The sequence below is a fragment of the Aquiflexum sp. TKW24L genome (assembly GCF_023502205.1).
GTDB lineage: Bacteria > Bacteroidota > Bacteroidia > Cytophagales > Cyclobacteriaceae > Cognataquiflexum.
The window spans coordinates 173014-363858 of record NZ_JAMFLG010000001.1; the positions used below are offsets into that span (position 1 = coordinate 173014).

At 40.7% G+C, this 190845-nt stretch carries 140 protein-coding genes and 1 tRNA gene (1 of these 141 only partly in view); 32 read left to right on the plus strand and 109 right to left on the minus strand.

What is annotated here, in order from left to right; translation table 11 throughout:
- The 3 genes from M3O96_RS00705 to M3O96_RS00715 form a co-directional block, all read left to right on the plus strand.
- On the plus strand, positions 1-59 hold the final stretch of the coding sequence (locus tag M3O96_RS00705; protein WP_249717652.1) for a hypothetical protein. It extends 175 nt beyond the left edge of the window; 59 of the gene's 234 nt are visible here — the last part of the coding sequence; its start codon lies off the left edge, out of view; its stop codon occupies positions 57-59.
- A gap of 171 nt (positions 60-230) precedes the next feature.
- The gene (locus M3O96_RS00710; RefSeq protein WP_249717654.1) at positions 231-1619 is read left to right on the plus strand and encodes a sigma-54-dependent transcriptional regulator; all 1389 of its coding nucleotides are present in this window, start codon (positions 231-233) and stop codon (positions 1617-1619) included.
- Positions 1609-2964: a sensor histidine kinase gene (locus tag M3O96_RS00715; protein WP_249717660.1), complete on the plus strand. Its 1356-nt coding sequence runs from the start codon at positions 1609-1611 to the stop codon at positions 2962-2964. Before M3O96_RS00710 ends, M3O96_RS00715 begins: the two co-directional genes overlap by 11 nt.
- A 46-nt stretch (positions 2965-3010) precedes the next feature.
- On the opposite strand, the gene M3O96_RS00720 is transcribed toward M3O96_RS00715, so the two are convergent.
- Positions 3011-3084, minus strand: a tRNA-Pro gene (locus M3O96_RS00720).
- Between the two features lie 202 nt (positions 3085-3286).
- On the opposite strand from M3O96_RS00720, the gene M3O96_RS00725 reads away from it, so the two are divergent.
- On the plus strand, positions 3287-3703 hold the full coding sequence (locus M3O96_RS00725) for a CBS domain-containing protein (RefSeq protein ID WP_249717663.1): 417 nt from the start codon (positions 3287-3289) through the stop codon (positions 3701-3703).
- A 374-nt stretch (positions 3704-4077) separates the two neighbouring features.
- Here M3O96_RS00725 and M3O96_RS00730 read toward each other — a convergent pair whose 3' ends face one another.
- From M3O96_RS00730 to M3O96_RS00765, 8 genes are all read right to left on the minus strand, one after another.
- Complete coding sequence (locus M3O96_RS00730; protein WP_249717665.1) at positions 4078-4485, minus strand: DUF4174 domain-containing protein; 408 nt, start codon at positions 4483-4485, stop codon at positions 4078-4080.
- Positions 4486-4530: 45 nt separating this feature from the next.
- Complete coding sequence (locus tag M3O96_RS00735; RefSeq protein ID WP_249717669.1) at positions 4531-5820, minus strand: metallophosphoesterase; 1290 nt, start codon at positions 5818-5820, stop codon at positions 4531-4533.
- Positions 5821-6009: 189 nt separating this feature from the next.
- Complete coding sequence (locus tag M3O96_RS00740; RefSeq protein WP_249717672.1) at positions 6010-6849, minus strand: transglutaminase family protein; 840 nt, start codon at positions 6847-6849, stop codon at positions 6010-6012.
- Between the two features lie 5 nt (positions 6850-6854).
- Complete coding sequence (locus M3O96_RS00745) at positions 6855-7592, minus strand: proteasome-type protease (protein WP_249717677.1); 738 nt, start codon at positions 7590-7592, stop codon at positions 6855-6857.
- The gene (locus tag M3O96_RS00750) at positions 7589-8569 is read right to left on the minus strand and encodes an alpha-E domain-containing protein (protein ID WP_249717682.1); all 981 of its coding nucleotides are present in this window, start codon (positions 8567-8569) and stop codon (positions 7589-7591) included. The genes M3O96_RS00745 and M3O96_RS00750 overlap by 4 nt, the downstream gene beginning before the upstream one ends.
- A 6-nt stretch (positions 8570-8575) precedes the next feature.
- Complete coding sequence (locus tag M3O96_RS00755; protein WP_249717685.1) at positions 8576-10003, minus strand: circularly permuted type 2 ATP-grasp protein; 1428 nt, start codon at positions 10001-10003, stop codon at positions 8576-8578.
- A 179-nt stretch (positions 10004-10182) separates the two neighbouring features.
- The gene (gene metG / locus M3O96_RS00760) at positions 10183-12243 is read right to left on the minus strand and encodes a methionine--tRNA ligase (protein WP_249717688.1); all 2061 of its coding nucleotides are present in this window, start codon (positions 12241-12243) and stop codon (positions 10183-10185) included.
- Positions 12244-12293: 50 nt separating this feature from the next.
- A complete protein-coding gene (locus tag M3O96_RS00765) occupies positions 12294-12926 on the minus strand; it encodes a TetR/AcrR family transcriptional regulator (protein ID WP_249717690.1) in 633 nt (210 codons plus the stop codon).
- Positions 12927-13074: 148 nt separating this feature from the next.
- On the opposite strand from M3O96_RS00765, the gene ligA reads away from it, so the two are divergent.
- Genes ligA through dapA form a run of 3 tightly spaced genes read left to right on the plus strand, consistent with a single transcriptional unit; the run spans position 13075 to position 16882 of the window.
- On the plus strand, positions 13075-15537 hold the full coding sequence (gene ligA / locus M3O96_RS00770; RefSeq protein WP_249717693.1) for an NAD-dependent DNA ligase LigA: 2463 nt from the start codon (positions 13075-13077) through the stop codon (positions 15535-15537).
- On the plus strand, positions 15534-16034 hold the full coding sequence (locus tag M3O96_RS00775; RefSeq protein WP_249717696.1) for a DUF6913 domain-containing protein: 501 nt from the start codon (positions 15534-15536) through the stop codon (positions 16032-16034). Before ligA ends, M3O96_RS00775 begins: the two co-directional genes overlap by 4 nt.
- Positions 16028-16882, plus strand: coding sequence for a 4-hydroxy-tetrahydrodipicolinate synthase (gene dapA, locus M3O96_RS00780; protein ID WP_249717698.1), 855 nt, complete (start codon positions 16028-16030; stop codon positions 16880-16882). The genes M3O96_RS00775 and dapA overlap by 7 nt, the downstream gene beginning before the upstream one ends.
- A gap of 2 nt (positions 16883-16884) precedes the next feature.
- Here dapA and M3O96_RS00785 read toward each other — a convergent pair whose 3' ends face one another.
- Positions 16885-17118, minus strand: coding sequence for a Txe/YoeB family addiction module toxin (locus M3O96_RS00785; protein WP_249717703.1), 234 nt, complete (start codon positions 17116-17118; stop codon positions 16885-16887).
- 34 nt (positions 17119-17152) lie between these two features.
- Positions 17153-17350 carry a DUF2683 family protein gene (locus M3O96_RS00790; protein WP_249717707.1) on the minus strand — a complete coding sequence of 66 codons (198 nt, stop codon included), beginning with the start codon at positions 17348-17350 and terminating at the stop codon, positions 17153-17155.
- A gap of 148 nt (positions 17351-17498) precedes the next feature.
- Between M3O96_RS00790 and xseA the strand changes: the two genes are divergently transcribed.
- The 3 genes from xseA (at position 17499) to M3O96_RS00805 (ending at position 19812) form a co-directional block, all read left to right on the plus strand.
- A complete protein-coding gene (xseA, locus tag M3O96_RS00795) occupies positions 17499-18815 on the plus strand; it encodes an exodeoxyribonuclease VII large subunit (RefSeq protein WP_249717710.1) in 1317 nt (438 codons plus the stop codon).
- A complete protein-coding gene (xseB, locus tag M3O96_RS00800) occupies positions 18805-19011 on the plus strand; it encodes an exodeoxyribonuclease VII small subunit (RefSeq protein ID WP_249717713.1) in 207 nt (68 codons plus the stop codon). Before xseA ends, xseB begins: the two co-directional genes overlap by 11 nt.
- A gap of 90 nt (positions 19012-19101) precedes the next feature.
- Positions 19102-19812: a DUF6089 family protein gene (locus M3O96_RS00805; RefSeq protein WP_249717715.1), complete on the plus strand. Its 711-nt coding sequence runs from the start codon at positions 19102-19104 to the stop codon at positions 19810-19812.
- Positions 19813-19868: 56 nt separating this feature from the next.
- Here the strand turns inward: M3O96_RS00805 and M3O96_RS00810 are convergent, their stop codons facing one another.
- The 5 genes from M3O96_RS00810 to M3O96_RS00830 all read right to left on the minus strand — a co-directional run bounded on the left by M3O96_RS00810 (position 19869) and on the right by M3O96_RS00830 (position 27054).
- Complete coding sequence (locus tag M3O96_RS00810; protein WP_249717718.1) at positions 19869-20366, minus strand: UpxY family transcription antiterminator; 498 nt, start codon at positions 20364-20366, stop codon at positions 19869-19871.
- Between the two features lie 139 nt (positions 20367-20505).
- Positions 20506-23916 (minus strand): efflux RND transporter permease subunit, encoded by a 3411-nt coding sequence (locus M3O96_RS00815; protein ID WP_249717721.1) that lies wholly within the window; start codon positions 23914-23916, stop codon positions 20506-20508.
- 7 nt (positions 23917-23923) lie between these two features.
- Positions 23924-25051, minus strand: a complete 1128-nt coding sequence (locus tag M3O96_RS00820) for an efflux RND transporter periplasmic adaptor subunit (protein ID WP_249717724.1) — start codon at positions 25049-25051, stop codon at positions 23924-23926.
- 30 nt (positions 25052-25081) lie between these two features.
- Complete coding sequence (locus tag M3O96_RS00825) at positions 25082-26440, minus strand: TolC family protein (protein WP_249717727.1); 1359 nt, start codon at positions 26438-26440, stop codon at positions 25082-25084.
- Entirely contained in the window at positions 26437-27054 is a 618-nt protein-coding gene (locus tag M3O96_RS00830; RefSeq protein WP_349630825.1) for a TetR/AcrR family transcriptional regulator, read from the minus strand. The genes M3O96_RS00825 and M3O96_RS00830 overlap by 4 nt, the downstream gene beginning before the upstream one ends.
- Positions 27055-27269: 215 nt before the next feature.
- On the opposite strand from M3O96_RS00830, the gene M3O96_RS00835 reads away from it, so the two are divergent.
- Entirely contained in the window at positions 27270-28085 is an 816-nt protein-coding gene (locus tag M3O96_RS00835) for an alpha/beta fold hydrolase (protein ID WP_283773930.1), read from the plus strand.
- 101 nt (positions 28086-28186) lie between these two features.
- Here the strand turns inward: M3O96_RS00835 and M3O96_RS00840 are convergent, their stop codons facing one another.
- Together M3O96_RS00840 and M3O96_RS00845 are read right to left on the minus strand one after the other, a co-directional pair.
- On the minus strand, positions 28187-29521 hold the full coding sequence (locus tag M3O96_RS00840; protein WP_249717731.1) for a S41 family peptidase: 1335 nt from the start codon (positions 29519-29521) through the stop codon (positions 28187-28189).
- Between the two features lie 52 nt (positions 29522-29573).
- Positions 29574-29963 carry a Dabb family protein gene (locus M3O96_RS00845; RefSeq protein ID WP_249717733.1) on the minus strand — a complete coding sequence of 130 codons (390 nt, stop codon included), beginning with the start codon at positions 29961-29963 and terminating at the stop codon, positions 29574-29576.
- A 76-nt stretch (positions 29964-30039) separates the two neighbouring features.
- On the opposite strand from M3O96_RS00845, the gene M3O96_RS00850 reads away from it, so the two are divergent.
- The 3 genes from M3O96_RS00850 to M3O96_RS00860 all read left to right on the plus strand — a co-directional run bounded on the left by M3O96_RS00850 (position 30040) and on the right by M3O96_RS00860 (position 33487).
- Complete coding sequence (locus M3O96_RS00850) at positions 30040-31026, plus strand: aldo/keto reductase (RefSeq protein ID WP_249717735.1); 987 nt, start codon at positions 30040-30042, stop codon at positions 31024-31026.
- 90 nt (positions 31027-31116) lie between these two features.
- On the plus strand, positions 31117-32409 hold the full coding sequence (locus tag M3O96_RS00855) for a glycosyltransferase family 4 protein (protein WP_249717736.1): 1293 nt from the start codon (positions 31117-31119) through the stop codon (positions 32407-32409).
- Positions 32384-33487: a DegT/DnrJ/EryC1/StrS family aminotransferase gene (locus tag M3O96_RS00860; protein ID WP_249717738.1), complete on the plus strand. Its 1104-nt coding sequence runs from the start codon at positions 32384-32386 to the stop codon at positions 33485-33487. Before M3O96_RS00855 ends, M3O96_RS00860 begins: the two co-directional genes overlap by 26 nt.
- Here the strand turns inward: M3O96_RS00860 and M3O96_RS00865 are convergent.
- The 6 genes from M3O96_RS00865 to M3O96_RS00890 all read right to left on the minus strand — a co-directional run bounded on the left by M3O96_RS00865 (position 33469) and on the right by M3O96_RS00890 (position 42209).
- The gene (locus M3O96_RS00865; protein ID WP_249717742.1) at positions 33469-34509 is read right to left on the minus strand and encodes an adenylate/guanylate cyclase domain-containing protein; all 1041 of its coding nucleotides are present in this window, start codon (positions 34507-34509) and stop codon (positions 33469-33471) included. The genes M3O96_RS00860 and M3O96_RS00865 overlap by 19 nt on opposite strands.
- Positions 34510-34529: 20 nt before the next feature.
- Positions 34530-34907 carry a response regulator gene (locus tag M3O96_RS00870; protein WP_249717745.1) on the minus strand — a complete coding sequence of 126 codons (378 nt, stop codon included), beginning with the start codon at positions 34905-34907 and terminating at the stop codon, positions 34530-34532.
- 11 nt (positions 34908-34918) lie between these two features.
- Complete coding sequence (locus M3O96_RS00875; RefSeq protein ID WP_249717749.1) at positions 34919-36013, minus strand: ATP-binding protein; 1095 nt, start codon at positions 36011-36013, stop codon at positions 34919-34921.
- A 134-nt stretch (positions 36014-36147) separates the two neighbouring features.
- Entirely contained in the window at positions 36148-37494 is a 1347-nt protein-coding gene (locus M3O96_RS00880) for a sensor histidine kinase (protein ID WP_249717751.1), read from the minus strand.
- Positions 37495-37524: 30 nt separating this feature from the next.
- Positions 37525-39306, minus strand: coding sequence for a cyclic nucleotide-binding and patatin-like phospholipase domain-containing protein (locus tag M3O96_RS00885; RefSeq protein ID WP_249717753.1), 1782 nt, complete (start codon positions 39304-39306; stop codon positions 37525-37527).
- Between the two features lie 695 nt (positions 39307-40001).
- Positions 40002-42209, minus strand: a complete 2208-nt coding sequence (locus tag M3O96_RS00890) for a tetratricopeptide repeat protein (protein WP_249717757.1) — start codon at positions 42207-42209, stop codon at positions 40002-40004.
- Between the two features lie 127 nt (positions 42210-42336).
- On the opposite strand from M3O96_RS00890, the gene M3O96_RS00895 reads away from it, so the two are divergent.
- Positions 42337-42600 (plus strand): hypothetical protein, encoded by a 264-nt coding sequence (locus tag M3O96_RS00895; protein ID WP_249717759.1) that lies wholly within the window; start codon positions 42337-42339, stop codon positions 42598-42600.
- A 142-nt stretch (positions 42601-42742) separates the two neighbouring features.
- Here the strand turns inward: M3O96_RS00895 and M3O96_RS00900 are convergent, their stop codons facing one another.
- The 4 genes from M3O96_RS00900 to M3O96_RS00915 all read right to left on the minus strand — a co-directional run bounded on the left by M3O96_RS00900 (position 42743) and on the right by M3O96_RS00915 (position 56363).
- Positions 42743-46606, minus strand: a complete 3864-nt coding sequence (locus M3O96_RS00900; RefSeq protein WP_249717761.1) for a two-component regulator propeller domain-containing protein — start codon at positions 46604-46606, stop codon at positions 42743-42745.
- A 542-nt stretch (positions 46607-47148) separates the two neighbouring features.
- A complete protein-coding gene (locus tag M3O96_RS00905) occupies positions 47149-48591 on the minus strand; it encodes a SusD/RagB family nutrient-binding outer membrane lipoprotein (protein WP_249717764.1) in 1443 nt (480 codons plus the stop codon).
- Between the two features lie 101 nt (positions 48592-48692).
- Positions 48693-51896 (minus strand): SusC/RagA family TonB-linked outer membrane protein, encoded by a 3204-nt coding sequence (locus M3O96_RS00910; RefSeq protein ID WP_249717768.1) that lies wholly within the window; start codon positions 51894-51896, stop codon positions 48693-48695.
- Positions 51897-52652: 756 nt separating this feature from the next.
- A complete protein-coding gene (locus tag M3O96_RS00915; protein ID WP_249717770.1) occupies positions 52653-56363 on the minus strand; it encodes a two-component regulator propeller domain-containing protein in 3711 nt (1236 codons plus the stop codon).
- A gap of 326 nt (positions 56364-56689) precedes the next feature.
- Between M3O96_RS00915 and M3O96_RS00920 the strand changes: the two genes are divergently transcribed.
- Positions 56690-59953 carry a S41 family peptidase gene (locus tag M3O96_RS00920; RefSeq protein WP_249717773.1) on the plus strand — a complete coding sequence of 1088 codons (3264 nt, stop codon included), beginning with the start codon at positions 56690-56692 and terminating at the stop codon, positions 59951-59953.
- Between the two features lie 188 nt (positions 59954-60141).
- Here the strand turns inward: M3O96_RS00920 and M3O96_RS00925 are convergent, their stop codons facing one another.
- From M3O96_RS00925 to cysQ, 20 genes are all read right to left on the minus strand, one after another.
- On the minus strand, positions 60142-61920 hold the full coding sequence (locus M3O96_RS00925) for a patatin-like phospholipase family protein (RefSeq protein WP_249717776.1): 1779 nt from the start codon (positions 61918-61920) through the stop codon (positions 60142-60144).
- Positions 61921-62177: 257 nt separating this feature from the next.
- The gene (locus tag M3O96_RS00930; protein WP_249717777.1) at positions 62178-64187 is read right to left on the minus strand and encodes a tetratricopeptide repeat-containing sensor histidine kinase; all 2010 of its coding nucleotides are present in this window, start codon (positions 64185-64187) and stop codon (positions 62178-62180) included.
- A 715-nt stretch (positions 64188-64902) separates the two neighbouring features.
- Entirely contained in the window at positions 64903-70821 is a 5919-nt protein-coding gene (locus M3O96_RS00935) for a S8 family serine peptidase (RefSeq protein WP_249717779.1), read from the minus strand.
- Between the two features lie 592 nt (positions 70822-71413).
- Entirely contained in the window at positions 71414-73018 is a 1605-nt protein-coding gene (locus tag M3O96_RS00940) for a cation:proton antiporter domain-containing protein (protein WP_249717783.1), read from the minus strand.
- A gap of 607 nt (positions 73019-73625) precedes the next feature.
- Positions 73626-73817, minus strand: coding sequence for an ATP-binding protein (locus M3O96_RS00945; protein ID WP_249717790.1), 192 nt, complete (start codon positions 73815-73817; stop codon positions 73626-73628).
- A gap of 19 nt (positions 73818-73836) precedes the next feature.
- A complete protein-coding gene (locus M3O96_RS22095; RefSeq protein ID WP_349630827.1) occupies positions 73837-74733 on the minus strand; it encodes a PDDEXK nuclease domain-containing protein in 897 nt (298 codons plus the stop codon).
- Positions 74734-74736: 3 nt separating this feature from the next.
- A complete protein-coding gene (locus M3O96_RS00955; RefSeq protein ID WP_249717796.1) occupies positions 74737-74877 on the minus strand; it encodes a hypothetical protein in 141 nt (46 codons plus the stop codon).
- A 21-nt stretch (positions 74878-74898) separates the two neighbouring features.
- Positions 74899-76983 (minus strand): ATP-binding protein, encoded by a 2085-nt coding sequence (locus tag M3O96_RS22000; protein WP_283773931.1) that lies wholly within the window; start codon positions 76981-76983, stop codon positions 74899-74901.
- A gap of 14 nt (positions 76984-76997) precedes the next feature.
- Positions 76998-79193 carry a tetratricopeptide repeat-containing sensor histidine kinase gene (locus tag M3O96_RS00965; RefSeq protein ID WP_249717806.1) on the minus strand — a complete coding sequence of 732 codons (2196 nt, stop codon included), beginning with the start codon at positions 79191-79193 and terminating at the stop codon, positions 76998-77000.
- Between the two features lie 68 nt (positions 79194-79261).
- The gene (locus tag M3O96_RS00970; protein ID WP_249717807.1) at positions 79262-81280 is read right to left on the minus strand and encodes an ATP-binding protein; all 2019 of its coding nucleotides are present in this window, start codon (positions 81278-81280) and stop codon (positions 79262-79264) included.
- Positions 81277-83442 (minus strand): sensor histidine kinase, encoded by a 2166-nt coding sequence (locus M3O96_RS00975; protein ID WP_249717809.1) that lies wholly within the window; start codon positions 83440-83442, stop codon positions 81277-81279. Before M3O96_RS00975 ends, M3O96_RS00970 begins: the two co-directional genes overlap by 4 nt.
- A complete protein-coding gene (locus M3O96_RS00980; RefSeq protein WP_249717813.1) occupies positions 83439-84482 on the minus strand; it encodes a sensor histidine kinase in 1044 nt (347 codons plus the stop codon). Before M3O96_RS00980 ends, M3O96_RS00975 begins: the two co-directional genes overlap by 4 nt.
- Positions 84483-85622, minus strand: a complete 1140-nt coding sequence (locus M3O96_RS00985; protein WP_249717817.1) for an FIST signal transduction protein — start codon at positions 85620-85622, stop codon at positions 84483-84485.
- Between the two features lie 23 nt (positions 85623-85645).
- Positions 85646-86806 (minus strand): FIST signal transduction protein, encoded by a 1161-nt coding sequence (locus M3O96_RS00990; RefSeq protein ID WP_249717822.1) that lies wholly within the window; start codon positions 86804-86806, stop codon positions 85646-85648.
- Entirely contained in the window at positions 86803-88950 is a 2148-nt protein-coding gene (locus M3O96_RS00995; protein WP_249717828.1) for a sensor histidine kinase, read from the minus strand. Before M3O96_RS00995 ends, M3O96_RS00990 begins: the two co-directional genes overlap by 4 nt.
- Positions 88951-88954: 4 nt before the next feature.
- Positions 88955-101617 (minus strand): ATP-binding protein, encoded by a 12663-nt coding sequence (locus tag M3O96_RS01000; protein WP_249717853.1) that lies wholly within the window; start codon positions 101615-101617, stop codon positions 88955-88957.
- On the minus strand, positions 101614-102048 hold the full coding sequence (locus M3O96_RS01005) for a nuclear transport factor 2 family protein (RefSeq protein ID WP_249717858.1): 435 nt from the start codon (positions 102046-102048) through the stop codon (positions 101614-101616). The genes M3O96_RS01000 and M3O96_RS01005 overlap by 4 nt, the downstream gene beginning before the upstream one ends.
- A 113-nt stretch (positions 102049-102161) precedes the next feature.
- Positions 102162-102545, minus strand: coding sequence for a response regulator (locus M3O96_RS01010; protein ID WP_249717861.1), 384 nt, complete (start codon positions 102543-102545; stop codon positions 102162-102164).
- A gap of 447 nt (positions 102546-102992) precedes the next feature.
- Positions 102993-103517: a nuclear transport factor 2 family protein gene (locus M3O96_RS01015; protein ID WP_249717864.1), complete on the minus strand. Its 525-nt coding sequence runs from the start codon at positions 103515-103517 to the stop codon at positions 102993-102995.
- A 282-nt stretch (positions 103518-103799) separates the two neighbouring features.
- Positions 103800-104579, minus strand: a complete 780-nt coding sequence (gene cysQ / locus M3O96_RS01020; protein ID WP_249717871.1) for a 3'(2'),5'-bisphosphate nucleotidase CysQ — start codon at positions 104577-104579, stop codon at positions 103800-103802.
- A gap of 405 nt (positions 104580-104984) precedes the next feature.
- Between cysQ and M3O96_RS01025 the strand changes: the two genes are divergently transcribed.
- Positions 104985-106985, plus strand: a complete 2001-nt coding sequence (locus M3O96_RS01025; RefSeq protein WP_249717875.1) for a copper amine oxidase — start codon at positions 104985-104987, stop codon at positions 106983-106985.
- A 423-nt stretch (positions 106986-107408) separates the two neighbouring features.
- Here the strand turns inward: M3O96_RS01025 and M3O96_RS01030 are convergent, their stop codons facing one another.
- The 8 genes from M3O96_RS01030 to M3O96_RS01065 all read right to left on the minus strand — a co-directional run bounded on the left by M3O96_RS01030 (position 107409) and on the right by M3O96_RS01065 (position 113983).
- Positions 107409-107792, minus strand: a complete 384-nt coding sequence (locus M3O96_RS01030) for an amidase family protein (protein WP_502798890.1) — start codon at positions 107790-107792, stop codon at positions 107409-107411.
- Positions 107793-108230: 438 nt separating this feature from the next.
- On the minus strand, positions 108231-108692 hold the full coding sequence (tnpA, locus tag M3O96_RS01035; RefSeq protein WP_249717877.1) for an IS200/IS605 family transposase: 462 nt from the start codon (positions 108690-108692) through the stop codon (positions 108231-108233).
- Positions 108693-109146: 454 nt separating this feature from the next.
- Complete coding sequence (gene tnpA / locus M3O96_RS01040) at positions 109147-109608, minus strand: IS200/IS605 family transposase (protein ID WP_249717877.1); 462 nt, start codon at positions 109606-109608, stop codon at positions 109147-109149.
- 454 nt (positions 109609-110062) lie between these two features.
- The gene (gene tnpA, locus M3O96_RS01045; RefSeq protein ID WP_249717877.1) at positions 110063-110524 is read right to left on the minus strand and encodes an IS200/IS605 family transposase; all 462 of its coding nucleotides are present in this window, start codon (positions 110522-110524) and stop codon (positions 110063-110065) included.
- Positions 110525-111013: 489 nt separating this feature from the next.
- Complete coding sequence (locus tag M3O96_RS01050) at positions 111014-111205, minus strand: hypothetical protein (RefSeq protein ID WP_249717879.1); 192 nt, start codon at positions 111203-111205, stop codon at positions 111014-111016.
- A gap of 62 nt (positions 111206-111267) precedes the next feature.
- The gene (locus M3O96_RS01055; protein WP_249717885.1) at positions 111268-111954 is read right to left on the minus strand and encodes a molybdopterin cofactor-binding domain-containing protein; all 687 of its coding nucleotides are present in this window, start codon (positions 111952-111954) and stop codon (positions 111268-111270) included.
- The gene (locus M3O96_RS01060; protein WP_249717888.1) at positions 111938-113494 is read right to left on the minus strand and encodes a xanthine dehydrogenase family protein molybdopterin-binding subunit; all 1557 of its coding nucleotides are present in this window, start codon (positions 113492-113494) and stop codon (positions 111938-111940) included. Before M3O96_RS01060 ends, M3O96_RS01055 begins: the two co-directional genes overlap by 17 nt.
- A gap of 12 nt (positions 113495-113506) precedes the next feature.
- Positions 113507-113983 carry a (2Fe-2S)-binding protein gene (locus M3O96_RS01065; RefSeq protein ID WP_249717892.1) on the minus strand — a complete coding sequence of 159 codons (477 nt, stop codon included), beginning with the start codon at positions 113981-113983 and terminating at the stop codon, positions 113507-113509.
- A gap of 410 nt (positions 113984-114393) precedes the next feature.
- On the opposite strand from M3O96_RS01065, the gene M3O96_RS01070 reads away from it, so the two are divergent.
- Entirely contained in the window at positions 114394-115497 is a 1104-nt protein-coding gene (locus tag M3O96_RS01070) for a serine hydrolase domain-containing protein (RefSeq protein WP_249717895.1), read from the plus strand.
- A gap of 29 nt (positions 115498-115526) precedes the next feature.
- Here the strand turns inward: M3O96_RS01070 and M3O96_RS01075 are convergent, their stop codons facing one another.
- The 28 genes from M3O96_RS01075 to M3O96_RS01210 form a co-directional block, all read right to left on the minus strand.
- Entirely contained in the window at positions 115527-117086 is a 1560-nt protein-coding gene (locus M3O96_RS01075; RefSeq protein WP_249717897.1) for a GMC oxidoreductase, read from the minus strand.
- 6 nt (positions 117087-117092) lie between these two features.
- Positions 117093-117473 carry a hypothetical protein gene (locus M3O96_RS01080; protein ID WP_249717901.1) on the minus strand — a complete coding sequence of 127 codons (381 nt, stop codon included), beginning with the start codon at positions 117471-117473 and terminating at the stop codon, positions 117093-117095.
- 280 nt (positions 117474-117753) lie between these two features.
- Positions 117754-118476 (minus strand): hypothetical protein, encoded by a 723-nt coding sequence (locus M3O96_RS01085; RefSeq protein WP_249717905.1) that lies wholly within the window; start codon positions 118474-118476, stop codon positions 117754-117756.
- Complete coding sequence (locus tag M3O96_RS01090) at positions 118473-119213, minus strand: DUF6090 family protein (protein WP_249717908.1); 741 nt, start codon at positions 119211-119213, stop codon at positions 118473-118475. Before M3O96_RS01090 ends, M3O96_RS01085 begins: the two co-directional genes overlap by 4 nt.
- Positions 119210-119983, minus strand: a complete 774-nt coding sequence (locus tag M3O96_RS01095; protein ID WP_249717911.1) for a DUF6090 family protein — start codon at positions 119981-119983, stop codon at positions 119210-119212. Before M3O96_RS01095 ends, M3O96_RS01090 begins: the two co-directional genes overlap by 4 nt.
- 18 nt (positions 119984-120001) lie before the next feature.
- Positions 120002-120346, minus strand: coding sequence for a hypothetical protein (locus M3O96_RS01100; RefSeq protein ID WP_249717912.1), 345 nt, complete (start codon positions 120344-120346; stop codon positions 120002-120004).
- Position 120347: 1 nt separating this feature from the next.
- Positions 120348-121112: a DUF6090 family protein gene (locus M3O96_RS01105; RefSeq protein WP_249717914.1), complete on the minus strand. Its 765-nt coding sequence runs from the start codon at positions 121110-121112 to the stop codon at positions 120348-120350.
- Positions 121109-121822, minus strand: a complete 714-nt coding sequence (locus M3O96_RS01110; RefSeq protein WP_249717916.1) for a DUF6090 family protein — start codon at positions 121820-121822, stop codon at positions 121109-121111. Before M3O96_RS01110 ends, M3O96_RS01105 begins: the two co-directional genes overlap by 4 nt.
- A 1-nt stretch (position 121823) precedes the next feature.
- Positions 121824-122552 carry a DUF6090 family protein gene (locus M3O96_RS01115; protein ID WP_249717919.1) on the minus strand — a complete coding sequence of 243 codons (729 nt, stop codon included), beginning with the start codon at positions 122550-122552 and terminating at the stop codon, positions 121824-121826.
- Positions 122553-122554: 2 nt separating this feature from the next.
- The gene (locus tag M3O96_RS01120; protein WP_249717922.1) at positions 122555-123322 is read right to left on the minus strand and encodes a hypothetical protein; all 768 of its coding nucleotides are present in this window, start codon (positions 123320-123322) and stop codon (positions 122555-122557) included.
- Positions 123323-123336: 14 nt separating this feature from the next.
- Positions 123337-124077, minus strand: coding sequence for a DUF6090 family protein (locus M3O96_RS01125; RefSeq protein WP_249717924.1), 741 nt, complete (start codon positions 124075-124077; stop codon positions 123337-123339).
- 60 nt (positions 124078-124137) lie between these two features.
- Positions 124138-124860 (minus strand): DUF6090 family protein, encoded by a 723-nt coding sequence (locus M3O96_RS01130; protein ID WP_249717926.1) that lies wholly within the window; start codon positions 124858-124860, stop codon positions 124138-124140.
- The gene (locus M3O96_RS01135; RefSeq protein WP_249717929.1) at positions 124857-125639 is read right to left on the minus strand and encodes a DUF6090 family protein; all 783 of its coding nucleotides are present in this window, start codon (positions 125637-125639) and stop codon (positions 124857-124859) included. Before M3O96_RS01135 ends, M3O96_RS01130 begins: the two co-directional genes overlap by 4 nt.
- A gap of 151 nt (positions 125640-125790) precedes the next feature.
- A complete protein-coding gene (locus tag M3O96_RS01140; RefSeq protein ID WP_249717931.1) occupies positions 125791-126354 on the minus strand; it encodes a DUF6090 family protein in 564 nt (187 codons plus the stop codon).
- 46 nt (positions 126355-126400) lie between these two features.
- Complete coding sequence (locus M3O96_RS01145; RefSeq protein ID WP_249717933.1) at positions 126401-127183, minus strand: hypothetical protein; 783 nt, start codon at positions 127181-127183, stop codon at positions 126401-126403.
- Between the two features lie 3 nt (positions 127184-127186).
- Positions 127187-127993: a hypothetical protein gene (locus M3O96_RS01150; RefSeq protein WP_249717935.1), complete on the minus strand. Its 807-nt coding sequence runs from the start codon at positions 127991-127993 to the stop codon at positions 127187-127189.
- Between the two features lie 3 nt (positions 127994-127996).
- Positions 127997-128770, minus strand: coding sequence for a hypothetical protein (locus M3O96_RS01155; RefSeq protein WP_249717937.1), 774 nt, complete (start codon positions 128768-128770; stop codon positions 127997-127999).
- 4 nt (positions 128771-128774) lie between these two features.
- Positions 128775-129212, minus strand: a complete 438-nt coding sequence (locus tag M3O96_RS01160) for a YybH family protein (RefSeq protein WP_249717940.1) — start codon at positions 129210-129212, stop codon at positions 128775-128777.
- A gap of 15 nt (positions 129213-129227) precedes the next feature.
- Positions 129228-130871: an arylsulfatase gene (locus M3O96_RS01165; protein ID WP_249717943.1), complete on the minus strand. Its 1644-nt coding sequence runs from the start codon at positions 130869-130871 to the stop codon at positions 129228-129230.
- A 100-nt stretch (positions 130872-130971) separates the two neighbouring features.
- The gene (locus M3O96_RS01170) at positions 130972-132282 is read right to left on the minus strand and encodes an APC family permease (RefSeq protein WP_249717944.1); all 1311 of its coding nucleotides are present in this window, start codon (positions 132280-132282) and stop codon (positions 130972-130974) included.
- Positions 132283-133233: 951 nt separating this feature from the next.
- Complete coding sequence (locus M3O96_RS01175) at positions 133234-133998, minus strand: DUF6090 family protein (protein ID WP_249717946.1); 765 nt, start codon at positions 133996-133998, stop codon at positions 133234-133236.
- 61 nt (positions 133999-134059) lie between these two features.
- Positions 134060-134356 carry a hypothetical protein gene (locus M3O96_RS01180; RefSeq protein ID WP_249717948.1) on the minus strand — a complete coding sequence of 99 codons (297 nt, stop codon included), beginning with the start codon at positions 134354-134356 and terminating at the stop codon, positions 134060-134062.
- Positions 134357-134505: 149 nt separating this feature from the next.
- The gene (locus M3O96_RS01185; RefSeq protein ID WP_249717950.1) at positions 134506-134868 is read right to left on the minus strand and encodes a DUF6090 family protein; all 363 of its coding nucleotides are present in this window, start codon (positions 134866-134868) and stop codon (positions 134506-134508) included.
- 354 nt (positions 134869-135222) lie between these two features.
- Positions 135223-135663 (minus strand): nuclear transport factor 2 family protein, encoded by a 441-nt coding sequence (locus tag M3O96_RS01190; RefSeq protein WP_249717951.1) that lies wholly within the window; start codon positions 135661-135663, stop codon positions 135223-135225.
- A 43-nt stretch (positions 135664-135706) separates the two neighbouring features.
- Entirely contained in the window at positions 135707-136237 is a 531-nt protein-coding gene (locus tag M3O96_RS01195) for a nuclear transport factor 2 family protein (protein WP_249717953.1), read from the minus strand.
- Between the two features lie 347 nt (positions 136238-136584).
- Positions 136585-137889, minus strand: coding sequence for an APC family permease (locus tag M3O96_RS01200; protein ID WP_249717955.1), 1305 nt, complete (start codon positions 137887-137889; stop codon positions 136585-136587).
- A gap of 512 nt (positions 137890-138401) precedes the next feature.
- The gene (locus tag M3O96_RS01205; RefSeq protein ID WP_249717957.1) at positions 138402-139310 is read right to left on the minus strand and encodes a hypothetical protein; all 909 of its coding nucleotides are present in this window, start codon (positions 139308-139310) and stop codon (positions 138402-138404) included.
- Between the two features lie 395 nt (positions 139311-139705).
- Positions 139706-141406, minus strand: coding sequence for a DUF1566 domain-containing protein (locus M3O96_RS01210; protein ID WP_249717958.1), 1701 nt, complete (start codon positions 141404-141406; stop codon positions 139706-139708).
- 362 nt (positions 141407-141768) lie between these two features.
- Here M3O96_RS01210 and M3O96_RS01215 point away from each other — a divergent pair, with 362 nt between their 5' ends.
- Both M3O96_RS01215 and M3O96_RS01220 read left to right on the plus strand, forming a co-directional pair.
- Positions 141769-145788 carry a hybrid sensor histidine kinase/response regulator transcription factor gene (locus M3O96_RS01215; protein ID WP_249717960.1) on the plus strand — a complete coding sequence of 1340 codons (4020 nt, stop codon included), beginning with the start codon at positions 141769-141771 and terminating at the stop codon, positions 145786-145788.
- Positions 145789-146602: 814 nt separating this feature from the next.
- Positions 146603-148318, plus strand: a complete 1716-nt coding sequence (locus M3O96_RS01220) for a Vgb family protein (RefSeq protein WP_249717962.1) — start codon at positions 146603-146605, stop codon at positions 148316-148318.
- A gap of 57 nt (positions 148319-148375) precedes the next feature.
- Here M3O96_RS01220 and M3O96_RS01225 read toward each other — a convergent pair whose 3' ends face one another.
- Together M3O96_RS01225 and M3O96_RS01230 are read right to left on the minus strand one after the other, a co-directional pair.
- Positions 148376-148597 carry a hypothetical protein gene (locus M3O96_RS01225; protein WP_249717964.1) on the minus strand — a complete coding sequence of 74 codons (222 nt, stop codon included), beginning with the start codon at positions 148595-148597 and terminating at the stop codon, positions 148376-148378.
- Between the two features lie 161 nt (positions 148598-148758).
- Positions 148759-149097, minus strand: a complete 339-nt coding sequence (locus M3O96_RS01230) for a P1 family peptidase (RefSeq protein ID WP_283773932.1) — start codon at positions 149095-149097, stop codon at positions 148759-148761.
- 288 nt (positions 149098-149385) lie between these two features.
- Between M3O96_RS01230 and M3O96_RS01235 the strand changes: the two genes are divergently transcribed.
- The 8 genes from M3O96_RS01235 (at position 149386) to M3O96_RS01270 (ending at position 161753) form a co-directional block, all read left to right on the plus strand.
- The gene (locus M3O96_RS01235) at positions 149386-151956 is read left to right on the plus strand and encodes a glycosyltransferase (protein WP_249717969.1); all 2571 of its coding nucleotides are present in this window, start codon (positions 149386-149388) and stop codon (positions 151954-151956) included.
- A gap of 58 nt (positions 151957-152014) precedes the next feature.
- Positions 152015-153736, plus strand: a complete 1722-nt coding sequence (locus tag M3O96_RS01240; protein WP_249717970.1) for an ABC transporter ATP-binding protein — start codon at positions 152015-152017, stop codon at positions 153734-153736.
- Complete coding sequence (locus tag M3O96_RS01245; RefSeq protein WP_249717971.1) at positions 153729-154937, plus strand: hypothetical protein; 1209 nt, start codon at positions 153729-153731, stop codon at positions 154935-154937. The genes M3O96_RS01240 and M3O96_RS01245 overlap by 8 nt, the downstream gene beginning before the upstream one ends.
- Positions 154938-155087: 150 nt before the next feature.
- Positions 155088-156233, plus strand: a complete 1146-nt coding sequence (locus M3O96_RS01250) for a glycosyltransferase (RefSeq protein ID WP_249717980.1) — start codon at positions 155088-155090, stop codon at positions 156231-156233.
- Positions 156234-156297: 64 nt separating this feature from the next.
- Positions 156298-157710, plus strand: coding sequence for a glycosyltransferase family 4 protein (locus M3O96_RS01255; protein ID WP_249717982.1), 1413 nt, complete (start codon positions 156298-156300; stop codon positions 157708-157710).
- 2 nt (positions 157711-157712) lie between these two features.
- Complete coding sequence (locus M3O96_RS01260; RefSeq protein WP_249717984.1) at positions 157713-159395, plus strand: hypothetical protein; 1683 nt, start codon at positions 157713-157715, stop codon at positions 159393-159395.
- 32 nt (positions 159396-159427) lie between these two features.
- Entirely contained in the window at positions 159428-160576 is a 1149-nt protein-coding gene (locus M3O96_RS01265) for a hypothetical protein (RefSeq protein ID WP_249717988.1), read from the plus strand.
- 19 nt (positions 160577-160595) lie between these two features.
- A complete protein-coding gene (locus tag M3O96_RS01270; protein ID WP_249717990.1) occupies positions 160596-161753 on the plus strand; it encodes a hypothetical protein in 1158 nt (385 codons plus the stop codon).
- Positions 161754-161759: 6 nt separating this feature from the next.
- Here the strand turns inward: M3O96_RS01270 and M3O96_RS01275 are convergent, their stop codons facing one another.
- The 5 genes from M3O96_RS01275 to rfbF are packed head-to-tail and all read right to left on the minus strand — an operon-like array spanning position 161760 to position 166769.
- Positions 161760-163040, minus strand: coding sequence for an NAD(P)H-dependent oxidoreductase (locus M3O96_RS01275; RefSeq protein WP_249717991.1), 1281 nt, complete (start codon positions 163038-163040; stop codon positions 161760-161762).
- Between the two features lie 8 nt (positions 163041-163048).
- Entirely contained in the window at positions 163049-163588 is a 540-nt protein-coding gene (gene rfbC / locus M3O96_RS01280) for a dTDP-4-dehydrorhamnose 3,5-epimerase (RefSeq protein ID WP_249717993.1), read from the minus strand.
- Positions 163588-164844 carry a UDP-glucose dehydrogenase family protein gene (locus M3O96_RS01285; protein ID WP_249717996.1) on the minus strand — a complete coding sequence of 419 codons (1257 nt, stop codon included), beginning with the start codon at positions 164842-164844 and terminating at the stop codon, positions 163588-163590. The genes rfbC and M3O96_RS01285 overlap by 1 nt, the downstream gene beginning before the upstream one ends.
- Complete coding sequence (locus M3O96_RS01290; protein WP_249717998.1) at positions 164841-165932, minus strand: NAD-dependent epimerase/dehydratase family protein; 1092 nt, start codon at positions 165930-165932, stop codon at positions 164841-164843. Before M3O96_RS01290 ends, M3O96_RS01285 begins: the two co-directional genes overlap by 4 nt.
- A 54-nt stretch (positions 165933-165986) precedes the next feature.
- Positions 165987-166769 (minus strand): glucose-1-phosphate cytidylyltransferase, encoded by a 783-nt coding sequence (gene rfbF, locus M3O96_RS01295; RefSeq protein ID WP_249718001.1) that lies wholly within the window; start codon positions 166767-166769, stop codon positions 165987-165989.
- Positions 166770-167202: 433 nt separating this feature from the next.
- On the opposite strand from rfbF, the gene M3O96_RS01300 reads away from it, so the two are divergent.
- Positions 167203-168039 carry a 3-keto-disaccharide hydrolase gene (locus M3O96_RS01300; RefSeq protein WP_249718003.1) on the plus strand — a complete coding sequence of 279 codons (837 nt, stop codon included), beginning with the start codon at positions 167203-167205 and terminating at the stop codon, positions 168037-168039.
- A gap of 11 nt (positions 168040-168050) precedes the next feature.
- On the opposite strand, the gene M3O96_RS01305 is transcribed toward M3O96_RS01300, so the two are convergent.
- Positions 168051-168782: a gamma-glutamylcyclotransferase family protein gene (locus tag M3O96_RS01305; RefSeq protein WP_249718006.1), complete on the minus strand. Its 732-nt coding sequence runs from the start codon at positions 168780-168782 to the stop codon at positions 168051-168053.
- A 359-nt stretch (positions 168783-169141) separates the two neighbouring features.
- Here M3O96_RS01305 and M3O96_RS01310 point away from each other — a divergent pair, with 359 nt between their 5' ends.
- Positions 169142-170509, plus strand: a complete 1368-nt coding sequence (locus M3O96_RS01310) for an MBOAT family O-acyltransferase (protein WP_249718007.1) — start codon at positions 169142-169144, stop codon at positions 170507-170509.
- 2 nt (positions 170510-170511) lie between these two features.
- Positions 170512-171618: an alginate O-acetyltransferase AlgX-related protein gene (locus M3O96_RS01315; RefSeq protein ID WP_249718009.1), complete on the plus strand. Its 1107-nt coding sequence runs from the start codon at positions 170512-170514 to the stop codon at positions 171616-171618.
- On the opposite strand, the gene M3O96_RS01320 is transcribed toward M3O96_RS01315, so the two are convergent.
- From M3O96_RS01320 to M3O96_RS01390, 16 genes are all read right to left on the minus strand, one after another.
- Complete coding sequence (locus tag M3O96_RS01320) at positions 171592-171807, minus strand: hypothetical protein (protein WP_249718012.1); 216 nt, start codon at positions 171805-171807, stop codon at positions 171592-171594. The two genes, M3O96_RS01315 and M3O96_RS01320, sit on opposite strands and share 27 nt — an antisense overlap.
- A gap of 7 nt (positions 171808-171814) precedes the next feature.
- Positions 171815-172543: a hypothetical protein gene (locus M3O96_RS01325; RefSeq protein WP_249718014.1), complete on the minus strand. Its 729-nt coding sequence runs from the start codon at positions 172541-172543 to the stop codon at positions 171815-171817.
- A 15-nt stretch (positions 172544-172558) separates the two neighbouring features.
- Positions 172559-173350, minus strand: coding sequence for a hypothetical protein (locus M3O96_RS01330; protein WP_249718017.1), 792 nt, complete (start codon positions 173348-173350; stop codon positions 172559-172561).
- A 116-nt stretch (positions 173351-173466) separates the two neighbouring features.
- Complete coding sequence (locus M3O96_RS01335; protein ID WP_249718019.1) at positions 173467-174093, minus strand: hypothetical protein; 627 nt, start codon at positions 174091-174093, stop codon at positions 173467-173469.
- 60 nt (positions 174094-174153) lie between these two features.
- A complete protein-coding gene (locus tag M3O96_RS01340; RefSeq protein WP_249718021.1) occupies positions 174154-174870 on the minus strand; it encodes a hypothetical protein in 717 nt (238 codons plus the stop codon).
- 38 nt (positions 174871-174908) lie between these two features.
- Positions 174909-175667, minus strand: coding sequence for a hypothetical protein (locus M3O96_RS01345; protein WP_249718023.1), 759 nt, complete (start codon positions 175665-175667; stop codon positions 174909-174911).
- A gap of 102 nt (positions 175668-175769) precedes the next feature.
- Positions 175770-176663, minus strand: a complete 894-nt coding sequence (locus M3O96_RS01350) for an alpha/beta hydrolase (RefSeq protein ID WP_249718025.1) — start codon at positions 176661-176663, stop codon at positions 175770-175772.
- A gap of 95 nt (positions 176664-176758) precedes the next feature.
- The gene (locus M3O96_RS01355) at positions 176759-178852 is read right to left on the minus strand and encodes a c-type cytochrome (RefSeq protein WP_249718026.1); all 2094 of its coding nucleotides are present in this window, start codon (positions 178850-178852) and stop codon (positions 176759-176761) included.
- A gap of 140 nt (positions 178853-178992) precedes the next feature.
- Entirely contained in the window at positions 178993-180177 is a 1185-nt protein-coding gene (locus tag M3O96_RS01360; RefSeq protein ID WP_249718028.1) for an alpha-hydroxy acid oxidase, read from the minus strand.
- 34 nt (positions 180178-180211) lie between these two features.
- Positions 180212-181057: a hypothetical protein gene (locus M3O96_RS01365; protein ID WP_249718030.1), complete on the minus strand. Its 846-nt coding sequence runs from the start codon at positions 181055-181057 to the stop codon at positions 180212-180214.
- A gap of 131 nt (positions 181058-181188) precedes the next feature.
- Positions 181189-181359 (minus strand): VOC family protein, encoded by a 171-nt coding sequence (locus M3O96_RS22170; RefSeq protein ID WP_502798889.1) that lies wholly within the window; start codon positions 181357-181359, stop codon positions 181189-181191.
- Positions 181349-182239: a dioxygenase family protein gene (locus M3O96_RS01370; protein WP_249718031.1), complete on the minus strand. Its 891-nt coding sequence runs from the start codon at positions 182237-182239 to the stop codon at positions 181349-181351. Before M3O96_RS01370 ends, M3O96_RS22170 begins: the two co-directional genes overlap by 11 nt.
- A 54-nt stretch (positions 182240-182293) precedes the next feature.
- Complete coding sequence (locus tag M3O96_RS01375) at positions 182294-182947, minus strand: DinB family protein (RefSeq protein WP_249718033.1); 654 nt, start codon at positions 182945-182947, stop codon at positions 182294-182296.
- A gap of 19 nt (positions 182948-182966) precedes the next feature.
- The gene (locus tag M3O96_RS01380; protein WP_249718035.1) at positions 182967-184694 is read right to left on the minus strand and encodes a tetratricopeptide repeat protein; all 1728 of its coding nucleotides are present in this window, start codon (positions 184692-184694) and stop codon (positions 182967-182969) included.
- Between the two features lie 40 nt (positions 184695-184734).
- A complete protein-coding gene (locus M3O96_RS01385; RefSeq protein WP_249718036.1) occupies positions 184735-185673 on the minus strand; it encodes an NAD-dependent epimerase/dehydratase family protein in 939 nt (312 codons plus the stop codon).
- Between the two features lie 120 nt (positions 185674-185793).
- A complete protein-coding gene (locus tag M3O96_RS01390) occupies positions 185794-186843 on the minus strand; it encodes a proline iminopeptidase-family hydrolase (protein ID WP_249718038.1) in 1050 nt (349 codons plus the stop codon).
- Positions 186844-187390: 547 nt separating this feature from the next.
- Here M3O96_RS01390 and M3O96_RS01395 point away from each other — a divergent pair.
- Positions 187391-188872 carry a Fic family protein gene (locus tag M3O96_RS01395; protein WP_249718039.1) on the plus strand — a complete coding sequence of 494 codons (1482 nt, stop codon included), beginning with the start codon at positions 187391-187393 and terminating at the stop codon, positions 188870-188872.
- A gap of 171 nt (positions 188873-189043) precedes the next feature.
- Here M3O96_RS01395 and M3O96_RS01400 read toward each other — a convergent pair whose 3' ends face one another.
- Positions 189044-190540, minus strand: a complete 1497-nt coding sequence (locus tag M3O96_RS01400) for an amidohydrolase family protein (protein ID WP_249718041.1) — start codon at positions 190538-190540, stop codon at positions 189044-189046.
- Positions 190541-190845 lie beyond the last annotated feature (305 nt).

Sequence of the window (190845 nt, forward strand, 5' to 3'; positions counted from 1 at the left end):
CCGATTTTGAAATCACTTTGTCCGTTTGTATCATTTCGGTACAAGTTTTGGCATTCTGAAGTACGAAGTACGAAGTTGGAAGTACGAGCTTGCCGGCAAAAATGAATGTCAAATGCTATAAATTCTGGCTGTTTTAATAAAAAATGGACTTAGCTACTTAATTCTTCTTTCTTTCTTAAATCTCATATCTAGCGTCTCAAATCTCACGTCTCATATCTCATGTCTAATTTATGAAAGAAAACAAAACCGGAAAAATCCTCATCGTCGATGACAACGAGGACCTTTTAAAAGCTGCCAAGATATTTTTGAAGAGGCATTTTGGACAAGTAGATACTGAAACAAATCCGGGGCTGCTTCCTGTCCTTATCATCAATGAACAATATGATGTGATCCTGTTGGACATGAATTTCACCAAAGATGTGAGCAGTGGACAAGAAGGTTTCTATTGGCTGGATAGGATTTTGGAGCTTGATTCTTCTGCTGTGGTGGTATTGATTACCGCCTATGGAGATGTCAACACGGCTGTCAAAGCAATCAAAGAAGGAGCAACAGACTTTGTATTGAAACCTTGGGAGAATGAAAAATTACTGGCCACGTTGAATTCTGCCCTACAGCTACGCCAATCTAAACTGGAGATTTCCCAACTCAAAAACCAACAGCAACAGCTTTACCAAGATATTGACAGCAAGTTCAAAGACATCATCGGACAAAGTGCCTCTATGGTGAAGGTATTTGAAACCATCGAAAGGGTAGCAGGTACAGATGCGAATGTGTTGATTTTGGGAGAAAACGGAACAGGCAAGGAATTGATTGCCCGTGCCATCCACCGGCATTCCAAAAGATACAGGGAAGCATTTGTCGGCGTGGACTTGGGATCGATCACTTCCACATTGTTTGAAAGTGAGCTTTTCGGGCACAAAAGAGGCTCCTTTACGGATGCCAAAGAAGACAGGGCCGGTAGATTTGAGCAGGCAAATAAAGGAACGTTGTTTTTGGATGAAATCGGAAATCTTCCACTCCCACTCCAATCCAAACTTTTGGCAGCACTCCAAAACAGAGAAGTAACACGTGTGGGAGCCAATAAAGCAACTCCGGTCAATATCAGGCTGATATCCGCTACCAATATGCCAATACACAGCATGGTGTATGAAAATACATTCCGTCAGGATTTACTGTACAGGATCAATACCATCGAAATCACCTTGCCTCCATTACGGGAGAGATTGGAAGATATTCCCCATTTGGCCAACCATTTCATTGAAGTTTATTCTAAAAAATACAACAAGGAAATCCGAAAAGCCGGTGAAGCCCTGATCAAACGCATGCAAAAATACCATTGGCCTGGAAATATCCGTGAGCTTCAGCACAGCATTGAGCGGGCGGTAATCATGACCTCACATGGTGTCCTGCAGCCGGAGGATTTATTTATGCAAAAACAGCTTTCTCCGGAAAAACAGGAAGAAATGGTAAGTCTGGATCATTTGAATATTGAAGATGTAGAAAAAATATTGATCCGAAAAGCACTTCAAAAACACAATGGTCATATCACACGTGCTGCTGAGGAATTGGGACTGACGAGGTCATCTTTATATAGGAGATTGGAACGTTATGGGCTTTAAATCATTTGCATTTGGAATCCTTACAAGGGTTTTGATCATTGTAGGATTTGCTTATTTGGGACTATATTTCTATATGAAAGACCAATCTATGGTCCAAGCAATCCTATTTACAGTGATTGTATTTTTTCTAGTGGTCAATCTGATCTCCTATGGAAATACCACTAACAGGAAAATCACAAGGTTTTTGGAATCAATCCGGTATTCTGATTTTTCATCTTCCTTTACCAAAGACAGTAAACTTGGAAATTCATTCAAGGAAATGAATATGTCTTTCAATGAAGTAATCGAAGCTTTTAAAAAGACAAGAGCTGAAAAAGAGGAGCAGATGCTCTTTCTCCAGATCATGATCCAGCATATCAATACCGGGATTTTGTCCTTTGACAGTCAAGGGCGCATCGGGGTGATCAACGGAGAAGCGAAGCAATTGCTTCAGATTCCGCAATTCAAAGACATCAATGACTTGGGGAAACTATCGGTCGATTTATTGAAAAGTGTCCTTTCACTCAAACCGGGTGGCTCATTTTCCATCAAAATCAACAACGAGATCCATCTCAACGTGCAATCCGCTTCCTTCAAAATGGAGGGAAATAGCTGGACCCTTCTATCTTTTCAAAATATCCGTTCAGAATTGCAAAAAAATGAACTGCAGGCTTGGCAAAATCTGACGAAAGTTCTCCGTCATGAAATCATGAATTCTATGACGCCTATAGCAAGTCTGGCAAATTCCTTGGGCACTATATTAGAAGAAGATATCCATGAAGAAGAAACCGGAGAATTGGTCCTTGAAAAAGATAGCTATGTGGATTTATGTGAAGGGCTTGAAACCATCTCCAAGCGCAGCACCGGACTTGTTGATTTTGTAAATGCATACCGGGACTACACTAACATTCCTCAACCAATATTGAAGCGTTTTGCTGTTCAGCAATTATTTGAGAATATCTGCGTGTTATTGAAGGAAGATTTGGCTAAAGCTAAAATCCAACTGAAAACAGAATTGAACCCAAAAGACCTGGAATTGGTAGCTGACCAGGACCTCATCCAAATGATCCTGATCAATCTGATCAAAAACGCCAAAGAAGCGATGGAAAAATCAACTACCCGAATCATTTTGCTCAAATCGGGGATTGATAGTCAATCGCATCCTTTCATACAAGTTATTGATCATGGAGAGGGAATTGTTCCGGAGGCCTTGGAAAGAATTTTTGTGCCATTTTTTACTACCAAGAAATCCGGCAGCGGCATTGGTCTTGCGATCTCTAGACAAATCATGAACCTGCATAAGGGAAGTCTTGAAGTAGAGTCGATACCGGGACAGAGGACTGTTTTTACGATGAAGTTTGGGTGAAAAAAAGTCTCAACCGATGAGATTGAGACTTTGAAACTTATTGCTGTCGGGGTGACAGGATTTGAACCTGCGACCACACGCCCCCCAGACGTGTACGCTACCGGACTGCGCCACACCCCGATTCGGGTTCGAAAATACTATTTTCCTGAATAATTCTAAAGAGGCACTTAATTTTGTTCTATACCTTTCCCAATTTTTTTACCTCAAAATATATCCTGATGGAATACAACAACCAAAATCAATCCTAAGTATGACTTTCATCAGGCTTTGGACTTTTTGGTAGTCGTAGATTAGAGTATTATAAATTCAAATAAAGCACACCATGAAAAAGCGCCAGCCCATAAAAGAAATAATGACTAAAGAAGTCTTCTCTGTTCAAGAAAACGAAAAGCTTTCTACGGTTGTGGATATGTTCAGAAAACACAAAATAAGACATATTCCAGTTTTATCAGGAAAAAAAATCTCAGGCATCATTAGCCGAACTGACATCAATAGATTGACCTTTGGGGCCTTGTTTGAAAATCAGGAAGGTGCTGATGAGGCTGTTTTGGAAATCCTCAGCATTAGCCAAGTGATGACTTCCAAACCAAAGGTTATTTCTGAAGATGATTCCATAAAAGATGTTGCAGAAATATTCGTCAAAGAAGAGTTCCATGCATTACCAGTTGTATCTGGAGATGAATTACAAGGCATAGTTACCACTACCGATATAATCAAATATCTTTTAGATCAATATTAAGGGTGAGATTGGAGGGATTCAGGATCATGGAGAGGTGAAAATCTCGGAAGCATAGACTCAGTTTGGCATGCCTCACATATAACGGAGTTTAAATGTGAAACCCTGGCAATGTTCATTGCCTCATACCCATTGTTGAAGGGACCCAAATATAATCGTTTATGAAATGATGGGATTTTTGGACATTCACGGTGATGGATTTCGAAATCTCCTTCATCGTTTGATTCTGTAGATAGATAGTAGAACTTCATCAAATAGATATAAATTTATCAAATCTAAAGACTTTAGTTCCAATAAAAAATAACCTGTTTACGGTATTTTTTGATAGATTACCTCAAAAGATGATTGGAATTTTAGAATCAATAAAAGGAAAAAGGTTATTTGCCATTTCTTATCTCCGATTGCCTCATTGGCATCGAATCTATGGTCTTAAAAATAAGGTCCCAATCTGGATCACCCTCCTTGTTCAATTTTACTCCGCCATCCAATCCCATCAATACCCAATTTCCTGGGCCTTTCTCGGTGGAATACTTTTCCTGAAGAACTTGGAGATAATCCTGAGTGAAAACAAGTTTGGAATTTGTGGTGAATACCTCACCAATTGATAAAAAGATGATTTTCCTTTCATTCAATTTTTCTTCGATAGAATCGAATTCAAACTTTGGATTTTGATCAGACGATGGAAAATAAAGAACAATCCTATTCTTCCATCTCAAATCCTCTAGAGTTACATTGTCTTTTCCTTCAAAAGAAATAGCCATTATCAGTGAAATTAACCAGATCATGATTTAAAAACCTCAAAAACTATGCTTTGTTCATAATTGGATCTTCTAATTTTCGGCGGAAGCCAAATGAATAGGGTCAGGCTTTTTACCCCTCTTCAACTCAATGACCGTAATCTCAGGCCAAATCCCAACTCTGCCGGCAAATGCATGAAATCCAAATCCCCGATTTACATATAGAAAATTTCCTGAATCTTCTGCCAAACCTGCCCAATTTGGATATCGGTATTGGACAGGACTCCACTTGACTAACTGTGTTTCAATTCCAAACTGCATTCCATGTGTATGTCCTGAAAGTGTCAAATGAACAGGGTTTGGGTTATTTTTCACTTGGGCATCCCAATGAGAAGGATCGTGGGAAAGCAGTATTTTGAACTCCCCTGTTTTTGTCCCGGACAAGGCTTTCTGCAAATCTCCTTTTAATTTAAAGCCAACTCCCCAGTTTTCTACTCCTGCCAATACAATGGACTGTCCATCTTTTTCTATCCGGATATGTTCATCCAATAGCAGGTCGAATCCCAATTTTTCATGTTGCGACTTCAACTTCTCAAAGTTTTCTTTTTTGGCCTCGGGGCTAGGCCAAGCCGAATAATCTCCATAGTCATGGTTACCCAATATTGAATATTGACCATATTTGGCTCTTATTTTTCCAAATTCCTTGATCAAAGGTTCAATCTCATCTGCCCTATGGTTGACAAGGTCACCGGTAAAGACAAAAAGATCTGATTTTTGATCCAACACCATTTGGACCCCGCTTGCCACAGCATTGTGATCCTTAAGACTTCCGGAATGGATATCGGAGATTTGGGTGATGGTAAAGCCGTCAAATGATTCCGGCAAATCTTCAAAATACAAGACTTCTCTGTGAACTTTGAAGTTGTATTTCCCATACTTGATACCATATACAAAGCTGAACAAGGGAACAGATGCGAATGTCAAAGCGAGCACACTGACCCAAACAGTCCTTGAAGGAAAGGAATATCCTTTGGCGCCGTTCATTGCAAAAATTGAAATTGCTTGAATATTTCTGATGAGATCTTCTCCCAAAAGGACAATCACAATCACAAGCTGTGTGACTATCAAAGTCAGGAAGACACTGGACAAAACTTGTGCGGAAGAAGCAAACTCTCCTGCTAAAAATACCTGAACAGATTTATAGGCAAGCCATATTAACAGACTGACCATAAATACCCAGTAAGACCATTTGATAACCTGTTGGATTCGGACAAGCTCAATTCCCAAACTGACTGTTTTGATGGCTTGAAATACGTACCAACTTAAAAATAATACGAAAAGAAAAAGTATAGATATAAATATGATTGGACCTGATTGACTCATTGTATGATGATTTACAATGACCTATACATATTCCAGAATGATTTTGTTCATTTTGCTCAAAAGAATAAAGAGGAGATTGGTTATTGGTTATTTGTTATTTGATCGTCTCCTCATGATATGGGTACAAGAAAATATGAAAGTGATATGAAGCAATTAATTTAAAACCCTGCCTAACTAGATTGAGAAAAATCAAACTACCTCAATCACAACATGAGTGGACAAATGTGAGCCTGAAGCACCTCCATAATTTCCAATAACAGGTAATGTAAACCTTGGGTCATAGCTTATCGCCAATGGGATATACCTGCTATCGGCCAATAAGCCCAAACTAGGATCCAACCCAATCCAAGAAGCGCCAGGAAGAAATACCTCAACCCATGCGTGGAGCTCATGGCCTGCATCCAATTCCGGATTGAAAGCATATCCGCTGACAAACCTGCATGCCAACCCAACACTCCGAAGCATTGCCATTAACATCCAGGAAAGGTCCCGGCATGAACCGGTTTTCCTTTCAAAAACTTCAATCAATGGCATAATCCCTTCTTCATGTCGGATAATATGTTCCCATTTGGAATGGATTTTTGCCAAAAGCAATACCAAAAAACCGATAAGATCCTCAGATTCATTCATGACACTTTTTACAAAATGATCAAATTCCGGAAGGGTTTCTCCTTCTGAATATATTCTTAAAAAATCTCTAAATTCCTCAGGATATAAAAAATGGTCAAATGGGAAAACAGGTTGCGGGTGAATGATAAATCCATAGGGATTAAACTCTCCTACTTCTATTTCGAAATCACTTTGGACTTCCAAAAAATCTGTTTCGCCTATAAACCAAGCTTGGTAATAAGGATTATTCTCAAAATTGATTTTCTCGTGAAAACCCACAGGATTTGGGTAAACTGTCCAGTTTGAGTTTAAAACTTTGTAATAAAATCGTTGTAATGGAATCAGATAAAATTCGTGGATATTGAGCTGTACTTTCTGATCGTAAGTATATCTTGATGAATGTCTGATTCTTAATTTCATTTTTTTTAATGAGATGGTACTTCTTCTTCCGAAAATGCCCGGTATAATATGTCAGCCGGCAATTCCTTTATTGCTTCTTTTAACCTACCGTTCCAAAATGCAGAGATGTGTTCCAATTCCTTTTGTTCAAACCTCTTTTCGATGGTATGGTATTGGTCATTTTCCAGAATCACTGTATCAATTGGATAATCGACATCATTTGCTGAAATCCTAGTGGCATCAAAAGCCAAAAAGGCACATTTCAACGCATAGTCTAAATTTTCCTCATAGCTCAAGGAGCGCCTTAACACAGGATTGCCTGCACCTGTGTTTCCTATGATGACAAAAGGCGTGCCCCGTCTGATTTCTATCCAATTTCCTTGGGGATATAGCAAATACATTTTTGGTACTTTATCTTCCTCCAATTGGCCTCCGACTATCGAAAAAAGATTGAAGGACAATCCCGATTCCTCAAGATATTCTTTATCCTCCTTGGCCACTTTTTTTACTTGGTTACCCAATTCATTTACCGCCTTGTACAGTTTGGTGAAGTTATGGTCCTGCTCTTCAATTACTTCTGAAAAGTAAGTAATGGCTTTGTCTCTCACTGATCTCAAACCCGACGTCATGATAAAAAAAGTGTGTTTTTCTCTATTGACTGTATATACTTTTTTGGAAGTAGTAGTCTCATTTCCAGAGGTGATGCGGGTGTCTGAAAGGCCAACAAGGCCATTTTTTGTTTTTATTCCTAGGCAAAAGGTCATTCCTGATTCTGAGTTTGATTGATAAAGTTATCCTTAATTTGGAAGAAGTTGATATTTATTTTATTTGACACATCATTAATCTTTATTTGGAGCTGATCGAGATATTCATGGAGTCCCATGTCTATGATTTCTTCCACATCTGTAAATTCAAGGTTCGACCTCAATTCCCCCAAAGCCTTTTCAGCTGAGTTTTTATACCCACTTTCAGAATACCCTGAAATTTTGTGAAGACAGTTTTCAGCCTCCCTAACACAGTAGAATACAGACCTTGGAAAGTATTTATTCAAAATCAAAAACTCCACCACCTTGGCCGGTTCTATGTTACCATACATCCTCCGATACGTGTTGAAGGCAGTCACGGACTTTAACAATGCTGTCCAATGGAGAAAATCCAGTGGACTACCCACCAAACTAGCTGCCGGAAGCAAAATATGATATTTGACATCCACGATTCGACTAGTCTTGTCTGCCCTTTCAAGAAACATCCCCAATTGCCTGAAATACCAACCTTCTGTCCTTGCGACTGTACTGTCTGCAAGACCATATAACAGTAAGACCTGATTTTTGACACTTTCAAAAAAAGTCCTTGGATCTTCTTTGTTCCAGTCCTTTTTGTCCGCTCTTTTCAATACAAAATGGTACAATTCATTGAGATTTTCCCATGTTTCCTTGGTAAGGTTCTCACGGATGACCCGCGCATTCTCCCTTGCCAATGAAATGGAAGAAATTATAGAGTTGGGATTGTCAAGATCGAATGTCAAAAAATGGATGACATCTTTCATTTCAAAGTTTTTGTGCTTGGTTTTATAGATCACGTTGTCACCGGTGGTGATCACCAGTGGCTCCCACTGCTCCTTCAAATCAGGAGGTAGGTCTAGCATCAGGTTAAAATTGACATCAATGAATCTTGAATAATTCTCGGCCCTTTCGAGGTATCTCCCCAGCCAATAAATAGAACTTGCAACTCTACTCAGCATAGTATTTTAGTTATATAAAACCCAAGTATCTTTACTTCCCCCGCCCTGGGAGCTGTTGACGACCAATGACCCTTTTTTCAATGCTACCCTGGTCAATGCACCGGGAATCACCTCGATTTTTTCACCATATAAAATATAAGGTCTCAAATCCACATGTCTGCCTTCGATTCCTGTATCTGTCAATGTAGGAACTGTCGATAGCGATAATGTAGGTTGTGCGATGTAATTTGTTGGATTGTTTTTGACAAGGTCTCGGAACTTGGCATGTTCCTCTTTGGTCGCTTTTGGACCGATCAGCATGCCATAGCCACCCGCTGCATTGGTTTCTTTGACTACAAGCTCCTCAATATTGTCCAAGACATATTTCCGGTCTTTTTCTTCTCTGCAAAGATATGTTGGCACATTTTCCAAAATCGGATCTTCACCAAGATAATACTTGATCAATCTTGGAACATAAGCATACACGGCCTTGTCGTCTGCCACCCCTGTTCCAGGAGCATTTGCAAAGGCAATATTTCCTGCCTTGTAGGCATCGAATACTCCCGGAATCCCTAACATTGAATGTGGATTGAAAGTCAAAGGATCCAAAAACGTGTCATCAATTCTTCTATATAATACATCAATCTGCTCCAGCCCCTTGGTTGTCTGCATAAAGACTTTTTTTCCTTTGACAATCAGATCAACACCAGAAACCAGCTCCACTCCCATTTGCAATGCAAGGTAAGAATGCTCAAAGTATGCTGAATTGTAGATCCCCGGTGTCAAAACACCAACAACCGGTTTTTCTTTGTTGGAAATAAACTGCAGCATTTTCAATAGCTTGACCGGATAATCCGAAACTGGCATCACTCCCAGTTTATTGAATAGGTCGGGATAAGCACGCTTAATGATTTCGCGGCTTTCGAGCATATATGATACGCCTGACGGACAGCGGAGATTATCTTCCAAAATGTAATAATTACCGTCATTGTTTCGCACCAAATCTGTGCCGGTGATGTGGCACCAAATACCTTTTGGCGGTGTCAAACCTTCACAGGGTTTTAAATAATCTTTACTTCCCAAAATCAAATCCTCGGGTACAATCTTGTCTTTTAGGACTTTTCTATCATTATAGATGTCCTGCAAAAAAAGGTTTAATGTATGGATCCGTTGCTTCAATCCTGCCTCGATTTTTTTCCATTCCTGATTGGCAATGATCCTCGGGATAATGTCTAGATGCAGGATTTTTTCCATCCCTTGATTATCATGGTAGACATTAAATGTCATACCCATAGCAACCTGAGTCTTATTAGCCGAATACTGCAGGTGAGACATTCTTTTTGAAGTGGTTTTCCCCAAAATTTTGAGAAATTCTTCATAATGAGGCCTTACTTGACCCTCTCTGACAAACATTTCATCAAAATTATCCCCAACTAGGTATTTATTGGTCTCCATAGGTTTAATTTTTGGCTTTAAAAATGATATGCCTTGAAGATAGGGGTTTTTAAAAAACAAACAAAAATTTGAACTGTGATTCACCTTATTGACAAAAATATTACATGATATGGGATTTTTAAAAAAAATACCTTGGATTTAAATCTAATCCAAGGTATACCATTCAAAATTGTTTAGGATCAAGAAATCGTCGAACCATCTGAGGTAGGCATATTGGGCTGAAGAAGTCTAAGGCTTCCATCCCGATCTTCAGCCATCAGGATCATGCCTTCAGAGTCTATTCCCATCATTTTTCTAGGTGCAAGGTTGATCAGCATCGTCACCTGCTTTCCGATAAGGTCCTCAGGTTTGAAGTGTTCTGCCACACCACTCAGTACTGTTTTCACACCCAAACCCGTTTCAACAGTCAATCTGAGCAACTTTTTGGATTTTGGCATCGGTTCGGCAGTCAGGACTTTTACCACTCTCATATCGAGTTTGGCAAAATCCTCATAGGTAATAATATCTTTCATAGGCTCTGCAACAGCATTTGCGATTTCATTTTGTTTTTTGGTATCCAGCAGTTTTTGGATCTGAGCTTCTACAGAAGCATCCTCGATTTTGTCAAACAGCAATGCTGCTTCAAAAATCTGTTGCCCAGTTTCCAACAATTTATGGCTTCCGGCATCTGCCCATTTCAATCCCTGTAAACCAAACATCCCAAAGATTTTGGCCGAGGTAAAAGGCAAAAACGGTTCTGCAACGATGGCAAGATTTGCAGCAAAATTGAGCGCAATATTGAGGATGGTTCCTGTTCTTTCTTTGTCATCTTTGATGGTTTTCCAAGGCTCAGTTTCCGCTAGGTATTTGTTTCCCGTACGGGCAAAATCCATCACAAAAGAAAGTGCCTCCCTAAACCTGTACCTCTCAATAGAGGCTGCAATTTTCTCAGGGAATGCTTTCAATGCTTCAATAGCATCCGTGTCCAAATCATTGAGGGTCCCCTTTCCGGGAACATTTCCATCAAAAAATTTATGTGTCAACACCACTGCCCTATTGACAAAATTACCATAAATAGCGACAAGCTCTGAATTGTTTCGGGACTGGAAATCTTTCCAAGTAAAGTCATTGTCCTTGGTTTCAGGTGCATTTGCGGTCAACACATACCGCAAGACGTCCTGTTTGTCCGGAAATTGCTCCAGATACTCGTGCAACCACACTGCCCAGTTTCTTGAAGTGGAGATTTTGTCTCCTTCGAGATTCAAAAACTCATTTGCAGGCACATTGTCAGGAAGAACATAACCTCCATGGGTTTTGAGGATTGCAGGAAAAACAATGCAATGGAATACGATATTGTCCTTGCCAATAAAATGTACCAATTTGGTATCTTCTGACTTCCAATAAGGTTCCCAATCAATTCCTTTTTCCGCAGCCCACTCTTTGGTACTTGAAATGTATCCGATTGGTGCATCAAACCAAACATAAAGAACCTTTCCCTCTGCTCCTTCTACAGGAACGGGAATTCCCCAATCCATGTCTCTTGTCATTGACCTCGCCTGCAAGCCGTCGCCAGCTTCGAGCCAAGAGCGACACTGTCCAAGGACGTTGTTTTTCCAATCATGGGCATGCCCTACCAAAATCCAGTTTTTGAGGAAATCTGTGTATTTGGCCAAGTCTAGAAACCAATGCTTGGTTTCCTTCAAAACAGGAGTATTGCCAGAAAGCTTGGATTTTGGATTGATCAGTTCTGTAGGACTAAGTGAGGAGCCGCATTTTTCGCATTGGTCTCCATAGGCATGTTCATTGCCACATTTTGGGCAGGTACCTTCTATATACCTGTCCGCCAGAAACTGTCCGGCTTCTACATCAAAATACTGTTCGGTAGTCTGTTCTAAAAATTCACCTTTGTCATATAGGTCCCGAAAGAAACCGGAAGCTGTCTCATGATGGATTTTGGCAGAGGTTCTTGAATAATGGTCAAAACTTATCCCAAACTCCTGAAAGCTTTTTTTCATCAGCTCGTGATACCTGTCCACTACTTCCTGCGGGCTGATTCCTTCTTTGCGGGCCTTGATGGTGATGGCCACGCCATGCTCATCCGAGCCTCCGACAAAAGCCACATCCCTGTCTTGGGAACGGAGGTATCTTACATAAATGTCAGCAGGAATATAACAACCTGCCAAGTGGCCGATATGTAATGGACCATTGGCATAAGGCAATGCAGCCGTGACTGTATATCTTTTGAATTCGCTTGGTTTCATAAGCCGCAAAGGTAGAAATTAGAATGGAAAGTGGGAACGGAAAACCGGTTTCAAATTTGGCTTAGCTCTCTTCTAGCATCATCGGTAAGTATGCCGGTGTAGATAATCTGAATGGCCTGATCGTAGATTTCGGCAGGACTGAGTTTGAAACTCGCGCGCATTTCCTCAGGAAACTGACTTAAAAATTTGTGGTCGATCAGGTTTTGGATCGCAGAGGTATAGATGAATACAATGAAAGGAACATTGACGGTGGGGAGAACATACCCTTTTTCAATCCCTTCCTGAATCAGTTTTTGGAATCGCAGGTATCCGGATTCTCTGATGTATGCCAATAAATCCGCCCAAATAGAAGGGGCATGATCCCGGAGCTCATCCAATATTTTAGGATTGATCGTCGAAACATCAGATGCAACTGTGCTCAAAAGTGACTTTAACTTGACCGTGTAAGGAATCAGCTTGTTATCAAGCAAAGCATTTACTTTGATAGAAAGCCTTGTCTTGAGGATGTCAAAAGTAGCGGCAAGTAGTTCAAGCTTTCCGGGAAAATACTTATAAAGGGTCTTCTTACTCATTCCCAATTCTTGGGCAATTTCATCCATGGTGGTATTCTTGTAGCCTTGCTTGATAAAGTACTGATAGGCTACTTCAAGGATTTTGGATTTAATATCTGATTTCTTACTCATCGATTGGAATAGACGCGCAAATATAGGTATTCCACCCGATTTTTGTCTATTGCTTTAAAATGTCAATCCTCCAAAAGAATCCTTGGTCTTTCTTCCTACAAAAGTTAATTTTGAAAACTTACCCGTAAATTTTCATCCCTTAACAGATATGAACCCAACTGAGGCAAAAGCTCGGATAGCTGAACTTAGCAAGCAAATCAATTTCCACAACCACCTCTACTATCAGGAGGACAGGACAGAAATCACTGATTTTGAGTTTGACAGGTTACTGGAAGAATTGATTAACCTAGAAAAACAATTTCCTGAATTCTTGGAATCCGACAGCCCAAGCCAAAGAGTCGGCGGCACGATCACCAAAGAATTTGAAACTGCAGAACATGGTTACCGAATGCTGTCTTTGGGAAATACTTATTCGGAAGAAGACCTTTTGGCTTTTGACGAAAGGGTTGCAAAAGGGCTTGGTCACCGTAATTATGAGTATTTCTGCGAACTAAAATTCGACGGAGTCGCTATCAGTTTGGTTTATGAAAATGGAAAATTGATCCGTGCTGTCACCCGTGGAGACGGAACCCGTGGCGATGTGGTCACAGAGAATATCAAAACCATCCGAAATATCCCCTTGAAAATCCATGGAGACAATGTTCCGGATCGCTTTGAAGTCAGAGGGGAAGTGTTTTTACCCAAAAGAGAATTTGAAAAAATCAATATTGAAAGGGAAGCAATGGGAGAACCTTTGCTTGCCAACCCTAGAAATGCAGCATCGGGCACCGTCAAAATGCAGGACAGCACGGTTGTGGCAAAAAGAAGGCTCAATTGTTTTTTTTACCAATTGTTGGGAGATGATATCGGAGTCAACAAGCATGACGAAGCCATAGCATTGATAGAAAAATGGGGATTTAATGTCTCCCCGACCCATTTCAAATCAGCAGACATCCAAGGTGTACTGACTTTCATTGAATCATGGAAAGAAAAGCGCTTTGCACTTCCTTTGGATACTGACGGCGTAGTTTTGAAAATCAATGACTACGACCAAAGAGAGGAATTGGGATTCACTGCCAAGATTCCACGATGGGCAATTGCCTATAAATATCAAGCCGAAAGTGCAGCCACCCGCTTGCTTTCCATTTCATACCAAGTCGGAAGAACAGGAGCCATTACTCCCGTGGCCAACTTATCTCCCGTACATCTTGCCGGGACGACTGTCAAAAGGGCTTCTCTTCACAATGCCAATGAAATCCTCCGCCTTGGACTTCACGAAGGCGATATGGTTCAGGTAGAAAAAGGAGGCGAAATCATCCCAAAAATCACAGAGGTGGTTTTGGATAAAAGAATTCCAAATTCTGAAGCCATTGAATACATAGACCATTGTCCTGAATGTGGAACTAAGCTTGAAAGGAAAGAGAGCGAAGCCAAGCATTTTTGCCCAAATACCAAAGGTTGCGCGCCGCAGATCCTTGGTAGGATCGAACATTTTGTACATAAAAGGGCGATGGACATTGACTCATTGGGCACAGAGAGAATTAGAACGTTGATCGATCAGGGATTTATCAAAAATCCAGCTGACATATATGAATTGGAATCTGTTCAGGAAAACCTTCTTGGGTTGGAAATGAGTCAGGACCAATACCAAAAAACCGACGATGGCTTGCTTTATATTTCTTTGCCAAAAGCATTTTTTGCTTTGACGGAAGGAATCTCATTGACGGCAATCCAAAGTTTTTGCGAAAGTCAATCTGAAACACCATTGCTTAGTGTATTGCAAAATTTTCAGGCATTTATCCGCAATAGCAAAAAGAAAACGGCACAGAATGTAGGAACAATACAACTGCTTGAAAATCTCCTGATGACCTCCTCTTATCCAATATTGGAGGATTATGTGCCTGTTGCTTTGGTGTTGAGCCTTTTGATGGGCAATAGATCGACATTGCAGAAAATCTCAGAAGCCGCTTACCTTGAAAATACAGTTCACGGAATTCTGGTGAAAATGAAGTTGGAACTTACCGCGGAACAGGAAGACAGGATCAAAAAACTCAAGGCCAATACTTTTCAGGAGGGTGTCATCAACAATATGATCGAAGGGATTTCGGTTTCTAAGGACCAGTCTTTTGAAAAAGTTTTGTTCGCCTTGGGAATTCGGAATATTGGGGAGAATACCGCACAGATACTTGCACGGCATTTCAAAAATATCGAGGCACTACAGGCTTCTAATCCTGAACAGCTTTTAGAAATCAATGGTGTGGGAGAAACGCTAGTCATAAGTATTCAGGATTACTTCAGAGATCCTGAAAATCTGGTAATGATCAATCGATTGAAAGAACAAGGATTGAGGTTTAAGGTGGAGGAAAGCAATGTTGTTTTGCAAAGCAATAAATTGGAGGGGATGAAACTCCTCGCTTCAGGCAGGCTCAACCATTTCAAAAGAGATGAAATCATTGATTTTATCGAAGCCAATGGAGGTCAATACCTGAAGGCTGTTTCAAAGGGTCTTGACTTTATCATCGAAGGGGAAGAAATGGGACCAAGTAAAAAAGAAAAGGCGGAAAAGTTAGGAATCAAATTGATCTCAGAAGAAGAATTTCTTAAAATGATGGAAAAACCGATAGCCTCATGAAGTGGATAAAAGACAAAATGATTGTTTGGCAATTGGAAAGAGCCATTAAGTCAAAGAAAAAAGCTGAAGTTCAGTTTCCTACCAATCCCAGACGTGTAGGAATTTTGGCTTCTTCTAAAGAAGAATTTATAGAGACAAAAGAGGTTTTAAGAAAGATTTGGGGGTTTCATATCAGGATTATTGGAGGGTACTTTTCTGAAGAAGATTCAGATGTAGAAGCCATTTCTCCTGTTCATTTTTCAAATTGGGGTTTGCCCACTGATTACTTCAATGAGTTTTTGGAGGAAAAACTTGATTTTATTTTAGTGCCGACTTTACACCTTAGCCCTTATTTGCGTTATTTGCTGCTCGCTAATAACAGCAAGTTCAAAATGGGGTTCTATTCCAAAGAAAACAGCCCTTTGCTGGATTTTATGATTAAAACTGAAGGTGAAAACCTCAAGCCCAACTTAGATAAGCTGATGGCTTATTTCAAAAAAATAAAAGAAAAATGTTGAAATTACACGGTACAGGAGTAGCCTTAATCACTCCCTTTTCAGAAGACGCATCAATAGATTTTGGAGGATTGCAAAATGTAATTGACCATGTCATTGATGGTGGTGTTGATTATTTGGTAGTATGTGGCACCACAGGAGAAAGTGCAACATTGACCAAATCCGAAAAGAAGCAAGTCTTACAAGCAGCAATAAAATACAATGCAGGACGTGTCCCTGTAGTCTATGGAATAGGCGGCAACAATACGCAAGGCATCTTAGAAGAAATCAAGGAAACTGATTTTTCAGGAATAGATGCTATTCTTTCCGTCAGTCCTTACTATAATAAACCAACCCAAGCAGGAATCATTGCGCATTATACCGCTGTGGCAGATGCTTGTCCGGTTCCTGTGATTCTATACAATGTTCCCGGACGAACCATGTCCAATGTGGCTTTTCAGACGACCCTTCACCTATCACGGCACCCTAATATCATCGGGATGAAAGAGGCAAGTGGAGACCTGTCCCAATGTATGAGGATTGCAGCTAGGATGCCTAAGGATTTTCTCCTGATTTCAGGAGATGACATATTGACTCCTTCTATGAGAGTCATTGGCGGACAAGGCGTGATTTCTGTTTTGGCAAATGCTTATCCATCCATCTTCAAAACCATTTGTCACGGTAATCTTGACGAAGCGAAAGAAGCTGCTTTCAAGCTTTTGGATATCAATCCGATGATGTATGAGGAAGCCAATCCTGTAGGATTGAAGTTTCTGATGAGCCAATTGGGAATATGCGGAGATACTGTACGCCTTCCTTTGGTAAAGGCTACAGAAAGTCTAAAAGAGAGGATTTTGAAGAATCTTTTTTAATTTCAAATTCTTTCATAATGACCTTTGAGGGATAAAACGTTAATGGTTTTATCCCTTTCGTTTTCTAAAACCTCGTAGATTATTCTATGTTCTTTATTGATTCTCCTTGACCAAATTCCTGACAGTTGATGCTTTAGTGGTTCGGGTTTCCCAAGACCTGAAAAGGGAGAAACAGCAATTGATTTTAAAAGTTCTTGGATTTTTTCATGGCGGTTTGATCTCCAGATTTTTTCCAAAACGCCAAATCTTTAGTTGCTTTAGGAGAAAAAATTATTTCCATAAATTTTCAATATCAACTTTTACTCCTTTCCCTGAATTGATATCTTCTTTTGCGTCTAATACCTCTTTTACAAAATCGGAATCGTATTCCATTTCAGCTTTCTCCTCAATTTCTACTTCAAGAATTTTTGCCAATTCTTGGATAAGTGGCAAATGCTGGGCTTTGACTTTTTTTAAAACAAGTTCCATTTTAAAATTTCTCTTTTAATTTTTATTCTGTTATGAATTAGGACTTTACTTAATCCATACCTAAAGTTAATCTATAAAATGAATAATGGCAAAAATTTAAATTTCCAAAGCATTTGTCCCCTACCCTATTTTTTGACTAATTTCCGACATGCAGCAGGCCATTTCCCTTTTAACGCTCAACCAACTGATCCGTGAAACCCTAGATGTTCATCTTGAACCTGTATACTGGGTGGTAGCAGAAATCGGTGAACTCAAACAAGCCGGCCAAGGTCATGCCTACCTTGATTTGGTAGAAAAACAGGGAAATCAGATTGTTGCCAAAATGCGCGCCAATATCTGGGCCTATTCCTACAGAACTATTGCAGGAAGGTTTCAGGCCACAACCGGTCAATCTCTAAGGGCAGGGATGAAAATTCTCGCGCAAGTAACAGTAACTTTTCATGAGCTCTACGGCATAAGCCTCAATATCAAGGACATTGACCCCAACTTCACTTTGGGGGAAAGAGCACGTATCAGGCAAGAAATCATTGACCGGCTTTCAAGAGAAGGGATGATGGACCTGAATAAACGCTTTGCACTTCCTTCGGTTCCTCAAAAAATCGCTGTCATCAGTTCTTCAACCGCAGCCGGCTATGGAGATTTTGTCAATCAGATTGACCATAACCGATTTGAATACAAGGTTGTCCACAAACTTTATCAGGCTACTTTACAGGGAACCGATGCTGCGGCTACCATGATTGGTGCATTTCAAAAAATAGAAACAGATCTCGTTAGGGAAAGATTTGATATTATCGTTTTGATCCGTGGCGGTGGTGCCCAATTAGATTTGGATTGTTTTGATGATTATGGGCTTGCTTTGGCAATTGCAAAATCTTCCATTCCTGTCTTGACCGGAATAGGTCATGAAAGGGATGAAACCATCGCTGATCTGGTATCTCATACCAAAATGAAAACCCCGACGGCTGTGGCTGAATTTATCCTGTCAGGATTCAGGGATTTTGAAGACAGACTTAATCTTTGGACAAAAAACCTTGGTAGGTTTGCAGGGCAAATATTCGTCCGAGAAGAAAGAAAAATGATGGATCTGGAAAACAGGTTGAAAAATCTCGTTCGGTTCAATCTTGGGAAAAATGGGGAAAAGTTAGTTTTCTTTCAAAATAGAATCCAATCATCTTATCAAAACAAAATCAGAATCAGCACTTTATCCCTATCCAATCTAAACCAAAGTCTAAGTAAATCATGGAAGGTATATCTTGAGAAAGAAAGTAAAAAACTTGAAACATTAGATAAAGACCTGACCAAAGCTGATCCAAACACCTTTTTTGAAAAAGGGTATACTAGGTCTGAAATCAATGGAATCCCAATTCATAAAACAGTTCCTAAGAAGGGTCAGGAATTAAAGACATTTTCAAGAAACAGTGTAATATCAAGTATAATCAACGAAATCAAAGATTATGGAAAATAAACCGATGAGTTATGATCAGGCAATAGGACGGATAGAAGAAATCGTATCGATCCTTGAAAGCGGCGAAAAAGGAATGGACGAATTATCAGAATTGGTGAAGGAAGCCGCATCCCTCGTCAAAGACTGCAAAAAGAAATTGAAATCCACAGAGTTTGAGATCTCAAAGGCGTTGGATGACGAAAAAGATGAAGCCTGATTTTTGAAAAATTTGTTTACATTTAAAGCTGATGGCAAATTAAACCTTTGCCTTTCACCCAACATATCTTCTCGCAAAAATAAATTATTCATGAAAAATTCAGGATACTTTTCTGCCTTCCTTATTTGCCTTTTTCTATTTTCGGCTCAAGTTGAAACCCAAGGACAAAGCCTCTATCGGGATCAATATGAAAGAAAACATTCTATCTCATTAGGAGCAGGTCCGTCTTTTATGTATTCAGACAATGGGGGCATTTACAACTCCGGTGATTTCAAATGGAATCCTGTTTTCTCCTTGGCATACACCAGAAAATTGGGTAGCAAGTTCGCAGTACAGGCAACGGGAGGATTACAGATCGTAGAAAGCGGAGGCACGGAGCGTGAATATGCCATTGACGATTGGATTGATTCCGGTGGTTCGTTTAGGTTTAAAGGTCAGGCATTTTTCATGGACCTCATGCCGGTCATTTACCTGATCCCCTATGATACCCACATGAATAGAGGAAGGTTCAACGCTTATCTTGGATCCGGGGTCGGATTTGTGCAGGTGAACAGAAAAGAAGCTTTTTCCTTTGATGAAAATGCCCCACAGTTTGAAAAATCATCCAATTCTTTTTATATCCCTGCCATGGTTGGTTTTAGCTACAGCATCAGTCCATTATCCGATTTATCTTTAGAAATCAAAGGAATGTTCACATTTTCTGATGAATTGGACGGAAACGTGGGCTATAACCAGTTTAATGATCACTTTGTCCAAACCCAAATAGTGTATAGAAGATTGTTGAGAAACTCGATGAAATAAGGGGTTGTGAGCAAAACCACTGCTCCACTTCTTATTTGGGAAAGAGAATGAATTTCTCAAATGACCTTCAAATATTTCCTCTCAATATTTACCAATAGATTTTGGTTGATTCCCGGTACCCTGATGATAAAGTAATCCTTGTTGCCCTTGTTCACACATTCTCCCTTCATGTTTTGAAGTGGACCACCAAGGATCTCTACCTGCTCACCGGCTTCAATATTAGATCCGTCTGTCTCTATAGCCACTCCGGTATCAAGGATTCTTTTGATGGTCGCTATTTCTTCTTCCCTTACCGTGGCATGCTCACCCGAAAAATTCACAAACTTCACCGCGCCCGGTACCTGTAAGGATTCCCATAATTTTGGTTTGGAAGTTTTGACAAAAACATAGCCATTAAACAAGGCCTTTTGCACTTTTTTCTTCCTGTCACTCCATTGTCTCAACTCTTCTATGATTGGCAAATAGACCTCAATACCCATTTCATCCAATCTTTTGGCTACTTTTTTCTCTGACCTGGAGGTAGTATAAAGGACAAACCACTGCAATTCCGACATACAAAAATTAAGTTTAAGGTTGCAAAAATAAGGATTTCCTTCATTGACTGACATTACTTTTGCCTAAAAATAAAAAACTCCCGGAATATGACTCCGAGAGTTTTAACATTTAAAAACCACCAACCTTTATTTAATCATGCTATTTCATTCTACGAATCAACATGTTTAATTTATCTGCCAATAAATACATGACAGGTACGACTACTAACGTCAGGAATGTTGCAAAGGTTAGACCAAATATCACTGTCCATGCCATCGGTCCCCAAAAAGCAGCATTGTCTCCTCCAACATAAAATTGAGGATCAAAAGAACTCAATAAAGTCCCGAAATTGATGTTCATACCTATGGCCAATGGTATCAAGCCAAGAACTGTGGTAATCGCTGTCAGCAAAACAGGTCTCAACCTTGTCTTTCCGGCGAGGATGATACTTCCAAGCAATTCATCAATCGGAAGGAATTCTCCTTCAGGTGTATCCAACTCTTCCCTTCTCCTTTGTCTCACGAGATCTGTATAATCTATCAATACAATGGCGTTGTTAACGACCACACCTGCAAGAGATATGATACCGATACCAGTCATGATCACCACAAAGTCCATGTTGAAAATCACCAACCCCAAGAATACCCCAATGGTACTCAAAACTACAGATGCCATGATGATCAATGGTGTTGTCACGGAATTAAATTGTGCAACTATAATCAGGAATATCACCGAAATGGCAATAATCAAAGCATTCATCAAGAAGGCCGTGGATTTGGCCTGTTCTTCCTGCTCTCCGGTAAATTTTACCGTCACACCATCAGGAACATCATATTGGGCAACCAACTCTTTCAATTGGTTATTGATCTCAGTAGGATTATAGCCATCCGTCACATTGGAGAAGATGGTGATGACTTTGTTTAGGTCTTTCCTTTTGACCGAACCGAAAGTAGATCCATATTGAAGGTCCGCCACAGCGGAGATAGGCACCTCTTTTTTGTTTCCAAATTTATCTCTGAAGTTGATTTTTTTATTGATCAAAGAAGAAATATCATAACGATATTCATCCTTGAGCCTCAATTGGATTGGATAATCTTCTTCCCCTTCCTTGTATTTGGAAACTTCAAGACCAAACAAGGCCGTTCTCAGTTCATTGGCTATAGTAGAGGTGGAAAGTCCAAAACGTCGGGCATTTTCTCTGTCAATATTCAAAATCACTTCCGGGCTTCCCAATTCAAGGTCAGACTTTAATTCTTCAATCCCCGGAACATTTGCAGAAGCCAAGTCCTCTCTGAATTGACCAACAAAGCCAATCAATTGTTCGAAATTCTCACCACTCACCTCAATATTCACCGGTTTTCCTACAGGAGGTCCATTGGTCTGCTTATTTACAGTTACCAAAACTCCAGGATAAACTTCCACCATATCACGGATTTCATCCATGATTTTATTCGTATTGACTCCCCCTCTGAATTGAGATTCCACAAAACTGATTGTGATTTTTGCTTTGTGAGGAGTGTTGGCGATACTTGGACCCATGGTTTGATCGCCTGTTCCCTCACCTACCTGGGTGATGACCGACTCGATGATATTTCCATATGGCTGAAGTAAATTCAAAAGATCACCCTCCATCCTATCCACCATAAATGAATTGGTCGCTTCAGTATCGGTTCCAATCGGGTTTTCAATAAAGACATTGACCAAAGCAGGTTCGTTATCAGGAAAGAAAAGCACTTTTGGAGCCCTTAATCCCAGCAAAACAATACTCAAAAACAACAAGAGAACAGTTCCTCCAAAGAACAGGTAAGGATTCTTTCCCTTCAGTGCAAATCCCAAAGTGCTTTCATAAAGGTTTTCCAACCTTACCAGAAAGATATTCTGGAACCATCTAATTGCACCTCTTAGGACAAAGACATTAAACACGGTCAAGATTGCGCCAAGCATCAAAAGATTTCCAAACGCAATCCAACCTATCAGGTAACAAATGATTGCCAAAACAGCCAAAACCAAAGCAACGACCAAGGGTTTTTTCTTCGGCTTTATCCCGTTGAGATTTTCTACTTTCATGTACATAGAAGTCAATACAGGATTGACAACCAAGGCCACAAACAAAGAGGAGGACAACACAATAATCAAGGTGATGGGGAGGTATTTCATAAATTCCCCAATGATATCATCCCAAAATGCCAAAGGAAGGAAGGCCGCCAGGGTTGTGGCTGTAGATGTAATAATCGGCCATGCCACTTCGCCCACACCTTCTTTTGCTGCCCTTACAGGGGACAAACCTTCTCCCATCAACCGGTAGATATTTTCCACGACCACGATACCATTATCCACCAACATACCCAAAGCGAGAATCAAAGCGAATAACACCATCAGGTTGAGGGAAATCCCAAGTGAACTCAAAATCAGGAAGGAGATAAACATGGAAAGAGGAATCGCAATACCCACAAAAAGGGCATTTCGGAAACCCAGAAAAAACATCAATACCAAGACCACCAAGATCACACCGAAGATGATGCTGTTTTCCAGATCGGCTACTTGAGCCCTTGTCGTCTTAGATTGGTCGTTGGTGATGCTGATCTGCAAATCCTGTGGAAATCGTTGTGCCTTTGCCTCTTGGATGATAATCTTGATTTTATCAGCTGCATCCAAAAGGTTTTCCCCACTCCTTTTGATCACGTTTACAGTGACTACCGGGAGTTTATTGCTTCGCGCATAGCTAGTTCTTTCCTTATAAGTATCTGTGACAGTAGCGACATCACGGAGATAAACTATCTTGCTCTCCTCGGTTTTGATAATGATGTCATTCAATTCATCAGGTGATTTGAATTCCCCGGTGATCCTTAAGGATCTTCTAAAATCTCCTGTAAGAATATTTCCTCCTGAAATGGTCACGTTTTCTTGCGAAATAGCATCAGAAATATCACTGAATGAAACTCCCAAAGCTTCCATTTTGTAGATGTCAGCATCCACACGAATTTCCCTTTCAATCGTTCCACGCAATTCCGCTTTGGATATTTCTGCCAGCTTTTCGATCTCGTCCTCCAAGAATTCCCCATATTTCTTCAACTCTTCTTCTGAATAGTTACCTGAAATATTGACATTCATGATTGGGAAATCCGAGGTATTGATTTCCAATACATCAGGCTCCTGATCTAGATCGGTAGGGAGTTCGCTTTTGGATTTGTCCACAGCGTCTTTCACATCTTGGATTGCTTTGGCAATCTCTACTCCTGGATTGAATTCCACCACTATGGAGGAAAAATCCTGTACAGAGGTTGAGGTGATGTTTTTGACGTTATTGAGCGATTTGAGCTCTTTCTCGATCGGTCTGGTGATCAAATTTTCTATATCCACCGGAGAGTTTCCGGGATAAGTTGTACCCACATACACTGTCGGAATGATGATCTCAGGAAAACTTTCCTTCGGCATCGTCCTATATGCACCCAATCCCAAAAACGTGATAATGATCACGAGTATGATCACGGATATCTGATTGTCTACGGAAAAGGAACTGATCCCAAATTCCCGAATCACTCCTTTTTTCTTTTCTTCTATCTCTGCCATAACAAAATTACTTGGCAATGTTTACAACAAAATTATCACCCACTTCTCTAAAACCTTTGTCGATAAGGACTTCTGATCCAGTCAATCCTTCAAGGACTTCAGTTACTTCTTGGTACGTCTTTCCTCTTTTGATATACCTTTTCTTACTCACGCTTTCATCCACAGTAAACACATAATCACCTTTGTTATCCTGAAGGATCAGGTAATTGGGTACAGTAACTGCGGTTAAATTTTCATAATCCTTGATCTTGATGACCGAAATCATATTGGGCTTCAAATATTCCAAAGAAGGAACAGCGATTTCAACTTTGAAAGTCCTGTTGTTTGGATTGATGATGGCTCCTACAGAAGTGATCTTGGCGTTCAATGATTTATTGATCGAAGGAAAACTGATCTCAACAGAATCTCCTCTCTGAATCAAGCCAACATACCTTTCAGACACATCTGCTTCGATAAACAAGTCACTTTCCCCAACAAACTGGAACATCGGAACTCCAGGCTGCACAAGCTCTCCTAATCTAACCTGTACACTTTCCACTGTTCCGTTGAAGGGAGCCCTTACCAAAGTTCTGGATTGTTGTGTTTTCAATGTTGCAAGGTTTGTCTCAAGCGATTCTTTCCTGTTTTTTGATTCCAAATATTGGATTTCTGTTCCGATCTGCTGCTTCCATAACCTTTCCTGCTTGTCAAAAAGGATTGTAGCCAACTCAAGCTGTTTTTGGACCTCTTCGATATTTCTAAGGATGGACTCCGCATCGATCTTAGCCAAAATCTGGCCTTTATTCACCCGCATTCCTTCGACAGCGACGATTTCTTGGATTCTCCCCAAAACTTCACCTGAAATGCTGACATTCTTTTTAGATAATACTGAGCCGGTAACATCAACAAAATGCTCAAAGTGTTTTTTTTCAGCATTGAGAGTAGAAACCAAAACAGATTTTCTGTTTTCTTTCGCAAATTCAGGATCCATTACAGCTAGTTCTTTTTCAAGGGCTTCTATGGAATTTCTAAGATTGGCAGCATCTGATTTCATTTTTGCCAATTCTTCTTTTTTGATGCTGATCTCATCTTTGGGGCTACATGATGCAGCCAAAACCAAAATGGTGATGATTAAAAAGGTCAAATTCGTTTTCATATTTTTCTTTATGTTATTTCTTTAGATAAATTATAATAAACCCAATGCTTTTTCCAGATCCACTTTGGCAATCAAAGCATCATAAAGCGCTGAGAAATAGTTGTTTTCGGCATCTTTCAATGCTGAATCAGCCTCTACCACTTCGAGATTTGAACCTACACCCTCATCGTATTTGATTTTTGCCATCCTGAATACTTCCATTGCTAACTCTCTGTTTTCTTGCTGCACCCTAAGTGCCCTCAGGTTATTTTCAAGGTTAGTTCTTCCCTGAAATTTTTCAACTTCGATATTGCTTTCCATAAACAATTTTTGGTTTTCCAATTGCCCAAGTTGGGCTCTTTTTTGTTGGATCTGTGAGCTTTTCAACAAACCGTCAAAAATCGGAATGCTCAATCTCAAGCCTATAAAAGCACCTGTAAACCACCTTTCACTTTCCCAAATTAATCCAGGCGACTGTGCTGCACCATTTCTTTGGTAAGTTCCAAAAAAGTCAAGGTTTGGAATATACTGCGACTGGCTAAACTTGATATCCAAATCCACCAAATCGATGTTGGTGTTAATCTGGTCCATTTCCACCCTTCTGGTGCCCTGAAAGGCAAATAATTCATCTATCTCTTCCCGGCTGTTGAGGTCAATCAGGCTTTCGCTCAGGATGATATCATATTCCATAGGAAGTCCCATCTGTAGTTTCAACAGCTGAAGGCTGATGTCACGGGCTGCTTTGACCCGGTCCATTTCAGTTTTTAGATTGTTTCGTTGAACTTTGATCCTTGACACATCGATTTTTTCTGAAAACCCAGCTTCAAACAAAGCCTCCGTTTCTTTCAATAAGGTATCAAGTCTGCCGAGGTTTGCGCCAATCAACAAATTCCTTTGCTCATTTACCAATACAGAGAAATAGGCTTTTTTGATGGTTTCTTTTACATCGATGTCGCTTTTTTCTCTATCAAAATCAGTGAGCATTTTGTAAGTCCTTGCTGCTTTTAGGCCAACGAAGTATGATCCGTCAAAAATCATTTGGTTAAGCTGGACGACCAAGGCAGAACTGTAATTGACACCAAATCTTAAAGGAAGAACATCCGAATCAACGTCAGGTTGAAAGAATCCGCCTTCATTCGGTACAAAGACTATCGGAATGGCTACATTGTGTGTGATGTCATAACTACCCTTAATCTGTGGCAAACCGGATGACCGGCGCTCAATAATCTGGGCTTTTGCTATCATGGTCTCCAATTGTGCATTTTTGGCATTCACATTGTTTTCCAGTGCATAGCTTAGGCTTTCTTCAAGTGTCAATTGCAGGACTTTTTCGGATTGTGCATGTCCTTCATTCAACATAGCAAAAAGGAATATCCCTATTCCCAAAAGCTTTTTGGCTGTGGTTTTCATTGGTTTTCGTTTTTCTGTTTTAAGTATGCTTCTCTCCCTTTATCTGTAAAAATCCCATAAAGAAAGTGTTCGAAAATTTCTATCTGTAAATCGACCATATTGTATTTTGATGGGGGAAATTTGATTGGATCAAAAGTGATCATCATCTGTTCCATTCTTAGCAAAGCAATGATTTCGTTGTTGATCTCTGGTCTAAAAAAACCTTCTTCTTTACCCTTCTCCAGTACAGCTACTACTTCCTTTACTATGTGCGTCTGCTTGAAATCTTCAAATAACTGCCAACATTGGGGAAAGTAACGCTGCAGTTCATTCATGACGAGAGGATTCATATCCGCAAAACGTTTTCTCATGTAGGTAGAAACACCCACCAGATGCTCAATGATGCCATCAGTCAGTTTCGGGAAGGTTTCCATCATGCACTTGTCCCGTTCCAGTGAGGCAGCAAATGTTTCGAACACCAAATGGTTTTTGTCAGTAAATTCCTGATAAATGGTCTTCTTGGACATGCCGGCCTGACGTGCTATGTCATCCATTGTCACAGACCTTATACCAAACCGCATAAACTGTTCGGCGGCTGTTTCAATTATTTTATTTCTTGTCTCCAAATTTTCCATGATTAGGAGACAAAACTCAGGAAACTATTTGAAAGTTCAAAGTTTCTAAAGTTTTTTTTAAAATAATATTTCGATAAATTGATTAATAGTAACTTAATGAAGTACTTAATTTCTTTATTTTACCATTATCCATACATTATACCAATAAATTCAATTTTTGGAAATTAATAATTTACAAAAGTTACCTTTGTTTATATTTTATTTTAATTTAAAAAATGGAATTTCTGGAGACCAGTTTCGGTCATTTGGCTTACAAAAAACATGGAACTGGTAAGAATATACATTTACTTTTCCATGGATTCGGACAAAACATGAAAGCGTACGATTCATTTTTATCCTTGAGGAAAGAAAATGAATGTTATCTGGTTTTTGACATGTTTTATCATGGACAAAGCAGCTGGAAATCGGTAAACCAAAAACTGACCAAAGAAATTTGGAGGGAAATCGTGGTGCTACTGATGCAAAAAGAGAAATTTGAAAAATTTCACCTTGTGGGCTACAGCATGGGAGGGAAATTCTGTCTGATCACATATGAATTATTTCCAAATTTTATCCAATCGCTTCTTCTGATAGCACCAGATGGTATCAAGACAGGCTTTTGGTACAACATGGCTACGTTTCCAGGTTTTCTCAACCGACTTTTTCAGCATGTCGTTTTTCACCCGGAAAGATTTTTCAGAACAATGGATTTTTTTCACGGATTGGGATTACTCCAAAATAGCCTGATCAAATTTGTGAAATCTCAGATGAAAACCCGTACGATGAGGGCTCAGGTGTATTTTACCTGGAATGTATTCAAGCCACTGCAACCGGATTTGGGGCAAATCATCAAGATGATTAGGTTGAACCAAACTCCGGTTTCTCTATTTACAGGAACATATGATAAAATGGTCACTTCAGAAAATCTAAGCCTTTTCAGTTCAAAAATCCCTCATATTGAATTGATTGAATTGAATTCAGGTCACAATTCTTTAATTGAAGAAACATCCAGTTTTCTTTCACAAAAATCAACTAGTAAAAATATCCGTTAAAAAATAAAAAGCCCTATCCAGAGGAAAGGTACTTTAGAAATAAGAAAAGCGGCTCAAATGCCGCTTTTTTTGTTTTATTATTGCATATCAATATTTTAAAGTCAATACATCGGAAACTCTTTCTGCAATCCTTCAAACGCATCAATCATTTCCCACTTTGGCTTGAAAGAAGTATTTTTCATTCTAGCACTCACACTACCGTTTTGGATAAATTCCAAAGCAGCCTTCAACCTCTTTTCTTCTTTGTCACCCCAATTTCTCGCAGGATCATCTCCAACGGCGAAGTTGACAGGAAAACCATCGAAGTATTCTGCCCTTCCATCTGAATTGGCAATAGCGAAGGTGATCGGAACCAATTCCACATTATTACCAGAAAGATTTCTGTTGAAAGTTGAGAGTGGGAATGAACCTACAGGCTTGCCGTATGTATTATCCCCCACAAGTACCAAGTCCATGTATGGTTCAAGGCAATTGACCAATAATTCGGATGCTGATGCTGAGCCTCTTGAGGTAATGAAAATAATCCTATCAAGTTCAAGATTTCCTTTTTTGGAGAAATTTACTGAACGGTTGTTGGAAAATTTATTTCCGTTATGTTTGTTGGTGTACATCACCCTGCCGTTTATCCTTGCTGGAGCGATATAATTCAAAATCTGCTCGGTTACCGCTACAGATCCCCCTCCGTTATACCTTAGGTCAATAATCAATTCATCAATCCCCTCGGATATGAAGTAATTGAAAAGTTCTTCTACTTCTTGACTTCGGGTAGGTGTGAGTCCCGCAGTAGCCCTGAAACTCTGATACACCCAATGTCCGACTTTTTTTGTACCTACTTCATATACGTCCTTATACAATACCGAATTGGTTTGAAATGCCCCTTTCTGAATTGTACGTGTCGTTTCTGCGCCATCAGGCAACCTAAACTTAAAGGTATTGGTCACACCTATTTCATTTGTACCCAAATTAAATGAATAACTTCCTGTACTTGTTTTATATGATGAAATAGGTTTATTGTTTATTTCTATAATCTGCCAACCTCTTTTCCATCCGTCCTTTCCTGCAGGGGCTTCGTCGTAAACAAAGGCAACAAATAGTTTTTCATCTTGATCAAATGCAAAACTAAAACCATGCGCCCCTGAGGCTTGACCGGTAAATGCCGCATCAAACTGGGCTCGGGTGGTCAGGTAAGACCATCTGTCCAAAGGCCTGAACATTAACTCATCCAAAACTTCTTGATTGGATGCAAACTTTGAAACATCTAACGTTTGCGGTAATTCCGCTTCCCAATAATACCATTCCTTCATGGAATCGAAAATCGCCTTCTTGACAACATCTTCCTGTACAACAGCGGGAACTTCTTCCTCAGGATTGCAGGAGGAAATCAATATGAATGACAAGGCAATCAAACTCAAAAGGGGAAATCTTAATTTTTTCATATGCTACATTAAAATGACTTTTTCAATAAACGTATAATGTGACTAAAATGGTTTAAATCACAAAGTCATAAACTTTTACACTTGACCACTTGTTTGAGTTTTTTTCTATAAAAGCTAAATGCATCGGATCGGTTTGATAGATAATCTGATCTTCAATACTTCCAAAAAACAAAGTACAGGCCACCTGATAACTGTGGTCAACTACAGACCTCGCCTCTGTGGGAGCTGGGACACCCATGTAAGATTTTTCAACTGTTTTACATTTTCCCAAGACTGATGCTTCCTTCAAAAAATCTTTGACATCTTCGCCATCTTTCAGCCAGAAAAATACCTGGTGAATCATTTTTTGTTTTGCTGTTTGTTCTGCCATAAGTGAAATAGGTAAAGTTGCTGCCGCACCGGCAACGGTTAAAGTTTGGAGAAATTTTCTTCTGGATTTCATAATCATTAATTCTAGGTTCTAAATATAAAAATTTAAATTGCTTCCTGAAATTGATAGCCAAAATAATCAAAACGACATGAAATACAGGAAACTTGGAAAAACAGAGTGGTCTATTTCAGAGATTTCTTTGGGCACATGGCAGGTCGGCGGAGGATGGGGAAAGACTTTTGATGACAAATTGGCCAATAGAATTATCCATACAGCGATCGATAAGGGGATCAATTTTATGGATACAGCAGATGTCTATGATGGAGGATTGAGTGAAGCTGCGGTAGGAAAAGCGGTGAGAGAGAGTCCTGAGAGAATTTTTGTCGCAACCAAATGTGGAAGGCAGATCCAACCCCATATCAATGCAGGATACACACCCAAAATCCTGAGGGCTTTTGTGGAAGGCTCTCTTCAAAATACCGGTTTGGATGGCATTGACCTCATCCAACTCCACTGCCCTCCTACTCCTGTATATATGCGGGATGAGATATTCGAACTGTTTGAAAAACTGAAAGAAGAAGGAAAAATCCATGCCATGGGTGTCAGTGTAGAAACTGTCGATGAGGCATTGGCCGCCATGAAATATGAGATCGTTTCTTCTATACAAATCATTTTTAACATGTTTAGGTTGAAACCTTCGGAAACATTGTTCTCACAGTCTGAAATTGACAAGTTTGGAATCATCGCCCGTGTTCCACTGGCAAGTGGACTATTGACCGGAAAGCTGACTGAAGAATCGGTATTTTCAAAGGATGATCACCGGGAGTTCAACAGACATGGGGAAGCATTTGACAAAGGAGAAACTTTTTCAGGTGTTGATTACCAAAAAGGATTGCAGGCCGTAGAGGAACTGAAGGAATTATTTCAAGGAGATGAATTTTTAGCCACATGGGCGATCAGATGGGTGTTGATGTTTCCCCAGGTGAGTACAGTTATCCCGGGGGCATCCAAGGTCGAGCAGGTAATCAACAATGTGGAAGCTTCACAACTTCCGGAAATTTCTATCAGCCAAATGGAAGCAGTCAGACATATTTATAGTAAATACTTCAAGGCTGACATTCATCATTTATGGTAAGGATTGAATAGGCTGCTTCCAAAATCGAATAAGGTGAACCTAAATACCCAAATTTACCAAACTGTTTACTGAACACTGTCAACTGTATTAATGTCTAAGCGTGTACTGATCATCACTTATTATTGGCCACCTTCCGCAGGTTCGGGTGTACAGCGATGGTTGAAGTTTGCAAAATATTTGCCGGATTTTGGTTGGGAACCTGTCATCTTCACTCCTGAAAATCCTGATTTTGAATTGAAAGACGAAAGCATGCTGAAGGAAATTCTTCCCTCTACGGAAGTGCTGAAATTTCCGATTTGGGAGCCTTACGGGTTGTTTCGAAAATTTAAAAAAGAAAAACTTACCGATACGGCCAAAGTATTGGGAAAAAAGCAAAAATCACTGACTGACAAAGCAGGAATCTGGCTCAGGGCCAATGCCTTGATTCCTGACCCAAGGAGATTTTGGGTAAAACCCTCAGTTGGATTTTTGACGGATTTGATTGAAAAGGGACAGTTTGACGCCATCATCACCACAGGTCCCCCACACAGTCTTCATCTGATAGGATTACAGCTCAAAAGAAAAACAGGGATTACCTGGCTCGCAGATTTTAGAGATCCATGGTCCAAATGGGAATTTCTGGACACGCTTCCTATGATGAAGTGGGTAAGAAAAAAGCATGAAACTTTGGAAAAAGAAGTTTTGAAGGAATCGGATGCAATAATTACCATTAGCCCTACTTTCCAAAAAGACTTTGAAATCCTTTCGGGCAGAAAAGTCCATTTGCTGACAAATGGTTTTGATACGACTGATTTGCCTGAAAATTGGGATGACCTCCAAACATCCTCAGATGGGATTGAAATCCTTTATACCGGCGTTATTGACGCGATCCGAAATCCTATTCCTTTCTTGGAAGCACTTAAAGCGACTTTTGAAAAAACCGGTAAAGATGTCACTTTAAGGTTTGTGGGCAAAGTTTCTGAAAATGTGACCGCTACCATTAAATCCGATCCTTGGTTTCATAATCAGGTCAGGTTGGAGGGGTATGTTTCTCATAAAGAAGTATTTTCCTTTTACCAAAAGGCACATTTGCAGCTTTTGATCCTGACTGACACCAAAAATGCACAAGGAAATATTCCAGGAAAGCTTTTTGAATACATGGCTACAGGAAGACCAATTCTTGCTTTGGGTGATCCCAATGGTGACAGCGCAAAAATCCTTAATGATTCAAATTGCGGAAAAGTATTCCGCCATGACGACAGTCGGGGAATAGAAGATTTTCTCCGCGATTTTAAACCGCAAATGGAATACAAAACTTCTTTAAATTTGGAAAAGTATTCCAGAAAAAACCTTAGCCTTCAACTTGCTCAACTCCTAGATGTACAAACCAATTCCATTTCTTGACCTTAGTCTCATCCCAAAGGAAATTCAAATGGTACTTGGGAAGAAATTTGACATCATGTTAGAAAACGGGATTTTTTCTGGAGGAGAGGAAGTGGCTTTATTCGAACAAAACCTCATCACTTATCTTGGAGCAAGGTACGCCATAGCTTGTGCAAACGGCACTGATGCATTAGAAGTAGCCCTGCGTGCCTTGAAGATTGGGCCTAGAGATGAAGTCATCGTCCCGGCATTGACATGGGTATCGACTGCAGAAGCTGTTATTTTGGTTGGTGCCAAACCTGTTTTTGTAGACACTGACCAATCGGGATTGATGGATTTAAATCTCATGGAAGAATTAATCACCCCACATACAAAAGCCATCATTCCGGTTCACCTTTATGGCAAAATGGTGGACATGCACAAATTGATGACCTGGGCATCACAAAAGAGAATCTATGTAATTGAAGACAATGCTCAGGGTTTTGGTGCTATACAAAACGGAAAAAGGGCAGGCAACTGGGGAGACATTGGATGTTTTAGTTTTTACCCTACCAAAAACCTTGGCGCAATCGGCGAGGCCGGAGGGATCACCACTAATCATGAAAAACTTGCCAACAGGATCAAGAAGTGGATCAACCATGGACAATCCACTCGTGACCACCACGAGTTGGTTGGGAAAAATTCACGCATTGATACTATCCAAGCCGGATTTTTGAATGTGATGTTTGGGCATTATGATTCATTTCAAAAAAAGCGGAAAGAACTTGCCAAAATATACCTGAAACAATTGAAGGGTATTGGGGATTTGAACCTGCCGATTGGTCTGCTAGATACAAGCCACAATTGTCATCTTTTCGTAGTTCAAACTGGTTATCGTGATGGATTGAAGTCTTTCTTGATGGAAAAAGAAATTGGTACTGCCATCCATTATCCCGGAATTATCCCAAAAATGAGACCATATTTTTCAGAGACCCAATTTCCTGTTTCTGAAAAAATGACCCAAACAGTGTTGTCATTACCTTTAAATCCCTACATGGACAAAAGTCAAATCCTCAGGGTTTGCAAAGCAATCCGTGAATTCTATTCCAAAACTTCATAGGTCAGCACAGATTTCTCCCGGTTTTTCAAATCAAAAGCCCCGACTTTTTCAAAATGAAAAGAATTTTTAGCTGCTTCATAGCAAGCTTCACTTACCAATATCTGTCCCCTGTTTGCAGCAGCCTGAAGTCTTGCAGCCACATTCACCGTATCACCAATGACTGTATAATCCAGCCTTTTGAGTGTGGCCGAACCAATGTTTCCCCAAACCATGTCGCCTGTATTGATCCCTATAGAAACATCGGGCTTGTAAGTTCCTGATTCTAATCCAATTTTGGCTTCATGAATTTTTGCCCTAATCGAGGAACATGCCCGAAGCGCTCTCTCTAGGTGCTCTTCGCCTTTAAAAGTTGCCAAAATTGCATCTCCCATAAATTTGTCAACAACGCCGTTTTCACTGATGATTTCTTGCACCATGATGTCAAAATAGGCATTTAGCATGTTGACGACCAAGTCGGCAGGTTCATTTTCGCTGATTGCTGTGAATCCACAAATGTCGATAAATGCCACAGTACCGTCTATTATTTCATTGTCAAAAAAGGAGGACTCCATTTCTTTGCCAACCATAAAATTCAGTACAGTTTCATCGACATACATTTTGAGAATGTTGTTTTCCTTGATAGCTTTTAAGGTTTCCTTGATGGCTTTGACATGCTTGATGGTTTTTTCTATCGTGATTTCCAGATCTGCAAAGTTCACGGGCTTTGTCACAAAATCAAATGCGCCACGGTTCATGGCAATCCGGATATTGTCCATGTCTCCATAGGCAGATACGATCACTGATTTCAGTAGGGAGTTGCTTTCATTCAATTTGGTCAACAAAGTCAATCCGTCCATCTCAGGCATATTGATATCGCTGAGCACCATATCTATATCTTTATGTTGGACAAGTTGCTCCAAGGCATGTCTTCCATTCATCGCAAATACAAATTCGTATTCATTTTCACGGATTTTTTGTCTGAACTTCTGTCTGATCAGAATCTCCAAATCGGCCTCATCATCTACTACTAATATCTTTGCCATATTCATTTTTAACCTATATTTTAAACTTTCATCAGATCCTGAATCTCATTTCGAAGGGATTCAAAATCTATCGGTTTGGTAAAAAATTCCTTTGCTCCTGATTTGATCGCTTTGTTGTAGTTATCACTGTCTCCATAAGCTGAAATCATACTTACGCTGATTTGGGGAAATCGTTTTTTGACCTGATCAAGCAATTCCAATCCAGTCATTCCCGGCATGTTGATATCCGAGAAAACATACACCACTGAAGGTGGGTCAGATTCCCCCAAAATACTCAAGGCTTCCGCTCCTGAAAATGCAAAAATCAGTTCAAGATTACCTGACTTGGTTTCTTTCCTGAATTTCTGTCGAAAAAGCATCTCAACATCTTTTTCATCATCAACAATCAATATTTTCATAGCAACAAAATTTATTGGGTCTTAGGTATCAAAATTATAAATCTCGTATATTCTCCCACTACAGAATCTATCTCCAATACGCCTTCATGGTCTTTGACAATATCATGCGTGATACTGAGTCCAAGTCCGGTGCCTTCTGTCCCTTTTTTGGTGGTAAAAAAAGGCATCAACAACTTGTCTTTGATATCGTTTGCTACACCGGGTCCATTGTCTTCTACGACAACCATTACACTGTCATCCAGGTTTTTGGTGTTGACTGAAAGTGTGGGAAGAAAATCTTTCCCTAATATTTCAGCTTTGTCCCGCATTGCATCGAAAGCATTTTTGCAAAGGTTCAAAATCACCCTGCTAAAATCCTCAGGGTTGAGCATCACTTTGGGAAGGCCTTCTTCCAATTGGACTTTGATGTCCACATTGATCGGGTTCTTGTTAGCCCTCATGCCATGGAATGCCAAGTTTACATATTCCTTGATCAATTCATTCAGGTCAGTGGGTTCTTTGATGCCTTTTCCGCCACGGGAATGCATCAGCATGGACCTCACGATCCCATCTGCTCTTGACCCATGCTGTAGGATTTTAGTGAGATTACCTTTGACGTCGCCAAGAAGTAATTTGATGTCTTCCGTTGCTCCGTTTTGATTCAATTTCTCCACAGATTCACTGATCTCATCCACGTATTCTATGCTCAGTTCTGAAAAGTTGTTGACAAAGTTCAAAGGATTTTTGATCTCATGTGCGATCCCGGCTGTCAACTGACCCAAACTTGCCAGCTTTTCCTGTTGGATCAATTGATCTTGTATTACTTTATTGGTTTCAGATAATTTGTCGATTTCAGCTTGCAAGGATTCCTTATTTATCCGCCATTTTTCCCTTTCCATGGCAACAGCCTTGTTTTTTTGAGAGGTAAAAATAAAATATCCAATTCCAATCAGTACAACAAAGACTGCTAATATAATCCACCAACTTGAATTCACGGGGGAAGAATCAGAAGCGAGGCCTACCTGCGCAATTACTAGTTTTGGCAGCAAAACAATTAAAACCACAAAAGAAATAACAAAAACACGGGCTCTGGTAATGTTTCTACTTTGTCTGTTTGGTGCTTCCATGAATTTAAACCTATCGATTTGAAATGTAAAATACAGATTCTATTTGGTATTTGGAATTTTGGAAACTTTTGTATCTAGATTCATTTTAGCTCATTCGTTTTTTATGGTCTAAACCAATAATAATCAACATCGGTTTAAACCGGCAATTCAATTTGGAATTGGGTGCCTTTTCCAAGTTTTGACTTTATTTTTATTTCGCCTCCATGGGCTTTAATGATATCATAACTCAATGACAATCCCAATCCTGTCCCTTGGCCGGTGGGTTTGGTGGTGAAGAAAGGCTGGAAGATCTTGTCTTTGATTTCTTCCGGAATTCCGGGACCATTGTCAGAAATGGTGATCTGTACTTTGGAACCAAGATTTTTGGTCGAAACGGTGACAGTGGGTGTTAATTCTGAATGCTGAATTCTGAATTCTGAATTTCCACAGGCATAGAATGCGTTGTTTATAAGGTTAAGGAAAACCCTTCCTATATCCTGTGGCACGATATTGACCAAAGGTAAATTCGGATCAAAATCCATTTTAAAATCAGCATTGAATGACTTGTCTTTGGCCCGCAATCCATGGTAGGACAATCTCAAAAATTCGTCTGCCAATTCATTCATGTCTGTCGGTTCCTTTTGTCCTGTACCTGTCCTACTATGTTGCAGCATTCCTTTGACGATGCCGTCAGCCCTCTTGCCATGGTGATGGATCTTTTTAAGGTTTTGTATCACATCGTCCGATAGTGCTTTTGCTTCTTCGATGTCGCCTTTATCCAGTTCCTGTTTGAGTTCCTGTAACAATTCCTCACTGACTTCAGAAAAGTTATTGACGAAGTTTAATGGATTTTGGATCTCATGGGCGATACCGGCTGTCAGTTCCCCTAGCGAAGCCATCTTCTCCGCATGGATCAGCTGGCTTTGGGTAGATTTTAGTTCCTCTAAGGTTTTTTCCAATTCTTCTTTTTGCCGGGTAAGTTCGGAGGTGCGTGCCATTACCTGAATCTCCAGTTCGGCCTTAAGTTTTTGTGTAATCTCATACTCCCTTTCCTTTTCTATGGCTTTGAGGCGCTCGATTTCCAGGGCTTTTTTCTGTTTTCTTCCACTCCACCAGATAGAAACTGCCCAGAGAATCGCGAAGAATTCCGCAGCCTCAAAGTAATTTTCAATCTTTGAAAAAAAGTCAGTACCCACAATGCCGATCAATTGGCCTGCAGAAGAGATGATCATAAATGGCAGGATGGCATAGACCAAAGGTTTCCCTTTAGAAAATTCAGGTACCCTGTAGGAGAGGTATGCCACTCCCCCAAACAATAAAATTGTCAAAATTGACAGTAAAGCTTCAGGAAACAAATGGGTGACTTGCAGAAAAATAAGGGTTGCGCCGATGCCGATGCCCATATTTATCAGCTTTTGCCACTTTTGGAAATCCTGGTTTATCTCCACGTTTTTGCGGAGATAATTTATAATGAAAATCGAAATGATATTTTCTAAAATCATAATCCTGTTCTTTCTCTTTATCAGTAATCATCAAGAATTTTTTATCCAGAATTTCTCCTCTAATGGCAGTTGTTCTAGATAGGATTTCGTTTGATCATTTCCTTTTTTGACCACTCTTTTCCAATTGGCATCATTCAACAAACTTACCGCCCGGAGGTTAATTTCAAAATAGAGAGATACCTTTGATTTGTTGATTTCCATACGCTGTTTTGGGTTGAAGGTCATTGAGCTTAGCATGACTGTTGTAGCAACAGGATTGTCTTGCAGTGTTTTCTTCTTAAATTTTCCTTTAATTTGGTTCCATACAGAAGGAATATTGTTTAAATCAATTTTTCCCGGTTCTGAACCAGTAAGGGAAACCGCAATGATGTGTTTTATAGGATACCTATACATTGGCTCAATAGGGATATTTTCAGATAATCCACCATCCACATAAACCTGATTTTCGACCACTACAGGAGGGAAGATTCCCGGAGATGAAAAACTTTCCTGTATCTGCTTCCAGACTAATCCGGTATTATGGATTTTGACTTCATTGTTTGACATATTTGTAGAAACACAGTATGAAGTGATCCAAAGGTCTTCCAAATTTGTATCTCTGAAAATTTTGCGTGAAAATTCACCGACTTTTTTTCCACTGTTTTTGGAAAGGAAGGTCAGGAAAAAGTCATTTATTTCAAATTCTTCAGAGGACGATTTTTCACAGATGTCATTGATTTTATCAAAATCAAAATCAGAATATGTCATTCCGATTCCATAAAGTGCTCCGGCACTTGAACCTCCGAGAAAGTCAATTTCAACACCTGCTTTTAAAAGAGCCTTCACTGCCCCTGTATGTGCGTAACCCTTTGCGCCGCTACCACCCAGGACCAAGCCTACAGCCTGATTGGTAATAATCCTGCAAATCCTCCTCATATCCATAAGGTTGTTTTTCCTCGCATGAATATGTAAATGGATACTTCTGTTTTTAAACCATCGAGCAGTATTTTCTGGGACAGGACTATTTTCAGGATGCAATAGCAACAAGTATTTTTTCCTGTTTAGTATATTATTTTCATAAAGTTTATGACTCTTTTCTATATCGTACAGATTGGACTCTGCATAAAAATCAGAGGCCAGAATTATCAAATCAGCATATAGCAAACATTGTTTGGTCCATTCTGAATCTTTGCCGCTACATACCAGTAAATTAACTCCATTATGAGACTCCATTAGTTCCAAGACAGGTGCGGAACCATCATTCTTTTTAAAAGCTCCATCCAAGACCTGTGGCTGAATAGAAAGGGCTTCGAGGTTAATTTTTATTTCATTTATCCATGGGCCAAGATCGTAATCTTCCTGGAGCTGGATAAAAACAATGTTTTTTGGAATGGCCTCAACTTTTTGTTCCAGTACATTTCTGCGCATTCTGTTGATCACAAACTTTGTCAATGAGGAAGCAAAGTGAGGGTTTTTGGCAACTACAGCATGATATTCTGCTTTGCTGATTTTCAACACTACTGATTTTCGGATCGCCAAGATAGATGCCATTCTAGGCTCATCTGTAAAAAGAGCAAGTTCACCCACAGGTTCACCTTCAGCAATATCACCTAAAATCGTAATGCCTGATTTATCCTCATTGATTGCCCTTAATCTGCCCGATAACACAACATAAAGGTCATTTTCGCTATCTCCTTGCCTGAACAAATACTCACCTCCGTCAAGTTCTGTTTTTTTGGCTCCTTCAAAAATCTGGCTAAGGGTACTTTCATGCATCTCCCCAAAAAGATTGCTAAGGAGCTCTCGGTAATGATCATAAAATTTATTTTTCATTTCCATAGGCTTTATTTTTTTTAATTTATGTTGATTTTTGCTAAAAAGTAAATTTATTGGAAAAACTGTTTCACATATTGTGTGTTTTCCCATTTTTACCATATTTAAGAAGGTTTTTTGACCGAATCTGGAGTCGAATCCTTTTTTGTGTTATGGCAAATATTGGTAAATAGTACCAAAAGCAAATGAAGTAATTTATAAAAGAAAAAGAAGGTAAGGGAAGCATTCCAATTCATCTTTCATCTGATCATGGCCTTTCTTGACTATTTCTTTCCAACGGGTATCCTTCAACATCTTTGAGTTCCATTTCGAGATTAATCGCATCGCCGGATTTTGTTATTTCTTGTTTTGCCGGATATTCAATGTCAGGGAATTGATCAGAATGGAGCTAATGCCGGGTATTCGGTATTTTTTCTCTCGTGAATCTGGGTGCAAAACATTTGATAGTATGTTAGAATGTGGAATTATAGGCGTTAAGACCTATTAATATAAAAGTTAAATATTGAGAAACAAAAGTTTAATTCTTAAGTGGTGATTATTTTTATTCCAAAAACAATTTTGATTTCAATGAATCTCTGGACTCCTGATGAAAACCGATTCTAGCAGTGAAAAACAAAAATGGAAAACAGCCGACGGTCTACCGGATCATTTTTTGGTCTTATCACCTTTTATTCGCCTATTGTTAAAGGTGAATTTTAGGGCTTTGATATCGGTATAGTAATTTTAAATTCTGAGCCTTCTCCTTCGATTGAAACTACCTCAATTTCCCCACCAAATGATTTTATGATGTCATAAGAAAGGGATAATCCAAGGCCTGTCCCCTGACCGGAGGGTTTGGTCGTAAAGAAAGGCTGGAAGATTTTGGTTTTGATGGAATCTGGGATGCCTGGACCGTTGTCTCTTATCGATATTTCTACCCTAAAATCTCCTGAAGGGGACTTAACCACCGATGTTTTAACCTTCACGGTTGGAATGTTTTCTCCCCCTTCCATGCCTGGCCGGGTACTTTGTGAGGGATGAAGGGTGGTAATAGCCTGAAATGCATTGTTAATAATATTGATCAAAACCCTAGACAAGTCTTGGGGAACTACATTGACTTTTGGCAAATTAGGATCGAATTCAGTCACAAAATCTGCTTTGAAAGACTTATCCTTTGCCCTCATGCCATAAAAGGAAAGTCTCAGATACTCATCTGCCAAAGCATTGATGTCCGTTGGGACTTTCTCACCAGAATTTGTTCTGCTGTGCTCGAGCATCCCCTTCACAATCGCATCCGCCCGCTTTCCATGGTGGTTGATTTTTTCTAGGTTTTGGATAACATCACCAATGATTTCCTCCTCCACGGTTTCACTTCTCTTACCATTCACCTTCAACCTCTCACCCTTTAATTCCTCCATCAGTTCCACACTTACCTCAGAAAAATTATTCACAAAATTCAGCGGGTTCTGTATCTCATGGGCAATGCCTGCAGTGAGCTCTCCAAGTGAAGCCATCTTTTCTGATTGGATGAGCTGCAATTGGGTTGACCGCAATTGGTCAAGTGCGTTTTCAAGTTTGTCGTTTTTACTTTCAATTTCAACATTCTTTTCCTTCAGGACCAGGTATGCTTTGTTCAGTTTATTTCTATTTCTATAGACTATAAAAAGAATTATCACAAAAGTAACTAACCCTAAAAAAGCGGAAAAAACCAGCCACCATTGACGCAGACTTGCCTTTTCAAATTCCAGAGTCTTTTTCGAAAATTCATATTCTGCTTCCAAAGTGGCGGCGAGGCGCTGTCCCTGGGCATTATTGATGCTGTCATTATATTGTTTGAATTGCTTATAATTAGCCAAAGCTTCCTCGAAATCACCTTGCCTTTCATTGATTTTGGATATCAGTTCATGGGTATTTCGTTGTTGCATGGCTTGCTTCATTTTATTGGCTTGATCCAATCCTTCCTTGGCATAGAGGAGCGCTTCTTGGTAGTTTCCTTTGCCATAATACAATTCTGCTAATCCTACCAAAGAATGTGAATAAGGAACTCCATACCCTTTTTCCTTGGCAATGGCAATTGATTGTCGGTAAAGGTTCTCTGCCTTCTCGTTACTATCCAGTGCTACATATATGTCCGCTAAGGTCCGAGCGGTCATCTCTATAAATTCGGGGCTTTGCAAAGCCAATGCCGAGGCATGACCTACTTTGAGATGTTCAAGGGCTTCCAAGGGCTTGTTTTGCTTGAGTTCTACATCACCGAGATTATTATAAGCGAGAATCATCCTCCCCTGATTTCCCATTTTCTGATAAATAACCAGCATCTCCTGATATTTTGATTTGGCTTCCTCTAACTTACCCTGTTCAAAATAGATCATGGCAATATTGTTTAGCGCCGCAGCCTCGACATTTAAATTCCCCGTTTGTTCGGCCCCTTTTATCGCTTCAAAAAAATTACCCAAAGCCTCTGCATAATTGCCGAGATTAAAATAAACCAATCCAATATTGTTCAAAATTCCTGGAATCAACCTGTCATCAGGCATCTCTTCGGCAATGGCTAGGGATTTTTTATAGTATTCAATAGAAGCAGCAAAATTTCCTTTATTCTGTAGTGCATTTCCATATATTTTCAAGGCTTCGGATTCACCTTTTTTATAATTGGCTTTTTGACACATCTCAATCTGCTTGTCGAGAAAGAGGAAAGCAATGTCGGGATTACTTTCTGCAAGCATAAAACCAAGGTCATTGGCCTTGTTGAGGTAAATGGTATCACTGGAAAATCCGTGTTTTTTGGAAAGTTTCTCAAGATCTGCTTTTAGGTTTTCGATGGTCTGGGCCTGAACAAGAGCTATGGGTAGTATAAAAAAGCATACAATAAATAGTGTAATCCACCCTGGTTTACTTCCATGTAATTTATAGTGGGCTATCATGAAGTAATCATAGTTTTAAATTGACAATTGTTAAAAGACGGAATTTGATTTCAATGTAATAAAATTTGGAATTTTAACTTTAAAAACTACCTTTAATACATATAATTTGCACTTTAAACTAAAAATCATGAAAAGAATCTCCTTTGCAAATGCCAATACTTGTTTATTGTTTTTCACTATTGAATTAGATTCAATAGTTAAATTCGATGCTTCCCCTTCTAGCGATGATGACAATCTCGTGCCATCAGGTGACGATGATGGGACGGATAGCCAAAACTCTTCGGATAATCTGACTCAGGAAACTGAAGATTTGTTAAAACGTGCCGTGGATCCTGCAAGAACCCTTGTAGATCCTGCTAGAACGAGAGTGGATCCTGCGCGAACCAAATAGTAATCCTATAATTTCTTTCATAAGAAATTTTCAATACCCTGAACTTAGTATTCTTCCCATACCCGGTTCAGGGTTTTATTGTTTTAAAGCTGCATTCCACCATATCTATTTTTCATCCTGATTTATAAAATCCCAAAACCCCTTATAAAGGTAAAATGATGGTGAATTTTGTGAATGCCACTCCGACAGGTAGTCCCTCACCAAAATTAGATTCCACTTTCAACTCTCCTCCATGTGCCTTCACAATATCATAAGATAAGGATAAACCCAATCCTGTTCCCTGCCCGGTGGGCTTGGTGGTGAAGAAGGGTTGGAAGATTTTGGACTTGATGGAATCGGGGATGCCTGGGCCGTTGTCCCTTACCGATATTTCGATTTTGTCTCCAAGGTTTTTTGTGAAGACAGTTACTAATGGGTTAAAACCCTCCAAGGGTTTGGAACCCTTGGAGGGTTGGCTGATAGCTTGAAAAGCATTGTTGATGATATTCAATAAAACCCTTCCGATTTCTTGTGGCACTACATTGATTTTGGGGAGATTTGGATCGAAGTCGGTTACAAATTCCGCGTTGAAGGACTTGTCCTTCGCCCGCATGCCATGGTAGGAAAGTCTCAAATATTCGTCTGCCAATGCATTGATATCGGTGGGCACTTTCTCCCCTGAGCTTATTCTGCTGTGCTCGAGCATCCCCTTCACAATCGCATCTGCCCTCTTGCCGTGGTGGTTGATTTTTTCTAGGTTTTGGATTACATCACCAATTATTTCCTCTTCTACTATCTCACTCCTTTCACCTTCTACCTTTAACCTCTCACTTTTTAATTCTTCCATCAACTCCGCACTCACTTCCGAAAAATTATTCACAAAATTCAGCGGATTCTGAATCTCGTGGGCGATGCCTGCGGTGAGTTCACCGAGGGAGACCATTTTTTCAGATTGGATGAGTTGGGCTTGGGTGGATTTTAAAGTTTGATGCGCTTTGCCAAGTTCACCATAAGCGTTCTCGATTTCTTTAGCCTGTGCCAGTTCTCTATCTTTGGTTTTTTCGCGCTCTATCCTGAGGGTTCTTGCTTTTTGAATCAAGTGGATTCTCCAGACTAGCCCAATCAAGAACAAAGCGTAAATTCCATAAGCCCACCAACTTCGGTACCAAGGCGGCAAAACAGTAAAGGAATAAGAAACTGGCTCCGTCCACATGCCATTGGCATCCAAAGCCTTAACTTTAAAAGTATATGAACCCTCATGAATATTTCCAAAAGAAGCATTGGATCTGTTTGTAACAGGGCTCCAATCCTCGTCATATCCTTCCAATTGGTATTGGTATTTTATCATTTGAGGACGGGAAGTTTCGATGGCTACAAATTCAAAAGAAACCTGATTGAGACTATAAGGCAATACCAGATTTTGTGGGAGAGGATAAAAAGGTGTAATGCTATCAAACTCAATATTTTTAAATCGTTGGATCATACTGTCCCTTTCTGTAGATCTTAATTTCCTTCCAAAAAGGCTTGCCTCTTCTGTAATGTAGGCAGGAACGGTGATGCTGTCTTGCGAATTTATCTTTTCGGTTTTCTGATTTGAATTACTGTTTTGATCATTTTCGAAAGCTTCAGCTAGTGTATGCCAGCTTACAGCTTCATCCTTCACTTTAACTGATTCAATCACAAGCACCGGAAGCTCCTCACTCCTTTTTAAAGCCTCATAATCAAACCGAACTAATCCTGTTTTATCAGAGCCAGTACCCGCCCATATAATTCCTCTGCTATCTAAAAACATTGCATTTTGTCCTGAATTCACGTCCTTAATTGGATATCCTGTAAATGAGTTGAATATTTCCAAATCGGTGAGGGTAGTATGGTCTTCGGAAATATTAAAAACAGTAATGCCTAAATTAGTACCAGCAGCCATTTTCCCATTGGGTAATTGAACCACTTGTGTGACACCTTTATCCGCCAATCCATCTGCTTTTCCAAAACTTCTAAATAGAGTAGATGATTTCTCTGACAATCTTCCAGGTCCTAAATTTGGAAACTGATCTTGCTGGTTTTCGGAATTGAGCTGGTTAGCAAGATCTTCAGCAGTGAGTTCTATAAACAGTTCTCTGGCTGTTTGTGATTCTAAAAAACCCAAACCATCATCAGTACCTATCCAAAAGTTTCCTGATTTATCCTCTTCAATACTCTTGATGTAATTATTGGGAAGACCATGAGAAGTTGTAAAATTTGTAAAAGTTTTGCCATCATAGCGACTTATTCCTCCACCATTGGTACCGATCCACAGGTTTCCTGTATTATCTTCTGTGATTATAAAAACATTGTTATTTGCCAAGCCCTGATCAGTGGTAAAGTTCGTAAATGAATTCCCGTCAAATCGGCTCACTCCCTCTGAACTATCAAACCAAATATTTCCAGAGTTATCCTCGACAAGGTTAAAAACATAATCCTTCAACCCATGAGCGGTATTAAAATTGGTAAAGGATTTTCCGTCATATTTGCTCAACCCCCCAGTACCTCCAAACCAAAGATTCCCGGTTTTATCTTCTAAAATGCAATCTACCGAATATTTTGCCAACCCATCATCAGAAGTGATATTTACAAATGATTTGCCATCAAATCGGCTAACGCTTCCGACACTAGTGCCAAACCAAAGGTTCCCGGTTTTATCTTCCATTATGGTCCAAACACTATTATCTGAGAGCCCCTGAACTTTTGTAAAATTAGTAAAGGATTTACCGTCATACCTACTCACTCCTCCACCCATGGTGCTGATCCAAAGATTGCCGATTTTGTCCTTCGTGATGCTCATAACGAAATTATTTGCCAAACCTTGAGCGGTAGTAAAATTTTTGAAGTACCTTCCATCAAAGTAACTTACTCCCCTGCGGGTAGTGCCAAGCCAAATTCCGACTTCTCCTGCTGGAACATAATTATCCTCAATGATACCTGTCACAACACTATTTGCCAACTCATGATTTTTGGTTAAATTCATAAAGACTTCCTGTTCCTTTTCCGGGGATTTTGAAAGATCATATACACTTACCCCTCCGTCACCAGTTCCGAACCAAAGTTTTCCGGTTTTATCCTCTGTGATCGACAAAACATCATTATGTGCCAAGCCCTGAGCGGTGGTAAAGTTTGTAAATGATATTGAGCCTGTCCTGAGTGTAGCCGAAGGATCATAGCAGCTCACGCCTCCTCCAAAACTGCCGAACCAAAGTTTTCCGGATTTATCCTCTTTAATTATAACAATATTATCATGTACCAAGCCTTGGTCAGTGGTAAAGTTTGTAAATGATTTGGAGCCTGTATTGAGCGAAGCCGAAGGATCATAACGAATCACCCCTCCGCCCCATGTGCCAAACCAAAGATTTCCAGCTTTATCCTCAAGTATGCTCCAAACTGGATTACCGGCTAATCCTGGAGCGGTGGTAAAATTGGTAAAAGTTTGGCCATCATAACGGCTTACTCCTTCACCTGTTCCGAACCAAATATTTCCAGCTTTATCCTCTAAGATATCATTCACTATATTATATGCCAATCCATGTGTGAAATCAAAATTGGTAAAGGATTTTCCGTCATATCGGCTCACTCCGCCTCCCGCAGTTCCAAACCAAAGATTCCCTGATTTATCTATAATTGAACAATTTAATCCGTCCATTGCCAATCCATCATCGGTGGTAAAGTTGGTAAAATTGGATAAGCCCCCATCTCCCATTAGAATAGTATTTCCTGCATCATCCAAAATTGGTTCTCCTTTATCGTTTTCCAAAACAGGAAGCATAATGGTTTTTGCACCGCTCTCGTTAAAGGCTATGACCTCCGGTTTTGGCATGTCTTTCAAAAAGTAGATTTTGGGTTGCAAGCTGTCAGGGAGGTCGGCTATTACAGTTCTTTGTAATGGAACAAGAGAATCTCTTTCGATGCTCTTGTATACAGCATTAAATTCCTGTTTGGAGTTACATGAAGACAAAAATCCCAAACAAATTGCAAAAACTAGTTTGAATGTATTCATTGGCCTTTTTTAATTGGTAAAAAAATATGAATTCAATCCACACCCAAAGTGTTGATTATCTTAAATATAAGGAAGATTGTTTATAAATTCTTTCCCTTCGAAAAATTTAGAATTCAAATTCAGTTCCCCCAATGACTTCCCTTCTGTAGGCAAAAGGTGGTAATATTCTATTGTAATACTTCCTGTCCAGGATGGACATGGCTTTAACCATGATTTATTCCAGTTTTATTTTTGTTTCCCCCTTTGCGGCTGTCAACTCGATTCCAATTCGGATTTCCCATCTGATGGGTTTTGCAGGGAAGAATTATTCATACAGGATGCTGTTTATTCTGGGGATCAATTGTTTCAATGAATGATTATAATAAAACTTAAAAAACTTTTCCTGTATCCAAACCAAAAAAACAGGGAAACTTCCATTCAAGAAAATAGAGGCCGATTTTGAGAAAATCGGCCTCTATGACTTAATTTCGGCTGTTACATAATATAAAAGATAATTTTGATACAGCCTATTTACTATTGTATGTTCCTTGGATTTTCGAATCCTATTTCACGTCCCACCAAGGTTTGATGTTCATTTCGTTTTCGAAGCCGGCATTGGCTACCGAGGTGGGGTTGTTTCCCAGCTCTACGGCAGGATACAAAGCCCTAACGGGAATAGAGGGGCGGACGGCGGCAACAGGAACGGCCAGCTGGGGCACGTCGAGCCTTCTCCATTCCGACCAAGCCTCGATACCATTACCATAAAGCGCAATCCACTTTTGCATGCCAATGGAGTTTTTCCAGTTGGCCGCATCGTAAGCATTTATAGGCTGGGCCAAGTAGGCGTTTATTGCTATCTGGTCTGAAATGCCCCACTGCATCATGGAAGCAGCAACTGCAGCGTTATATGCCTCGGCAGCGTTCCCATTGATGAAGCCCCTTTCGATAGCCTCAGCTTCAAAAAACTTCAATTCGGCATGAGTCAAGAGGTAGCCAGGTGCGGTAGCCGAGCGCAGGCGGTTGCTCGGCCTAGAAGCCGTACCCTGTAAAGCAAAAGTCTCACCATCGGTAAGGCCGAAGGGTAGGCCTACAAACTCTCCAGCCACATTTGGATTGCCAAAAGCCGGAATACGCGGGTCGTTACGCGCTTTCATGGCGTCTACCAATACATCTGAAAGCGTGAAGTCATCACGGTTGCCGATGGTGTTATCAACGAAGAAGGGATTTGCCAACCGTTGGTCTGATTGAAAAGGAAAGTAAAAACCTTCATCAGCCGAACTAATTACACCCGCGGCAAAACCCTCAGAAACCATACGTCTAGCAGTGGCCTGCTCAACGTCAGCCATCCGCATACCGATGCGGACTTTGAGCGAATTACCGAAACGTTGCCATTTTGCCATGTCTCCACCGTAATAGATATCGCCCGAGGCGAATCCAGGAGTACCCACGGTGATTTTGCTGAGCGCTGCGTCTATTTCACTGGCTAAGCCTGCATAAATATCCTGCTGCCTGTCGTACTGGGGGTTGGGGAACTCAGCCGGATTAAAAGTCTGTGAATAGGGGACGTTCACCCAGATATCAGTTATGTTCTGGAGAGACCATACGCGAAGGATTTCCAGTATAGCCAGATTGTTGTTGCGCTGAACTTCGGAGAGGTTTTCATTGGCCGCCGTAACTCGCATGGCTGCTTGCAGGTCATTCATACCATTAGCGTAGAACGTGTTCCAAATACCATCGAAGCTGGAGGGGTTCTGGTTAAAGCGGCTGTTTTCAGCGTATTCGCTTTGCGAGAAGTGCTGTACCATCAGCATCCCGAAGTCGAAGTTGAGCGCCCGGCTCCACATCAGGTTTGATAGGGAAAACTGGGCTTGGGTAAGCAGGTTCTCAGCCGGCACAGCTGTGGGGTTGTTTGGGTCGATATTCATCTCCTCAAAACCCTCTGTACAGCTCGAAACCCCTAAGCTGAAGAGGAAAAAGGTCAATAGATAGTTTGCGATATTTTTCATGATTTGTCGAAATTTTGAATGTTCATTTGAACAAAGAGTAATATGTAGGTAGTTGCGGTTTAGCAGTTACACCTCACCGCCAATTTGGACAAAGCCTTAGATTAGAACTTAAAGCTGATGTCGAAGCCCAGTGAGCGCGTAGTTGGCACCTGCGCGTTTTCCAATCCTTGGACGTTGCCAGCACCATTTACTCCTTGTGGGTCAAGGTAAGGCAAGTTACTTTGAAGGATGGCCAGGTTGCGGCCAAACAGACGGAAACGCACATCCCGTACGGGAAGCCTGGAAATCAAGCTGTTAGGTAGGCTATAACCCAACGATACTTCGCGAAGCTTGATGAAAGAAGCATCGAAAACATTGGGAGAGGCCACCGACCAGATAGTTTGGTAGTAAGCTTGGGGGCTAATGTTCACCGTATTGGGCTCTCCAGTTTCAGTTACACCGGGTACGATTAAACCAGTTTCACGAACGTTATTCTCAACAGTTATGGGATCCATACCTGAGTATTTGGACCACTGCATAGAAGTCGAGTGAATAATACCACCACCTTGAAAGTCAATCAGGGCACTGAGTTCCAGACCTTTGTAGGAAAAGCTGTTGCGCATACCACCGGCGAAGTCTGCAATGGTACTGCCCAAGAACTCGCGGTTACTATTTACCAATGGGAAACCGTTGGTACCCACAATCACTTGACCGACATCGTTGCGGCGGAAGTCTTGGCCGAACAGCGACATGTAAGGGAAGCCTTCCTGAACACGAACGTCGGCGGCCCAAGTAATACCTGCAATGATGTTCTCAACACCCGGGGCCAATTCAACTACCTCGTTGTTGAAAGTGGCAAAGTTCACCATCAAATCCCAGGCAAAATCACCTCTAACCACAGGACGAGCATTCACCATCACTTCGATACCATGGTTGCGCATAGAACCAGCGTTCAGCACCCTTGAAGTAAACCCGGTTGAAGCAGAGGAAGGCACGTTGAAGATTTGGTCTACAGTAGTACGGTCGTAATACGACACATCGAACGACAGACGGTCCTTGAGTATGCCAAATTCGATTCCGAACTCAATCTCGTTGGTACGCTCAGGTCGAAGATTTGCATTAGGGTTACTCAAAGGCACTGTATAACGCGGGAAGTCGCCAAAGTTAGGTACTAAATTGCTGTATACGTTTCGCAACTGGTAAGGGGCAGCATCATTGGCGGCTTGGCCATACCCCACGCGCACTTTTCCAAAAGAAAGAAAGGAATTGCGGAAGGCCTCAAGCTCTGTAAACACAAAGCTGGAAGATACCGAAGGGTACCAGTAATTGTTGTTATCGGCAGGTAAAGTAGAAGACCAGTCGCCACGCAAAGACAAGTCTACATATAGCAAATCCATGAAACCCACAGAAGTTGTAGCAAACACACTGTTGATGGCCCTTTCCTGCTCATTGGTAATTACCTGAGCTGCACCTACAGAGTTAGCGATATTGAAGAAACCATCCAAGGCCAAGCCTCCCACGGTGTTGATGCTATTCCCAGTATTCTTCTGGTTCATCAAGTTACCCCCGAGCATAGCATTCAAAGAGAATTTTTCACTGAGCCGCTTGTTAAAAAGCAATTTGGCTTCTAAGTTGGTTTCTGCGAAAGTACGCACCGTCTCAGCATAGCGAGATTGGGTAATACCACCTTGGGGGATACCTTCGCGAGAGCGGAAAGTGAACCCATCACGCATGGCCCTTACATTGAAACTCAGGCCATCGATGATTCTGTAGTTCAGGTTGAAGTTACCGAACAACCGGTCACGGCTGTCTTCCTGCAAGTAGTTGTTGCGCACCCAGTAAGGGTTGTCAAAGAAACGGGGACGGTGGTTGAACGACAGCAACTGACCGGTTGCCGGATCGATAACCGGACCTATGGGGTTCCAAGTTTGCTGACGCCCATCAAGGAACTGATCGTTTTGCAAACGCTTCACATCAAGCTGGGTTTGCCACCATTGGGTGAAGCCCTGCATAGGGTTGGAGTTGTCGTAGCCGGTAGTATTACGCCCATCTGCGTTTTGCAGCACAAAACTACCGGCAACAGATGCGGTGAGGCGATCAGATATTTTGTAAGTAGTATTTAAGCTGATGGTATTACGCGAGAGGTTGGAGTTGGGGATTACACCCTTTTGATTCAAGTTGGTGTAGCTCAGACGGAAGCTACTGACATCATTGGAGCCAAAAACGGCAAAGCTATTTTGCATGGTAACACCAGTTTCGAAGAAGTTCTCATAACCATTGGCAGGGGCTACCCAAGGGCGGGTCTCGCCGTAGGTAGGAGAATCGATATCCCAAGAGTCCCAGTGACGTACCCTGGTATCCTGATCGTAGCGCGGTCCCCAAGAGCCGTCTTTGGCGTAGATAGGTGCCAAGAAAGATTGACCGTTTTCAGTAAATTCCACAAAGCCTGACTCTGTATTGGTAATATCGCCACCACCATATTGTTGCTGATGGGGTATCAGGGCGATGGGACTCTCAAATGTAGTGGTGGAATTCACTTCCACTCCAATACCTCTCTTGCTGCCGCCACTCTTAGTCGTGATCAAGATCACGCCATTTGAACCTCGGGTACCGTATAGGGCAGTAGCAGCAGCACCTTTCAACACCTCCATAGAAGCAATATCTGCAGGGTTGATGTCGGAAGCAGCGTTACCGTAGTCGTAAGCTCCGCCTCCAAAGCCATCCTGCTGGTCCGCCGTAGAGTAGTTGTCGTTATTGATGGGCATACCGTCTACCACAAACAGGGGCTGATTTTCTCCCAAAAAGGAGTTTGCACCCCGAATAGTGATACGCGAAGACCCTCCGATGGCAGCTGGCGTACCCTGAATCTGGACGCCGGCTATTTGACCTTGCAAGGCATTTATGATGTTGGTTTCACGGGTATCTGCCAAGCGCTGGCCGTCGACCGACTGAACAGCGTAACCCAAGGAAGCTTTTTCACGGGAAATGCCAAGGGCAGTTACCACAACTTCTGACAGTTGTGATGCATCTGGAATTAGCGTCACATTAATCAATGACCTATTACCGATTGTTTCTTCAACGGTCTTCATTCCGATAAAAGAAAAAACCAAAATGTCAGACCCTTCAGGAACACTAACCGAATAATTACCATCCATATTGGTAGTTGTTCCCATTGTACTGCCTTTGACAAGAACGGTTGCCCCCGGCAAACCCATTCCATCTTCTTGGGAAATTACCTTTCCGGTAATTTCCCTTTGCTGCGCCGAGACCTCATAACTGAGTGCCAAAGAAAAAAGCGCTGTTATAATATGTAAAGCTTTCATCATTAGGTATATAGATAAGTTTAATTGAAATTTAAATCTATTTTTTAAACAATTCAAAGATTTTTTTTTATTAAATAATTGTTTTTTACTAAAATATTAAATAAATTATGATTAGTTTGTTTCTATCGGATAAAAAAATCATTTTCAATATGATTTCCATCTCCGAGCCTCACCTGATAACAGGATTGATTTATCGAGAATATTGAGTACTTATATGAATATTTTTTTAGGAATGCCTCACTTGGACATAGGGTTTTTCAGAGGCCTATGTACCAAACCCATACCTAATCTTGTAGTCAACCACATTTTGTACAGCTGCTGAATGATATTTTTTGTTCCTCTCATTGTTTTTTCATTCACCCAAAAAACTGCTCAAAAAAAGCTAAAAGCTTAATAGGCCATATTGAAGAATTGGGCTATTGTGAACATAATAGGTTTAAAAATTCAAAGACTATCAGTTGGGTTTTGTTAGGAAGAAGTGATCATACACTAAACTGTTTAATTCTGAGGATCATTTATCCTGTACCATCTTCAAAAAACGTGGAGGTCATAGGACAGGCACGCCAAAAAATCGAAACTCATATAAAATCCACATTACCTAAAAATAAATTGCTACACATTCAAAGTCAATAATTTCGGATTCTTTTTTTCTTTAAATAAACAAAGGGAAAATATCAAAAAAATTGTTAACCCAAAATTTGAGGTTAAAAATTAAGCTCTTACAATTTTGATTTTCAATGGCTTGATATCCTTTTAGAATTAAGTTGGAAGGAGAATAATAAAAGTTGTTCCTTTCCCCTCTTCCGAATCCACCTTGATCTCCCCCCCATGTGCCTTTACAATATCATATGACAATGATAATCCAAGACCTGTTCCCTGTCCGGTTGGCTTGGTGGTGAAGAAAGGTTGGAAGATTTTGGTTTTGATGGCGTCGGGGATGCCGGGGCCGTTGTCAGAAACTCTTATTTCTAGATTGTCTCCATTCTTCATCGTTGAGACCTTCACTAGAGGCTTTAATTCTGAATTATGAATTAAGAATTCTGAATTGGTAAACGCTTGAAATGCATTGTTGATGATATTCAACACCACCCTTCCGATTTCTTGTGGGACCACATTGATTTTGGGAAGGTTCGGGTCGAAGTTTGTCTCAAAGTCCGCATTGAAAGACTTGTCCTTTGCACGCATGCCATGGTAGGATAATCTTAGATATTCGTCCGCCAAGCCATTGATATCTGTTAATACTTTCTCTCCCGAACTTATTCTGCTGTGCTCGAGCATCCCTTTCACAATCGCATCTGCCCGCTTGCCGTGGTGGTTGATTTTTTCTAGGTTTTGCTTGATATCATTTGAGATAAATTTAGCCTCTTCAATATCTCCTTTTTCTAACTCTGCATTCATTTCATCCAAAAGTTCGCTACTGACTTCCGAGAAATTATTGACAAAATTCAATGGATTCTGGATTTCATGGGCGATACCGGCTGTCAGTTCACCGAGAGATGCCATCTTTTCTGATTGGATCAGCTGCGCTTGGGTGGATTTTAAAGTTTGATGGGCCATTCCGAGTTCACCATAAGCTTTCTCGATTTCTTTCGCTTGCGCTAATTCTTTGTCTTTGGTTTTTTCCCGTTCCTTTCGGAGGGTTTTTGCTTTTTGAATTAAGTGGATTCTCCAGACTAGCCCAATCAAGAACAAAGCGTAAATTCCATAAGCCCACCAGGAACGGTACCAAGGTGGCAATACTGTAAAAGTATAGGTCACAGGATCAGTCCACATTCCATTCGCGCCTAGTGCCTTCAACCTAAAAGTATATGTACCCTCATGGATATTGCCAAAAGAAGCATTTGACCTGTTGGTGACAGGACTCCAGTTATCATCATACCCTTCCAAAAGATATTGGTACCTTACCATCTGTGGCCTTGAAGTCTCAATGGCAACAAATTCAAAAGAAACCTGATTGAGCTTATAGGGTAATACTAGATTTTGTGGAAGATGATAAAAAGGTGTTATACCATCAAACTCAAGATTTTTAAAGCGTTGTGTCATACTATCCCTTTCTGCTAATGTCAATTCCCTCCCGAAAAGGCTTACTTCGTCTGTGATGTAGGCAGGAACGGAAATACTGTCTAGCGGATTAACTTTTTCATCAATAAAATTGGATTTCCTGTTTTCATCACCAAACTCGATTAGAGTATGCCAGCTCACAGGTTCATCCTTCACTTTAACCGATTCAATTACAAGCATCGGAAGATCTTCATTCTTATTTAAGGCCTCATAATCAAATCGAACCAACCCTGATGATTCGGAGCCAGTGCCCGCCCAGATAATGCCTTTACTATCCAAAAGCATAGTGCCTTGTCCTCCATTCACATCTTTTACAGGATATCCTGTAGAAGTGTTGAAAATTTCCATATCGGTAAGGTTAGAAAGATCATCTGAAATATTAAAAATTGAAATCCCTAAATTAGTTCCTACGGCCATTTTTCCATTTGGCATTTGAAGGACTTGTGTTATATTATTATCAGGCAAACCTTCTGCGGTTCCAAAACTTCTAAATAAAGTAGCTGGAATACTATCTTGGTTCGAATGTTCTATATAGGATTCTAAATCCAAAAAACTTAAGCCTCCTACAGTTCCGAACCATAGATTACCTGATTTATCCTCTACAATACTCATAATATAATTATTGGCAAGACCATGAGCCGTTGTTAAATTGGTAAAAGTTTCGCCATCATAATAACTCAATCCACCTCCGTTAGTCCCAAACCAAAGGTTACCTGAACTATCTTCCATGCTTAAGGAAATATCATCATGTGCCAGACCTTGGACGGTGGAAAAGTTAGTTATTGATTTGCCATCATACCGGCTCATTCCTTTGCCATCTACTGTTACAAACCAAAGATTTCCGGCCCTATCCTCGGTAATATTCCTAATTCCAGAATGCACCAATCCTTGATCAGTGGTATAATTTGTAAAAGAATTACCATCATATCTGAAAACACCGAAACTCATGGTGCTCATCCATATGCTTCCATTTCTATCTTCTATGATGCTTGTAATTCCATTATCAAATTGCCCCAAGGCAAGATTAAAATTGGTAAATGATTTTCCATCATAATAACTTAGACCTCCTTCGTCAGTACTGAACCAAAGGTTTCCATCTTTATCTTCAGTGATGCTCACTACAAAAGAACTCGGCAAACCATGGGCTTTGGAAAATGTTGTGAATGATGGACCATCATAGCGACTGACGCCTCCTCCATAAGTAGCGAACCAAAGACTCCCAGTCTTATCCTTGCTAATACTTAAAATATTATTATTTGCCAACCCCTGAACAGTGGTAAAATTGGTAAACACCTTGCCATTAAAACGACTCACTCCACCCCCATCAGTACCAAACCAAAGGTTACCTGCATTATCCTCCGTGATATTCCGAACTAAATTATTTGCTAGACCTTCATTGGTAGAAAAATTGGTAATACCTACATTTCCCTGAGGCAAAGAACCTGATCGTGATTTTAGCCAATCTGAGGGTTCATAGCGGCTAACTCCCCCGCCCAAAGTGCCAAACCATAGAATTCCTTCACTATCTTCTTTAACTCTCCAAACAGCATTGCTTGCTAAGCCATGATCAGTAGATAAAGTGGTAAAGGTTTGGCCATCATAGCGGCTTACACCTCCTTCCATGGTTCCGAACAAAAGGTCCCCATTTTTATCTTCAGTGATACACCAAACATTATTATCCGCCAAACCATGAGCAGTAGAAAAAGTAGTAAAAGATTTGCCGTCAAAACGATTTAAACCATCAAATGTCCCTAACCAAATATTTCCATCCTTGTCCTCGGCTATATCCCGCACAACATTATATGAAAGGCCCTGATCCTCAGAAAAATTGGCAAAAGATTTTCCATTATAACGACTGACTCCAGTACCATCAGACCCAAACCAAAGATTGCCGGACGTATCCTCAAAAATAGACCAGATTGAATTATTTACCAGACCATGTGCAATAGTAAAATTGGTAAATGATTTTCCATCATACCGGCTCACTCCACCACCTTGGGTGCCAAACCAAAGATTCCCTGTCCTATCCATAAATGAACATAAAATGGACTCTAATGCCAAACCATCATCAGTAGTGAAGGTCGTAAAATTAGATAAGCCACCACCTCCCATTAAAATTGTATTGCCTTCCTGATCCAAAATAGGTTCACCTTTATCATTTTTTAAGACAGGAAGCAGGGTAGTTTCAGTTTCGATCTCGTGGATGTGTCTAACCTTTGGTTTTGGCATATCTTTTAATAAAAAAGTCTTGGGTTGTAAGCTGTCAGGGAGGTCGGCTATTACAGTTCTTCGCAAGGTTACAAGAGAGTCTTTTTCGATACTCTTGTCAATTGCTCTGAATTCCTGTTTGGTGTTGCAGGAAACCAAAAATCCCAAACAAATTGCTAAAACTAGTTTGAATGCATTCATTGGCCTACTTTAAATTGGTAAAAAATATGAAATCAATCCCCACCTAAAGCGTTGATTATCTTAAATATAAGGAAGATTGTTTAAAAATTCATTCCCTTTACAAAATTTAGAATTGACCCACTCTTCCATGAGACTTCACTCCTGTACCAGCCGGTTTTAATCCATCGCAAAGTCTTTGATGAATCCGCATGATGTGATAAAACAATTGCTAAAGCTTTATACCTATTTTTTGGTCTTTTTGATTAATTTGCTTCGATCAATACTATAAATTTTAGATATAATATCGTTGAAAGTTTATGCGTATTGGTTCACTAAACTCTTGATTTATGACTAAAAAATACGCCCTCTACTTCCTATTCTTTCTGATTATCGTCCATAATTCTTTTGCACAACAAGCAAGGGCTTATCTGATGCATCCGGACATCAACGGCAACCAATTGGTTTTTGTAGCCGAAGGTGACATTTGGAAAACCACACTTTCCGGCGGTGAAGCTGTCAGGTTGACCACACATCCAGGTGATGAGAGCTTCCCCAAAATTTCCCCAGATGGGAAATGGGTAGCTTATGCCGCGACCTATGAAGGACCTACTGAAGTTTACCTGATTCCTATTTCGGGAGGTTTGCCAAAAAGAATGACTTACGAACCTGCAGCTTCTATCCCTACAGATTGGAAGTCTCCAACCGAATTGGCTTACGTGACCAACCAATATTCCACTTTGCCAAGACTCAATACTGTTTTGTTGAACATTGAAACCGGAAATAAAGACATTTTGCCACTTGACATGGCTGCCGAGGGGAGCTTTAACGAATCTGGTGACACTTTCTATTTTGTCAGGCCTACTTTTCACAACAATGTCACCAAACGCTACGAAGGGGGAACTGCCAGACAAGTTTGGAAATACACTGCCGGGCAAGCGGAAGCGGTAAAACTTACCAAAGATTACAAGGGTGAAGACCACCACCCTATCCATCATGGCGGCAGGGTTTACTTTATTTCATCCCGGGATGGGATCCAAAATGTCTGGTCCATGGATGAAAATGCATCAGATCTTAAGCAGCACAGCAAGCAACCAAGCTACGATGTCAGGGAAGCTTCCCTTCATTCTAACAACTTGGTGTACCGATCAGGCGCTGATCTCTACCACCACGATCTTGCGAGCGGGCAGGAAAAAAAGCTCCCAATCAGCCTCACCTCCGATTTTGATCAGTTGAGAGAATATTGGATTGATAATCCGGCAAGTTATGTGACGCATATTTCCCTAAGCAATGACGGTGAAAAAGTGGCTTTGACCGCCCGCGGAAGGGTTTTTGTATTTCCCTCAAAACAAGGAAGGTCGCTCCGACTCAGTCAAAAGGATGGCGTGCGGTACAGGGATGCGGTTTTTTCAAGTGATGGCAAAGATATTTTCGCATTTTCGGATGAAAGTGGAGAATTTGAAATTCACCAATATTCCGGTTTGGGATTGGATCAGGGTAAACAGCTGACAAAAGACGGCAATACGCTGAGATTTGGCCTTATGCCTTCTCCTGATGGAAAAAAACTAGCTTACCATGACCTCAATAATGACCTATGGATCCATGATCTCACATCGGGCAAAAAGACGAAAGTTACTGCCAGCGATGAAAGTATTCAAGGAGCGAAGGCATGGTCACCGGACAGCAAATGGCTTGCTTATGGGCAGGCAGCTTCCAATACTTTCATGCAGCTTTTTATTTTCAATTCGGAGACCGGAAAGCGGATTCCGCTGACCTCTGACCGTACCAATAGCATGAATCCACAATGGAGTGCTGATGGCAATTGGATCTATTTCCTCTCTGACAGAAATTTTGAATCAAGGATCGGTTCACCATGGGGTACCAGACAACCTGAACCGTTTTGGGAAAAGCAGATTAAAATTTATCAGGTAGGTCTGAAAAAAGGATTGGTTTCCCCTTTCCAACCCAAAAATGAACTGAAACCTGTAGAGGAAAAAAAAGGCAATGGTCCAGTGGCCGTTACAATTGATGAAGAGGGGTTGATGGAAAGGGTGAGGGAAGTGCCAGTCCCTGCAGGAAATTATAAAAACCTGGTCGTGACCGACAAAGCCCTATACTATCACCGGGTAGGTTCCGGAATGGGTGTTTACTACGGAGGTGGCGCATCCAATGAAGACAATCCGGCTTTGATGATGACACCCATAGATGAAACGGCCGAACAAAAAGTTTTTGCGGACAAAGTCAACAGCTTTGTCACTTCATCGAACAACAAATACGCTGTCTTGAGGGTTGGTTCCAATCACTATGTGGTAGAACTGGGAACATCTCCTATTTCTGATCTTTCCAAGAGCCAGCTGAATCTTAGCGGATGGAAGTTTTCTATAGATCCGAGAGAGGATTGGAAGCAGATCTATACCGATGCCTGGAGGATGGAGCGGGATTATTTTTATGACAAAAACATGCATGGGGTAAATTGGGATGCGATGTATCAAAAATACCTTCCGCTTGTGGACTGTGTCACAACCCGACGGGAGCTTTCCGATGTCATGGGTGAGCTCATCGGGGAACTGAGTGTACTCCATACTTCAGTAGGCGGAGGTGACCTGAGAAGCGGAGATGATCAGATCCAATTTGGAATGTTGGGTGGCAGGTTTTCGAAAAATGAAAAGCTGAAAGGCTATAATATAGACCACATTTTCTTAAGTGATCCGGACTATCCAAACGAGATGTCGCCGCTCTCCCATCCTGATATGAATATCGCAAAAGGCGATGTCATCACACATATTGACGGAGTTGCGGTAATAGAGTCACCGGATATGATGTATTTATTGAGAGACAAGGCAAATAAACAAGTCCGTATCAAGATCCTCAGCAGTGCTGGCGCAGACAAAGGCGACAGGATAATAATCCCAATGACAGCTTCAGCTGAATCTAATCTCCGCTACAATGAATGGGAATACAGCCGCAGGTTGATGGCAGAAGAAAAATCCGATGGAGACATAGGCTATGTTCACCTTCGTGCGATGACAGCCGGCGATATCAGCCAATGGTACAGGGATTTCTATCCTCAGTTCAAAAAGTCAGGTTTGGTAATCGATGTGCGACAAAACCGTGGGGGAAATATTGATTCTTTCATCCTGGAAAAATTAATGAGGGAAGTGTTTTTTTATTGGAAAAGCAGGACAGGCGAACCCTATTACAACATGCCCTATGCCTTCAGAGGCCATTTGGTATTATTGGTGGATGAGTTTACGGCTTCAGATGGCGAGGCTTTTGCCGAAGGATTCCGAAGATTGGATTTGGGTAAATCCATAGGCGCCCGAACTTGGGGCGGGGAAGTGTGGCTTTCGGGAGTCAATACCTTGACGGACAACGGGGTAGCCCGTGCCCCGATGAATGGCGTCTATGGGGAAGAAGGTGAATGGTTAATAGAGGGAGTTGGGTTCATTCCTGATATAGAAGTCATCAACCTGCCAAAAGCAACCTTCGATGGTGGCGATGCCCAGTTGGATGCAGCGATTGAGCATCTAAAAGCACTGATCAAATCCGATCCTAGACCTGTGCCGGCCCCACCGACTTATCCGGACAAAAGTTTCAAGAATAGAAAGCAATGATATGCTGCTGTTCGAAATCAAAACTCGTATGCTATAAATAGATACAAAGGAGAAGGTTCATTTGGAACTTTCTCCTTTTATCAACCTACTCTTGCTTTCCAGGATTAAGCTCTTGATTGTTGGTTTGAAATTTGGCTATGTTGAATAAAGTCCCAAAATAATCCCTTAAGATTCTACTTAGATTGAATTTACCAGAATTTCTGTTCCTCAGGCATATTTTCCAAGGCAGCTTTCATCTGATCATACCCTTTTTGGACGATTTCCTTCCAGCGGGAATCATCCATCATTCCGATGCCTTTCAATTCCAATTCCAGATAGAGAGCAACTCCTGATTTGGTCATTTCCTGTTTTTTTCTACTGTTTAAGGTAAGGGAATTGACTAGAATGGAGGTAATGCCAGGAAGGCGGAATTTTCTTTTGCCAGTAATTTGATTCCAAATGATTTTAGTGGCAGTCGGAGTTTCTTCAAAATCCACTGGCTGAGATTTGAGCTGCGTAAGTGAGATAGCAATGATATGCTTGACAGGATAGTTGTACATGGTTTCGATGGGAAGATTGTCCACTACCCCTCCATCTACATGAAGCTGGTTTTCGATTACCACAGGAGGATAGATTCCCGGGATGGCAATACTTGCTTCTACCTGTTTCCATGCAAGGCCTCTCTCGTGTACCCTGGTAGAAGCATTGGAATAATTGGTAGAAACACAATAACTCCCAACCCAAAAATCCTCCAGATAAGCTTCTCCGAACATCTTTTTGATGTAATTACTCATTTTTTTCCCAGACATAAATGAGATCAAAGGAAATGTAAAATCATTTTTCGTCAGTTTGCTATTGGCTGAGTCTTTACTGTAATAATCTATCTTTTCCCTGTCAAAATCACAAAATGAAGCCGTCAATCCATATAATGCGCCTGCGCTCGTACCACCCAAAAAGTCGATTTCCATCCCGGAATCATACAGGGCTTTGATCACGCCCATATGGCCAAAGCCTTTGGCTCCACCTCCGCCTAGGACTAGACCAATCGCTTTATTGGCTAATATTCTAGCAAAGCGACGTATGTCCGGACCATAATTTTTGCGGTAATGAACATGGAGATCAATTTTCCTGCCCTCAAACCATCGCTTGGTATTTTCGGGGAATCTTGCGTTTTCGGGATGTAGGAGCAATAGGTATATTTTCTTATTAAGGATACTGTTGGAATACAGATCCAAGTGAACCTCTATCTCTTTGACGTTGCTCTCTGCAAAAAAATCGGTGGCCAAAACTACCAAATCCGCATAGATGATGCATTGCTTAGACCAATTGAGATCCTCGTCACTGCAGACGAGGAAATTCAATCCTTCATGTTGCTCCAAGGTATCGTAAAGTGTCTGCAATTCAAGGTTGGCATGGGAATTATGATCCAAGATCTGGATACCAACATTTAAGGATTCAAATTGGGCTTTGATAGCATCTGTGTATTCCGAAATATCCCTTTCAGATTGGAGATTGATCACGGCAATATTTTTAGCTGATGTTTCAAGGTGTTGCTGAAGGGCATTTCTACGGAGCCTATTTACAACAAACCGGGTTAATTTGGTTGAGAAAGCCGGGTACCTAGCAACGATTCCCAAGTAGGCATTTTCTTTCAATTCGAGGACGATTGATTTTCTGATTGCCACCACAGCAGCTGACCGTGGTTCGGACATAAACAGTGCAAATTCACCTATAGGTTCGCCTTCACCGATATCCCCGAGGGCATGCATTGTGCCGTCTTCCTGCTTTGCTAGGGCACGGAATCTGCCTGAAAGGACTATATAAAGGGTGTTGTCTACATCTCCCTGATGGAAGAGAAAGTCTCCGGTATTTAAGGAAACCTCTTTCCCTATTTCAAGAATCTGTGTCAACAGGTCTTCGCCGAGTTCGCCGAAGAGGCGAAGGAGAATTTGGCGGTTATGTGGGTTGTGGGTAAAATCTGGGTGCAAAACTTTAGATGGTACGTAAGAAGTGAAATTATAGGGGTTAAGTCCTATTAATATAAAAGTTAAATATTGAGAAACAAAAGTTTAATTCTTAAGTGGTGATTTTTTTTCATTCAAAAAACATTTCTGATTTCAATAAATCTCTAGACTCCTGATGAAAAACCAATTATAGCAGTAAAAATAGAAAACGGCCCACGGTCAACCGGATCATTTTTTGATTCCACTTTATAACCGGCTAAAGGTAAGTCCGGATTTTAGGGTTAAGATATCGGTAAGCTAATCTTAAATTCTGAACCTTCTCCTACCACAGAGACTACATCAATTTCCCCTCCATATGATTTTATGATGTCATAGGAAAGGGATAAGCCAAGGCCAGTCCCCTGACCGGTGGGTTTGGTTGTAAAAAATGGTTGGAAGATTTTGTCTTTGATCGAATCCGGAATACCGGGGCCGTTGTCCCCTATCGAAATTTCGATTTTGTCTCCAAGGTTTTTGGTTGATACGGTTACCAGAGGCTTTAATTCAGAATTCTGAATTATGAATTCTGAATTATTAACCGCTTGAAAAGCATTATTTATAATATTCAGCAAAACCCTTCCTATATCTTGGGGAATGACATTGACTTTGGGTAAATCCGGGTCAAAATTGGTTTTAAATACACCAGTAAAGGTTTTATCTTTGGCCAACATCCCATGATAAGAAAGTCTTAAAAATTCATCCGACAGATTATTGAGGTCTGTAGGTACTTTTTCGCCTGAGCTTTTTCGGCTGTGCTCGAGCATACCTTTGACGATAGCATCCGCTCTTTTGCCGTGAAAGGTAATCTTCTCAAGGTTACGTTTGACATCTCTCAAAATCTCATTTTCCAGCTCGACATCGATTCGATCTTGCTTCTTGGTTCTTGCTTCTTGTATCTCAACAATCATTTCACTGCTTACCTCTGAAAAATTATTTACGAAATTTAAAGGGTTTTGTATTTCATGTGCAATGCCGGCTGTTAATTCTCCAAGTGAAGCCATTTTTTCCGATTGAATCAATTGAGCTTGGGCAGATTTCAATTGTTCAAAAGCAGATTCCACGTTTTCCCGCTGCACATGGATTTCCTCTTTTTGTATCTGTAATAGGCGGTTTGCCTTTTGCTTACTCAAGTTGTTTCGGTATAAGGAAATGCTGATAATGACAAACATCAACAATCCTCCCAAAGACGTAAAAATGATGATACGTTGGTTGAAAACTGCTGCATTTTTCAACTCAGTATCTTTTTGGAGCAGTTCTATTTCAGCTTCTTTTTTGTCCAATTCAAAATCAAATTGAAGTTGTCGGATCATTTGATCAGTGCTAGATTTTGCTATTTCTTCTTTCACTCCTTTAGCATTAATTTCATTCTCATAGGCAGCTTTATAATCTCCGGTAATTGCCTCAATCTCTGCCAAATTTAAATACACATCTACCAATTCATCTTTGGCATCGGTTTCAATTGCCAATAATTTGGCTCTTTCCAAAGTTAAGATCGCAGCTTCAAAATCCCCCCTCTTTCTCTGCGTTTTGGCTAATCCGAGAAGACCTTGAGTTAAATCAAATTTAGCATCCAATCTTTCCGATATTTCTAAGGAACGTCTGTGAAAACCAAATGCTTTTTGAAAATTGCCCATTTCTCCGTTGATTTCCCCTAGTTGGGTAAGCGGAAAGGTGGCGTCAATGGTTCCGTCACAAAGTTCCAAGGCCAATTGGTGAAAATAGATCGCAGAATCATACTTCAGTTCTTTGTAATAAATCTCCCCAATGTTCATTGCTGAAGTTGCAATTCCCGGCGTATGATCTATACCCTGGAATACCTCAAGTGATTTTTTGAAAAAAGTCAATGCTTCAATAAGGTTGCTGCTATTCTTTTGGTAAACGGTTCCGATATTATTCAGTGAAGTTCCAATCCTTAATTTATTATCGATTTCCTCAGAAATTTTGAGAGATTCAAAATGAAGTTCCAAAGCTCTGCTGCTGTTTCCCGTCATAAAATAAATGGAGCCCAGATTACTTAAAATATTTGCTTCTCCTGTCAGGTCATTAATTTCATGGAAATATTTCAAAGCTTCCTGAAAGTTCAATATTGATTCCTGAAAATTACCCATAGCCGCCTCCGCTCTACCTCGGGCATTATAAGCGCTGGCAAGGCCTTTTTTGTAATTTACCTTTTGGCCCAATAGGATAGCTTGATCAAAATATTCAATGGCAGTTTTATTATCAGAACCTAGAAATTCCAGTCCTATTTCCAAATATTGAGAAACCTTTGTACTATCATCATTAAGCTGTTTGATTGAATTTATTAAACTATCAGCTCTACCGGTTTGGGCCAAACTTCCAGTTGAAAGGGAAAAAGATAATAAAGGTAAAAGGAGTATGTATTTAAAAACAGTCATAAATCAGTTCATATACCTTGGTGAATGGTATCTGTTGTCTTTGTCAGATTGAGGATTTTCCTAATTGTATTTTATGCAATTGAATATAAAGTGTATTTAATAAGAAACAAACATGCTAAAGTATAAACGGACTTGGGTTAAAGCAACCCTTTATATTTATTTCGCTCGTTCATTCTATTTATTCAAAGAAATCCAACAAAATTTCGATCTCTCTACTAATGACATACTTTGGGAACAAAGTCAAATTTAACAAAATGAGAATAATATCCGGGTAAAATTTACCATTGAAAGATGGCAGTTAGATTATACCTAATAACCCGATAAATTCAAATTTATTTCTTTTCTCACTGCTCAGTTTGACTTGTTCCAAATCATCGAAAATCAATCCCTAATTTAAAATTAACTACTTTCCCTTTGTTTAGAATTGGCTAAAATGAAAGTAAACAATATTTATTTTTATTGAAAGGAATCATCACATAAAACATATAATCCAAAACAATCAAATTGGGTTAAAACAAAAAAGAATGGAAGAGACTTTCCATTCTTTTTTGCAAAGCGAAGTCCTTTACTTTTAGGGATTGTGTTTGATCACACGGATAGATTTAACTCCTTGGTTGGTTCTGATATTGATGATATAAAGGCCAACATGCATTTGGGAGAAATCCAATTCCATGCGGCTATCACTTTGGTGCCAGGTTCTTGGCAGTGCAAGGCTTCTTCCCATCGCATCCAATATGATCAGTGAGGATTCAGTTGGTTCCTCTTCCACAAGACCTCTCAGACTGAGACTTAATCTGTCTTTTACAGGGTTAGGATATACTTTTATTTCACCTGATACTTCCTCAATCTGACGAGAGGAAGATTCTTCTGATATAGACATTTCAGTCATTGGTTCACCTGACAGTGCCCTTATTCTAGCTGAATTCAAGTTGGAGGCAAGAGGCCTGATTGCTATTGCCTGAGCCACCCAATGTTCACTCAAGGAGGCAGTTGCGCTTAAGTCCCCTGTTTCCCCTGGTTCACGTTGAATAAAATAGGACATCATATTAGAAGTCAGACCTTGCTGATCATTAGGGTCATCATATACTTCAATTGTTCCTGTCGGAGGCGTCCATGTTGCATTTTTCTTATTGGTATAGAATAGCATTACCATCGTATTGCAATCAATTGTAATCAAGGACGGTGCTGTCGCAACGAACCCCTGAGCTCCTGACAATCCGCTAAATGAAGCTATAGGTCCATCAGGATGATTGATGTCTGCACCACTCACCCTTGATATCCCCATTGTCCATTTCGGACTTTGACTGATTTTGAATCCATAGGTATCAGGCTCATCAGTACTCACTACTTTGTAATAAGTGATCATTGCAACCTGGTTAAGTTGATTGACTCGTTGTATTTCAACCCATCCTTTATCCTGAGGAGTCACAGAAGGTGCTTGGCCTTTTTCAAACATCAAGCCTACAATCAACAAGTCTCCAACTTGGGTATGGGCAGGCCTTTTTATAGTTGCAGGATTACTTGTATTTCCTGCACCTTTTGCAGTTTCAAAAGTTTGGATTTCCGGTGCTTCATTTACACAACCTGTAACAGTTAGGCTTCCAAATGTGGAATTATCCAAATCGACAACATAATTGGCAGGAGTGAATAACTTCACCTCAGGACGGATGCTATAATTTCCTATGGCTATTGTTCCTGTGCTTGGGTAATCTAATCCGTCTTTGCGCAGCTTATATTCGATTTTATCAACTACAGATTCCTTGTTTTCCTCAAGGAGTACCGGAATCTCTTGGTTGTCCAAGAAATTGGTGCTGTATGCAAATCCCTCAAATTCAGTTGTAAATTCCGGTGCCTCATCACGAAACTCAATCCGGTCAGGATTTGCGGTTGTGGTTGCGGTAAGCTTAGAAGGTGTAATGGTGAGGTCAGCAGGCAAATAGGAAACATTAAAGTTTCTAGATTCAAAGGTTCCCGGAATGATAAAATGCTGACCTACATCAGTCCCCGTCACCATGATGATAGAGAAGAATTCGAGGTTGAAATCATCATCATTCTCACCTATTTCTGCACCGAAATCATAATATTTGATTCCTGCAATTTCAACTTCTTCAGCCAAATCCAGGTCTTTTTCACCCAAAATTACCAAAGAATTACCATCCTCATTTTCTCCTTCTCCACCACTGCTATTGACAATTGTCCTGGTATTGATAATGGTTTCTCCATTTATTATTGGTCTGGCATTGATAATTATACGTCCATTGACAATAGGTCGACTATTGACAATGGTTTTTGAATTGACCATTGTCCTGATATTGATCATTGGTCTGCTATTGATACTTACAGATTTGAGTACCTGATTATCAGGATTATCCAGGTAATCTACGAAAGATTCTGCCGGGACATCAAATGCGGAATTAATTATCGGTTTGCTATTGACAATTGGGCGTGAATTGGTAATTGTTCTTGCAAAAAGCATGGTTTGGGAGCTTACCATAAAGCTTTTGTTAATGAATTTAATTCTGTCAAGGAATATACTTCCATTAAATATCCCCAGCGGCAGACTAGTGTCACCAGGTTGTTTTGCCAATGAAAGATCCTGTAAATACTGGGTAAGGATTATACTTTTAATTGCCTGAACATCTTCAATTTTTACTTCGCCACCTGATTCGATCAGGTCTTGGGAGATGATCACTTCGAATTCCAAAGCCTCACTGATCGATTTTCCATATTCCAGATTGAGATCTTTTGGCTGGATAGTAATGGGAAGTTGTTCCACGGTAAAGATGCCATTGGTATAATTGACAATTCCATCAGTAAGTACTCCACCATAAATGAAGAAATCGCTGAATTGGAACCCTGTCCCAGGATGAGAGGCCCTGATGATATAAGTGCCCGATTTAGCAAGATTGCCTCCAAATTGGGTAATCGTGCTGGATATTGTCAAAAGTGTCAAATCACTATTCTGATCCTCCGGATCTGTGGTAAGTCCAATTTCTTCTAAAGTAAGGACGCTTGGTACCCATTCATTATTGTCATTTAATTCGATCAAATTGAAGGTGAGTGGTTTTACAAGCTGTCCAAATTTCTTTCTTATGTTGTCCAACTTAATGGCAACAGTGCGTTTTTTCACATTAAAGAAAAATACCGGTCCGGCGGTCCCACCGTCAGTCCCAAGTTCTGATTTTGGAGGGTTTACCACAGTAATGGGCGGATTGCCATCCAATGGTAGCATGTTGACTTCAAGGTTTCCCGTCTCTTCATTGTATTCTGAGTCAATTTTCTCGCCTCGAATATAGACCTCTGAATCTTCAATAAGATTTGTGCCTGAAATAACCAACTTAAATTCAACCTTCGTGGGGTCTATTCCAGCATCATACACAAGGACAATGTTATCAGGATTGGGATTGGCTAGGGTCAACAATGCCCGATCCGCCCTGACAAGTCCTGTTCCGGATTTAAAGTCAAAACCAGACTCATGCATGTCCTCCGCTGAGTTTTTCATCAATTTTCGAATGTCTTTAGGAAGGTTGACCTCCTTTGGACTCTCCCAATCATTTGGGGTTGTGTTGGGATAGTATTTGAGCCTTGCCTGTTGGATCAAAGCTGCTACTGCTGCGGCATGCGGGGCTGCTGCAGAAGTCCCAAAAAAGTTGGGGATTTTGTCACCTTCGAAATCAGGAGCACCAAGATCCACAGTAGTATTGACACCATTGGGTGCAGTAAAATCAGGTTTGTTCCGCTTTTCATTTTCCGTGGTCGTACCACCTCGGGAAGAGAAAGTGGCCACAGTAAATGGTAGGGTCCCCGGTGGTACAGGATTAAATCCAAAGGCAGAGGTATTGGAATAGAGCACTGCACCTACCGTCATGGCACCTTCAGCATTGGCATGGCCAACTATGGTAGATGCCTCAATTCTATTGGGGTCATTTGGATCTAGTTCTCCTCTGAAAACAACATATTTGAATTTGATTCCTTTGTTGCTATCGATATCACTACAAGCTTCGCATTCTCTTGCAATCACTAATTCTAAGGTTGTTGCTTCGCTTACTGTAAAGGAAAGGACTTCGATAGGATCACCGTTTGTATTGTTTCGGTTAAAACCAAATAAGGGTACTCCTTTATAATCCTTGAGATAAATATCCAAATCATACAGACTACCTTGGCTATTAATCGAATAAAGCGGGTCATCCCATTGCAATACAACCATATAAACAGCAGGTCCGCTTTGGCTTGGGAATACATTCATAGATTGGGTGGTATTTCCACTTGAAAATTCATGGACCCTTCCCCTTTCCCATTCGCCATCATTCAAGGGCAAAGCAATAAATTCATCGGTAACCGGATTAAATGTGCCCTCGAAGGATTTGCTTCCAAAATTTCCGGCTGAGGTAAAATAAGAAACTCCTTTGGCCGTAACTTCATTGACTGCTTTTGCTACCCGACCATCCTTAAAAAACGGTTCAGTAATATAGGTAATATCATCTACGATGACGTTACTTTTTGCTTCAGCCAAATCTAGTATACCTTGGGCAAAATCCCCTGCCGTGACTACGCCGGTTCTGAATCCAAGCTCGGCACCCGGTGCTACGTCATGTATAATCTGCAGCATCGCACGGCCTTCATCTGTGCCCCTGCCATATCTGCTTGGTAATTCCTTGAAGAAAAATAGCTCAGCAGGTAAATCCCCATTGGCGATATCCAAAGGCAATGGGTTAACCCCTCCATCTGTCCTTGTAGCATAACTATCGGACAATACACCGACCTTGATGCCTGTTCCATTGATGGCTTGGTCTCCCTCAGAATGTGTGTAGCCGATCTTCACCAAGTCAGATCTCATAACTTTATCGCCTTGGGTGGTCGTGATTCCAACATTGGTTATTGGAGGAAATGCCGGCCTTACATATTGAATGTAAAGTATTTCTTGGTTCAATCTTTCTAAATTGGCAATTGGGATAAATCCCGCAATAATGAAATCATCCTCAAACTCTTTGATTTCAATTTGATCTTCCGTGAATTCAAAATCATACTCGCTTTCAAGTAATTCTACCAGACTGGTAAAAAAAGCCTTGTCTTTAAAAATTACCTCAACAAGAACCAAATCTCCATCTATGTAAAAGACCTCGTTGGTTTTTAATGGCTTAGTAGGGTCAAAAAGATCATACAACATGGTTAATTCAGAGCCAATTAGCTCATAAACCTTGCCAGCGAAAGGAGCACACACACCAAAGACTTGCTTTTCTGTAATTCCTATTGAAAATGTTTTTGTGTCTGTAGAGCAGGCACTTCCGGGAGCAATACTTACTTCTATTTCATCTCCTCTTGTCGCAGCGTAATTGGCCGGGTCAGCGATGGCTTCAGCAGTTCCTCCATCAATTACCTTTTTGAAAACCAAAGTCCCTGAAGAAGTAGAAGCATAATCATTCAGGTTTACAATCGATGTGCTTCCGCCCTCTTCTGAACTACAGACCGTTGCATCTTTGATAGAAATAACTGCCGGTTGGGCCAATTTGACATCTAGGCTACAGGAAGTAGGACTGCATGATCCTTGGTTGCTCACATCAACGGATACCGTGCCTGAGGTTGTCCAATTGACCGATATGGAGTTTGTTCCTTGGCCTGAGGTAATTTCCCCACCTGAGACCAGCCATAAATAGTTATCTGCACCACCTGCAATAGAATAAGTAGCTAAAGCACCTGCGCAAACCTTATCATCACCCACAATTTCACAGTCAGGATCTAAGTCGATGGATGTGGATGCAGCTTGTACTGATCTATCTTGACTTCCTATTGATTTGCCATTCAAAGAAACTACCCTCGTATGGTAAGGTGAACCATCGATACTGGACGCAGAATTTCCCTCACCCCAATCTTCAGCACTTGCTATATGCCCACCCCAAGCAATGACCACTGAATTATTCGGGCCAGACAAAGTTCCATTAGCAGTAAAATTAATCCTCAAGCGGGTAATTGCTGAAGTTGAGGTGGGACTTTGCTGAACAACATAACTGATTGTACCTAACTGTCCACCATGGATTGCTAACATTCTGTCCGATTCGGGTATTTGGTTGAAGCTAGCTGCAGGCATACCACTTCCGGCACCAGGTGCGGGTATTGTTGCATATTGATATGCGTTGGATCCAAAGGGTAGTCCAGGAACCGGTTCTACAACTTCGCAAATCCTATCAAATCCTGTGATGTAATCAATGGCACTTTTTCCATTGGTCCGGGTATCCCATTCTATTTCAATTACACCTTTGAAGTCCGCCCGGATTTTGGAGATTGTAAGTCGGTAAGGAATGGATTGACTTTCAAAAAAGTGGCTGTTTGAATTGTTGGAATTTCCGGTAGCCCAATTGACAGGACTCACCGGGGTTTGATTAATTCCTCCATTCTGACCTTGTTCTAGTCTGACGGTTTGGGCAATAGAAAAATTTGCCGCTAAAAGAAATATGAGCAGGAGCATGCTGCCGACTGTGTAAAGTTTACGCATTGTAATGTTACTTAAATTTAAAGGGCTTAGGTACTATTTTTAATCTTTAATGGTTTAGATGAATTAAAAAAATCGATTCACCCAATCCCATAATTGTCATTTTTTATATATAAAGTGCAAATTACTTTTAACAAAAAGGACTTTCTAATATATGAAATAAATCTTAAAAATAATCTTGAATAAAATTTATAGATTCTATTGAAATGTCTTATAGTTTTCCAGACTAGAAAAAAGATAAAATAAAACCACTAAAAAATTTAACTATTTTATTTAATTTTTACTTCCCAAATAACATATCCATTTATTTATAAAAATTTTATTTCTGTTCTTAAACTCAGAATAAATCATTTTCCGGTCAATTTTTTTAGACTTAAAAACCAAATTTTTTGATGGATATCATGTTTTCCTTGTTTACAAAAACAATTCATGCTAAATCCCACGGCAACAAGAAGGTGGTGTTAAAACTTATAAAGTACATTAATCCTTTAGGGCTTTATTTTGATTAAGAATTTCAGACCGTACCTAAATTCATTATGATAATTTACCTATTAGAAAAACTTCTCAAAGGCTCTTTTCCGGTAAATGATTTAAACTAAATACTATGTTTATTCATTGTGTTTGACACAAAATCATATCCCAAGTTCTCCTTGTATTCGAAAACGTAGTCCACACCCATCGACCTGTACTTTTCTGCTTGGTCTGAATACCTGCTCAGTGCAAAAATTTTGAATGGTCGGTCTTTTATTCGGTCTATTTCTGTAATGGTTTGGATGTTTGCATTGAAATCGGCAACGGTCATAAAAACAGCTTTGATGTTTTTACAATCCACATTATCCCACAGCTCACTGTCAGTGACATCCGCCCACAAAGCGTTGTGTCCAGAGTGCTGAACCGCTGCAACCAACTCAGGATTAAAATCAAGACCAAGTACCTTATCACCGTGAATATTCTGAAGTGAATGGAAGGTGGGCATTCCGACACTCCCGAGTCCAACCACCAGAACTTCAGCATTTCCGAAGCTAAGTGGTTCGCAATCCACACTTTCCTTATTCCTGTTGAGCTTCAAAATAAAACCCTTAAACCTGTCAAAAATGGCATGAGAGTGAACATTGAGCGGTGCTGCCAATACAAATGACAAGGACATTAATATCGCCATTGCCACGACCCATTCATTAGTGAGTAAACCAACCTGAAGACCCACAATGCCTACGATAAGCCCAAACTCACTGAAATTGGTTAGGCCCAAGGCACTGAGAAATGCGGTGCGTGGCTGAAGTGAAAACCTAGATAGAATTAACAAAAAAAGCCCCCCTTTGAGTAAGGCAAATGGCAAAAGAATCATGGCCACACCGAATGTGGAAAAACTCGGCAATCCCACCATTCCTACATTTATAAAAAACGCAATTAGAAAAAAATCTTTGTACTCAGTCATACGGCTATACAGTTCATCCACCCTTGGATGGTTGACAAGTAGCATACCTATTACCAAAGCTCCTAAATCAGCCTTCAAGCCTACCAGGTTAAAACTCATTGCTCCTGCTACAAAAATTGCGAAGAACCCGAAAAATGAAAACAATTCTCCATGTTCCATTTGATGAAGCAGCCGACTCAGTATTTTGTGTAGAAGCCATAAAACTATGGGCAGTGCCAAAATCCAAAGTGAAGGGATTTTTTTATCGGAAAAAGCAATAAAAAGAACAGCGAAAATATCCTGTATCACCAGAATTCCAATTGCAATCCTGCCGTGGTATGAAGCCATCTCCCCGCGGGCTTCGAGGGTTTTTACCACGAAGACTGTACTGGAAAAGCTCAAGGCAAAACTCAACATCAGCGTACTTTCCATACTCAGGTCTGAGAAAATGCTGATTCCGAAGTACATCAATAGCGTAATCATACCCGACATGCCCAATATGATAAGGACCATGTGCAAGGTAGCCGAGACCAGGATTTCAGGCCTGAAGAGCTCTTTGAGCTTCAGCTTAAGGCCGATAGTGAAGAGTAAAATCATCACGCCGATATCTGCCAGCGCCTCAATGCCGCTATTGATGTTTCCCTCCTGAAGACCTGAAAAATTGATTAGAAAACCCGCGATTAAGAATCCAACCAGTGGCGGAAGGCCGATCCGCTTCGCAAGCACCCCACAAATAAATGCTGATGCAAGCCAAATTGCATCGTGGTAGAAGGGATAGATATCCATAGGGAACGAGATTTTTGCACAATTAATAACTTTCCCGGCATCAAACCAAATGGCCATCCGGAGATGCCGGTTCTATTTTGGAGGAAACCGTCTTGTTGACAAATAACAAAATTACGCAGGCAATAACGGGGATTCTGCAGAACTAAATATAAGCAGTTACTTACCTGTTGGTCATGGATTATCGGTGGCTATGCTTTCATTTAAAACGGAAGATAACCTGAATGCATCACAGGGAACCTCTAGCCACCCCTCACCTCCAACACGGTGAAAACACGGTATAAACACGGTCAAAATATAGGGGGAGGTGTCCGAAGCAGTAAAGGAAGGTAAACTTTAACTTAACGGAGCTATGGCTAGACTGACGTGTTGGGCCAAGGTTGTAGGCACTTTTGGGGGCATTAGTGCAGCCCTCTTAAATCAGCCTCCCTCACTCTGGTTTACGGAGAATACGATTAGATCTCCCCTATATTCCTCAGTCGGGTAGGTAATAATAAGTAGCCGTCCGATTTGCTCGAAGATGGACTAGGCATGAAGAATTGAAGAGGTTCCAAGCCAAAAAAAAGCAACAAAAACCCAAGGAAATATTATGGGAATTCCATGAGCAATATTAGTGAATGGGTAAAAGAATAATAAAAGTTGTTCCTAAACTAGGTTTAGAATCCACCTTAATCTCCCCCCCATGCGCCTTTACGATATTATAAGATAGTGATAATCCCAATCCCGTTCCCTGCCCGGTTGTCCCGATAGCTATCGGGATGGTGGTGAAGAAGGTTTGGAAGATTTTATAAAGTATTCTCATTCAATTATCTTTTAGTTTCTTAGTCTCCGCTTTCTTCACTTTGCAGTGTATTGTTTACAAGTGTTATCAAATCGTTTTTATCGGGCAAGTATAATTGGTATTGGCTTACAAATAATTGGCTGTTCATACCATAGGTAGCATATTCTACCAGCAATTCATCTTTATCTTTTGAAAGAATAATACCAACAGGCGGATTATCACTTTCTGTATTTTCTTCGTGGGCAAAATAGCCGAGATACATATTCATTTGGCCAATATCATCATGCTGTACTTCGTTTATTTTCAAATCGATTAATACAAAGCAGCGAAGTATGCGGTGGTAAAAAACAAGGTCGACCCTATAGTGTTTGTTATTGATGGTCATGCGGTATTGCCGGCCGGCATAAGTAAAGCCTTTTCCCAATTCTAATAAAAACTGTTGTAGGTTGTTGCAAAGTAGGTTTTCTAATTCCAATTCAGAGGGTAATTGCCCTTCGGGGATTTTCAAAAACTCAAAAACGTAGGGGTCTCTTATTACATCGCTCGGCTTTGAGATTTCTTGCCCTTGTGCCGATAATTGTAAAATTTCTTCCTTGTTTTTACTCAAAGCTAATCGTTGAAAAAGAGCAGTGTTTTTTTGCCTTTTGAGTTGAGGAACCGACCATTTTTCGGAAATGCTCTGAATTTCATAAAATTTTCGTTCCAAATCATCTTCAATTTTCAACAATTCGACAAAATGCGACCAACTCAATTGGTGAGAAGGCTTCTGACTTATTGGGTAGCGAAGATATAAAATCCTCATATACACCAAGTTGCTACGACTAAACCCCTTGCCATGCAGTAGCGAACGGTCTTTGGCCAAATTACTTATCAATGCTTTTCCATATTCAGCCCTAGCGTTACCCCCTTGTTCAAACTCTACAATGTGCTCACCTATTTGTCAATAGGATTCCAATAACTGAATATTGACAGCTTGTACTGCTTTTACTTGTCCAATTGTATAAGTTTCGGAAATTTTGCCCAACAAGTTTTGATATTCTTGGGGCTTTTCGTTGGCGTCATTCGATTTAAATTCTGACATTTTTTTGTTTTTTAACGAATACTAAATAGGCAACCGCACCACAAACGTCGTTCCTTCTCCCTCAACACTCTCCACCTCAATCGTCCCCCCATGCCCTTTCACAATATCATAACTCAATGACAAGCCCAATCCTGTGCCCTGCCCTGTAGGTTTGGTGGTGAAGAATGGCTGGAAGATTTTATCAAGTATTTTTTGCGGAATGCCGTTGCCGTTGTCCTGCACCGAAATCAATACTTTCCCGTTTTCCTGCCGAGATCTTACCAAGACTTTGGGTGAATAACCCTCTTCGCCTTTTTTACTTTCTTCATTGACAGCACTTCGACTACGCTCAGCACAAGCGTAAAAAGCATTGTTGATCAGGTTTAATAACACCCGGCCGATATCCGATGCCACCACATTAACCTTTGGCAGGTTGGGATCAAAGTCTGTGGCAAAGTCAGCCGTGAAGCTTTTGTCCTTCGCCCTCAATCCATGATAAGAGAGACGCAGGTATTCATCAGCCAAGGCATTGAGATCTGTCGGCGCTTTTTCTCCTTTGCCTGCACGGCTATGTTCAAGCATACCTTTGACGATGGCGTCAGCCCGCTTGCCGTGGTGGTTGATCTTCTCTAAGTTCTGCTTTATATCCTCCAGAATCTCATCCTCTTCACTCGATGTTGCCTTGTCTTGTGTCTTGCGTCTTATGTCTTGAATCTCATCAACCAACTCCGCACTCACCTCACTAAAGTTATTCACAAAGTTCAACGGGTTCTGGATCTCATGGGCGATGCCGGCGGTGAGTTCACCAAGGCTTGCCATTTTTTCTGATTGGATAAGTTGGGCTTGGGTGGATTTGAGGTTTTCGAGGGAAACTTGCAACTGTTGCCGTTGGTCGTTGATTTCGTCTTTTTGACGTTGGAGCAGCGCATTTGCTTTTTGTTTTTGTCGATTGTTGCTGTAAAGAATTAAACCGATGATGGAAAGAAAAGCAAGTGCTGCAAGAAAACCATACGTCCTGATTTTTGATTGTGTTTCTATTTGCTGCTTTTCCAATTCCCGCAAACGAGCGGCTTCGCTAAGTAACAAACTCTGAAAGGTGGCTAGGTTCTTGTATTTTTCTTTATTCCACGCATCTATTGTAGTGAGGGTAAGCCCTTGGTATTTTAAAACACTATCTGGTTGATTGTTGAGCAAATATGCTTTGTATAAGTCCTCGTAAACGCCTCCGTCCCTAAACCATTTTGAATTTATCAATCCTGGCTCAGAACCTACTTCGTATGCTTTTTTGGCATAGTAAAGGGAAGAATCTTTAACCCCATTATTCTGATGTACCGAGGATAAATCGCTATATATCCATAACAACATTTGCCTGGTAGTTGCCTTATATTCAGTAGCAACTTGCAGTGCTTTATAGAGGTATTCTCTCCCCAATTCGTCATTTTTCGCCTTAAAGTTCTTACGGGCCAAGTAAAGGATAGGAAATGTCTTCCCTCCACTATTGATCTGTTCGAAAAGCTTCACGGACTTCTGTGCATATACTTCCACAGAATCAAGCTGGCTTGCATCAAGATACTGCCTTGCAATTAAAGACGAAACACTAGCTATTCTAAAATAATCTTTAATTAATGACGCTATCCTTATACTTTCTTTATAATGAAAAATGGCCTGTTCCGTATTTCCTGTTTCTTCCATTAATTGCCCATACGTCTGATAGGCAAAATCCAATCTTGCTAATTTAAATTCAGCAGATGTTAATTTGCCCAAACCAAACGCATATTTTTCGGAATCGGGGTTTTGCAAAATTTCGAATGCTTGTAATAAATTTTTCAGTGCTTCAGCATATTCTCCTTTTTGCACTAATGTGTTTGCCTTAACTACCAGAAAACGTCCTTCGTGTAATGACTGCTTACTTTTTCGAGCAAGAGATAAACCCTTATCCGCATAAAATAGTACGGAGTCATAATTAAATCCCTCATAGTATTGGTAAATGTCAGTAATTGACCTTAACCTGATGGAGTCGTGGGTAGCAGTATTAAGTGCATTCTTTAGGCTGTCAATCCTGGATTGTTGGGCATAGGATGAGACCGAAATAAACAGTGTAAGCAATAGTGTTGTAAATAATTTCATATGTTTTGAACAAATCAAAAATGAGTAATAGGCAAGAGAATTTGAAATACTGAACCTTCCCCTTCTTTTGTTTCCACTTTCAACTCCCCCCCATGCGCCTTTACAATGTCATAAGATAAGGATAATCCCAATCCTGTGCCCTGTCCTGTGGGTTTGGTGGTGAAGAATGGCTGGAAGATTTTATCAAGTATTTTTTGCGGAATGCCGTTGCCGTTGTCCTGCACCGAAATCAATACTTTCCCGTTTTCCTGCCGAGATCTTACCAAGACTTTGGGTGAATAACCCTCTTCGCCTTTTTTACTTTCTTCATTGACAGCACTTCGACTACGCTCAGCACAAGCGTAAAAAGCATTGTTGATCAGGTTCAATAATACCCGGCCCATATCCGATGCCACCACATTTACTTTTGGGAGCTTGGGATCAAAGTCTGTTTTGAAGTCCGCCGTGAAGCTTTTGTCCTTCGCCCTTAATCCATGATAAGAAAGACGCAGGTATTCATCAGCTAAGGCATTGATATCCGTGGGTGCTTTTTCCCCCTTGCCTGCGCGGCTATGCTCGAGCATTCCTTTTACTATCGCATCCGCCCGCTTGCCGTGGTGGGTTATTTTTTCCAGATTTTGCTTGATATCTCCAAGTATTTCCCCGACCAAAGTCTCATCTCTCGCTTCTTGGCTCTTGCTTCTCTCCTCCTCTATTTCTCCTATCATTTCACTGCTCACTTCAGAGAAGTTATTCACAAAATTCAACGGGTTCTGAATCTCATGGGCGATGCCGGCAGTAAGTTCGCCAAGACTTGCCATTTTTTCGGATTGGATGAGTTGGGCTTGGGTGGATTTGAGATTGGCCAAAGCTTCTTCAAGTCCATGCTTTTGAAGTAGGATTTCTTCGTTTTTGAAATGGAGGAGTTGATTCGTTGACTTTTCTTTTTGTCGGCTCCGATAAATAACCAAGGCAATAATCACCGTTGAAATTAAAGCTGCGATAATGGAAAATATTATCCAGCGTTGACGATTGGTTTTTTCCTGAAATTCAAGCTCTTTTTGATCTCGTTCTGCCTTTAGAATCAGTTCCCTTTTTTCATATTCATATGCTGCTGCAAGGTTGGCAGCCTGCCTTTCTGTTTCTTGATTGTTGATGCTATCTGCATACTGCTTAAAAAGCTTGAAGTGAAAAAGTGACAGCTTATCCCTTCCCCGTGTTTCATGGATTTTACTCAGGAGTTCATTTCCATCTCTCAAAAGCTCATTGTATTTAACTTGGGTTGCCAGATTTACCAGTTGTTGGCCATACATCAAAGCGCTTTCGGTATTTCCTTCAGCTAGGTGAACACGGGCCAATCCCAAATAACTTCTACCCAGATACTCCTGACTCTTGATTTCTTCTGCCAACTGATTGCAAAGCTTGAAGGACTTAATGGACTCTTCATAGTTACCTTGTTGCAGGTAGGCTGTACCCAGCAAAAGTTGGATGAAAGACATCGTTTCCTTGTTGCCGGTGAGTGCGGTCACTTCCTCAGATTTTAATAAATATTCAAGCGCCTCCTCATTACGATTGAGTTGGATCATCACCTCTCCGATATTTGCTGCGAAAGCTTCTATTCCGGTTTTAAAGTTAAATTTTTCAGCAATTGTCAATGCCAGGAGGTAAAATTCCAGCGCCTCAGAATATTTTCCCTGCATGTAATAAATGGTCCCTATACCATTTGTGGAGGAGGCGATGCCCTTGCTGTCCGCTATTTCTTCTCTTATTTTCAGCGCGGCATAAAAGTTATCCAAGGCTTCAGGATATTTCCCAAGATTGAAATACACCATACCCTTGTTTTGAAATACTTCTGCTGCACCTTTGGGGTAGCTATTCTTTTCGGTAAGCTGAAAAGCTTCCTCAAAGACTTCAAGTGCTTGCATGTAATTTCCTTGGATATTTATGACTGCACCACGGTTCTTGAGCCCATCGACCATTCCTTTTGAATAATTAATTTCCCTAGAAAGCGCGATCGTCTGATCTGCAAGCAGACTTGTACTGTCAGGGTTGACGTAGAGTAGTCGGAATCCCAACTCACTCAGGGTTTTGATATAGGTCGTGTCTTTTTCGAAGGATGGATTCTTCTTCAAATCTGTAATCAACAGTTTCAAACTGTCCGTTTCCTTTGTTTGGGCCATTCCCACATTCACGGTCATTATCAAGAAAAACAGGATAATATTAATTTTCATAGGGGAAATTAGGTAAACACCAGAGCTATAGATTCTTTAATTATGGGCTTTACTTCCATAGGAATGTTTTAAATAGGTATTTGTATTTTAAATTCTGTTCCTTCTCCTGTATTTGACGACACTATTATCTCTCCACCATGCGCCTTCACGATATCATAAGATAGTGATAATCCCAATCCCGTTCCCTGCCCTGTGGGTTTGGTGGTGAAGAAGGGCTGGAAGATTTTGTCTTTGATAGATTCGGGGATGCCGGGGCCGTTGTCTTGGACGGAGATTTCGACCCCTAAATCCCCTGAAGGGGACTTGGTTGCCGTAGTTTTGACAATCACCTCTGGTTTGTAGCCTTCTCCACTTTGAGAGCCTGTCCCGATATTTCGGGAGGGTTTGGGGGTAGATTTTGCTTTTTCGTTAACTGTACTTCGACTCCGCTCAGCACAGGCGTAAAAAGCATTGCTGTATAAGTTGAGCAGGACCTTACCGATGTCTTGGGGAATGACTGAAATCTTCGGAAGATCGGGATCCAGGTTTGTCTGTAACTCAACTTTGAAATTGGGATCTTTCGCTAAAAATGATTGGTAGCTCAGCCGAAAAAATTCATCTGCCAAAGCGTTGAGATCGGTCAGTTCTTTTACACCAGAGCCGGTTTTGCTATGCTCGAGCATGCCTTTCACGATGGCATCCGCCCGCTTGCCGTGATAGTTGATCTTTTCGAGGTTTTGCTTGATATCTTTTGAAATAAATTTAGCCTCTTCAATATCTCCTTTATCGAGCTCTTCATTCATTTCATCCAATAGTTCCGTACTCACTTCAGAAAAATTATTGACAAAATTCAGGGGGTTCTGTATCTCATGGGCAATGCCGGCAGTGAGTTCACCGAGGGAGGCCATCTTTTCGGATTGGATGAGTTGGGCTTGGGTGGCTTTTAATTTATGTAAAGTGCTTTCAACTTTTTGTTTTTGTTCCTGTAGAACTGTGTTCGCTTTTTGTTTTTGACGGTTGTTTCTGTAAAGAACCACGGCTACAATTAGAAATAAGGCGACCCCTCCGATCAAGCCACGTTGCTTTATATTATTTCGGTATTCGATTGCCGCCGCTTCAATTTCGGTTTGTCTTTCCTGTTCTTCCATTGTAGCAGCCTGAAGCCTCTGGAATTTCTGTGCTCCATACAAACTGTCTTTTGCTGCCGAAGCCATCTGATAATACCTAACCGCTTCTTCTGGATTTTCTTCAGCATATAGCTCCGCCAATAAACTGCTTGCTGTGAGTATCCTGTTGGTATAGGAAAGTTCTATTCCGAATTCCAATCCCAGTTTTGCATAATAAATGGCTGAATCAGGCTGGTCAAGCTCCTTGAAAATCTGGGCAATTGCGTTACTGGAAGTAGATGCTTCTCTAATCGAATTTGCGGCCATTGCCTCCTTCATGCTTTTTTGGAAATATATTATGGCTTGATTAGGCTCTCCTCTTTTCGATGCTAAATCTCCTCGTAACCTATTAGGTATAAAACCATACGTTTCCTCAAGTATTTCTAATCGCTTTTCTGCAGAATCCAATTGATCTAATTGTATGGTAATTTCTGCTATAAAATATTGCGTAACCCACCTTGGAAAATCATCATAGTTTTTCTTTATAAGATTATCGGCTTTTTGGAAATAAGGTAGTGCTTTTAAAAAATCCCCAACACTGAGATATACATTGCCCACCCGGATCAAACTAGCAACCCACAGATCAGTAAGCTGTTCTTTTTCTGCAATTTTTAATCCCTGAAGCCCCAGTTGTAATGCATAGGGCAAGTCTCCTTTTTCCCTGTACAGCACACTCAGAACATTCAGTGCCATTATTTCGCCTTTTTTAAAATCTAACTCCCTTGCATGTAATAGTGCCTGATTGGCAAGAATAAGAGAGGTGTCCGGATTATTGCTTCTGTATGCCTCACTTAACCTACTTTTCAATACAATCCTAGCAGTATCCGTCTTAGCCTGCGAAAGTTCCTGAATTAATCTTTCAGCATCCTTGAATGTCTCCATCTGAGCGAATGCGGAACCACAAGAAATAATCAGTATTAGAAAAATAAAAAGGATCTTCATATTCCAGGATTTTTAGAAACCATCAATATAATTATAAACTCACTCCCTTTCCCTTCCTTCGTCTCCACCCTCAACTCCCCCCCATGCGCTTTCACAATATCATAAGATAAGGATAATCCCAAACCTGTCCCCTGTCCTGTAGGTTTGGTGGTGAAGAATGGTTGGAAGATTTTGGATTTGATGGAGGATGGGATGCCGGGGCCGTTGTCGGAAACTTTAATTTCTATTTTGTCTCCGAGGTTTTTTGAAGTGATGGTGACCATAGGTTTGAAACTCTCCAAGGGTTCGCCCCGATAGCTATCGTGGGCCTTGGAGGGTTGGCTACAAGCATAAAAAGCATTGTTGATCAGGTTCAATAATACCCGCCCAATGTCAGATGCCACCACATTAACCTTTGGCAGATTCGGGTCAAAGGCTGTGGCAAAGTCCGCTGAGAAGCTTTTGTCCTTCGCCCTTAATCCATGATAAGAAAGACGCAGGTATTCATCAGCCAAGGCATTGATGTCCGTCGGCGCTTTCTCCCCCTTGCCAACACGGCTATGCTCGAGCATTCCTTTGACAATGGCATCAGCCCGCTTCCCGTGGTGATTGATCTTAATTAGGTTTTCCTTGATATCCTTTGAAATAAACTTAGCCTCTTCAATATCTCCTTTATCGAGTTCTTCATTCATTTCATCCAACAGTTCCGTACTCACTTCCGAAAAATTATTCACGAAGTTCAAAGGGTTTTGTATCTCATGGGCAATGCCTGCTGTGAGTTCGCCGAGGGAAGCCATCTTTTCAGATTGGATGAGTTGGGCTTGGGTGGATTTTAGGTGTTCGAGCGATTTTTTAAGTTCTTCGGTTCTTTCTTCTACTTGTTTTTCCAAGACCATATTCTGGTTGGCCAGGATTTCTCTTTTCTCTTCTGTGACTTGCAGAAGTTTTTGGCTTTCCTCCCGAACTGCCTGAAGGATTTCCCGGAAGCGGACTGAGATATAGGCCAATAGAAACAAGGGAGGACTCAGGATGTTGAGGGAAAGTAGAAATTTATCATATTCATTGTACAAGTCAAGGTTGTACTTATGTAGCATAATGTAAATTATAATGGCTGTGGTGGGTACAATAGCTCCTGCCAAAATAGCCCATTTGGCTCCTGTGATGTTCCTGAAATGGGTATAGAATATTTTTCCAAAATGCACCAACATCAATAGGAAGAAGATGCCGAAAGGAAAAGAAATCGAAAAGATGTGGGCAAAAATGTTAGTGACCAATAGAACCCCCAATATCATCCAAGAGGTCTTTGAAATCCTTTGGGTGAGTACCCACTCCAAGATAAACAATGCAAAAATGGTCAAAATAGCCTGAAAAGTGATAAAAAAAGCGAATCGGATTTTTTCCAAGCTATAGGATATTTCAAAAAAAGTATGGCCAAATATAACCAGGGAACCGATCAAAGCTACCGTGCTAAATCCTGCAATGAGCTGGAAAATTTTCTGGTCAGGATTGAGATACACCAAAAACCAATAGAGGAAAAAAAGCAGGAAGGATACTGCAATGCAAAGGGTAACATAAATATGGGTCTGTTTAATATTTCGGGTGACCCATGCTACATATTCCGGTCCGGTGAGGTTGATTAAATTCTGCAGGTTTTCAGGTTTCAGTCTGATTTCCCTTTGGGTAAAAGTGCTCTCGTAATCCACAAAATGAAGAGCGAGCATATGCTCTTTTCCAACTTCCAGATCAATCGGAAGCGGATACTTGAGGATGGGATTATATGCCTGATAGGGATTGCCCGTGTCTCCAAAGGAATGGATCAATTTTCCATCCAGGTACACATTCATTGCTGCCCAAAGTTCCCTGGAGATTGCCAAAGGGATGTTTTCAAATGACTCATCTAACCTGATCTTAATCCGAAACCAGCCTTCTAATCTTCCATTTTCATCTTCCATATCAGGACTCAATTTTGATGGATTCATCGATTCCCATCCACTGATATCCAACTCCGGGTTTGCCCAATTAGAATCATGGCCTTTTTTGAAAATCCAGCCATCCAGGGGAGCTAAAAAAATCCGTTGATGGGACTTAAACATATCTTCCGATAAAACAATCGCATCTTGTTGGGCAAAACTGTTAAAAGTGTAAGCCAGAATAACAAGAAGAAAAATCATGAACCTTCTCATAAGACATCGTTTTTTGGAAGTGAAATAAAAAAAGTTGCCCCCTGATTTGACATACTTTCAATCTTCAACTCCCCCCCATGTGCCTTTACAATATCATGCGTAATACTCAGTCCAAGTCCCGTTCCCTCGGTTCCTTTTTTGGTGGTGAAGAATGGTTGGAGGATTTTGTCTTTGATTTCGTCAGGGATGCCGGGGCCGTTGTCGGAGACTTCGATGGTTATTGTATCTCCCCGCTTTTGGGTGCGTACTCTTAGAGACGCAGCATGCAGCGTCTTTACGGACTTCATCGCATCAAAAGCATTGTTGCACAGGTTGATGATTACTCTGGAAAAGTCTTCTTTGACTAGGGACACTTCCTTTACCTCGGGATCCAAATCCAAGATAATCTCCACATCGATGGGATTTTTTCCCGCCCGCATTCCATGAAAACTCAGGTTGGCATACTCTTGGATCAGGGCATTGAGGTCTGTTGGTTCTTTTTTACCGGTTCCTTCCCTGGAATGCTGCAACATGGAGGTCACGATACTGTTGGCACGGGTACCGTGTTCGTGGACTTTTTGGAGGTTTGATTTGATATCCTCTAGGTTTTCCTGTATAAGCGTTTCGTCTCTCGCTTCTTGCTTCTCGAACTCTTCCAAGGTTTCTTCGATAATCTCGATGGACACCTCCGAGAAGTTATTGACAAAATTCAGCGGATTTTTGATCTCGTGGGCAATGCCTGCCGTCAGCTGACCGAGTGAGGCGAGCTTTTCCTGCTGGACAAGTTGGGCTTGGGTGGATTTGAGTTCCTCCAAAGATCTTTGAAGTGCCGAATTGGTTTCTTCAATGGCTTTCCTTTTCAGTTCAAGCTCCTCAATTGTTTCTTCGAGTAAAATGGCAGTAGTGCGTTTTACCTTTTCAGTTCGGTCCAGTTTGAATTCCAAAATGGTCAACTCTTTATCCGCATCCTTGAGGGATTTATTGAGAGAAGATTTTTGCTCATCAGAGATGGCTTCAATCTGAAGTAGTGTGTCGAGAATATGCTGGAGGTGTCTGTTCATTTATTTTTCTTTTAGCACCACACAACAGGTGGTGAGATTATGCATCTCCAGATTTCCCCCTGTTGCCCGTGCAAGCTCTGCATTGCTGAACATGCCTACCATCGGTACATCCCACACGTTGCGCATGCCTTCAATTTCATCCCCAATCAAAGGCCCCAGGGTGATGAATCTGCCTGCGCAACTGAAAATAACCAATGCATCCGCTTCCGCGATTTCTTCTGCCTTCAAATCTTCGCAGGCTTTAATTACTTTATCAATCACATCAAAATCCGGAGGCAGTGAAAAGCGCACTTTGGAACCTTGGGGCACCGATCCGCTGCAATAAAAGGAATGGTCATTCCAGTCTACCATCAGACCGGGCCGCATTACGGGGTCCCCGGCTTCCCGTTGCAACTGCAATGGAAATGCCGCAGCCACCTCGATAGAGAATCCTCCATTCTCCGGTGTGGCATTTTCAATTCCTCCATACTTGATCGTAAGGTCCAATACCGGAATATCATCTACGGTGTACACATGGTTGCCTTCACTCTTTGTGACAGTTCGTTCCGTGCCCACTGCTTTCCAACCGCAGGTAGCCCTACCCTTTATTTTGATTTTATTCTCATCAATCGCCAACACGGTCATACCTCTGTTGGATTGTTTATCATTGGTAAAAACATATTGATGCATAAAAGAGAAATCATCTCCAGCCATTCCACCATAAATATTCACCTGCTTGCCAATGACGTCTTCAAAACCAAAAAGCAATTGCTCTGCATCCGTTTCCAAATGGCTGCCTATTATTAGAAATGCAGGATTGGAAAAATGCTGCAATGATTTCTTTGCGATGCCAGCGGCCACTTCACGGTAATTCTTTTGTGGGTATTCCTCAAAATAGATTTGGAAATGTGCTGGATTCATGTCCAAAAGCATGATCGCTGCTTCTCCTAATACTACCTGGTCATCCATAAAACCTCCATTCGTAGTAGCCCCAAAAATGGCCAAGCCAGCTTCGTCCAATACCTGGCAGATGGCATTGCGGTCTTGTTTGACAGAAACAAAAGCGATGGCGAGGGTGGGTTTAAATCCATCCGCCAAACTGGCTTGCAATGCTGATTTAATTTCTTCCGGTGATGTTCCTTTAATTGATTTCGCTATCATGGGTTCAGTGTTTTTTTATAATATTATTTCTCTTTCAATGCTACCCAGCTTACCGTTGTACCCTGAAATTCACAGCGGCCTTCATCCAGTTTTCCAAATTCACCCAAAGAGAAATAGCCTATCATGGGCTTGCCCCAGGTGGATGCCAGACCTTCTATTTCTGTGGAGATCAAAGGGCCGAACGTTCCTAATCTTCCTACACATGAAAAAACCAACAACACATCGGCATCCGGCATCTCCTTTTCTTTACTGATTCTGGTGCTTTCCAACACTTTGTCAATCACATCAAAATCCGGTGGCAGGGAAAAACGGAATTGATCTCCTTCATTTACACCACCTGCAATCATGACGGATTTGTCGGCAGGATTAAAAAACAGCGCAGGCTTCATAATGGCATTTCCTGATGCCCTCTCAAACTGTAATGGATAGCCCAGGTCTGTTGGAATAAATCCACTTCCTTCTGGATTATCCCTTACTATATCATTACCTAAGAATCTTTGAATGACATGCATCGCCGGTTCATGGTCAATGGTGAGCGCCCAAGTGCCTTCACATTTCGTGATTTTTTTGCTTGTCCCTACCGGCTTCCATCCTGAAACAGCCAGGCCGCTCATCGCAACCTTGTCCTGATCCAGAATGAGTGCAAGTAATCCTCCCTTACTTGATACATCATTGGTGAAAAGGATTCCTGTAAAGTCAGCCGGATCACCACTACCGCCACCCGCGATCAAAATATCCTGGCCTGCCGCATCCGTCAATCCTTTGATGAGCCCATCATAGGAAATTCTGAAATCCAATGGTGAAATGATGAAGCCCGGATTCTTAAAAGCGCTTTTCCCAGTTATACCTGCATTATACCCGGCTTCATAAGCAGACGATCCTTCGTAATCGTTCAACACTATTTTGAAGTTCTCCGGTTTAATATCCAGAAGCATCACAACAATATCACTGTCTGTAATTCCCTGATCCGTAAAGTTTTGTGGTGCAGTGACCCCGAAGATTGTAATGCCCTGATTCTCACAAATAGCGCGAAGAGGTTCCGCATCGTCCATATTGCTTATCATAATGATGGCAAGGGTCGGTTTGAAACCCTGGTCATTGGGCTGGCTGGCATCACTTATGATTTCCTCCAATGCTTTTTGTATTTCTGAAGGTGTTTTTCCTTGGATTGATTTTGCTTTCATTTGCTCAGGTTTATTATAAATTTTGTGCCCTTATTGACATAACTTTCGATTTCCAATTCACCCCCATGTGCCTTCACAATATCATGGGTAATACTCAGCCCAAGTCCCGTTCCTTCTGTTCCTTTTTTGGTGGTGAAAAAGGGCTGCAGGATTTTGTCCTTGATGTCGTCAGGGATGCCGGGTCCATTATCCTCAAGTGATATCCGAACCCGACCCTTTTCAAGCATTGTAGACACCATTAATTTCGGATTGTACCGAACATTACCAGAATCCCCATCTTGTGTCTTGTGTCTTGTGTCTTGTGTCTTCAAAACCTTCTCCCTCATCGCATCAAAAGCATTGTTACACAGGTTGATCACCACCCTCGTAAAGTCCTCTTTGACTAGGGATACTTCTTTTACTTCAGGGTCCAAATCCAAGATAATTTCCACATCGATGGGGTTTTTTCCAGCCCTCATGCCATGGAAACTTAAGTTGACATACTCTTGGATCAGGGCATTCAAATCAGTAGGTTCTTTTTGGCCCGATCCTCCTCTCGAATGCTGTAGCATCGAGGTCACAATACCATTGGCACGCGATCCATGTTCATGGACTTTTTGGAGGTTTGATTTGATATCTTCCAGATTTTCCCGAATCAATGTCTCGTCTCTCTCTTCTCGCTTCTCGAACTCTTCCAAGGTTTCTCCAATAATCTCAATGGAAACTTCCGAGAAGTTGTTGACAAAATTGAGTGGGTTCTTAATCTCGTGGGCGATGCCGGCGGTGAGTTGACCGAGGGAAGCAAGTTTTTCTTGCTGCACGAGTTGGGATTGGGTGGCTTTGAGGTCGGTCAAAGAATTGCTAAGCTCAGCCGTGCGATCAGCCACCTGTTTTTCTAAAAGGGTATTCTGGTGCAATAAAAGCTCCTTCTTTTCCTTTTCGGCATGGATGCGTTCCTGAAAAAGCATCTTTATCCGATAACCCACTCCGATGGTCACAGTTAATAGCAGCCCTACAATAATATAGTTTTCTCCGAAAGGAAGGGGAATCAGGTTTGGAATGACAAACAGCAACAATGCCAGACCTATAATCTTTGAAAGAGAATCCTTTAAAAACACATAGATTATTCCTGATCCAAGAAAGGTAATTCCATATATTATCATGAAAACCGTAGTAAAATCAGAATTTTTATAATAAAAAAATAAGTAAAACAAAACAATATGCGAAAAAAGAAAGAACCATACAGATGGGTACATAACCTTATCCAATTTGCGGTATTTTATTGGCAGATCGATAAATACCCTGGCGAATTGAAGCAGAAAAACCATCATAAGCACGGAGGTTCCAAGGCCAACATAGAGACCATTTACGGGATTTTCAGGGTAAAGAAGTGAAGTCAGGGGATCAGTTGGGATATTTGATAGGGTATCCACGAAGAGAGCTGTAACAAAAATTACAAACCACATCGAAGTTCTGTCCCTTAAATAAAGATAAATGACCAATGACAGGATCCAGGTCACTAAAAAAATGCCGAGCCAAAATGAACCATCCCCACCCAGAGGAAGACCTGGAAAGGCAACAAAAGGATCATAGATAGTCAATTGGGGAAAAGAAGACGTTATGAGGTAGTTTTTACTGATATGCACCCAAAGAGTCAAGGTGCTTCCAGATGACAGGTTGAGATTCAGCAAGGATTGGGTGTGCCGGCTCTTAAAATCCCTTTTGGAGGCCGGGACAAAATATCCGGTAATTCCTGAACTTATAAGGCTTCCATCCTGTACCCCGTAGGACTGGATTTCCGAAAAATTATTGTTCCAACCGAATCCTGAATAAGGAAAATTCTCAACATGCAGCAGCCAGTTGTGGAGATCCACCTGACTTTTAAATTCAATGGGAAACCAATACTTTTCAAAGTGCTTGATAACTTTTTCATCCGGACGGACCTTCAATACCTCTCCGTCCTTAATGTCCCCGTTCAGAATATCCTGAATGGATAAGGGAGTGTCTCCTTCTTTGATTACCCAGCTAGGTTGGGGCAATTCCTGTATGGATTTGTAGGAGTCGATGGTGACGGAAACAGGGGCAGGTAGACGCCCATCCTGCGCATGAACCGTAAAACAACTCAAGCAGAGAATCAAAAAAAGGAGTGCGGGGAAGGATTTCATCAGCTCATGAATTAGTGGGGATAGAAATGGTGAAAATTGTGCCATTGGGGTTTGATTCTATGGAGAGACTGCCCCCATGTGCCTTCACAATATCATGGGTAATACTGAGCCCAAGCCCGGTACCCTCGGTCCCTTTTTTGGTAGTGAAGAAAGGCTGCAGGATTTTGTCTTTAATGTCGTCAGGGATGCCGGGTCCATTGTCCGCTACTTCGATGAGGATGATATCTTTTTCAGCTTTGGTGCATACTGTGAGTTTGGGGTGATATAATTCAGAATTATGATCCCGATAGCTATCGGGAATGAATTCAGAATTGGTTTTGCTCCTCATCGCATCAAAAGCATTGTTACACAGGTTGATGATTACTCTGGAAAAGTCTTCTTTGATCAGAGAAACTTCCTTTAAATCAGGGTCTAAATCCAAAACTATCTCTACATTGATCGGATTCTTTCCTGCCCGCATTCCGTGAAAACTCAGGTTGACATACTCTTGGATCAGGGCGTTGAGGTCTGTAGCTTCTTTTTTGCCCGTTCCCCCTCTGGAATGCTGCAGCATGGAAGTCACAATACCGTTGGCCCTTGAACCGTGCTGGTGGACTTTTTGGAGGTTCAACTTGATATCTTCCAGATTTTCCCGAATCAATGTCTCGTCTCTCGCTTCTCGTTTCTCGAACTCTTCCAAAGCTTCTTCTACCAACTCAATAGACACCTCCGAGAAGTTATTGACAAAATTCAGGGGGTTCTTGATCTCATGGGCGATGCCGGCAGTGAGTTGACCGAGGGAAGCAAGTTTTTCTTGCTGTACGAGTTGGGATTGGGTGGCTTTGAGTTCGCTCATCGCCGATTCTACTTCGGCTTTGGCCTTTTCCAGTTTCACAAAATCCTCATATCTCGCGTAGGCTATGGCAAATGATTTGGCTAAAGCTTTTACCAGATCAATCTGCTCATCGGACAGACTTATGGTTGAGCCTACATACAGTAACCCTTGGGCAAAAGGCACAAAGTGCAGGTGGAGTGACTCCGGTGCAGCTTCAGCACCTTGATAAGTTTTGAGGTCTTTGACATATCCTTGTTCCTGCATGGATTTACCCCAATTGATGAAATCGGTTTGATTCCAATGTTGGACATAGACTTCACCTTTTTTCCAGGCCTCTACCGATTTGGAGGTCATTTCATTGGCAGAAAATGGAAGTGTCATCACAGCCAATGACTTTCCTTCAGGCGTGGACAGGTAAATTTCCACGTTACTTCTATTCTCATGCACAATAAATACCCCGCATCGGATAAAGGGAATGCCTAAGGTGGTCAGTTCATTGAATACCAGTGGGGTAATTCTGCCGAGGTCATCAGCATTGCGCATGGATGAAATATCTGCTCGGACCCGATCCAATGAAGCCTGTCGCATGGCGGCCCGGGCACTGGATTGGGCCATCTGCAAATCCCTGAAACGGGTGTAAGCAAATGAAAATACGGCCGTGGCCCTTTTTAATAGTTCCCAACTTTCTGTTGAAATCTCTCCGGGAGCAGCGGCACCGATGTAGCCATTGGAAAATTTATACAAATGATAGGTGCGATCAGGAATAGTCTCTCCATAAAAATTACTGGTTCCAAACAGGTCGGATTTTTCTTCACAATATCGGATCCATTCTATCCTTTGCTCACCCTGCATCAGGATGGAAGTTTGTTCCGCTTTGGAGCGGACAAATTCATCCATCTTTCGGCCCACCCAAGTGTCCTGAAGGTCAAGGGTCATTTGGTCGGTAATCGCTTTATCAGGGTTATCGGGATTTTTTATAGTAAACCAACATTGGGTCAATCTGCTGCTTTCATCCTGAATGTAGATGGAACTGGTTTCCAATTCTTCTACTCCCAATGCGCCCATTTCCTCTCGGAGCAGTTGGGCTACATCGATCAGTTCATCTGGACTTTGCATAGCCAAAGAGCGAGAACGCACTTTTTCCAATGCATTTGCTATTTGCGCTTCCCTTGCTTGGGCTTCTGCTTTTTTCAGATCCAGAAAACGCGTGTAGGTCTGGTCAAAAACATTGGTGAATCGTTTGAAAATGGCATGTGATTCGGGCACCTTTTCATAGGTGATAAACAGAATAAATCCTTGGGTGAATTTGCAGAGGTGGTTGATCTGATAGGTGGGCAGCGAAAGCCCGAGCCTGTCAATTTCGTCAAAAGTGGGCTTCAGGTCCGGGAAGGATTTCATGTGGGCATAGTGCTCCTCCAACGCTTTATCGCCAAGTTCCTGAACCAACATTGTATGATCACTCAGGACGAATTCACCCATTTCATCGAATGAATTTTCTCCCCAAAGGCGAAGCTGAAATGGCGTTTGAATGGTTCCTTCGCTACTCATGCAGCAGGTTGCCGTTTTCTTATCCTCTGCGAGAATATTGTACCCACAACTCCAAGCATGGATTCCGAGTGCTCTCACTTCTGTAAAAAGGAGATTTGCTACTTCAGGGAGTTCCTCACTGCTTTGCATTCCCATGGTGCGGGATCTGACTTTTTCTAGAGAAGTTTCGATTTTTGCTTCTCTTGCCTGTGCTTCTGCTCTTTGGAGATCTAGAAAGCGGGTGTAGGTTTGTTCAAAAACTTTACCGAGTCGCTTAAAAATATCATGGGCTTCCGGCACCGGTTCATAAGTAATAAACATCACGCTAACTTTGGCGCCAAACACAAAATGTTCATACTGCTGAGAAGGGAGGAGCCCATCCTTTACCATTATATCATACTCTTTCTCATCAATCCCGCTAATTGCCAGGTACAATTGTTTGATTTTTTCTCCCTCCACATACAGGACATCAAATTCTACCCCGCTTTTCCTGGCATTACTGAGTTCCTTTAATGCCTCAGCCTTTTCTGTGTGGACGGTATTAGGCCCATAAATTTCTCCATTAAGACTTAAATAGTCCACGTAGGAGTTATTGTCCTCGCTCCAAACATTAAAGCCTGTGGTCCATGTTTTAATACCCAAGGCACTAACCTGATTGAATAACAGACCTGCAACATCTGTCAATTCATCGCTAGTCTGCATGGCCATGGTTCGTGATCGGACTTTCTCCAATGCATTTTCAATCTGCGCTTCCCTTGCCTGTGCTTCGGCTTTTTGGAGATCAAGGAAGCGGATATAGGTTTGTTCGAAAACTTGGGCGAATCGAATAAAAATATCATGTGCTTCCGGGCAAGGCTCATATGTAATGAACAGGAGGTTGCCGTGAGAGAAATTTGCGAGGTGGTTTATTTGAAAAGTAGGGTGGTGCTCACCAGCCTGAGCTCTTTTTTCAAAGGCTTTTTTGATTTCCGGAAGCGACAGAAAATACCGGTAGTGTGCTTCCAGGGTTTCTCCCTCCAATACATCTACAAAAAGCTTGTCGCCCCTATCCCTTGATTCCTGAAAATGAATAAATGTGGCCTCTTCGGTTAGCGGAATTTTAAACCCATCCAAAATAGCGCCATCGGGACTACCCATGTAGGAAGTGAAAACGGTATCACCCTGCTCCCATATATTAAACCCACAACTCCATGGTGGCACACCTAAGTTTTGTATCTGCTGAAACAATAGCGCAGACGTTTCTCCCAATTCACTGCTGTGTTGCATTGCCATGGTTCTTGCGCGCACTCTCTCCATGGCTAGTTGAATTTGCGATTCCCTCGCTTGAGCTTCGGCTTTTTCGAGATCGAGGAATCGCTGGTACACGTTGCCGAATTCATGGGCAATACGTCTGGTAATCTCCTTTTCCTCTTCCGATGGCGGTCCGCTTGCAGCATAGCCTAAGTAACCATATTTACAATATCCATCAATGATGTATTCACCATTCGGGTAGTCTACTGGTAGAGGTCGTTCATCTTCCGGTAGTTTTTCCAGTATTTCTTTGAAAATTTCTGCTATCTCGGGGAGGTTTTCGTAAGGAATATAGAGTACATCCACATCGTTGGGATGGCCGGATTTCCAGTTTTCTACCTTTTGTTTCCATACAGGTGAAGCATCGAGGTCTATTTCCTGTGAGGCAATCAAAGTTGATCCCTTTTTACCAGTCATCCGGAAAGTACTTCGGTTATTTTCAATATCGAAAAGAGACAGAATGCAGTTTACGGGGCGTAGGTCGAGGACCTCAAATTGTTCAAATAAAACGGTAAGGAAATCACTGAGTTCATCGCTGTGCTGCATGGACATTGCCTTCGCCCTTATCCGTTCGAGCGACAATTGGATTTGTGACTCCCTTGTTTGCGCTTCGGCTTTTTGGAGATCGAGGAAGCGGGTATAGGTTTGGTCAAATACCTGAGCAAAGCGTTTGAATGTCTCTTCTTCACCACAGAATTCTCTTGTAATAAGTACCAGATATCCCTTTGAAAAATAAGCAGCATGAAGTTTTTGCCAATCGGGGCGTGAAAGACCTGCAGCATCCATTTCTTCAAATATTGTGCGTGAAACAGGAATTTCCATCAGCCAGTCATAATGTTGCTGAAGTGATTCACCATCTAATTGCACAGCCCTAAATGCTTCACTCTTCAGCCATCCCTCATACAAAGTGGCATGCGCGTAATCGCCAACATTGGGCAGGAAAAAACCACGGGTAAAGTCTCCGTCCATACTTAGCCACCATTCATCTTCATCCCGGTCTTTTTCGCACAGCACAAATCCGCAGGTCCACAGGTTGGTCACCAGTTGATTCATCTGTGCAAACAATTCTGCAGCCACAGCTCCCAATTCGGCACTGCTTTGCATAGCCATGGTTCTGCTTCTGACTCTTTCGAGGGCGGTTTCTATCTGTGCTTCTTTTGCCTGCGCTTCTGCCTTTTGAAGGTCTAGGAAGCGGGTATAGGATTGCTCAAAAACATTGGCGAAACGCTTGAAAATATCATATGATTCAGGAGCAGGTTCATAGGTGATAAATAGGACATACCCATATTTGAAAAATGCAACATGGTCAATCTGTGAGGTTGGAAATGGGATTCCGGCAGCCTTCATCTGAAGCAACTGTTCTCCTACCCCGGGCAAGCTACACAGGTATTCATAATGCGCAGGGCACTCATCTTCCCCAATTTCATTAACCAATAGAATTTCTCCTCTTTGTCCAGCTTCAAAATACCGCAGAAATACACCTTCCCGTGGAGTTCTGTATTTGGGAAAAGTACCCTGACCATTGCTTCCCCATTCCACAGACCCTCGGGGGTCATCATCGTAAATGTTAAATGCACAAAACCAGCTTTCCATACCCAAAGTCTGCACCTGCTTGACCAACTCCATCGAAAGATCCGCTAATTCCTCACTTCGGTGCATGGCGAGGCTTCGTGCTCGCACCCTTTCCAATGCCAATTGAATTTGTGCTTCACGGTGTTGCCGCTCTGCGGATTTCAAATCTTCAAAACGCTTATAGGCCAAATCGAAGACTCCGGCAAAACGGATCAAGGTATCTACCGCATTTTTAGGTGGGTCTGTCACTACGCCCGGCAGGCTGTAACCGATTTCCCCGTGTGTGGTTCGTGCCATTACAAAAGTGAGGCCGCCAATATGCCGAATATCATCCAGCGTAGGCGCTTGCGGATCCACCTGTTCAAAATCACCAAGGGTAATCATTTTGTGAACATAATCCACAGCCGTTTCTACTTCCATCGCAAGCACAACAGTAGGCTCCTTCGTCTTTTCCCAATCTGCAACTAACGGTATATCTCCGTGGATGTGGCGGGGCAAAGTCATTACCATACCAATCTTCGTACCATCACCGGAAGTCATTGCTTTATCATATCTCTCAGGCAGCCAGCGCATGTGCCAGAAGTAATGGGCTTCATGACCAAGTTTTACAAATTCAGTACGCATGGTCACTACGATATCGAGCAAATCCGATGACTCCTGCATGGCAGTCACCTGGGACCGGATCCGCTCGAGGGAGAGTTCTATTTGTGCTTCCCTTGCCTGCGCTTCAGCTTTTTGCAGGTCAAGAAAACGGGCATAGGTTTGTTCGAAAACTTTACCGAACCTTATGAGAATAGCATTCTCTGACTCAGAAAATTTTTCTCCAAAGTGGTTGATAATAAAAATACTTGTATGCTTAGAAACAGCACAAGATCGGGTATATCCTCCCGGGGCTAAAAGAGTTTCTTTTTTCTCTTTTGCACCCAGCTTTGACCAAGGCTGGTGCTGAAATAAAAAGGTGAAAAATTCTATTTTTTCTTCTCGGGTGTATTCCTCGGTGAAAAATCCCGCACCGCTTTTTATCCTTTCTAAGAGATGGGTATAAAACGGCTTCTCAAATCGAGGTATGTGAACTTCATCCGAAGTTTCTGCCGTGCCACCTGAGCCCCAGCAATGGATTTCATTATCAATTTCACTGTTGATAACTATAAAAGATCCGCCAGAAATTGATAAATATAGATTAAGCAACTCTTGGTGAACTGTATGGATCACACTTTGTAATTCAGCAGTTTTATGCATTGCCAAACTTTTGGAACGTACCCGTTCCAATCCCGCTTCAATCTGTGCTTCCCTTGCCTGTGCTTCGGCTTTTTGGAGGTCGAGGAAGCGGGTGTAAGTTTGATCGAAAACTTTAGCGAATCTTTTTAAAATGTCTACATGGCTTTCGGATAAAGGATTTCCCTGAAAATCATTCACCGCGATCAGTGATCTTTCTGCCGGCACTATAGTGACTTCGTAAAAATCACTGTTGCATATCATGGTTTTAACCTCAGTCGGTAATTCGATCAACTCGGGTAGCTTTAATACAACATCGTAAAAGCTGTCCTTCTCTTTTTTCGAGTAGCTGCCAACAAAAGACTCCAACTTCTTATTATGTGCATTGAGGTAATCATGTACGATAGGATGATCAAAATAGGGTAATACATACTGATTAACCACTATGCCGGTACCCACGTCGCCACACACAAATACCATCATATCTTTAGAACCTTCTATAAAAGTCTGAATTCCTACCGCAGTAGATGGCACCTGTAGTTCCGATGTTTTTTCAAATAACACCTTTACTACCTCATTCAATTCACTACTTTTATGCATTGCCAGCGACCGGCTCCTTACTTTTTCCAGTGCAGCTTCAATCTGCGCTTCTCTCGCCTGAGCTTCCGCTCTTTGCAAGTCAAGGAATCGGGTGTAGGTCTGGTCAAATACTTTACCGAAACGCTTGAAAATATCCCAATATTCCGGATAGGATTCATGGGTAATTAACATCAGGTAGCCATGTGTGAAATAAACACTGTGCGTTATCTGATATTTTGGTATCGGAAATCCGGAAGCTTCAATATCACCAAAGGCTTTTTTCCATTCAGGAATATTAAACATATACCGGTAGGTGTCTTCCAGTTCTTTGCCTTTGGATTCCATCACGAAAAAACGATCAGGATTGCGCCTGGCCTTATATATATTGATGAAATAGGGATCTTCAGTATGGGGTAACCTTAACCCGGTAGACTGGACTTCTCCACCTGCGGAACTCATCCACGCAGTTGATGAGATGTCGTCAGCATTCCAGATTTGAAAACCACTTGACCAGACATTGATACCCAGGTCATCGAATTGTTTAAACAGCAGTGAAGCAGTTTCTCCCAGTTGCTCACTTCGCTGCATGCCCATGGTTTTGCTTCTTACTCTTTCAAGCGCAGCTTCTATCTGCGCTTCCCTTGCCTGGGCTTCGGCTTGTTTCAAATCGCTGAAACGCGTGTAGGTCAAATCAAATACTCCGGCGAACTTTTCCAGAAGCTGTAGATGTTCGTCCGGCAAAGGTTCTGGAGTCGTCAATACCAGCATTCCTTTTGAAAAGAACCCTACCGTCTGAACGCGACGGTTATGTATAAATGCAGGATCAAAAGGTATCCCGATTTCTTTCTTCAAGTATTTCAACCAATTCGATAAATCCTCACCTGTTTGGTCTATAACCATCAGTTTTTGATTGTTTTTCCAACCATGATACATCTTAGAAAGGGTGGTAGGCTCATCGATTCTGCCGGTAAACCGGGTATTGATCTGATTGCCGCCCTGCTCGGTGATCCAGAAATCAATTGTTTTGCTCTCTTCTTTGACCACCCCAATATTGATTCGCTCATGGACTAATCCCAGAATCTGAAGTTGCTGGAAAAGAACAAATGCTGATTCGGCTAACTCATCACTATGTTGCATGGCCATAGTTCTTGCTCGCACTCTCTCCAAGGCTAGTTGAATCTGTGATTCCTTTGACTGTGCCTCGGCTTTTTGGAGGTCAAGGAATCGCTGGTACACGTTGCCGAACTCATTGGCAATTCGTCTGGTAATCTCCTTTTCCTCTTCCGATGGCGGTCTGCTGGCGCTATAGCCTAAATAACCATATTTGCAATATCCATCAATGGCATATTGACCATTAGGGTAGTCCTCGGGTAGAGGGAGATCATCTTCGGGTAGTTTACTCAATATTTCTTTGAAAATTTCGGCTATCTCCAGAAGGTTTTCGAATGGAGTGTAGAGTACATCCACATCTTTAAAGTTTCCTGATTTCCAATCTTCTAGCTTTTGTTTCCATAAAGGTGAAGCGTCCAGATCTATTTCCTGGGTGGCAATCAATGTTGCTCCCTTTAAACCGGTCAGACGGAAAGTGATTCGATTATTATCCAGATCAAAAAGAGAGAGATGACAATTGACAGGGCCTAAGTTTAGGATATCAAATTGCTCGAAAACAACCGTAAGAAAATCACTGAGCTCATCACTGTGCAGCATGGCCATGGCCTTGGCTCTGATTCGCTCGAGTGACAATTGGATTTGGGACTCCCTAGCTTGTGCTTCGGCTTTTTGGAGGTCAGAAAATCTTCGGTAGGCAATTCCGAACACATTGGCGAATCTTCCCAACAGCGACCTTGATTCATCATCAGGTGTAGTATAGGTTACCATTACCAAAGAACCGCCGGAAAAATCTGCAAATGAAAAATAAAAACCATTTTCTTGTTCTCTATTTTTTTCTTCAATGTCTCTTGACTCAATTATCAAGTCCACTACCTCAGGATAATACGACTTTAAAAGCGCAAACCATTCAACAGCCTTAGCTCCATTGACTAAAATCACATATTCTTTTTGTTTTGAGAAATAAGCATTAAGCATTTCATCAACAAGCTGCCCCCCATCCTTTGGAAGTAAGACCTCAGACTCAATAATCTCTCCCTCGAATTGTGGTGGTCTTACTGCTGCCCACGAATGAAAATAAGTAGGTGATTCTTCATAGAGATGGATGGCACAAGTCTCTAGATTTCTTTGTCCTAGTTTTCCCATTTGGGTTCTCAATTCACGGGCAACGTCCTTTAATTCATGGGAAGAATGCATGGCCATCGCCTGGCTACGCACCCTCTCTAACGCAGCTTCAATCTGCGATTCCCTTGCCTGCGCTTCTGCCTTTTGAAGGTCTAGGAAGCGGGTATAGGTCTGTTGGAATACTTTTCCGAAGCGCATCAGAATCGCATTCTCTTGGGCTGTATAGGGAGTCATTGAATAATGCTCAACATACAATCCTACATTGTCCAGCAATACGGTGGAGATGGCAAGTGCCGGTTTTCTGAAAATGGCTTGCTGCGCTTCTTCCGTCAATTCCGGAATCCACTCGAATAGAACCTTGTAAAATTTGTTTTTTACTTCAAAGGGAAGCAGGTTGGCAAAGAAAGATTCTTGCCTGGCTTTTGCTTCGAGGTAACTGTTCCAATGCGGCGAATCAAAATAGGGAAGGGTGATCTCCCTTGGCACCCCTTGTTGGAGGGTTGCCAGCCAGATATGCATGTCTTCCTTTTCCTTATAGTCCAGGATAAATCCGGCATGTTCGACATGGATATTCAAACCCAAAAATTGGTCGAACACCACCTGAATGACTTCGTTGAGTTCTTCGGTATGGTGCATGGCCATGGTCCTTGCCCTTACCCGTTCCAGGGCCAATTCGATTTCTGCTTCCCTTGCTTGTCCTTCAGCTCTTACCAAATCCAGGTATCTTCGGTAGGTTTGTTCAAAAAGCGAACTGAATCGTTTTGTGATATGAATTAGATCGGGTTGAAATTCACGGGGACTGAAGGCATAAAAAAATCCATGCTCGAAAATGAAACAGTGTTGGATTTCTTTTTTGGGTAATTTCTCTAACGGGATCTGAATTTTGTAGTCAGGAGCATTATTGAGCATTTGGTAGTAATTCAGCAAATCCTCCCCTTCCAAAACATACTTGTGGAGGGGATTCTGCTCTTTCCAAGCCTTGCGGGCACTTTTCAGCAAAGGGTGCGAGGCCATATCGATGTTGCCGATATGCATGTTGACTTCCTCCCCATTTTTGCGGGCCGTCCAAAGCTGGTTGTTTTCGTTGTCATGATTCAGGATGCCGATCCCAAATCGGGTACCTTCATCCACTCCGAGGGCCGTGAGTTCAGAGAACATCTTGACGACACATTTCCCCACGTCCTCGCTGCTATGCATGGCCATGGTCTGAGCACGGACTCTTTCCAGTGCTGCCTCTATTTGTGCTTCTCTTGCTTGCGCTTCGGCTTTTTGAAGGTCCAGAAATCGAGTGTATGCTCTTTCAAATTCAATAGAAAACCGTTTTAGAATATTCTTTTCTTCTTCCGAAAGTTTACGGCGGATATTGATCCCAAAACAGCCATAGCGCATATAAGCTTCCGAATAATAAATCCCTTCCGGGAAAAAGTCAGCTTTCAGTTTCGTGGCACCTGCCAATAGCTCTTGCCAAACTTCAAAAAACCCGGCAATATCCGAAGGAGGAATAAATTCTTCCAGGATCACATCAGGATGGGCCCAAGCGGCATAGCATGCCGCGGTATAGGGTTCGGTTTTGTCGAGGGGGTAGGTAACCTGCTTGCTTTGAAGGGTGTTTCCTCCTTTATTTTTTTCAGACCAACTGGCCCAAAATTGATGGGATTGACTGGCTTCATCCGGAAGCCAAACATAGGAGAATTCAGAAGGGATTCCCAAGAGGAGCAGCTGCTCATGAAATATATTTGAAATGGATTTGATTTCATCCGAATGCTGCATCAGCATACTTTGAGTACGGGTACGTTCCAATGACGCCTCAATCTGTGCTTCTCTTGCCTGTGCTTCGGCTTTTTGAAGGTCCAGAAATCGTTGATAAGCCTGATTGAAAGCCCCTGCGATTTTCAATACGATGGTTTTGGTATCCTCAGAGGGAGGGCTTACCAGATCGATAGCCAGCAGTCCATCCGTGATTCTGGTGCAAGCACTCCATTGATGGGTTAATATCCCCTTTGCTAAAGCTTCTTTAACAACGGTGGCCACTTCAGGATTAATTTCTTCTAACTCAAAAACAGCTCGCTCTAGTTTTTCAAGGGGGTAATCAGCAACCAAGTAGTTCAGGTCAGTTTGCTGGAAGATTTTAAAGGGGTATCCCATCATTTCATACTTTTTGAAATCGAATTGAAGGGTATAACTTTTCTGGTTTCCTATATTTCCCGGACTTGAAAAATCCCACGCTTTCACCCATCCATCCTGATCGACCAGATAAAAAGTGACACCTGAAAGTCCTTGAATCTGAAGTGAGTTCAGTTGAGTCAGTATTTCTTTGTTAACCTTATCCAGGTCATCTGGATGGTGCATCGCCATAGATTGGGCACGAACACGTTCCACTGCCACCTCAATCTGTGCTTCCCTCGCCTGCGCTTCTGCTTTTTGGATATCCCGAAACCGCTGGTAAGCGAGTGAAAACACCTGATGAAAACGCTTGAACAAAGTCAAAACATCCTCAGCCATTGGTTGGTACAAGGTGAGCCCAAGTCCGCCTTCTCCAATTGATAAAAAGCAATAATCTAATTCGGTGGCTTTATCCAAAAATGGATCGGGAAAATGGTTTTCTTCTTTTCGGTGTGCGCGAAATTCTTCGAGTTCACTACCGCTCAATCCGCCGATAAAATACCCGTCCCTTGAGGCCAGCATTTGCCTGACCATGCCATGTTCTACAGGGCTTTTAAGGTATTCTGTTTTTTCTACGGCTGTTTTGTCATAAGGAGTAAAATATTGATAACAGAGGTACTGACCTATATTTTCGTCTATTATCGCAAGCTGAACATTTCGGATTTTATCCACTCCAAACTGTTGCAATTGATCGGAAATGATGCGGCAGACATCCAGCATATCCTCGGGTTTTTTCATACCCATCGCTACTGCACGCACTTTCTCAAGAGCCGCTTCGATCTCCAATTGAAGAGTCCTGCTTTTTACCGCTTCCAGCAGCTTGGCATTTTCTGCTTTTACAGCATCAATTGAAAAAGCCTCGCCTTCCATTGCTTTCATATCAGGGTAGGAGCCATGTTGATGCAAGGCAATCCAGCCGGTATCGGTTTTCTCCAGAAGGGATGACATTCGAAAAGGGCCATAAAATGTCCATTCTCCCTCTATTTTTACATAGAGATCTGTGAATTCATTCACCATCATGTATTCGCCATATGGGATCACCTCAATCTCGCGATTGCGAATCTCGGCTGTCCCAAGCATCTGATCCAGAATCCTGTAGGTATAGTCAATAATTTCCTGCTTGCTATTCCAAATCTCTTCCTTAGTGCCTCCTATATTTCGATAATCATCCCGAAGAAAAGTGGCCCAGGTTTCAATATCACCTTTGAGATAGGTGGTCCAATAGGTATCAAGCCATTGAGCCAATTCTTGTTTTAGCGCTGGTGTTACTTTCATCGGTTGTTGGTATTGATTGGTATTTGAATTATAAACTCACTTCCCTTTCCTTCTTCAGTCTCTCTAAGCCAAGTGGAAATCCTGATTTTTGAATAGAAATTCCAATCCTGCCTATCGGCAGGCAGGTCTGAGGCAACAAGTACATAGATTTTGCATTGTTCATTGACCAGCATCAGATTTTCCACCGGTAGGACATCAATCTGTCGGTTTCTCATTTCTGTTTTTCCGACTACTTCATGCATCTGGGCTTTAAAAAATTCTATTCCATCATCTTTGGTATGGCAGACTTCAGATTCGGAACTCCCTATCATTTCAAAAGTATCCCCCAAAGTTGATTCAAAAGCTTCCAAGTCTCCTTTTAAATAACTGTCCCAGTACAACTCATAGACCTTCAAGGCTCCGGATTCCCGGCTATTATTGTATTTCTTCATATTGGGTTTTTGGGTAATATAAAGCCTCGACAAAGGTCAATTATTTACCATTTGTCGATTGGTATGCTGACTTTTAATAAAAAGATGGGAAACTTTCTATTAGGTATTCTTTTTTACTTAGGTGCTGACAATATTTCCATCAATTCCGCTTTAAGTGAATCAAAATCTACGGGTTTGGTAAAAAATTCCTTAGCCCCTGAATTCATGGCGCGGTCATGGTTTTCACTATCACCATAGGCCGATATCATGCTGACCTGAATCTGGGGAAATTCCTTCTTAACACAATCCAAAAGCTCCAACCCTGTCATGCCGGGCATATTGATATCCGAGAAAATATACATGACCTCCGGTGGCTGATGGCTTCTCAAAACTTCTAATGCCTGCTTTCCCGAAAAGGCGAATTCAAGCTCAAACAATCCCTCACGGACCTCTTTGCGGAGTTTTTGGCGGAACAAAATCTCCACATCTTTTTCATCATCTACGATTAAAAATTTCATTGGCATAATTGGTTAGATTTAATTTTACTTTCGTTTGTACTCCAAATTTTTACTTTTGTAATTACCTATTGAATATCATTATTTTAGGTAAAAATTCCTAATATCCCAGTACTTTCGTGATCTCCTTTTTACTACTAAACAATTATTAGGTTTAGGGAATTTCCGATTGTTAAATACCTATATTTTGATTTTTGCCATTTAGCCATAAGCTTGTTTTTCCTAAACCAATTCGGTAATATTTCAAATTAAAAAATTATGGGGAAATCAAATCAAAATCAGGACGAACAGGTGGTTTTATTGTCCCAAAGCATCCAAATATTTCCCCAAGTAAAAACACCCTCCCATTGATTCACTTTTTAGTAATTTGGTTGATGGGCTAAAAAAATGGCATTTGGAATATGAATTCCAAATGCCTTTAAGTTCAATAAAAATTTAATCGGGTTAAAATCAATTGGAAGGTGGCTTCACTTCAAAACCCTGAGTTTCCATAATATTCCACATGTCATACCAATAGCGCATAAATACAATCTTACCATTCTCTACCCTTCCGGCCGTATGGTAAGGAACTGGAATGGTTTTACCTGTTTTTTTATCTTGGATGGTATTGGTGCCCCATGACAAAACCCATTCACCTTCGTTCCAATTGTTGGTGACTTTGACAGGCAGATAAAGTTCGCTTGTAAGTGTGTGTTTGTATTGGTTGGTGCTAGTGGTGAAATACTCCCTATGCTGAGTTACTGTAAGGGAGTCTAAGCCCCCGCCCAAACCATAAATCATCGCACCAGGTGCCAATTGGGCATTCATGGCTGCTACATCCCCGGCCTGAAGTGCCTTGGTGTATTTTTGTACCACCTCTAAGGCTTTTGCCGCATTGGGAAATTCCAAAGTTGTAACTGGATCCTGTGCGTTTGAAATCAAAGGCATCAGCATCATTAACAATACCAAAGCCATACTTGCTTTTAAAATTTTCATAAAAAGATTGATTAGATTGGTTATTTGGAATCACTTTTAATCCCATTCACTAATTAACTGATAATTAAAAGATACTAAAAACAAAGTAGGACGAACGACCTGTTTTACTGTCCCAACGTACGGAAATAGTTTTCAGAGCCCATCTAAAAAAGTTATCCGCTTTTTTGCTAATAATGAATTATCATAGGTCAAATGTGCCTGAAGACCGATTCAACGGGCATTGAAAGCATTCACCAAATCAAAAAATGGAATTAAGGCAAATCAAAAAAATACAGAAAATCATCAGCCACCAAAACCCTGAACCAAAAAATCCGGGTTCAGCAAATTAGGCTTGTTGTAGGTTAGGGAAGTCTGTCCTTTCATCGTCAAAACCTTCCCTCCCATTGCCATGACCACTGCGTGCGCTGCGGCTGTATCCCATTCCATCGTTGGACCAAACCGAGGATAAAGTTGGGCCTTATTTTCCGCTATGAGCATAAATTTCAAAGAGGAACCCATACTGACTACTTCCGCATCAGGGTATTTTGCGATGAAATCGGCTGTTTCCGGATTCATATGGGACCTGCTCGCAACAATGGTTTTGATGGTGGCACCGGTCACCTCATCCAATTTTATTGGTTCTTCTCTTCCTTCTTGCTTCCACGCTCCGATTTCGCCGTTTCCCCAATAGATGCAATCCAATACCGGGGCATAAACTACGCCTATGATCGGCTCTCCCTGATGTATCAATGCGATATTGATGGTAAACTCACCATTCCTTTTGACAAATTCCTTGGTTCCATCAAGTGGATCTAACAACCAAAAATATTCCCAATCTTTTCTGATTTCATAGGGTACTGAACTTCCTTCTTCAGACAATATCGGCAAACCAGTTTGGTCCAAATGGTAAACGATTTCATCGTGCGCCTCCTGATCTGCCAAAGTCAATGGTGAGTTGTCCTCTTTTGATGTCAATCCGATTTGACCTGAATGATAAACATTTAAAATTCTCTCCCCTGCTTTCTGTGCTGCTGTTTTTGCCAATTGGGTCAAAACTGAAACAGATATATTTTGCTTACTCATGAGTGATAATGTTACTGAAAATTTTTAAAAGAATAGATTTATGTCTTTCTAACTGCTAGGTTGAATGGTTGACGGCTAGGTTTGGGACCTGAATCAAGATGATTATTATGGAAAGGTCGTTTCCCACACTGGCGACATTACTGAGTAAAATGAGTTAGTGTTAAAATAACTGTCAGTTTTCTAACCTCCTGAATATTATCCAAAGTAACTCAAACAGGGACGAAAGCATGCATTTATTGTCCGAACGATATCAAAAACTTTCCCAACGAATTTTGAAATTAAAAATTTTAAATAGATATTTTTCTAATTCAACAAATTTTATTTTTCCATTTTGATTATATTAAAATAAAGTTGCTAATTTACTTAAATTAGAAAAAACCATCTCCAATCAATAACATCAAACAAATGAGAAAGAAATCCTCCTTTTATCTTACTAGTTGCCTTTTCCTTCTCATCAGTGGGGATTTATTTTCTCAGTCTTCGGTCATGCAATTTAGGCATCCCTTGGACCCGCTTGACACCAATGAGATTAAGATTGTCAAACAGGTTTTATTGAAAGAAAATAAGGTCAGAAATGACAGCAGCAGTTTATACAGTATCATCAACATACAAGAACCCCCCAAAAGTGAGGTGTTGGCATATAAACCAGGAGATGATTTCAGGCGTGAAGCATTTGCCTATGTGTATGATTATCCTGCAAATGCCTTGGGAAAAGCAGTTATTGACTTAAAGCAACAAAAATTACTGTCTTTCGAAAAGATTGAAGGAAAACAACCTACAGGTGCTTTCAAAGCAGATTCTGTTTCTTCCGAAATTGTGAAAAATAATGCTGAATGGATAGCTGCACTTACCAAAAGAGGCATAAACCCAGATTCGGTGAAAGCAAGCCATGGGAATTTTGCCGCTGATCTTGGACTTGCTCCATTGGGCAATAGGGAACTGATTATTTCTCCTGCCTACAAAAACAAGCAGTTTAACCGAGTGCCAATTGGAGGGATTTATGCCTTTGTGGATATAACAGACAAAAAAGTTCTGAAGGTAGTGGATACTGGAGGTGGCTGGTCAGAACCTGTGAAGGTGGGCTATTTCGAGGGAGATTCCATCAAAATTGACATGACCGCTCCCAAACAAGTGCTGATTACACAGCCTGAGGGGGTCAATTACCGCATTGAAGGAAATCAGGTCATTTCTCCCCTTTGGAAATTCAGATTCAGCGTTCACAGTAGGGAAGGTTTGGTAATCCATGACCTGCACTACTTTGACCAAGAGCAAAAGAAGTGGCGCTATATCATGTATCGGGGCGGACTTGCAGAAATGATCGTGAATTATGGTTCTCCTGATTTGTTGAATGCCTCAAACAATTATTTTGATGTCGGAGAATTCAGGTTATTTCAGACCAAAGCCAGACCACTCACCTATGGTGCTGACGCTCCGGAAAACGCCACTTATCTGCCCGCGGTATTGCATGATGATTTTGCCAAACCTATTGTATCGGATAGTGCTATTGCTGTATTTGAAGAATTTGGTGGAGTGCTGTGGAGGCATCAAAACCATGCCCGGCGCGCGACTGATCTCGCAATCAAGTATTACATCACCGCAGGAAATTATGATTATGGATTTAAATGGATTTTCAAAGAGGACGGTACGGTAGTCATCGTTACCGAACTCAATGGTATCGCGCATATTCGGGTTGTGGAGCGGGTAACGGATGATCCCGGAAGTGCTGATGAATCCTATCAGGGGCATTATTTTGGAACTATCGTCGAGCCGCACGTGGAAGCGAACAACCATCAGCACTTTTTCATTTTCCGGCTAGATCTCGATATTGACGGACAGCATAATTCCGTGGGGGAAATGAACATGGTGGCAGTTCCTAAGGGCCCGGACAATCCCTATGGAAATTCCATTATCGGAAAAATGGATATGTTTAAGAATGAGCTTGAAGCCAAACGCATGGCCAATGCTGCCAGCAGCAGGATGTGGATGGTCATGAATCATCATGTGAAGAATAAATTCAACCATATGTCATCCTACATGCTTATGCCAAGTCCAGGTGTTGTGCCTTTGGCGGAAGTTGGTTCTTCGCTTTACAACCGTGCTGGGGCACTTTATCATCATTTTTGGACGACACCTTATAGGGCTGATGAAATGCATCCTACGGGTGATTTTCCGGTCAGCAACCAGAAAAATGAAGGATTGCCTACATGGACGCAGCAAAACAGGAACATTGATAATACCGATGTGGTCATTTGGTATGTGGCCGGGGTCAATCACATCGTCCGGCCTGAGGAATGGCCAATCATGAATCAACATACGGTATCGATTACCTTAATGCCCTTTGGCTTTATGTCAAAAAACCCGGTTTTAGGTTTGCCCCCGGTCAAATTGCCAACAACTGGTAATTAAACCCGAAATATGCATTGGCAATTCTATTACGAAACCTAATGCATATTCCATCCGACTTAACCAACTGTGATTTTAAGAAGAAATTAAATATCAACCTTTCTGAGAAGATGAATTGGATTATTTCCTAGAGTCACTTTTTGTCTTGATACAAAAAGTAACCAAAAAAATCAAGACGACGGAATCCTATCAGCCCACAAGGCCGGAGCCGGCCCGGTCCGTCGTCTTTCCTCCCCTGATCTACTCAGTTGATCTCGTTTATATTGATTGGTGATTTTTGTTTACTTCTTTCAATCCCTTATTTAAAGTTATCTCCATTACGTTACTTTTTTAAAGTCTTATAGTCTGGGTAAACCCGAAATATGAATTAGTAATTCTATTACAAACTTTAATTACTTCAGTCAATGGTTTTGTCTTGACCATGACTCAATTCGGGCTTTTCCGGTGCATGGTTGCCTGTTCATAGGAATAGGTCAGTTTGATCAATATTCCTTCATCAAACATCCTTCCCAAAAATTGCAGGCCCGCAGGTAGATTTCCAGCCGTAAATCCCATGGGAACAGTGAAGGCTGGTTGCCCAGTATGGGGAGATATAATCTGACTGTTATCCCCTTTATATTCTTCTTCAAAAAAGGCTATTCTGGCAGGTTTATTATTCCATGATGGGTATACCAAGGCATCCAATTGCAGTTCATCCATTTTCTTCTCGATGGCCTCCCTAAAAGCAACCCTTCTGATATCTGTAAAAGCATCCCCACATGGGATGGTAGAATTTTCGCATTGTTTTTTTGGCCTATAGGGTATTGAAATTTCTTACTTGCTGATTATATTCCGTACCCGCCTACAGGACGGGCAGGCCTAAAGGCACGGAGGGGGTTTGGTTAATTTTTTGTTCTACCCATATCAAGTCCCTAAAGGGACAATTCTCCCAGATCATCTTCAAAACGGGCAGGCCTAAAGGCACGGTTTTCTATATTTTCAATTTTTTCTACCCATATTTTATCCCTAAAAGGCTACCCATATTCAGTCCCTAAAGGGACCGGGATCATTTGCTAATCGTTTAATTTATCTACCAATATTTTGTCCCTAAAGGGACTGATATTTTGATGCAATTATTCTATCCCAAAGTTGTATTGCTGTAAACTGATATTTTGAATATCTGTCGTTTTTCGGTCCCTTTAGGGACCTGCTATGGGTAGAAACATTAAATAAGATTTGACCATCTGTGCCTTTAGGTACAGCATATATTTATTCAATTGGCTTGAAAATATACCGTGGATCATATTCAATTTCATGAATCTTCAAAAGCTCTTCGTATTCTTCAAGAAAAGATCTTTTTGAATGATGTATTTCCTGATCCTGAATATACTTGATTACCCTAGGTACCTGATTTTTTGAATAAGAGAAAGCTCCATAACCGGATTGCCAAGAAAACTTTCCTTTGACAAAACCTTTTGTATTTATCCATTTGGATGAATCTTCCTTCACCATTTGCATCAAATCTGCCAATGCTTGTGTAGGCCTAAGGCCAATCAGTAAATGAACATGGTCAGGCATCCCGTTAATTTGCAAAACCTTATGATCATAATTTTGAACCACTCCGGTGATGTATTTATAGAGCTCATCTTTCCAACTGCTTTGGATTAGAGAAACTCGATTTTGAACTGCAAATACAGCCTGAATATGAATTTGTGTATAGGTATTTGCCATCGTAAATATTATATCCCGTACCCGCCTACCGGACGGGCAGGCCTAAAGGCACGGAGGGGGTTTGGTTAATTTTTTGTTCTACCCATATCAAGTCCCTAAAGGGACAATTCTCCCAGATCATCTTCAAAACGGGCAGGCCGAAAGGCACGATTTTTCATATTTCCATTTTTTCTACCCATAATTTGTTCTTTAGGGCTACCCATATTCTGTCCCTAAAGGGACAGGGATTATTTGCTAATCGTTTAATTTATCTACCAATATTTTGTCCCTATAGGGACCGGGTCTATATCAAATCAATCCATCCATTGTATTATCCTTATATCCTTGAATTGAAAATCAAATGAGAATGGTATTTAAATCTGCTTTCATCTTTTGTTTAGTCCCTTTAGGGACTTTATATCGGTAGAAACATATTGATGATATTCATTTCTGTGCCTTTAGGTACAGGATCTATTTATTCAATTGGCTTGAAAATATACCGTGGATCATATTCAATTTCATGAATCTTCAAAAGCTCTTCGTATTCTTCAAGAAAAGATCTTTTTGAATGATGTATTTCCTGATCCTGAATATACTTGATTACCCTAGGTACCTGATTTTTTGAATAAGAGAAAGCTCCATAACCGGATTGCCAAGAAAACTTTCCTTTGACAAAACCTTTTGTATTTATCCATTTGGATGAATCTTCCTTCACCATTTGCATCAAATCTGCCAATGCTTGTGTAGGCCTAAGGCCAATCAGTAAATGAACATGGTCAGGCATCCCGTTAATTTGCAAAACCTTATGATCATAATTTTGAACCACTCCGGTGATGTATTTATAGAGCTCATCTTTCCAACTGCTTTGGATTAGAGAAACTCGATTTTGAACTGCAAATACAGCCTGAATATGAATTTGTGTATAGGTATTTGCCATCGTAAATATTATATCCCGTACCCGCCTACCGGACGGGCAGGCCTAAAGGCACGGAGGGGGTTTGGTTAATTTTTTGTTCTACCCATATCAAGTCCCTAAAGGGACAATTCTCCCAGATCATCTTCAAAACGGGCAGGCCGAAAGGCACGATTTTTCATATTTCCATTTTTTCTACCCATAATTTGTTCTTTAGGGCTACCCATATTCTGTCCCTAAAGGGACAGGGATTATTTGCTAATCGTTTAATTTATCTACCAATATTTTGTCCCTATAGGGACCGGGTCTATATCAAATCAATCCATCCATTGTATTATCCTTATATCCTTGAATTGAAAATCAAATGAGAATGGTATTTAAATCTGCTTTCATCTTTTGTTTAGTCCCTTTAGGGACTTTATATCGGTAGAAACATATTGATGATATTCATTTCTGTGCCTTTAGGTACAGGATCTATTTATTCAATTGGCTTGAAAATATACCGTGGATCATATTCAATTTCATGAATCTTCAAAAGCTCTTCGTATTCTTCAAGAAAAGATCTTTTTGAATGATGTATTTCCTGATCCTGAATATACTTGATTACCCTAGGTACCTGATTTTTTGAATAAGAGAAAGCTCCATAACCGGATTGCCAAGAAAACTTTCCTTTGACAAAACCTTTTGTATTTATCCATTTGGATGAATCTTCCTTCACCATTTGCATCAAATCTGCCAATGCTTGTGTAGGCCTAAGGCCAATCAGTAAATGAACATGGTCAGGCATCCCGTTAATTTGCAAAACCTTATGATCATAATTTTGAACCACTCCGGTGATGTATTTATAGAGCTCATCTTTCCAACTGCTTTGGATTAGAGAAACTCGATTTTGAACTGCAAATACAGCCTGAATATGAATTTGTGTATAGGTATTTGCCATCGTAAATATTATATCCCGTACCCGCCTACCGGACGGGCAGGCCTAAAGGCACGGAGGGGGTTTGGTTAATTTTTTGTTCTACCCATATCAAGTCCCTAAAGGGACAATTCTCCCAGATCATCTTCAAAACGGGCAGGCCGAAAGGCACGATTTTTCATATTTCCATTTTTTCTACCCATAATTTGTTCTTTAGGGCTACCCATATTCTGTCCCTAAAGGGACAGGGATTATTTGCTAATCGTTTAATTTATCTACCAATATTTTGTCCCTATAGGGACCAGGTCTATATCAAATCAATCCATCCATTGTATTATCCTTTTATCCTTGAATTGAAAATCAAATGAGAATGGTATTTAAATCTGCTTTCATCTTTTGTTTAGTCCCTATAGGGACCTTATATCGGTAGAAACATTAAATTAGATTTGACCATCTGTGCCTTTAGGTACAGGATCTATTTATTCAATTGGCTTGAAAATATACCGTGGATCCTCATCCTATCTTTCCATCTCCATCAATGTCTTTTCCACTTTGCTCCTCGAGAATCTTTAGGGTGCTGATCAAAAGAGATTTGGTCTTCTGAAGTTCATATTCTAAGAAAGCGACCCTCGCTTCCAAGGTTTCAGCCCTGCCTTTTTGATCAGAGATTTGGCTTTGTTGAATTAGATTCCAAAATAGTCCCATGGTATTAATTTTTAAAGATTTTTAAAACAGACTGCATCTCTTGATGCCAAGAGAAAATCGGATCAAGTCGTCGGACGGATTGAAGCCCGCAGGTCATTTTTTGAAATAGGAAGTTGTCGGATTCGGATTCCGGTAGCATCAAAGATGGCATTGGTCACGGCCGGGGCTATAAGAGGCGTACTTGGTTCGCCCGCTCCTCCGGGGGGATTTCCGGAATTCATGATATGGGTTTCAATTTTTGGTGCCTCATTCATTCGGGTAACCGGGTAATTATGGAAGTTACCTTGTGCAACTGCCCCGTTTTCGATGGTAATCTCTCCGGTCATGGCAGCGGCCAAGCCGTAGATTATTCCACTTTCCATTTGGGCAATGAATCCATTCGGGTGAATGGCAAAACCCGGATCAACTGCACAGACTACCCGATGAACTTTTACCTTTCCATCAACGCCGACTTCCACTTCTGCTACCTCAGCCACAATGGATCCAAAAGATTGAGCAATGGCGATGCCTCTGCCCCAATTGGCAGGAAGGGGCGCTCCCCAGTTTGACTTTTCGTAAACCAAGTCTAACACACTCTGAAACCTTGGCTGATCCTTTATCAATTTTTTCCTAAAGGCAAAAGGATCTTGCTTGGCAGCATGGGCCATTTCATCAATGAAGGATTCTGTCAAAAAACCATGGGTCGAATGGTCGACACTTCGCCAGTTGCCCCAAGGCACATGGGAGGCTGGGCTAGAATATTGAATCAACTGATTGGGAATATTGTAAGGAATATCCGCAGCCTCCAGGCGGATGATGTTTGAAGATAAACTGATGGGTATAAGCGACGGGAAGTCCTGATTGATCCAAGCCCGCCTTCATCCTACTGATAGTCGCCTCCCGATAGACATCGTGCTGTGTATCTTCCTCTCTTGACCAGATTAATTTGACCGGGTAGTCCACTTCCCTTGCGATCAATATCGCCTGCTTCATCACATCTGTCTCGCCGCGTCTTCCAAAGGCTCCACCCAAGAGTTGGTTATGTACAGTAACCTGATCGATATCTATTTCAAGGAGTTCTGCCGCGGCGGACCTGACTCCAAGGGGGTTTTGACTTCCACACCAAACCTCACATTTTCCATCGTGCACCCATGCAGTGCAGTTCATGGGTTCCATCGTGGCGTGGGCCAAAAACGGAAGTTGGTATTCTGCCTCAACCAGGATCGCTGCCTGTTCTAATGCTTTTGTAGCATCTCCGTCTTTGAAGTGTTTATCCAGATTTCCATCTGCCAAATCCGCATCCATGGCTTTGCGATAGCGGTCTATGATTTCTTCCTGATTCAGTCCACTATTTTCAGTAATTTCAAATTCTATCGGAAGTGCATCCAACGCAGTTTTCGCCAGCCAATACCCATCAGCAATGACAACCACTGCATCTCCTAAGTTTAAAATCTTTTTCACACCTTGTTGGCTTGAAGAGACGGTAGTGTCTAAAGATTTTACTTTACTTCCAAAAACCGGTGCTGCCTTAATCGAGGCATATTTCATTCCGGGTACCTGCACATCCATTCCAAACTGAGCTTCCCCGGTCACCTTGGCCGGTATATCGAATCTTGGCAGGGAAGTCCCCATGAGGGTAAACTCTTCAGGTGATTTTAGCTTTGGATGGGTGGGCATTTTGACCTTGGCTGCAGCAGGTGCAAGCTCCGCAAAAGTGGCGCTTCGGTTACTTATTTGGTGACTTATGATGCTATTTTGGGCAGTAAGTTCCTCAACAGGCACCTTCCATGTAGCTGCAGCGGCTTGCATCAGCATGGATTTGGCTGCTGCCCCTGCGATCCGCATGGCTTGCTGACCGGTAAATCTCACCGAAGCACTTCCGCCTGTAATCTGGAAATTCAGAGATTTGACGGCAGTGAGGAAAACCCCGTCGATCGTTTCATCTATAAACTTGGGGAAAGTTGCATTGCCTGCGACAAAACCTTTCAACACGCTTAAATTGGCATATTCTTTATCGGCGGGAGCTTCCTGAAACTTCACTTTTGACCAATCAGCATCCATTTCGTCAGCGAGCATCATCGCCAAGGTGGTATGCACGCCCTGCCCCATTTCGGCATGTGGAATGATTGCCGTGACCGTATTATCCGGAGCGATTTTGAGCCAAACATTCATGACCGTTTCTCCTTCTGAAGCTATCAATCCGGCTACTTTTGAGGAACGGTTTCCCGGTCGGATCGCTATCCCAATTACCAAGGTGCCTCCCGCCAAAACTCCGGCTCCTATAAATGCGCGTCTAGTCCATTTTTTCATTTTCGTATTGGTTTAGAGCGTATTGGAAGTTTGGAGAGATGCTGAAGCGCGCTGAATGGCTGACTTAATTCTACCATACATGCCGCAGCGACAGATGTTTCCTGACATGGCGGCATCGATTTCTTCCTCGCTTGGAGAGGGATTTTCATTCAATAGCGCTACCGCAGACATGATTTGTCCGGATTGGCAATAGCCACATTGGGGCGTCTGTTCTTCAATCCAAGCTTGCTGCACGATATGAGGTGTGTTTTTATCTAGGGCAATTCCTTCAATGGTGGTGATGTTTTTCTCTTCAGCCGAGATCGCCGAAGTTACGCAAGAGCGAACAGGTTGGCCATCAAGATGAACAGTACAGGCCCCACATTGAGCGATACCGCATCCAAACTTGGTCCCGGTCAATCCACACTGTTCACGGATTACCCAAAGCAAGGGTATGTCAGCCGAGGCATCTACTTTATATTCCTTTCCATTAATAGTCAAACTGGTCATATTACACGGTTAAAATTATTTGTCAATATCGGAATTAAATTAGAAATCAGCGGTCTTCTAGTGACAAGATGAGATGGTAAAGTTGGACTTTTTGTTTTTTGGTTTTTAAGACTAAAAAGTGCCTTGACCTAGCCTGAAGGTGTTACATTAAGAAGTTCCATATTTCCTTCCTTTCACAAAATTTCATGAAACGGAATCGGAATTAGAATTACAGAAAATAAAAAAGCGTAGAGGAAGTCTACGCTTGGTAAGGAGTTTAATTGCTTATTCTTTTGTTTGATCAAATACAAATTCTGGCTTTCCCATCAGAAAAAATACGTCTCACCTAGACTTAGCTTGTTTTTATTGTTTTATTCCTATTTTGACGATCTCAAATTCCTTTCATTTAGTTCTATTAATGACTCTAAACCATGAACTTCAAATCTATCAAGCATTCTCGCGTTCTGTTTTTGTGTGCTGTTGCCACCTTGTTTTCCTTAGCTGCTTTTGGCCAATCTTCAGAAGTTGAAAAAGCCTTTTCAGCTGCTGAATCCAAAGGGTTTTCAGGGGTTTTGCTATTGGCAGTAGATGGGAAAGTGGTATTTGAAGAAGCAACCGGGTTTCAGTATTACGAGCAAAAAGTCCCTCTGTTGCCAACAGATGTATTTGAAATGGCTTCAGTTTCCAAGCAATTTACCGCCATGATGGTGATGATGTGTGCTGAAAAAGGGCTCTTGAATTACAATGATTATGCTGACAAGTACCTCGATATCCCTTACAAAGGAATCACGATCAAGGAACTGCTCTCCCATACCAATGGCCTGCCGGATTATCAGGCAGTCATGGACAGGCATTGGGATAAAAGTAAAGTAGCTGATAATGAAGACATATTGGAATACCTTCGCAAATATCACCCTCCAATGCTCTCAATGCCAAGCGAAAAATATGAATACAGCAATACAGCCTATGTATTCCTGGCAAGCATAGTGGAAAAAGTGACTGGCAGGGATTTTATCGAACTTTCAAGAGAATGGATTTTCAAACCTTTGGGCATGAATAACACAGACATCAGAACATTGGAGGAAAAAGCCATGGTCAGCAACTTTGCCGCAGGCCACCTGAAAGATAAAAAAGGGGATTATGTCAATGCCAACAAATTTCATGATTCAGATTACACCGTTTGGCTAGGTAACAGAAAAGGTCCGGGGAGGATCAGCAGTACCGCACATGATTTATTGCTTTGGGATCAGGCATTATACAATGGCACATTGGTCAGCGACAAAACTTTGAAATCAGCATTCTCCCCGCAAGCATTGAATGATTGTACCTTGAGTCAGTACGGCTACGGATGGGACCTGAGTCAGGATGAGTATTTTGGAAAGATCGTTTCCCACACAGGCGACAATCCAGGTTACAAGACGCTGATCATGAGGTTTATTGATCAAAACAAAACCTTGATTCTATTGAACAACAATTACCATGAAGCCAATAACCAACTGATTGAAAGTGCGGTGGAGTCTTTGAAAAATTGGTGATTCCTGAAGTTTTATCGATTCTTTTTTTGTTAACTACCTAGCTTGTTTTTTACATAATCAGAAAGTCGTAGGGAGAGCGCCACTATAGTAAGTGTTGGGTTGGGTGCTCCTGAGGTGGCATAACAACCGGAACCTGCCACATACAAATTTGCTAACCCATGGACTTGGCAATTTGCATCGACGACACCTTTTTTGGGATCACTGCTCATCCGGGTGGTGCCCATATGGTGCCATCCCCCGTTAGTGCCTTCAGGCCAGGTATAATTGTCTTTTTCATCCTGCAAAAATTCCTTGAGTTTAACCCGACCGATCCCCGCCTTACCTATCTGCTGACCTATGATTTGATTGACCTTGCGGATACTTCTTTTATCAAGTTCGGTCAATGCCCAATGAAGATCAGCTCGAGGCATTCCCAATTCATCCAATTCGGTACCGAGGGTAACCCTTGAGTCGGGATTGGGGGCCTGCTCGATCCGGGTTTGGAATTCAAATGCTCTTGTTATGGCTCCTTTGTTTTCATTTGCCGCCAACTTTGTAGCCTCATCCCAATTCTTAAACATGTTATCAACTGATTTCCTTGGGTCTTCGTCTTGCCATGTTTCTATTCTTGATTTGGTATGTCGGGCAGTGCTCAATGGGCTTAATCCTGCCGTACCATTCAATATTTTATTTTCGATCTGGACTTTTTCCGCGATTGCCAGCTCACACCATAATTTTGGGTTTTCAAAAAAGAAAGTAAAAAGGTCAGTGGGGAAAGGCTCAAACAACCATAATTCCGCTGTCTGGATTTCCAAATGCTCCATAAAATATCGGCCAACTATGTCATTTTCATTCCCTAGTCCTTTTGGAGACTGCTTGTTTGATGCGAGCAATAACCTCGCATTTTGGATGGCACCTGAGGCAAGAATAAAATGCTTTGCCTTGACGGTCTGCGTTTTTCCTGACAGGTTCTTTACTACCACATGGTCTATGCTTGTGACATTTTCATTGGCCTTGATATCGACCACGGTGGCATAGGTATGTAGGTGAATATTTTTGGCTTTGACAATATCCTCTTTATAAAACTTACCTAATCCTCCATTAAATCCCCATGCCGGGCTGATTTGCCACATTTTATGCCAAACAATACTTTCATCAAGGGGGAAAGGATTCAGATTTGGCATTTCTTTTTGCCAATAATCAAGGTTGTAATTATAAGGCCCCAACTTCAGTTTTTCATTGGCTCTGGCATAAAAAGGATCGAGGTCCTTCCTTGAAATCGGCCATCCGCTATTGGGAACCCAATCTCTTTCTATAAAATCAATATTATCAAATGGTGAACACATCCCTGCCCAATGTCCTGTGGTGCCACCAAATAAGGACAGGCGACTAGATTTTAAGGGATAGTATTTTTGACCTGTCGTTTTGCCCTTGTACAAATCCTGGACTTTGTCATCATATTCAAATCCACCGCTTTCAAGCAGGATCACTTTGTAGGGTGTATTTATCCAATCAAGGGCCATACTGATCCCCGCTGCACCTGCGCCAATGATACATACATCGCCTTCTATGGTAGTGTTGTCAGGAAGATTTCTTGAATCTATATGCATATCATTTTAATTAAGTTGACTTACAGAAAATAAGGCACATTGCCGGGCTTCGGTGATGGACAAAATCCAGCCATCAACCATTATAATACTTCCATTTTCAAAATCATTGATGACTTCTTGCTCCAAACCCTGAGCAATTGATCCCTCTTTTACATCGATTTGATCTAATAATTTGACTAGTGTGCGTTCCTCTTTTTCTTTTTGATTGATCAAAAGATATTGGTCACCGATTGCGCCGATTGTTTCATAATCCCAAATCTTCAAAAGTGATGTAGGTTGGGCCAAAGCCTTATCAAATTCCCCACTCTTATAATTCTGACAGGATACCGGAATGGTAAGGGCTGCTAAGCCAACTGCACCTTGAATGATGAATTTTCTTCTTTTCATGTTTAGTGTGTTTTAAAAATTAGCTGGTTAAAAAAACAGTGAATTAAATCGTGTTTAGAATTTCGACAAAAAATGTCTTTTATCTTATCATCCCAGGACGAAAGCATGCTTTTATTGTCCGAACGATATCAAAAAGTTTCCCAATAACAGTAAGTTTAATCTCCTGCCTTACACCCCGGTAAAGAAAAAACTTTACCAACATAATCAACCGTTGCTTTCGTTGTCCAAAAACCACGAATAATATTATCTCAATTTTTTTCCCGATTGGTTAAGAAATATTTCACCTATCCAGCCTTTTAATTTCGATCTCCAGATCAATGATCATGGAGGCTACCGATTTCCTCAGGTTTTCATAAAAGTAGCCGATATAGGATCTGGTGCGATTTTGCTGGGTTTTGATAAAATAGAGGTACTCCTGATCAGTTTTTAGGGATTCAAAGTCCAAGGGAACCATGCTTCCTTCAAAACCATCTGTACCTAGAAAATTATATCCGGATTCAAACCTTTCCGGCACAATATACCTCATATTGTATTGCACTTCAGCCAATTCTTCTTGCTCTGCTTTTAGGAAAAAATCATATTGGGAATCATAGACAGCGATCAGTTTATTGCGGATGTCAGTGTTATAAATGATATCCAATCCCCTGGATTTAGCAGTTTCAAATGAGCTGGTCGAGTGTATGAAGTGTATGGGTAGAAGCGTGTAATTGAAGTGAAAAGCCAAAGAATCGTGGTAGGAACCATCCTTTTCCAGAATTTCGAGTATCAGGTTTAAGGCGTACTGGCTTTTCCTGAGTTCATCCATATTGAAATTGATCTCCGCCAGATCGGTCACCAATTCTGTTTTACAGCCTTTTAGAATTTCAAGTTCAGCTCTCTTTCGGTTTCTGGTTTCTCCGTAGTTCGCCAATTCAAAAGCGCCATAGATACCGATGACAAGCACGAGAATTTCGAGGAAATATTCCGGCCATTTTTCTTTGAGGGTGGAGAGGATTCTTTTCATTGTTGAAGTTCTTTTTGGATCAGTTCTTTTAGTTTCTGGTTATGGGTCAGGACTTGTTTGATATTGGATTCTGTGTTTTTGGATTTTATAGATGCTTCCAAAAGCAATTGTTGAAATTCAGGTGTTTTTGAAAGAAGAATTAAACCTAATTTATCGACAAATTCAAAAGATACTTCTTGCTTAGTATATGCTTTGTTTTCAAACCAGTTGGATAATTGGTGGATTTTTTTGTCAGCCAAAAAGACCCGAACTCTGTTTTCTAACAACTCAGCATATTGCACATAGGTGTCATCCAGATCTTTTAAGAACCTTGAATAGGTGTTAATCTCTTTTCTAATACTTTCACTGGATATTTTGCCGGCAACAAAAGGATCGTTCTTGATCGCTATAGGGTTATAATAAATCTGGAACCTGATCAAATTGGGGTTTTCGATTTCCAGGTCCATCCCTTTCACCCCGATTTCATAGAGCACCTGATGCAGGTTATTGATTTTATTTAAAGTAGCCAGGTTGTCGCTGAAGGAGAGAGAATCTGCTCTCAAATCCTGAATAAGGTTATTTAAAACTACCCGTTCAGATTGCCTCGCTTTGTGAGCCTCGTTCGCATTGTTGATTTGCAAGGCAATCAGAATCCCAATGACGACCAGGAAGATTTCGCCAATGGCATAGGCCAAGTATTGGGTGATTCTGTTTTGTTGAAGGAGTTTTTGGCGGATTTTTCGGAAGATGCTAATCATGGGGTATCCGTTTTGTTTAGCTGTGTATCGATTCTAGCCAGTGAGCGCTGTGTGGAAATAACCATTTCTTCCAAGCTGCTGATCAAATTTTTGCCATTGAGAAGGCAAAGTGAAAAACCATTTTTATAAGCTGGATCGTTTAGCAATACTTTTGTGACTTCCGGATTTGTTGTTGTGGCTTGCTCAGTTCCACCTAGTATGGCCATATAATCCTTGTAGGCTTGCCCCACATCCCCGGTTCGGAAGAATGGGCCATAGAGGTATTCTTGGTAGTCATAGCGCATATGCTCCTGATCACCGTCGATTTTGTCATAGCTGAGTTCCATGCGCAGCAGTTCATTTTTCAAACTGTCATCCGATAGGATGCCAAGGCTCCCCGAACTGATCATTTCCCTGAGGGTGCTGTTATTTCGGATAAAAGGATTCCAATACAACACTTCCATGGTGTGGAAATTTAGAGAATCCGTATTGGTAATAGGCGCGCCTTCAAAATAGCTGATCATCACCTCGGCTGATCTTCCGGCCCTGCTGTACCGGGTTATGCTACGTTGCAGTTCATCGAGGTTGAGTAAGAGGTCTGACCGCAAACCATGGAGAAAAGCCGTCTCTCGTGCTTTGGTTTGCAGTGCTTCCCGGTAGTTGTTTACCTGCAAGGCGATCAGAATTCCGATTACAACAAGGAAGATTTCTCCGATGGCATATACCAAGTATCGGGTCACCTTATTTTCAGCGAGGAGTTTTTGTCGGATTTTGCGGAAGAATTTAAGCATTAGATTAAAAGAGATTTGTCAGAAGTCATTGTCCCGTAGGTAGAAGATCCCGATCATTTCGGGGGGCAAAATATGCGTAGAAAACAGATCGGTAAGCAGAAATAGCGTGCCGTAGGCCTGCCTGTCCGGTAGGCAGGTACGCAATATGATTTGTAATTCGGAAAGATTCCTAATATATCCCGTACCTAAAAGCACGGCGGGGTCATCGCTAACTGTTAGTTCTACCCATATCAAGTCCCTAAAGGGACTGCGCCTTCTCAAATCTGCACCAAGGAAGAATTCGCCTACGGCATTTTTGAGGTAGTCTATAACATTCCATTCTTGCAGGAGTTTTTGGCGGATTTTTCGGAAGAGAAATAACATATTATTGAAAACCTTTTGAATGGAATTTTTTGAGTTCTGATTGAACGGAATCCCGGATCTGTAGCACTTGGGAATTGTAACCTTTGAACATGTTCAAAATTACATTCCATGATCTTGACTGTTTGGAAATTCTATTGATAAACTTCTCGTCAGTCGCCATGGCTTCGAAATCATAGTAAGGTATGGAAACAGCTGAATCGGTTAATGCATTTTCAAAACGATACCGAACATAAGCTTCGAAAACTTGACTGTTTTGCATTTGTGCATCCCGATTCGCACGGTTTACATCGATAATAAATTCCCGGTAATCTGCTAGACTGGAGAATGCGTTTCGAATCCATTGATTTTCAATTAAGTTAATTCCACTTGCACTAATCATCTCAATATAGGTTCTAGAATCCTGAATGGTGACATAGAATTGGTGGTACTCATTTAAGTATCGGTCAAAATGTTCTTTTTCTGATTTCGGCAGGTCTTTGGCTTCCAGGGCTTTCTGCACCATGATTGAACTTATTAATTTTCTTTCTGCACCTTTCAATGAATTGTCCACATCTGCGAGTATCAGGTCAATGTCCTCATTCAGTCGCACCAAATAGCTGTATGATTTGATTTTGTCCTTGCGTTGTTCATTCCAGTTATTCACTTGCAAAGCAATCAAAATCCCGATTACTACGAGGAAAATTTCTCCGATGGCGTATTTGAGGTAGTTACCTGCTTTGTTTTCCTCGAGGAGTTTTTGTCGGATTTTTCGGAAGAGGGATATCATTGAAGATGCATTTTTGTCAGGGACCTTATTTTAGAAATGGATTGAAGCGCACTTTCTATACGTGTTATAGACCCTTCCCGATTATCCTGGAATAATTTGAAAAGAACAATGGAAGAAGGATTCTCAAAGAATGTTTTAGAATTGACTGGTTCACAGAAATCCAACCATTTGAAATCTAAAAAGTCTTGTTTGATTACAGGTCCCCAATCGATAGCAAAGGAGTTTTCAACATCTTGCAAACTTTGATATACACCGAACAAATCCGCATCATAATAGGAAATCAAAGACAGCTGAAGTTCTTTATCAGAAATCGTTTCTATCCCTTTTGCCTTCAAAACCTCAAAAGCACTGGATTGTGATTTAAATCGTTCAAAAGAAATAATTTTCCCCATCCAGAAGTTTAAGCTATCGTCATAATTTTTCAGCGTTACTTGCTCCAGAAGACGGTCTGTCAATTCAATTGCCTGTTTGGCTTTAAAAAGTTCTCCAGATAACATAATAGAATCTTGTTTGAGGTTTTGATCGATCAGAAATAAAATCTCATGTTCAAACTTTTTGGTCTTTCGACCTTCGTTCCAGTTGTTGATTTGCAGGGCAATCAAAATCCCGATCACCACCAAAAGGATTTCTCCGATGGCATAGAACAAGTATCGGGTAACCCGATTTTCGGCAAGGAGTTTTTGACGGATTTTGCGGAAGATGCTTATCATATTATTTTTTAGAAAAAAGCTCTAGAACCATATTTGATTTATCCCTGATGACAATTCGTTGTTGACTAGCAATTCTGCTCAATTCACCACTCCAATTCATCTTATTGTGCAGATGGTGCAATCCTTTGATTTGATCTTCAGGGTTGATTTTGGTGCCAAGAGTTGAAAAAAAAGAACTGGGATGGTCATCCATATCCAAGAAGCCACTCGCACTCAAATCTTCTGATATGATGTAGTCAATTATTTTTTCAAACATGATGATCGTAAAATCTTGCTGCGCAATGAGTTCAGCCATGGCACTGCGCTGGTTATCATTGAGAAAATGAATGTTGCCGGAGGATTTCATATCCTCAAAAGAATGTCGGTTGGGGAGGTATCTAAATCTATTTAAAGGTGTTCGAAGAGCACTGTCTACAAAGACTTCTAGGGATTGACCTCCTTGGTTAAAAAACCCAAAATAGCGATCAATATTTTCCACATTTTCTTTTCCCAACCCATCCGCTAGTTCATCAAGATGTTTAAGGTCCGATTCAATATCTCCCTTGATTCTAATGATGTACTCGTTTCGTCTGATATTGTCTAATCTTCTCTGATTGGCATTGTTGACCTGCAAGGCTATCAAAATCCCGATGACAACAAGCAGGATTTCACCCAAAGCATAAGCAAGATATCTTGTTATCCGGTTTTGAGAGAGGAGTTTTTGGCGGATTTTTCTGAAAAGTGAGATCATGGCTATAGCGTATTTAGGTAATCGCTGAGCTTTTGTGTTAGTTCTTCCTCCCTCCTTAGGATTCGTTGGAGATAGTTGATATGCACACGGTGCGAGCGCGCTATATTCTTCGTTTCGTATTCAAATTCTTTAGAATTCAAGATCTTGCCCAGAATCTGCTCAAATTCCTTATCACTGACTTTTAGGTTGATTTCATTAATTTTATTAGCATCTAAGCCCTCTTCTGATTCCTGATCTAATATTTCCAGAAGCATATCTAAGTTAATTGCATCAATACCAAGAGGTAAATATCCTTTCCACAGGCGATCAATATATTCATCAAACCACTCATTCGGGATTTCGCCATAAAAAGTCCTGATTTCATTAAAGAGCTCCCTATCTTGAATGATACTTGCATTGCCAGAGCTGATCAGATCTTCAAAAGTAGCGTCATGTATTCTTGGTCTGTTGGTCCGACCAATCAATTGAATTCCCACCACAAAACGAGATGTATCTTCAAATACCGGTTGTTCAGAAGTAATTATATCATAGACATTCAGTGACACCTTCAATCTCAATTCCGCATTAATTTTTTCTTGCCTAATATGAGCCTTGTTCTTGGTCAAGTCCTCAATTAACCGGCTGATATATTCTTTTTCCAGCGATTTTGCTTTGTTTTGCTCATTCCAGTTGTTCAGGGCAAAAGCCCCGAGAATACCAATGGTAATGACCAGGATTTCAAGGATGTATTCCGGCCATTTTTCTTTGAAGGTTGTGAGGATTCGTTTCATTGCGAATGTCTTTTTTATTTGGTTTGATGGATGATTTCCAAAGCCAATGTGTCCAATGATTTATAGTGATTCAGCATTTCAGTATTCCAAAACAGTTTCCCCTGGTATAAATTCTCAAACTCCAAATCTTTAAATACTTTATGATAATCTCCATTGAAAAGCGCTGATTTACTATCAACACTCAGGTTATTGTAAGTATTCAGGTTTTGCATGGCTATATTTTTATATAAATAGGGAATCAAAAGTGTGGTAGCCTGCATATCCTGATTTTTAAAATCTTCATCGGCGTCTTCCAGTAATTGTAACCATTTAAACAGGTTCTTTTTAAGTGATGGGTCTCTGACTAGTTTTAGCCTTCCTGAACTGATCAGCTCTTTTATAGAACTATTGGCAGGGTTGTAATTTCCATATTTCAAGGATTTACTGATGATACTGTCCATGTTGGTTTTTTGAAATTCATCCTGATCGGTGTTGATAAATCCCAAAACAGTTCTCACATAACTATTGGCATTTTCTAAATCGGCTATGCGTTCTTTTAAAACAATTCTGTTGTCCGAGAATTCGGAGTTTATCTCTTGCATTAGCTTGATACTTTCATTATTGGATTTTCTTTCTTCATTCCAGGTATTTACCTGCAAGGCAATCAGAATCCCGATCACGACTAGAAAAATCTCGCCCGCAGCATAAGCCAGATATCGGGTGACTTTATTCTCCTGAAGGAGTTTTAGGCGGATTTTGCGAAAGAATTTTAGCATAACAACATTGGATTTGGAGTTTGGGGGAGACTTGATTCTGAATCAGTCCAAAATATCCGTTTATTTTTCATTTTGTAATTTTTCAAGTGTTTGCTGAGTACTCAAAAGGGCTTTATCTATTGCTTGGGATCGTATTTTGTTCATAGTGATTTTGAATTTGATAAGTGCTTGTATTTGTTTCTTTGAATAGCCGGCAGATTCAATTTCCTTTAATTCGATGGTCAAATCGGAAATGGTAAAAGGTTCGTAACTAATCCCGCATGAAAGAAAAAATGGTGTTACCTGGGAACTCCAAAAATCATCCAGGTATGTTGAAGTAACAGATACATCCCCTAGTTCCTTTGCCAAGGTCCTGAAATCATCCATCAAGAATTTTTTTCTGACCAAAACATCTGAATTTTTGATAATAATTTCATCCAAAATTGGAGAATCAATGAAAAAGAACAGATAGTCGAAAGCATCGCTGATTTCCTTTTGTGAGAAGCTGGTAACATCACTATCAAATTTGTTCAAAAGCATCAATTCTAACTCAGCGTATTTTTGGCTTTTTTGAATAATCTCTTTGAGTTTGATTTCCCGGTTTGAAAGTTCCTCTACGAGTGAAGCCATGATCACTTTTTCATTAGCTATCTTAGTCTGCCTGTTGTTCCAATCGTTGATATTGATGGCTATTAATATCCCGATCACCACGAGGAAGATTTCGCCAATGGCATACAAAAGGTAATTTTTAACCTTTTGTTGTTCGAGTAGTTTTTGGCGGATTTTTCTAAAGAACCTTATCATTTACAGAGTTCTTTTAGCTGATTGTATACTAACTCCATTTCATCCAAAATCTTAGTATAATTTTGTTTTATCCGGTCACTCATTTGTACAAAAATCACAAGGTCATTTCGGAATTGCTTATAGTATTTAGAATCATTGTCTAAATGCCAATCAGTAGTGGGAAGTGTGGCCAAGACTTCCGGTCCTAATGCCGCTTTTGCATAATCAGATTCATGAAATCCGGTTGCAATTTCATCGTCATAAGAAAAAGCTCTTTCTAGACTTTCATTGCGATTTACCTCCAATTGAAATAATAGATTATCAAGCTCAGCATAATAGCGCAATAAATTTTGTTTTAAGGAACTGTTTTTAATGAGGCTTAATTTTCCAGAGGATGTAATATCTGTAATAGCCACTTTACTCGGTGCAAACGCATTGGTTCTTAATGCTTGTATATAATTGTCTATTAGGTATGCTTTGGATTTATTTTTTTGAGGTAACTCCAACAATAATTTTTTACTGATTTCTATTTTATAATCTGATTCTTTATAAAGTCTGGCGATATTTTGTCTGTCCAATTCAAAATCTTCAAGTAGCTTGCAGTAAAAGTCATTCTCGGAAATTCGATCTTTTCGATTTTCATTCCAATTATTAATCTGCAAAGCAATCAAAATCCCGATCACCACCAGCAGGATTTCACCGATAGCATATTTGAGGTACCTGCCTGCCGGCAAGGCAGGGTTACCTATCTTGTTTTGCTCAAGGAGTTTTTGGCGGAGTTTTCTGAATAAACTAATCATAGGCTAAATCTTTTTGAATCATCGAAAGGGTTGCTTCGCACTGTTGCAAGGCTTGATCGACAGCCGTCAATTGTGTTGCAAGAAAATTCATAAAGGTTTGATTTACATAAATTTATCTTCCAACAAATCCTGGATTTCATCCGCGGTAGGGCTAGATGTTCTCTACTTTTTGGCTGACATAATTAAGAACCGATTGCGATTTGCCCTGTCCGATCTTTAGTTTTAGAATCAAGTCATCATAAGTATTGTAAAGCGAGACGATTTGTCTTCGCAGCGTAGGGTTTGAAATCAGGTTAAGACCATTGTTTGAGAGTTCGTCCACCGTGGTGGAATTCGGCACAAAATCGTTCAATAGGTTATACTGCCTTGAAAAATGCGCATTCAATGAATCCAGGTCCGTTACGTTTCCTTTCATATAATTTTCAAAAACTCTTTTGTAGCTGACGGCAATAATTAATTTCTCTTTTATTTCCTTCAGACGAAGGGAGTCAGATATTAAGTCCTGTTGAAGGTTGTTAAAAAAGGCCTGCTCCCGTTTTGCATTTTTATTGGCTTCATTCCAATTATTGATACTCAAGGCGATTAGTATTCCGATTACCACGAGGAAGATTTCGCCGATTGCGTACTTGAGATAGTTGCCTATCATTTTCCCTGCCTTGCCGGCAGGCAGGTCTTCGAGAAGTTTTAGACGGATTTTGCGGAAGAATTTTAGCATAGAGTTTCGTTTTTCTTAATTAATTTCCCAAAGCTGCATTTCATAGTCAGTTTAGTTTATACTCCATCTGTATCAATTCCAATAAGTGAGCTGCGTCAGACTTTAAAGATTCCGCTCGGAGGCTATTGCCTTTGGTCATTTTGGATAAGTAGTGGATCTGAAAAGCAATCTCATTGATGACCCCAAAATCATGCGTGATCAATTTTGGATTGGTGGTCGGCATCACGAATTTCATATTTGCATCCATGGTCTTATTCAATTCTGCAGAATGGAAGACCCTTCCTCCCATTTCGCGGAAGGTGGATTTGGTTCTGTTGTCATTTTCGTCCCATTCCTCCAAAACCTTCACTTTTTTCTCATATTTAAGCAATTCATTGACGACGTTTCTTTTCCGAAGCAGCCGAAGGTTCCCGGCATTTTTCAGCTGCTGAATGGTGCCATCTGAATAGATAAATGCCTGTTCATTGAACACCTGCCGGGCTAAAAAGTAAATCTGATTTCCTACTGAGCTCCGCTCTTCTGATAGGATCATTCCTGCCAAAGAATCCATCAGTACACTTTTTTCTTTTCGGAATGAGGTATACAGACTGAGATTTGTTGTATCCGTTTTCAAGTCTTCTATCAAAGAGAGGATGTATTCTTTTTCAATCTTTTGGACACTGAGTGATTCCCGATAATTCTCCGCAAGGAATCCACAGAAAACAGCTAGAAAAAGCATAAAGAATTCTTTGAAATAAGATTTATAGTTCTTCTTTGAACCGGAAGCCAGAAGGTCTGATGATTGACTTTCCAGAGATTGTATTTCAGGGATAGGTTGATTGCTTTCCATGATTTATTCGATGTTATATTCTTCTTTCAAAAGCAAAATCAACTCATGGGCCTGTCTTTTAATCATTGGGTAAGTTTCTGATAAGACGAGCGTAAAATAGAATTTTCTGTTTTCCAGACTATTGGCAAATTCGTTTAAAAGATCTTTACCGCTGTTTTGTAGTGGCATCAATCCATGCATCAACGAATCAGCGGTCTCATTTGCTCTACTAGGAAGTAGAGATGAAAAAGGTTTATAATGATAATTATTCAAAATCCTGCTTTTGATTTCCAAAGTTGTGTTTCGCTTTATCCTGTCTGCATCAATCAATCCGCTGATATAGCCTTGTCTCGAATAATATGCACTGATTTTATTGACCAATTCGGCATTTTTAAAATACCTGAGATTTCCAGATTGGGTAATTTGAATGAGGGTTGCTTCATTCCAAGTTGTAGTGGGTGAAAAAGAAACCATCTGAGCATTGTAGTAGAATGAACCTTTTACCATATTTTCTGAAATTCCCTGATGGACTAATTCACTGATCCTGTCCATGCTCTTTAGTATTACATTGTTTTGTCCGATTACATCATTAATCATAATCGTATCGTTTTCAAGATCCTTGGCCAGAGACTTTGCGTATTCCTTTGCGTAGATTTTCTCGCTTTGACCATCCCTATAATTTTCTGCCATAAATCCGCAAAACACCGCCAGGAAAAGCATCAGAAATTCTTTGAAATAAGAAATCAAGTTTCTCTTTGGAGATATAGGTTGCAAAACGGAAGATTTGTTTTCGGTGGGTTTTACTTCTGGGATTTGTTGTTTTTCCTCCATATCCTATTCTAGGTTATATTCCTTGTTTAGTAAATTGATCAGCCGGATTGCTTTATCATTTAATTGTGCCAGCCTAGTCTCAATTATGAAAGTGCTTCCTTTCAATTGGTGAATACAAAAGGCAAGGTCTTGTTGTAGAGCAGGGTCATAAGAACGAAGTGGCGGATTGTTCTTTGGTCTTTGAATTCCATTGGCAGTCACCATCTGATCAAAAACAAAAGGGTTGAAGATCTGAGAGATAACAGGGAAGGCATTGTACCTTTCTGTGCGATCATCTTCATGGTTGGTGATTAACCTTTCCACCATTTTTTGATACGCCATGATGCTATCTGTGGCCTGTTCGTTTCGGATCAACCGCAGCGCACCTGAATTTTTCAACTGCGCAAAGGTTCGGTCATTGTTTTGAAACCAGACACTTCTCACCAGGCTTCTTCCGAAAAAATACAGCTCATTTTCATGTCCTTTAATGGTTTGATTACTAAGCAAAAGCATGAAAGAGTCCATTTGTATCATCTTCATTTTCCTATAATCCAGGTTTCTTTTGATATTCGCGGTATCAGATTTTAAATCTTCGATATAGGATTGGATGAACTGCTTTTCTTGCTGCTTTTCGACCATATTTCCCCGATAATTTTCTGCCAGAAAACCACAGAAAACTGCCAGAAACAGCATGAAAAATTCCTTGATGTAAGAACTCCAGTTTCTCTTCCTCAGGGAGCTGATCACCTCTTTGTTGGAGAGGTCTTTTTCAGTTTCGGGGGCTTGATTTTCTTCCATCTGCTTAATTTTCCAGTGTGACAAACAACTGCGATCGGATCAGCCAATTCCCGGAGGCTTTGGTCCATTGAGCGGAGTACTTCCCCTTGACCACAGGTTCTTCCGAATTTTCATGATATCCTTTCCAGGTACCTGTTTCCCAGGCCAACATGGTTTTGGAATTGACAATCACCTCATCAGGAGTTCGGATCCAATACATTCTCGGCCCTTTGAGGGATTTGAGGTAGATTTCCTGTTCTTCTTTACCCGAGATCAAAACTCCCAGTCCGGTGGTAATAAATGCGTCCTCTGTCGAATAAGTGGCGTTCAGATCCGCATCAAATGCCTGAAGGGCCTGTGTAGAGGCTTCCCGCTGGGCCAGAATCTGAGCTACCTCAGCCTCCTGTGCGAATGAGAAAGTGACTAACAAAAGTCCTATCAAAGAAAGTAGTGTTTTTTTCATGGTTATCTGTATTTACTATTTGATTCCTTCCCCTTGTTTCGGAGAGGGAGAAACTATTCCAACCTGTTTAGAAAATTTGTCCCATTCCAGCAGGAGCTCTTGGTATTTTTCAGGCTTTGCTTCTTTCAGATCCTGCTGTTCGGATAGGTCAGTTTCCAAATTATAGAGCTCGAAGTTTTTCAATTCAAAAGGTCTTTCAGTATTCAAAAGCTTCCAATTCCCCTTTCTGAGCATGGCGTAGCCATTGTTCTCCATCCCAAAAACATAATTTTGTGCGTGAATTGCTTGTTTTTTCCCTGTCAAAACCGGTAAAAGTGACGCTCCGAGAAGAGGTTTCACCACTTTACCATTCCATTCTGCAGGATAGGCAGCATCCGCTACTTCATAAAAAGTAGGTGCCAGATCCAGCAGAGTCAAAAAGGAATCATTGATGCTTCCTTTATTTTCTACTCCGGGACCGCTGATAATCAAGGGCACATTCATTCCCCCTTCGGTTGTGAATCCCTTGTAATATTTGAATGGAGAAGACCCCGCCTCTGCCCATTGAGGGCCATAGGAAATAAAAGAGTTTGGTTTACCCATATCGGCATAGGCATCGGTATGGTTTTCTCTAATTAGATCTTTAAAACCAGCTTCGTAGTAGAAATCCTCGGCTGCCGCGCCATTATCAGACATAAAGACGATCAGAGTATTTTCGTAAACACCGATTTCTTTAAGGTATTGAATCAGCCGGCCGATGTTGTAGTCCAAGTTGTCCACCATTCCGGCATAGAGTTCCATCTTTCGGGCTTCCATTTTTTGCTCTTCCGGAGAAAGCGAATCCCAGGCTTTGACATTTGGATGAGAAGGAGGCAAGAGTGCATTTTCAGGAATCATCCCGGCCTTCTTCAGGCTTTCAAAGCGTTGGCGCTTGAGTTCCTCATAACCTGCATCATAGCGGCCTTCGTATTTTCTCCAATATTTTTCGTCCACCTGAAGCGGCCAATGGGGAGAAGTGTAGGCGGCAAAGGTGAAAAAGGGTTTACCATCTTCGGCATTGCTTCCGATATATTCGATGAGTTTGTCGGTGTAAAAATCTGTGGAATACGCTCCTTCCGGCCATTCCGCTTCAGTCCCATTTTCGTAGTATTTTGAAATAGGAGCTTGGGGAAGGATTCCAAAATTATTGTAATGATTGGCTCCTCCCTGGGGTGTGATAAAGAACTTTTCAAAGCCTTTGTTATCGGGATGGTGCTCCGGCTCGGCCCCTAGGTGCCATTTTCCGGCCATATAAGTATGATATCCCTTTGTTTGGAGCAGCTGCGGAATGGTGATGATTCTTTCGCTGAGATATCCTTCATATCCTGCAACGCCCTCTCTTCTTCCCTGTATCCCCATTCCGGCGACATGATTGTTATTTCCGGTCAGGAACATCGCCCGACTGGTGGCACAAAGAGGAGAAGAGTGAAAGCGACTGAAGCGAATGCCCTGATTGGCAAGTTCATCCAGATGAGGAGTGTCGATATCACCTCCAAATGAGCCCAAATCTGCATAGCCCAGATCATCGGCGACGATCAATAGGATATTGGGAGGCTTAGGGGGCGATATTTCTTGTTGGCAGGAAAACAGTGTGCAGCCAAAAATAGCTGTCAAAGCAAAAAGATTTGATTTATTTTTCATGGTTCATCCTTTTTTCAAATTTGACAGATTGTTAGTAAGCCTTAAACAAAAACCTGAATTGGGATAGAGGATTTACCTTTTCCCGAAATACCATAAATGGTCAATCTGAATTAATTTTCCATTTTCTAAATGCTTTTCCCAAGAAATAAATCAGCGTCAAAATCCCGATCAAAATCACTATGCCCTGTTTCTCCGGAGTGGATAGGTTGGACAAGAAAAAAAGAATAATGCCGGCTGAAAGGATTGGAACAGTGTATCCAAAAGGAATCGTAAATCCTCCCTTGGTTAACTCTTTCTTTCTTCGAAGTCCAATGACCGAAATCGATACACCAAAATAAACCATTAGCATGCTGGAAGCAGAAATGACAGCCAAAGCTCTGAATCCTCCGATGTTGGCAAGGGTAAAGCCGAGACCTGCATAAAGCAAGATTGCAATGTAAGGTGTTTTAAATTTGCGGTGGATAGAGGCCAACTTGCTAAAAGGAATCACACCATCCCGGGACAATCTAAATATCACTCTGGGATTATTGAGGATTTGCCCACTGATCATTCCAAACATGGATACAGCAGTTCCGATAAAAAGCAATGTATATCCTGCAGGACCGAAAACTATCTTTGATGCCTCTGCCAAAGGCGCTTCTTTTAGATTTGGTAATTCACTTCCTAAAATTCCTTGGGAAACCAATTGGACCATTACGTAAATAAGAAGGACTCCTAAAATCCCTATTAAAATCGCACGAGGCACAGTCTTTTGGGGATTCTTGATTTCACCTCCTATGGACAATCCCGCATCACCACCCATAAAGGCGAAAAACAAAATCAAAGATGTCTCTCCAAGCTTTTGGATGGTTGGTTCAGTTTCCCAAGCAAAATTGACCCATTGTACATCTTTCCAGCCAATGGTAATTAACAGTAAAATGGGTATGAGTTTGGCTACTGTGGTGAATTTTACCAATCCGATTCCTTGTTTGACGCCAATGACATTCAAACTCGCCAAGCCCGAAAAGAGAATAAATAAAGAGAAAAATCTGATCGTTGAATTTTTGAAAATGGGAAAAATAACACCCAATATTTCCAATAAAGCATTGGAAACAGCAGCATCTGCTAAAATGCTTCCCATCAGGTAGAATATTGAAACCAAAAACCCCGGATAAGCACCAAGTGCTGTTTCCACATAGGCATATGACCCCCCTGAATGAGTGACTTTACTTCCAACTTCTGCAAAACAAAGCATGATCAAACCTATCAGCAGTCCGCAAAATAGATAAGCCAGCACCCCGGAAGCGCCCATGGTTTCGGCGATGATGGCGGGCAATACAAAAATCCCTGCCCCAATCATGACATTGACAATATTAGCCGAAAGTCCCCATACACCTACTTCCCTTTTTAATCCTTCTTGGGTGGTTTTCATGATGGTTTAGAAATGGGAGAGGATGGAGTTTTTATCATGTTTAAGTTAAATACCAATGCAATTTTTTCAAGTATTTAGGCTTTGTTGAAAAGAATCGAACGGTGATGAATGCATTTGGGGTTAAGATAAATAAATCAATGGTTTAACACCGATGAGTTAGGACGAAATACATGGATTTCTTCCCCAATGAGGGGATTTATTGTCCGAAGGAGGAATTTTGGAGAAAAAGTGGATTCAGTTTAATCCGAAGTATTTGTTTTGGTTGATTTAATTTCAGTCAAATGGGATACTGAAATTCAACTCCTCCAGAGTTGAAAAAATTAGGGACTGATTTCAATTTTAACCCCACATTGCAATGTGGGGCTAATCGAATTGATTCCCCTTGGGAATCAAGATGAACCAATCAATTGCAAAGTGTTCTCTGTATTTCCCCGTCACGTCGGCAAACTATTAAGGAATCAATCATTTGATCAGAATTGAAAAAAATGATTGACATCATGTAGATTCCTGATCAACCCTCAAAAATTCCCCAACCACAAAGTGCCATCCTGGCGGCAGAAAGGGTTGAATACGATTAGATATATATATTATAGAATGTGTAGATAGGAAACGAATATTCCTGTAATCCCTCAACTACAAAGTACCTGCCTGACGGAAGGCAGGGTTAAAATTGATTAGCCACACATCGCAATGTTTGGATCGAAATTGATGTTTCCATTCATCCATCAACCTCAAAGTGGTTGAATTCGATTAGCCACACATCGCCATGTGTGGTCATGAAATCACGGCATGTATTTATCTTTTCAACCCTAAAGGGGTTGAATTTGAAAGACCTTTCCTAACTTATCCGTTTAATTTAACCCACGTATGAATTCCATTTTTCAATTCAATTAGCCAATACGTTCCTTTAGCAAAAGGAAAATTAATTATTAAGGAGTTTTTTTAATAATCCTATCCTTTCGTTTTAATAACATCTTCAAGAATCTTTATCAATTCCGTAGTATCCTCTTTTATTTCTTTGAGCATGATGATACAATCTTTATTGATCCAATAATGAATTGCGGCATTGCGCAGGTAGATTTCCTGATTTGCCCTTAGGTCATCAGCCAGTTTTTCTATGGATTTGTCCGGAAAAAGGAATGAGGTAATAGCAGTATCAAAAATTAAAGCATCAGTATGGATAAATAGCGGTGCATCAATCGGCATAGCCCAATCAGCATTTATCTTATAATCCCATTCTACCGCTTGGTAACTTTGGTAGTGGGTGACAATCTGGTCTCTTAATCCGGTATCTTTTATGATTCCGAGGTTTCCGGTGCTGGACAAGTCCTCATAGGTGGAAATGGAAGGATTGAAACGGGGATAAAGTGAACCATAAATCAAGAATTCTCTTGCACTTAGGACTAAAAGAGAATCAGTGCAATCCTTGTCCTTGAATGCATTGCTCAGATTGGCGATTTTCTGATTGTTATTTTCCAGCCGCTCAATTTCGGCTGCGAAAGTAAGCACATCACTTTTGTTTTCCTGGATCAATCTGTTGAGGTATGATTTTTCCTGTTGGTCAAGTTTTCTGTTTTCATTCCAGTTATTGATCGATAGCGCAATCAATATCCCGATGACTACCAGGAAGATTTCGCCAACGCCGTATTTGATATAATTTGCAATCTTTCCTTCATGCAAAAGTTTTTGGCGGATTGTTCTAAAGATTTTTAGCATCGCAAAAATTTCGGTTTGTTATAACATCAATAAATTATCTAGGAAGACAGTTTCAATCATTCTAATCCTGATTAAGTTGGTATTCCTTCCCTACCTCTTCAATGAGCGTTTCAGCTGCTTCTTTAAGCCAAGAAACGTAAAAATTGTAGTTCTTCAAGTCTATTTGAAATTGTGCAATCTCGTTGAGATAGTCGTCTAATTTCAATCCTTCGGATTTTAGCAACTCTAGTTGCCCCATCTTAAGTAAATCGGTGTACTCATAGTCAGGTCCGAAGCTAACATCATCTATAGCATCAAAGGATTGAATGTAATCATTAAGACCTCTGAACCTGATAAACTTCCTTTGCATGGTTTTCATATTTATAAGACCAGTTTCTGGAGCAAATTCCAACACAGCAAAGGATTTTCTTTCATAATAGTCAGAAAGGTCTTGGACCAATTGTCTATTGTCAATTAGCTGGATAGTTTCCGAGTCAATTAATTGGTCATAGCCAGATCTATTCAGAGTTACTTGGTGTAACCTTGTCCATATTTCAAAGCGAAGTAATAGGCGTTAACAGTTTCATCATTTCCTTCAATAGCATTGGATATAGATATTCGCAGTGAATCCAATCCCATAAGCCGATCGATATTCCTGCTTCTATTCCTTTCGCATCTAACGATATCGTATTTTAAATTTTCTATGATCTCCTTCATCGTGGACAATTCTTGAGCACGTGCTTTACGTCCTTCATTCCAATTGTTGATCGATAGCGCAATCAATATCCCGATGACTACCAGGAAGATTTCGCCAATGCCGTACTTTAAATAGCCGCTTATCTTGTTTTCTAGTAAGAGTTTTTGGCGGATTTTTCGGAGGAAATTGATCATATCATCGTGTAGTTAAGGATTTCAGGAATTAGTACTGTCCCTTTAGGGACAATATATGGGTAGAATTTAGAATGAGAGTAAAAGCTGGCGTGCCGTAGGTACGCAATATGTATTTACCAAATTGCCAAGTATATCCCGTACCTAAAGGCACGGATTGGGTTTCTCCAATTGTTTGTTTACCCATATAAAGTCCTTAAAGGGACTACTTTACCGAAGGACCAATTGGATTTCGCCAATGGGATATTTTAGGTATTTGCAAATCTTGTTTTTCTCAAGGAGTTCTGGCGGATTTTTCATAATTATTTGATTATATCATAATTAGTAAAATTCATATAGCGATTAAATTCAAGTTTTTCATTGATTCAACTTTAAATCCTGTGCCGCTACTATCTGCCACTTTTTATCTCTGTATATCCAGGTATCGGTCCAGATATTGGTAGTGCTGGTAGAGTCGGCTTTTTTTGTCCAAGTTTCATTACCCTGGGCAACAGCAGCCTCTCCATAAAATCTTATGGTAACATTGAAAACCTTGGGTTTGTAAGATCGGTTTGCTTTCATTTTAGACTCACGAATCAGGGTTTGTTTGTCATAAAGATCACCCCTTAAACTTACCCCGACAAAGTCATCTGCTACAATCCTATCAATTACTGAAGAGTCGCCCTCATTTATCGCTTCTGCCCATTCTTGTGCAGATTTTAAAATATACGTGTTGGCTGCTTCATAATCTATTTTCTGGGAGCAAGAGGAAAGCGTTAGACCTGTTAGAATTATTAGAAAATTTGATTTTATTTTCATGGATTTTTTGTGAGAATAGGGGTATTAATTTTTGAAATTATGTTTAATCCACAAGAACATCCTGATTTTTGAGCGCAGCCATGCCTCCAAGAATCAACCAATTGCCATCCACTTTTTTCCAGGTATGGGTAAACTTATATGTCTCTTTTCTGACTACTTTATTGTCTTTGTCTGTCCAAAAATAATCTGTGTCGTAGAATACCATCACCACATCCTCTATGGCATTTGAGGCCTTTTTGTGAAGGGTATAACTGTATTTCAGATCGGGGTCTTTATGCAAATCAGGTATCCAACTGGCAATTTTGCTTGCGTCAGACACTCCATCCCCAAAACCCGGATAGCCAATAAAGTCATCGTGCCAGAGTGTTTTATAGGGCACGGTGTCAATATTCTGAACATATTCCCAATAGAGTTCTTCCATGTGCCAAGCTTCATCTTCCAGTTCTGTTTTGCTGAGGGAGGGTACAGGTGTTTCAGGGACAGAAGAATCTTTATTGTCCGGGCTGCAGCTTGTAATAAGGAGTGAAACAAGTACTGCGATAACGGAGTAGAGTATTGATTTTAAATTTTTCATATTCTTATATTTTTTTCCCAATGTTTTTGAGTTTTTCTAAATGCTGCCTCTGGAGAAGCAGCCTAACGATCCGGTTGAACTAGTTGTCATGCTTCTCCTGAAGCAGGAAAATAGGAGTTATATAAATGCTGCTTCTAGAGAAGCAGCATAACGATCCGGTTGAAATGGTTGTCCTGCTTCTCCAGAAGCAGGGCCATAGTTTTCTGAAATCTGCTTCTGGAGAAGCAGCATAACGATCCGGTTGAAATGGTTGTCCTACTTCTCCAGAAGCAGGAAAATAGGAGTTATATAAATGCTGCTTCTGGAGAAGCAGCCTAACGAAGAAAGGCTGAGAAATTTGAGTAGTTTCATATTACTTTGTTCTTGTTTAAAATTTTTAGCAGGAAATAAAGCAATGTCAAAATCCCGATCAGGATCAAAATGCCTTGGATTTCCCGTCCGGATAAGTTGGAAAGAAAATAAAGAATAATGCCTGCAGAGATAATTGGAACGGTATATCCAAATGGGATTTTGAATTCCCCTGTACCGTTATCTTTTGTTTTGCGAAGCTGAATCACAGAAAGTGACACCCCAAAATACACCAACAACATACTCGCGGAGGCGATGACGGCCAATTGCCTAAATCCTCCCAAGGAAGCTATGGTAAAACCAAGTCCTGCATAGAGCAAAATCGAAACATAAGGGGTTTTGAATTTATGGTGGATGGAGGCCAACTTTGCGATTGGAATCACCCCATCCACTGCCAACCTAAAAAACACCCTCGGCAAATTCAGAATCTGACCGCTAAGCATCCCAAACATCGATATACCAGCCCCAATAAAAAGAAGGGTATATCCTACAGGACCAAAAACAATCCGGGCAGTTTCTGCCAAAGGAGCTTCTTTGAAGTTGGTCAATTCATTGCCCAACACTCCCTGAGAAACCGTCTGGATCAGGATATAAAGCAAAAGCACAAAGGAGATTCCGATGAAAATCGCTCTTGGAACGGTCTTTTGGGGGTTTTTGATTTCCCCTCCTATCGTCAGTCCGGCATCTCCTCCCTGAAAAGCAAAAAACAAAATCAATGAAGCCTCGCCAAACTGTTGGAGGGTCGGGGCTGATTCCCAGTATAAATTGGCCAGTTGGACGTCCTTCCAGCCAATCGTCACCAACAACAGCAGCGGGATCAATTTGGCGACAGTATTGATTTTGACCAAACCGATTCCCTGTTTGACTCCGATGACATTGAGGGTAGCCAAGCCTGCAAAAATCACAAACAGGGTCAGAACCCTGACATACTGATTTTTGAAGATGGGAAATACCAATCCTAAAATTTCAACAAGGGCATTGGACACTGCTGCATCCGAAAATATGCTGCCCATCAGCAAAAATATGGCAGCCAAGAAACCGGGATATGGCCCAAACGCCGTCTCTATATAAGCATATCCTCCGCCAGAGTGGGTGACTTTACTCCCGGCCTCGGCAAAGCACAACATGACCAAGGCAATCAAAAACCCGCAAAACAGGTAGGCAATCACTGCTTGGGTCCCCATGATCTCGGCAACAATAGCCGGCAAAACAAAAATCCCCGCCCCGACGATGATATTGACAATATTGGCCGAAAGCCCCCACACCCCTACTTCTCTTTTTAATCCTTCTTGGGTGATTCTCATAAAAATTTTGAAATTTTAGCAAACATGGATTTTCAACTTTTTCAATGTAAAGGAATCCAAGAAACAGCCTGCAGGTGAAAAGAAGGGAGCTTGTTGGTTTTGATCAAATTTTTGAGAAATGCATCTGCTGATAAGATAAAAAAATCAGCGGTTCCTTCAGGTCAATCTAGGACGAACTGTATGGATTTTTTCCCCAATGAGGGGTTTTATTGTCCGAAGGAGGGTTTGCAATAAAATGGAATTCAACTTGATCAGCAAAATTTGATTTGGTTGAATTTTGGACTTGCATGTATTAGATTTTGAAAATTAACTTCTTATTGGCGGCAGAAAGGCTTTCAGAGTTGGGAAAAACTTGAAAATAAGATCCTATTCCATCTAAAAAATCACAAAGTGCATGACTTATGGAAGGCAGGGTTGAATTTGATTAGCCATACCAACGCAAAGCGGGGAGCGACTTCGCGCTCCCCGCTTCATATATAAACCGCCGTAACGTCACCTCAAGCCTTTCTGCATCAGTTGCAGGATCCCTGGGAGGAGAGGGAGTTGTTGTAATTGTCGAGATTCGATGCGAGGGCGAGCATTTGAGCGCGGACAGGGCTGTTCATGGGTAGCGCGGCCACCTGCGCAGGAGTATAGGTGTTGAGCTGTGCCTCAGCTGCGTTGAGTTCAGCGGAGACCGCAGATGGATCGGCACCGCTCAGCACATTCAGCTTCGCCGCCATGAAATGGTGTGCGAGTTGGTAGTAGGCATTCCTCGCGGGTGCCGTGTTGAACACTTGAAGCCAGGTCGAACCGCTGAGGTAGAACGGCGTACTCGCGCCGTTTGACAGTAGGGCCCACGTCTCATCATACTGGGCAGGACCGAACTCTGAATGTGTCTTCCAGTATCCAGGACCATGGTAGCATTCATAGGCAATCTGTATATTCCAAGAACCGGAGTTGTCTCCAAAAAAGGAATCATTGACATAGAAAACCACTTCTCCGCTTCCAGTCAACTGTGTGGGCCCTGTTCCCACAAACTGAAGGTCACCTCCACCAACACGCGCAACAAGAGAAACTACCGGAAAACCGTTAAAGGAACCCGCATCGGGACGTCCATTAGGGGTAGCCGGGTCACCAAGACCTGCAAAGTAAAATCCTACCTCTCCTGAAGCAGTGATAAGAGCAGGAACACCCTCGTTCAGTATAAATCCGGTGGCAAGTCCCTCAGACATTGTTCCTAAAATGGTATATTGGTCTGTAACTTGAACTCTCGCCGAATTCAGGTCCGTCAGGCTTGAACTTTCCTCTTGGGCTGTAAAACCATTTTTGAGCAGGAGATTGTTTTCCAGATTTTGATTTGGTTGTGTGTCGGTCATACTTTCCATTCCACAGGAAGTCATGAATACAACTGCTAGTAAAGGCATTAGAATTTTTTTCATAGTTCTTCTATCTAAGGTTAGTGGATAATTATTTAACAGCCTAAGGCTGATACTATATTTAAAAATAGGAAAATCAAAGGTCCAAATAGCCAATCTAGGACGAACTGTATGTATTTTTTCCCCAATGGCATGGATTATTTTTCGGGGGAGCTATAGAGGGAAATTGGATTTTTGATTAATCTGAATTATTTGTCGGGATTGAATTCTTGATAGCTAATCTTTTCTAAATCCAAACTTCATAATTTTAGCCCTTGCTACCATCCGGTTAGTTTTATTAAACTTTATTCTGACCCCTAAAACAAAAAACTGGCAAGGATTTACTCCTTGCCAGTTTCTCAAAAATGCGACCGCTTAATTGACTTCGCTAAGCACAAGTCGCAGTAATTTTTAAATAATTAAAAAGCCCGAACCGCACGAACTCTACTGCTGAAGTCCTTATCGCCGATGTCCTGTAAGCCATTGCTGAAGAACTGCCTCCAAGCGAAGAATGCACTGCTCTCGAAGGAACTCCAATACCAGGCAATAGCAAAACCGCCAATTGCCTCTCTATTCAGATAAAGTTTGTTCAACTCATCTCTGCTGGGTAAATACCAATCGCTATAACCATTTAAATCTAAATCGTTAGCTATATTAGCTGCGATGCCTGCATCTGGACAACCGTTCACTATAGCGTTGGTATTAGCTTCACCTGTTCCTATTGCTGTACTTGTACCACCAATTAAAGCTCCAAAACAACCCCATGCAGCACCTGCGCTTTGGTCACTTGGAGCAGCTATTATGCCGTGGGTTTCACCTGCCACATAGCCCGGGTCACCCGGCTGTAAGATATATGCAATCTTACCTCCCTGGTATGCATCACCTATTTTCAATGGTGGAGGCAGCTCGCAATTGATGGTCACCTCAGCAGAGGCCTCGAGATTGGTGTTGGTCCCGTCGAGGTACGCTGTGTTCGTATATGTCTCGGTGTAGACCCCGTCCGTGTACTGGCTCGGGTCGGCCGGGCAGGTGAAGATCTCCGGAAAGATCTCGACGGTGGTACTCGAAATCAGCTGGGAGTAACCGAACCGCGGATCGCTCAACGTGACGAAGTCGTCGCCGATCAGGTTATGGGTGAAGATCACGCCGGCGGTTGCACCGGCGGAGGTCGAGCCTGCGCCCACGTCGAAGGTCACGGTGGCCGTGTTCAGGGTCGCGCTGCCATCCGTCGGAGCGGCGGAGTAGGCGCAGGTCGTCGTGCCATTGGCAGCAACCGTGCCCGTGTTGTCACCCGTTCCTGGGCACGTGATGACGGCAACGGTGCCGTCATCGAGCACGTCGGCAAGGGTGAAGGGCACGGCGAAGCTGTTCGGGTTCGTGACCGTGATGGTCCCCGTCACCGCGTAGTTCGCGGAGATTCCGGACTTGGTGGCCGTCACCGTCCAGTTGGAGAGAAACTCGTCACCGGGGGCGCCCGTGTGGCTGCCCGGGCTCACGGTCTTGGTGAGCTGCCAGTTGACCGTCCGGTCGTAGGTGCCTGCCGCGGTCTTCACCACCGTAAGGGGAGGTGCAACGACAGAACAAACAGGTATTAAGGCATAGCTTTCGCTAAAGGTGATTGGCGTGCCCAATCCCTCCTGTACCACGCTAAAGGCAATCTCATCGCATCCGGCCCAGCCCTCAGCAAGCGGCACAGTATGGCTGACCTTGCTGCCTGAGCTCACATCTGTGTATTCCATTATATTGCCGGCAATATCAATCGTAATGGTGGCCTTTGCATTAGGAGGAGGTCCGGCAGTGATGGCATAGGTCACTTCCACTACAAAATAGGTTTCGGTGTTGTAAGCGGAGTAGCTGACCGATTTTGTGTTTCTGCCAACCCTTAGCGTAGCCACGTCGGAAACAGAAAAGAAAACTGAACCTCCCGGTTCAATACAATCACTTTCACACGATCCGGCCGCAGCTAACCGCATGTTTTTGTTTAATATATCTGTGCCAATCCCTTCACTGAGGAGGTCTTCGGCCGTGATTTCCTGATCGGGCTGCATGTCGGTCACGCTTTCCATTCCACAGGACGCCAGGAATAAAATGGCGAAGAACGGTAATAGGAGTTTTTTCATTGTTTTTAGATTAAGGTTAGAAAAGGATTTGAATATCCACTTGAACAATGTTCATTTCTCAAGATATATAACTCAGTGGTTCAAGCCCGCTGACTTAGGACGAAGTGAATGAATTACTTCCCCAATGAGGGGTTTTATTGTCCGAACGAAAATTGTCTACCTCGAGAACTTCAAAGCGGGAAATATTCCTTCACTAGCATTTTAAAATTGTAATAAATGAATGTTGGAAATTAAAAATATATGATTTAAGTTGTTGAATAGAAGCCATTTGAAAACTAATGATTCACCCAAAGTTTTACCTCTTTTTCATTTTTTTTACTATCTCTTTCCTTTGCAAAGGTCAGGAAGTCAAAATCACGCCCATGCCTTTCCAATTTGATCCATCACTCACCAATATTGTAGGAATGTGCCAAGACGATAACGGCTTTATCTGGCTGGCTGATAACTATAATGGTTTGATTAAATACGATGGGACCAATAAAAAGTATTATAAGTCCAAGCCCAATGACAGCAACTCGCCCCATACTAACATGCTGGAATGCTTATATGCAGGCAAGGGTGGGATTATTTGGATTGGGAGTCAACATGAGGGATTGGATCGATTCGATCCGGTTTCCGAAACGTTTACACATTTTGAAAATGATCCCACCGATCCGCACAGTCTTCATGACAATCAGATACAATCGTTATTGGAAGATCGCTCAGGCACCTTATGGATTGGGACGGGCAAAGGACTCGATACTCTGGACAGGAAGACGGGGCATTTTGTTCATATCCGAGACGATACACCTGCCGGTCGCCTTTTGGACGAAATTATGGTAAGAAGTATTTACGAGGACCGTGCCGGACGGATTTGGATTGGTACAGGAAACGCTTTCGATCCCAGTGATCATCCTGCATCAGGCTTGTACCAATTTGAAAAAGAGACTGGTTTGATCACACATTACAGGCATGATGAGAATGATCCAATGTCGCTCATCAGCAACCTGATACGGGCTATCTTTGAAGACAGCAAGGGAAATTTTTACGTCGGTTCCGATGGGGATGGACTCCATATCATGGATCGGGAACAAGGAACATTTCAACGATTGCCCAACGTCCCAGACAACCCAAATGCACTTTCCCGTCCACCCGTAAATGCAAATGCGTCCTATGCAGTAGATCATATTACCTTTATCAATGAGGATTCCCAAGGGGCTATTTGGATTGGTACCTATGCCGGAGGAATTAACCGCTACAATCCGAAATCGAAGACCATGGAGTATTTTGGTACTTCCGGAATCGGATCCTATCATTTGGAAAAAAACTACTTTTGGACTTTGTTGAAAACCAAAGATAATCTCCTGTGGGTTTCAGGCTGGGAGCCAGAGACAGAGAATCAGGTACTTTTTCAGATCTCCACCTTTCAAAATCATTTTGATCATACCCCTATTGGAACACGGGCTTTGGTATTTGCCCAAGACCAAGAAGCTGGCGTTTGGATTGGTACCGAGAAAGGACTTTTTGGCCATGACATGAACCAATCGGAGGATAGTTTTTTCACTTATGTCCGCAATACATTGGGATCAGTAATTATCTGGGATTTGAAATTTGACAAAGCGGACAATTTATGGGTTGCCACGCTATGGCGCGGAGCGTACTTTTTCGATCGGCAGGCAATGACCTATAAGGTATATGGACCGGAGGAGCAGGGTAAAAACGGACTTTCCTCTTCGATGCCCCAAGTAGTGTTGCCAATCCCGGATGGCAATGCTTGGATAGGCACAACCGGAGGGCTTGACTTATTTAATTCAAAAAGTGGAAAATTCACACATTTCACTCATGATCCATCCAACCCTCATAGTATAAGTTCAAATGCTGTGTACAGGCTACTTCAAGATTCCAACGGAAAAATTTGGGTAGGTACGAGTGATGGTCTTAACCTTTATCAGGAAGAATCGGTAGATTTTGAAAGGTTTTTGGATAAGTCCGGTGTGCCTGTTATCGGAATTTATGAAGATAGCAAAAAGCGAATTTGGGCCAGTTCCTACAGGTCAGGGTTCTTTTTATTAGATCCGGAAACAGGAATTTTCAATCCTTACTATGACAATACTGGTTTGATTACAGATTTGCTCCTCATCACCGGCTTGGTAGAGGATGAATCAAAATTGCTTTGGTTATACACAGATATTGGGTTCATCCGCTTGGATCCTGAAACTAAAAACGCAGCCCTATTTGGGAACAGTTGGAAAAAACCAAGTGATTCAGGATTTTACTCTTTAAAAGCATTTATTTCCAAAAATAAAGAGGTTTTTGTCGGAAATGCCACAGGCTATTTTTCTTTCATGCCAGCAGAATTGGAAAACCAATATCTAATCGAACCTGCCCCTTATTTATCAGCTTTTTTTCTAGGAGATCGTACTATTTCATCTCAAACAGATAAAAAAATCCTACCAAAACCTCTCAATGAAACCAGTGAAATACAGTTGCCTCACCATCAGAATACCTTTACGTTTGAATTTGGCAGTATTGATTTCGTGACATTGGAGTCTGAGAAAAACCTTCGATATAAGCTTGACAACTATGATAAAAACTGGCGGAGTGGAGCAGCACACACAGCGGATTATTATGCATTACCTCCGGGAGAATATATTTTTCATGTCCAGGCTACTAACAGATATGGAAAAGTGGGGCAGCGATCAATTTCAATTGTTGTGATGCCTCCATGGTTTACCCAATGGTGGGCTTGGCTTTCCTATTCTTTGTTGCTGTTTTTAATGCTTTATTGGGTTTATGGTTTCTTACTCCGCAGAAAACTTGCACAAGCAGAAGTCATCAGGCTCCAAGACCTCGATCAGGTCAAAACCAGGATTTACACCAATTTGACCCATGAATTCCGTACGCCATTGACAGTGATTTCGGGTATTGCAGATCATATATTGTCCCAACCTTCGATTGAGACTATGAAAGAGGGACTTCCAATGATTAAAAGGAATAGCGCCCAATTGCTCAGACTGATCAATCAGATGCTGGATCTATCCAAACTTCAGTCGGGTAAGTTGTCCGCAAAAATGATCCATGACGATATCTTGGGTTATCTCAAATACCTGACTGAGTCTTTTCATTCCCTGGCTGATTCCAAAGATATTCGTCTGCATCTACTCCCCGGTTTTGACGAGTTGTACATGGATTTTGATCCGGAGAAAATTCAGGCCATTTTTTCCAATCTGGTAGGAAATGCTGTAAAATTCACGCCCCCGGGAGGCAATATTTACATTAAAATGGAAAAGATCACTTCCGGAGAAATGGAGGAATTTTTGGAAATCAAAGTGAAGGATACCGGCAAAGGAATCCCTTCCCAGCATTTACCTTACATTTTTGATCGATTTTATCAGGTGGATGATTCGGCTACCAGGTCAGAAGAAGGGACAGGAATCGGCTTGGCCCTCACCAAAGAACTTGTCCAATTGATGACGGGAACGATCGAGGTCAGTAGCCAGGTTGGATTGGGTTCAGAATTTACACTTAGACTTCCCATACGGAAGGAGGCTCCAAAAGGCAATGCCGGCGAATTGGCACAACAATCGCGGCCAATTGACACTGGTTTGGTGAAGGCATCTGCTTTTGGGGCCGAGGAAGATTACAATGAAAGCCTCCCGCTTGCCTTGCTGGTAGAAGATAATGAAGATGTTTTAAGCTATCTGGAGCTTTGCCTTCAAGGAAAATACAGAATCCAAAAAGCCAGAAATGGCCTTCAGGGAATCCAACTCGCCATAGAAATGATTCCAGATATCATCGTCAGTGACGTGATGATGCCTGAAAAGGACGGATACGAAGTCGTCGAAAGGCTAAAAAAAGATGAACGGACCAGTCATATTCCTATCATCCTACTTACTGCAAAGGCAGATCTCGAATCACGATTGGAAGGGCTTGAAAGAGGAGCTGATGCCTACCTTTCCAAACCCTTTGAAAAGAACGAGCTGGAAGTACGACTGAGGAAATTGATTGAGGTACGACAAAAGCTGACAGCGCGCTATGGGACGGTCGACCCTGTGGGGACACCCGAAACTCCCGCTGAAATACAAGAAGATGCGTTCCTGAGAAAGCTTCGCTCCATCGTAGATGCGCATTTGGATAGTGAGGAATTTGGCATTGGCGAGTTATGCAAGGAACTGGCTGTTAGCCGGACCCAGCTTCATCGTAAGCTTAAGGCCCTGACCAATAAATCCACCTCCCAAGTCATCCGGGCGATTCGAATGCAGGAAGCAAAGAAACTTTTGCTCAATCCGGCCTTGAATATTTCTGAAATTGGATATGCAGTGGGATATGGCAATCCCAGCCATTTTACGCAAGAATTTACCAAAGAATTTGGGGAAGCCCCGAGCTTTTTTAGAAAAGGGTGATACTTCGTATTAGCCTCGCTAATTTTTTCATTTGGATCTACGGAATCATGCCAGTAAGCTAATTTTATTTTGCTTCACCTCGACTTGGCTCGGTGCCCGAATGTTATTGATTTAGAGGCGGGGGAGAATATGCGGCTTCGCCACATATTCTCCCCCGCCTCTGTTACGTCAAATCTCCGGTGGCTGAGCTGTGTGTCCACCGTGGCGGAAAGTCGAGGCCGTTTTGATCAACTAACAAAGTAGCGGATATACATATTTTTTCAAAGCTGATCTGAGGATTCAATTTTTATTCAATTTTTTCTCCCCAGCTAAATAAACAGACAAATTCACCTTTTCACCTGATTTGGAAAAAAGTCTAAAGCGAGTGAAACAATAGCTAAACCAATATTTTAGGCAGGTACTTACCTTGGATTCAATATAAACATAGATCGGGTAATACAAAAATCCATTGGCGTGAAATCGGCAATGGTTTTTTTTCTCAATTTCAAGCATAGCTTTTTTATAAAGGCTGATATTTCTTCCAAGCCTAACGGCTAGTTCTTAAAACTGATGGGGATTCAACTTTTTATGAAATTTTTTCCAGTTGGCTAAATAAACAGTCAAAATAGGCATTTTTATGGATTTGGAACAAAATATAAAGCATTTGGAACAATAACTACGGTTCGATCATCTCCTCAAACGTACCTTAGTTTCATGTTAATTAAGCGCTTTCGTTGACTCCATTAGAGCGGGAGTAAAGTCCTTTTTAAAAACCGAAATATAGAGTAAATATGAAATCTGCTTTTCAAAATTCTAACCATCTAACCCCAAAAAAATGAAACGTAAACTGATTTCCATTTTGACTGTCTTAGCTATTTTAACGACCGTGACGGCATGTTATGAATTAGAGGAACTTACTAATATGAATGCCAGGAAGAAGGATTCAAAAGTCCTTGTGAAGGAGATTTACACCGGATCTCCCATAAAAAGTGCCAATGGTGTGAACTTCGGACCGGATGGCAATCTTTATATTGCCAGTTTTGGTGGTCAGGAAATAATCGTGATGAACAAGCAAAACGGCAAAATCATCAAGAAGATTGGAACAGACAAGGGGGTAATCTCCCCTGATGATTTGGCATTTGGACCGGATGGCTCGCTCTATTGGACCGACATCAATATTGGTGAGGTGGGCCGAATTGCTCCTGACGGAACTTTGACCAAACAGCCTGTAGCACCGGGAGTCAATCCTATCACTTTCTCAGATGATGGGCGTTTGTTTGTAGGACTCTGCTTTCTGGGTGATGGGTTGTACGAGTTGGATCCAAACCTCATCGCTCCACCTAGACCGATCATAGTTTCCTCCCCCCTAAATCCATTTCCCCTTGGATTTTTAAATGGATTTGACTTCGGTCCTGATGGGAAATTGTACGGGCCATTATTTGCAGGAGGTGCAGTGATCAGGGTAAATGTCGGAGAACCTGGAACCCCACCTTCAACAAATCCCTTTGCTGATGGTACCGCAGAATTCGTGGCCGGAGGTTTCACTGTACCCGCAGCAGCAAAGTTTGATTCCAAAGGTGTCCTGCATGTATTGGACCAAACAGGTGAAGTGTTTAAAGTAAACACATCAACCGGAGCAAAAACACTTTTAGCAAAAATTCAACCCGGTCTTGACAACTTGGCCTTTGACTCCAATGGCTCCCTCTTTATCTCCAATGCAGATTTTGGCTCAGTAGTGCAAATACTACCTAGCGGTCAGCCACGTACCATCAGCCGTGGAGGGATGATCGCACCTATGGGCATGGCGGTATTACCTGGGGCAAATAAAAAGGACGCTTTATTTGTAGCCAATATATTCCGATTGCACCAAATAAATGGCCTCACCGGCAGAGAGGAAAATGTTTATAAGGGTGACTTACTCGGTGGTGCAGGAAATCTAACAACTCCTTTCACGCTATCTGCGGATGGTAACAACCTGATCGTGTCTTCCTATTTCGGTCGAGTAGTTCAGGTCTGGAATCCACAAACTAATAAGGTACTTGAAACCTACGAAATGGAGATTCCAATTGATGCTATACGATTCAAGGGTGATATTGCTGTATCCACTCTACTAGAAGGCGTGGTCAGGGCGAGTGATAAGTCACCGATATTTCCGGCAGGCACTCCCATTTTTGCACCAAGTGGTTTGGCAACTGATGGTGAAACTTTATGGGTAGCAGACTGGGCTACCGGATCCATTTGGCAGTTAGGATCTAACAACATTGCTGTAGAACTTGCGACCGGATTAAAGAATCCGGAAGGATTGGCATTGGACAAAGAAGGTGGCCTGCTGGTTGTAGAAACCGGCGCTTCACAGTTATCACGCATAGACTTGGCCACAGGAGCTGTGAGCAAAATCGCAGATGGCCTCAGCCTGAGTAAACCTGCTTTTGGTCAAGATTTTGCCTTACCTCCTACCAACTTTTTTGATGGTGTAGCAGTCGGCCAATCCGGCGATATCTATGTTTCGGGTGGCGGCAGGAACGTGGTTTACCGCATCTCTAAAAATTAAGGTTCTTTTCGACAACAGAAAAACTATAAATAAACGATTTTCATTTTTTTAACCATTTCAAGCGACCAACTCCCCCTTTTCTATTCGAAAAGGGGGAATTTTTTTGTCAAGTTTTCTTGCTTCTCCAGTAGCTCCAAGTTGTCCTGCTTCTCCAGAAGCAGGATCCTGAGATTTTTCCAAAAGCTGCTTCTGGAGAAGCACCTTAACGGTATGGTTATTTAGGCTGTCGTGCTTCTCCTGAACCTCCAAGCTGTCCTGCTTCTCCAGAAGCAGGAACATAAGATTTTTCCAAAAGCTACTTCCGGAGAAGCAGCATAACGATCTGGTTACTTAGGCTGTCGTGCTTCTCCTGAACCTCCAAGCTGTCCTGCTTCTCCAGAAGCAGGAACATAAGATTTTTCCAAAAGCTACTTCCGGAGAAGCAGCATAACTATTCAGTTTTAATCCTTCAACCGATTGTATTTTTTGAGCACCTCCACCAGCAATCCGTGGGGCAATGCATAAGACTTGTTTCCATTAATTCCTTCCATGGTTTCAGCCGCGATCATGGCATTGATGATAGCTTCTTCTACTGATTGCACTATCGCTTCCAATAAAGGATCGATCAGGTCATTGGGCAGCATGTCCACTTCCGAGAAATCATAGCGCTGAAAAGCATCCGGATTGGCAGTAGAAAAAGCGATAAAAATATCCCCCGAACCATTGGTCCCGATTCCTCCCGTTAATCCAATTCCTATCGGAACCCGATTTGCAATCCGCTTCAACAGATGGGGAAGCAAAGGTGCGTCTGGACAAGATAAAATTTAGTTATTCTCACAAAATAAAATGGATATTATTTATTGTTTTTCCTTAATAAAATTTCAAGTATTTATTTTCAATGAATTAAATATTACGTTTATTCTACAGTAAAAGAATAAACGAAAGAAAAATTTAAAAAATAAAATTCATTTTTTTGTTTTTAAAATACTTATTATTAGGTTTAAATTTATTTAGTGAAAAACAATTGGTTTCACCCACAATTGACTTCATCCAATTATCATTGAAAACAATCTGAAAATTCTTTAATTATGTATAGAACAGGGATACAAAAAGACACCGAGCTTAATTTTATAGAGCTACTAAAAGAGGAAGCCACGTTTGAGGAATCCATTGATTTTAAAAGTTATCCTAAACCAAATATCAGAGGCAAATTTATTTTTATCGGGGATACAAAATTCACAATTAAGGGTGTCTCTTATGGCGCATTTAAAGCAGATGAAAATGGCAAAGAGTACCAAGACCGTGAGAAAATTGACATGGACTTTGAACTTATGAGCCAAAATGGAATCAACACTGTCAGAATTCCACATACGACTCCACCCAGACACTTATTGGATATAGCTTATAAATATGGATTAAAAGTTATGATCGGCTTATCTGCTGAACAATATGTTGGCTATCTGATTGACAGAAAAAAGGCACCTGATATTGATCAGATTATCCGAGAAAAAGTACATACCTGCCTCCATCATCCTGCCCTTCTTTGTATTTCTATAGGAAATGAAATCCCCGCTTCAATGGTAAGATGGCTAGGCAACAAAAAAGTCGAAAAATACTTGAAAAGAATATACCGGTTGGTCAAGCAAGAAGACAAGGATGCAATTGTTACTTATGTCAATTATCCCACTACGGAATATCTTCACCTGCCCTTTTTAGATGCGCTTTGCTTTAATGTCTATCTTGAATCAAAGTTCACATTTGAGTCCTATTTGTATCGGCTGCAAAACCTCGCTGGAAATAGGCCACTTATAATGGGAGAAATAGGGCTTGATGCCATGCGTAATGGGGAGGAAAAACAAGCCAAAACCCTTGAATGGCAAATCAAGTCGGTATTTCACACAGGATGTTGCGGTTTATTTATTTTTTCCTGGACCGATGAATGGTTTAGAGGAGAAGAGGAAGTTATGGATTGGGAATTTGGTCTTACCACCAAGAGCAGGGATGCAAAACCTGCCTTATACGCTGTCAGCAGTGCATTTGAAAATAGTCCTTTCGGAAGATATGATACTTGGCCAAGGTTTTCTGTTATTGTATGCGTTTATAACGGTTCAGACACTATTTATGAATGCCTGGACGGGTTATTGAAACTTCAATATTCCAATTTTGAAGTTATTGTCATCAACGACGGTTCCACTGATAATACGATGGAAATCGCTTCCACTTTTCCGTTTAAAATAATTGACTCTCCCAATATGGGTTTGAGTCATGCCAGAAATCTGGGTTTGCAGCATGCTGATGGAGAATATGTTGTATACCTTGATTCGGATGCCTACCCGGATCGGGATTGGTTATCTTATATGGCATTGGAATTTGAATCCACTGGATTTGCTGCGATGGGAGGTCCGAATATCATCCCCCAAAATGTGGGTTTGGTTGCTCAATCGGTCAATCACGCTCCTGGTTCACCCAATCATATATTGGTTACTGATCGAGTAGCGGAACATATTCCGGGATGCAACATGGCTATTAATAGAGAAAAATTATTGGAAATCGGTGGATTTGACCCCCGTTTCCGGGTTGCAGGGGATGATGTGGACGTATGTTGGAGGTTACAAGAAATGGGGTATGAAATTGGGCTCGCACCTTCAGCATTGGTTTGGCATCACAGAAGGAAGACTGTTGGTGGGTACTGGAAACAGCAATTGGGTTATGGAAAAGCAGAGGCATTGCTTGAACAGAAGTGGCCAAAAAAATACAATGAATTTGGACACCGCCCATGGGAAGGAAAAATTTATGGAGATGGTTCTACATATTTAGCTGCACTTTCCAAAACAAGGATATATGGAGGGGTCTGGGGCAGTGCTCCTTTTCAATCCATTTACGATTTTGGAAGAAAGAACTTCCAGTCTGTAACTCTCATGCCTGAATGGTATATTTTATGCTGCATGGTTTTGATTTTATCATTTTTTGGATTTATATGGAAGCCTCTTTTTTTATTCTTTCCCCTCTCTTTGGCTTTAACCTTTATTCCCTTGAGTTTGGTCGTACCTAAAATTTTTGAATTAAACCCTCCATTTCTTAAGAATGAGGGATATTTTCAGAAAAAAAAGTTTCAGTTTTTGACCATTTACTTATTTATGATTCAACCCTTGGCAAGACTTACAGGGAGAATCAAATATAACCTGACTCCATGGAGACGATTCAATAAATCCTTTTTTTCATGGAAGATATTTGGAAAATTGGCCATTTGGACTGAAAATTGGATCCAACCCGATATCCGTTTGGAAAATCTTGAAACAGATCTTAGTAAGATTAATGCAACTGTCATCAGGGGCGGGGATTTTGACAATTGGGATCTTGCTCTTAAGGGCGGTGGCTTTGGGGGTGTCCGTCTTCTAATGGCATCTGAGGACCATGCCAAAGGAAGTCAATATATACGCTATAGAATAACACCACAGGTAACAACTTTAGCAAAATTGTGTCTGGTATTCATTTTAAGTTTTACGTTTGCTTCTCTTATTGATTTTAGTCTTTTCGCGTTTGCTGGCTTTTCTTTTCTGTCACTTATTATAATGGGACGTATTTTTTGGGATTGTTCAATAGCAGCAGGATGTTCTGTTCATGCCATAAATAAGCAGGTTAGCTCAAATGGAGAATAAATCGAAATTACATATCCTTATTAGGGTATATGGATATTCCAAAAAGTTCATCCCTCATATGTTGGGCATACTGCTCCTGACATTGTTATCCACTCCATTGGTTTTGTTAAATCCAGTTCCATTAACCATTATAATTGATAGTGTTTTTGGTGATAAACCTTTACCCTCCATTCTTACAGGGTTGTTCCCGGATTCAATGGAATACAATTTTGAGACCATGCTATTGATTGCTGTTTCTTTATTGATTGCCATAGCCTTTGTGAAAAGCATTCAAGGCTTACTTTTATGGGTACTTCATTCCTATGCAGGAGAAAAACTTGTACTATCCTTCAGGAATATACTTTTTGGACATATACAGAGGATGTCTTTAACCTATCATGACCAGGTTGGGATTTCTGATTCCATCTACCGGATACAATATGATGCCGCCTCTATCAAAGACCTTGTTTTAAATGCCTTGTCACCATTACTAACCGCCTTATTTACAGTTTTCGGAATGTTGTATATCATGGTTGCTCTACAATGGCAATTAGCTGTGATTGCCATAGCCGTCATCCCATTCCTCTATTTTTTTACCAATTATTCAAGTAATAAACTGAAAGAAAATTGGATCAATGTAAAAGAATCAGAAAGTGCTGCCATGTCTGTGATCCATGAAACCCTGTCCTCTTTAAGAGTGGTAAAGGCCTTTGTCCGGGAATCCCATCACCAAAAGCACTTTTTGAAAAAATCTGAAAAGGCAATTACCGGACATTTGAGACTGGCTTTTATTGGAGGAGGTTATGATTTATCCGTTGGCCTTTTGATTGCAGTAGGAACTGCAGTATTTCTATACCAAGGAGCTACGTTTGTCCGGGCAGGAGAACTTTCTGTGGGAGAATTGGTGCTTTTGATGTCCTATTTGGCCCAACTCTTTGGGCCAATGTCCTCTATCAGCAAACAAATAAATTTTCTTCAATCATCATTTGCAAGTCTGGAAAGGGTTGTTGCTTTATTGGATGAAAATGAAGATGTCAAAGAAGATCCCAATCCAATCCGAATTAAAAGATGCAAAGGTGCGGTGGAATTCAATGAGGTGGAATTTTATTACAAAGAAAATCAACCCGTATTGAACAATATTTCATTTAAAGTCAATCCTGGACAGAAGGTGGGAATTGTGGGAACCACAGGCTCTGGTAAATCAACTATTTTGAGTTTACTTACCAGGTTTTATGAACCGACATCCGGTGAAATTTTGGTTGATGATATTAATATCAATAAATATAAACTCACTGATTACAGAAATCAATTTGGTATTGTCCTACAAGAGCCTGTTTTATTTTCCACCACCATTGCCGAAAATATTGCCTATGGCAAACCCGATGCTGAAATGGATGAAATAATAGAAGCAGCTAAAGTTGCCAATGCCCATGATTTTATTTCAGCTTTCCCTAGCGGATATAACACCCAGGTAGGTGAAAGGGGATTTCAAATGTCCGGTGGGGAGAGGCAACGTATCTCAATAGCCCGGGCTTTTTTAAAAAATGCCCCTATCCTTATTCTCGACGAACCAACAAGCTCCGTAGATTCCAATACAGAAGGGAAAATCATGGAGGCTATGGACAGGTTGATGGAAGGACGAACAAATTTCCTTGTAACACACCGACTGAACACCCTTAATAAATGTGATATTCTGATTCATTTGGAAATGGGTAAAATAGTAGACATTGTTTCCAATCATAACGAGGACGAAATGAAACTAAAGATCAAGTCCCTTAGGATGGCCAAACAAGATGGATAAGTTGAAAGTAATTGTCACCGGATTAATCGGGCAGCATTATGGAATGGGTGGTGTCACTTGGGATTACCTCCAATACCTGATTGGCTTGAAAATTCTGGGACATGAGGTTTATTATATTGAAGATTCGGGAGAATGGCCTTATAATTTTACCGGTGGTCCTACTGGCGATCAATGGGAAGCTAAGGATTGTGACCAAAATATTCGCCATATACATCAGGTATTGCAACGTTATGGTTTGGAAAATAACTGGGCATACAGATATCCTGTGAGCAATACATGGTTTGGTATGTCCGAAACCAAAAGAAAAAATGTAATTAAAGAAGCGGATATTCTACTTAATGTATCAGGTACACTTATGACTCCTGAATATTACCGGGAGGTAAAAAAATTGGTCTATATAGATAGTGATCCTGGATTTACTGAATTAAAAATGAGGGAATCCAGGTTTCGGGAAAGGGTAATTGGCCATGATTGTTTTTTCAGTTTTGGTGAATTGCTTTCTTCAAAAAAAACGGATTCAGGAATAAAGTGGCTACCCACAAGAAGTCCAATTGTACTTTCAGAATGGGGCTCTGCCCCTGCCAAAAGTGATCACTACACCACGATAATGAATTGGACCAGCTATAAACCCTTAGAAAAGGAGGGAAGAGTATATGGACAAAAGGATGTTGAATTCATAAAATTCCTTGAACTACCACAAAGAAAAAAAGAATGCAGTTTTGAGGTAGCTATGGCTCCTTTACAACATGATAATTGGAAAACAAAATCACCTTCGGGAAAGGATCTTGGCAATTTTAAATCTCCCCAGGAACTATTGACCCGATTTGGATGGAAGCTAACTGATGCCCATCAGAAATGTAATACTATGGATAACTATAGGGAGTACATATCAAACTCTAGAGCGGAATGGAGTGTGGCCAAAGGTGGATATGTGGTGGATAAAAGCGGATGGTTCAGTTGCAGAACTGCTTGCTATCTGGCAGCAGGAAAACCCGCCATTGTGCAAAATACCGGCTTTGACCAAATCTTTCCCACAGGTTTCGGCCTATTTGCCTTTGAATCCATGGAGGAAATAGAAAATGCAGTGGAGCTAGTGGAGGGGAATTATACATATCATTGTGAAAAAGCCAAAGAGCTTGCAAAAGCTTATTTGGATTCAGATAAAGTGTTGTCAGTGTTAATAGATTCTGTAAGTTCATAGCAATCCAAAAAACAGAAGAAGCCTTAACAGATAAAAAAAGCCGAGGGATCATTCGTGGGAATTCAGAACATAAATTAAAGGATAGGTAACCAGATTAAAAAAATAATAAAATTATCCATGGGACCGGTTAACAGTAGTAATAGGGGTAAGATGAGAATTTTGGTAATGGGGTATTTGGTACGTGGTCCTATTGCCGGCATGACTTGGCACCATGTTCAATATTTGCTTTCCCTCAAAGCTTTGGGTCATGAGATAGCCTATTGTGAAGACAGTGACGACACCCCATATGCCTGCTATAATCCTGAAACACACATAACAGATCATAACCCAACCTATGGACTGAAATATGTTCAACTACTTTTTGACAAGCTCGGACTGGAAATTAAATGGGCTTATTATGATGCTAATTTTGGAAAGTGGTATGGGAAAAGCGCACAGGAGTTTTCCAAATGCAATTCAGATTTCGATATACTGATCAATATATCAGGAATCAACCCCATAAGGGATTGGATGGGGGACATTCCCATAAGGATATTTATTGATACGGATCCGGTATTCACACAGGTGAGAAATATTCAAGAACCCGCAAGAAAAAAGTTAGTGGATAGTCATAGCCACCTGTTTAGCTTCGGGGAGAACATCCATCATCCTTACAGTAAAATACCAGATGACGGATTTAGATGGCAAGTCACAAGGCAACCTATTTATCTTGATTTTTGGAAACACCATCACCCATTACTTGATAGCCGATTTACAAGTATAATGCAATGGAAAAGTTATGCTCCAGTGAAATTTCAGGAGATAACCTATGGTTTAAAAGCAGAGTCATTTTCAATCGTAGAAAACATCCCATTAAAATCGCAAAGTAAAATTGAAATAGCTCTTGGAGGGGATGGCGTTCCCCGAAAAGAACTTTTGGAAAAAAACTGGATATTGGTAGACCCCATGGAAGTATCAATAGACCCTTGGGTGTATCAAAAGTACATCCAGCAATCCAAAGGAGAATTTACTGTGGCCAAATCCGGATATGTCATCAGCAATTCAGGTTGGTTCAGTGAAAGAAGTGCATGTTACCTTGCAAGTGGAAGGCCTGTGATCACACAGGAGACTGGTTTCTCACAATGGATGGAGACCGGAGAAGGAGTTTTGAGTTTTGAAACGGAAGACCAAGCTCTATCAGCCTTGGATGAGATCAACTCCAATTATGAAAAACATTGTCTTAAAGCACTAGAAATTGCACGGGAATATTTTGATGGAGAAAAGATACTTCAAAAATTAATTGACGCATGCCTATGATTTACGCAATAACCTCATAAGGTATATTCTAACCTTATAAAAAGCACCATAATTGTTTGAAAAAATGGAAAAACATCGACCTAAGCCATTTGAAAATAGCAATGCAAACCTTAATATAACTATGTCCTCTGGTATTGAAAATCACTTTAATTCAGAACATTTTCCGGAATTTTCCATGCTAAACTCAGAAAAACGGTTGATTTCACCCAAAACCGAAAAGGTGATAAAGATTGCTTTTTTTGATTTCCCTGATGTTTTTGAGGATTTTTACCCACATTATGGTGTCAGTCAGGAAAATTTCTCCTCATGGCATAATACCGGTAATCATGGTTGGTTAGAAATCGTCCAAAAAAATCTGGGGGATGTTACTTGGTATGTTCCTTCCATTAAACCTCTAATACAGGAAGCCGTTCATGAAAAAATTCGCTGCACCATTAAATTTGTTTCTTCCTGTACTTTGCACCGTATTCTTTGGAAATCATTTTATCTTCCCTCCTTTGCTTGGAGGTGGCAAAGATTTTACAGGAGCTATGCTCTTTTTGCTTCATATTTAGCGCCTTTGTCCTTTTCATTATTGAAAACCATATACAAAGACAAACCTGATGTCCTTTTTGTACAAGATTATTGCAGTGGAAAATTTGATGTATTGGTATTATTTGCAAAAATTCTCAATGTACCCCTACTTACACTTCACTCTGGCAGTACCTACAAAGAATATCTTGGAAAAGCAGCAAAAAATATAAGCCTACCAAAGGCAGACTGGATTTTTTCTTCAGGAAATAAGGAAACCCGATTTTTAGAAAACCGTTTTAACATTCCCTCAGAAAAAATAAACATTATCCGCCCTCCAATTGACACGAATACTTATCAAATAATGGATAAGGGAAATGCCTGTCAGAATACCAACCTGGATCCAAATAGAAGGTATTTGTTGTTTATGGGCAGGTTTGATGATTCGGTAAAACGGATAAGTGCCATCATTAAAGCATTTCAAAATCATGCTCAAACTTTCCCTGATGTGGATTTGCTTATCATTGGCGGGGGTAAGGATGAAAAAGATCTGAAAGGTCTTGCTAAGGAACTTGTTTCTGGAAGGGTGATTTTCCCTGGTTGGATTGGAGAAGCTCTAGAAAAATCCTGGTATTACAATGTATCTGAATGTTTGATAATGGCTTCTTGGCGGGAAGGCTTTCCTGTGGTAGTTTGTGAGGCTTTGTCATGTGGTATTCCAGTGATCTCTTCAAATGTGGGAGGCATAAGTGACTTGGTGAATTCAGATATATCCGGTTGGTTGTTTGAACCAGGTGATGATAAGTCTCTATCTGAACATATAAATTATGTGATGTCCAATCCCGGCAAAATAAAAGAGATGAAATCCCCTATCAGAAAGCTGGCGGAAGACACTGTTTCCTTTGATGCAGTGGAGCAATCCCTTCGCATAGGTTTTGAATCCGTGCTTAAGAATCAGATAAGTTGATTATGGATACTTTCTTGATCATTAGCGATAGCAAATTAGTTAAAAAGGAAAAAAATATCTGGGGGGATGGATCATGGCTTCCTTCCAAGGATAGAGAAGCCCTGGAATGGTATATGATTGCCAAAATGATGGGATGGAAAGCTGAAATCATTTCAACCAAAGAAGAAAAATGGGAACCGGTTCCTGAAATCAGTTACAAATGGATCGTTTTAGCCTGTGATCCAGAAACAGTACATCCATTTTTGATCAAAACGATTCTGGATCTGATTGAAGAATTACCCTCTTTGTTGATCTTAAGAAAGGGTTTAAATAATGCATCATGGCACAGCATATTGGGATTAACATTTTCAGAAGAATTGGCATCGGGAAAAGAACTTTATGTTTCTATTGAAGATCTTGAAATCATTTCTCTAATTAAACCTATTAGTGGATACAGAGTAGAAGCAGAAGAAAACCAATCACCTTTAATTCTCATCAATCAAAATCCTATAAGTATCCAAATTAAATATGGAAAAAGTCATCTTGTAGGATTGGGTTTCAACCCAATAGAAAAAATAGATGAACACCCGGAATTCTTTCCTTTAATCAAACAAATTCTGACAATATCACATCCAACAGCTGTTGCATGGATAGACTGGACAGGTACCATGGCGCTACGCATGGACGATCCGGGTAGTTCTGAAATTATCCACCATGAAATATATCAAAATACACCAAAACTAACTGAAAATCAGTGGCTTGAGATAGGTTCTATTATAGAGAATTTTAATGCGAAACTGAGCATAGCTTACGTAAACGGTTGGGTAGATGATGGAAATCGGGAAAAAGGGGAATTACATATCAAAGGCCAATTAGTTGATCGACTGGCAGGCGAGGTTTATCCATCACAGGAAGTTCTTTATTTGTCCAAAAAAAATGTCAGTTATGACTATGTCTCAGAGTATCATTGCATTCAGAAATTAATTCTTCAGCAAAAGGCACAAGTGGAAACCCATGGATTCACCCATCTTTATCCTGATCTTAACTCTTGGTCAATATCTCCCAATAAATCCAATGATATCAATTGGTTTAGGGAATTTGGAGCTGATGCAATGAAGTTTATCAAAGACAGTTCACCTGAAAATCATCCCTTGCAAAATGCCTCAAAAGCCTTGAAATCTTATTGGAATGACCAACCTGTGGTGATGGTATTTCCAGGTGAAACATTCACCCTACAAACTCAAAAGGATGCATTGGAAATGCGCTGGAAAATGATCAGCAGTTATTACCAAGCCTTTAAAATTGAAGAAAGGTTTTGCTGGACACAATTGGTGGAAGCCCCCTATTTGGATCAACATGATATAAGTTGGGGAATCAAAGAATGTCCAGTTGTCGGTTATTTCCATGACTTTGATCTTTCAAAACATGGTGTCGGGTGGTTTTCCGATTGTCTAGAAAACTGGAAAGAATGCGGATTTAAATATTTTATTGACCTGCGTACCCTGTTGATTGGATATAATTTCAACCTCACTTTGGAGGACAAACCAAACATTGGGATTTTACATTTAAACAATAAATTATATACACCAGATGGTTACCCTTTTCGGATTAAAATCAAGCTAATTGAAAAGGGAAAAATATTAAAAATTGCTTCTCCCAATAAAGAAGGTGACATTCAACAATATAATAATCTGGTGATTATTTAAATACTGATAGTAGGAATTAACGAAACAGCGCTATGGCAAAAATCATTGTAAACGGATCAATTGTAAAGTTTCCGACAGGTGGCCTTGTCCAATTCATGATGGCCTATATTATAGGGTTAAAAAAGCTGGGAAATGAGGTTTATTTTATAGAAAAAAGCGAATGGGAATATGCATGTTTTGATATGAGCCAATTGATTATGACCGATGACTGTACCTACGGTCTTAATTTTTTAAATAATCTTATGAGAAAATATGGGATGGAAAATAATTGGTGTTTTTTCGATTATAAAAGGAATTATTATGGAATGGACCAAAATCAACTCAATAAGCTTTTTAAAGAATGTGATGTTTATTTGGATCTTGAATGGGGAGAATGGGATCAAGGTTCGGAAAATGTCCCCATTAGGGTATTTATCGATGGCGAACCGGGTTGGTTTCAATTTAAACTACGCAATATGGTATCCGAGGGACAAAGCCTGCCAAAATATGACCACTATTTTACAGATGGATTCAATATTGGAGAAGAAGGTAATATTATTCCGACTGTTGGGATTGAATGGAAAAAAGCATGGACACCCATAATAATTGAAAACCCAAAATTATCATACCAACCCCCTGTCAAAAATGCGCCATTTAGTACTGTTATGAATTGGAAATCACATAAGGAGGTAACATTCAATGGGAGAGTTTACGGGCAAAAAAATATTGAATTTGAAAAATTTATGTCCCTGCCAAAATTTGTCAAACAAGCAATGGAGGTGGCAGTTTCAGGTGAAGGAGTGCCCCACCAAAAGTTAAAAGATAATTTATGGTCAGTAAAGAGTGCCTTTGATGTGGTTCCTACGGTGGATGCATACCATGATTATATCGGCAGATCCAAGGGTGAATTTTGCATTGTAAAAAATGTTTTTGTGGACTCTCAATGTGGCTGGTTTGGGGAAAGGGCAGGTTATTATATGCTTCAGGGAAGACCTGTCATCAGCCAGGATACAGGGTTCTCCAAACACCTTCCTTGTGGCCTTGGCGTATTAGCTATTAATACCTTGGATGAAGCCATTGAAGCCATAGACAGAATCAACAGTGAATATACAAAACATGCTCAATCTGCCATAGAAATGGTTTTTGAGTACTTTGATTCAGATAAAGTGCTCAAAAAAATAATAGAAAAAATAGGGATTTGAAACTCGAAAACCCAATTCGATGAAAAATATTATAATCAGTGGTTCCATTATCAAATATCCCTGGGGTGGCCTTATACAACTTTGGACAGCATGGTTTCATGGATTAAAATCCTTGGGATATAAAGTTTATTACGTGGAAGATGTTTCCTGGGAATATGCATGTTATAACGTTGAAACCAAGTTGATGATCAATGATCCAAGTTATGGCATAATGAGGGTGATCGAAGAACTGAAAAGATATGATATGCAGAATAGCTGGTGTTTTATTGATCATGAAGAAACTCATTTTGGCATGTCTAAGCAAGAGCTGATAAAAGTGTTTAAAGAGGCCGACGTTTTCATTGACACACAATTTGACACTTTACCTCAGTATTCAATGAATGGACCTTTAAGAGTTTTGTTGGATGGAGAACCCGGATGGAACCAGATTGGCATTCAGAATATGATTGATTCGGGTGAAGCCGTTCCAGCTTATGATGCCTATTTTTCTCTAGGTTTAAATATTGGAACCCCAAAGGCAAAGGCTCCGGATCTGGGAATAACCTGGGAGAAGATGATGGTTCCGGTTTTGATTGAGCCTACTCCCTATATACCTGTTTCAAAAGATGCTTCTTTTACCACGGTTATGGCTTGGCAAGCAAATCCAGTAAAAACATACGAAGGTAAAACCTTTGGGATGAAAGATGTGGAATTCCAAAAATTTTTGGAATTGCCCAAATTGGTCAACCAGAAGATGGAAATTGCTGTATCCGGCCCAAATGTACCTTGGGATCTTCTTAAAGAAAACAGATGGAATGTTGTGAATGCCGACGATATTTCTGTAACCCTTACAAGCTATAAAAAATATATTAATGGCTCCAAAGGTGAATTCTCCGTAGCAAAGAATGCCCATGTGGCTACTAAAAATGGCATGTTTTTAGAAAGGTCTGGTTATTATTTGCTTTCGGGTAGACCTGTAGTTCTACAAGATACCGGATGGTCAGAATATTTACCAACCGGAAGAGGCTTGTTTGCGGTCAACTTTTTAGATGAAGCGGTTGACGCTATTGACCAAATTAATGGAGATTATCAGAGACACGCTAAATGGGCAAATGAATTTGCGATGGAATTTTTGGATTCCGTAAAAACCATCAGTGGTTTTATGGAAACTTTAAAGACAAAATATGGAAGGAAATAAATATACTTATAACTCTTGCTGTTCATTCCAAAGTTGATCAATCAATCTATTTTCAGGCAATTCTATATCAGTGTATAGTATGGGTTGATCTTTATGAATGAATTTTTTCACTTTACAACCGTCGGAAAGTCCCATTGGCAATAAGTTTTCCTTGGAAACAATATCATGATTTTCACAAAGTCCGTAAGCTTTGAATCCCCCAATGCCATCCAATTTATCCCCGGGATAAAGGTCTGTTTTGGCAACTGCAATGACATCAACTACAGAACCTTTGAGAGGAACTATTACAGGATCGTCAAAATCGATGAGGCGAGCAATTGAACTTGCAATGTCAAAGAATAATAAGTGAAAAGGAACATAAAAACTGTACAAGGGACCTTCTCCTAATTTTCCGTATTTTAAATATTTAATAGAGTAAGGGTCTTTTGCCGTTGCATATATAAAAACACCCGGAGAGGGTTTTGATCCTATTACAAAATCCACGATTCCCCCTAATTTTCTTAGTTCTTCCAAATCAAATAAATGTGTCATATCATCCACATGGCCGGTAAATTCATATCCCAACATGCCTCTTTTGGCAACTTTCATTCCCGTCGCATTGGCAATACAAGATTGCTCGAAGGCAACCTTAGTCCCATCTGCAAAATTTGTGGCCATCTCCGGTTGCATTCCCCAAGAATCTGCAAATCCTTTTTGGGTTGCAGGAGTTCGATAGTGATCCAGCATCCCTTTAATATTACCACAGACTAGTGGTTCGAATCCCATACCTTTAACATACCTATATAGGTTCATAGTAACCCCAGGTTGATCTCCATCGCCCAAAGAATATTTCACCCCTGCCTCTTTTGATTTTTGATATAGAATGGGGCCTAGAGTGGAATCCAATTCCGCATTGAATGAAAGAACATGTTTTCCTTTTTCAAAAGCTTTTAAAATTGTTTCTGCGCCAAAGGCAACAGCTCCTGTTGTCTCAACAACAATTTCAACGCGGTTCAAGGAAAGAAACAAATCAATATTAGAGGTTAAAAGAATTCTCCCTTCATTTATAATTTTTTCAGCCTCACCTATTTTATTGCTGATTTCAAAGTCAGATAATCCCAATTCTTGAAGCACCTTCTCTGCTCTTTTCGGATTTCTGTTAAAAATGGCTAAGACTGTCATCCCAGGTGTGTAGTGCATGATCTGATTGATCATTCCTTTTGCCATTTCCCCTGCCCCTATCATTCCAACCTTTATCGGATTACCTGTTTGTTCTCTACGTTTTAAAGATTTATCTACTAAAATCATAATGTAGTTTATTTAAAAGGTGATTTAAAAGAAGATAATGATTGCATTTCTTGATCTTTTTGAGAAAGTATAGGAGGTAAATCAGGCCATTTTATGCCACAGGAATTCCATTTTATGCCCCTATCACAATTTGGATCATATACAGTTGTAGACTTATTCAAAAAGAGGCTATTGTCTTCCAAAGCCATAAACCCATGAGCAAAACCCTCTGGAATATAAAGAATTCGTGGTTCCTCGAACTTAAGAATTATGGAAAAGTGCATTCCAAAAGTAGGAGATGAGCTACGCAAATCAACAACCACATCAAAAATACTTCCGGAAAGGCAAATGATGCACTTGGCATGTTCAGAGGGTGGTACCTGAAAGTGTAAACCTCTTACCACCCCTTTGGAGGAAAGTGAATAGTATTCCTCTGTAAAATTTCCTTTCAGTCCCAAATCTTGAAAAGTGGGTTGGTGGAAGATTTTTGTCAAACTGCCCCGTTGGTCAATGAATGTCTTTGGTCTGATGATACAACATCCCTCCAAATTAGTTTCAATTTTTTCCATTACAAGGCGTATCTGAAGTCAAAAATATTCTTAGAGGCAAAGATGTCTTTACGATCTTTGAATTCTTTCCAGCCAGTGAGTAAAACCAAATGATCCGATTTTGAAGTGATTTCCTCTAAACTATTTAGGTAGGTTATATCAATATCTGGATAATGGTTTTTAAATTCTTCATTCGCTATTGGATCATAGGCAAAAATATTCTTATAACCCTTTTGGATTAAGAGTTCAATAACTTCTTTCGGAGGTGTGATTCTTACATCATCTGAATCAGGCTTGAAAGATAGTCCCAATATACCAATAGATGATTCCAATGCTGCCTTTTCCGCTATTTGTTGCACTAGAAACGGTTTTATGTCATGGTTAATTTTCAGGTTTGCTTTAAGAATCGGAGGAATGAAGCCATTTTTCTCAGAAATACTTATCAAGGCGGCTGTATCTTTTGGTAAACAATATCCACCATAGCCACATCCCGGAAACACATAACTTTTCATTCCTGCAGGTTGTCCAAACCACCGCTTATCTTCATGAAGAATGTGAAAAGCTTTTTGAGTTTCAATGTTTCCGATTGCACCTGCCACCATAGACATCTCATTGGCGTAGCTGATCATGGTGGATAGAAGGGTATTGGAGAGGTACTTGATGAATTCAGCAGTGTTGTAATTCACGTAGTGTATGGGAGCCCCGAAGGGTTGGTAGATTTTATCCAGAATTTCCTTTGATTTTTCGTCTTCCACACCAATGACTACCCTGTCAGGCTGGATGAAATCTTCCCAGCAATATCCTTCTCTTAAAAATTCTGGATTGGAGGCAAAGCCAATATTCCTTCCAGGGTTTTTCTGAAGTTTTTCTTTTACAAAAGGGATAACCTCATTGGATACTGTCGAAGGAGGAACAGTTGATTTAGTAATTAATACCTGGAATTTGTCAGTATTTATCTTTAAAATTTGCTCTATGCCATCTAATAGATACCTCAAATCCGCACTGCCATCTTCCTTTTCAGGAGTACCTACGCATAAAAATACTGCATCACTTTTTTGAATTGCTTCTGAAAAATTAACGTCCAAGAAAAATGATTTACCCAAAGTTTCCCCAAGGACCTCTTTCAGATGTGGTTCGTGAAAAGGAATGATATGGTTTTTCAATTTATTGAGTCTATCTTCATTAATATCGAATCCAAAGGTATTAAACCCTTTTTTTGCGAATCCAAGGCCTGTGGTCAAACCCACAAAACCTAATCCTAGGATACTAATGTTCATAATTTTCCGTTGTTTATTTTTAAAAATTTCAAAAATCTTCCGACTCCATCCTGTACAAGGATTTCAGGATCATAATTTAATAGTTTTCTTGCCTTTGAAATATCCGGGCATCTTCTGTTAGGATTATCTGTTAAATATTCACTATCATCTGAAGTCTGAAATATTGTTTTCCCATTAAATCCATAGATATCATTAGCTTGAGTTATAAACAGTTCGGCAAACTCTTTTACAGAAATTTCAGGTTTATCAATTCCAATGTTGAATGCTTCTAATTTCCCATAACAAAGTACCTTTAAATAACCTGTTATGGCGTCTGAAATGTAACAAAATGTTCTGGTTGGCTTTCCATCTGAAAACATGATCAAATCTCTTCCTTCGTGAACACATTTTGCAAAGTCAGCGGGAAGTCTTTTATCATTAATATTCATTCCAGGGCCATAATTGTTGAATGGTCTTGCTATGGATATTGGCATATTGTATTTTTCATGGAAAATATAACATAATGTTTCTCCAAAGCGCTTAGCCTCATCATAGCAGGCTCTTGGACCCATAGTTGCAACATTGCCCCTATATGTCTCAGGGGTGGGAATGAATTGGGCAAATGGATCGCCATAAATTTCACTGCTTGAAAAAAACAAGAATCCTTTGATGTCTTTTGAGTTATAAAAATCCAATAATCTTCTAAGCCCTGTTATGTTCGCATCAATTGTTTCCAGAGGATAAATCCTATAGAAAGTCGGAGATGCAATTGAGGCACCATGGATGATAAGGTTTGCCTTATCTAAATCTGGAATCTTAGAAGGATCATCATGGATAATATCAAAGGTATGTAATGCCACTTTCGGATTGTTTTCTGACAATTCTTCAAGCCAATCTTTGGTTCCTGTAAGAAAATTATCAAGACCTATAATTTTTTCTATACCTAGTTCATCCGCATAGGCACTTAAAAAGTGCATGAAATAATATCCTAGGAATCCGCCACAACCTGTAAGTAATATAGTGGAACCTGAAAACTTATATTTTTCGTCCTTGGAAAGTTTATTGAAGATGTATTCTAAATCTTCTTTTAAAATTTGATTTGATTTCATTTTCTTATTTGATAAAGGAAATAGTTATGATTACTTCACTCAATAATCCTACACTTACCACTTCTTCCAGGGAGCTCTACCTTCATTCCACATTTCTTCCAATACATTCTTATCTCTCAAAGTATCCATGGGTTGCCAAAAACCTTCATGTTTAAATGCTACAAGACCACCGTTTTTAGCAATGTTTTCTAAAGGATCCCTTTCCCATATGCAATCATCTCCTGTCAAGTAATCCAAAGCTTTTGGTTCAACAATAAAAAAACCTCCATTGATCCATGCATTGTCCATACCATCACCTTTTGGCTTTTCTCTGAAATTGGTAATTTTTGATTCATCTTGAGCAAGAGTAAAGGCTCCAAACCGTCCCGGTTGCTGCACAGCTGTCAACGTGGCCATCGCATTTGATTTTTTATGAAATTCAATAGAAGCTGTGATGTCAATATCACTGACCCCATCTCCATAAGTTAAACAGAACGTTTCATCTTTTAAATGTTCCGCTACCCGTTTGATTCTGCCTCCTGTCATCACGTTTTCTCCTGTATCAATCAAAGTAACCCTCCAAGGCTCTGTGTTCTTTCTATGAACTTCCATTGTATTATTTTTAAGATCAAAAGTCACATCTGAAGTATAAAGAAAGTAATTCGAAAAATATTCTTTAATCATGTGTCCTTTATATCCACAACATATTACAAATTCATTGATCCCATGGAATGAATAAATCTTCATTATGTGCCATAAAATGGGTTTTCCTCCAATTTCTACCATTGGCTTAGGTCTAACACCACTTTCTTCACTAATACGGGTTCCAAATCCCCCTGCTAAAATGACTGCTTTCATTTTAATCTTTTATAATGTATAAATTATTTATAATGTATCTACGCAATGATACCATTAGAATGGTATTCAATTTAATTCTTGTCCGGTGACTGAAATGTCCAATACTTATGTTACCTGCCTACTGAAGGCAGGCGTACCATCTGTAGTAGAATATTGGGTTACTGGAAAAGAAGCAGACAACCACTTTTTTTAATTAATCAAAGATTTAATTCATCTATAAAATTTTCTTTTCCCATATAATATTGTGACGATTGGGCTACTGTTCTAATATAAATGATTTACTTGAATTTTTTCTTCTATTATCAATTGTATTTCCCTTCTATTCAAATAAATATTTCTCATTGGAAACATTTTCAAATTCTTTCCCTTTTGGGCTAATCCCCCCCCTTTTCTTTTCTGCAATAATCACTACCTTTAACCAAACCCAAAATAAATGTCCAAAGCCAATATCTTGCTTCTCGCTTTTTCACTCCTAGTATCACTATCCTGTAAGCCTGAAGAGCAATGGGAAGTACTTTTCAATGATAAAGACCTTACCGGTTGGGACACCTATATAGGACCCGAATGGGTGTTAAAGTCCGACTCTACCGTGAGGAAATCTGATAGTCCAATTGGACTAAACATCGATCCGCAAAGTGTATTCAGTGTGATGGAAGTGGATGGAAAGCCCGCAATTCGCATATCAGGGGAGCAATGGGGCGGCTTATCGACTACGCAGGATTTCAGTAATTACCACCTCAGCCTTCAATTCAAATGGGGCGAAGCGAAACACAAACCCCGCGACAAAAACAAGAGAGACAGCGGTATACTGTACCATGCCGGGGGCTCACATGGGGCAGACGGTGGTTTTTGGATGCGTTCACAGGAGTTACAGGTGCAGGAAGGTGATTGTGGCGATTATTGGGGTGTGGCCGGCGGAATCATGGACATCCCGGCAAAGAAGATGGATGACCTCTATGTCTATGATCCTGAAGCAGAACTATTGGTATTCAGTGATTCGAGCGCTGTCGGAAGGCGCTGTGTAAAATACCCCGATGCCGAAAATCCCACCGGTGAATGGAATACCCTTGAACTTTATTGCTTTGGAGACACAGCCGTGCACATGGTAAACAACAAGGTTGTGATGGTACTCTACAACTCACGGTATAGGTCTGAAACAGGTGAATTACCGCTAAAAAGCGGTAAAATTCAAATCCAGTCCGAAGGAGCCGAGATTTTCTACAAAGACATCAAAGTCAAAAAGATATCTAGTTTGCCAATTGATCTTTAAATCGTTAGGCTTCAATACTTAAAACCCGACTTTAACTCTTGTACTTTCTCCATTGCAGGATTTATCAAAAAGATCTTGTGGGTTTCATGCAGAATAGCAGGATCAAATGGTTCTGTGGTTTTATGATATTCAGCTTCAAAATCTTTTCCCCAATATCCAAATGCATCCTCAAGGATTTTCACATAACTGCGTTCAATGATATTTTGGGTGTAATCATTATTCGGCTCCAACTCAAAATCAGGAAGCGCCTTATAAGCGAATACCGGACCTCCTTCGATGGCATATCCTTGGATTAAGTCAGTGACCTCAAATCGTGTATACCCCAACTCCCACGCATCATAATTGGGTAAATCAGCCTCGGGCACGATATACAATACGCCATTGATGACCGTATTCGGATCTTCGCGGATATTGAGGTAATGCAGGTATTTGGGATAGACCGTATCTCCTTCTATCAAAATATAATCCTTGGTGAAAGTACTGTCCACATTGTACAGCGGAAGGTCTGTTGGCCATGCAAAAGTCCATGACCGCTTATAACCCTTGAGGTGTGCGGGCAAAAACGGCCCATCATAGGCCTTATCCGAAAGTCCTGTTTCAATCAAATTTTTGGACATCAACGAACCATAGCCAAACATACCCACATGGCCTTCTGGGATTTTGAAGATTGGTGTTTTCTCTTGGCAACTTCCAAGAAGGAAAGATAGGATAGCGTAAAGCATCAAATTAAATATATGTTTCATCTGTTTATAATTTGATTTTCAATGGTCAAATGGAATCTCCGATGGTTCCCCCGGGATAGCTCGGGTATTCCATTTTGTGCTGTTCTTGGTTGAACTCGATTTCATAACCTGATCATCTAAATCAAATTATTGGGATGTGCTTTCCGCCGGGAAAAATATCATGACGTCTTTTTGCTTTCTGATCATGTAATTTTTATTTGAGCACGGAATTTTGTGAGATTTTTAATTAAATTAGAGACTTATGAGCATCTAAACAATCCGCTGTTAACTTTTCTTCATCCCTTATGCTGTTCAATTCCTACAATTTTTTGGTATTTTTCCCTATAGTTGTTGGAATATATTTTTTGCTAAATCCCAAGTTGCGATGGATTCTCCTCTTGGTTTCAAGCTACTATTTTTACATGTGCTGGAATGTGAATTATATCATTCTGATATTCGCCTCCACAGTGATTGATTATTTTGCAGGGATTTGGATTTATAGGACTTCAAAAAAGCTTAATAAATTGGTTCTTCTGAGTTTGAGCCTAATTAGTAACCTCGGAATCTTATTTACATTCAAGTATTATGGTTTTTTTAGTAAATCTACAGAGAACTTGCTTGGTGTTTTCAATATAGGATACCATTTTCCGGAATTGGATATTCTTTTACCTGTCGGAATATCTTTTTATACCTTTCAGACCCTAAGTTATACGATAGATATTTATCGGGGGATTACTATTCCAGAACGACACTTTGGTCGTTTTGCACTGTATGTTTCCTATTTCCCACAATTGGTTGCGGGACCGATTGAAAGATCTTACCAGTTACTTCCTCAATTACGGAACTTTATTGACCTGAACTATAGCAATGTGAGGGATGGATTGTTGTTAATGACTTTTGGATTCTTCAAAAAAGTCGTCATTGCCGATCGTTTGGCCGAGTATGTTAATCTTGTTTATAATAATCCCGGAGAATATGGGGGATTTTCATCTTTGATTGCGACCTATTTCTTTTCATTTCAGATTTATTGCGATTTCTCAGGCTATTCTGATATAGCTATTGGAGCGGCATTGGTGATGGGAGTCCGATTAATGACCAATTTCAGCCAGCCGTATTTTTCGAGAAATATTGGTGAATTTTGGAGCAGGTGGCATATTTCACTTTCCACTTGGTTCAGAGATTATCTTTATATACCATTAGGTGGTAACCGTTTGGGTAAGGGACGATGGTATTTTAACCTTCTTTTTGTCTTTATAGTTAGCGGCCTTTGGCATGGAGCCGGTTGGAATTTTGTAATATGGGGCTTTTTGCATGGGATTTATTTGGTATTTACTTCTATATTTAATAGTTCAGGTATAGGTAAAAGCGAATCAAAGGATAGAAGAAAACCATCCCCAATTCGACAGATTTTTCAGATTGTCCTCACCTATCATTTGGTATTATTGGGATGGGTTTTTTTTCGCTCCAGTAATTATGAAGACGCTTTACTTATACTTAATAATATCAGGAATTTTGGTTTTGATACTTCTGGGATTAATTTATTCAGGTTTCCTATTGATTTTAGCCTGTCCATAATTCTCATTGGGGTATTGACTATTGTAGAATACCTTCAAGTTTACAAAAACCTCAATCATCGATTAGTCAGCTTGCCATGGATTGGTAAATTGGCACTTTTGATGGTAGGTATTGGAAGCATACTCTTGCTTGGTAAATTTGATGGAGCAGATTTTCTTTATTTTCAATTCTAGGTATGAAGAGCATTTTATTAAAAACCGCCTTACTCCTGACGGCCTTAATAGCAACTATGTTAAGTGTTGCAATCCGCTTGGACTATGATGTAAAAAAGAAATGGTTGCTTGACAAGGATATAATTTACGATACAGATATATATGGTGATCTATACCAGATTTGTTTGATAGAGGATTTCCGAATACCTGTTGAGCCGAGAATTAGACAGTATCAATTCAGTGAAAAGCATCCTTCTTCAGATGATGCAGAAATGTTCATTCTTGGAGATAGTTTTTTGGACCATCCCCGACAAATTGGTATACCGGAATTGATCAGTGATTCGCTTGGAATTAAGGTGTTTTATGATAGCCACTACCTCTCCCCATTATTTATGATGGGGCAATATGGGGTTGAAAAAGGAAAGAGAAGGGTGTTGATTCTGGAAGTTGTGGAGAGATACCTGAATACTATTGATCCAACGTTAACCCCGGAACAGGAAATTGGGCAAGATAAGCGGGAAGAACAAATTGAAGCCAGTAAACCTGTTCCAATAATAAATGTATTTACTGGGATATTAGACTATTTTTTTCCCGGAAACCAAGATGTCGAGTTTGAATATTTTTTAAATAGATCAAAGTATATTGGGCGAATCACTTCTTTAATAAGTACCGTAAGATTCAGGCTTTTTGGTTACATCAATGAAATGACTCCTGTATATAGCCGTAATCCCCCTTTCCTCTTCTACCATGAGACAGTAGATCAAAGTAAGCACAGTTATTTTCACAAACACACAGACGAAGAAATAAGAGGAGTGGCGGCAAACTTAGCTTATATGCGTGACTATTTAAGCCTCACCTATAACCTGGAATTGGTGGTAATGCCTGTACCAAATAAAATTACAATTTATAATGAGTTCGTAACTGGAGTTTCCTATGACAATTATTTACCCCGTTTGTATAGAGAACTTGAAAACGAAGGGGTTCATGTAATTAAACTATATGATGATTTCAGGAAATCCAAAGAATTGATGTATTACCCGAATGATACGCATTGGAATACCGATGGAATGAATCTGGGATATCAAAAAACTATTGAAAAGCTTTTAGAGTTGGGTAAATTGGATCTCTGAAGGCAAAAATGGTCCATTATAAACCTTATCCAAAAGACCGGTTTCAATCAAATTTTTGGACATCAAGGAACCATAGCCAAACATAGCCACATGGCCTTCGGGGATTTTAAACATTTTTACTTTCTCCTGACAACTTCCCATCAAAAGTAAAAGAGAAGAAGAAAGCATAAGCCATGTAATTTGTTTCATAAAATTTTTATTGTGAATTAGATTTTTTCAGTTGATTCCGGATTAACTGCAATACACTTTCACATTCTTTAATCAATGTTTGATCGGTTTTGATTAAGGATTTCCTTCCCTGATTATATGCTTTGACCCAAGAGACATAATAATGATCTGCAAACAGGGATTCGTAATCATTGGGTGTAAGCCCCACCCCTTCTATGAAATCGAAATTCTGTACGATATGATTGTCCCATTCGGCATCAACCTCATTGACCAAATCGTTGGTGGATAAAATAGACGGAATGGTGAATTCATAGAGTTTGATGATTTCTGCAGACAAATTCTTATTCGTAATTAAATCCAATCCATAGTCCTTATAAGCTTGAAAACCAATATTTGAAACAAACAGCTTTTGCTTTGTTATCCTCGCCAGATGAAAATGATTCCTTAAGGTATCTGAGTAGACTGTTTTATTTCCCAAGGCAAGAATAATTATTTCACTTGAACGGCCCCATTCTTCAAGCAAGTTGATGTCATTCTGGAAAGTCTGTATGTTGATTTCGATATTCTTCGCCAAATCATGGAGGATGTTTTCTTCTTTGATCCTATCCTTCCTCCATTCGTTCCAGGTGTTGATCTGCAAGGCAATCAAGATCCCAATGACAACAAGAAGAATCTCTCCGATGGCATAAAGCAGATATCTCTTCAGATTTCCTTCTGCTAGTAATCGCTGTCTTATTTTTCTGAAGAATTTGATCATGCGTTTTCTTCTTTGTTATTTAGGGATATATGGCTTGGCTTGGATGGAGCGATATTTAGCCAAAATCAGGGAGTCTATTTGGTTAATATTTACTTCAAGTCTTCTGTTAACATTGATCAGTTTGTTTGAAGCATCTATAAGATCTATCAGCAGGTTGGCAAATTCCCTACTTTGAATAAGGTCATCAAAAGAAGATCTAAAAGGAGATGGATGATGAGTGATGATCCACTGACCTTTCTCACGATTACCACGTGTAGCCGACCGATCCACGAAGCGATTCAGGAATGGTCGTAACTCCTGATCTGCAAAGCGGACATATGACTCCTCAGATTGTTTCAAATGCTCCATTTGATATTTATATTCAGCAAGAGAATTTCGAAGCAATTCGGAAGAAATTATTTCAAGATCACCCGAGCTACCCAACACATCATAGACGGTAGTAGAAGTGCCTGACATCCAATTCAAAGTCAATTGATGGATGTATATAGCTAATTTTTCGTCTTCAGGACGAATTGCCGGATTATTAATGATCCTTAACAAGCTATCCGCACTCCCAATCACTGTCTCCCAGGTTCCAATGCCATTTTTAAAAAGAAATCTGGAAAGTTGAAATCCATCAGTAATGTCCTGATAAATGCGTCGTTCTTCTTTGGCGTTGAGTCTGTTTTGATTCCAATCATTAATCTGAAGTGCCAAAAGAATTCCAATGACGACAAGTAGGATTTCTCCGAATGCGTAGATCAGATATCTTCTAAGATTACCTTCTGCTAGTAATTTTTGTCTGATCCTTCGAAAGAATTTTATCATCGATTCAATTTTTTGCTTAATGGTAAATACTACCGGCTTTACAAGATTACTAGACTCTTATTATTAAAATTGCGGGATATACATTTTTTGCTTTGTTGCTGTTCTTTCTTTTGTTGTCAAAATATCAAATTGAAAGTAATTTGATGGATTATGTATAATGAGAGAATCAACAAATAAGGTTGGTAATCCTTTTCATTCTTTCTATCCAGCAATATCAATGAAATCAGTATCAGATAAATCAGCACACAGAGCGCATTCTGATTTACGTTATCCGATAGATTTAAAAGCAACACACCTATTCTACCCAGCGTAGGGTCAAGAAATACCAATGCGATGCCAATCATATATCTCATATGTTTTGCAACATTCTTTCTATGATATATTGCCAACGAATACAAAATAATCAACATGATGGCATCTGATAAAGGGAAAAATAAATTTGGGCTACCAGAACTTGCCATCCGCATGATTCCAGGAATAAATGAAAGAATGAGCAAGGGGAAAACAAAATATGAAATCCTTCCAACTATCCGGTGCTGCTTATATTTCCTGTTCCTTATCAAAAAGGGCTGAATGATCAGCATAAAAAGCCAAATTGAAGCAATTGCTGCATGTATATGAATGTAGGTTGTGGTCTCCTGAAATTCCGGAAATTGACTTAAATACCTTTTATAAAATCCCAAAAAAGCAAGTGGAACCAATAGCAGGAAGAAGTACCCTAAATTTTTATATGACTTTTCCATTTTTATAAATTTTATATAATCATTGCCAAGTCAGGGTTTATCAATTTTCAATACATTTTTTCAATTCATGGCCTTTACTATTCCCTCCGCAAAGGACTGCCACCATGCTGTATAAGGAACATACATCAAAAGCAAATTGGGAATGCCCAAAACAAGTAAGGCAACTACGAATGACTTGTTTTCAGAAAGTTTTTTATGATATAAGTCATACAGAACCAGCCCAACTAAAACCAAAATCATCAGTACGGCATTGGCATACATTGCCCCAACGAAATCCATTCCCAACCAGACCATACATATTCTTACAATACCCGCACTACCAACCACTATAGCTGTAGAAATCATAAACCTTAGGTGATTGGCTACCTTCTTTCTATAGATTATTGCCAATAGGTAAAAAACAGTAAATGGTAGAATATCCGTCAGGGGTAAAAACAACATGGAAAGACTCTCGATATGATTTGCTCCATTTTCTGCGACGCTAATGACAAATGACCTTTGATACACAAGCGCCATTGAAATCACAATAATAGGTACGAGAACGTAGGAAAATTTCCCTATCATGCGATGCCAATGGAATTTCCTCTTGTTGATCAGGATGGGCTGAACAATGAGAACCACCAACCACAATGCCATAACAAAACCATGGAAATGGTGTAAGGCCACAAAACCTTCAAAATATGGAAAATGGGATAAGTAGGTGGGAAAAAAACCAATGAGAACAATTGCGGCAGTGACAGTAAAGAATAAAGCAATATTTTTAAATCCTTTTTCCATGGTAGGTTGATGTATATGTTTTTATAAGAATAGTTTCCCTATTTTGCCCTCTCAATCTCATCTAAGATTTCATTATTCAAATCGAGTAATTCTTTTGCCCTATTCATCTTTCTCTGGGTAAACCAGATTTGGTTGAAAATAAAATTTTCAAACTCTAAATCCTTTGCTACGCTGATTTTATCAATACTTCTATCCCTCCCTTTTAGCTGCAAACCACCTAATCCTAATTTGTCATCTTTTGACATCATCGCCCACGAAAGATTCTGATCAAAATAATTCATTAATTTATCTTGGAGGTAATCCAATCCCACTTGGTCTGATCTCCCTACTACTTCCAAAAGTTCGTCCCAAGAGGACAATAAAACCCTCAGCTTGGTATTGGATAATTTGGATAGGTTACCTGTGTTTAGAAGTTCTTTAAACACTCCTTGGTTAAGCCTTAAACTCTCTGACCATGCAGCATGATAAAATAAGCTGTCGAAAGTGGGCTCTTCAAATTCGGTTTCAACATTCAGGCAGTAGGATAGTAAACTTTTATTGGTTGCAATGATATTTTCATTTAATTCAATGAATTCCTGAATCGCAACATTACCTGCAGAAAATTCGATATGAAGGGATTCTATTGTCAGGGATTCTGTTTTTTGAGCATTCAGGTCATTTCTCCAGTCATTGATAAATAGCGCTATCAAAATACCGATGATAACCAGTAGAATTTCTCCGATAGCATAAATCAGATACCTTTTCAGATTTCCCTCTTTTACTAATTTTTGTCTTATTCTCCTGAAAAATTTAATCATTGTTGGTTTGCCATATTTTTTGCCAGTCTAATTACAAAACGCTGTAGGTTTAAAATCGAGCATCCTTCAATTTAGTCTTATTTTCCAGAATTTTATTTCATTTTATAAATTATTTAAGAATTTAAATATCTCGATATATGCATATTCCAATTCTTCCTTCGTCGGGCTATGTCCTCCATGGGGTTTATACATGATCACGTCTTTATCCTTTCTCAGCATGGCAACAAATCTTTCGAAAGTTACCGGCGGAATCTGATCATCAAGGCCTGCCTGCCAGAGAAAAATGGGTGGGTCGTTCTTATCAAAATAGGTGATCGGTTCGTAGATGGCGATGTTCGCTGTTGATTCATAATCATCAGGAGCGAATAACGCCTTTCCTACTTTACTGTACAATTCATTTTCATGCTCAGTAAATATCCTTTCGACCACATCCAATCCATCCACAGGACCGGAAAAGTTGATGATGCCTACGATCACAATGCCTTCATCAAGTTTATTGGGATACTCCGGATTGTTTTGGGCAAGTCCCACATTGGTAGCTATATGCGCCCCTGCAGAAAAGCCGGTCACAATCACATTGTCCAAATTCAAACCATAGTCAGCGTTGTTGGCTTTGAGGAAATTCAAGGCATGTGTCAAGTCAAGCGTAGCAAGGGGAATCCCTCGTTTCAATCTGTAATTCAGATTGACGACATTCAGACCTTTCTTCAGGTAGGGTTCGATGTACCTTTCCTCCTGACTTTTGTCGCTGAAGTAATATCCACCCCCGTGCAGAAACACAATCGTGTAGTTTCGTTTACCAAAGGATTTTGCTTTTTGGGAAAGATAAATATCCATGGTTTGCTCCGGATCCGAACCGTAGGAAACGTCTTTCAATACATTGTAGACCGTTTCCTTTTCTGCAGCCGCCAAGTCCACTTTGGATGTCAGTTTTTTGGAACAGGAGGACAGAATCATTGAAAAAATAAGGAGGAGGTAAAGGGATGTTTTTTGCATGGTTTAAGACTTTTTGATTTATTTCTATTTATCTGTTAGCCAAGTGTCGCGAAGTATTTTCCATTCTCCCTCCTCTTTTTACCAAACTAACACCTCTAATTTCCTATTTGAACAGGATAACCTAATTGTGCCCAAACCAAAATACCTTCGTCAAGAATAGCGGTATTTTTGAATCCATAGTTCTTAAGCTTACTGATTACCTGTCCTGAAGCAGCATGAGGACAGGCGCAATAAGCAATAATCCAGGTACTGTCATTTGGTATATCTTTTACAAAGGTTTCCGGTTCATTATAGTAAGGAACTGGAATAGCTCCCGGAATATGTGTCTGCCTCCAAGCCACTTCTGACCTTGCATCGAGCAATACCAATCGCATACCATCCTGAAGCGCTTTATTCAATTGCGCTGCAGATAGGTAAAGCCCCTCACGCAGTTCAAAATTGGGTTGCTTTCCCTCAGGGTTTATAATATATTCTTCAGGTGTCGGTAAACTTACAGAAACAGGTTCAGGTACATCCCAACCTGATGCCCGACTTCTGAGAAATGCAGTTACAGCATCTATTTCATCACCACTTAGGCTATCTTTAAATGCAACCATTGGCGTACCATCTCTTCCTTCAGCAATTGCATAACGCAAAAAATGATCAGTTGCCGTGGCCAATAACATTGGGTTTCCCAAAGCCGGTGCACTAATGCCTTCTCCATTTGATCCATGGCAAGCCGCACATTTTTCTGTATAGATTCTTGACCCAAGTTGGACATCACCCTTGATGGGATCACGGGATAATTCAATGGGTTTTTCAACTCCACTTGATTCGTTCAACCATTTCAGAATTAATTCTACATCTATATATTCCAAGGGTCCGCCTTGTTCTTTATAGTAGCCAGCCATAGCGGTATTGGCCCTTCCATATTGGATGGTATATCTGAGAAAGTTGGATGATTGAGCAGTAGCCATTAAGGAGTGGGAACGGAGAGAAGGAGCAAAATCAGCCACGTAACCTTCTCTGTTTTCTCCATGACATAGCGAACAATATTTCATATACATACCTTCAGCATGCAAGATGGCAGTACTATCAAGTTTTGACCCAAAATTCAGCTTTAATTGTTCTGCTAACATCGCTTGCTCTTGTGGTTCTTCCACAAATTCAAGTTGAACGCCTAAAGCATATTCTTTTAATACGGTCACACTGTTTTGTAATAAATCCTCCAAGAGCGCCTCTTTGGGTAATTTTTCTGAAAGCAAATCGTGTGTTGCTTTAAGGTCCAGCACCTCAAAAACAATAGCAAATACTCCTGAACCACGCTGTTTCAATAATCCGGCAAGGGCATCGTCAGGGGTTTGGGGAGTGGTGATATGTAGTTCTTGATTTCTTTTAATTTTAAAACGAACGAGATTTTCAGATGGGTTTTCTTTCAATTCAAGAAGCCCCATTTTTTTAAATTCCTTCCGTGCAGCTTTAAGGTCCTCAACCACAATTTTGATAACCGATATTCCTAGGACACCATTTGGATGTAGCAAAAATTCCCGTTGCATATTATAAAAGCTCTTCCATTCATGCATTCTCTCATAAGGGAAACCGGATAGCTCCTCGAACTCCGGAAGAGGATTCGGTAAATTATTTGTTTCAAAACCAACTTTGAAAATCTTCCACTGATCATCAAACCATGGAGATGATTGGGGAACGGGGATCTCAAAACTGTGGGTTCTAATAGAATTCATCTTAAACCCACGGGAGTTTAACCATGTGTAAGTACTGTCTACCGATGAACTTGATAAGGAATACATTCCAACTCCTTTAAACTTATCTAGAAAGTCCAGAACTACTGAATCTTTGCCGGAAACAATTGCGGAATCCTCCAACGAAAGTAAAACCAGGGCAGACATGTCAGGAAAGGGAATAGAATTAGTTACTGTCCCCTCGAAGATCCCCTTATTGATCTGTTCCGAATCAGGAATATTGAATCCCAATACTTCGGTGAAATATTTTCGAGCACTATCAAGATCCTCTACAATTAGGGTTGTATTATTAATCCCATATCCCCGTCCCATTAAAGCATTACTGCCTTCCGTTTGTTCTGATTGACACGAAATGACGGATATGATCAGGAATAATAGTGCCACATATTGAATTAACAACAAGCGTTCATTCAAAAAAGTCAGATAGATTTTAACAGTTTTCTTTTCCATCTTTAAATTTATTTTTCCATTTGGGATGGCTCTAATCGATTGATATGTTGTATGAAATAGCCTCAACTTGGTAAGTGCCTTCTGGATTTGCGTCTGCTTTATAATTTACTGTCCACTTAAATGAATCAGTTGAATTTCTTTTAGTATCGACTAACAAAGTCCTTCGTGATATTACCAATCGAAGGCGTCCCGGCGAGTTGCATGTCACGGACCAACTCCCCCTTGAGAATGTCCAGGGCTATTTCAACTCCCTCTTGGCCCAAGGCCCCGAGTCCCCAGCAAAATGGTCTTCCTATACAAACCGCTGTTGCTCCAAGAGCCAAAGCTTTAAATACATCGGTTCCCCTTCTTATACCTCCGTCTATTAAGACCGGGATTCTACCTTTTATTTCGTCAACTACTTCAGGCAGACATTCAATAGTCCCTCTGTTACTTTCCAATTGCCGCCCGCCATGATTGGATACAATGACCCCATCTGCTCCGTGAAGGATAGCGAGTGCAGCATCCTCACGCGTCACTATTCCTTTTTTCACAATTTTCATGTGGCAGTTGGCCCGAAGCCAGCCTATCATTTCCCAGGTTACGCTCGGATCAGTAAAAGTCATGCCTTTCGGTAGGAGTCCTTCCAGGTTGCCCATCTTGAGTTCGCCTGCTTCGATTAAACCAAAAAGCGTAGTCCCACTCGATTCCCGATTACCGACTACTGGAGTATCCACTGTCAGTACACAGACCGGACAACCCGCCTGTTCTGCTTTTTCAAGAAGTATTTTGGTGATTTTTCTGTCCGGAGTCGGATATAATTGAAACCACAGATTGGGACCGTATGCAGCAGCCACTTCGGAAACTGAATAGTTTGATACAGTAGAAACAATGAGCTGATGTTTTCTGGAAGCTGCAGCCTTTGCCGTAGCCACTTCCCCTTCTTGATGAAAGAACTTTTGAAACCCAACCGGACTCAAAATAATCGGAGTATCAAGTGTTTGCCCAAACAGGTCAACTTTGGTAGAGATCGTACTGACATCAATTAATCTACGCGCTCTGATTTGAATTTTATTATATCCTTCAAGGTTGGCCTTTACTGTTTTCAAATCATCGGCCCCTCCATTCAGGTATTCAATGGCATCGTCTCCCATTACTTTTCGGGATAACGATTCCAAGTCAAAGACATTTTTAAAGTCCTGCTTTTCATCTTCATGGAATCGACCTGATTGGCATCCTGAAAGCGACATCGCCGGTAATGCCAAAGCCAAACTTGACAGACCAATCCACTCCAAAAACTTACGTCGCTGAATGTCAGTCTGTAGATAGGAATCTAAATTGCTCATTCTATTAGATGGTGAAATTTTTAAATTTTGTGAATTAGGCTTTAAATAAACTCTCCACCACTACCTGCCAGGCCGTTGTCTTTGAGCCAAATTCAATCAAAAATACTCCTCCGATATAGGCACCCATCGTAATCAACGCCGGGATTGAACTGTTTCCTTTGCGTTTTTGGTACCATGCCAATGCTCCCAAAAGCAGTATGGTGAAAGTTAAGGTTGCATACGAGGCCACGTAATTCATCAAAACCCCTTCGGGGCTATATACTTGAAAAATAATGCGGTCTACGGAAGGACCCAGGGCTGTCAAAATAGCGCCAAACATAAAAGTGGCGTGATATAGGATTCGTTTCCGATAGATGATTGCCAAAGCATACAGACCTGCAAGCAATAAAGAGTATACCAGACCTAAGTCAAGAGAAGCGGCAGCAGAACTGTAAATCTGTTCAGAGGTCATTTCTATTTCGCCGGAAGCTACTCTTTCACTCATTCCTGAAAGTCGGCGAAGGTACCGTTCCTGAATTAAAAAATAGCCGCTTATCAGTACGAGGGGCATTAAGACGTAACTTATTTTTCCCAATATGCGGTGCCACTGTATTTTCTTTTTTAAGATCAACAAGGGTTGCGCAATGCTCATCGCCACCCAAGCCATCATCAGCCAATTATGGATGTGAATGACCGAACCGAAGTTGACGTCCCCAAAAATTTTGGACCAATATCCCGGCCAAAACCCAATCGCAATGAAGGGTATAAGAAGGAATAGAAACCAAACTGTGTACGGAAAGAAAATTCGGTTGAGTACATTTGACTTACCCTGTTTTGGCCTTTTGGCGATAGCGGAAGAATGATCAAGGTATTCAGAGGATATTTGCTTTGATGGTTCCATTTTCTTGCTTTCAAGTAGACTGACAATTGATTCGGTACTATGGATGCAAAATACTTTGGGAATTAAATTAGTTGCTCCTTTTTAGCTCCGGGAACCCGGCTAGGATAGCAGATGTAATTCCTTTCCATCTCTCAATGAAATCCATTTACGTCTTTAGCCTCTGGGAGAAATGGAATTATTTCTAAATTCAAAATTTCCGTGTAAAATTTGGCTGATATATTTACGTCATTAACTGACAAGGCCATGTGATGAAAGGAAAGAGAGAAGTCTTTCTTTTCTATCAAATTATTTTCACTCACCATACTTCAAATATTTTTGACCGGTATCAGTTTTGGTTTGAGTGGTAATCACCGCTTTAGAACCCCCATCCGGCAATAATTCAAAACTAACTTTTGGGAATCCAATACCTCCCTCAAAGCTATTGTTGCCCATGTACTTCAACGAAGCCACTAATTGACCATTACGTTTCATAAACAACAGGTCATCGTTCTTAATAAACTCAACCTTGCTTTTATCTTCCATCTGATATAGGCCTGTGATTTTTTTATACACCGCCGTATCGAGTGGAATTTCTTTACTCATGGTGACATGAAATACAATCAGGGATTCTCCGGTACTAGTATCGGTGGTAACATCCAGTATTCTGTCTACTGCCTGAGGTGCGGATGCAAAATTATCGGTATCCAAATATTTACCTCCTTTAAAATAAAGTTGTGTTACTAAGTCCTGTTGATTGGGAACTGATACACGCATGTGTATGTGTGCAGGCCGATAGGATGCTTCATTAGTTGGGTTGGCTTTATAGGGGACCGGTAATATGGACTTAAACTCATATTTTCCATCCGCTTTCGTTTTTTGTCCGCCACGATAGTTGTATTCATCTGAGGCATTATCATAGACTTCGTGTTCATCACAATGCCAGATTTCAACCAAAGCATCGTTAACAGGAGTTTTACCGTCTTCTTTAAAGACAATTCCTTTTAAAACAATAGGTGTTCCTTTGGTAGCAGGAAGTCTTAAGTTGGTTCGTAAAGGAGCTCCTGGCCGGTAAAATGGACCGAGTATATCTGTGGTAGTAGGCGTGTCGCCTTCAAAAGATTTACCGTTCCAGCTTACACTGCCAAATGCACTTATGCTGAGAACGGTAAGCGATGAGTTTTTAATAAAGATTCTGCGTTGCATAATACTTGATTTTAGATGTTTAAGTTAGATTGTTGCCTGCCGGAAGCCTTATTCTTATTTACTTTCCGGAACCCGGCTTCTGAGGTATTTGAACTGCCCGTTGTGGTTGGATTCATGCTCGCAGACATGGAACCACTTGCAGTAATTGTTGGTCGGACCCCAAGGAAAGTCCTCATCGACTGACATCAGCCATTTGTCGTCCCTTTTCTTAAACTCCGTGATGGTATTTTCTCTTACTTCCGTCATGATTTCAAGGTAGTATTTAAAGGTATGGCCCTTGATGGTTTTTCGGGCTTTCTCACCAAGGTTCATTGCCACATCAAATCGTTTGATATCTTCTTTACTCCAATCTCCCCATTTCTTTCCCTCAAAAGTATGGATCTGGTAATACCGCTCCGTCGCTGCCAAATGGAGCAGCATCGCTCCTATTGAGTTGGAGTTTTCATCCAATAAAAAATCCAGCTGTTCCACGTTCATACCTTTGACCGGCCGCAATATCACATCCCGCATCCAGGTCATCATGGATAGCAAGGTTCCAATATGAAGGCTGAAACCTTCTCTAGGCCCCATCACATTGATCCTGTCTTCGATGGGGAATTCTGAGGCATAGATCGGATTGTGAATCATAGACAGGCCAAATGTGCCTGAAGAAATAACCGCGGCTGATTTAATAAAATCTCTGCGGGCAATTGGATTATTGTCTTTCATTTTAGGGTTTATTTTGAGTTCATAACCTTCCATAAATACCTTCATCGGCATATTTTGAAGCGGTTTTAAGCAATACGGTATATTCTTTTGTTTTAACGGTATCCCCTTTCTTTGCATAGACAATCCGTAATGCATTATAGACATAAGCGCTTTTAGGGAATCTTTTTAATAGTTCCTGATAGGTGCCTATTGCGTCATCATATTTTTCAACTTTTATCTGCGCTTCGGCTATACTCATAACAACTGGTCTTGCATACAAGGGCGGCTCTCCATAACCGAGATCAAGTTCATTTTTATGTGCCTTTTTTAACAGCATCATGGCCTCTTCATAATTTCCCTGTTCGCTTGCAATACGTCCCTGCAGCTCCATACTCGCTGTATTTATGGTGTTTTGGTTGAACCGATTGATAGTTTTATCCTTGTCTGCTTGTTTCTCATTGCGCCATAATAAGGCATCTAAACTGTTGGAGGAATTTATCGCTTCTGCCAAATCGTTTTTATCCAAAGCTGCCATCCCTTTTGTAAAAAGCGTTAGAGCCTTTTTGAATTCCATATTGGGGTGACTGAGTACAGAATCTTTATCAATTATCTGCTCAAATTCTGCCGTGGCTCGTTCCCAGTTGCCAAAAGCCATTTCCATCTTTCCGGGAGCCAATAGGCCCTGACGAAAAAATACACCATCATATATGTCTTTTCGAGCTTTAGTAACCGGCATTTTTTTGAGTCTTTCTGCATAGTGTAGTGCTTCTCTGTGTCTGCCGTCATGCACACAATTATTGATGAGGTAATTGATATTGTGAATGTAATTCCAGTTGTCCACTTCCTCAACACCTTCATTTTTCATATAGGTTGAATCTACTTTTACCGCTGCCACAAAGGCATCATAGGCTTTTTTGTAATTGCCTACCCGATTGTAGATATGTCCTGGCATATGCACGATGTGACCGGAATTAGGAGCAAGGCCCGTTAGTACATCTGCACTTTCAATTGCTTGCTCTGGGCAACAATGTTCTTTCAAATGAATCCAATAATGATGAAATGCATGGCTATTGGGAGCAGTCCGTCGCACATCCTTTAATAGAAACTCGCTGTACATTTGTCCTTCCCTGGGATTCAAATCGGTATCAAAACCACTCATGTTATGGAGTGCAAAAAAAAGCTTTGCTTCTACGTCATTAGGAAATTTGTGAATGATGAGTTCCCACTTTTTAGAGATTTCGGGATAGGCTTCATATTTTAATGAATCTTTCAACAGTGCAATCTCGGCGTATAATCGTTCATGTTCATTCGCATTTGGTAGCAGTTTTTTAATTTGCTTTATGGCATTGTCCTTGTTGTAATTAAAAACGCTGTCTTTATCCGGAGTTGGCATTTGCAGCAATCCCCAGTAGGGCATGATGGCAGTAGAATCGTTTCGAATGGCTTCCTTAAATGCACGATAAGCTTCAAAATCCCAAAAGTCGTGCAATAGGGAAATACCTTGATTGAAATAAGTCTGCGTTTTTTCTGATGTTGTTTCAATCTTCAAAGTAGAATTCCCTATGCCTTTCATGAGTTTCTGCGGTGGAAGATTGTGTACGTAAATAACTTCCTCCCGCGAAGCCAACATGTGAGCGAGATGATTATGGCTATCCGCAGTCGCGTCGTCAGATTTATGATGTTCGTGTTGGGCAACAATAGTCAATGGTAATAAAACTAATGCAATGAGAAATGGTAGTTTCATACTTTTGTTGTTAATTCTTTTCATTATTCAGCAAATGGAAACGATTATTTTTTTCATCATTTTTTTAATTTGAATAGTTATTCAAAGGAATACTGACAGGCTTAAATGCTATTCCCAAGTCCTTTGTTGCCAAATCAGAACTATAGACGATTTCAGGCTTGCCTATTGGAGGTTGATTGTTGAGCATCAATGTCACATCCGAGACCCTGTAACTTTCGCCTGACAAGAGATAGTTTTTTCCATGGATGTTTTTGGTTGTGGCTGCTTTGAAAATTGAATCGGCAACATCCTCTACATCTACCAATGCCCATAATACATCCACATCATAGATCATTTGTATGAAGGGATTAGGGGCAATTTTATTTTTAAACAAAAATTGTATCCCCGTTGAGGTGGAATCTAATCTGTTTGACAGAGATTTCCCCATTACACCCGTCGGCGAAACAGAAGTGATTTCAAAATTTAGATTGGGGTGGTCTGCGATGAATTTATTGACAGTCTGATTGGCGATAAACTTTGCTTGGGCATAAGGTATGCCTTGTTCGCTCATAAATGGCGCGTCATTTTCAGTGATTTGCTCACCTTCAGTTTTTCCTTCAGGTAAAAATGGAAAGCTTGTGTTGTAAGCTGCCACGGATGCAATAAATACAACTTTCTCAATCCCGGGAGTCTTGAGAACTGCTTCAAGGAAGTTTTCGGTTCCCTTGATGGTCGGGTCAAACAGTTCTTTCTGAAGGTCTTTCACATCCAATTGGAAAGGGGTTCCTCCATGTATGACCAGTTCACAGTCTTTCAGAAAATCCAAAAGCTCCTGTTTGTTTTCAACATCCAATTGAGCGATTTCAAGGTTCTCAGCATTTTTGAGACCAAGCAAATGTTCATACTTTTCTTTTTTGGAAATGTCTGTGGTAGATACTTTTACCTTATATCCTTCATTCAGAAATTTTTGAGTGTTGTAGCTTCCAATAAAGCCTGAACCCCCGATGATGCCTACTGTTTTCATATGGTTAAAATTTGATTTCAAGCCTACACTATTCGGTGGTCGGCATACCCGTTTTTATTTTTGTCAATTCAATTTGGGTACTGCAGTGGATTCCTCCGCCATACCAGTTTTGCTTTCATATCAATTAAAATTGCCCTCATCGACGTCTTTAATAAATTTTATCAATCCAGAAAAATAGGCTTCAGCATCATCGTATTGGGATATATGACTTCCATTGGTGGTGACGCTCCGGCCTTTTTGCACTTGGGTGCTCATCCACTCCATATATTTGGGATCCATGGTATCATATTTTCCTCCTAGCATTAAGGTTGGTACTTTTAATTCTCCGAGTCTTGCAGATACATCCCAACCTTTCAAACTTGCATTTCCGGTGATTCCAAATTCGCTGTATCCTTGCATATAGATATAGATATTTGGATTGAGATGCTTAAAAGTCCTGTTAATGAATTCGGGCCATTCCTCTAAAGGTTTTCTCAGGAAATGACGGGTGTAGTAGTGTTGCTGAACCAATTCACCATACCGGGGATTTCCGAAATCTTCCTTGGCCTCAAATTCTTTGATTTCCTTGAAAACATCGGCGGGCAATTGCGGCCCCAATACGTCAGATGCATATTTTTCGTATTCGGGTAGGCTTGCTACCATGTTTGAAATAATTAAGCCTTTTAAATTATCCTGGTATTTCAGCGCATATTCCATGGCCAGAATGCCGCCCCAAGATTGTCCGAGCAAATAAAAATTGTCATTGGTAAGATTCAAGGCTTTGCGCACTTGTTCCACTTCCTCCACAAAGTGTTCGATGGTCCATAGCGAAGAATCGTTGGGTTGATCGCTGTAGTAACTTTCGAGTTGGTCGTAATAAATGTATTCTATTTGCTCATGGGGAAGATAGCCATCGAAGTTTTCAAAAATCTCGTGTGTAGCACCCGGGCCCCCGTGAAGCAACAATAGACGCATTTTGGGATTGTTGCCCATGCGTTTGGTCCACACATTGAATGTGCCTTTTGGCGTTTCAATTGGAATCATTTTGATGCCTCCGGTAATTTGATCTTCGCTGTTGGAATAATCAAAATAGCTGCTCGATTGAGGGTTTGTTATATTCTTTTCCTGATTATTGGTACAACTCATCATGAGGAATAGTATAATCAGTAAGGGTGTTGTTAAAAGTTTCATGATTTTCTGTTTTGGTTTCATCAAATAGTCAAACTTCGACCATCATCTGATAAATTAAAGAATCTAAAGTTTCCAATCCCCCTGCTTAGGACGAAATGGGTAAAATTCTTCCCCAATGAATGGTATTTCTTTCCGGGGGAAGGATTTCATCATGAAGGAGAGTGGGTATTTTCTACTTTTTCTTTTCCTTTCTAGGTATGTTTTTCTCAGACCGCTCCAGTCTGCCGTGAGCATTCAGGCAGGGATAACAATGATAGGCCTGATTTTCAATGATTTATTTATCTGTGTAAACCAGTAAAATCAGCTTCATCCCGATGATCGCGACTGGTCCTGCATTCCATTAAATCAATCAGGAAACAAAGTGATTTATAATGGAAAATATTTTCCTTTATCTTGGTTTTACTGGAATATATTTTTCTTTATCGTAGTAATTTTCAAATTAAATGGAAAATTCTCGCTCCTCGGACCACTCATGATAGAAAAAATTATCCATGAATAAACTTTTAATGGAAAATATTTTCCAAATTTATATCAAGCAACAGATTTAATGGAAAATATTTTACCAATACATCTTCAGGAAGTGGTTTTTTCTTCCAGCGAACCACAGGTAAGCAAACAAATTTCCAAGCTGGAAAAAGCAGGTAAATTGAGGAAAATAGCTCCTCGAATTTACACTCCTAATTTTACAGAAAGCCCGGAAACAATCATTAGACGAAACCTATTTGCCATACTTGGTAAATTATATCCCGGAGCTTTACTCAGTCACAGGTCTGCATTAGAATTTAAGCCTACATCAGAAGGGCACATTTTTCTTACTTACACTTACACAAAAAAAATTAACCTGCCGGGAATTGTCCTTCGGTTTATGGAAGGTCATGCAGCAATTGAGGGGGATAATCGGTTTTCAGGTGAATTGTTCGCTTCTCAAACGGAAAGAGCACTATTGGAAAACTTACAAGTAAGCCGCCAAATAGGTCCACAATCAAAAACACTTACTCTGCCTGAAATAGAAGAAAGATTGGAAGGCATTATCAGGGTAAAAAGCGAGGCAGGATTAAATGACCTGAGAGACAAGGCAAAAGAAATAGCTCACAAATTGGATATGAAAAGTGAGTTTGAAAAACTAAACAAACTCATCAGCGCTTTACTTTCTACACATCCATCTAGAATATTGTCTTCTCCACTGGCAGTTGCGAGGGCATTTGGCAATCCTTACGATCCTGCAAGATTACCCTTGTTTGAGAAATTGTTTGTTGCCTTAAAGCAACGGGAATTCACTAATCGCCCAGAAAAAAATACAAGCAACCAATCATTCCGCAACTTTGCTTTTTTTGAAGCCTATTTTTCCAATTACATAGAAGGAACAGAGTTTGAAATTGAGGAAGCAAGGCGTATCATAGAAACAGATACACCATTGCCCAACCGTGATGAAGATTCACATGATGTATTGGGAACTTACAACCTTGTGAGCAATAAAACTGAAATGAGTATCACCCCATCAGACCCGGAACAAATGCTGGAAATGCTTTTATACCGACATAAAGTATTGCTGAGTGCAAGGATATCCAAGAAACCCGGACAGTTCAAAGATAAAAATAACCGGGCAGGTGAAACCCATTTTGTAGACCCAACCTTGGTAAAAGGCACACTTACAAAGGGGTTTGACTATTATCAGGCATTATCACATCCCTTTGCCAAAGCCATTTACATCATGTTTTTAGTGAGTGAAGTGCATCCTTTTTTGGACGGAAATGGGCGGATTGCAAGAGTGATGATGAATGCAGAATTAACTAAAGAAGGGCAAACAAAAATTATAATTCCCACTGTTTACCGGGATGATTATGTTGGGGCATTGAGAAGGCTTACCCGTCAAAACGACCCTTTTGCATATATCCGAATGATGGAAAGGGCCTGGGAATTTAGTGCAACTCTCTTTGGCGAAGATATAGATGCCATGGAAAAACACTTGGAAGCAAGTAATGCCTTTAAGGAACATGATAACGCAATGTTGAAAATTCTAAATTCTTAATCCATGTGACTCTTAGTCACAAAAAAAGTTTTAAAAATAGGTGTATCCGCTTTATTGCACATAGCCAAACAATTAATGGTTGGAGAACGGTTATCGGGCTCCGTGGACAGTGGACTGTCGTCCGTGGACAAGTATCCGCACACGTGCAACATTGCGCATACTCATATAATTTTACTTCTTAAACCTCCCATAGACCCCTTGTCCCGGAAAGACATTGGGAACAGTCTCCCCATTTTTCAAGACAAAAGTCCCGTTTACCAGTACATATTCAATCCCCGATGAAAATTCAAGGCCTTCTTCAAATGTGGCTTTATCAATAATAGTATTGGGATCAAAAACAGTAATATCAGCATCTGCACCCACCTGAATCCTTCCTTTGAACCGCATCATAGGTGCTATTTCTTCCAGACGCTTTGCCGGAAGCAAAGTCATTTTTGCAATCGCAGTATTTAAGTCGAGTACCTGATCTTCTCTGACATATTTGCCCAATACCCTCGAAAAAGTCCCGGCAGTACGGGGATGGGCAAATTTACTATACGGCATACCATCCGATCCTATGATCACTCCCGGAGTCCCAATCCCTTTTGCAATCCACTCGGGCTTCATCATGTGCATGATGACATATTGATTGGTTCGTCGGTGTCTTTCAAATGTTTCTTTGGTAAGGCGTTCCCCTGTGGAAGCCAATTGCAAATCTCCATAATCAATGTCCAGTCTTTGCTGCCAACCCTCATTAAACATAGCGGTCAATAAACCTGTCGACGCAGCAGTATAAGGATACAATTCTGTCGTGATATCAAAGCCTTTGTTGGCAGCGTCACTTACCATATCCAAAGCAAAATCAATCTGTCCAAGCGACATGCTGTTGATGTGGACAATATGCAAAGGAGCGCCGGTGAGAGTGGCATTGGCGATTACTTCCTGAATGGACAGGATATTCGGTTCACGAGTATGGGTAAAAACCAAAGCATCCATCTTACCTGCCAATTCAAAAACACTGTACATCTCTGTCGGCTTGGTGCCAGGCAAGTAACCTATTGGAACACCAATTCCGATTCCTCCTTCTTCTAATGCTGATTTGATATTGATGAGGGTTTTATCCATTTCTTGGGATGTTTGGTCTTCTAGATATGAAGGACCTACGAGATGGGTAAAATTTTGGAGATTAGACTCTTTGTTTTTTACCTGAACCAAAAGTTCATCCACATTGCTTTGGTACCTTTCCATGGCCTTCATGCGCTCAAAAGGCCAGCATACACTCGCTCCATAATGGATCAGTGCATTGCCCTTCCTGGATTCATACCAAGCTCCGGTATGGTCCATCCCCCATTCAAGCTCCAAGGCTGTGGTAACCCCATCGTGAAGTTGGTATTCCTGCTCTATATTGGACATGCCATGCACATGCAGGTCAATAAAACCGGGAGAAACCACCTTACCGCTCACATTGATTGTTTCCTTTCCCTTCAAAGTTTCAGAACTGATCATCATTATGCGGCCATTTTGAATGCCCACATTTCTAATCGCATCCAGTTTAGTTTCAGGATCGATGACCCTCCCTCCTTCCAAAACAATGTCGTAAAGGACAGCGGTCTGAGCGGTAGATTCAATTCCGCCTTGCAGAACCAAAAAAAGGCATAGGAAAATTTTAAGCATTTTGGATGTTATCATGAGTGCTTTGGAAAAGGATATAAGAAATGGCAAAAGCCAACCAGTCAATTGCATTAGGGTGGGAAGGAGTTCAAGTCCTGATAAATTCCCAATCTTACAATTTAAAAAACTCAAATCTCTCATGACGGCCACTTAGGACGAAACCTATCTATTTCTTCCCCAAAGTGTGGTATTTCTTTCCGGCGGAGGATTTTCAAGGTGTAGGAGTTGTTAGATTCTAGACTATTTTTTTATAATCCAACCCCTGTCGGGGTTGGGGGTGGTTGTTTTGAACGCTGATTCTTTCCCACCGCCCCGATAGCCAT

Excerpts from the sequence above, each read along its gene's own strand:
- M3O96_RS00710 (WP_249717654.1), top strand. The coding sequence starts at position 231 with ATGAAAGAAAACAAAACCGGAAAAATCCTCATCGTCGATGACAACGAG.
- M3O96_RS00715 (WP_249717660.1), top strand. The coding sequence starts at position 1,609 with ATGGGCTTTAAATCATTTGCATTTGGAATCCTTACAAGGGTTTTGATC.
- M3O96_RS00725 (WP_249717663.1), top strand. The coding sequence starts at position 3,287 with ATGAAAAAGCGCCAGCCCATAAAAGAAATAATGACTAAAGAAGTCTTC.
- M3O96_RS00730 (WP_249717665.1), bottom strand. The coding sequence starts at position 4,485 with ATGATCTGGTTAATTTCACTGATAATGGCTATTTCTTTTGAAGGAAAA.
- M3O96_RS00735 (WP_249717669.1), bottom strand. The coding sequence starts at position 5,820 with ATGAGTCAATCAGGTCCAATCATATTTATATCTATACTTTTTCTTTTC.
- M3O96_RS00740 (WP_249717672.1), bottom strand. The coding sequence starts at position 6,849 with ATGAAATTAAGAATCAGACATTCATCAAGATATACTTACGATCAGAAA.
- M3O96_RS00745 (WP_249717677.1), bottom strand. The coding sequence starts at position 7,592 with ATGACCTTTTGCCTAGGAATAAAAACAAAAAATGGCCTTGTTGGCCTT.
- M3O96_RS00750 (WP_249717682.1), bottom strand. The coding sequence starts at position 8,569 with ATGCTGAGTAGAGTTGCAAGTTCTATTTATTGGCTGGGGAGATACCTC.
- M3O96_RS00755 (WP_249717685.1), bottom strand. The coding sequence starts at position 10,003 with ATGGAGACCAATAAATACCTAGTTGGGGATAATTTTGATGAAATGTTT.
- metG (WP_249717688.1), bottom strand. The coding sequence starts at position 12,243 with ATGAAACCAAGCGAATTCAAAAGATATACAGTCACGGCTGCATTGCCT.
- M3O96_RS00765 (WP_249717690.1), bottom strand. The coding sequence starts at position 12,926 with ATGAGTAAGAAATCAGATATTAAATCCAAAATCCTTGAAGTAGCCTAT.
- ligA (WP_249717693.1), top strand. The coding sequence starts at position 13,075 with ATGAACCCAACTGAGGCAAAAGCTCGGATAGCTGAACTTAGCAAGCAA.
- M3O96_RS00775 (WP_249717696.1), top strand. The coding sequence starts at position 15,534 with ATGAAGTGGATAAAAGACAAAATGATTGTTTGGCAATTGGAAAGAGCC.
- dapA (WP_249717698.1), top strand. The coding sequence starts at position 16,028 with ATGTTGAAATTACACGGTACAGGAGTAGCCTTAATCACTCCCTTTTCA.
- M3O96_RS00790 (WP_249717707.1), bottom strand. The coding sequence starts at position 17,350 with ATGGAACTTGTTTTAAAAAAAGTCAAAGCCCAGCATTTGCCACTTATC.
- xseA (WP_249717710.1), top strand. The coding sequence starts at position 17,499 with ATGCAGCAGGCCATTTCCCTTTTAACGCTCAACCAACTGATCCGTGAA.
- xseB (WP_249717713.1), top strand. The coding sequence starts at position 18,805 with ATGGAAAATAAACCGATGAGTTATGATCAGGCAATAGGACGGATAGAA.
- M3O96_RS00805 (WP_249717715.1), top strand. The coding sequence starts at position 19,102 with ATGAAAAATTCAGGATACTTTTCTGCCTTCCTTATTTGCCTTTTTCTA.
- M3O96_RS00810 (WP_249717718.1), bottom strand. The coding sequence starts at position 20,366 with ATGTCGGAATTGCAGTGGTTTGTCCTTTATACTACCTCCAGGTCAGAG.
- M3O96_RS00815 (WP_249717721.1), bottom strand. The coding sequence starts at position 23,916 with ATGGCAGAGATAGAAGAAAAGAAAAAAGGAGTGATTCGGGAATTTGGG.
- M3O96_RS00820 (WP_249717724.1), bottom strand. The coding sequence starts at position 25,051 with ATGAAAACGAATTTGACCTTTTTAATCATCACCATTTTGGTTTTGGCT.
- M3O96_RS00825 (WP_249717727.1), bottom strand. The coding sequence starts at position 26,440 with ATGAAAACCACAGCCAAAAAGCTTTTGGGAATAGGGATATTCCTTTTT.
- M3O96_RS00830 (WP_349630825.1), bottom strand. The coding sequence starts at position 27,054 with ATGGAAAATTTGGAGACAAGAAATAAAATAATTGAAACAGCCGCCGAA.
- M3O96_RS00835 (WP_283773930.1), top strand. The coding sequence starts at position 27,270 with ATGGAATTTCTGGAGACCAGTTTCGGTCATTTGGCTTACAAAAAACAT.
- M3O96_RS00840 (WP_249717731.1), bottom strand. The coding sequence starts at position 29,521 with ATGAAAAAATTAAGATTTCCCCTTTTGAGTTTGATTGCCTTGTCATTC.
- M3O96_RS00845 (WP_249717733.1), bottom strand. The coding sequence starts at position 29,963 with ATGAAATCCAGAAGAAAATTTCTCCAAACTTTAACCGTTGCCGGTGCG.
- M3O96_RS00850 (WP_249717735.1), top strand. The coding sequence starts at position 30,040 with ATGAAATACAGGAAACTTGGAAAAACAGAGTGGTCTATTTCAGAGATT.
- M3O96_RS00855 (WP_249717736.1), top strand. The coding sequence starts at position 31,117 with ATGTCTAAGCGTGTACTGATCATCACTTATTATTGGCCACCTTCCGCA.
- M3O96_RS00860 (WP_249717738.1), top strand. The coding sequence starts at position 32,384 with ATGTACAAACCAATTCCATTTCTTGACCTTAGTCTCATCCCAAAGGAA.
- M3O96_RS00865 (WP_249717742.1), bottom strand. The coding sequence starts at position 34,509 with ATGGCAAAGATATTAGTAGTAGATGATGAGGCCGATTTGGAGATTCTG.
- M3O96_RS00870 (WP_249717745.1), bottom strand. The coding sequence starts at position 34,907 with ATGAAAATATTGATTGTTGATGATGAAAAAGATGTTGAGATGCTTTTT.
- M3O96_RS00875 (WP_249717749.1), bottom strand. The coding sequence starts at position 36,013 with ATGGAAGCACCAAACAGACAAAGTAGAAACATTACCAGAGCCCGTGTT.
- M3O96_RS00880 (WP_249717751.1), bottom strand. The coding sequence starts at position 37,494 with ATGATTTTAGAAAATATCATTTCGATTTTCATTATAAATTATCTCCGC.
- M3O96_RS00885 (WP_249717753.1), bottom strand. The coding sequence starts at position 39,306 with ATGAAAAATAAATTTTATGATCATTACCGAGAGCTCCTTAGCAATCTT.
- M3O96_RS00890 (WP_249717757.1), bottom strand. The coding sequence starts at position 42,209 with ATGATAGCCCACTATAAATTACATGGAAGTAAACCAGGGTGGATTACA.
- M3O96_RS00895 (WP_249717759.1), top strand. The coding sequence starts at position 42,337 with ATGAAAAGAATCTCCTTTGCAAATGCCAATACTTGTTTATTGTTTTTC.
- M3O96_RS00900 (WP_249717761.1), bottom strand. The coding sequence starts at position 46,606 with ATGAATACATTCAAACTAGTTTTTGCAATTTGTTTGGGATTTTTGTCT.
- M3O96_RS00905 (WP_249717764.1), bottom strand. The coding sequence starts at position 48,591 with ATGAAAAATATCGCAAACTATCTATTGACCTTTTTCCTCTTCAGCTTA.
- M3O96_RS00910 (WP_249717768.1), bottom strand. The coding sequence starts at position 51,896 with ATGATGAAAGCTTTACATATTATAACAGCGCTTTTTTCTTTGGCACTC.
- M3O96_RS00915 (WP_249717770.1), bottom strand. The coding sequence starts at position 56,363 with ATGAATGCATTCAAACTAGTTTTAGCAATTTGTTTGGGATTTTTGGTT.
- M3O96_RS00920 (WP_249717773.1), top strand. The coding sequence starts at position 56,690 with ATGACTAAAAAATACGCCCTCTACTTCCTATTCTTTCTGATTATCGTC.
- M3O96_RS00935 (WP_249717779.1), bottom strand. The coding sequence starts at position 70,821 with ATGCGTAAACTTTACACAGTCGGCAGCATGCTCCTGCTCATATTTCTT.
- M3O96_RS00940 (WP_249717783.1), bottom strand. The coding sequence starts at position 73,018 with ATGGATATCTATCCCTTCTACCACGATGCAATTTGGCTTGCATCAGCA.
- M3O96_RS00945 (WP_249717790.1), bottom strand. The coding sequence starts at position 73,817 with ATGAGAATACTTTATAAAATCTTCCAAACCTTCTTCACCACCATCCCG.
- M3O96_RS00955 (WP_249717796.1), bottom strand. The coding sequence starts at position 74,877 with ATGTCAGAATTTAAATCGAATGACGCCAACGAAAAGCCCCAAGAATAT.
- M3O96_RS22000 (WP_283773931.1), bottom strand. The coding sequence starts at position 76,983 with ATGAAATTATTTACAACACTATTGCTTACACTGTTTATTTCGGTCTCA.
- M3O96_RS00965 (WP_249717806.1), bottom strand. The coding sequence starts at position 79,193 with ATGAAAATTAATATTATCCTGTTTTTCTTGATAATGACCGTGAATGTG.
- M3O96_RS00970 (WP_249717807.1), bottom strand. The coding sequence starts at position 81,280 with ATGAAGATCCTTTTTATTTTTCTAATACTGATTATTTCTTGTGGTTCC.
- M3O96_RS00975 (WP_249717809.1), bottom strand. The coding sequence starts at position 83,442 with ATGAGAAGGTTCATGATTTTTCTTCTTGTTATTCTGGCTTACACTTTT.
- M3O96_RS00980 (WP_249717813.1), bottom strand. The coding sequence starts at position 84,482 with ATGAACAGACACCTCCAGCATATTCTCGACACACTACTTCAGATTGAA.
- M3O96_RS00985 (WP_249717817.1), bottom strand. The coding sequence starts at position 85,622 with ATGATAGCGAAATCAATTAAAGGAACATCACCGGAAGAAATTAAATCA.
- M3O96_RS00990 (WP_249717822.1), bottom strand. The coding sequence starts at position 86,806 with ATGAAAGCAAAATCAATCCAAGGAAAAACACCTTCAGAAATACAAAAA.
- M3O96_RS00995 (WP_249717828.1), bottom strand. The coding sequence starts at position 88,950 with ATGAAATCCTTCCCCGCACTCCTTTTTTTGATTCTCTGCTTGAGTTGT.
- M3O96_RS01000 (WP_249717853.1), bottom strand. The coding sequence starts at position 101,617 with ATGAAAGTAACACCAGCGCTAAAACAAGAATTGGCTCAATGGCTTGAT.
- M3O96_RS01005 (WP_249717858.1), bottom strand. The coding sequence starts at position 102,048 with ATGAAGAAATACAATAATAGCCGGGAATCCGGAGCCTTGAAGGTCTAT.
- M3O96_RS01010 (WP_249717861.1), bottom strand. The coding sequence starts at position 102,545 with ATGAAATTTTTAATCGTAGATGATGAAAAAGATGTGGAGATTTTGTTC.
- M3O96_RS01015 (WP_249717864.1), bottom strand. The coding sequence starts at position 103,517 with ATGAAAATTTTAAAAGCAAGTATGGCTTTGGTATTGTTAATGATGCTG.
- cysQ (WP_249717871.1), bottom strand. The coding sequence starts at position 104,579 with ATGAGTAAGCAAAATATATCTGTTTCAGTTTTGACCCAATTGGCAAAA.
- M3O96_RS01025 (WP_249717875.1), top strand. The coding sequence starts at position 104,985 with ATGAGAAAGAAATCCTCCTTTTATCTTACTAGTTGCCTTTTCCTTCTC.
- tnpA (WP_249717877.1), bottom strand. The coding sequence starts at position 108,692 with ATGGCAAATACCTATACACAAATTCATATTCAGGCTGTATTTGCAGTT.
- tnpA (WP_249717877.1), bottom strand. The coding sequence starts at position 109,608 with ATGGCAAATACCTATACACAAATTCATATTCAGGCTGTATTTGCAGTT.
- tnpA (WP_249717877.1), bottom strand. The coding sequence starts at position 110,524 with ATGGCAAATACCTATACACAAATTCATATTCAGGCTGTATTTGCAGTT.
- M3O96_RS01050 (WP_249717879.1), bottom strand. The coding sequence starts at position 111,205 with ATGGGACTATTTTGGAATCTAATTCAACAAAGCCAAATCTCTGATCAA.
- M3O96_RS01060 (WP_249717888.1), bottom strand. The coding sequence starts at position 113,494 with ATGAAAAAATGGACTAGACGCGCATTTATAGGAGCCGGAGTTTTGGCG.
- M3O96_RS01065 (WP_249717892.1), bottom strand. The coding sequence starts at position 113,983 with ATGACCAGTTTGACTATTAATGGAAAGGAATATAAAGTAGATGCCTCG.
- M3O96_RS01070 (WP_249717895.1), top strand. The coding sequence starts at position 114,394 with ATGAACTTCAAATCTATCAAGCATTCTCGCGTTCTGTTTTTGTGTGCT.
- M3O96_RS01075 (WP_249717897.1), bottom strand. The coding sequence starts at position 117,086 with ATGCATATAGATTCAAGAAATCTTCCTGACAACACTACCATAGAAGGC.
- M3O96_RS01080 (WP_249717901.1), bottom strand. The coding sequence starts at position 117,473 with ATGAAAAGAAGAAAATTCATCATTCAAGGTGCAGTTGGCTTAGCAGCC.
- M3O96_RS01085 (WP_249717905.1), bottom strand. The coding sequence starts at position 118,476 with ATGAAAAGAATCCTCTCCACCCTCAAAGAAAAATGGCCGGAATATTTC.
- M3O96_RS01090 (WP_249717908.1), bottom strand. The coding sequence starts at position 119,213 with ATGATTAGCATCTTCCGAAAAATCCGCCAAAAACTCCTTCAACAAAAC.
- M3O96_RS01095 (WP_249717911.1), bottom strand. The coding sequence starts at position 119,983 with ATGCTTAAATTCTTCCGCAAAATCCGACAAAAACTCCTCGCTGAAAAT.
- M3O96_RS01100 (WP_249717912.1), bottom strand. The coding sequence starts at position 120,346 with ATGTTATTTCTCTTCCGAAAAATCCGCCAAAAACTCCTGCAAGAATGG.
- M3O96_RS01105 (WP_249717914.1), bottom strand. The coding sequence starts at position 121,112 with ATGATATCCCTCTTCCGAAAAATCCGACAAAAACTCCTCGAGGAAAAC.
- M3O96_RS01110 (WP_249717916.1), bottom strand. The coding sequence starts at position 121,822 with ATGATAAGCATCTTCCGCAAAATCCGTCAAAAACTCCTTGCCGAAAAT.
- M3O96_RS01115 (WP_249717919.1), bottom strand. The coding sequence starts at position 122,552 with ATGATCTCACTTTTCAGAAAAATCCGCCAAAAACTCCTCTCTCAAAAC.
- M3O96_RS01120 (WP_249717922.1), bottom strand. The coding sequence starts at position 123,322 with ATGAAACGAATCCTCACAACCTTCAAAGAAAAATGGCCGGAATACATC.
- M3O96_RS01125 (WP_249717924.1), bottom strand. The coding sequence starts at position 124,077 with ATGCTAAAATTCTTTCGCAAAATCCGCCTAAAACTCCTTCAGGAGAAT.
- M3O96_RS01130 (WP_249717926.1), bottom strand. The coding sequence starts at position 124,860 with ATGATAAGGTTCTTTAGAAAAATCCGCCAAAAACTACTCGAACAACAA.
- M3O96_RS01135 (WP_249717929.1), bottom strand. The coding sequence starts at position 125,639 with ATGATTAGTTTATTCAGAAAACTCCGCCAAAAACTCCTTGAGCAAAAC.
- M3O96_RS01140 (WP_249717931.1), bottom strand. The coding sequence starts at position 126,354 with ATGCTAAAATTCTTCCGCAAAATCCGTCTAAAACTTCTCGAAGACCTG.
- M3O96_RS01145 (WP_249717933.1), bottom strand. The coding sequence starts at position 127,183 with ATGGAAAGCAATCAACCTATCCCTGAAATACAATCTCTGGAAAGTCAA.
- M3O96_RS01150 (WP_249717935.1), bottom strand. The coding sequence starts at position 127,993 with ATGGAGGAAAAACAACAAATCCCAGAAGTAAAACCCACCGAAAACAAA.
- M3O96_RS01155 (WP_249717937.1), bottom strand. The coding sequence starts at position 128,770 with ATGGAAGAAAATCAAGCCCCCGAAACTGAAAAAGACCTCTCCAACAAA.
- M3O96_RS01160 (WP_249717940.1), bottom strand. The coding sequence starts at position 129,212 with ATGAAAAAAACACTACTTTCTTTGATAGGACTTTTGTTAGTCACTTTC.
- M3O96_RS01165 (WP_249717943.1), bottom strand. The coding sequence starts at position 130,871 with ATGAAAAATAAATCAAATCTTTTTGCTTTGACAGCTATTTTTGGCTGC.
- M3O96_RS01170 (WP_249717944.1), bottom strand. The coding sequence starts at position 132,282 with ATGAAAACCACCCAAGAAGGATTAAAAAGGGAAGTAGGTGTATGGGGA.
- M3O96_RS01175 (WP_249717946.1), bottom strand. The coding sequence starts at position 133,998 with ATGCTAAAAATCTTTAGAACAATCCGCCAAAAACTTTTGCATGAAGGA.
- M3O96_RS01180 (WP_249717948.1), bottom strand. The coding sequence starts at position 134,356 with ATGAAAACCATGCAAAGGAAGTTTATCAGGTTCAGAGGTCTTAATGAT.
- M3O96_RS01185 (WP_249717950.1), bottom strand. The coding sequence starts at position 134,868 with ATGATCAATTTCCTCCGAAAAATCCGCCAAAAACTCTTACTAGAAAAC.
- M3O96_RS01190 (WP_249717951.1), bottom strand. The coding sequence starts at position 135,663 with ATGAAAATAAAATCAAATTTTCTAATAATTCTAACAGGTCTAACGCTT.
- M3O96_RS01195 (WP_249717953.1), bottom strand. The coding sequence starts at position 136,237 with ATGAAAAATTTAAAATCAATACTCTACTCCGTTATCGCAGTACTTGTT.
- M3O96_RS01200 (WP_249717955.1), bottom strand. The coding sequence starts at position 137,889 with ATGAGAATCACCCAAGAAGGATTAAAAAGAGAAGTAGGGGTGTGGGGG.
- M3O96_RS01205 (WP_249717957.1), bottom strand. The coding sequence starts at position 139,310 with ATGAAAAAAATTCTAATGCCTTTACTAGCAGTTGTATTCATGACTTCC.
- M3O96_RS01210 (WP_249717958.1), bottom strand. The coding sequence starts at position 141,406 with ATGAAAAAACTCCTATTACCGTTCTTCGCCATTTTATTCCTGGCGTCC.
- M3O96_RS01215 (WP_249717960.1), top strand. The coding sequence starts at position 141,769 with ATGCCTTTCCAATTTGATCCATCACTCACCAATATTGTAGGAATGTGC.
- M3O96_RS01220 (WP_249717962.1), top strand. The coding sequence starts at position 146,603 with ATGAAACGTAAACTGATTTCCATTTTGACTGTCTTAGCTATTTTAACG.
- M3O96_RS01225 (WP_249717964.1), bottom strand. The coding sequence starts at position 148,597 with ATGTTCCTGCTTCTGGAGAAGCAGGACAGCTTGGAGGTTCAGGAGAAG.
- M3O96_RS01235 (WP_249717969.1), top strand. The coding sequence starts at position 149,386 with ATGTATAGAACAGGGATACAAAAAGACACCGAGCTTAATTTTATAGAG.
- M3O96_RS01240 (WP_249717970.1), top strand. The coding sequence starts at position 152,015 with ATGTTGGGCATACTGCTCCTGACATTGTTATCCACTCCATTGGTTTTG.
- M3O96_RS01245 (WP_249717971.1), top strand. The coding sequence starts at position 153,729 with ATGGATAAGTTGAAAGTAATTGTCACCGGATTAATCGGGCAGCATTAT.
- M3O96_RS01250 (WP_249717980.1), top strand. The coding sequence starts at position 155,088 with ATGAGAATTTTGGTAATGGGGTATTTGGTACGTGGTCCTATTGCCGGC.
- M3O96_RS01255 (WP_249717982.1), top strand. The coding sequence starts at position 156,298 with ATGGAAAAACATCGACCTAAGCCATTTGAAAATAGCAATGCAAACCTT.
- M3O96_RS01260 (WP_249717984.1), top strand. The coding sequence starts at position 157,713 with ATGGATACTTTCTTGATCATTAGCGATAGCAAATTAGTTAAAAAGGAA.
- M3O96_RS01265 (WP_249717988.1), top strand. The coding sequence starts at position 159,428 with ATGGCAAAAATCATTGTAAACGGATCAATTGTAAAGTTTCCGACAGGT.
- M3O96_RS01270 (WP_249717990.1), top strand. The coding sequence starts at position 160,596 with ATGAAAAATATTATAATCAGTGGTTCCATTATCAAATATCCCTGGGGT.
- M3O96_RS01275 (WP_249717991.1), bottom strand. The coding sequence starts at position 163,040 with ATGATTTTAGTAGATAAATCTTTAAAACGTAGAGAACAAACAGGTAAT.
- rfbC (WP_249717993.1), bottom strand. The coding sequence starts at position 163,588 with ATGGAAAAAATTGAAACTAATTTGGAGGGATGTTGTATCATCAGACCA.
- M3O96_RS01285 (WP_249717996.1), bottom strand. The coding sequence starts at position 164,844 with ATGAACATTAGTATCCTAGGATTAGGTTTTGTGGGTTTGACCACAGGC.
- M3O96_RS01290 (WP_249717998.1), bottom strand. The coding sequence starts at position 165,932 with ATGAAATCAAATCAAATTTTAAAAGAAGATTTAGAATACATCTTCAAT.
- rfbF (WP_249718001.1), bottom strand. The coding sequence starts at position 166,769 with ATGAAAGCAGTCATTTTAGCAGGGGGATTTGGAACCCGTATTAGTGAA.
- M3O96_RS01300 (WP_249718003.1), top strand. The coding sequence starts at position 167,203 with ATGTCCAAAGCCAATATCTTGCTTCTCGCTTTTTCACTCCTAGTATCA.
- M3O96_RS01305 (WP_249718006.1), bottom strand. The coding sequence starts at position 168,782 with ATGAAACATATATTTAATTTGATGCTTTACGCTATCCTATCTTTCCTT.
- M3O96_RS01315 (WP_249718009.1), top strand. The coding sequence starts at position 170,512 with ATGAAGAGCATTTTATTAAAAACCGCCTTACTCCTGACGGCCTTAATA.
- M3O96_RS01320 (WP_249718012.1), bottom strand. The coding sequence starts at position 171,807 with ATGAAACAAATTACATGGCTTATGCTTTCTTCTTCTCTTTTACTTTTG.
- M3O96_RS01325 (WP_249718014.1), bottom strand. The coding sequence starts at position 172,543 with ATGATCAAATTCTTCAGAAAAATAAGACAGCGATTACTAGCAGAAGGA.
- M3O96_RS01330 (WP_249718017.1), bottom strand. The coding sequence starts at position 173,350 with ATGATAAAATTCTTTCGAAGGATCAGACAAAAATTACTAGCAGAAGGT.
- M3O96_RS01335 (WP_249718019.1), bottom strand. The coding sequence starts at position 174,093 with ATGGAAAAGTCATATAAAAATTTAGGGTACTTCTTCCTGCTATTGGTT.
- M3O96_RS01340 (WP_249718021.1), bottom strand. The coding sequence starts at position 174,870 with ATGGAAAAAGGATTTAAAAATATTGCTTTATTCTTTACTGTCACTGCC.
- M3O96_RS01345 (WP_249718023.1), bottom strand. The coding sequence starts at position 175,667 with ATGATTAAATTTTTCAGGAGAATAAGACAAAAATTAGTAAAAGAGGGA.
- M3O96_RS01350 (WP_249718025.1), bottom strand. The coding sequence starts at position 176,663 with ATGCAAAAAACATCCCTTTACCTCCTCCTTATTTTTTCAATGATTCTG.
- M3O96_RS01355 (WP_249718026.1), bottom strand. The coding sequence starts at position 178,852 with ATGGAAAAGAAAACTGTTAAAATCTATCTGACTTTTTTGAATGAACGC.
- M3O96_RS01360 (WP_249718028.1), bottom strand. The coding sequence starts at position 180,177 with ATGAGCAATTTAGATTCCTATCTACAGACTGACATTCAGCGACGTAAG.
- M3O96_RS01365 (WP_249718030.1), bottom strand. The coding sequence starts at position 181,057 with ATGGAACCATCAAAGCAAATATCCTCTGAATACCTTGATCATTCTTCC.
- M3O96_RS22170 (WP_502798889.1), bottom strand. The coding sequence starts at position 181,359 with ATGGTGAGTGAAAATAATTTGATAGAAAAGAAAGACTTCTCTCTTTCC.
- M3O96_RS01370 (WP_249718031.1), bottom strand. The coding sequence starts at position 182,239 with ATGCAACGCAGAATCTTTATTAAAAACTCATCGCTTACCGTTCTCAGC.
- M3O96_RS01375 (WP_249718033.1), bottom strand. The coding sequence starts at position 182,947 with ATGAAAGACAATAATCCAATTGCCCGCAGAGATTTTATTAAATCAGCC.
- M3O96_RS01380 (WP_249718035.1), bottom strand. The coding sequence starts at position 184,694 with ATGAAAAGAATTAACAACAAAAGTATGAAACTACCATTTCTCATTGCA.
- M3O96_RS01385 (WP_249718036.1), bottom strand. The coding sequence starts at position 185,673 with ATGAAAACAGTAGGCATCATCGGGGGTTCAGGCTTTATTGGAAGCTAC.
- M3O96_RS01390 (WP_249718038.1), bottom strand. The coding sequence starts at position 186,843 with ATGAAACTTTTAACAACACCCTTACTGATTATACTATTCCTCATGATG.
- M3O96_RS01395 (WP_249718039.1), top strand. The coding sequence starts at position 187,391 with ATGGAAAATATTTTACCAATACATCTTCAGGAAGTGGTTTTTTCTTCC.
- M3O96_RS01400 (WP_249718041.1), bottom strand. The coding sequence starts at position 190,540 with ATGATAACATCCAAAATGCTTAAAATTTTCCTATGCCTTTTTTTGGTT.